Source organism: Nonomuraea sp. NPDC049421 (assembly GCF_040677005.1).
GTDB lineage: Bacteria > Actinomycetota > Actinomycetes > Streptosporangiales > Streptosporangiaceae > Nonomuraea > Nonomuraea salmonea.
The window spans coordinates 1-223,975 of the sequence record NZ_JBFAQA010000006.1; the positions used below are offsets into that span (position 1 = coordinate 1).

Annotated in this window: 204 protein-coding genes, 3 tRNA genes, 6 pseudogenes and 1 riboswitch (1 of these 214 cut by a window edge); of the genes and pseudogenes, 110 read left to right on the forward strand and 103 right to left on the reverse strand. The window is 70.3% G+C overall.

The genetic code is table 11. The annotated features are described in order from the left end of the window. From AB0K18_RS12130 to AB0K18_RS12145, 4 genes and pseudogenes are all read right to left on the reverse strand, one after another. A pseudogene (locus tag AB0K18_RS12130) lies at nt 1-856 on the reverse strand (site-specific integrase); the annotation flags it as partial. Continuing rightward, nucleotides 853-1,113 (reverse strand): helix-turn-helix domain-containing protein, encoded by a 261-nt coding sequence (locus AB0K18_RS12135; RefSeq protein WP_364913644.1) that lies wholly within the window; start codon nt 1,111-1,113, stop codon nt 853-855. The pseudogene AB0K18_RS12130 and the gene AB0K18_RS12135, both read right to left, overlap by 4 nt. 287 nt (nt 1,114-1,400) lie before the next feature. After that, nucleotides 1,401-2,294 (reverse strand): DNA methyltransferase, encoded by an 894-nt coding sequence (locus tag AB0K18_RS12140; RefSeq protein ID WP_364913646.1) that lies wholly within the window; start codon nt 2,292-2,294, stop codon nt 1,401-1,403. Then, on the reverse strand, nt 2,294-3,163 hold the full coding sequence (locus tag AB0K18_RS12145; RefSeq protein WP_364913649.1) for a hypothetical protein: 870 nt from the start codon (nt 3,161-3,163) through the stop codon (nt 2,294-2,296). Before AB0K18_RS12145 ends, AB0K18_RS12140 begins: the two co-directional genes overlap by 1 nt. A gap of 615 nt (nt 3,164-3,778) precedes the next feature. Between AB0K18_RS12145 and AB0K18_RS12150 the strand changes: the two genes are divergently transcribed. The 9 genes from AB0K18_RS12150 (at nt 3,779) to AB0K18_RS12190 (ending at nt 15,118) form a co-directional block, all read left to right on the forward strand. After that, entirely contained in the window at nt 3,779-4,651 is an 873-nt protein-coding gene (locus tag AB0K18_RS12150) for a hypothetical protein (RefSeq protein WP_364913652.1), read from the forward strand. A 293-nt stretch (nt 4,652-4,944) separates the two neighbouring features. After that, the gene (locus AB0K18_RS12155) at nt 4,945-5,352 is read left to right on the forward strand and encodes a pilin (RefSeq protein ID WP_364913655.1); all 408 of its coding nucleotides are present in this window, start codon (nt 4,945-4,947) and stop codon (nt 5,350-5,352) included. Nucleotides 5,353-5,408: 56 nt separating this feature from the next. Further along, on the forward strand, nt 5,409-7,019 hold the full coding sequence (locus tag AB0K18_RS12160; protein WP_364913657.1) for a hypothetical protein: 1,611 nt from the start codon (nt 5,409-5,411) through the stop codon (nt 7,017-7,019). Continuing rightward, nucleotides 7,016-7,996 carry a PrgI family protein gene (locus AB0K18_RS12165; protein ID WP_364913660.1) on the forward strand — a complete coding sequence of 327 codons (981 nt, stop codon included), beginning with the start codon at nt 7,016-7,018 and terminating at the stop codon, nt 7,994-7,996. Before AB0K18_RS12160 ends, AB0K18_RS12165 begins: the two co-directional genes overlap by 4 nt. After that, nucleotides 7,993-9,819, forward strand: a complete 1,827-nt coding sequence (locus tag AB0K18_RS12170; protein WP_364913663.1) for an ATP-binding protein — start codon at nt 7,993-7,995, stop codon at nt 9,817-9,819. Before AB0K18_RS12165 ends, AB0K18_RS12170 begins: the two co-directional genes overlap by 4 nt. A gap of 35 nt (nt 9,820-9,854) precedes the next feature. Further along, a complete protein-coding gene (locus AB0K18_RS12175) occupies nt 9,855-12,347 on the forward strand; it encodes a type IV secretion system DNA-binding domain-containing protein (RefSeq protein WP_364913666.1) in 2,493 nt (830 codons plus the stop codon). A gap of 59 nt (nt 12,348-12,406) precedes the next feature. Beyond that, nucleotides 12,407-13,342 (forward strand): replication-relaxation family protein, encoded by a 936-nt coding sequence (locus AB0K18_RS12180; protein ID WP_364913668.1) that lies wholly within the window; start codon nt 12,407-12,409, stop codon nt 13,340-13,342. Continuing rightward, complete coding sequence (locus AB0K18_RS12185; RefSeq protein WP_364913671.1) at nt 13,339-14,283, forward strand: C40 family peptidase; 945 nt, start codon at nt 13,339-13,341, stop codon at nt 14,281-14,283. The genes AB0K18_RS12180 and AB0K18_RS12185 overlap by 4 nt, the downstream gene beginning before the upstream one ends. A 91-nt stretch (nt 14,284-14,374) precedes the next feature. After that, nucleotides 14,375-15,118, forward strand: a complete 744-nt coding sequence (locus AB0K18_RS12190) for a hypothetical protein (RefSeq protein WP_364913673.1) — start codon at nt 14,375-14,377, stop codon at nt 15,116-15,118. Nucleotides 15,119-15,202: 84 nt separating this feature from the next. Here AB0K18_RS12190 and AB0K18_RS12195 read toward each other — a convergent pair whose 3' ends face one another. The 7 genes from AB0K18_RS12195 to AB0K18_RS12225 all read right to left on the reverse strand — a co-directional run bounded on the left by AB0K18_RS12195 (nt 15,203) and on the right by AB0K18_RS12225 (nt 21,771). Then, on the reverse strand, nt 15,203-15,583 hold the full coding sequence (locus AB0K18_RS12195) for a ParB N-terminal domain-containing protein (protein ID WP_364913676.1): 381 nt from the start codon (nt 15,581-15,583) through the stop codon (nt 15,203-15,205). Beyond that, a complete protein-coding gene (locus AB0K18_RS12200; protein WP_364913679.1) occupies nt 15,580-16,077 on the reverse strand; it encodes a hypothetical protein in 498 nt (165 codons plus the stop codon). The genes AB0K18_RS12195 and AB0K18_RS12200 overlap by 4 nt, the downstream gene beginning before the upstream one ends. A 65-nt stretch (nt 16,078-16,142) precedes the next feature. Then, nucleotides 16,143-16,727 (reverse strand): hypothetical protein, encoded by a 585-nt coding sequence (locus AB0K18_RS12205; protein WP_364913682.1) that lies wholly within the window; start codon nt 16,725-16,727, stop codon nt 16,143-16,145. A gap of 48 nt (nt 16,728-16,775) precedes the next feature. Then, nucleotides 16,776-17,210: a hypothetical protein gene (locus AB0K18_RS12210; protein WP_364913685.1), complete on the reverse strand. Its 435-nt coding sequence runs from the start codon at nt 17,208-17,210 to the stop codon at nt 16,776-16,778. Between the two features lie 118 nt (nt 17,211-17,328). Continuing rightward, nucleotides 17,329-18,333: a DUF932 domain-containing protein gene (locus AB0K18_RS12215; protein ID WP_364913688.1), complete on the reverse strand. Its 1,005-nt coding sequence runs from the start codon at nt 18,331-18,333 to the stop codon at nt 17,329-17,331. A 197-nt stretch (nt 18,334-18,530) separates the two neighbouring features. Next, the gene (locus tag AB0K18_RS12220) at nt 18,531-19,664 is read right to left on the reverse strand and encodes a hypothetical protein (protein WP_364913691.1); all 1,134 of its coding nucleotides are present in this window, start codon (nt 19,662-19,664) and stop codon (nt 18,531-18,533) included. Between the two features lie 1,255 nt (nt 19,665-20,919). Continuing rightward, nucleotides 20,920-21,771 (reverse strand): ATP-binding protein, encoded by an 852-nt coding sequence (locus tag AB0K18_RS12225; protein ID WP_364913693.1) that lies wholly within the window; start codon nt 21,769-21,771, stop codon nt 20,920-20,922. 270 nt (nt 21,772-22,041) lie between these two features. Here AB0K18_RS12225 and AB0K18_RS12230 point away from each other — a divergent pair, with 270 nt between their 5' ends. Then, nucleotides 22,042-22,461 carry a hypothetical protein gene (locus tag AB0K18_RS12230; RefSeq protein ID WP_364913696.1) on the forward strand — a complete coding sequence of 140 codons (420 nt, stop codon included), beginning with the start codon at nt 22,042-22,044 and terminating at the stop codon, nt 22,459-22,461. On the opposite strand, the gene AB0K18_RS12235 is transcribed toward AB0K18_RS12230, so the two are convergent. The 8 genes from AB0K18_RS12235 to AB0K18_RS12270 form a co-directional block, all read right to left on the reverse strand. Next, a complete protein-coding gene (locus AB0K18_RS12235) occupies nt 22,451-23,218 on the reverse strand; it encodes a bacterial transcriptional activator domain-containing protein (protein ID WP_364913699.1) in 768 nt (255 codons plus the stop codon). The two genes, AB0K18_RS12230 and AB0K18_RS12235, sit on opposite strands and share 11 nt — an antisense overlap. A 1,346-nt stretch (nt 23,219-24,564) precedes the next feature. Then, nucleotides 24,565-24,948, reverse strand: a complete 384-nt coding sequence (locus AB0K18_RS12240) for an SSI family serine proteinase inhibitor (RefSeq protein ID WP_364913702.1) — start codon at nt 24,946-24,948, stop codon at nt 24,565-24,567. Nucleotides 24,949-25,836: 888 nt separating this feature from the next. Beyond that, nucleotides 25,837-26,976 carry a hypothetical protein gene (locus tag AB0K18_RS12245; protein WP_364913705.1) on the reverse strand — a complete coding sequence of 380 codons (1,140 nt, stop codon included), beginning with the start codon at nt 26,974-26,976 and terminating at the stop codon, nt 25,837-25,839. A 16-nt stretch (nt 26,977-26,992) separates the two neighbouring features. Further along, entirely contained in the window at nt 26,993-29,032 is a 2,040-nt protein-coding gene (fxlM, locus tag AB0K18_RS12250; protein WP_364913708.1) for a methyltransferase, FxLD system, read from the reverse strand. Between the two features lie 41 nt (nt 29,033-29,073). Then, complete coding sequence (locus AB0K18_RS12255; protein WP_364913711.1) at nt 29,074-30,138, reverse strand: lanthionine synthetase C family protein; 1,065 nt, start codon at nt 30,136-30,138, stop codon at nt 29,074-29,076. After that, nucleotides 30,135-32,168: a lantibiotic dehydratase family protein gene (locus tag AB0K18_RS12260; RefSeq protein ID WP_364914356.1), complete on the reverse strand. Its 2,034-nt coding sequence runs from the start codon at nt 32,166-32,168 to the stop codon at nt 30,135-30,137. Before AB0K18_RS12260 ends, AB0K18_RS12255 begins: the two co-directional genes overlap by 4 nt. An 81-nt stretch (nt 32,169-32,249) precedes the next feature. Next, a complete protein-coding gene (locus tag AB0K18_RS12265) occupies nt 32,250-32,435 on the reverse strand; it encodes an FxLD family lanthipeptide (protein ID WP_364913714.1) in 186 nt (61 codons plus the stop codon). 139 nt (nt 32,436-32,574) lie between these two features. Then, a complete protein-coding gene (locus AB0K18_RS12270; protein ID WP_364913716.1) occupies nt 32,575-32,889 on the reverse strand; it encodes a hypothetical protein in 315 nt (104 codons plus the stop codon). 283 nt (nt 32,890-33,172) lie between these two features. Between AB0K18_RS12270 and AB0K18_RS12275 the strand changes: the two genes are divergently transcribed. The 8 genes from AB0K18_RS12275 to AB0K18_RS12310 all read left to right on the forward strand — a co-directional run bounded on the left by AB0K18_RS12275 (nt 33,173) and on the right by AB0K18_RS12310 (nt 46,041). Then, nucleotides 33,173-34,309 (forward strand): hypothetical protein, encoded by a 1,137-nt coding sequence (locus AB0K18_RS12275; protein ID WP_364913719.1) that lies wholly within the window; start codon nt 33,173-33,175, stop codon nt 34,307-34,309. A gap of 18 nt (nt 34,310-34,327) precedes the next feature. Beyond that, nucleotides 34,328-35,260, forward strand: coding sequence for an inositol monophosphatase family protein (locus AB0K18_RS12280; RefSeq protein WP_364913722.1), 933 nt, complete (start codon nt 34,328-34,330; stop codon nt 35,258-35,260). 231 nt (nt 35,261-35,491) lie between these two features. Continuing rightward, a complete protein-coding gene (locus AB0K18_RS12285; RefSeq protein WP_364913725.1) occupies nt 35,492-37,651 on the forward strand; it encodes a DUF262 domain-containing protein in 2,160 nt (719 codons plus the stop codon). A gap of 272 nt (nt 37,652-37,923) precedes the next feature. Further along, nucleotides 37,924-39,498, forward strand: a complete 1,575-nt coding sequence (locus AB0K18_RS12290) for an N-6 DNA methylase (protein ID WP_364913728.1) — start codon at nt 37,924-37,926, stop codon at nt 39,496-39,498. After that, a complete protein-coding gene (locus AB0K18_RS12295; protein ID WP_364913731.1) occupies nt 39,491-40,684 on the forward strand; it encodes a restriction endonuclease subunit S in 1,194 nt (397 codons plus the stop codon). Before AB0K18_RS12290 ends, AB0K18_RS12295 begins: the two co-directional genes overlap by 8 nt. Nucleotides 40,685-40,687: 3 nt before the next feature. Continuing rightward, nucleotides 40,688-43,759, forward strand: a complete 3,072-nt coding sequence (locus AB0K18_RS12300; RefSeq protein WP_364913734.1) for an HsdR family type I site-specific deoxyribonuclease — start codon at nt 40,688-40,690, stop codon at nt 43,757-43,759. Nucleotides 43,760-44,308: 549 nt separating this feature from the next. Then, on the forward strand, nt 44,309-45,754 hold the full coding sequence (locus AB0K18_RS12305; protein WP_364913737.1) for a restriction endonuclease: 1,446 nt from the start codon (nt 44,309-44,311) through the stop codon (nt 45,752-45,754). A gap of 143 nt (nt 45,755-45,897) precedes the next feature. Continuing rightward, entirely contained in the window at nt 45,898-46,041 is a 144-nt protein-coding gene (locus tag AB0K18_RS12310; protein WP_364913740.1) for a hypothetical protein, read from the forward strand. Between the two features lie 417 nt (nt 46,042-46,458). Here the strand turns inward: AB0K18_RS12310 and AB0K18_RS12315 are convergent, their stop codons facing one another. Both AB0K18_RS12315 and AB0K18_RS12320 read right to left on the reverse strand, forming a co-directional pair. Continuing rightward, the gene (locus tag AB0K18_RS12315) at nt 46,459-46,938 is read right to left on the reverse strand and encodes a DUF5615 family PIN-like protein (RefSeq protein WP_364913742.1); all 480 of its coding nucleotides are present in this window, start codon (nt 46,936-46,938) and stop codon (nt 46,459-46,461) included. Nucleotides 46,939-46,946: 8 nt separating this feature from the next. Beyond that, on the reverse strand, nt 46,947-47,573 hold the full coding sequence (locus tag AB0K18_RS12320; protein ID WP_364913745.1) for a DUF433 domain-containing protein: 627 nt from the start codon (nt 47,571-47,573) through the stop codon (nt 46,947-46,949). A gap of 249 nt (nt 47,574-47,822) precedes the next feature. On the opposite strand from AB0K18_RS12320, the pseudogene AB0K18_RS12325 reads away from it, so the two are divergent. Continuing rightward, nucleotides 47,823-48,068: pseudogene (locus AB0K18_RS12325) on the forward strand (transposase); the annotation flags it as partial. 23 nt (nt 48,069-48,091) lie between these two features. On the opposite strand, the pseudogene AB0K18_RS12330 reads toward AB0K18_RS12325, so the two are convergent. Further along, nucleotides 48,092-48,879 (reverse strand): annotated as a pseudogene (locus tag AB0K18_RS12330) (IS5 family transposase). Nucleotides 48,880-48,971: 92 nt separating this feature from the next. On the opposite strand from AB0K18_RS12330, the pseudogene AB0K18_RS12335 reads away from it, so the two are divergent. Further along, a pseudogene (locus AB0K18_RS12335) lies at nt 48,972-49,153 on the forward strand (IS5/IS1182 family transposase); the annotation flags it as partial. Nucleotides 49,154-49,770: 617 nt separating this feature from the next. Here the strand turns inward: AB0K18_RS12335 and AB0K18_RS12340 are convergent. Further along, a complete protein-coding gene (locus tag AB0K18_RS12340; RefSeq protein ID WP_364913748.1) occupies nt 49,771-51,858 on the reverse strand; it encodes a hypothetical protein in 2,088 nt (695 codons plus the stop codon). A gap of 507 nt (nt 51,859-52,365) precedes the next feature. Between AB0K18_RS12340 and AB0K18_RS12345 the strand changes: the two genes are divergently transcribed. Both AB0K18_RS12345 and AB0K18_RS12350 read left to right on the forward strand, forming a co-directional pair. Then, nucleotides 52,366-53,178 (forward strand): TIGR02391 family protein, encoded by an 813-nt coding sequence (locus AB0K18_RS12345; protein WP_364913751.1) that lies wholly within the window; start codon nt 52,366-52,368, stop codon nt 53,176-53,178. 1,113 nt (nt 53,179-54,291) lie between these two features. Then, the gene (locus tag AB0K18_RS12350) at nt 54,292-55,857 is read left to right on the forward strand and encodes a tyrosine-type recombinase/integrase (protein ID WP_364913754.1); all 1,566 of its coding nucleotides are present in this window, start codon (nt 54,292-54,294) and stop codon (nt 55,855-55,857) included. Nucleotides 55,858-56,061: 204 nt separating this feature from the next. On the opposite strand, the gene AB0K18_RS12355 is transcribed toward AB0K18_RS12350, so the two are convergent. Both AB0K18_RS12355 and AB0K18_RS12360 read right to left on the reverse strand, forming a co-directional pair. After that, a tRNA-Arg gene (locus AB0K18_RS12355) sits at nt 56,062-56,135 on the reverse strand. Between the two features lie 54 nt (nt 56,136-56,189). Then, nucleotides 56,190-56,960 carry a ZIP family metal transporter gene (locus AB0K18_RS12360; RefSeq protein WP_364913757.1) on the reverse strand — a complete coding sequence of 257 codons (771 nt, stop codon included), beginning with the start codon at nt 56,958-56,960 and terminating at the stop codon, nt 56,190-56,192. Between the two features lie 520 nt (nt 56,961-57,480). Here AB0K18_RS12360 and AB0K18_RS12365 point away from each other — a divergent pair. Beyond that, the gene (locus AB0K18_RS12365; RefSeq protein ID WP_364913760.1) at nt 57,481-58,272 is read left to right on the forward strand and encodes a phosphotransferase; all 792 of its coding nucleotides are present in this window, start codon (nt 57,481-57,483) and stop codon (nt 58,270-58,272) included. Then, nucleotides 58,256-59,194, forward strand: coding sequence for a cobalamin biosynthesis protein (locus tag AB0K18_RS12370; protein WP_364913762.1), 939 nt, complete (start codon nt 58,256-58,258; stop codon nt 59,192-59,194). The genes AB0K18_RS12365 and AB0K18_RS12370 overlap by 17 nt, the downstream gene beginning before the upstream one ends. A 92-nt stretch (nt 59,195-59,286) precedes the next feature. On the opposite strand, the gene AB0K18_RS12375 is transcribed toward AB0K18_RS12370, so the two are convergent. From AB0K18_RS12375 to AB0K18_RS12390, 4 genes are all read right to left on the reverse strand, one after another. Continuing rightward, nucleotides 59,287-59,520 (reverse strand): hypothetical protein, encoded by a 234-nt coding sequence (locus tag AB0K18_RS12375; RefSeq protein ID WP_355418579.1) that lies wholly within the window; start codon nt 59,518-59,520, stop codon nt 59,287-59,289. Between the two features lie 94 nt (nt 59,521-59,614). Next, nucleotides 59,615-60,412, reverse strand: a complete 798-nt coding sequence (locus AB0K18_RS12380) for an exodeoxyribonuclease III (protein ID WP_364913767.1) — start codon at nt 60,410-60,412, stop codon at nt 59,615-59,617. A 27-nt stretch (nt 60,413-60,439) separates the two neighbouring features. Beyond that, a complete protein-coding gene (locus AB0K18_RS12385; protein WP_364913769.1) occupies nt 60,440-60,943 on the reverse strand; it encodes an HIT family protein in 504 nt (167 codons plus the stop codon). Between the two features lie 69 nt (nt 60,944-61,012). Next, nucleotides 61,013-61,663 carry a hypothetical protein gene (locus AB0K18_RS12390; RefSeq protein ID WP_364913772.1) on the reverse strand — a complete coding sequence of 217 codons (651 nt, stop codon included), beginning with the start codon at nt 61,661-61,663 and terminating at the stop codon, nt 61,013-61,015. On the opposite strand from AB0K18_RS12390, the gene AB0K18_RS12395 reads away from it, so the two are divergent. After that, a complete protein-coding gene (locus AB0K18_RS12395) occupies nt 61,662-61,838 on the forward strand; it encodes a hypothetical protein (protein WP_364913774.1) in 177 nt (58 codons plus the stop codon). The two genes, AB0K18_RS12390 and AB0K18_RS12395, sit on opposite strands and share 2 nt — an antisense overlap. On the opposite strand, the gene AB0K18_RS12400 is transcribed toward AB0K18_RS12395, so the two are convergent. Next, nucleotides 61,814-63,373 (reverse strand): ABC transporter substrate-binding protein, encoded by a 1,560-nt coding sequence (locus AB0K18_RS12400; protein WP_364913777.1) that lies wholly within the window; start codon nt 63,371-63,373, stop codon nt 61,814-61,816. The two genes, AB0K18_RS12395 and AB0K18_RS12400, sit on opposite strands and share 25 nt — an antisense overlap. A gap of 199 nt (nt 63,374-63,572) precedes the next feature. Between AB0K18_RS12400 and AB0K18_RS12405 the strand changes: the two genes are divergently transcribed. Then, on the forward strand, nt 63,573-65,441 hold the full coding sequence (locus tag AB0K18_RS12405; RefSeq protein ID WP_364913779.1) for a nitrate- and nitrite sensing domain-containing protein: 1,869 nt from the start codon (nt 63,573-63,575) through the stop codon (nt 65,439-65,441). Beyond that, the gene (locus AB0K18_RS12410; protein ID WP_106249159.1) at nt 65,434-65,790 is read left to right on the forward strand and encodes a DUF742 domain-containing protein; all 357 of its coding nucleotides are present in this window, start codon (nt 65,434-65,436) and stop codon (nt 65,788-65,790) included. Before AB0K18_RS12405 ends, AB0K18_RS12410 begins: the two co-directional genes overlap by 8 nt. A 36-nt stretch (nt 65,791-65,826) precedes the next feature. Here AB0K18_RS12410 and AB0K18_RS12415 read toward each other — a convergent pair whose 3' ends face one another. The 7 genes from AB0K18_RS12415 to AB0K18_RS12445 are packed head-to-tail and all read right to left on the reverse strand — an operon-like array spanning nt 65,827 to nt 73,532. Continuing rightward, nucleotides 65,827-66,705: an ABC transporter ATP-binding protein gene (locus AB0K18_RS12415; protein WP_364913782.1), complete on the reverse strand. Its 879-nt coding sequence runs from the start codon at nt 66,703-66,705 to the stop codon at nt 65,827-65,829. After that, the gene (locus AB0K18_RS12420; RefSeq protein ID WP_364913785.1) at nt 66,702-67,439 is read right to left on the reverse strand and encodes an ATP-binding cassette domain-containing protein; all 738 of its coding nucleotides are present in this window, start codon (nt 67,437-67,439) and stop codon (nt 66,702-66,704) included. The genes AB0K18_RS12415 and AB0K18_RS12420 overlap by 4 nt, the downstream gene beginning before the upstream one ends. Then, nucleotides 67,436-68,314 (reverse strand): ABC transporter permease, encoded by an 879-nt coding sequence (locus AB0K18_RS12425; RefSeq protein ID WP_364913787.1) that lies wholly within the window; start codon nt 68,312-68,314, stop codon nt 67,436-67,438. Before AB0K18_RS12425 ends, AB0K18_RS12420 begins: the two co-directional genes overlap by 4 nt. After that, nucleotides 68,311-69,327: an ABC transporter permease gene (locus AB0K18_RS12430; RefSeq protein WP_364913790.1), complete on the reverse strand. Its 1,017-nt coding sequence runs from the start codon at nt 69,325-69,327 to the stop codon at nt 68,311-68,313. The genes AB0K18_RS12425 and AB0K18_RS12430 overlap by 4 nt, the downstream gene beginning before the upstream one ends. 3 nt (nt 69,328-69,330) lie before the next feature. Then, on the reverse strand, nt 69,331-70,932 hold the full coding sequence (locus AB0K18_RS12435; RefSeq protein ID WP_364913793.1) for an ABC transporter substrate-binding protein: 1,602 nt from the start codon (nt 70,930-70,932) through the stop codon (nt 69,331-69,333). Nucleotides 70,933-70,951: 19 nt separating this feature from the next. After that, on the reverse strand, nt 70,952-72,481 hold the full coding sequence (locus AB0K18_RS12440) for a hydantoinase/oxoprolinase family protein (RefSeq protein ID WP_364913795.1): 1,530 nt from the start codon (nt 72,479-72,481) through the stop codon (nt 70,952-70,954). Beyond that, nucleotides 72,474-73,532: a DUF917 domain-containing protein gene (locus AB0K18_RS12445; RefSeq protein ID WP_364913798.1), complete on the reverse strand. Its 1,059-nt coding sequence runs from the start codon at nt 73,530-73,532 to the stop codon at nt 72,474-72,476. The genes AB0K18_RS12440 and AB0K18_RS12445 overlap by 8 nt, the downstream gene beginning before the upstream one ends. A gap of 141 nt (nt 73,533-73,673) precedes the next feature. Here AB0K18_RS12445 and AB0K18_RS12450 point away from each other — a divergent pair, with 141 nt between their 5' ends. The 4 genes from AB0K18_RS12450 to AB0K18_RS12465 all read left to right on the forward strand — a co-directional run bounded on the left by AB0K18_RS12450 (nt 73,674) and on the right by AB0K18_RS12465 (nt 79,642). Then, nucleotides 73,674-74,108 carry an RpiB/LacA/LacB family sugar-phosphate isomerase gene (locus AB0K18_RS12450; RefSeq protein WP_364913801.1) on the forward strand — a complete coding sequence of 145 codons (435 nt, stop codon included), beginning with the start codon at nt 73,674-73,676 and terminating at the stop codon, nt 74,106-74,108. Between the two features lie 151 nt (nt 74,109-74,259). Further along, a complete protein-coding gene (locus AB0K18_RS12455; protein ID WP_364913804.1) occupies nt 74,260-75,438 on the forward strand; it encodes an amidohydrolase in 1,179 nt (392 codons plus the stop codon). Between the two features lie 27 nt (nt 75,439-75,465). Then, the gene (locus AB0K18_RS12460; RefSeq protein WP_364913807.1) at nt 75,466-78,024 is read left to right on the forward strand and encodes a Tex family protein; all 2,559 of its coding nucleotides are present in this window, start codon (nt 75,466-75,468) and stop codon (nt 78,022-78,024) included. 400 nt (nt 78,025-78,424) lie between these two features. Then, nucleotides 78,425-79,642 carry a hypothetical protein gene (locus AB0K18_RS12465; protein WP_364913808.1) on the forward strand — a complete coding sequence of 406 codons (1,218 nt, stop codon included), beginning with the start codon at nt 78,425-78,427 and terminating at the stop codon, nt 79,640-79,642. Nucleotides 79,643-79,804: 162 nt separating this feature from the next. On the opposite strand, the gene AB0K18_RS12470 is transcribed toward AB0K18_RS12465, so the two are convergent. The 3 genes from AB0K18_RS12470 to AB0K18_RS12480 are packed head-to-tail and all read right to left on the reverse strand — an operon-like array spanning nt 79,805 to nt 82,406. Continuing rightward, entirely contained in the window at nt 79,805-80,878 is a 1,074-nt protein-coding gene (locus tag AB0K18_RS12470; RefSeq protein ID WP_364913811.1) for a spore photoproduct lyase family protein, read from the reverse strand. 12 nt (nt 80,879-80,890) lie between these two features. Next, the gene (locus AB0K18_RS12475; RefSeq protein ID WP_364913814.1) at nt 80,891-81,637 is read right to left on the reverse strand and encodes a DNA-formamidopyrimidine glycosylase family protein; all 747 of its coding nucleotides are present in this window, start codon (nt 81,635-81,637) and stop codon (nt 80,891-80,893) included. A 10-nt stretch (nt 81,638-81,647) separates the two neighbouring features. Continuing rightward, nucleotides 81,648-82,406, reverse strand: a complete 759-nt coding sequence (locus AB0K18_RS12480; protein ID WP_364913817.1) for a TetR/AcrR family transcriptional regulator — start codon at nt 82,404-82,406, stop codon at nt 81,648-81,650. Nucleotides 82,407-82,509: 103 nt separating this feature from the next. Between AB0K18_RS12480 and AB0K18_RS12485 the strand changes: the two genes are divergently transcribed. Both AB0K18_RS12485 and ilvD read left to right on the forward strand, forming a co-directional pair. Beyond that, on the forward strand, nt 82,510-83,730 hold the full coding sequence (locus AB0K18_RS12485) for a saccharopine dehydrogenase C-terminal domain-containing protein (RefSeq protein WP_364913820.1): 1,221 nt from the start codon (nt 82,510-82,512) through the stop codon (nt 83,728-83,730). Nucleotides 83,731-83,806: 76 nt separating this feature from the next. Next, nucleotides 83,807-85,456: a dihydroxy-acid dehydratase gene (gene ilvD / locus AB0K18_RS12490; RefSeq protein WP_364913823.1), complete on the forward strand. Its 1,650-nt coding sequence runs from the start codon at nt 83,807-83,809 to the stop codon at nt 85,454-85,456. Nucleotides 85,457-85,693: 237 nt separating this feature from the next. On the opposite strand, the gene AB0K18_RS12495 is transcribed toward ilvD, so the two are convergent. The 7 genes from AB0K18_RS12495 to AB0K18_RS12525 all read right to left on the reverse strand — a co-directional run bounded on the left by AB0K18_RS12495 (nt 85,694) and on the right by AB0K18_RS12525 (nt 91,829). Next, a complete protein-coding gene (locus AB0K18_RS12495) occupies nt 85,694-86,587 on the reverse strand; it encodes a sigma-70 family RNA polymerase sigma factor (RefSeq protein ID WP_364913825.1) in 894 nt (297 codons plus the stop codon). Between the two features lie 9 nt (nt 86,588-86,596). After that, nucleotides 86,597-86,983 (reverse strand): STAS domain-containing protein, encoded by a 387-nt coding sequence (locus AB0K18_RS12500; protein WP_169789150.1) that lies wholly within the window; start codon nt 86,981-86,983, stop codon nt 86,597-86,599. A 41-nt stretch (nt 86,984-87,024) separates the two neighbouring features. After that, entirely contained in the window at nt 87,025-88,002 is a 978-nt protein-coding gene (locus AB0K18_RS12505; RefSeq protein WP_364913828.1) for a phosphotriesterase-related protein, read from the reverse strand. 59 nt (nt 88,003-88,061) lie between these two features. Then, on the reverse strand, nt 88,062-89,462 hold the full coding sequence (gene metG / locus AB0K18_RS12510; protein WP_364913831.1) for a methionine--tRNA ligase: 1,401 nt from the start codon (nt 89,460-89,462) through the stop codon (nt 88,062-88,064). Between the two features lie 137 nt (nt 89,463-89,599). After that, nucleotides 89,600-90,058, reverse strand: a complete 459-nt coding sequence (locus tag AB0K18_RS12515; RefSeq protein ID WP_345388735.1) for a universal stress protein — start codon at nt 90,056-90,058, stop codon at nt 89,600-89,602. A gap of 46 nt (nt 90,059-90,104) precedes the next feature. Next, nucleotides 90,105-90,719, reverse strand: coding sequence for a DUF998 domain-containing protein (locus AB0K18_RS12520; protein WP_364913834.1), 615 nt, complete (start codon nt 90,717-90,719; stop codon nt 90,105-90,107). Between the two features lie 186 nt (nt 90,720-90,905). Beyond that, nucleotides 90,906-91,829 carry an anti-sigma factor RsbA family regulatory protein gene (locus tag AB0K18_RS12525; protein WP_364913837.1) on the reverse strand — a complete coding sequence of 308 codons (924 nt, stop codon included), beginning with the start codon at nt 91,827-91,829 and terminating at the stop codon, nt 90,906-90,908. A 179-nt stretch (nt 91,830-92,008) separates the two neighbouring features. Here AB0K18_RS12525 and AB0K18_RS12530 point away from each other — a divergent pair, with 179 nt between their 5' ends. Then, nucleotides 92,009-92,563 (forward strand): DUF1707 domain-containing protein, encoded by a 555-nt coding sequence (locus tag AB0K18_RS12530; RefSeq protein ID WP_364913840.1) that lies wholly within the window; start codon nt 92,009-92,011, stop codon nt 92,561-92,563. Here AB0K18_RS12530 and AB0K18_RS12535 read toward each other — a convergent pair. After that, a complete protein-coding gene (locus tag AB0K18_RS12535) occupies nt 92,533-93,645 on the reverse strand; it encodes an aromatic ring-hydroxylating dioxygenase subunit alpha (RefSeq protein ID WP_364913842.1) in 1,113 nt (370 codons plus the stop codon). The two genes, AB0K18_RS12530 and AB0K18_RS12535, sit on opposite strands and share 31 nt — an antisense overlap. Nucleotides 93,646-93,709: 64 nt before the next feature. After that, nucleotides 93,710-94,801: an NAD(P)/FAD-dependent oxidoreductase gene (locus AB0K18_RS12540; RefSeq protein ID WP_364913845.1), complete on the reverse strand. Its 1,092-nt coding sequence runs from the start codon at nt 94,799-94,801 to the stop codon at nt 93,710-93,712. Between the two features lie 51 nt (nt 94,802-94,852). On the opposite strand from AB0K18_RS12540, the gene AB0K18_RS12545 reads away from it, so the two are divergent. Together AB0K18_RS12545 and AB0K18_RS12550 are read left to right on the forward strand one after the other, a co-directional pair. Continuing rightward, nucleotides 94,853-95,416: a TetR-like C-terminal domain-containing protein gene (locus tag AB0K18_RS12545; RefSeq protein ID WP_364913848.1), complete on the forward strand. Its 564-nt coding sequence runs from the start codon at nt 94,853-94,855 to the stop codon at nt 95,414-95,416. 88 nt (nt 95,417-95,504) lie between these two features. Beyond that, nucleotides 95,505-95,876, forward strand: a complete 372-nt coding sequence (locus AB0K18_RS12550; RefSeq protein ID WP_345388751.1) for a hypothetical protein — start codon at nt 95,505-95,507, stop codon at nt 95,874-95,876. 548 nt (nt 95,877-96,424) lie between these two features. Here the strand turns inward: AB0K18_RS12550 and AB0K18_RS12555 are convergent. After that, nucleotides 96,425-97,516, reverse strand: a complete 1,092-nt coding sequence (locus AB0K18_RS12555) for a glycosyltransferase (RefSeq protein ID WP_364913852.1) — start codon at nt 97,514-97,516, stop codon at nt 96,425-96,427. 38 nt (nt 97,517-97,554) lie between these two features. On the opposite strand from AB0K18_RS12555, the gene AB0K18_RS12560 reads away from it, so the two are divergent. The 3 genes from AB0K18_RS12560 to AB0K18_RS12570 all read left to right on the forward strand — a co-directional run bounded on the left by AB0K18_RS12560 (nt 97,555) and on the right by AB0K18_RS12570 (nt 102,968). After that, entirely contained in the window at nt 97,555-98,373 is an 819-nt protein-coding gene (locus AB0K18_RS12560) for a PIG-L family deacetylase (RefSeq protein ID WP_355418650.1), read from the forward strand. 62 nt (nt 98,374-98,435) lie between these two features. After that, nucleotides 98,436-99,491: a lysylphosphatidylglycerol synthase domain-containing protein gene (locus tag AB0K18_RS12565; protein WP_364913856.1), complete on the forward strand. Its 1,056-nt coding sequence runs from the start codon at nt 98,436-98,438 to the stop codon at nt 99,489-99,491. Nucleotides 99,492-99,572: 81 nt separating this feature from the next. Next, nucleotides 99,573-102,968 (forward strand): BTAD domain-containing putative transcriptional regulator, encoded by a 3,396-nt coding sequence (locus AB0K18_RS12570; RefSeq protein ID WP_364913859.1) that lies wholly within the window; start codon nt 99,573-99,575, stop codon nt 102,966-102,968. On the opposite strand, the gene AB0K18_RS12575 is transcribed toward AB0K18_RS12570, so the two are convergent. Next, nucleotides 102,937-103,458 carry a hypothetical protein gene (locus AB0K18_RS12575; RefSeq protein WP_364913861.1) on the reverse strand — a complete coding sequence of 174 codons (522 nt, stop codon included), beginning with the start codon at nt 103,456-103,458 and terminating at the stop codon, nt 102,937-102,939. The genes AB0K18_RS12570 and AB0K18_RS12575 overlap by 32 nt on opposite strands. A gap of 154 nt (nt 103,459-103,612) precedes the next feature. Between AB0K18_RS12575 and AB0K18_RS12580 the strand changes: the two genes are divergently transcribed. Continuing rightward, nucleotides 103,613-104,158 (forward strand): VTT domain-containing protein, encoded by a 546-nt coding sequence (locus AB0K18_RS12580; protein WP_364913864.1) that lies wholly within the window; start codon nt 103,613-103,615, stop codon nt 104,156-104,158. A gap of 34 nt (nt 104,159-104,192) precedes the next feature. Here the strand turns inward: AB0K18_RS12580 and AB0K18_RS12585 are convergent, their stop codons facing one another. Beyond that, complete coding sequence (locus AB0K18_RS12585) at nt 104,193-104,393, reverse strand: DUF1508 domain-containing protein (protein ID WP_364913867.1); 201 nt, start codon at nt 104,391-104,393, stop codon at nt 104,193-104,195. Between the two features lie 110 nt (nt 104,394-104,503). Between AB0K18_RS12585 and AB0K18_RS12590 the strand changes: the two genes are divergently transcribed. Beyond that, nucleotides 104,504-105,343, forward strand: a complete 840-nt coding sequence (locus AB0K18_RS12590; RefSeq protein WP_364913869.1) for a serine hydrolase — start codon at nt 104,504-104,506, stop codon at nt 105,341-105,343. Nucleotides 105,344-105,446: 103 nt separating this feature from the next. Here AB0K18_RS12590 and AB0K18_RS12595 read toward each other — a convergent pair whose 3' ends face one another. Beyond that, nucleotides 105,447-106,238: a hypothetical protein gene (locus AB0K18_RS12595; protein ID WP_364913872.1), complete on the reverse strand. Its 792-nt coding sequence runs from the start codon at nt 106,236-106,238 to the stop codon at nt 105,447-105,449. 192 nt (nt 106,239-106,430) lie between these two features. Here AB0K18_RS12595 and AB0K18_RS12600 point away from each other — a divergent pair, with 192 nt between their 5' ends. Then, the gene (locus tag AB0K18_RS12600) at nt 106,431-106,724 is read left to right on the forward strand and encodes a hypothetical protein (RefSeq protein WP_364913875.1); all 294 of its coding nucleotides are present in this window, start codon (nt 106,431-106,433) and stop codon (nt 106,722-106,724) included. Between the two features lie 7 nt (nt 106,725-106,731). Here the strand turns inward: AB0K18_RS12600 and AB0K18_RS12605 are convergent, their stop codons facing one another. The 3 genes from AB0K18_RS12605 to AB0K18_RS12615 form a co-directional block, all read right to left on the reverse strand. Next, nucleotides 106,732-106,974, reverse strand: a complete 243-nt coding sequence (locus tag AB0K18_RS12605; protein ID WP_364913878.1) for a DUF4235 domain-containing protein — start codon at nt 106,972-106,974, stop codon at nt 106,732-106,734. Nucleotides 106,975-107,060: 86 nt separating this feature from the next. After that, nucleotides 107,061-107,936 (reverse strand): RNA methyltransferase, encoded by an 876-nt coding sequence (locus AB0K18_RS12610; RefSeq protein ID WP_364913880.1) that lies wholly within the window; start codon nt 107,934-107,936, stop codon nt 107,061-107,063. Next, the gene (locus AB0K18_RS12615) at nt 107,884-108,675 is read right to left on the reverse strand and encodes a DUF4184 family protein (RefSeq protein ID WP_364913883.1); all 792 of its coding nucleotides are present in this window, start codon (nt 108,673-108,675) and stop codon (nt 107,884-107,886) included. The genes AB0K18_RS12610 and AB0K18_RS12615 overlap by 53 nt, the downstream gene beginning before the upstream one ends. Nucleotides 108,676-108,799: 124 nt before the next feature. On the opposite strand from AB0K18_RS12615, the gene AB0K18_RS12620 reads away from it, so the two are divergent. The 12 genes from AB0K18_RS12620 (at nt 108,800) to AB0K18_RS12675 (ending at nt 123,931) form a co-directional block, all read left to right on the forward strand. Continuing rightward, entirely contained in the window at nt 108,800-109,438 is a 639-nt protein-coding gene (locus AB0K18_RS12620; protein WP_364913886.1) for a hypothetical protein, read from the forward strand. A gap of 225 nt (nt 109,439-109,663) precedes the next feature. After that, nucleotides 109,664-111,346, forward strand: a complete 1,683-nt coding sequence (locus AB0K18_RS12625; RefSeq protein WP_364913889.1) for a substrate-binding domain-containing protein — start codon at nt 109,664-109,666, stop codon at nt 111,344-111,346. A gap of 110 nt (nt 111,347-111,456) precedes the next feature. Next, entirely contained in the window at nt 111,457-113,043 is a 1,587-nt protein-coding gene (locus AB0K18_RS12630; protein ID WP_364913892.1) for a sigma-70 family RNA polymerase sigma factor, read from the forward strand. A gap of 265 nt (nt 113,044-113,308) precedes the next feature. Further along, a complete protein-coding gene (locus AB0K18_RS12635; protein WP_355418680.1) occupies nt 113,309-113,680 on the forward strand; it encodes a hypothetical protein in 372 nt (123 codons plus the stop codon). Continuing rightward, on the forward strand, nt 113,677-114,807 hold the full coding sequence (locus AB0K18_RS12640) for a GNAT family N-acetyltransferase (RefSeq protein ID WP_364913895.1): 1,131 nt from the start codon (nt 113,677-113,679) through the stop codon (nt 114,805-114,807). Before AB0K18_RS12635 ends, AB0K18_RS12640 begins: the two co-directional genes overlap by 4 nt. A 154-nt stretch (nt 114,808-114,961) precedes the next feature. Beyond that, nucleotides 114,962-115,795 carry a glycosyltransferase family 2 protein gene (locus tag AB0K18_RS12645; RefSeq protein WP_364913898.1) on the forward strand — a complete coding sequence of 278 codons (834 nt, stop codon included), beginning with the start codon at nt 114,962-114,964 and terminating at the stop codon, nt 115,793-115,795. A 12-nt stretch (nt 115,796-115,807) separates the two neighbouring features. Further along, a complete protein-coding gene (locus AB0K18_RS12650) occupies nt 115,808-116,749 on the forward strand; it encodes a glycosyltransferase family 2 protein (protein ID WP_364913901.1) in 942 nt (313 codons plus the stop codon). Then, nucleotides 116,746-117,549 (forward strand): polysaccharide deacetylase family protein, encoded by an 804-nt coding sequence (locus AB0K18_RS12655; RefSeq protein ID WP_364370157.1) that lies wholly within the window; start codon nt 116,746-116,748, stop codon nt 117,547-117,549. The genes AB0K18_RS12650 and AB0K18_RS12655 overlap by 4 nt, the downstream gene beginning before the upstream one ends. Beyond that, nucleotides 117,542-118,858, forward strand: coding sequence for a polysaccharide biosynthesis C-terminal domain-containing protein (locus AB0K18_RS12660; RefSeq protein ID WP_364913905.1), 1,317 nt, complete (start codon nt 117,542-117,544; stop codon nt 118,856-118,858). Before AB0K18_RS12655 ends, AB0K18_RS12660 begins: the two co-directional genes overlap by 8 nt. A gap of 86 nt (nt 118,859-118,944) precedes the next feature. Continuing rightward, nucleotides 118,945-121,698, forward strand: a complete 2,754-nt coding sequence (locus AB0K18_RS12665) for a hypothetical protein (RefSeq protein WP_364913908.1) — start codon at nt 118,945-118,947, stop codon at nt 121,696-121,698. 84 nt (nt 121,699-121,782) lie between these two features. After that, nucleotides 121,783-122,667: an alpha/beta hydrolase gene (locus AB0K18_RS12670; protein ID WP_364913911.1), complete on the forward strand. Its 885-nt coding sequence runs from the start codon at nt 121,783-121,785 to the stop codon at nt 122,665-122,667. Then, complete coding sequence (locus AB0K18_RS12675; RefSeq protein ID WP_364913914.1) at nt 122,660-123,931, forward strand: acyltransferase family protein; 1,272 nt, start codon at nt 122,660-122,662, stop codon at nt 123,929-123,931. Before AB0K18_RS12670 ends, AB0K18_RS12675 begins: the two co-directional genes overlap by 8 nt. On the opposite strand, the gene AB0K18_RS12680 is transcribed toward AB0K18_RS12675, so the two are convergent. The 3 genes from AB0K18_RS12680 to AB0K18_RS12690 all read right to left on the reverse strand — a co-directional run bounded on the left by AB0K18_RS12680 (nt 123,903) and on the right by AB0K18_RS12690 (nt 127,253). Continuing rightward, nucleotides 123,903-125,291 carry a xylan 1,4-beta-xylosidase gene (locus tag AB0K18_RS12680; protein ID WP_364913917.1) on the reverse strand — a complete coding sequence of 463 codons (1,389 nt, stop codon included), beginning with the start codon at nt 125,289-125,291 and terminating at the stop codon, nt 123,903-123,905. The genes AB0K18_RS12675 and AB0K18_RS12680 overlap by 29 nt on opposite strands. A 142-nt stretch (nt 125,292-125,433) precedes the next feature. Further along, nucleotides 125,434-126,186, reverse strand: coding sequence for an SDR family NAD(P)-dependent oxidoreductase (locus tag AB0K18_RS12685; RefSeq protein ID WP_364913920.1), 753 nt, complete (start codon nt 126,184-126,186; stop codon nt 125,434-125,436). Between the two features lie 29 nt (nt 126,187-126,215). Further along, entirely contained in the window at nt 126,216-127,253 is a 1,038-nt protein-coding gene (locus tag AB0K18_RS12690) for a phosphotransferase family protein (protein ID WP_364913923.1), read from the reverse strand. 382 nt (nt 127,254-127,635) lie between these two features. Between AB0K18_RS12690 and AB0K18_RS12695 the strand changes: the two genes are divergently transcribed. Further along, the gene (locus AB0K18_RS12695) at nt 127,636-128,490 is read left to right on the forward strand and encodes a GNAT family N-acetyltransferase (RefSeq protein ID WP_364913926.1); all 855 of its coding nucleotides are present in this window, start codon (nt 127,636-127,638) and stop codon (nt 128,488-128,490) included. Continuing rightward, on the forward strand, nt 128,487-129,611 hold the full coding sequence (locus AB0K18_RS12700; protein ID WP_364913928.1) for a DegT/DnrJ/EryC1/StrS family aminotransferase: 1,125 nt from the start codon (nt 128,487-128,489) through the stop codon (nt 129,609-129,611). The genes AB0K18_RS12695 and AB0K18_RS12700 overlap by 4 nt, the downstream gene beginning before the upstream one ends. Before the next feature lie 37 nt (nt 129,612-129,648). Here AB0K18_RS12700 and AB0K18_RS12705 read toward each other — a convergent pair whose 3' ends face one another. Then, nucleotides 129,649-131,034: a PLP-dependent aminotransferase family protein gene (locus AB0K18_RS12705; protein WP_364913931.1), complete on the reverse strand. Its 1,386-nt coding sequence runs from the start codon at nt 131,032-131,034 to the stop codon at nt 129,649-129,651. A 71-nt stretch (nt 131,035-131,105) separates the two neighbouring features. On the opposite strand from AB0K18_RS12705, the gene AB0K18_RS12710 reads away from it, so the two are divergent. The 11 genes and pseudogenes from AB0K18_RS12710 (at nt 131,106) to lat (ending at nt 142,018) form a co-directional block, all read left to right on the forward strand. Continuing rightward, nucleotides 131,106-131,744, forward strand: a complete 639-nt coding sequence (locus AB0K18_RS12710; protein ID WP_364913934.1) for a pyridoxamine 5'-phosphate oxidase family protein — start codon at nt 131,106-131,108, stop codon at nt 131,742-131,744. An 85-nt stretch (nt 131,745-131,829) separates the two neighbouring features. After that, nucleotides 131,830-134,256 carry a serine/threonine-protein kinase gene (locus tag AB0K18_RS12715; protein ID WP_364913936.1) on the forward strand — a complete coding sequence of 809 codons (2,427 nt, stop codon included), beginning with the start codon at nt 131,830-131,832 and terminating at the stop codon, nt 134,254-134,256. A 182-nt stretch (nt 134,257-134,438) separates the two neighbouring features. Continuing rightward, on the forward strand, nt 134,439-135,998 hold the full coding sequence (locus AB0K18_RS12720) for a protein kinase (protein ID WP_364913939.1): 1,560 nt from the start codon (nt 134,439-134,441) through the stop codon (nt 135,996-135,998). 138 nt (nt 135,999-136,136) lie between these two features. Continuing rightward, a complete protein-coding gene (locus AB0K18_RS12725) occupies nt 136,137-137,498 on the forward strand; it encodes a hypothetical protein (RefSeq protein WP_364913942.1) in 1,362 nt (453 codons plus the stop codon). Nucleotides 137,499-137,544: 46 nt separating this feature from the next. Further along, nucleotides 137,545-137,649 (forward strand): annotated as a pseudogene (locus tag AB0K18_RS12730) (DUF2510 domain-containing protein); the annotation flags it as partial. A gap of 171 nt (nt 137,650-137,820) precedes the next feature. Continuing rightward, nucleotides 137,821-138,735 carry a hypothetical protein gene (locus AB0K18_RS12735; RefSeq protein ID WP_364914372.1) on the forward strand — a complete coding sequence of 305 codons (915 nt, stop codon included), beginning with the start codon at nt 137,821-137,823 and terminating at the stop codon, nt 138,733-138,735. Nucleotides 138,736-138,804: 69 nt separating this feature from the next. Then, entirely contained in the window at nt 138,805-139,398 is a 594-nt protein-coding gene (orn, locus tag AB0K18_RS12740; RefSeq protein ID WP_345388831.1) for an oligoribonuclease, read from the forward strand. A gap of 68 nt (nt 139,399-139,466) precedes the next feature. Beyond that, a tRNA-His gene (locus AB0K18_RS12745) sits at nt 139,467-139,542 on the forward strand. 211 nt (nt 139,543-139,753) lie between these two features. After that, entirely contained in the window at nt 139,754-139,978 is a 225-nt protein-coding gene (locus tag AB0K18_RS12750; protein WP_347699805.1) for a helix-turn-helix transcriptional regulator, read from the forward strand. Between the two features lie 170 nt (nt 139,979-140,148). Next, entirely contained in the window at nt 140,149-140,691 is a 543-nt protein-coding gene (locus AB0K18_RS12755; protein ID WP_364913945.1) for an HdeD family acid-resistance protein, read from the forward strand. A 58-nt stretch (nt 140,692-140,749) separates the two neighbouring features. Further along, nucleotides 140,750-142,018 carry an L-lysine 6-transaminase gene (gene lat / locus AB0K18_RS12760; protein WP_364913948.1) on the forward strand — a complete coding sequence of 423 codons (1,269 nt, stop codon included), beginning with the start codon at nt 140,750-140,752 and terminating at the stop codon, nt 142,016-142,018. Nucleotides 142,019-142,024: 6 nt separating this feature from the next. Here lat and AB0K18_RS12765 read toward each other — a convergent pair whose 3' ends face one another. Then, nucleotides 142,025-143,245, reverse strand: coding sequence for an NAD(P)/FAD-dependent oxidoreductase (locus AB0K18_RS12765; protein ID WP_364913951.1), 1,221 nt, complete (start codon nt 143,243-143,245; stop codon nt 142,025-142,027). Nucleotides 143,246-143,411: 166 nt separating this feature from the next. Here AB0K18_RS12765 and tnpA point away from each other — a divergent pair, with 166 nt between their 5' ends. Together tnpA and AB0K18_RS12775 are read left to right on the forward strand one after the other, a co-directional pair. After that, nucleotides 143,412-143,822: an IS200/IS605 family transposase gene (gene tnpA, locus AB0K18_RS12770; RefSeq protein ID WP_364913954.1), complete on the forward strand. Its 411-nt coding sequence runs from the start codon at nt 143,412-143,414 to the stop codon at nt 143,820-143,822. Nucleotides 143,823-143,905: 83 nt separating this feature from the next. Then, a complete protein-coding gene (locus tag AB0K18_RS12775; protein WP_364913957.1) occupies nt 143,906-144,577 on the forward strand; it encodes a transposase in 672 nt (223 codons plus the stop codon). Nucleotides 144,578-144,706: 129 nt separating this feature from the next. On the opposite strand, the gene AB0K18_RS12780 is transcribed toward AB0K18_RS12775, so the two are convergent. Then, the gene (locus tag AB0K18_RS12780; RefSeq protein ID WP_364913960.1) at nt 144,707-145,354 is read right to left on the reverse strand and encodes a hemolysin III family protein; all 648 of its coding nucleotides are present in this window, start codon (nt 145,352-145,354) and stop codon (nt 144,707-144,709) included. 149 nt (nt 145,355-145,503) lie between these two features. Beyond that, nucleotides 145,504-147,036, reverse strand: coding sequence for a penicillin-binding transpeptidase domain-containing protein (locus tag AB0K18_RS12785; RefSeq protein ID WP_364913963.1), 1,533 nt, complete (start codon nt 147,034-147,036; stop codon nt 145,504-145,506). Nucleotides 147,037-147,086: 50 nt separating this feature from the next. On the opposite strand from AB0K18_RS12785, the gene AB0K18_RS12790 reads away from it, so the two are divergent. The 6 genes from AB0K18_RS12790 (at nt 147,087) to AB0K18_RS12815 (ending at nt 151,839) form a co-directional block, all read left to right on the forward strand. Then, on the forward strand, nt 147,087-147,908 hold the full coding sequence (locus AB0K18_RS12790) for a fused MFS/spermidine synthase (RefSeq protein WP_364914358.1): 822 nt from the start codon (nt 147,087-147,089) through the stop codon (nt 147,906-147,908). A gap of 44 nt (nt 147,909-147,952) precedes the next feature. Next, on the forward strand, nt 147,953-148,501 hold the full coding sequence (locus tag AB0K18_RS12795; RefSeq protein WP_364913965.1) for a hypothetical protein: 549 nt from the start codon (nt 147,953-147,955) through the stop codon (nt 148,499-148,501). Nucleotides 148,502-148,623: 122 nt separating this feature from the next. After that, complete coding sequence (locus AB0K18_RS12800) at nt 148,624-149,574, forward strand: SPFH domain-containing protein (protein WP_364913967.1); 951 nt, start codon at nt 148,624-148,626, stop codon at nt 149,572-149,574. 3 nt (nt 149,575-149,577) lie between these two features. Then, nucleotides 149,578-149,829 carry a hypothetical protein gene (locus AB0K18_RS12805; RefSeq protein ID WP_364913969.1) on the forward strand — a complete coding sequence of 84 codons (252 nt, stop codon included), beginning with the start codon at nt 149,578-149,580 and terminating at the stop codon, nt 149,827-149,829. Beyond that, nucleotides 149,816-150,454, forward strand: a complete 639-nt coding sequence (locus AB0K18_RS12810; protein WP_364913972.1) for a GPP34 family phosphoprotein — start codon at nt 149,816-149,818, stop codon at nt 150,452-150,454. The genes AB0K18_RS12805 and AB0K18_RS12810 overlap by 14 nt, the downstream gene beginning before the upstream one ends. Before the next feature lie 227 nt (nt 150,455-150,681). Next, complete coding sequence (locus AB0K18_RS12815) at nt 150,682-151,839, forward strand: DUF418 domain-containing protein (protein ID WP_364913974.1); 1,158 nt, start codon at nt 150,682-150,684, stop codon at nt 151,837-151,839. Between the two features lie 4 nt (nt 151,840-151,843). On the opposite strand, the gene AB0K18_RS12820 is transcribed toward AB0K18_RS12815, so the two are convergent. Next, entirely contained in the window at nt 151,844-152,518 is a 675-nt protein-coding gene (locus AB0K18_RS12820; RefSeq protein WP_364370099.1) for a response regulator transcription factor, read from the reverse strand. Continuing rightward, nucleotides 152,511-154,262 (reverse strand): ATP-binding protein, encoded by a 1,752-nt coding sequence (locus AB0K18_RS12825; RefSeq protein WP_364913977.1) that lies wholly within the window; start codon nt 154,260-154,262, stop codon nt 152,511-152,513. Before AB0K18_RS12825 ends, AB0K18_RS12820 begins: the two co-directional genes overlap by 8 nt. Nucleotides 154,263-154,423: 161 nt before the next feature. Here AB0K18_RS12825 and AB0K18_RS12830 point away from each other — a divergent pair, with 161 nt between their 5' ends. Then, nucleotides 154,424-155,785, forward strand: coding sequence for a serine hydrolase (locus tag AB0K18_RS12830; protein ID WP_364913980.1), 1,362 nt, complete (start codon nt 154,424-154,426; stop codon nt 155,783-155,785). A 101-nt stretch (nt 155,786-155,886) separates the two neighbouring features. On the opposite strand, the gene AB0K18_RS12835 is transcribed toward AB0K18_RS12830, so the two are convergent. From AB0K18_RS12835 to AB0K18_RS12850, 4 genes are all read right to left on the reverse strand, one after another. Continuing rightward, on the reverse strand, nt 155,887-156,450 hold the full coding sequence (locus tag AB0K18_RS12835; protein ID WP_364913982.1) for a superoxide dismutase family protein: 564 nt from the start codon (nt 156,448-156,450) through the stop codon (nt 155,887-155,889). Nucleotides 156,451-156,534: 84 nt separating this feature from the next. Continuing rightward, entirely contained in the window at nt 156,535-156,819 is a 285-nt protein-coding gene (locus AB0K18_RS12840; protein WP_364913985.1) for a 4a-hydroxytetrahydrobiopterin dehydratase, read from the reverse strand. 53 nt (nt 156,820-156,872) lie between these two features. After that, nucleotides 156,873-158,087: an aminotransferase class III-fold pyridoxal phosphate-dependent enzyme gene (locus AB0K18_RS12845; RefSeq protein ID WP_364913987.1), complete on the reverse strand. Its 1,215-nt coding sequence runs from the start codon at nt 158,085-158,087 to the stop codon at nt 156,873-156,875. 32 nt (nt 158,088-158,119) lie between these two features. Then, a complete protein-coding gene (locus AB0K18_RS12850) occupies nt 158,120-159,034 on the reverse strand; it encodes a carbohydrate kinase family protein (RefSeq protein WP_364913990.1) in 915 nt (304 codons plus the stop codon). A 46-nt stretch (nt 159,035-159,080) separates the two neighbouring features. Here AB0K18_RS12850 and AB0K18_RS12855 point away from each other — a divergent pair, with 46 nt between their 5' ends. Together AB0K18_RS12855 and AB0K18_RS12860 are read left to right on the forward strand one after the other, a co-directional pair. After that, nucleotides 159,081-159,794, forward strand: a complete 714-nt coding sequence (locus AB0K18_RS12855; protein WP_364913993.1) for a TetR family transcriptional regulator C-terminal domain-containing protein — start codon at nt 159,081-159,083, stop codon at nt 159,792-159,794. A 19-nt stretch (nt 159,795-159,813) separates the two neighbouring features. Continuing rightward, nucleotides 159,814-160,446 (forward strand): class II aldolase/adducin family protein, encoded by a 633-nt coding sequence (locus tag AB0K18_RS12860; RefSeq protein ID WP_364913996.1) that lies wholly within the window; start codon nt 159,814-159,816, stop codon nt 160,444-160,446. Between the two features lie 6 nt (nt 160,447-160,452). Here the strand turns inward: AB0K18_RS12860 and AB0K18_RS12865 are convergent, their stop codons facing one another. Beyond that, nucleotides 160,453-162,021: a DUF885 domain-containing protein gene (locus tag AB0K18_RS12865; protein ID WP_364913999.1), complete on the reverse strand. Its 1,569-nt coding sequence runs from the start codon at nt 162,019-162,021 to the stop codon at nt 160,453-160,455. Between the two features lie 22 nt (nt 162,022-162,043). Between AB0K18_RS12865 and AB0K18_RS12870 the strand changes: the two genes are divergently transcribed. Then, nucleotides 162,044-163,252 (forward strand): DUF4032 domain-containing protein, encoded by a 1,209-nt coding sequence (locus tag AB0K18_RS12870; RefSeq protein WP_364914001.1) that lies wholly within the window; start codon nt 162,044-162,046, stop codon nt 163,250-163,252. 19 nt (nt 163,253-163,271) lie between these two features. Here the strand turns inward: AB0K18_RS12870 and AB0K18_RS12875 are convergent, their stop codons facing one another. Next, entirely contained in the window at nt 163,272-163,877 is a 606-nt protein-coding gene (locus AB0K18_RS12875; RefSeq protein WP_364914003.1) for an NAD(P)-dependent oxidoreductase, read from the reverse strand. A gap of 54 nt (nt 163,878-163,931) precedes the next feature. On the opposite strand from AB0K18_RS12875, the gene AB0K18_RS12880 reads away from it, so the two are divergent. Next, nucleotides 163,932-164,288 (forward strand): helix-turn-helix domain-containing protein, encoded by a 357-nt coding sequence (locus AB0K18_RS12880; RefSeq protein WP_364914006.1) that lies wholly within the window; start codon nt 163,932-163,934, stop codon nt 164,286-164,288. Between the two features lie 33 nt (nt 164,289-164,321). On the opposite strand, the gene AB0K18_RS12885 is transcribed toward AB0K18_RS12880, so the two are convergent. The 4 genes and pseudogenes from AB0K18_RS12885 to AB0K18_RS12900 form a co-directional block, all read right to left on the reverse strand. Next, complete coding sequence (locus AB0K18_RS12885; RefSeq protein ID WP_364914008.1) at nt 164,322-165,167, reverse strand: alpha/beta hydrolase; 846 nt, start codon at nt 165,165-165,167, stop codon at nt 164,322-164,324. Nucleotides 165,168-165,331: 164 nt separating this feature from the next. After that, nucleotides 165,332-165,757: pseudogene (locus AB0K18_RS12890) on the reverse strand (hypothetical protein); the annotation flags it as partial. 246 nt (nt 165,758-166,003) lie between these two features. After that, a riboswitch (cyclic di-AMP (ydaO/yuaA leader) is annotated at nt 166,004-166,144 on the reverse strand. A gap of 167 nt (nt 166,145-166,311) precedes the next feature. Continuing rightward, nucleotides 166,312-166,512 (reverse strand): DUF5302 domain-containing protein, encoded by a 201-nt coding sequence (locus tag AB0K18_RS12895; RefSeq protein ID WP_355418768.1) that lies wholly within the window; start codon nt 166,510-166,512, stop codon nt 166,312-166,314. 48 nt (nt 166,513-166,560) lie between these two features. Next, a complete protein-coding gene (locus AB0K18_RS12900; RefSeq protein WP_364914010.1) occupies nt 166,561-168,030 on the reverse strand; it encodes an MDR family MFS transporter in 1,470 nt (489 codons plus the stop codon). Nucleotides 168,031-168,086: 56 nt separating this feature from the next. On the opposite strand from AB0K18_RS12900, the gene AB0K18_RS12905 reads away from it, so the two are divergent. Continuing rightward, nucleotides 168,087-168,587, forward strand: a complete 501-nt coding sequence (locus AB0K18_RS12905) for a PadR family transcriptional regulator (RefSeq protein WP_364914013.1) — start codon at nt 168,087-168,089, stop codon at nt 168,585-168,587. A 63-nt stretch (nt 168,588-168,650) separates the two neighbouring features. On the opposite strand, the gene AB0K18_RS12910 is transcribed toward AB0K18_RS12905, so the two are convergent. Next, on the reverse strand, nt 168,651-169,274 hold the full coding sequence (locus AB0K18_RS12910; RefSeq protein ID WP_364914016.1) for a class I SAM-dependent methyltransferase: 624 nt from the start codon (nt 169,272-169,274) through the stop codon (nt 168,651-168,653). A 121-nt stretch (nt 169,275-169,395) separates the two neighbouring features. On the opposite strand from AB0K18_RS12910, the gene AB0K18_RS12915 reads away from it, so the two are divergent. Further along, the gene (locus tag AB0K18_RS12915) at nt 169,396-170,349 is read left to right on the forward strand and encodes a rod shape-determining protein (protein ID WP_364914019.1); all 954 of its coding nucleotides are present in this window, start codon (nt 169,396-169,398) and stop codon (nt 170,347-170,349) included. Nucleotides 170,350-170,379: 30 nt separating this feature from the next. Continuing rightward, nucleotides 170,380-170,892 (forward strand): VOC family protein, encoded by a 513-nt coding sequence (locus AB0K18_RS12920; RefSeq protein WP_364914021.1) that lies wholly within the window; start codon nt 170,380-170,382, stop codon nt 170,890-170,892. Here the strand turns inward: AB0K18_RS12920 and AB0K18_RS12925 are convergent. Beyond that, nucleotides 170,889-171,179, reverse strand: a complete 291-nt coding sequence (locus AB0K18_RS12925; RefSeq protein ID WP_364914024.1) for an antibiotic biosynthesis monooxygenase — start codon at nt 171,177-171,179, stop codon at nt 170,889-170,891. The two genes, AB0K18_RS12920 and AB0K18_RS12925, sit on opposite strands and share 4 nt — an antisense overlap. Nucleotides 171,180-171,239: 60 nt before the next feature. Here AB0K18_RS12925 and AB0K18_RS12930 point away from each other — a divergent pair, with 60 nt between their 5' ends. After that, entirely contained in the window at nt 171,240-171,872 is a 633-nt protein-coding gene (locus tag AB0K18_RS12930; protein ID WP_364914027.1) for a helix-turn-helix domain-containing protein, read from the forward strand. A gap of 39 nt (nt 171,873-171,911) precedes the next feature. On the opposite strand, the gene AB0K18_RS12935 is transcribed toward AB0K18_RS12930, so the two are convergent. From AB0K18_RS12935 to AB0K18_RS12950, 4 genes are read right to left on the reverse strand one after another with little or no spacing between them, the layout of a single operon-like run. Continuing rightward, a complete protein-coding gene (locus AB0K18_RS12935) occupies nt 171,912-173,129 on the reverse strand; it encodes an ABC transporter permease (RefSeq protein WP_364914360.1) in 1,218 nt (405 codons plus the stop codon). Then, nucleotides 173,129-173,824, reverse strand: a complete 696-nt coding sequence (locus tag AB0K18_RS12940; RefSeq protein WP_364914362.1) for an ABC transporter ATP-binding protein — start codon at nt 173,822-173,824, stop codon at nt 173,129-173,131. The genes AB0K18_RS12935 and AB0K18_RS12940 overlap by 1 nt, the downstream gene beginning before the upstream one ends. An 8-nt stretch (nt 173,825-173,832) precedes the next feature. Continuing rightward, nucleotides 173,833-174,921: a peptidoglycan-binding protein gene (locus AB0K18_RS12945; RefSeq protein ID WP_364914030.1), complete on the reverse strand. Its 1,089-nt coding sequence runs from the start codon at nt 174,919-174,921 to the stop codon at nt 173,833-173,835. Then, nucleotides 174,921-175,448: a hypothetical protein gene (locus tag AB0K18_RS12950; protein WP_364914033.1), complete on the reverse strand. Its 528-nt coding sequence runs from the start codon at nt 175,446-175,448 to the stop codon at nt 174,921-174,923. The genes AB0K18_RS12945 and AB0K18_RS12950 overlap by 1 nt, the downstream gene beginning before the upstream one ends. Nucleotides 175,449-175,600: 152 nt before the next feature. On the opposite strand from AB0K18_RS12950, the gene AB0K18_RS12955 reads away from it, so the two are divergent. Both AB0K18_RS12955 and AB0K18_RS12960 read left to right on the forward strand, forming a co-directional pair. Next, entirely contained in the window at nt 175,601-176,257 is a 657-nt protein-coding gene (locus AB0K18_RS12955) for a response regulator transcription factor (RefSeq protein WP_364914036.1), read from the forward strand. Then, nucleotides 176,254-177,471, forward strand: a complete 1,218-nt coding sequence (locus tag AB0K18_RS12960) for a HAMP domain-containing sensor histidine kinase (RefSeq protein WP_364914039.1) — start codon at nt 176,254-176,256, stop codon at nt 177,469-177,471. Before AB0K18_RS12955 ends, AB0K18_RS12960 begins: the two co-directional genes overlap by 4 nt. Here AB0K18_RS12960 and AB0K18_RS12965 read toward each other — a convergent pair. After that, nucleotides 177,451-178,308 carry an SDR family oxidoreductase gene (locus AB0K18_RS12965; RefSeq protein WP_364914041.1) on the reverse strand — a complete coding sequence of 286 codons (858 nt, stop codon included), beginning with the start codon at nt 178,306-178,308 and terminating at the stop codon, nt 177,451-177,453. The genes AB0K18_RS12960 and AB0K18_RS12965 overlap by 21 nt on opposite strands. A 32-nt stretch (nt 178,309-178,340) precedes the next feature. Beyond that, a complete protein-coding gene (locus tag AB0K18_RS12970) occupies nt 178,341-178,754 on the reverse strand; it encodes a RidA family protein (protein ID WP_364914044.1) in 414 nt (137 codons plus the stop codon). 126 nt (nt 178,755-178,880) lie between these two features. On the opposite strand from AB0K18_RS12970, the gene AB0K18_RS12975 reads away from it, so the two are divergent. After that, complete coding sequence (locus AB0K18_RS12975; RefSeq protein ID WP_364914047.1) at nt 178,881-179,669, forward strand: hypothetical protein; 789 nt, start codon at nt 178,881-178,883, stop codon at nt 179,667-179,669. Nucleotides 179,670-179,797: 128 nt separating this feature from the next. Continuing rightward, the gene (locus tag AB0K18_RS12980) at nt 179,798-182,167 is read left to right on the forward strand and encodes a right-handed parallel beta-helix repeat-containing protein (protein WP_364914049.1); all 2,370 of its coding nucleotides are present in this window, start codon (nt 179,798-179,800) and stop codon (nt 182,165-182,167) included. A 61-nt stretch (nt 182,168-182,228) separates the two neighbouring features. Here AB0K18_RS12980 and AB0K18_RS12985 read toward each other — a convergent pair. Further along, nucleotides 182,229-182,305: transfer RNA gene (locus tag AB0K18_RS12985), tRNA-Lys, on the reverse strand. Nucleotides 182,306-182,415: 110 nt separating this feature from the next. On the opposite strand from AB0K18_RS12985, the gene AB0K18_RS12990 reads away from it, so the two are divergent. Both AB0K18_RS12990 and AB0K18_RS12995 read left to right on the forward strand, forming a co-directional pair. Further along, nucleotides 182,416-183,255 (forward strand): MoxR family ATPase, encoded by an 840-nt coding sequence (locus AB0K18_RS12990; RefSeq protein WP_364914052.1) that lies wholly within the window; start codon nt 182,416-182,418, stop codon nt 183,253-183,255. Then, entirely contained in the window at nt 183,248-184,612 is a 1,365-nt protein-coding gene (locus tag AB0K18_RS12995) for a VWA domain-containing protein (protein ID WP_364914055.1), read from the forward strand. Before AB0K18_RS12990 ends, AB0K18_RS12995 begins: the two co-directional genes overlap by 8 nt. Nucleotides 184,613-184,618: 6 nt before the next feature. Here the strand turns inward: AB0K18_RS12995 and AB0K18_RS13000 are convergent, their stop codons facing one another. Then, a complete protein-coding gene (locus AB0K18_RS13000; protein ID WP_364914058.1) occupies nt 184,619-185,386 on the reverse strand; it encodes a nuclease-related domain-containing protein in 768 nt (255 codons plus the stop codon). Between the two features lie 171 nt (nt 185,387-185,557). Between AB0K18_RS13000 and AB0K18_RS13005 the strand changes: the two genes are divergently transcribed. Further along, nucleotides 185,558-186,148 carry a TetR/AcrR family transcriptional regulator gene (locus AB0K18_RS13005; RefSeq protein ID WP_364914061.1) on the forward strand — a complete coding sequence of 197 codons (591 nt, stop codon included), beginning with the start codon at nt 185,558-185,560 and terminating at the stop codon, nt 186,146-186,148. Here the strand turns inward: AB0K18_RS13005 and AB0K18_RS13010 are convergent. The 3 genes from AB0K18_RS13010 to AB0K18_RS13020 are packed head-to-tail and all read right to left on the reverse strand — an operon-like array spanning nt 186,119 to nt 189,539. Further along, a complete protein-coding gene (locus tag AB0K18_RS13010; RefSeq protein ID WP_364914364.1) occupies nt 186,119-187,180 on the reverse strand; it encodes an acyl-CoA dehydrogenase family protein in 1,062 nt (353 codons plus the stop codon). The two genes, AB0K18_RS13005 and AB0K18_RS13010, sit on opposite strands and share 30 nt — an antisense overlap. Continuing rightward, nucleotides 187,177-188,340, reverse strand: a complete 1,164-nt coding sequence (locus tag AB0K18_RS13015; RefSeq protein WP_364914063.1) for an acyl-CoA dehydrogenase family protein — start codon at nt 188,338-188,340, stop codon at nt 187,177-187,179. Before AB0K18_RS13015 ends, AB0K18_RS13010 begins: the two co-directional genes overlap by 4 nt. After that, nucleotides 188,337-189,539: an acyl-CoA dehydrogenase family protein gene (locus AB0K18_RS13020; protein ID WP_364914065.1), complete on the reverse strand. Its 1,203-nt coding sequence runs from the start codon at nt 189,537-189,539 to the stop codon at nt 188,337-188,339. The genes AB0K18_RS13015 and AB0K18_RS13020 overlap by 4 nt, the downstream gene beginning before the upstream one ends. Before the next feature lie 107 nt (nt 189,540-189,646). On the opposite strand from AB0K18_RS13020, the gene AB0K18_RS13025 reads away from it, so the two are divergent. Next, on the forward strand, nt 189,647-190,237 hold the full coding sequence (locus AB0K18_RS13025; RefSeq protein WP_364914067.1) for a GNAT family protein: 591 nt from the start codon (nt 189,647-189,649) through the stop codon (nt 190,235-190,237). On the opposite strand, the gene AB0K18_RS13030 is transcribed toward AB0K18_RS13025, so the two are convergent. Next, the gene (locus tag AB0K18_RS13030) at nt 190,234-190,785 is read right to left on the reverse strand and encodes a TetR/AcrR family transcriptional regulator (RefSeq protein ID WP_364914069.1); all 552 of its coding nucleotides are present in this window, start codon (nt 190,783-190,785) and stop codon (nt 190,234-190,236) included. The genes AB0K18_RS13025 and AB0K18_RS13030 overlap by 4 nt on opposite strands. Before the next feature lie 85 nt (nt 190,786-190,870). Here AB0K18_RS13030 and AB0K18_RS13035 point away from each other — a divergent pair, with 85 nt between their 5' ends. After that, entirely contained in the window at nt 190,871-192,100 is a 1,230-nt protein-coding gene (locus tag AB0K18_RS13035; RefSeq protein ID WP_364914071.1) for an FAD-dependent monooxygenase, read from the forward strand. On the opposite strand, the gene AB0K18_RS13040 is transcribed toward AB0K18_RS13035, so the two are convergent. Together AB0K18_RS13040 and AB0K18_RS13045 are read right to left on the reverse strand one after the other, a co-directional pair. Beyond that, a complete protein-coding gene (locus AB0K18_RS13040; RefSeq protein WP_364914073.1) occupies nt 192,033-192,959 on the reverse strand; it encodes a DMT family transporter in 927 nt (308 codons plus the stop codon). The genes AB0K18_RS13035 and AB0K18_RS13040 overlap by 68 nt on opposite strands. A 176-nt stretch (nt 192,960-193,135) precedes the next feature. Further along, nucleotides 193,136-193,510, reverse strand: a complete 375-nt coding sequence (locus tag AB0K18_RS13045) for a VOC family protein (RefSeq protein WP_364369962.1) — start codon at nt 193,508-193,510, stop codon at nt 193,136-193,138. Between the two features lie 191 nt (nt 193,511-193,701). On the opposite strand from AB0K18_RS13045, the gene AB0K18_RS13050 reads away from it, so the two are divergent. From AB0K18_RS13050 to secA2, 4 genes are all read left to right on the forward strand, one after another. Next, nucleotides 193,702-194,784, forward strand: a complete 1,083-nt coding sequence (locus AB0K18_RS13050; RefSeq protein ID WP_364369959.1) for an acyltransferase — start codon at nt 193,702-193,704, stop codon at nt 194,782-194,784. 105 nt (nt 194,785-194,889) lie between these two features. After that, nucleotides 194,890-195,708, forward strand: a complete 819-nt coding sequence (locus AB0K18_RS13055; protein ID WP_364914076.1) for an SAM-dependent methyltransferase — start codon at nt 194,890-194,892, stop codon at nt 195,706-195,708. A 162-nt stretch (nt 195,709-195,870) separates the two neighbouring features. Then, complete coding sequence (locus AB0K18_RS13060; protein ID WP_364914078.1) at nt 195,871-196,764, forward strand: DMT family transporter; 894 nt, start codon at nt 195,871-195,873, stop codon at nt 196,762-196,764. Nucleotides 196,765-196,885: 121 nt separating this feature from the next. Further along, nucleotides 196,886-199,099 (forward strand): accessory Sec system translocase SecA2, encoded by a 2,214-nt coding sequence (secA2, locus tag AB0K18_RS13065; protein WP_364914080.1) that lies wholly within the window; start codon nt 196,886-196,888, stop codon nt 199,097-199,099. 3 nt (nt 199,100-199,102) lie between these two features. Here secA2 and AB0K18_RS13070 read toward each other — a convergent pair whose 3' ends face one another. Beyond that, a complete protein-coding gene (locus AB0K18_RS13070; protein ID WP_345388955.1) occupies nt 199,103-199,699 on the reverse strand; it encodes a nucleotidyltransferase in 597 nt (198 codons plus the stop codon). Between the two features lie 70 nt (nt 199,700-199,769). Between AB0K18_RS13070 and AB0K18_RS13075 the strand changes: the two genes are divergently transcribed. Beyond that, nucleotides 199,770-200,255 carry a DUF1360 domain-containing protein gene (locus AB0K18_RS13075; RefSeq protein ID WP_364914082.1) on the forward strand — a complete coding sequence of 162 codons (486 nt, stop codon included), beginning with the start codon at nt 199,770-199,772 and terminating at the stop codon, nt 200,253-200,255. 74 nt (nt 200,256-200,329) lie between these two features. Next, a complete protein-coding gene (locus AB0K18_RS13080; RefSeq protein ID WP_345388959.1) occupies nt 200,330-200,479 on the forward strand; it encodes a GPGG-motif small membrane protein in 150 nt (49 codons plus the stop codon). Nucleotides 200,480-200,578: 99 nt separating this feature from the next. On the opposite strand, the gene AB0K18_RS13085 is transcribed toward AB0K18_RS13080, so the two are convergent. The 3 genes from AB0K18_RS13085 to AB0K18_RS13095 are packed head-to-tail and all read right to left on the reverse strand — an operon-like array spanning nt 200,579 to nt 202,679. Next, on the reverse strand, nt 200,579-201,322 hold the full coding sequence (locus tag AB0K18_RS13085; RefSeq protein ID WP_364914084.1) for a metallophosphoesterase: 744 nt from the start codon (nt 201,320-201,322) through the stop codon (nt 200,579-200,581). Next, nucleotides 201,306-201,554, reverse strand: a complete 249-nt coding sequence (locus tag AB0K18_RS13090) for a BON domain-containing protein (protein ID WP_355418822.1) — start codon at nt 201,552-201,554, stop codon at nt 201,306-201,308. Before AB0K18_RS13090 ends, AB0K18_RS13085 begins: the two co-directional genes overlap by 17 nt. 45 nt (nt 201,555-201,599) lie before the next feature. Next, nucleotides 201,600-202,679, reverse strand: a complete 1,080-nt coding sequence (locus AB0K18_RS13095; protein ID WP_364914086.1) for a DNA topoisomerase IB — start codon at nt 202,677-202,679, stop codon at nt 201,600-201,602. Nucleotides 202,680-202,733: 54 nt separating this feature from the next. Between AB0K18_RS13095 and AB0K18_RS13100 the strand changes: the two genes are divergently transcribed. The 3 genes from AB0K18_RS13100 (at nt 202,734) to AB0K18_RS13110 (ending at nt 205,928) form a co-directional block, all read left to right on the forward strand. Beyond that, nucleotides 202,734-202,997, forward strand: a complete 264-nt coding sequence (locus AB0K18_RS13100; RefSeq protein WP_355418826.1) for a hypothetical protein — start codon at nt 202,734-202,736, stop codon at nt 202,995-202,997. Between the two features lie 7 nt (nt 202,998-203,004). Continuing rightward, nucleotides 203,005-204,021, forward strand: coding sequence for an SDR family oxidoreductase (locus AB0K18_RS13105; protein ID WP_364914088.1), 1,017 nt, complete (start codon nt 203,005-203,007; stop codon nt 204,019-204,021). A gap of 80 nt (nt 204,022-204,101) precedes the next feature. Continuing rightward, the gene (locus AB0K18_RS13110) at nt 204,102-205,928 is read left to right on the forward strand and encodes a transketolase (RefSeq protein ID WP_364914089.1); all 1,827 of its coding nucleotides are present in this window, start codon (nt 204,102-204,104) and stop codon (nt 205,926-205,928) included. Between the two features lie 224 nt (nt 205,929-206,152). Here the strand turns inward: AB0K18_RS13110 and AB0K18_RS13115 are convergent, their stop codons facing one another. Continuing rightward, on the reverse strand, nt 206,153-206,536 hold the full coding sequence (locus tag AB0K18_RS13115; protein ID WP_364561863.1) for a ChaB family protein: 384 nt from the start codon (nt 206,534-206,536) through the stop codon (nt 206,153-206,155). Between the two features lie 27 nt (nt 206,537-206,563). After that, nucleotides 206,564-206,845 (reverse strand): hypothetical protein, encoded by a 282-nt coding sequence (locus tag AB0K18_RS13120; protein ID WP_345388977.1) that lies wholly within the window; start codon nt 206,843-206,845, stop codon nt 206,564-206,566. Between the two features lie 38 nt (nt 206,846-206,883). On the opposite strand from AB0K18_RS13120, the gene AB0K18_RS13125 reads away from it, so the two are divergent. The 3 genes from AB0K18_RS13125 (at nt 206,884) to AB0K18_RS13135 (ending at nt 212,262) form a co-directional block, all read left to right on the forward strand. Further along, nucleotides 206,884-207,393 carry a shikimate kinase gene (locus tag AB0K18_RS13125; RefSeq protein WP_364914091.1) on the forward strand — a complete coding sequence of 170 codons (510 nt, stop codon included), beginning with the start codon at nt 206,884-206,886 and terminating at the stop codon, nt 207,391-207,393. A gap of 12 nt (nt 207,394-207,405) precedes the next feature. Next, nucleotides 207,406-207,960, forward strand: coding sequence for a GNAT family protein (locus tag AB0K18_RS13130; RefSeq protein ID WP_364914093.1), 555 nt, complete (start codon nt 207,406-207,408; stop codon nt 207,958-207,960). A 96-nt stretch (nt 207,961-208,056) separates the two neighbouring features. Then, entirely contained in the window at nt 208,057-212,262 is a 4,206-nt protein-coding gene (locus AB0K18_RS13135; protein ID WP_364914366.1) for a protein kinase, read from the forward strand. An 86-nt stretch (nt 212,263-212,348) separates the two neighbouring features. Here AB0K18_RS13135 and AB0K18_RS13140 read toward each other — a convergent pair whose 3' ends face one another. The 4 genes from AB0K18_RS13140 to AB0K18_RS13155 form a co-directional block, all read right to left on the reverse strand. After that, complete coding sequence (locus tag AB0K18_RS13140; protein ID WP_364914095.1) at nt 212,349-213,968, reverse strand: serine/threonine-protein kinase; 1,620 nt, start codon at nt 213,966-213,968, stop codon at nt 212,349-212,351. Between the two features lie 36 nt (nt 213,969-214,004). Then, a complete protein-coding gene (locus AB0K18_RS13145) occupies nt 214,005-215,006 on the reverse strand; it encodes a hydroxyacid dehydrogenase (RefSeq protein ID WP_364914097.1) in 1,002 nt (333 codons plus the stop codon). A 68-nt stretch (nt 215,007-215,074) separates the two neighbouring features. Beyond that, on the reverse strand, nt 215,075-215,290 hold the full coding sequence (locus tag AB0K18_RS13150) for a helix-turn-helix transcriptional regulator (RefSeq protein ID WP_364914099.1): 216 nt from the start codon (nt 215,288-215,290) through the stop codon (nt 215,075-215,077). Further along, on the reverse strand, nt 215,254-215,553 hold the full coding sequence (locus AB0K18_RS13155; RefSeq protein ID WP_364914101.1) for a hypothetical protein: 300 nt from the start codon (nt 215,551-215,553) through the stop codon (nt 215,254-215,256). The genes AB0K18_RS13150 and AB0K18_RS13155 overlap by 37 nt, the downstream gene beginning before the upstream one ends. Nucleotides 215,554-215,801: 248 nt before the next feature. On the opposite strand from AB0K18_RS13155, the gene AB0K18_RS13160 reads away from it, so the two are divergent. Next, nucleotides 215,802-216,062, forward strand: a complete 261-nt coding sequence (locus AB0K18_RS13160) for a crosslink repair DNA glycosylase YcaQ family protein (protein WP_364914103.1) — start codon at nt 215,802-215,804, stop codon at nt 216,060-216,062. Here AB0K18_RS13160 and AB0K18_RS13165 read toward each other — a convergent pair. Continuing rightward, nucleotides 216,059-217,270, reverse strand: a complete 1,212-nt coding sequence (locus AB0K18_RS13165) for a hypothetical protein (protein ID WP_364914105.1) — start codon at nt 217,268-217,270, stop codon at nt 216,059-216,061. The two genes, AB0K18_RS13160 and AB0K18_RS13165, sit on opposite strands and share 4 nt — an antisense overlap. Nucleotides 217,271-217,416: 146 nt before the next feature. Further along, nucleotides 217,417-218,481, reverse strand: a complete 1,065-nt coding sequence (locus AB0K18_RS13170) for a ThiF family adenylyltransferase (RefSeq protein ID WP_364914106.1) — start codon at nt 218,479-218,481, stop codon at nt 217,417-217,419. Nucleotides 218,482-218,631: 150 nt separating this feature from the next. On the opposite strand from AB0K18_RS13170, the gene AB0K18_RS13175 reads away from it, so the two are divergent. The 4 genes from AB0K18_RS13175 to AB0K18_RS13190 form a co-directional block, all read left to right on the forward strand. Continuing rightward, nucleotides 218,632-221,832, forward strand: coding sequence for a BTAD domain-containing putative transcriptional regulator (locus AB0K18_RS13175; protein ID WP_364914108.1), 3,201 nt, complete (start codon nt 218,632-218,634; stop codon nt 221,830-221,832). Nucleotides 221,833-221,884: 52 nt separating this feature from the next. Continuing rightward, nucleotides 221,885-222,430: a sigma-70 family RNA polymerase sigma factor gene (locus AB0K18_RS13180; protein WP_364914110.1), complete on the forward strand. Its 546-nt coding sequence runs from the start codon at nt 221,885-221,887 to the stop codon at nt 222,428-222,430. A 30-nt stretch (nt 222,431-222,460) separates the two neighbouring features. Next, nucleotides 222,461-223,648, forward strand: coding sequence for a hypothetical protein (locus tag AB0K18_RS13185; protein WP_364914112.1), 1,188 nt, complete (start codon nt 222,461-222,463; stop codon nt 223,646-223,648). Nucleotides 223,649-223,737: 89 nt separating this feature from the next. Beyond that, a protein-coding gene (locus AB0K18_RS13190; RefSeq protein ID WP_364914113.1) for a sugar kinase crosses the window boundary here: on the forward strand, nt 223,738-223,975 show its 5' end (the start). Its footprint extends 707 nt past the window's final position; the window shows 238 of its 945 coding nt (coding positions 1-238); it begins with the start codon at nt 223,738-223,740; its stop codon lies off the right edge, out of view.

Genomic DNA, 223,975 nt, shown 5'->3' on the forward strand with positions numbered 1-223,975 from the left:
ACTGCATCACCTTCTCCTGCGTCCAGATGACCGGCTTGGGGCGTACGGCCGGGGCCAGCTCGACCACGGCGGCGGGGTTGAAGTCCAGCAGCCGGTCCTGGCGGATCGCGATGTTCAACGCGTGGCGCAACGTCGCTCGGATGCGGTGCATCGTGGTGGGCCCGACAGGACGCCGGTAGCGCACCGCCGTCACCCGGGCTGGATCACCGCTGACGCGTTCGGTGGCGATGATCTCGTTGAACTCCTCGATCGCGTCGAACATGCCCGCGATGTCAGAGACCCGTAGCCGGTCCAGCCGGATGTCTCCCAGGTAGGGGTTGAGGTAGAGGCGGACGTGTGACTCGTAGGTGCGTTTAGTGGTGGGTTCGATGGCGCGTTTGCGCTTGAGGAACTCCTCCATCCATTCGGCCACGGTGACGTGCTGGTTGAGGTCTTGGCGCGTGCGGACTTTGCGCCGGACCTCTTCGAGGTCCGGCAGGCATCTGGTGTCCTTCAGCACCGACAGCATCAGCTTGGTGATCTGCCGCCGGACGGCGGGCTCGTCGTCGAGGGCGAGCAGGCCGCGGGCGTGATCCAGCTTGGCCTCCGCGTCCTCCAGCGTCGCGAAGCCGCTGCGCCGCAACGGGCTCCGGCGCCTGCCGTCGGCGTGAGCAGGCAATTCGAGCTGATAGCCCCAGGTGCCGTGGGAACTGCTCCATCGGCTGCCGCCCTCGCCGTGAGCCCGGCGCAGCTTTGGGCAGGTCTTGCTGATCTTCCTACCGGTGACCGGATCGGTGCACGAGCAGATCTTGAACGTGGTGCCCTTGGCGACTCGCGCCGCCTTCACCACTTTCCGTGGCGGGGCTTCGGCCATCATGGTCGTCCTTCCTGGCCTGACGGGCGGCTGTCGCCGCCCGTCGTCGTGGGGTCGAGCAGCGCCCGCAGCCCGCGCACCGGCACCGCATACCGGCCCCCGATCTTCAGCACCCGGCACGGGAACTCGCCTGCCTTTGCCAGGCGATATGCCTTGGTGCGGCCGATGCCGAGCAGCCGTCCGGCCGCCAGCAGGCTGACCACTTCTGGCCTTTCCGTGGCTTCGGTTGCCTGGCGTTGAGTGGGGGTTGTGCCGGTCATGCGTCACCTCCATGGATGTTGATGAACAGGGCCATCCGGTATGCGCTACCGGTGCGGCTGTGCTGGACGCTGCGCCACCGGCCCGGTGCCACCCGGCGCAGGGGCGGGCGTGACCGCCGTCCCGTGACGGGCGGTCACAGCCCCCTCCCGTGGTTCCGGTGCGGGGTGGGTCGTGGCGGCGGTATGAACGCCCACCTCGATGGCACGCGTCAAGCGAAATCCACAGGTCTACGTCCGCGTCCCAGCTCCGGGGCCCGCATACAGGCCGGGAACCGGGGCATCACGCGCTACTCCACCTCGCGGCCGTCTGCCAGGGCATGTCGCCGGCCTGGGCTGGGCTCGTCCAATTTGCGGAAGACCAGCAGGTCCTCATGGGCAACGGCGTGAATGGGCAGTCCGCGCGCCCACGCCTTACGCGCCTCATGCAGTTGGAAGAACGACGCTCGGTTCAGCAGGCGGTCGTAGCCCAGCCCGCACAGCAGGCACACGATCCGGTCCACGAACACCAGACCCACATCCTCCGCCACCTGGTGGACGTGACCGGGCAGATCGACCAGCTCGCCGCGCGCCCGATACGGCCGCACAGTGATCGCCGCCACCCCACCAGGTCGAAGGAGCTCCGTACAGCCAGCCAGGATGCGACGGAACCCCTCCAGCAATGCCGGGAGCTGCTGGTGAGCGAGGTTGCCGCGGTCAGTCGAGTAGTGATGGTTCCACTTGCGCACGCCCGGCTCGCCGGTGTCGCGGGTCGAGCGGATGTGCCCGTGCGTCGCCACTCCGTACGGCGGCGAGGTCAGCACCAGCGCCGCTTGCCCGGCGAGGTCAGGCAACAACCGGGTGATATTGCGGGCATCTCCGGACACCACCCGCCCGACGCCGGACGCCCCCCGTTTCTTGGCGAAGCCTAGGTTCGCGACGGCCAGGCGGGCCCACTCCTCCTCGTACTCCACGCCTGCGGCGTTCCTGCCCAGATGAGCGGCTTCGACCAGGGTGGTGCCGATGCCGCACATCGGATCGACCACCAGCTCACCTGGCCGGGTGTAGGAGGCGATCACGCGAGCCGCGATGGAGGGAAGCATCTTCCCCGGATGCCGCATCGACTCCGGCACGTACCGGCCGCGTCGCTGCACGCGCGATTGCCGCTGCCCCGTCGCCCACACCGACGTCGTCACCCCCGCCATCAGCGCTCACTCCCTACCTGGACGACGCCGCCGGTAGCGATCGCTCCGGCACCGTCTACAGGCGGCGCTTGCGGATCACGAGGCTCCGAATACCCTCCTGGCCGGGTGAACAGCAACACATCCGAGTGCACGCGGGCGCTGGCGGGCAACCCAGCGCACGCTGGAAGTTCCTGCAGCTCGGCCAGGCCCCGGCGCAAGAGACCCGGGTCGATGCGCTCGCCGCGAGCGGGATGGCGCAGGGCGACGATGTGCTGCAGATACACCAGCCCCGCCTCGCGGGCCTGGACGATCAGCTTCGGCAACGGGTCGACTACGCCGCCTCGCCGGTGCAGACCGGCTACCACGGCCAAGTGGCCGCCCGGCTTCAAGAGCCTCGCTGCCGCTGCGACGCCATACGCCTTAGCCGCACCATGCGAGCTTGGTCGCTCGCAGGTCTGCTCCACCACGGTCAGCCCTGCCCTGCCGACAAGGTCGGCAAGAAGCGCCTCATCGTCGGGGTCGGTGGCGCGCAGGTCGGTGAGCTCGAGGTCGTGGGCGGGATGGGTACGGGCGAGCCGGGTCCAAGTCACGCCCGCGCGGGCGGCGCCGGTGAAGAGAGCCACCGGCAGGCAGCCCGCTGTCAACGCGGCTGACACCAGTTGGTGATCGCTGGCGCTGAGATGGACCACGGTGTCGCCCAGCTGAGTACATGCCGCGATGAGGTGGCGGGCCAGCGGTCCGCTGACCGGATGGCAGCAGCCGATGGTGCAGGTCGGGACAGACTCGGCGTCGGCCGGTGTCAGCCACACGGTCAGCGGCAGATGCCCGGCTGTGGCCGGTGTGGAGGTCGTGGAAGTGCCGGATGAAGATGTGGTGGTGGGTTCGGTCATGTGGGTGTGGCCCGAGTACCGGGTCAGCGATCCCTGTCACTGATCCAAATACCGGCCGAGAAGCCTTCGTCGGGACAGGCTCTCAAGCAAACGTTCGGCAATGCCTACCTGCCGGTCCTCGGCGGAGACACCCTCGGACGCGCCAACGATCCATCTCGGCAAACAGATGTTTTCGCAGCTCACAGGGTTGTCGTGCAGGTCTCGTACATGCTTCGGACAGCGTTCGCCGGCTTGGCCAAGCAGCATGGGCCTATGTTGGTGAGGCGCGGACTCAGCCATGTTTGTGCAACGCGGGTTCCGCGAGCGTCCGCTCCGGCTCGGATGCCGTGGACGCAGTCCTGCGACACCGGCAACGGGATCCTCCTCGTCGAACGCTGGTCCATCCTGTTGATCGTTTTTTGACGCGAGAGTTTCCACCAAACCCCGTTCTCGCAGGTCAGCCGCCTTTCACGTCCAGCTGCATGGGATGCGGCTTCATACCGACCAACAGCCACGGTGGCGGTGTTTTCGCAGGTCATCCATGGTTCCGACACGTGATGGAAACCTTGAGGGATCTTTGAAGTGTCCGCTGTCTGACCGCTTCCCGCCCGATTCTTGCCCAGGCCCTCTGGCGGCATGGCGACGTCCGAACCGAACTCTTCTTTCGGGAGCGTCGCCATGTCTCAACCTTCGACTCGCCTGTCCGCGGACATCGCCAGCCCGATCACCAACGGCGTGCCCACGAGCGCTGACCGGCTCGCCAGTGGACTGGCGCTGGACGTGGCCGAGCACGCCTTCCACCTGCTCATGCGCGGCCCGAAGCCGCTGTCGCTCGACGGCGCGTCCTTCGGGCAGGGTCTCCCTGCCCGGCCGATCCCGATGGACGAGCTCCGGATGATCCTGCTGCACCCGTCCTGCTCGCGCGCCACCCGCGACGACGTCTGGCGTCACCTCATCGACCAGGCCCGCACCCAGCGAGGAGCGTGGATGGTCGCCGCAGTCGCACTCGCTCTCCCGATGTTGCGCCGCCTCGCCACCGCGCTTACCAGCAAGGTTCATCCCGAGCAGGGCGACCGCCTGGCCCGGGCCGATCGGGAGGACCTGGAAGCCGAAGTGCTGGCCGCCTACATGGAAGCCCTGGATCGGGTGAAGCTGGCTTGGTCGCACCCCGTGTTGCGGCTATCGCGGCTCACCCAGTTCGCGGTGCTTCGCGCCTACGCGCCGCAGCGGCCCGCGCTGCTGACCGATCCCGAACTCATTGACCGCCCCGAGGAGCGGCAGCGTGCACTCGCCTACCCGGCCGGCCACCCCGATCTGCTGCTGGGTCAGGCAGTCACGCAAGGCGTCATCACCGAACTGGAGGCGGAACTTATCGGCTCCACCCGGCTGGAGGGCATTTCGCTCAGCTCGTACTGCCGCCTCCACGGCCTGCTCTACTGCACCGCGCTCAAGCGCCGTCAGCGCGCCGAAAACGCCCTCTACCAGGCCCTTTTCAACCGGAGCCGCTAGCAATCGCATGAGCCGAGCAGCAAAGTCCGCGCAAAATCCGCTGGCTCCGTTGTCCTAACTCGGCTCTTCGACCTGGTTTTTAGCCAGGTGAGAAGGCAGCGCGGAGGGCGCCGAGCCCGGCGGCGGGCCCCTGGTCACCGGTCCCTGTCACCCGGCCCAGCCCAACGCTTCCGCCCTTGCGAAGGAGGACGCCCACCCGGCCCTGCAGCCGGGCCCGGCACCTCCGCCCTGCCTCTTCCACAACCCGGCCCGCGACGCCCACTTACTCGCTTCACCGCCTCGGGAGACACCACATGACCCGCCCGCGCCGTACCACCTCTCCCCAAGCCCACACCCACAAAATTTGCCTCGTCATCCTGGTCGTTCTCGGCGGTCTCGTTCTGGGCACCCTGCTCGAGTACGTCATCGTTCACGCCGTCGCCTTCGCAGACTCCACCAGCCTGATAACAGTCAACGCGGCGGCACCGCCTTCCTCGCTGGGCGCGGTGATCGACAACCTGCGCAACGTCATCGTGGGCCTGCTCGTAGCTCTCGCCACCCTCTTCCTCACCGTCGGAGGAGTTCGCTACATCCTGGCTGGCGGCGACCCAGGCGAGGTTGAAGCCGCCAAGAAGACCTTGCGCTATGCCGCTCTCGGCTACGGCATCGCGGTGCTGGCTCCCCTGCTGGTGAGCATCCTCAAGGGCATCGTCGGAGCCTGAGGATGCCGTACCGCGCAGGGCTCCGGGCGTCGAAGGGACTGCCATGGCCAGCCACAGTGCTGGCCATCGTCACTCTGCTGGCAGGGCTCGCCGTCACCACACCGGCTCAGGCCGATCCGGCGCCCACACCCACGGCAGCACCGTCACCTTCTACCAGCCCGCTTCTCGTACCGCAGGTGACCGGTGAGTCGCCGGCCCAGCAAACACCGCCCGCGAGTGCGCAGGAGTGCGGATGGATGGACATCGGCTGCAAGATCAACAAAGCCATGAACGGCTGGTTCACCGCTCTGGTGACCGATGCCATCAACCCGACCTTCGTCCTGGTGGGCAGCGTCCTTCTCTCCGCCCCGCCTCCCATGATGCTGGAACGTGTTAAGGAGCTGTCCGGCCACGTACGCCTGGTCGCCAACGCTCTGCTGGCCCTGATGGTGCTGGTCGGCGGTGTGATCGTGATGGCCTACGGCAGCCTTCAGACCTCCACCACGCCTAGCGAGATCCTCCCGCGCCTGGTCGTCGCGGTGGTCACATTGAACTTGTCGCTGACCATCTGCCAGCAGGCGATCGTCCTGACCAACGCCATGGTCACCGCGCTGCTCGGTGACGGAGTGAACGAGCAGCGGGCCGGGAACCTGATCGCCGCCAAGGTTGACGGCCTGATCAAAGACCCTGAGGGCACCGCGCTGTTCCTGGTGCTGCTGGTCGGCGCGGCGGCGCTGATGGGGCTGATTCTCGCCTTCATCGGGCTCATCCGCATCACGCTGCTGCTTTTCATCATCATCGCCGCACCACTTGCGCTGCTCTGCCATGCCCTCCCCCAGACCGAGGGCATCGCCAAGCTGTGGTGGCGGTGCTTCTTCGGCCTGCTGGCCATCCAGGTCCTGCAGGCGCTCGGCCTGATCCTGGCGTTCAAGCTCTTCCTCACCGACTCCGCCGCCGCCTACCCGCTCAAGCCCGCAGAGCCACGAGCAGGAGACGCGGTGGAAGCCCTGGCGCGGCCCGCCGCAAACCAGGTCATGGACGCGCTCATCGTGATCGGCATCTTGTTCGTGCTGATCAAAATCCCCGGCTGGGTGGCCAGGTCGATCTGGCAGCAGGGCCAACCACACATGTTGAAACGGCTGGTCAAGGCCGTACTCGTCTACAAAACGTTCGGCGCCGCCCGCGCCCTCGGCCGTGCGGCCACCCGCAAGAGCGGTGCGCGCACCGCTCACCACCACGCCAGGGCTTCGCGGAACGGCCGACCCAGCGGTCCCCAAGGGCCCAAAAACCGCCGGCCGACGACCTCACCCAGCTCATCACCCGGAGCCGCCATGCCCAACCGCTCACCCGCCTGGCAGCAACTCCAACTTCCACACAACGCGCCAGCACCCACTCCGCCCGAACCGACACCGAAGGCGGCCGCCGCATCCGCACGGCGCGCGCGGCAAGGCACCCAACTGGCACTGCCGTTCCCTGTCACCCGCGTTCCCCGTCCACCCACACCACCCAGCCCGCCCGACACGACGGCATCGCGTCCCTGGATCCGGCCCCGGCCACCGTGGGTTCAGGATCGACTCCCCGGCATGCCCACCCGCGCGCCCCGGCCAGGACAGCTCCGCCTACGGCTCGACCCGCCGCCCCGCCGCATCCCTCGCGCGGACCGCCAGCCACGAGGGGAGGGCCGATGAAGTACGAGGCCGAACCGCCTCCGCTGCTGGCGCGCATCCCCGCCGACATCGATAAGCCAGACAAGATCGCCTACGGGCTCACCTTCCGCCAGATCCTCATCGTCGCCCTCACCGGCGGTATCGCCGCCGCCATCTATTACCTGTGCCACCAGATGCTGCCTGTGGTCATCCTGGCCGCGATCCTGCTTCCGTTCCTGGCTCTTGGGATCGCGGTCGCGCTGGGACGCCGCGATGGGCTGAGTTTGGACCGCTTCGTCCTGGCCGCCGTGTCCTTCGCCCGGACATCCAAGAGGCTGGTCACCGCTCCTGACGGAGTAACGGGGCCACCCCGCTGGTGCCGCCTACGAGGCAAGCTGCCCGGGCCGCTGCGGCTACCAGTGCGCGCCGTCCGAAGCGATGGCGCTCTCGAGCTCACTGATGGCGGCGTCGCCGTGCTGGTGGAGACCAGCACCTTGTCCTTCCACCTGCGCACCACCAGCGAGCAGGCCGCCCTGGTCGGAGCGTTCGGGCGATGGCTGAACTCGCTGGAAGCGCCCGTCCAACTCCTGGCCCGCGCCCGACCAGCAGACCTGTCCGACCTGACCGAGGTTCTCGAGCACCAGGCCGACGAACTGCCGCATGCCGCCCTGGCTGCAGCGGCCCGCGACCACGCCGGTTATCTGGCCGAGCTGAACAGCTCACGCGAACTGCTCACCCGGCAAGTCCTCGTCGTACTCCGCGACCATCCCGCCACCAGCCGAGGACGCCGCTCGGTGCGGCGCGACGCCTCGGCGGCGGTCGTCCTGCGCAGGGCCGCGGAAGCCGAGCGAGCCCTGGCCGCCCTCGGTGTCACCGCCCGCGTCCTGAATGCCCAAGAGGCCGCCCAGGCACTCACCGAGTGCCTCGACTCCGGCGGCCGGCATCCGCTCGGTCGCGCCCTCCCAAACGAGCCGATCTCCGCGACAGCGCAGCACCACACCATCGGGAGGGACGCATGAAGCTCCGCCGACGTCGTAACGATCGCGCACCTGGGACTCTGCTCCACCCGGCCGCCCTCCAGATCGGTACCCGGACCATCACCTTGCCCAACGCCGTCTCAGCATCGTTCGCCGTAACCGGCTACCCGCGAGAGGTAAGCGCAGGCTGGCTGGAACCTCTGCTCACCTACCCCGGCCACCTGGACGTGTCTCTGCACATCCAGCCGATCCCACAGCAGGTCGCGGCGATGCGCTTGCGCCGGCAACTCGCTCGTCTGGAGTCGGCCAGCCGCGCCGACGCCCAGCACGGCAAGCTCGCTGACTTCGCGGCGGAGGCCGCGGCCGACGACGCCACCGATCTGGCTGACAGCCTCGCCCGTGGCCACGGCCGCCTGTTCAAGGTCGGTCTCTACCTCACCATCCACGCGCCCTCGGAGCCGGAACTGGCTGCCGAAATCGAACGCGTCCGAGCTCTCGCGTCGTCGTTGCTACTCGATGCCCAACCGGCGACCTTCCGTGCCTTGCAGGGGTGGACGACCAATCTTCCGCTCGGAGTCGACTCCTTGGGCGCGACGCGCACCTTCGACACTGCCGCGCTGGCAGCCGCCTTCCCGTTCACCTCACCCGACCTGCCGTCCGAGGTCGGAGAGACAAGCGTGCTGTACGGGCTGAGCGCCACCAGCTGCGGAGTGATCCTCTGGGATCGCTACGCGCAGGACAACCACAACTCCGTCGTGCTGGCCAGATCCGGGGCGGGCAAGAGCTTCTTCACCAAACTCGAAACGCTCCGCCTGCTCTATCAAGGGGTTGAGGTCGCCGTCGTCGATCCCGAAGACGAGTACGCTCGGCTCGCACGAGCAGTCGGCGGCACCTGCCTGCATCTCGGCGCCGAAGGAGTGCGATGGAACCCCTTCGATCTGCCCGCCAGCCAAAGCTCTCGCGACGACGTGCTGTCACGTCGGGCGATGTTCCTGCAGACCCTCATCGCCACCATGCTCGGCGACCAGCTCAGCCCGCAGGCGCGGGCGGTACTCGATTCAGCGATCGTCGCCACCTACCAGGCCGCCGGAATCACCCGAGACCCCACCACGTGGACACGGCCCGCACCCCTCCTCGCCGATCTGGTAACCACTCTTACCAGAAGTACCAGTCCTGCGGGAGCAGAGCTTGCGGCGCAGCTCGCCCCCTACGTCTCCGGCTCCTACCGGGAACTGTTCGACGGCCCCACCACCACCAGCCCCTCCGGGCACTTGATCGTCTTCTCGCTGCGTGACCTGCACGAGGAGATGAAGGCAGTCGGCACGCTGCTGGCGCTGGACGCCATCTGGCGGCAGGTCGCCAATCCCCGCGATCGCCGGAAGCGCCTCGTCGTCGTGGATGAGGCCTGGCTACTGATGAAGGAACCCGAGGGCGCACAGTTCCTCTTTCGCATGGCCAAGGCCGCGCGCAAGCACTGGGCAGGGCTCGCCGTCGTCACTCAGGACGCCGCGGATCTGCTCGGTTCTGAGCTGGGGCAGGCCATCGTCGCCAACGCGGCCAACCAGATCCTCCTGCGCCAGGCGCCGCAGGCCATCGGCACCGTCGGAGACGCCTTCGACCTGACCGACGGGGAGCGCCAGTTCCTGCTTACCGCCGAACGCGGCGAGGCACTCCTGGTCGCCGGCCCTGCCAGCCGAGCCGCCTTCCACGTCATCGCCTCGGCGCAGGAGATCGAGCTGATCACCACCGACCCAGCCCAACTACACCGGCTCGACCAGCAGGGTCCTGAAGCCGCGCAACCAACCAGCTTCACAGAGATCGACATCGCTGACCACGACGACGACGGCGAGACCGACCCGCTATGACCGCCATCTCGTCAGCTCACCGTGATACGCCCTGCTTGCTGTGCGGCATCGACGACCAGGATGTCCAAACAGCGCTCGATTTTCTCGCCGAGCTTCCTGATCACCTGCCGGAACTCGCCCTCGCCTATGGGCCCCACCTCGCCTTGGCTCTGGCCGTCATCTGGTCCCTGACCGCCGCCGTACGCTACCTGCTCGGCTGGCTCCACCACCTCAACCTGACCCCCGAGGCCCGGCTCATCGAGATCTCCAGCCCGCCCCGCAGCGACCCCGAGGGTGCCGTAGTGTTGTGGCGCCAGCTCGTCGGCCTGCTCCGACCCGCATGGAAGCGGCTGCTCACCGGACAACCGCACCTCGTGTGGGAGTACTACGGCAGCGATGCGGGGGTGCGCATCCGGCTGTGGGTGCCCGGCGTCGTCCCGCCCGGTATCGTGGAAAAGGCGGTCCAAGCCGCATGGCCAGGCTCGACCATGAGCACAAGCCCTGCCGCCCCGCTCTTCCTCAAGGACTCCAAGGTTGCCGGCGGGCGACTCGTCCTCGCCGCTCCGGAGCACCTGCCGCTTAGGACTGACCACGACCACGATCCGGTTCGATCGTTGCTCGAGGCCATGAGCGGACTGCGCGAGGGCGAGCATGCCGTCGTCCAGATACTGGCCCGGCCCACTACCGGCCGACGGCTGCGCCACGCCTATCGAGCAGCAGCCCATTTGCGCGGAGGAGGCAGCCGCCATCACCTCGGTCGTCTCTTCGATGAGGTTCTGCCCCTGCCCACCAGCGCTCGCGACCACCGCCCCGGCGACCTCGCCCGCGACTTTCCCGAGCGCACCGAGCAGGTACGCGCGATCCTGGCCAAGGCCGGTCAGCCCAGGTACGACGTGGCCATCCGCTACGCCGTCGCCGCGCAACCAACGGATGCCGCCACCTCCCCGGAGCTGATCCGAGGATGGCTGCGAGGCCAAGCACACGCTCTGGCCGGCGTCTTCGCACTCTTCTCCAGCGGCCACCAGTACCTGCGCCGAGCCCGCCTGCGACGCCCTCGCCGCCTGATCGGCTCGCGTCGCCTCGACGGCGGCTACCTGCTGTCCGTAACCGAGCTGGCCGCGCTCGCCCACCTGCCCTGGGACATGGACGCCCCCGGCATCACCCGCGCGGGAGCCCGCCCCATCGCCCCGTCCCCGGCCGTACCCCGCACGACAGCCGGAGGGACGGCCCGCATCCTGGGGGACGCTGACAGCGGCCCACAGCGGCCCGTCGCGCTACCCGTGGCGGACGCCCGCCACCACACCCACGTGCTCGGCGGCACCGGCGTCGGCAAATCCACCCTGCTGGCGAATCTCATCCTCGCTGACGCCCAGGCAGAACGAGGAGCCCTGGTCATCGACCCCAAGGGCGACCTGATCACCGACATCCTGAACCGGCTCCCCAAGCGAGCCATCGGCAGAACCGTGGTGTTCGACCCCCAAGACGACGCGCCACCGCCATCGATCAACATCCTCGCCGGGCACGACCCCACCTTCGCCGTCGATTCCGTCGTCACCATCTTCCACCGCTGCTTCTCCACAGCCTGGGGACCGCGCGTGGACGACCTGCTCCGCTCCACCTGCCTCACCCTGACCAGCGTCCTCGGCCGCAAGGCGACCCTGGCCGACGTACCGAGGTTGCTCACCGACCAGGCATTCCGCGCGCAGATCACGGGCCGCCTGGACGACAGCCTGCTGGGCGGGTTCTGGGACTCCTACGAAGCCCTCACCCCAGCCGGTCAGGCCACGGTCATCGGCCCGGTGATGAACAAACTCCGCGCTGTCCTGCTACGCCCCTTCGTCCGCCAGGCACTGGCCAGTCCGGATACCACCGTGCCCATCGGCCGGCTCCTCGACCAAGGCGGGCTAGTCCTCGCGCGGCTCCCCAAGGGCGTCCTCGGTGACGACGCCGCCCGGCTGTTCGGCTCCATTCTGCTCGCTCACACCTGGCAAGCCACCACCCGCCGCTCGGCCCTCGCCGAAACCGCCCGCCCTGATGCCTCGCTCGTCATCGACGAGTGCCACAACTTCTTGAACCTGCCCGGCCACATCAACGACGTGCTCGCCGAAGCACGCGGCTACCGCCTGTCCCTGGTCCTGGCCCACCAGCACCTCGACCAACTACCGGCCGACCTACGCGAAGCTCTGTCAGCCGACGCCCGGAACAAGATCTACTTCGCCGCCTCGCCCAAGGACGCAGGCGACCTCAAACACCACACCGCTCCCCTGATCACCCCGCACGACCTCACCCACCTCGGCGCCTACCAAGCTGCCGCCCGCCTCATCGTGGACGGCCAGCAGACTCCCGCGTTCACATTGCGCACCCGGCCCTTGCCCGCCGCCGTTGAGGGCCGCGAGGCCGAGATCCGCCAGGCGTCCCGTCAGCAGTTCGCCCGGCCCACCACCGTGCCCAAGACCCCCATACGCCGGGCTCGCCCGGCCAACGTCGAACTGGACGTGCGTCCCGGCCTCCGAGGCCAGCCCACCGCTCGTGAAGAGCAGATCGGCTAACCCCACTTACTCCGTTCGCCGCAGTGCCACTCATGCCGCCGTCATCCAGGAGGACCATCATGCCCGTCACGCGCGTCCCGCTCGGCCTGCCCCGTTTCAACGCCGACGCCATCGCCTACGCCGCCGCCCGTCTTACACCGCGCGATTACCAGATCCTTGAGCACCTTCTGCATCACCGGGTGCTGACCACGCATCAGCTGCAGCGGTTGTTCTTCACCAAGCCGCAGCCCACGCGCCGCCGTCTGGGCATCCTGCACAAGCTGAACACGATCACGCGGTACCGCCCCTGGAGTCCCTACGGCGGCTCAAGCCCTCACCACTGGGTTCTCGGCCGAGCGGGAGCTGAACTTCTCGCCTTTCGTCGCCACACCACCGTCAAGGAGCTGAACTACCACCCGGATCTGGCCATGTCGATCGCCGTCTCGTCCAAGAGCGGTCATCAGATCGGCGTCAACGACTTCTTCGTCCACCTCGGCCACCTGGCCCGGCACAGCCCCGACGCTCACCTGCGAGCATGGCTGTCAGAGAAGCAGTGCGCCAAGATCTGGGGCGACCTCGCCCGACCGGACGCCTACGGCTGCTGGTCCGAGAACGGCCGCCAGATCGACTTCTTCCTCGAACACGACACCGGCAGCATGACTCTCGCAAAGGTCACCAACAAGCTGGCCGCCTACGCCGACCTCGCCGACACCACCCGCATCATCACCCCGGTGCTGTTCTGGCTCCCGAGCCACACCCGGGAGGTCAACCTTCGTTCGCTGATCAGCACCACCGACCTCCCGATCGCCACCGCCGTACAAACCGACCTCGACGGCGGCCCGGCAGGAGCTTGCTGGCTTCCCACCACTGCTACGACCGGACAAAACCGCATGCGGCTGGCCGACCTCGCCGATAGCTGGCCTCATCTGGCCCTCGGCCAAACCGAACAAGCCGCAGCACCCGAGGACGACAAGGAACCCCTCTACCGCGTCATCAGCGAGGAGGAGAGCAGGTGAAGGCTGCCGCAGCCGGCGCAGCCCTGCTACTGCTCGTCATCTTGGCGTTCCTTGCGGCCGCCACCAGTCTCCTGAGCACATCCGGGACACCCGGCGGTATCGCCTGCGAAGTGACAAGCACAACGATGAGCAGTACGGCAGGCGGACCGGTCGCTCTGGACGGCGAGCAGCAGGCCAACGCCAGCCTCATCGTCGAGATCGCGATGGAACGCAACCTGCCCGCGCGGGCAGCGGTGATCGCTCTGGCCACCGCCTTGCAGGAGTCCAAGCTGCGCAACCTGCCCTACGGTCATCTGGACTCGCTGGGTCTGTTCCAGCAACGACCCTCGCAGGGATGGGGAACCGCGGAGCAGGTTCTCGACCCTCGGTACGCCACCAGCACCTTCTACGACCGCTTGGTCAAGGTGAGGCGCTGGGAGCAACTCCCGCTCACCCGTTCCGCCCAGGCGGTGCAACATTCCGGCTACCCCGACGCCTACGCCCAGTGGGAGCCGATGGCCCAGCGCATCGTCGACGCCCTGGCCGGGACCTGCGTCCTGCTCATCCCCGGCGAGCAGATCGCCGCCGCGCTCGCGTACGCTCACGCCCAGCTCGGCAAACCGTATCTGTGGGGAGCAGAAGGCCCGGCCGCCTTCGACTGCTCCGGCCTGACCATGCGCGCCTACCAAGCCGCAGGGATTCTCATCCCCCGCGTTGCCGCCGACCAATGGCGGCATGGCCCTGCCATCGCCTCCGGCCGTGAACAGCCCGGTGACCTTGCCTTCTTCCGGATGGAAGCCGACGGCCCGGGCCACGTCGGCATCGTCCTCGGTAACGGCCAGATGATTCACGCGCCCCACAAGAACGCGGTTGTGACGATCAGCAGCTACCAGCGCCCCGATCTGATCGGGTTCACCCGCCCAGCCGCCCACGCGTCCACCCGCCCACCCGATCCACGTTGACTCCCGTACCGAAACAGGAGGTTACCAACAGCGACTTGACCGATACTCTTCGAGAAGGACCCGTCGCGGCACCAGGTGAAGGAGACGCCCCATGTGCGCCGTGCGACTCGCCCCGCCCCCGCTCGCCGTCAGCCTCTCCTATGATCTCAACGACCCCATCAAGATCCGGGCCAAGCACAAAGTCGCCGGCATGCTCCTGCTCGATCGAGACCACGCGAACCGCCTCGAACGAGGCTGGAACGTCCCCGGCGCCTACATCCTGCTCGACCGCCCGGACGCTGAGGGTCGATGGGGAGCGTACGTCGGCAAAGCCACCAACCCCGGACTCCGCCAACGCGTCCTCCAGCAGCTCAAAGACCGCGACCATTGGTACCGAGCGCTGCTCATCCGCTACGAATCCAACGACGATGAGACGCTCAACAGCAGCGAAGCCGGATGGCTGGAAGGCCGACTCTACGACCACCTCGCCGGGGCGAGGCAGGTCACCTTGCACAACCGCAACCGGCCCCAGGACCTCACTCTCTCGGACGACGACGAGACCGGCCTCATCGACTACCTGCTTCCCATCGAATGCGTGCTGCGCCTCATCGGGCACGCGCTCCATCCTCGAAACCCGAAGGCTCCAGACGGCGGTGGTCCTCTCGTCGAAGTGCTTGAAGACGAGCCGGCGCCTGCTAAGGAGGCATCCGAGCCCTACTTGAGCGTCTTCGGGTACGGACCCAACCCGTATCTCCTTCAGAACCCCACGCCTGAGGCCCTCCAGCAACGCATAGCGTTGATCAAAGCGGGCAAGCATCCTCGAGTCGTTGATACCGACTCCCCCACCACGATGTGATCCGGTGGTGCAGAGGGTATGCCCCGGCCAGCACACTGTCTCTGTGCTGGACGGGGCATGCCTCCTATGCCACCGGATCAGGCACTACCGCAGGTAGCCCTGACCCTTCTCCCCGCCGAAGATCCGGCAGGCCAGTTCTTCCTCGGCCGTGAGCACCACGGCGGGCAGCTCTGCCACATCCATGGTCAGGGCCTTATACAGGCGGTGCCAGCCGTCGATGATCAGCATCCCGCCGTTAGGGACGGTAGCCACGATCAACGGCTCGGACAGATCCACCTCAGCGGCGTGGTGAGGGTCGATGGCCACCAGCCGGAGCATGCCCGCCCACTCCGTGGGCTCGATTCGGCCCTGCGGGGCTCGGGCACGGGCGAGCTTCTTGGCGGTGGTGATGTTCCACCTCCAGGCCATCATCTGGAAGACCTCGAAGTCGGAACTATCCGCGCGGTCCGGGGCACGCTCGCTCATGCCTCCGCCTCCTCCTGCTCCGCGCAGGAGGCCGGCGCGAGTGTCGTGACGTGCTCCACGAAGGTCCGAGCCGCGTCTTGTCGGATGAGGGTCAGGGCCCGCGCGATGTGAGCCACTGCGGACTCGCGCCCGCAGTGTGGTCCATGACTCCCGCAGCCTGTAGCGGTGCTGCACGCGCTGGAGTCGTCGTCCTGGTACGGGCTGATCCAGGAGACGAACCTGGCCACCGTCTTCTCCGGACTTTGAGAGCGCTGAATGTGCCGCTCGACGAGCAGCCACCAACCAGCGAGCGTATGAGCGTGCAGGGTCTCGTAGAGCACCTCGGCGCTCACCCGCTCACCGAGCCTCAGCCGCCGCCCGATGAGGTCGGCGTTGAGTTGCCGCGTCTGGCGTGCCTGCTCGATCGTCGCCTCAACCGACGGCGTCACGCTTTGAGCTGTTGGGGCGCTGGTCGTGTCGAACACGCGGCTGTCGGGACGCTGCGGCTTCCCCATGGGATTGTCCTTTCGTTGATTGATGACGCCAGTGCCGGGACGCGCTGCCACGGCCGGTCGAGCATTCACTGCGGGGCCGCCGATGCCGTTGGAACCGCTACCGGGTTCGGCGTGGGACTCGTGGCGTGACGGTTGGGCAAGGGCGCGCCGGGAGCCGTGGCACCGGCTCCTGGGCTGGGTTCGGCAAGGTGCTGCGTGAGGAGTCGGCCGCTGGCAGTGAGAAAGTCGCGCGCGGCCATGCGTGAGGCGTGGGCGATTGCGTGGTCGAACAGTGTGCCGGGCCGGGCGATCGGCGGCTCGCCGGTCAGGTAGTGGCGGGCCCAGGAGCGCACTCGCCGTACCGCGTGATCAGGCGTCAGCCTGTTGCCGGTGATCTCCTGTTCCACAAGGTCCCACCAGGCGCGAGTCGCGCGTGCGTGCGTGGCGGCGAACAACTGCTCGCTGGTATGCCATCGCCCGTTCTGCAGGGCGATAACCACCTCGGCCGCCGCCGCATAGTAGGTGTTGCGCGCGGCGGCGATGCTCTCTGCGGTCAGCTCCTCGAAGGAGCGTGCGTCGTCGGCCGGACCAGCGCTGGGCCCGGATACGAACGTGGCGCCGACCTGCTCGTCGTTTGGGCTCACGTAGCCGGGCCGGTGAGAGTCGTGCATGGATGCGTTCCTTTCGTCGGGTGACATGAACCGCTGAAGGGGTGAAGATCAGGAAATGGCGGCCTGTCCATCGCCGCTGTTAACCGGCGCTGGCGCGGCGGCAGCGGAAGGTATGGCCAGTGCGTCGGCGAGCGCCTGAGTCGCGTCCAGGAAGGCACGCGCGCCACCTCGACGGGACTCGGCCATCGCCAAGGCGAACAGACCGCCGTTGGTCAGCGGGCGCGCGTTGATCAGTGATTCCTGTGCCCGTTGCCGCACGATCAGCAGCGCTGTTGCGCCGTCGACGGTCTCCTCCTGGCCGTGCGTGAGATCGGTGACCTGCTGCCACCACGACATCCGGTGGTAGGCGTGGGCGATACGGCCCAGGTCCTTGTCGCGCAACGTCCCTTCGTCGTCGATGCTGCCGATGCGGTTGAGGGCCTCGCTGAGCTCATGCCTGGCGAGGGTGGCGTTGTGCATGGCTAGGTCTTCGAGTCGTCCCATGGTGAACTCCCTGGTTGGCGGTTGTGGTTACGAGGGTTGGGACGGCGCCCAGCGCCGTCACATCCGGCGGCGGTGCTCGGTACGGCCCCCGCGCCGGGGCCGTACCGAGCGCCCGCTGTCAGGCGGTAGCCAGGAGGCGGAAAGCGCGGGCCTTGATCTTGGCGTTGTCGTGGTCGTCGAGCAGGGCTCGCTCCGCACGCACGGTCGCAACATCGCGGCTGCCGAACACCGGGCTCTTGTGATCCAGGCGCTCCGTCACGGCGTTGTACGCGGCCCAGCGCGTGTTACGGATCGGCTCCTGGGTGGGGGCCTGTGCGAACAGGTACTCCAGCTCCCGCATGGTCAGGTCGTGGTTGCGCTTGGCCAGTTCCTTCGCGTCCGAGGGGAGCGGGTGAAGGCGCGTGGCGAATTGACGGAACTCCTTGAGGTCCATCGGAACGGCGAGGAGTTTCTCGGCTTCTGCGGCGAACGCTTCACCGTGCTTCCACGTGAGCTTGAGCGCCTCCCGGGCCTCGGCGATGCGCCCGGCCACGTTGCCGGTGTGCCGGACGGTGAACTTGGAGGCGTGGTTCGCCAGCGCCGCCCGTTCGGTGTTCGCGCACACCACTCGGACCGGGGTCGCAACGGTTGTGAACGCGCCCCACCCGTCATGCCGGGAGAACGCCGCCAGATAGAGGTCGATCTGATCGAATCCGCCGACCATGAGCGGCTCGGGGAGGCGCATGGTGATGAACACCCGCCGCCCGCCGTTCAGCGATCCGCCCGTGTCGAAGATCGCCCCCGACTCGTCCACCAGCGTCTGTAGGAAGTCGGTGACGTCCTCGTTCTGGAGAATCTGGTAGTCCTTACCGACCCGGCCGAGGCGTTCCGGTTGACCGGTCACGGGGTTGGTACGCACCACGAGGAAGTCCTCGTCCGTGACCACCGGCTGGCCGGTCACCGGGTCGGTGACCTGACCAACCGGCACCTTGCGTACGTTCCACCCGGCCAGCTGGGCGTTGGACAGAAGTTCCTCGGCGGTCATCGGGCCGGGCGCGGTGTAGCCGAGCCCGTGCCAGCCGGGCTTCCCTGCGGCGGCGAATCCGGCCGAACCATTGGCGAAGATCTCGATTTCGTGAGCCATGACAGTGCCTTTCTGATGCGTGATGGGGTGTGCGCGCGTGCGGAACAGGCGCGCTGGTATGGGTGGTGGTGTTCCGGCCCCGGCGCGGGCCGATTGGCCGGGGGTGCCGTACGTCGGCGGGCGGGTCTGTAGGGGTGTCCCGCCCGCTACGTGACCGAGGTGTGCGGGCCGGTAGGGGCGGCCCGCACACACCCGGCTCAGCTGCCGTAGGGGGCGGTCCCCGCCCCCGCGTCGCCGTCCGCGTCGGAAGGGGCGAGGGCGAAGCGGCGGGGCCGCTCGCAGGACAGCACCGCCTCGCCGAGGTTGACTAGGCGGTCCAGGGCGTTGGCCACCGCGCCGGACGACCGGTTGATGACCTTCCCGATTTCGTACGGGGTGAAGTCCTTGTCCGGGAACGCGACCAGGTGCGCGTGAACCATCTCCCGCAACCCGCCCGGCCGCACCATGTCACCCGCGCCCGCGCCGCTGGAGGACTGACCTGAACGGCCATTGGATCCCGCGCGGGCCGGGGCGACGGTGCCGGTCAGCACCGCTCGGGCGTTGCGGTGTGCCGAGGTGACCTTGGTCATCGCCATCTCCAGGCATCCCAGCGCCATCACGGCGTTTCCCTCGTCCTTCGCCAGGATCGCCCCGCTGAGCAGGCTGGCTATCTCGGCGAGTTCCGCCTTCGCGCGGGCCCAGGCCGGATCCTCCGCCTCCGCCCCAGGCACCGGCTCTGACGTGACGGCCTCGAAGTCCGGCTCGAGGTCGCTGTCTGAACTCTGATCGGCCGCCTCGTCGGCCACCAGATCCTCCGGCAGGCCGATCGGCTCCTCGGGCAGGTTCTCCTCGTCGGTACGGTCATCGGCCGGTGCGGGGTCGGCTGCCGGTAGTTCCTCCTCGTGGGGTACGAGTTCCGCGTCGGCATCCAGCGTGTCCGTGTCCGGCGTGGTCACCTCGGCGGGTGCGGCATCCGGCGCTTCCAGTGCCGGGGGTACGACCGAAGTGTCCGTGTCACCGGTCGGCGTGGCATCGGCGGTGATCGGAAACCACCGGTCGGCCGCCCGGCCGCGCATGCCGCCGTCGCTCACGCCCTGCTCACGGCGGGCGCTGCCGTCCGCCTCGAGCTGGTTGAGGATCTTGCCCGCCGCCATCCGGCTCAGACCGGCCGCCGCTCCTATGGCCGTGGCCGAACCACCCGGCTCAGCGTTCAGCGCCGCCCAAACCGCCGCTACGCGCCCGTCCGCATCCCTGGCGGGGTCAGCCGGGGCGACGGCTGCGGGGCCCTCAGGGACCGTCTGGGATGCCGCGTCGGTTGGAATGGCGGCGGGAACGGATTCGGTAGCGGTCATTTCCGAACTGTGAATGGCCATTGTGTGGTGCCCTTTCTGGTCGTGCCCGTGTTTTCGTTTGCACCACGACCATCCCTCGCATATAACGAGACTCGCAAGTCGATCGGGCAATAAATGTTGTCACCCGAACGGCTGGAGAGGCTGCCCTAATAAACTGGGGCCGACATGCGAAGACACTTCGACGACAAACTTCGAGACTCGTGACACCTATAACGCGCTGATGGTTCCGCGCGTTCAACCGATTGGCGGCGAATATGCTCAAAACCGCCTCGCACGCATCACCGATCCAGCTTGCGCGAAGGCGCTTCTCGCCGCAGCCCGAAGCCGGCGCTGGGGCCGGCCAGCATCTGGGCGAGCGGTTGACTGGGACGCCGCCTAGTCCACAGGTGGTAGAAGGAAGAGAACTTCTGATGCCACGGCCATCCATTCGGGCCCGCACACATCTTCGAGGAGTCGCCTAATGGCGATTCGGGGCGGCCATCGCAACAACCGAAACCCGCCTGACCTGAGCAAATGACACGCCAGGCGGTGTCGCACTCTCAAGGGCAATACCGGACGCGACAACAAAGCAAAACACCGGATGCGACACCGAACAATGCCCGGCTAATTAGCCCGCAACAGCGAACTCGACATCCGCGCTGACAAGCCCGCTCTCTTGCTCGACAGTGGGTGCGCCCCGCCCCTACGCGAGGCGAACCCGTCCCGTCCCGGCCCGCGCCCGAGCCGGGACCGTATCGACGCCCACCTGCATGCCCGGTGTCAAGGCCCGCTCCCGCGGACGCGGGCACCATTGCCCAGGCGACGGCAGCCGCCACCGCGCCGGAGCTTTCTCGGGTCAGGTGACGCGACCCCTCCTCGCCAGCGATACGCCGGTCGGGGCACCTCAGCCATAGAGCTCAGCCGGGAGCAGCCCGACGCCTACCCCAAAGCCAGTGGAGCCTTGAACGCGTCCGCCGAGCCACTCGTACCGGACCATCAGCAGCGGCAATCGCCCAGGTGCCTGTCCCCGACCGTTCGGCGGGCAACGTCCCTGACCGCCTGCCAACGCTCGTGGACGGTAGCGAGGAGAGAGCCTGCCGCAACTCATCGGGGCTAGAGGCGCTGATCACGACGTGCCTGCCGCGTATTGCCAGCCACTGAGACCGCACCACCAGAAAGGCCCAATCGGGCCTGCCCCGGCGCAGCACAGCCAACGCCTGCTGCGCCCACAGCTCCTGCCCGAACTCCGACGCGGACTCCTGGTCCGCGGCCGACCTCAACTCGCCTCCCACAAGCCCCAGCGAGGGCCCAGGCCGGCGACCTCCTTCCCCGTGGAAGGGCGCAGTCTCTCCGCAGCCATCAAGGCGCCGGAGGGACCCGCCCAACGTTGGCCCAGTACAGCGCCCGCAACTCCCTCCTTCATGGGTGCGCGGTCACGGCAGGCGGTGGCATGCACCGCGAGGGCGCTCGGCTCAGGCACCGACTCCAGTTCCCGTACGGTCCCGACCTCCAGCGCCTGCCCGGCTCGGGCATTTTCACTACGACCAACCGCATCGCCACTTCGAGATGCCCGGACGGTTTCAGGGGTGTATGCGAGGTCGGCCCACACCACGTGCCCGGTAATCGCATCACCAGCGGCTCCCACTCGATCGGCCAGTTCAGCCACTCCGAGCAAGCCCCGCCCCTGCTCAGCCGTCTCAGGCACCGAGTCGGGCCTGCGGGCAAAGTCCGGGAAGCAGCCGCCGCCAAGGTCGTAGACCGCGATTCGGGCCATGTCCGTGCCACGCAGTACGTCCACCACAAAGAAGCCTTGCGCCTGCCCCGAGCGTGTGTGCCGTAGCGCGTTGCTCACCAACTCAGCCGTCACCCACCGAGCATCGTCGGCCCTCCCCGTATCGGCCAGGAGTTGCTCGACCATCCGCCGCGCGGGAGCCGACTGATCCGCCCGTCCGGCAAAGGCTTGCCGCCAAGCCATCCCACTCCAGAGGTCTGAGGCGCGAAACGTCGACATCACCAGCCCCGGCACGAGGTCCGGGAACTCCGCCACGCGCGGTTGCTGATGGGAGGGTCGCGAAGCATAATCACAGTTCATCTGGGCTGAGATCGCGTGCTGATCGCGGTTATCCATGCTGGGCGGTCCCTTCTGGTTGCGCCCCGGTCCATCCGGGAGCGACCAGCACGATCACTCACCTCGCTGCCCGGATCACATCCCCGCCCCCACCGCAACCCGCACCCAACCCCGACCTGCGGCGACAATGGCGGCGGCGCCGCCAACCCCCGCCGATCAGCTCGTCGATCACCCCATCCGAGGACTGGAGCCCCTGGCCAGAGCTCACCTACCGTCGCCCGGGATTCCGATTCGGGATCCGCGCATCACCGGCTGAAGGGGGACCACCTCATGTCCGACTCCGGATACCAAAGACTTCTTGATTGCCGCCGACGCAGCCGCTACCTGCGCGAGCACGGCTTCACCACTGACCAGATAGCCGTCATCCTCGGTCTAGATCACCCCGCCACCCCGCTACGCCTCTACCGATACGCCATCGGGCTCACCGCAGCGCAGACGGTCGACGCCTTCCATCGCCTCAGTGGCACGGACGGCGCAGGGCTGCGCGAATCCCGGCTGTACGACTATGAGATTTGGCCACGAGCGGGGCGGCGTCCCTCGGTCTACACCTTGTGCCTGCTGGCTCGTATCTACGGCACCTGCCCTGTCAACCTGATCCCGGCCGACGTGCTGGCGACCTACTCACAGCGGGACCAGCACACCATGCGCCACCTCGCAAGCACGGACAGCTCCCGTACGCCTACCGAATGATCCGCTCGTACATCTGCCGCGCCTGAGCGCTCGGCACCGCGTCGATCTCCGCCATCCGCTCCTTCAACAGCTCGAACGAGCGCCGTACCGCCGGCAAGCGCCCCAACTCGCCCTGGATCGACATCAGCAGGCACCAAAGGACCTCGCTGTGCGGATCGACACGCTCAACCGCCAGCCTGAGCACGTCGACGGCTCGATCGGGGTCCTCCTTCCGCGCCAGCTCAGCGAATCGTTCAGCCGCATCCACAGCCTGGCGCTGAGCAGCCTGCCTCAGCGGCAGCACCCAAAGATCATCCCGCCCAGCGAGCAGCGGCCCCCGATACAGGGCCAGCATCTCCTGCAGGGCAGCAAGCCGGGCGGGTTTCCCTTCTACGGTGCCCGTCCGCACGAAGGCCGCTTCGAACCTCCAAAAGTCCACGTCGAAGTATGCGGCGGCCAGTTGTCGCCGCTGCCTCACCTTCACCACGAACCTCACGCCGGTCCCGGCACCAGACGCCTGCCTCATCACCTGATTGAGTTGCCGAACCGCTGACTCCAGCAGGCGGCTCCCGCGGTCACCGTTGCCTGCCCACAGCGTCTCGATGATGCCCTCCGTGGACACCCCTTCCGGAGCGGTCGATAGCAACGCGAACAGGTCGGACGCCTCTGCGCGACCGAAGGACACCTCCTTGTCCCCATAAGACAGCCGCGGTGCTCCCAGGACTTCGCCCTTCGCCTTCCCTGGAGCCACCACGAACTGCGATGCCGTCAGCGCCACGGAAGTAGGGCCTGACGAACTGTCCAGGACTGCGACGCCCTTCTCCCCCGTATCTGACCCAGGCCGGCCCGCCCGGAGCCCAACGATGTCCGCTTCCCGCTCTGCTTCCTCGATGTGAGAGTCGCCGGCCACGACCCCCGCCTCCACGACATCGACCTCCGGCGCGGTTGCAACCGAGCTGCGGTCCTTCACTTCAAGGCGGTGAACAGTGACCCCAGCTGATGAGAGCACTGACCGAGACCGTAGGCGCAGACTGATGATCAGCGCACCTCCTGCCAGCATGACCAGCAGCCCAAAGGCCAGCGCGGTACCGAGAGGTCGTCTCTCCTCGGACGAGGCCTCAACAGGCTTCGCCATCGCATCAGCGGCACCGCCCCTCATAACAGGCAATGGAGATGACGAAGACACCGAGGGCGACGGGGAAGGCAGGGGTGTAGCGGTCTGCCTGGGTCGGGCATCCCGCCGCCTCGAGCGCGCACCGTTGTCCTGGCCGTGCCTGCGATCGACATATCTGACCTTGTCGTTACGACCCGCAACGAACGCGGGAGGCCGGCTTGGCCGCCGAACTGTCTCCTGCCTCCTGCCCAGCTCGGATACCTCTCGCTGCTTGCTCGGCCTAGGCACAGGTACGGTTACGGGCGTCGGCCGAGGACTCTTCCTCCTGGCAGGCGAGCTCTTCGGCGTCCATTGCACCCTGGGTCTCGGTGACGGCGCCGTCTTCACCGGCATCCGCCGGGTCTTGGAGATCCGCCTGCCGAGATCGACTGGGCGTCCCTCCGCCAGGTCCTGATGTACCAGCAGGCACAACTTCTCCACATCAAGCATCTGACGCGCCTCTTCAGAGACGTACTGCGTCGGGCAGTAGGGATCCGAGGAAGCCCAGGCCAAGCTTGGACCGCCCAGCAACTCGAACGTCAACGCGCCCGCGACGGTGATTCGGCACAAAAGCTCAGAAGCTTCGCCTCTCCAGCCATTTGCAAGGCATTCCCGAATCACCAGGTTCCTCCAGAGGGGTTTGACTACGTCAACGATTTATCACCACACCCCTCGCACCACGACAAGGAAAGAGAATGCGCATCACAAAGACTTGAAATCACCCCGCCTCGCGCTCACCTGCAATAACGGAACGCAACACATGCGGTCCCACGGCACAACACGAAAGCCGAAGAACCACATCAAAGGAGCGGCGATAACGCCCCGCACAGGTGCTGCCGGCGTAGACCCCTGTCTTCACACCGGCCAGCTCCTCGGCTGCCACCCCCTGGAGACCTTCCAGAGACCTGGCACCGAGTGCTCGCGAACTGCAGCCCAACCGGCCAACCGGTTATGTTGGACTGAATGCCCTATCAGAAGCGGAAGATCGCACCTGTCTGGGCGTAAAGGTCACACACGCTGGAAAAGGTTTTTTGCCAACCAACGGGCCGATTCCGCCACATACCATCCATCGTCGCCGTGACCGAGCCTCGCGCGGCGCACACACGGCGTGCGCGACTGGGGAGACGATCGAGCTCGCCGTCAACAGCATCAAGCGCGGCGCATGCGGCCTCACCATACGGGTGCCCCTCGGTCGCGCCCGGGCACTGCAGGAAAACACCCTTCATCGTGGTACCTCCGTACGCCGTGACGGAGAGGAAGGCCGCGTTCGGCCGGGCAGCACCGTAGGCCGGGGTGGCTGAGAGGACGAGACCAGCACAAAGGCCGACATTGGCGGCCAGCAGAGGCAGGCGCATTGACGCTCCAAAGGACTGGTTGCTTAAAGTAGTCATAAGACTACAGTAAGTCTTCATCCTTTGCCTGGTATCTGCCCAACCAGCTTCACGAGACCGAACAGAACTGCGGGCGTCGGACCTCCAAGGCCCAGCCCGGCGTTGGAGCTCCGATCTGCGTGCTCTCTGCAAGAGCGGATCAGCCACTGAACCTGTGAAATGCCAAGCCCATGAGTCACCCTGGCAAGATCAAAACCACAGAACACCCGGAGAGCCCGTAGCTACGCTACGCCCCGTAATGATCAGAACCATCGGGGGGCCGGCCATGCCCGACAAGGGTGAACAGCCACGTGGACGAGCACGCGCCAGGACGCTGCTCCAGGTAGGCGGAGTTACCGCCATAGCAGTCGCGATAGCCGCAATAGCTCTGGGCGGCGCGGGAACGAACACATCCGCCGTTCGGCAGACCTCACCTCCGGCTGCGGCTGCTCTACGCAGCGTCGCCGACAACAGCGCATCTGTCTCCTACCTGTCGGGCCGTAAGACGACCGTCTCATCGATCTCCGCTGTGCCCGTCTCGCTGGCTCTGCCTCAGCACAAGACTGCCGAGCGAGACCACGACAGAGGCGACGCCAAGCACGTCCGCCCGGCTAAAAGCCGCAAGCTTCACGGCCACCGCCGGCTTGTCCGCCCGCGGCCACCGGCCGCTTCAGCAGCTGACCGCTATTCTCCGCGGTCGAATCCTCGATCCAGGCGCGCGCCGAGCGCCCCACGTCCCGCCTGGTTGGACGTCATCGGGCTCGGCGACAACCCATCGGTGGTTGCCGGGAAGTGCGACGAGATGTTCCCCGCTCACAGAAGCGAGTTCCGGATTCGCAACATCGCTTGTCACAACCTCCTGGGCTGAATCTGTCACCGCGATTGACCTGTGGGCGCTCCGGAGCCACCCTGGCCGAGCAGCGCCCGCAGCCGATCCACGGCATGCCCCACAGCCGCGACCAGTGCGTGCTCGTGAACCTGAGGGAGACGGCCGATACCGAGCCCTCCAGCGGTGATCACCGTGCCGAGGTGGTGCTGTTGCTGGTCGGTCATCTCGGCGCGCATCTTCTGATGGCTCAGGATGTCGCGGGCGGCGTAGGCGTCGGTAGAAGCCACCTCGATAAGTGCTGGGCTCAGAAGGGAGGCAAGCGCCGAGGATCGGCCGGTAGTCAGGTCGAACGCGGTCAGGCCAAGCCTCGCTCGGAAAGCCGCCGTCATCGGTTCCGGCTGGGTGATGAGAGGTAGTGCGTCCTGCACGACCTCTTCCAGTTTCTTCGGTGGAATGGCGGCACTGGAGCGGTGGCAGGCGATGCGCAGCAGCGCCGCAACGGTGTGCTCCCACGGTTCCGCAGGCAGGGCAGCGTCGATCATGAGGGTGGCCTCGTTGGAGAGGCCCTGCTCGATCAGGGACATGATTTGAAGTTGGCGTCCGTCGAGAAGCCGTTCGCCGATGCCACGGTGGGCGGCCATGGCGTCGGCAGCTTCGTTCCACCGTCCTTGCTGGGCGAGGGCGCGGGCCCCGTCGATGAGCAAGGCGATCCACAACTCCGTACAGATTGCATGGTGAACTTCTTGGTTGTGGGTGAGAAGCGACAGGTCGATGTCGTGACCGTGGATCGCGGTGACGTTGCGTTCCTGGGCGGCGCGGTACAGCTGATTCAGCACCTCGTAGGCGGCTTTGCCGTCGCCTTCCCGGATCAGCAAGCGGGCAATGTTGATCAGCGGCATCAACGACATGACCGCGATCTCCTGGCTGAGACGGCCGCTCTCGGCGAAGATCTTGTGCTGCCTCCAGCACAGGTCCGCGGCGAGATCGGGCAGCCCGGCGTCGGAGGCGATGAGCGCGGAGATGTTGAGGACCCCGCAGGCGCGGGCCACCAGGTCGTGATGGTCGGCGCCTGCCGGTTCGGTGGTCAGCGCGTTGAGGTCGGCGATGCGCTCTGCCAGGGGCTTGCCAGGCGGTTTGGTACGGCAGACCAGGGGGATGCGGGCGGCGATCGCAGGGTGCACCACGGCGCTCGGGTCCCTTCTACGGCCAGTCGACGACGAGCCGGCTCGCGGGCTTGTCGATGACGAAGCGCGGGTCGCTCGCCTGGAGTTGGTAACGGCGGTCGCCGGTGACCATGCGGAAGCCGGGGGCAGGGGCGTGGTTGCCGTAGTCGCGGTTCCATTCCTCGATCGCGGCGGCGACCTGCTCGGCGAGAACGTCGGCGCGGGGCCCGTGGCCGATGACGCCGATGGCCCAGAAGCGTCCCTTGGTGTCCTCTCCTTCGCGGATGGTCAGATAGGCCAGGGTGTCGCGGTCGAGCGCGGCCATCGAACCCCACGCGAAGTGAGGGGTGAACCCGGGCCGCTGGCCGGGCATCCGGGACAGCCCGTTCGGCAGGACGCAGGCCAGCCACAGGTACACCCACTGCCATGGGTCGCCTTGCCGGAATTTCACGCCGGTGTGGATGGGGTGGGCCGGGGTGTCCAGGATCGTGCGCATCGCCTCGCGGTCGACGACTTGCTCGCTGAAGGTCTCCAGGTGCACATCGCCTTCCCCGGCGATCTGGACGCGCGTGTAGATGTCGTCGCAGATGCCCTTGCGCAGTGGCACGAAGGTCGCCATCTCGCAGGACACGGTCTTCCAGATGTCGCCGTCGCGTTCGAAGGCGAAGGATCGGGAGATACTGCCGCGGATGCGCACCGGGATGACCAGACGGCCGTCGGGAGCAAGCTGCTCGAGCACCTTGGTGGGGGTGTCGCCGGCGCCCACGGTGAACTGGATGCGGTCGAAAGGCGCGTGCTCCGGCAGGCCGGCCGCGCCGTCACCGAGCACGGCCGTTACGTTGTCGACTCTGGCGGCTGCGAGGTGCTTGCGGGCGGTGTCGACAAGGTCTTGATCGACGTCGATCGTCCACACGTGGCCGTCGGGGGCTACCAGGTGGCCGAGGAGGGCAGCGTTGTAGCCGGTGGCTGCCCCTGCTTCCAGGACGTTGTGGCCGGGGCGGGCGCCTAGCTGCTCCAGCTGAGTGGCGACGATGGACGGCGCGGAGATGCAGGAGATCATCTCGCCGTCGGTGTCGTGCTTGATCGGCACGGCGTCATCAACGTAGGCGGCTTCGACATCGGTGTCGGGGATGAACGTGTGGCGCTCGACGGCGCGGAAGGCGTCGATGATCTCGGGAGTACGCAGGTGTCCGGAGTCGATGTACGTGGCCACCATGGCCTCGCGCAGCTTGGTGGGGTCGACGGTGGTGCTGATGACGGGCTCCTTGAAGGTAGGTGGTGCTGGTGAGGACTGGCTGGTAGACGCGGCGGCCGGTTCGGTGTCTCCGAAGGCGACCTGCCGGCCCAGCCATGCGGCGGCGGCCTGCTCGACTGCGGAGGTGTTGTTCCGGTTGAACGCGAAGATCGCGTGGTGGGCGAGGACGGCCCGCAGCCCGCGCTTCAGATGCCCTTCCTTCGCGAGGCGGGCAAGGCTGCGGCCGGCGTCCTCGAACGCGGCGACTCGCTCACCCCAGCCTGGTTCGGGACGAGGACGCTTGGCGGCGTCGGCGTTCATGAGGCGCCGCATCGTGGTGATGGCCGCCGTCCGGTGGCTTTCGTCGGGCGGGTCGATCGGCGGGCGAAGAAAGCCGATCTTCACCCACACATCGCCGACTTCGAACCCGTCCAGCCCTGCTGCCCGGCACATCGCGGACAGGAGCAGGATGCATCGTTCCTTGCTGTCGGGGCTGCCGGTCTCGGCCAACGCGGCGGGGCTGTCGGCGCAGAACAGCTCGTGTGCGATGGCCATGGCCTGGGGGCCGCCGAATGCTTCGGTCTCTGGCTCGTAGATGCCGCCTGCCCATCCGGCTGCTACTCCGTTGGCGACGAGCTGGTCGAGCAGGGCACCTACTGGGCGGTCCGTCCGCAGCCGCAGCCCTCCCTCTTTACGCAGGAAGTAGAAGCGCCGTCCGGTCAGCGAGGCGGACAGCTTGGCCGCCGCGTACGGGCTCACTCCTGCATCTCCGGGAAAGCGGATCGTGGCCTGCCACCACTTTGGCTCGGCCGGTGCGGCGAGATTGTGCTCGTAGCTGTCCATGTCGTCGTTCTTGCTCCTGCTCAATAGGGGTACGGCGGTGGTCAGTGGATCAACAGGGCACGAGTCCAGCCGGTGGCGGTGCTGCCGTCCAAGGCCAGTTGGGCTCCGGCACGGCCTTCCAGGAACCCTGGCTTGGGCAAGTCGTCGATCCCTTCGGCCAGGTGCTGGCGGGCATGCTGGATGCTCTTGGTGAACCGGTCGGGGGTGGCGCTATCGGCGGCTATGGCGGTCGTGACGGTCAGGATTCCGGCCCAGCCATGGCAGAGGGAGGCGTCGTTCACCCGGTCGAGACGGTCTGCGTCGGTAAGGGCCAATAGAGCGATGTCCTCGGCCTTCTGCCTACGGGCAGGGTCGCCGTGCGCGAGCGCGGCCAACTGTAGAGCGCGAGCGATCCCCAAATCCCCGTAGCACCAAGACGGCCGCAGCGGTGGCACGCGTGCGGGCTCGCCTGTGGTGAGCTGGTCGAGCGTGGTCCAGTACGAGCTGCCGTACTGCTCGAGCCAGTCCGCGAACGTGGTGATCGCATGGCTCTGGCCCTCGACGCGGATGCCATGACGCAGGGCCAGGGACAGCAGTGCCAGCGGTCCGGCGATGCCGTGCGCGACGCCGTTGTTCGCGTGACCGCCGGAGACGTCTACTTTGTGTGTCGGGCTCTCTGGCGACCACCATCCAGGCAGCATGCGACCGTCTGCCTCGATCGGACGCGCCAACGACACCAAATGACTCAGGACCCCTTCGAGCAACGGAGAAGGTCCAGGGCGAGTCAGGAGAAGCGCCCCCAGCCCGGTCAATCCGCGGATCAGGTCGAACTCCGTGAGCATCGGCAAGTGCCAGCCCAACTGTCGCCGGCGAGCGGCAGCCAGGCGGGCGGCCACGACCCGGTCAGCACCTGCCTGCACCTCACGGTCGACGCATCCGGCGCGGCCGAGAACGAACTCCAGGGCCGGAGCTCCGTGATACAGGCTGGCGTTGGACCCCGTACTGACCCCACCGGCGACCGCCTCCTGCAGCAGGGGACGCGCACCGTCCAGATCGCCGCGCTCGATGTGCAGCAGCGACACCCCAAGCGCGCCTTCGGCCAGGGCCTGCGCCGCCAACGCCTTCATCTCCTCGACTCCAGCGAGACGACGATGCTGTGCGCGCGCCCGCCGATCCACCCGTCAGCATCCGGCGGCGGTGCCTCGAACAACACCGCGACCGGCGTCCCGCTCAAATGGGCGCGCAGCAGGTCCACGTCCATCCTTCGTGTCAGGTCCAGCGGCAGATGCTGGTCATCAACGGCCAGCAACACCCGCTCAGGCACCCCCGCCCTGCCGCGCCAGTCGTACAGCCGCTCGGCCCACTCCTCCAGGGAGGCCGTACGGCCGGGCAGCGCCCGGGCACGCAGTTGCCAGCGAGCGGCGACCAAGACGGTACGCCGGTAGTGCAGGGCCGGAGTGAACGGCAGCACCCAGGCGGCGCCCCAGTCGAACCACGTCACCTGCGCTGTGGCGGCGCGACTGATCTCGGCCAGGAACCGGACCAACGGCGGCGTGTAGTTGTTCCAGAGAAAGTTGATCGCTGTAGGTGCCAGCAGCTCAAGGCGCTCCCCGGTCTCGGCCACCGCCAGGTACAGGTGACCGTCACGGGCACCGACCACCAGATCCCGCGGGTACAGGACGTCCTCGTCGCCGTCTCGATACTCGCCGACGCTGACCAGCTTCGGTACGACGCGCGGTGCCCGCGTGAGCAGATCGGCCTCGGCTCGCGTGGGATGGAACGACAACTGCGCGAGGGCCGCGCCGGGCGCGACCGTGAGCAGGTTGGCATACCCGGCGGCCAGGTCCGGCAGCAGGTGCCAGAACCGTCCGGTCATGGCTCCGGCTGCACGGGAGACGGTGTGCACGCGTAGCCGGAAGTCTCCAGTGTCCAGGGCGGCGATCGAGCGGGCTTGCACCTGGGCGCACACCTCGAAGTGGGGCGCGGGCACAAGGTCGGTGAACGGCTCAGCCGCGGCAGCCTCCCACTCCTCCACCATCGCCTCAGACAGGACCACCGCTCGATCGCCCTGGACAGCGGCCGTTCCCGCGATGTCCAGCAGCAGGCGGTCACGACGCGACATCGGTCGTGGCGGCTCCGACAGCAGGCCGAACCCGTCCGGCAGCCCCAATCCCGTGCTGGGATCGGTGAGCTGCTCCACAGGTACCTGGGTCTCTTCACCGAAACGGTCGATGAACCGCTCGACGTAGCGCCGCCAGGCCGGCGTACCGGCTGGATGGGTTGCCAGCCGGGCCAGCACGGTCGCGGCGGTCTCCATCTCGACCGCGACCGTTTCAGGCAGCCACACGTCAGCGTCCAACCGCACGTCCACCGCTGTGCGATCGCATGCGGCGAGGAGCTCGGGCGGCAGAACGGCGGCTGGGTGGGTGACCGTCGCTGGGGCACGCAGGCGAGAGCGCAGCAGCCGCGTACGTAGCAGTTCAGCGACCAGCTCAGTCCGGCGGTGAGGTTCGACCTGTGGGAACTCGGCGGCGAGCTTCCCCAGCAGGACCGCATGTCGGATGGGAGAGCTGGCGGCCTGTCTCACCAGTTCCACGGCCGCAGTTGATGCGAGGGTGAACTCGTCCGCGCCCTCGGCCGGAACATGGACTCGGCCCTCACGCTCACGGGCGAGGTTGTTCACGCACACCTCGACATCAGCCATCCGCTCCTGACCGCTCTCCCACGCCCTGATCACCGCGTCCAGAGCCGCGGGGTCGGGCCGGACAACGGCTTCGTGCTCATTCCCGACCCGCACGAGCGACCTGTTACTGAACTCGACCAGGGCGACACCGGCGAACAGGCCGAACGGGATTGAGCGGTGCGCGTAACGCAGGGCGTATCGGGCGACGGCGAGCGCGGCCCGTCGAGCTCGACGAGGCTTGACCACCTGCCCGTCGAGCACTGCCCGGACCTGGCGGGCCAAGTCCGGACTCGCGTGAGTGACCGTCTGCTGGAAGGACTCGTCCGCCCAAACCGCAGCCAGCCACGACCGCCACAGCTCGATCGAGTGACCTTCTTCCGGCCAGTCCGGGAGTGGGAGAGGAGTCGGATGCACCGTGGCGCGCAGCATCCCGGCACCGGTGCGCCGATACCTACGGATCCGCGTGCGCGTCATCGTCTTCACTCCGTTCCTGCTCACGATTCGGGGAAGGTCGGTAGGCCTCGGCTCCGGCCGAGGCGCATCAGGCCGGTGCAGCTATGACGTGGTGCAGGCGCTCGGACAGGAGCTCCCGCACGTGTCCCCCGTGCCGCACCTCAGCGACGTGTTGGCCGCCGGGGTGTTCTCCACGAGCTTGATGTCGAGGTCGAACGGGCTGAAGGCTGTTTCCCTGGTGGCGGCGGTCGGCTGTTCGGTGCCCTGCTCGATGGCTGATGTACTCATGTGCTTCTGCTCCTGTCCTGCTTGGTGTTCTGGACGGTCTGCGGCGTCTCAGCCGTGTTGCGGGTTGAACGAGCCCGCCTTGCTGTGAGTTGGCTCGGCGCTGTGGAACGGCTGGCCTCAAGATCTGCGTGGCCGAAGCTCACGAAACTCCGTCCAGGGCTTTGGCTACGGCCTCCTCCACGACGCCTTCGGCCCAGATCCACGGACCGAACCCCAGGCCGAGCGGCGCAGGCTTCAACCCATCGAATCGGCCGAGTGCGGCGGCCCTCTGGAACACGGTGTACGCCCGGTTGGTGATGCGCAGCGAGCGAGGGCTCTGGCCTGCGGCCTTGTCGTGAATCTCGATGATGACGGTCTCACCGTCCCGCTTCGGACGTAGCCGGTCGTTCCGAATGTCGTGCAGGAGATCAAGCCAGCATTTGGGGCCCATCGTCGCAACCTCCTCAGGGTCCATCAGATTGCACATCTGTACGGTGGTCGACCGGGCCACTCGGCGGACGGCGAGGCGGTGCAGGTGTGTGGCTTCTACGTCATTTGGGGTCATCCGGTTCTCCGAAGTGGTTGTCGTGCCGGCATGACAATTGACAGTAATGACGAGGGTGGACCTGTTACACCTGAGAGTGAGTCCGTAATCGCCCCGGTCTCTACGTGGCCTCTACCTGCACATTTTCGGCGACTGCCTGCCATTGCCCATTCTGATGGGTAACCTGGTGGCGCTTCCGGGAGGGGGAAGTCGGATGGCGAAGCAGAGCCGGGACTCAAGCCCGCAGGCGAGAGGGCGCCGATTGGCGCGAATAGGCAGCGAACTGTGGCTGGAGGCAGGATCGGTCAAAAAGGCTGCTACGGAACTAATGCGCCGCTATCCGGTCATTTGCAGCCTGCAAGCGCACCGATATGCGTGCGGCCTTTCCCAGGATCAAGCCGCGGTCCGGTACAACCAAATGACCGGCCACCAAACCAGCCTGGGCGGCACATCCATCAACGCATGGGAGACCTGGGCCCGTGAACGCAGCAGGGCCGGATCAGCTCCTAGCTTCACCAGCCTGCTGATCCTCGCAGCCGCCTACGGAGGCGGCCCAACAGGTGTGGCCGAGGAAGACGTCTCCCCCGGCGATCTGGTGGCCGAGGCGTACGAGCGCCTGTCCGTGGAGGATCAGCTCGCGCTGAAGAGGTACGCCACCATCAACTCCGCAAGCCCGCCGGATACGACTACGCCGGCCGCGGAGGGCCAAGCAACCGAAGCAGCCGTCGCAACGAAGACAGCCGGCCCCCACGCCGCTGGCAGCGACTTCATCATCACCGCCCCCACCGTCGAGTACGGCAACCCCGACAGGCTCGCCTACTCCTTGCCCAACCCCACCCCTGGCCTGCTCCTCAACCTCGACTGGGCGTCCTTCGGCTACGGCATCGAACGCCTCATCCATCAAATCAAAAACCTTGGCCGCCGTACCGATGTGGACGCCTGCTTCGGGATCAACGAGGCCGGCCTGGTCATGGCCACCTTCCTCGCCTCAGCCCAGTTCGGCCGCTGCCCCATCGGCTACCTCAAGTGCAACAAAAGCCGCGACTTCATCAGCCTCGACAAGGCATCGATGTTCCCCGACCTGCCAGACGCCCCGGACATCGTTTTGTGCGACTTCGAGGTGAAACATGCCGACGTGGTCGGATTCATCTCCCGAGAAATCCGTAGCCACTATCCCGGCGCGCAGATCTACTTCGCAGTGTTCGGCGCGATGACCAAGGGGAAGCTCGAAGTCGATGACTTCGACGACCTGACCGGAGCGAACATCATGCGAGCGGCGAACTTCAAGGCCGTGTTCATAGCTGCGACGATGAGCCCTCCAGGCATAGAGCCACCGCTGGAGCTGCGCTGAACCGTATGGAGGTCCCTCGTGACAACCTCTCCCGCCCTCCCCGGCCTCGCCCAGAGCCTCGCCGAACTGGTCGCGCAGGTGATCGGGGAGATTCGGCCACGCCTCATCCAGGCCGCGCTCTCAGGTGAACGATCAGAGGCCGCCAACCTGCGCCACTCCGACAACTTCCTGTCCGCCCACGACCTATGGATGCACGAACGCTACCGAGAGCTTCTGACCCCGATCATCCCCTCGTACATCTACGCCTCCGAAGAAGCCGACCCACAGGTCATCGGACCCGACCCCGACCCGGACCTGTGCGTCCTGGTCGACCCCCTCGACACCAGCGAGCTGGCCGTCCGCGCCCTCTACGGCTACACACACGTCATGGTGTACTCCCGCAGCCTCGCCCGGCCCATCGCCGCGGTGGTGGGCGACATCTTCCACCACCTGCAGATCTATCTCGCGGCCCGCGACGAGGACGGCAAGGATCGAGCATTCGTCTACACCCAGGACGGCAAGGCACACGAGCTAAGACTCCACCGCTTCGCGGAGCTACACGAGGCACTAGTCACGAACTACCTCATGAAACCCGCCGAACGCCTCCAACCACTTGGCCGCCAGACCCTTTTGCTCGACGCGCTGAGCCAGCCCTCTCGAGATGGCGCGACTCGTGGCCGCATCGGAGTCGACTTCGGGTCGGTTAGCTTGTGCCACGTCGCAGCCGGCTTCACTGACGCGACCATTGAGTTCGCCAAAGGCTTCGCCGTCTGGGATCTCGCCCCCGGGCACTACATCCTCGACGCCGCCGGCGGCGTCGTCCTCGATCTCAGAGGCGACCCCATCTCCTTGGACTACCAGTTTGGCAGCATGGCTGATATCAACAAGGCTATGGACAGACGGCAGACGTTCGTGGCCGCTTCCAGCCTGGCCCTCGCCCAGGACGTCGTTGCCTCCATTTATGCCACCTAGCTGGAGAAATGCCTCATGCGAGGCCCATGGAGTACTACTCCGTGTCTCCCGTGTCCGTACTCGGCGCGGCGGCTATCGCTTGGGTGCGGCACAAGCCGTCTGTTCAGCTCCGCTCACCAAGATCTGCGCATGTTGCTAACGTCCGGAAGGCTCCAGCCGATTGACTGACGGTACCCCAGCGATCAGGATCCGTAACGAGACGGCCATCGGGAGACATGGAGAAGCACGAACATGGCGGACAGCCCAATATCTGGCCACGGACTAACGATCAGGCAGCTTTTCACTGGCCGCCGGTTCCAGTTGGGCTACTACCAGCGTGAATACACCTGGTCACGAAAAGCTGTCGCTGCTCTCCTTGACGACCTATGGCGGCGCTTCGACGCATCGTGGAACGATCTAGATGATCGTGAGCAGACGGATCACTACGCCCCCTACTTCTTGGGGCCCTTCGTTTATCACGAGCAAGACGGCATAACGTACCTCGTCGATGGCCAACAGCGCATCACGACGCTGCACCTTCTGCTGATCTACCTACGGCGCTTGCTGCTAGACCAGGAGCGATACGAGGAGGCTGAGCAGTTGGGTCAGCTCATCAGGTCTGTGCGGCACGGCAAGCCCACCTTTGCCATAGACATCCCGGAACGGGAGCCCCTACTTAAAGCTCTCTGCGACGGCGCCGACTACCAACTGCCAGATAGTCCGCCCTCCGTGTCCGTTCGGAACCTGTGGGAGCGCAGCCAGGACATGGCTGATGACTTTCCAACCATGCTGAGGGACGACGCTCTGCCGTTCTTCCACGACTGGCTACTCGACCGCGTTTGCCTAGTCGGCATCAAAGCACTCAGTCAGGACAGCGGCTGGGAAATTTTTGAGACGATGAATGATCGTGGGGACCGGCTCGGGCCCATCGATCTGCTCAAGAGTTTTCTCTTCCAAGAAAGCAAGAAAGATCAACAACGCCTCAACGTCAAGTGGCGCGACATGCTGTCGACACTCACGGCCGTGGAGAAGGATGCACCTTCTGAGTACGTCAAGGCCCTTCTGACGGCTCAGCACGCTGATCTATCAGAATCCTCAAATGATCGGCAGCGAATCTTTCAAGCGTTCCATGAGTGGGTCCGCACACACCAGGAGCAGCTTGGGCTTCGACGCCCGTCTGACTTCGCTATGTTCATCGAGTGGCTCGCGGCTCTCGCCCCTCGCTTTGCCACCCTGCTAGCAGCAAGCAAGACCCTCGATCAAAGCCTCGAAGCCGTGTTCTACAACGCACGCAACGGCCTGTACTGTCAGACTCGCTTGATCCTCGCCAGCCTGCGGCCTGATGACGATAACGCCACCTTCAAGGAAAAGTCGCGTCTGCTCGCCAACTTCCTCGACCTACTTTACGTCCGGCGACTAGTGAATAACGAGGGCACCAACGCTTCGGACATGGAGGCCGAGGTCGATCGACTCATCCCCATGGTTCGTAAATGCATTAATCCGAAAGAAATATCCGCACTGCTCGGCGCGGAGATTGCCACACTACCGTACGACTTCCAGGGGGTCGCGACCTTCGGACTCAGATCAGACAACCGTCGGCAAGTCCGTTACCTGCTTGCTCGGATGACTCATTACGTCGAGCGCGAATGCGGCCGGGCAGAATTGATAGCTGAGTACCTTGACCAGCTGCGACCGTACGAGATCGAACATGTCTGGGCAAACCATTTTGATCGCTTCCAGACTGAAGTAAAGACCTATCCGACCTTCGTGACCTGGCGAAACCGTCTCGGAGCTCTCCTGTTGCTACCCAAGTCGGATAATGCTAGTTACGGCGACGACCTGTACCAGCAGAAGATTGAGCACTACCGAGGCCAAAACCTCCTTGCTGCATCCCTTCATGATTTGACCTACCGGAGGAATCCAGGATTCACGAAATTCATCAAGCGAGTTGATCTCTCAGGTTTTGTCCGCGCATTTCGTGACCACTTCGGTAAGGATGCGATTGAACATCGACAGCGGCTCTATCGGGCGCTATGCGAAAAAATCTGGGAGCCCTCATCCCTCGGATTCGAAGTTCCACAAGTAGCTGCACCTGATCAAGCGACCAGACGTCGTACCCGCGCGCATTACAAGGTTGACGTCGCGGACCTGATCCGCGTGAAGCTGCTCAAGCCCGGTACAACCCTGACAGGCAGCAGACGCGGCACTCGATATGCAGCTACGGTCGAGCCAGATGGCCGGATTCGGGTCTCAACAGGCGAAGTGTTCCCCTCACTGTCCGGTGCCGGCCAGTTTGTCCTAGGCGTGACATCCTGCGCTGGGTGGGATTTTTGGAAGGTGTCCGCCAGCTCCGCCGAGGTCCCCATCAAGACGCTTCGTGACGAAGGGCTGACGCGGGGGTTGTTGCCCTGAGCCATGGACAGCCCCTGCATGGCTGCTCACGCGTGGTCACAAGCACACGCCATCGGCAGCCATCCCCTCCATGCTCCAAGGAGATCGGTATACGTCAGACGCTGAGGGATATCGTTGGTGGATCTCCCATGCGCGGAGAGCATGAAGTTCCGAATGTTCAGCATGCAGTCACGGCCGACGCGCGCATGCCGGGCACCCCAAGATTGACTTGGCTAGCAAGAACCGCAGCGGCCTTCGGGCCGTCTCTTTGACGAGCGAGGACACCCCGACTGATGGCAGTGACGCAGCAAGAGATCGAGAACCGGTTGTGGGATGCCGCTGACGAGCTGCGTGTGGCGATGCCCGAAGCGCAGTATGCCTCCGTCATCTTCCCTCTGATGTTCTGGAAATACCTGTCGGACACCTGGGAGCACCAGCACGAGCAGTTTCTGGCCGAGAACGAGGGCCTAGACAACCTGTCCGCCGAGGAAGCTCACGAGATCGAGTACCGCGACTACCAGTCGTTCGAGATCCCGTTCATCCACCCTGGCACCGTCCACCAGCGTCGCGCTTCCTGGACGTCCATCCTCGCCACCATCACCCAGCCCGGCCTCGGCCAGCGCGTCCGCGCTTCCCTGCAAGCCATCGAGACGGCCAACCCTGACAAGTTCTCCCGCCTGTTCGGGTCCATGACCTGGACCTCCGAAGAGGTGCTGCCGGGAGAGGTGCTGGCAGCGGTCATGCAGGCAATGGACCGCACCCCGAAGATGCACGAGGGCAACATGTCCCACGACGTCCTCGGTGGGGCGTACGAGTACCTGCTGAAGCGGTTCTCCGACGGGTCCGGCACCCGAGCCGGCCAGTTCTTCACCTCCCGCGAGGTCGTCGAGTTGATCGTCGAGGTCCTGGACCCCAAGGGCCACGAGTCGGTGTACGACCCGACCTGCGGATCTGGCGGCATGCTCATCGCCTCCGCGAACCTCCTGAAGGCCCGCGGCGGGCGTGGCTACACACTCAAGTTGTACGGGCAGGAGGCCGTACCGGACACCGCAGGCGTTGCCCGCATGAACCTTTTTATGCACAACCTCACCCAGTTCAAGGTCGAGGTCGGCGACACTCTGAAAGACCCGCGCTTCAAGAAGCCAGACGGGTCCGTCGCGCAGTTCGACGTGATCGTCGCCAACCCGCCTTACAGCCTGAAGTGGAAGCCCTGGACCAACGACCCGCGCGCCCTCGGCGGGGTCGCCCCGCAGTCAACGGCGGACTGGGCGTTCGTGCAGCACATGATCGCCAGCATGGGCCCGAAGAAGGGACGCGCCGGCGTCGTTCTGCCCCATGGCGTGCTCTTTCGAGGCGGCCAAGAGGCAGCCATCCGCCAGCGTGTCCTGGACGATGACCTGCTCGAAGCAGTCATCGGCCTGCCTGCCAACCTCTTCTACAACACCACTATCCCCACGGCGATCTTGGTGTTCCGCGCACCCGGCACCAAGGACCCAGAGCGGCAGGGCGGCGTGCTGTTCATCGACGCCTCCAAGCGGTTCACCAAGGCCAAAAACCGTAACATCCTCACTGACGCCGACATCGCCGACATCGTGACCGCCTACCACTCCAAGATGGACGCCGACGGCAACCCAGTGGACCCCGACGGAGAAGGCGGACTCGCGGTGCGGTTCGTCCCCACCGCGGAGATCGCGGCCAATGGGTACGACCTGAACATCGGGCGGTACATCAAGCAGGCCGCCGCCGAGCAGGAAGACCTCGGCACCCTCATCGATGCCTACAACATCGCTCGTGCTGAACGCCAGAAGACCGAGCAGCGCATGCTCGCCGTCCTCGCCGCTACCGGAATCGAGGGCTTCGATGAGTGACTGGCAGCGGATCACGCTTGGGGAGGTGATGACCCGGGTTTCCCGTGTAACTCGGGTGGAGGACCTCAGCGAGGTGCGATACGCCGGGGTGCGCTGGAATGCCGGAGGAGTGTACGACCGTGAAACGGTACCCGCGCAGTTCGTCAAGGGCAAGGTGCTCTACCGGATCAAGCGTGACGACATCGTGTACAACCGGATGTGGGCGACCAAAGCTGCTTTCGGGGTGGTCAAGAGCGACGCGGACGGCTGCTATGTCACCAACGACTTCCCTGTGTTCACAGTCAAGCCCGAGGTGGTCATCCCGGAATACGTTGAGGCCATCTTTCACGCCGCTTCGTTCCAGGCTGAGGCAGCGGGCCGAGCGGTCGGCACCACAGAGCGCCGACGTCTCCATGAGCGGGACTTCGTGAACATCCCCGTCGTGCTACCGCCCCTACAGACGCAGAAGAGGATCGTTGAGGTCATCAGCGCGATCGACGACCAGATCACGGCACTTGACGCCGAGGCGGGGGCGTTGGCAGCGGTTCTGCGTCGGCGACGAGCCGACCTTGTCAACAGCGACTCGGGTAAGGCCGTGAGCGCCGAGCACGCCTTCGACTTCTCCACCGGCGTGCGCCGGACGCCCGACAGGGCGACCGGCCGGTACATGACGCCCTACCTCCGTTCCGCGAACGTCGGCTACGGGACGCTCGACCTGTCCGACGTGCTGGAGATGAACTACGACCCGGTTGAGCGCGAGAGGTTCGGCCTCCGCTACGGCGACGTTGTGGTGTCCGAGGGCAGCGCCAGCGCGAATGCTGTCGGAATGCCCGCCATGTGGCGGAACGAGCTTCCGGGGCCTGTCTGCACCCAGATGACCCTGCTCCGTCTTCGGGCGCTGGAAGGGGTCTGCATTCCCGAGTTCGTCTTCCACTGGAGCATGTGGGCCTACGAATCCAGGGCCTTCCTCGACATCGCGGGGGGCACCAACATCAAGCACATCAGCGCCAAGCGGGCGAAGGGCATGACTGTGCGCCTGCCGTCGCTCGACCGCCAACGCGAGATGGTGGTCGAGCTCGACGCGATGGAGTCCGTGGTGAAGGCGACCCGCGCGGAGGCCGCCCGTCTCCGTGATCTTCGCGCGGGGCTGCTGGCGGGGCTGCTGGACCGCACCATCGAGATTGAGTCGGCCAAGCTGGAGGTCTGAGCCGTGGCGAAGGGCATTCGGGAACGCGAGTTCCAGAACTTGATGATCCAGTGGTCGCTCCCCATGGGCTGGACCTTCACCGCGGGCCGGGCGCTGCCCCGGGAGACGACACAGACGGTGATGGCCGGCCTGTTGCGGGACGCCATCGTCCAGTTCAACCCCGGAGTGATCGACGGGTTCGACGTGGACGCGGTGGTCGAGGAGATCGCCGCCACGGTCAACGCCGTCGAGGGCGGGCTGGTGCGGGCCAACGAGCAGGTGCTGCGCCTGCTGCGAGGACACAAGGAGTTCCGAGATGCCGACGGCGCGTGGCACGCTCTGAAGGTCATCGACTTCGGGGACCCGACCGCCAACACGCTGGTCGTGTCGGACGAGGTGACCATCACCGTCCCCGGCAAGACCTCCCGCCGGTTCGACCTTGTGTACTGGGTCAACGGCCTGCCCCTGGTCGTGGTCGAGGTGAAGTCGCCGACCGCTAATTCCGGATGGGCCGACGCCGCCCGCGAGATCAACGACGTGTACGCCACCGAGTACCCGTGGTTCTTCACCCCCAACGTCTTCGCCGTCGCCTCCGACGGGCTGAAGCTGCGCTTCGGCGCCGCCGGTGCCCCCACGAACCTGTGGCAGCCGTTCCGGTCCACCGCCGACAACGAGAACCTGTCCGGGCAGGCCGACGTGCAGCGCTCCGTCGAACTACTGCTCAACCCAGCCACCGTCCTGGACATGCTGGCCAACTTCGCCTTGTTCGACACCTCCGGGGGCGGGGTGGACACGAAGTACCTGCCCCGCTACCCACAGATGGAGGCCGCCCACCTCATCCACAAGCGAGTCCTGGCCGGCGGCCGACAAGGGCTGATCTGGCACCACCAAGGCAGCGGAAAGACGCTGCTGATGGTGTTCGCCGCCTCGCTGCTGCTGGCCGACACCCGCACCGAATCGCCCACGATCATCCTGCTCTCGGACCGGACCCAACTCGTCCGCCAAACCTCCGGGGTATTCACCTCCGCCATGGGAAGCGCCTACTTCCACCAGCCCGCCACCAGCCAGGAGTTGCGTTCCCTGCTGGCCGGCGACGTGCGCGGCGTCATCTCCACGACCGTCCACAAGTTCGCCGACGCCGGCAGGAACCTGTCGACCCGGGACAACATCATCGTGCTGGTCGACGAGGCACACCGCACCCAGTCCGCCCGGTCGACGTCCCTGGCTGGGCAGATGCGCGCAGCGTTGCCGCGCGCGAAGTTCTTCGGTATGACCGGCACCCCCGTCAGGAACCTCTCCACCGACACCTTCGCCCTCTTCGGCGAGGAGACCGACCCGGGCAGGGTGCTGCACCGGTACTCGGTGTCCCGGTCGCTTCTGGACGGGGCCACCGTTCCGGTCCTGCTGGACCCGCACCCGGTCGCCTTCGATTTAAACGACCAGGCGTTGCAGGCTGAATTCGACCAGTTCGCCGACGACTTCGACCTCGATGATCCCGACCGTGAGCTCCTGTCCCGCAAGTTCGGGCGCCTCACCTCGGTGTTCGCCAACCCCGACCGCATCCACGCGGTCTGCCAGGACATCGTGGGCCACTACCTGGCCGGCGCCTACCGCAACGGCCTGAAGGCCCAGGTCGTCGCCTACAACCGTGAGCTGGCCGTGGCCTACACGAACAAGATCAACGAGCTGCTGGCAGGCTTCGAGGCGTCACAGGTGCTCGCCGAGGTCGGCAAGCATGGCCGGATCACCGCCGAGGTGAACATCTCCGTCTCGGACGCCAAGGGCGAAGACCCCGCCATGCGCCCGTTCCGGCTTTCGGAGGCCGAGGAAGAGGAGCAGAAGCGGCGGTTCCTTACCCCGGACGACCCGCTGTGCTTCCTGGTGGTGACCGCGAAGCTGATGACCGGGTTCGACGCCCCCAACGAGGGCGTCCTCTACCTGGACAAGCCGCTGAAGGCCCACACCCTCTTCCAGACGATCACCCGCCCGAACCGCACCTGGGTGTCCCCGACCGGATTTGTAAAGACCTCCGGCGTGATCGTGGACTACATCGGGCTGGCCGAAGAGGTGCAGCGGGCCGTCGTGGATCCCACCTCGCCGGGCACCGGTAAGGGCGGCGGGTTCGTCACCGACCTGTCCGAGCTGGTCGACGAGTTCCGCACCACCTTCGCTCGCATCGAAGACCTTCTCGTGGACGTGGACGGCCTGGACCTCACGGTCCACGGATACGAGTCCGTACGGGCCATCAACGCCTTCCTAGACGCCAACCCTGGCGCCGCCGAAGTGTTCAGCAAGGACTACCGGCTGCTGGCCCGCCTGTATCCGCTCATCAGCACCGACAAGCGGGTGGCCAAGTACCGGGACGGTCTCGGGCTGTTCGGGTCCGTCTACACGACCCTGTTCAAGAAGTCCTCCGACGAGGAGCGGAAAGAGCGGCTGAGTGAGCTGGGACCGATGGTCCTGGAGATCATCAACGCCCACGTCCACTCCTTCTCCGTGGTCGCCACCCGAGAGGAAGCCCTTGTCCTGGACGCGCAGGGCATCGCCATCCTCAAGGAACTGATGGCTCTTGTCCGGCCCAAGCCCGGGAAGGACGGCGAGGACAAGAGACCACCGTCCGCAGCGGAGATTTTGGACCACATCAAGGCCGCTCTCGAAAAGGGCGTCGAACCGGGCTCCGCGAAGTACACCGCCCTCGCCGAGCGAATCAAGCTGCTGCGGGACCGGATCATCCAGAACTCACACGACGCTCTGGAGTTCCTGTCCGAGGCGCTCCGGATCGCTCGCGCCATCGTGAACGCCGGAAAGCACCCCGACGAAGCGGTCGTGCTGGACGAAGACCACGTAGGTGTCCTGTCGCGGATCATCCACGACCACGCACCTCCCGGACTGACCATCACGGAAAGGAACCTGGCCGAGGAGATCGACCAAGTGGTCACCCGCACCCTCGCCCGTTCATGGGACAACGCCGACGCCCGCAACCGCGGCGTTCGTCGCGCCACCGCCGCGATTTTCCGCAAGTACATGCTGAAGCCGGTGGGAGAGCCATATGACTCCACCGTCGCCTACATCGAAGCTCATTACCTAGTTGACTGACGAACGGAGCCCTCGACCTATGACCATGTCAGGCCCCATCGCGCTCCTCCGGCAACCTCACAGTGAGTACCCAGCGTCAAGTAACCACAGTAAGTAGTGATGTCCCGTGTGGGGCAGATACGTCAGGCGTAGGAGCAAGCGCGCTCTCTGTCCGGCAGGTTCCCCTTTGGGGGCCGGGGTGAGACACGCGCACACTTTGTAACCTGCGCACGACCTTCGCGCTACGCTCAGCGTTCCTTGCCCCTCAGAGATTCGTCGCTAGCGCGTGCCCGAACGGTGAGCTCCTCCTGCACCTCATGGTGACGGGTCCGACTCATTGACTTGATCTGTTCGATGTAGTCCTGACGACGACGGCCTCTGGCTGGCGCCCATGACCACCCTCAGGGCTCGGGCCCCTCACCACGAATCGCCGCGGTGCCCTCCTCGCGAGCCTCTGCCGTGACCGAGGGCCCTGGAAGCAAAGCCCCAAGATCGTCTTATCCAAGCTCACAAAAGTTGAGCCCGTCGACCACCTCAGCGATGTCGGGCGGAAGGAGCGAGGGAACTGCCATGAGATGGGCGTCATCGCTGCCGACGGAGTTCGAGCGCCTGCGGTCAAACCCGGACGCGCACCAGCGAGGGCTGAAGCTGGAACAACTCCTGGAGCGTCTCTTCCAGCAGGCACACTTCCGTGTCCAACGCAACGCCGGCATCGCCTGGCCACGACAGACAGACCTGGTGGCCGGCTACGGGAACGTGTGGTACCTGATCGAGGCCAAGTGGGAAACCAGCCCCGTCGGTGTGGACGTCTTCGACGCGGTGCGGTCCCGGTTGGAGCGGGCAGCGTCGTCCTCCGTCATCGGCGTGATCATCAGCGTGTCCGGCTTTACCGACACCATCAGTGAGCAAGTAGTCCAATGCAGAGCAAGGCAACCCGTCATCCTTCTGGGTGAGGACGAGCTGACACAGGCACTGCGAGCGCCGGAGACCTTGGCCAATCTCCTGCGGAACAAGTGGGAGACCTTGGTCACTCACGGTCGTGTGCACCTGACTGCGGGAGCTCGGCATCGTCGTCAGCGCCGACCGTCTACCGACCTACCAGCTTCCGGCCTCGCCTTACTCGACACGGACCTGCACCCGCTGCCATACGTCACATCGGGCGGCGGCTACTCCGAACTCGTCTTCGTTCAGGACCTGCCCGACGTGGACTGGGTGCCTGCGGACGGCAGCGGTGTCAGCCTTGATCTGCCGATCAGCGCTCTCGATGAAAACGGTCTCGCCGACCTTCTACACGCGCTCGACTCCATGGGCTGGATGACGTCCCGGCCGAGTTGGAACATCCAGCAGGCCACCCTCAACTGGCGCGGCATAGGCGCCCGCGAATTCCTCGACACGCTCCGTGCGTGGACAGAGCGCATCGATGGCCTAGAACGGGTGCACCATACAGAACAAGTCACCTACTTCGACATCTGCCAGGGCGGCGGCTTCTACACCCTCACCGCTGAAGTCTCCAGTTGCTCCTCTCGCTTGATCCGCCGCTGCAACGTGTCCTTCCAACTCGTGGGGATCCCCGTAGACGGCTATCCGCTCCGACATCTGTTTGAGCAGTTCAACGCCACAGCCGCCGGCTACTTCCGCCCTCTTACCACCCGAGCCGTCACCCGGCGCCGCTCAGAGAACAACGTCCCCCTGAAACCAGTCGGCTACCTTGTCTCCACAGACCCGTTTCCGAATGATCCGCCCGAAACCGGCTCTTGGCGCGACGACTCTCCTGAATGTCGGCAGGTGCCACGCGAATGGGTCACTGCCATCGTGACCGAGAACCCCTTCCGGAAGAAGAGCAACCTACCCATGCCTAAGGACTGGCCCCGCCCGACAGAAGACAGCGAGTTGATCGTCTGCGCGCTGCGCTCTCATCATCCGCTGAGCAAGATCCCCGACGCTTACCATCTGGACTCTTGGGAGCACGCTCGAACCTCAGACGCCCTGGCATTCCGGCCAGTTGCCGATTGGTAGCATGCGCGGGGACTGTAAATTGTTCTTACAGTCCCAGTTCGATGCCTTTGTTTTCACGACCTCTGGCTCGGAGGCGTTCGGCCTAATGGCCGTCGAGGCGCAAGCCCACCGCCTCCCCGTCGTCTACTCGCAACACTGCGAAGATGGCGGAGACTCTGGGCCAAGCCGGTATCCCGTTCACGGCAGGTGACTCGGCGAGCCTGGCGTCTGCACTCGATCAACTGGCCCGCGACGCGCACTGGCGCAAGTCCCTGATCCGCGCCGGGCCGGTCAACTCCCACCGGTAGGACATCACCCACACCGCCAGGAAGGTGGCCGACCTGACTACCAAGATCGCCACGGACGGCGCGGGAATCTGGACCGGCTGCTGAAGTCCGGTTGCGGTCCGGTGACCTTGGGGCAGGTGTGATGAGACCGCCGCTTCGACGTAGGCACAGTCTTCGGGCTCACGAACATGCCCGAGGTCATGCTTGAACTCCTGCGCCACGGCGTAGATCTGGCCCCGCTCGTCGAAGGAGACGGTGAAGGTCAGGAAGCCTTCCTGGCTCCTGCAGGGGCGCGAGTGAACTCTTTCAGCTCCGACAGAGTACGCGTGTCGTAGCGATCGGGCATGGCATCGCGAAGCGCACCCCGAACTCGCTCGTCGAGATGCGCACCGCCACCACCAGAGGGACGAGAACTGGCAGCGCAGTTCTCAGGGTAGATCAGGAGCGTTTGCCACGAGAAGGCTTATGGTCACCATGCTGTTTGCGTGGCCAGACAGACGACGGGGCTTCGCGTCGTGGGTCGAAAGTCGTGTACCTCGGCTCGCCGCGTAGAGGCGGCACAACAATGATCCGCTGACCATCGACTTGCTCCAGCTCGTTGATGATCCCTCGGATGGAGTGGATAATTGCGCCAGCCGCTGCCGCCAGCGAGCGTAACCCTCCGCTGCTCGTCTCGATGAATACGACGTGTCGTCCCGAGCGCTGGATTGCGCGGCAGATGTCAGGGTCTAAGAGCTGTTGGCTGTCGTTCGAGATGACGACGTCATAGCCCTTACGTTTGGCCTTGTCGTACAGCTGCCGATCCTTGATGCCTTTCCACTGCGCGTTGACATGGCTCATCTCGTGCTTGCTCACCAGCAGCCATGACAACGGCTCCGCGAGCGGCTCCGGAACGTTCTCATCGAGGAGGATCTTCATTCAGTTGCTCAGCCAGCCTGGTCCTGAACATCGAATCTGCGGACGTAGTCCGCGAACTGTTGCGCAGCAAGAGCTGCCTCAGCGCCAATGGATGGGAAGAATCGGGAGATCTCCTCAGCGGGCACATCGTCATCCATGAGGCCGGCAACCTGGTCGTAGCCGACCCTGGTGCCCTCGACTACCGGGAAGCCGGATAGGATCTCGGGGTCAACTACCACGCCAGGCACGGGCTGCTGCAAAGGCAAGACGCGGCCTATGCGGCCGTCAAACTCTCCGAAGATGTCCACTAGATCTGCGAGCATCGCATTGCCTGGCGCTCGCAGGAGGTCGATGGCTTCGTCCCCGTCAACGAGGACGATGGTGTTGCCGCTGCGAACGAGCTTGTACTCAGACAGATGCTCGATCTTACCCATGGCTCGCAAGTTCTTGATCGACTTACGGATGTCCTGCAGTGACGTGACGTCCTTTTGCCGGAGGTAAGTGATCGACCTGAGCGCCACAACGTCTCTGTATGAGTAGAGGACCTTGTGAGGCGTCTGATACTCGGGCGCGAACACTGGGGGCTGACGCCGCCAGTACCTCAACTGCCCCACGGAGGCGCCAGAGAGCGCAGCCGCAAGCACGGTGCTGTACATGTTGCGCCCCTCTCTCCAACTCGTACCTAGCTAGACGTTAACGTCTCAGCTCTGGTTTACATATGGCGATTTACTCACAATCGGCTCAACCGTCCGAGAGCGCACACCTCGCATACCCCCTCTGACCTACGGTACTCAGAGCATCACGGAACGCATGCAGTATTCGCCGATACGACACTCTCGAGCGTGGCGCACGCTGTGCGTTGCTCCCAACCACGGGCCGCCCGTACCGTACAGCCGCCCCAGAAGGCCGGCCAGCTTGACTGGTCCAAGGCGGTGATCGACAGCTCGCACGTCCGGGCGCTCAAGGACGGCCCAAAACCGGGGCCGAGCCCGGTCGACCGTGCCAAACCGGGCTCGAAACACCACGTCATCACTGACGGCAACGGCATCCCTCTCGCCGTCTCCTTGACCGGCGGCAACCGCAACGACGTCACCCGGCTCACGCCGCTGATCAAGGCCATGCCGCCGGTACGCGGCCTCATCGGCCGACCGCCTAAGAACTCCTAACAGAATGATCAGCGAACGAGGCGGCGCCAGCAGATGATGGCAGCGGCCAGCGTCATGAAGGCCTCGTGGATGTCATCGCGGATCTCCCAGCGGATGCGCAGGCGGCGGAACCAGTGCAGCAGCGCGATCGTCCGCTCGACCACGTAGCGATGCACGCCCAAGCCACTGCCGTGCGCAGTGCCCCGGCGAGCAATGATCGGTTTGATGCCGGCCCTCCACACCAGGCGCCGGTACTTGTTGTGGTCGTAGCCGCGGTCGGCCAGCAGGCAGTCGGGCCGCCTGCGAGGCCGTCCGACGCGTCCGCGGACTGGAGGGATCTTCCTGATCAGCGGCATGAGCTGGGTGACATCGTTGCGGTGGCCGCCGGTCAGGCTGAGGGCGAGCGGGACGCCGTGCCCTTCGGTGATGACGTGGTGCTTCGAACCCGCCCGTCCGCGATCGACCGGGCTCGGCCCGGTTTTGGGCCGCCCTTGAGCGCGCGTACGTGCGAGCTGTCGATCACCGCCCTCGACCAGTCCAGTTGCCCGGCGGCGTGCAACTCCGCCAGCAAGGCCTGATGCAGTCGCTCCCACACCCCGGCCTGGTGCCAGTAGCGCAGGCGGCGCCAGCAGGTCATTCCCGATCCGAACCCGAGCTCCTGGGGCAGAAACTCCCACGGGATCCCGGTGTAGAGCACGAACAAGATCCCGCACAACACCTTGCGATCGTCCAGCCGCTTACGACCCGGATGACGCGTGCGCCGCTAGACCTTCGGCAGCAGCGGCTCAATCCGCTCCCACAGACTGTCGCGCACGATCCAGGGCGGCTGCTCACCCTTCCTCACACGACGTGATCAAACCCGCAAACCGTCTCCTGAAGGGCCAAAGTGATCATTTTGTTAGGAGCTCTAAGCGGCCGGCCTGCTTGTACGGCGACCGCGGCTATGACCACGACGAGTACCGTCGCCTGGTCTGGCGCACCGGTATCAAGCCCATCATCGCCCGACGCGGCACCCCTCACGGCTCCGGCCGGGGTATTCACGGTGGGTGGTCGAACGGATGATCGCGCCCCTGCCTTGGTTCCGCCGCCTGTGCAACCGCCGGGAAATCCGCGAAGCGTTCATGACCCTCGCTGCCGCGATTATCTGCAGGCGCCGCCTCGTCCGCTGATCTTTCTGTTGGGACTTCTTAGGGCTCGCCGAAATCTGCTGGGAGCCTCATCTCCTCGCCAACTCGCCTATCAACAGTCCCGACCTCGTTGCCCTCACGCCGAGAGAAGGGGGTATGCGCTGTCTGCCCCGGCTGGGCACGCGAACCACTACCGGGCTCGACCAGATAGCGATCAGGCTGCCGGGTCAGCAAAAGTCCAAGCAGACCCATGAGCCGTTCGTAGGTGCTCCGCTGATCATCGCTTCGCATTAGGGCGAGGAGTAGCCCGACCGAGGCGCCGATCACGAGGACTAGCAGCACCACCCCCAGTATCAACGGCACACCTCCGCCCGAGGCGTAGACCGTTGCGGCTGCCGCGCCTGCGCTAGCAGTTCCGCCGGCAACGGCAAACGTGGTGTGACCGAGCTTGGAACCGGGAGCGGGTGCGGTGGTGTCGTCTGTGGGCGTGCTCTGCCGGGAATCCGGAGTGGAGATGAGCGGCTGTTGCGACGTGACTGCAGTGGCGCTGCTGCGCGCCAGTCGGCGCGGCCGTTGGGTGCTCATGCCTCCTCCAGGCCGTCCGCGTCCTGCATGTCGTTCTCCTCTGGCTCCAGCAGAGGCGATTCTGGATCGGGCGGAGGCATGAGCAGGATCATCGACTCACCGAGATCTCCGACCTTGCTGCGGATCAGTTTCCAGTCGGCGCGGGTGCCGAATGGATGCTCCGGCAACTTGCTCGGGTAATCCGCGAGTTCGGCCTCCAGTTGCTGGACGATGGTTGCTGCTCGGCCAATCAGGTCGACAATCATGAAGCGGCGCTGCTCGTTGAGTTGCTCTCGGGAGAGGCTGCGGTTCCTCTGCGCAGCGCTGACCTGCTCGTGTCGCCCCGCTGCCTTCTGAGGACTAGCCTGCTCAAACAGGTCACCCTCGATGAGCATGCGATAGCTCTGTCCAGACGGAACCGGGACGCCCTCATCGTCAACTACTGGGTAGGTGTAGTCGACGCCTACAGCTCGGCTGGTGCCTGAGCCGCCTGCGCGCTCATGATTGAAGCTGCGGACGACCTGGGCGGCCTGGAGCCGACCATGCCGGGTGTCGATCCAGGAGGCGAGCAGCACCGGCGGTGTGGCCCGGTAGGCCACTCCGTCCTCGCCGATCTTGCTGCCGCGGTCGCGGGTCAGGATGCCGTCGGCGAGCAGGGCGGTGCCAGCTAGTACTTGGAGCGTGCGTTGAGCTGAGACGTCACCATCTTGGGCTAGCCGGAGGAGTTCCTCGATTGGCTCGAATACCGGCTCCCAGTCGGCGAAGATCCCCTCGGATAGAACGCCGCCGTTACGCCAGGCGTTACGGGCGGTGTCGGTCGTCTGGGGCTTGGTCAGCCGCCATGGCAGGTCCACCAGTACTCCGATGAAGCCGGCGTAGCGATGTGGGCGGACAGTGGCGATGCCCTGGTCGCTGCGGATGAATCGCTTGGCTTCGTCGTAGACCTGCGGGTTGGTAAGCGTGCGCACAATAATGAGTGCTCGCCACAGCGGTCGGGCATGACCAGTCCGGTCAGTCACCATCGCAGGGTCCGCCCCCGGGAAGAGAAGATTGATCTCCTCATCAGAAAGAGGTCGGTCCTCGGTGAGGTGAACAAACGCCTCCGACACGTGATCGGCCTGATGCAGATGCAGTACGGTGCGTTGTGCCGTCACGGTGTCTTTGGCCGCCTCGCGCCACGGGCTGACACTGATGTGTCGGATGCTCTGCGCGGCGGCAATGGCGGCGGGGAGTTCATCGAGATCGGTTTCGTCGCTGAACTGCGCCCCGACTATCAGTCGTACGGGTATCCGCCTGGCCTGGAACTCGCGCAGCACTGGCATGGTCAGCCCGCTCCGTGCATAAGCGAGGTTCGCCGCCTCGGCCTGCCGCAGGTACCGTGCTCGGCGTTTCCGGGCGGGCGTCGTCAGAGCGTCCCGCAGTTCCTGCGCAACTCGCTCGATGTTCCTCGCCGGAGACAGCGTGCTGTCGTAGTAACGGACCCATGCTGCGCTGGTTGCCCGCAACGTGCCGTCGTACAAAGCGGCGTTGACCATGGATGGGGTGCCATCGCGGAATCGGGACTCGACCAGGACGGCCTCGACTGGACTCATCACGCCGTGACCGAGAATCGACTCGCTGTAGATGGCGCCAGTGTCGAGCAGTGTTCCGCGGACAGTGCTGTCCACCAAGCTCTCGGCCTCGGCGACCGAATCAAACTCCACCGACAGTTGCGCCTGAAGCCTTCCAGCCTCGTCTCGAACACCGGTGATCTGCGGCCCCTTCGGCAGGCCGCTCAGTCGCACGCTCCCCAGGAGGTACGACAGCGCCTCGGCGTCTGCCTCGCCTTCGAGAATGAGCAGGTGCGTGCTGCCGACATACTGCGAGCTCAAGCCATCGTTGCCCGCCTCGTGCGTGGCGATTCGGATGACCTTGGGGAGATTGATAAACAGCCCGACGGCAGTCTCGATTGCTGTTTCGTTGAGGTTGACGTTGGGATTGGTACTCAAATGACGTTTGAGGGCAGTGAGGTCTTTGGAGGTGGGCAGCGGCAGCGGCAGCGGCTCGCGCTCTATCGGCACCTCCGTGCCGTCTTCGATGACGACAGTCTTGATTCCAGCGGACATGGCAGGACGTCCTTGCCTGCTCAGTACCGTCCAATGCTACTCATGGGACGGCTACCCCAGCCACTATCGGGGACATGGGCATAGCCCACGCGAAACCTGCGGTGAGTGCAACCAGGCGAGTCAGCCATCAAGGGAGTTTGCGGTTCCACCCGCTTGTCCCAGGACCCACTGCTCGGACTGAGCCGTTGTGCGATCGGAAGCACTAGCGCCCGCCACAAACACCCCATCGTTCTGAAATGGATGATACTCCGGGTCAGCGTCCGTTGCTGGCTGACTCGTGGCTCCCTGCCGCACTCACTATTTGTCCACTTTGAGTGCCTTAGTATACCTATGGGTGATTTCTTCCGGGTGGCCCCGGAACTCTTCGATAGCCGTAGCGATTATTGAACAGTGAACGCTTTTCATCCTCACGCTGCCTGCTCAGTTCGGTGATCCGCAGGACGGTGCGATAGTGAAGGTAGGGAAACCAGTAGCGCGCTATGGGAGCAGACGAGGAGCATGGATCCCATGTCGCAGGTCACGCCGCCCCCCGCACCCTTCCCCGCCGCCTCGGTCGAGCAGATCTGCAAAGCCTTGGCCGACGCAGTCACCGGATCGCAGATCCCTAATCTGATCGCTCCGCTGAGGATCACCGAGCCTGCCGGTAGCGAGCAGCAGACGAAGTGGAAGCGTCTGTTCAATGCTGTCGCCGAGTGGCAGAACCGCCAGGGGGACGGAAAGCCCATGCTGCGCCTTGTGGGCGAGGTAATGCGGCCGGTCCGCTTCACCTCCACGCTCGCCTTCGAAGATGCGCGCTCAGCGGTGAACGAAGCTCTCCTCTACAGCGGCTACAAGATCCTCGACGACGGTAGGGTCGCGCGCACGACTGCGGCCACCACCGTGGCAGAGGCCCAGCAACGAGCAGACGACCTGCGTGCAGAGCTGAACCGGCGCGGTGTCCACCCCGATGTTCTGAACTTCTGCCGAGCTGAGCTCATGCAGCGCAACTACTTCCACGCCGTCCTGGAGGCGTCCAAGAGCGTGGCCGACAAACTGCGAGCTCTGACCGGCGAAATCGGCGACGGATCCGGCCTGGTGGACAAGACCTGCTCCATCGGGCAGGGACCGCGCATCGCCTTCAACGCACTGACCACCGAATGGGAGCGCTCGGAACAGAACGGCTTGGTAATGCTGATGAAGGGGTTGTTCAGCACCTTCCGCAACCCGAGCGCCCACGCACCCAAAGTTCTGTGGGCCACCTCCCGGTCTGACGCTCTCGACGTGCTGACCTTGATATCAATGCTGCACCGCCGCCTGGACACCGCGACCGTTCGTCCTTGAAATAGTCGCCCGCATGACCAGGTGTACTATCTTCGGGGCAGCCATCGCGACCCTGCCGATACCAAGCTACCTCCGGATCACATCCTCCGCTGAATGCTTAGATCAAGGTCATTCTTCGGCGCAAATTGAATAGTCAAGGGCACGTGATCGCTACCGGAACGGCCCCGTCGACCCCATGATCACATGCTCGTCACATGCTCTTCAGCCAACGGCACCAGCGAACACCATGTGGCATTTTCAAAGCAGGTAACCGCCAGGCGAGGACGGGGAGTGCACACCGGATACGGATGCTTCGTCGGATGATCATGATCGGACCTTTGTATCGCCTGCTGTCCGAATCCGGCCCCGAGCGCAGGTATTTATAAAGGTGACAGGGATCAGGTGGTCTAGGTGATCGGGCCACACCGACATGACTTCACCGCACGACACCGCCGCACCACGCGAACCGCGGACCATACCGTTCAGCACGACCGACGGCGCTCATCTGCCGATCGAAGTGCCCCCTCGAGCCAGCTGCGGCTGCGCAGTCTTCCAGGCCAGCGCCTTGGGAAACGGCTTCTCATCTCACTCGCACACATGGGTGCGTTCCTGCAGGAAAGCCGTCCTTGCTCTATGACGACTCGAAGCGAAGAGCGCTGAGCCGGCCGCGACGCCGTGCGGAGAGCGCCGACAACCTGGCCCCGCGTTGACCGTCGGATTCGGCCTTGACCAACGCCACCCAGGTGGGCGTCGATACACCCCATCGGCACGGCCATCGATGCGGCGGGGTGACGACCACGGGCGTGCTCGCCCCGATCACGCCGCCGTATCGGCCGTACCGGGCGGGAACACAACGGTCCCGGCGCTCGACACCGCACAGACGGCGGCACGGGCGTCAGGACCGCCGTACGCCCGCCCGTAGCCCGCAACCACCAGGGCCACGGCTGAGCGGGATAGCGCGGCGCGTATCCGGGTCGGGACTTCCCCAAGGCACGCCCTTCGGGGATGGCAACCGGTTCCTTCACCGGCCCGCCTCCGGACTCGGCGCAGCGTCCCTGCACCAAGTGCCGCCCCGCGCAATGCCGCACCAGCCCGATCCAACAGCACCAAATATGAAAGAGGACAGGCATCACGATGGCTGAGGGACGCACCTTCAAACGCTGTTCCTGCCGCGACAGCGACGGCAGGGCACTCGGGCAGCAATGCCCCAAGCTGCGCCGTGCCGACGGCGGGTGGAGCTACCGGCACGGCATCTGGAACTACCAGATCGAACTCCCGCCAGGAGCTGACGGTAAGCGGCGCGGGCCGCTGCGGCGCGGAGGGTTCGCCACCCAGGACGCTGCCAAGGACGAGCTCGGCCAGGTGCGGGACCTGCTCGCGCTGGCCGATCCGCGCGAGCCCGCCACCCGTACCCAGATCGCTGACCTGATCAAGCGGACGCTGGCCGAGACCGACACGCTCCCGGACGTGGAAACGGTCCGCCGCAAGATCAAGACCGGGCAGCACCTCACTCAAGAGATCACCGTCGAGCATTGGCTGGCCGAGTTCCTCAACCGCAAGCGGAAGATCGAGGAGACCACCCGCCGCTCCTACGAGGGCCACATCCGGCTCTACCTCACCCCGTATCTGGGGCGGCTGCGGCTGGAGCAGCTCAAGGTCAGCGACATCGCGTTGATGTTCGAGCAGATCGAGGAGTTCAACGACACCATCGGCGAACGCCGCGCCGATCCCAACCCGCAGGTGCGAGCGAGTGTGAAGTTCCGGCGGCCGGTCAGCATCGCGACCATGCACCGCATCCGCGCCACCCTGCGGCACGCGCTCAACATGGCCATGCGCCAGGACCGGCTGATCGATTTCAACCCCGCCGCCGTGCTGGAGATGGCCGCCTACACCCGGCCCAAGCCGCTGGTGTGGACCGAGGACCGGGTCCGCGCCTGGCAGCAAGACTTCCGCACCTACCGAGAGACCGAGAAACACCGCCGAGGCGGCCGTAGGGTCGATCCCATCGACGCCTACACCAGCGTGCCCCGCCCCTCCCCGGTCATGGTGTGGACGCCCGCGCATACTCGCCGGTTTCTCAAGGAAGCCAAGGCCCACCGCCTGTTCGCCCTCTACCAGCTGATCGCGCTGCGGGGGCTACGCCGAGGCGAAGCCTGCGGGCTGCGCTGGAAGGAGGTCGATCTCGACCGCCACACCCTGACCGTGAACTGGCAGCTCGTGCAGCTGGCCTGGGCGGTTCGTGAGGGCGCCCCGAAGACCGACGCGTCAGTGCGGACCATCGCCCTGGACACCGACACCGCGCAACTGCTGCGCGCCCATCGGCAGCAGCAACTCCAGGAACGGCTGGCCATGGGTGAGGCGTGGACGGACACCGGGTTCGTCTTCACCCAGCCCGACGGCAACCGGCTCCATCCCCAGCACATCTCCGACCAGTTTCTCTGGCTGGCCTACCTCGCAGGCCTGCCGCCTATCCGCCTTCACGACCTGCGCCACGGGGCGGCCTCGCTGATGCTGGCGGCCGGGGTGGAGATGAAGGTGGTACAGGAAACACTGGGACATACCTCGAGTGCGTTCACCGCCGACACCTACACCTCCGTCTACCCGCAGGTCGCCATGGCGGCAGCCGAGAAGACCGCCGCCTTGCTGTTCAACGATGACGGTCAGACCGACACTGGGAAGCTCATCCCGCTGAGGAGCTGACAGTCGGATTAAGCATCCGGCCCCGCATTCGCCGCCTGCTCACGGCGAGGCGGGGCCGCTCTTGCACCGAGTGGGAGGACGGCAAATGGATCATGGTGTGTGCGGGGTTGGTGCGCGCGAGCACGCACGGAGCACGCAAGCGCCAGATGATAATTCTAGAACGCATCCGATCCCGCATCATCGCAGGTAAGACCATGATCGAAGCGCGCCCTGCAGGATTCGAACCTGCGACCGTCGGATTAGAAGTCCGGTGCTCTATCCAGCTGAGCTAAGGGCGCTCCCGCCTTATTGTGCATGATCCGGCGACATGTCACGCACACGTTTTCCTCGTGTCAGTCTGTCAGGCCGATCACACCCCACATGAGCAGCGTGCCGAGGACGGTGGCCGTGAGCGTCCAGCCGGTGGAGCGGCGGGGCGTGTGGGCCTCTGGGAGAATATCGGAGGTGGCGAGGTAGAGGAGGAAACCGGCGAAAAGGCCGAGGTAGGCGCCGAGGATGTCGTCGGGGATGGTGAGGAGGACGGTGAGGGTGGCGCCGGCCACCGGGGCCAGGGCGTCCAGGGTGAGGAGGGTGAGGGCGCGGCGGCGGGTGTTCCCGTACAGGGAAGTGATCGTGTACGTGTTGAAGCCGTCTGTGAAGTCGTGAGCGATTACTCCTATCGCCACTGCCACCGCCAGGGAGGCGTCGGTCTGGTAGGCGGCGCCGATGGCGGCTCCGTCCAGGAGGCTGTGGATGACCAGGGTTGTGCCGGCGGTCAGGCCTACGCCTTGGCGGTGGCGTGTATGGGTGGTGGTTTCCGTGGGGGCGTGGGCGTGGTGGTGGGTGGCGTAGTCGGATTCGTGGGTGGCGTGCATCGCGACCGAACGTTCCACTATGTGGATGGCGAGGAAGGCCAGGGCGAGGGTCAGCATCGGTACGGGGACGCCGTGCACGTCGTACGAGTCCGCCGACAATGCCTCCGGGAGCAGGTCGAAGGCCACCACGCCGAGCATGATGCCGCCCGCGAAGCCGAGGACGAGGTGGCGGCGGCCGCCGACGCGGTCCGCGACGAACCCGCCCAGGAGCGTCATGACGAAGGCCGCCAGCGACAGGAGGATCGGCATGAGGTCGCAGGGTAGCGGGATCGGCTTGGGTGGGGCGGGTTCGGAGCGGGCCGGGCGAGGGTGGGGCGAACGGGGCTGAGAAGGCATGAAGTGGCTGAGGAGGTGCCCTCTGATGGAGTGTCCCTACAACTCACCGCCCCACCGGCTCACCGGCGAGTCGGCGAGCCGGCTTCAGGCGGGTGGGGTGGTGGGTCCGGAATGAGCGGACGCGGGCGGGTGAGCTGGGTCGGGAAGTGGGTGTGGGTGGGTTACCGGCTCGGGGCAAGGCGGGCGCGGGTGAGTCAGCGGGTTAAAAGCGCGGGCGCGGGTGGGATTGCAGGTTCAGGCCAACGCGGACGCGAGTGGGGTTGCAGGTCCAAGAGCAACGCGCAGGTCCAGCAGGCCTACTACGCCGGGTTCCGCGACAAGGCGGGTGGGGTTGCAGGGGTGGGGCGGTGGGGGCGGAAAAGGGGTTTCGGTCTGGGGGTTGGTGGGGAAAAGGGCGGGCGGGGGCGTGCGGGCGGGGCTAAGCTGTCTTGGCATGGTCGCGACGCTCCTGCATGAGATTCCCCTGCAGGGCGGGGATGTGACAGACGGGGTGGTGCGCGTCGGAGACACCGTGCGCAGACCGGCCAGTACGTCGACGCCCGCCGTGCATGCCCTGCTCAGACACCTTGAGGCCGCCGGGTTCGACGGGGCTCCCAGGGTGTTGGGGTTCGATGGGTTCGGGCGCGAGGTGCTTACTTTTCTTCCTGGTACGACCGGGTTGCGGCTGGAGAGCGTGAGTGATGAGGCGCTGGCCGGGTTGGCGGCGTTGGTGCGCCGGTTTCATGATGCGACCGTGGGGTTCCCGCTGACCATGGATGGGTGGGAAGGGGGGTCGAATGATGACAAAGCGCCGGAAGTCATTGGGCATTGTGATTTAACGCCGGAGAACGTGATATTTCGCGCGACCGACCCCACCACCCCCTACGCGCTCATCGACTTCGACCTCGCCCGCCCCACGACGCGCCTCTTCGACATCGTCACCACCCTCCGCCATTGGGCGCCCATCTCCGATCCGGTCGACCGCACCCCGCTGCTCCGCACCGTCGACGTCGGTGCCCGGTTGCGGCTGTTCTGCGACGCGTACGGCCTGCCGCCCCGCGACCGGCGACGCCTGCTGGAGCTGGCCAGGCTGCGTTTTCACCGCTCGTACACGGTCATGCGCACCCGCGCCTCCTCCGGTGGCAACTGGGCCAAGATGTGGGCGAGCGGGGCGGGTGAGCGCATCCGGCGGGCCGCGGCATGGCTGGATGTGCACGAAGATGAGCTTCATGCGCATTTGGTGTGATCCTCTCGGCCTGGCCCTCGGCGTGGCTCTTGACCGGATTTTGGGTGATCCGCGAAGTTCCGCCCATCCCGTCGCCGTGTTCGGGCAGGCGGCGGGGCGGCTCGAAGGTGTGCTGTACAAGGACGACCGGACGCGCGGGGTCGTGCATGTCGCGGTGTGCGTCGGCGGGGCGGCGGCGCTCGGGGTGCTGGCGGTCCGGGTCGCGCCGCATCGTGCCGTACGTACGGGACTGACCGCCCTCGCCACCTGGGCCGTGCTCGGCGGCACCACGCTCGCCCGTGAGGGCGAGTACATGGCGGACGCGCTGGAGGGCGGCGACCTCGAACGCGCCCGCGAACGCCTCCCCCGCCTGTGCGGGCGCGACCCCCGGCACCTGGAGGCCCCTGAGCTGGCGCGGGCCACGGTGGAGTCGCTGGCCGAGAACACCTCCGACGCCGTCGTCGCGCCGCTGCTCTGGGGCGCGGTGGCGGGGGTGCCCGGGTTGCTGGCGTACCGGGCGATCAACACGCTGGACGCCATGATCGGGCATCGTTCGCCCCGGTACGAGCGGTTCGGGTGGGCGGCGGCCAAGCTCGACGACCTGGCCAACTACGTGCCCGCGCGGGTCACCGGCGTGCTCACCGTGCTGACCGCGCCCGATCCGGGCGGTGCGCGGGCCGTGCTCAGCCGGGACGGGCACCGCCATCCGAGCCCGAACGCGGGCCGGTGCGAGGCCGCGTTCGCCGGCGGGCTGGGGGTGACGCTCGGCGGCACCAACGTCTACGAGGGCAGGACCGAGGAGCGGCCCACCATGGGCGACGGGCCGAGACCGCAGGTCGAGGACATCCGGCGGGCGGTCAGGCTGACCCGGGCGGTGGGGCTCGCCGCCGCAGGTGTCGCCGTCGTCACGGCCTGGGCGCTACGCCGCCTCACGCGCCCCTGACCCGCGGCGTCGTCACGGCTCGGACGGTACACCGATGAATCGCGAACCGAAGGAGGGCGCCCCCCGTGGCCCGGGCAGGGGGCGCCGGAAGGTCACATGACGCGGTTGAGGTTGAGGACGAGCCAGACCACGAAGATCGAGATGAGCGTGATGCCGACCATCGACTTCGCGGCGTTGTTGGCGACGACTTTCCTGGCCGTGACCTGCTTGGCGCTCTGCTTCCACACCTGACGCATGAGGATCATCGTCTGGAAGCGGCGACCGAGGGCGAACACGGCGATGGCGATGAGGATGAACAGGATGACACGGCCGTCTGCAGGTTCCACGGGCTTTCCCCCCTGTGGTCCTTGAGAACTCCTTGATCCCCCCGAAACTTTTGAAGGCACAGAATACTCGCACGACCGCGTTTTGTGACGGTGATTATTCGTCGAGATCGACCACGATCGGCGCGTGATCGGACGGGCCCTTCCCCTTGCGGGCCTCGCGATCGACGTACGCCGAGCGCACCCGCCCCGCGACGTCCGCACTGGCGTAGACGAGGTCGATGCGCATGCCCTTGTTCTGATGGAACATCCCGGCCCGATAGTCCCAGTACGTGAACGGGTGCGGCCCCTTCATCGGCGTCGGCACCACGTCGTGCAGCCCCAGCTCGCGCAGGGAGGCGAGGGCCTGGCGTTCGGGCGGCGTCACGTGGGTGGCGCCGGCGAAGAGGGCGGGGTCCCAGACGTCGGCGTCGGTCGGGGCGACGTTGTAGTCGCCGCAGGCCACCAGCGGGCCGGCGGGCAGTTCCGCGGCGAGCGCGTCCCTGAGCGCGGCGAACCAGGCCAGCTTGTACGCGTAGTGGGGCGAGTCGACGGTACGGCCGTTGGGCGCGTACAGGGACCAGACCCGCAGCCCGCCGCAGGTCGCGCCGATCGCACGGGCCTCGGGACGGGCGGCGCCGACCCCGTCGAGCTCGCCGAAGCCGGGCTCACCGGGGAAGCTCGGCGTCACCTCGTCCAGGCCGATCCTGGACAGCACGGCGACCCCGTTCCAGCGGCCGTCGCCGTGCGCGGCGGCGGCGTAGCCGAGCGCGCCGACCTCCGCCACGGGGAACGCCTCCGCGGCGCACTTGGTCTCCTGGAGGCAGACGACGTCGGGCTCGACGGCGGCCAGCCAGTCGAGCAGGCGGGGCAGCCGTGCCTTGACCGAGTTCACGTTCCACGTAGCCAGGCGCATCCTCCCAGCCTGCCACGCCACCCCGGATCAGGCGTCGAGGGCCTGCCGGATCCTGGCCGCCAGGGCGGCGGCCTCCTCCGGGGTGTGCTCGACGACGCCGTTCTCCGCCATCAGCGCGTGGTACTGCTGCCGCTCGTACGGCACGCCGGGCGGCAGGGCGGCGATGTGCCAGTGCAGGTGGGCGTTGCCCTGCTGGCTCCCCAGGGACAGCAGGTACGTGCGCTCGCACGGCACGCTCGCCTCCAGCGCGAGCGCGACCCGGCGCACGACCCGCATCACCGCGAGGAACCGGTCCTCGGTGAGGTCGCGGACGACGTGCTCGACGTGGGCCTTGGGCGCCACGAGGACGTATCCGGGCAGCGAGGCGAAGCGGGCGAGGAACGCGATGTGCTCGCCGTCGTCGTGGACGACCTCCTCGGGCTGGTCCGGGGATCCGTTGACGATCCCGCAGATGAAGCACGGTCCCGTGCGGGAACGGCGGCTGTAGCTCTCCAGGTCGAACGGCACCCGCCTGATCGGATCGGTCATCATCGCCCTTCACGGGAACACGTGGTCCGAATGTGCGTGATCGTCCCGGCCGAGCATAACGGCCGCCCCGGATCAGGATCTCCTGGTGCGCTCGACCCCCACGGTGATCTCGTTGTTCAGCCGGCGGCCCAGCAGCAGCTCCAGGTCGTCGCCGCTCCAGAACCTGCCGGGGTCGTACCAGTTGGGCCGCCGCCCGGCGGGCAGCAGCCCCATCTCCTCGTACGTGATCGCCACGACCTCGGCGCAGTAGGCGCTCTCCAGGTTCCGCTGCTTCGTCAGCCGGCCGGGGATGCGCCCCCTGAACCAGCGGGCGGCCAGCCGGGCGGTGGACGGGAACGGCGTGCCGTCGAGCCTGGCGACCGTGCGCAGGGCGGCGTCCTCCATCTCGGGGGTGGCCTCGGGGTCGAGCTGGCGCAGCCAGGCGCGCTGGCCGTAGCGGTCGGCCCAGACGGTCACCGCGTCGCGCAGGTCGTGCAGCTGCACGCCGCGCTGGTGGGTGCCCGACCACAGGTCGGGCAGCGACCTGCCCAGCTCGGCGTGCCACATCATCGGGGGCAGGTCCTCGATGACGATCGCCATGCCCACGTGGTTGACCGGGCTGTTGGTCATCGTCTGGATGGCGCGGTCGGGGACGGAACGCCCGCGGAAGATCCACAGGTCGCCGGTCCGCGTCACCCCGACGGCCTCGTCGAGTGTCAGCACAGGGCTTAGCCTAGGCACCATGCGCTGGTGGAAGTGGCTGGGTTTGGCGGGAATCATGGGCGTCGCCGCCACGGGGGCGGTGATCGCGCGGGCCGAGCGGCGCCGCCGCGCGTACACCCCTGAGGAGATCAGGGCGCGGCTGCGCGAGCGCGCGGAGGAGGCGCAGGCCGCTCAGCCCGACGGTTTGAGGTCGTAGACGAAGACGACGTCGGGGTAGGCGGGGTTGTCGTCGTAGCCCTGGATGCCGCCCAGGAAGGCGCGGCGCGACTTGACCACCCAGGGCAACGCGGCGGCGGCCCGCTGGTCGAGCACCCGTGCCGTGGCGCGCTCGTAGACGCGCTGCGCGGCCGGCTTGTCGGTCACGGTCAGCTCGGGCACGGTGTCGAGCATCGCGTCGAGCTGCTGGTCGTTGAGGTACGACAGGTTCATGACGGGCGGGTTGGCGCTGTGGAAGACCTGCCCGAAGTAGGAGTAGCCGTCGGCGTAGTCGGGCCACCAGTACATGACGAAGATGTCCTGGCCGCGTTTCTTGCCCAGCTCCCATTGGGCGTTCCAGTGCATGCCGCGCACTTCTAGGGTGACGTTGAGCGCGGCCAGCGCCTTGCGCAGCCGCCTGGCCAGCACCTCCTCGTCGGCCTCGCCCTCGCCGTAGGTGAGCACCAGCCGCAGCGGCTTGCCGCCGGGCCCGTAGCCGGCCTGCTGCAGCAGCCGGGTGGCGGTCTCGAGGTCCTGCTGGGGCACCCGGTTCGGCATGTGGCCGAGCAGCCCTTCCGGGACGACGCCGCTGGCCGGCATGACCGAGCCGCCGAGCGCCTTGACGATGCCCCGGTAGGGGACGGCCTTCTGGACGGCCTTGCGCACCCTGATGTCCTTGAGCGGCCCCGAGGCGGTGTTGAACAGCATCACGGCCGTGCTGAACGAGGGCCGGTCGGAGGTGCGCAGGCCGGGCGCGGCCTGGGCGCGGGCGAACAGCTCGGGGTCGAGCCTGTCGACGAAGCTGGCCGCGCCGCGGCGCAGCATCGAGTACGCCCGCTCGGGGTCGGGCACGACGCGGTATTTGATCGTGTTGTAGTGCGGCCTGTTCCACCCGCCCCAATAACCGTCGTACGCGCTGAGCGTGAGCTCGTCCTCCTTGCCCTTGTTCCAGCGCGTCACCGTGTACGGCCCTGACCCGGCGTCCCTGCCCTGCTGGAACCACTTGGTGAGGTCGGGGGCGGCCTTGGTGTCGTAGATGTAGGCGGCGTACCCGGCGGAGGCGACCAGGTCGAGCGGCACCGGATACTTCAGCGCGAACGTGACGGTCAGCGGCCCCTCGACCCGGATGGAGGAGACGGCGGCCCAGATGTAGCTGGCGCCGGCCTTGCCCTTGATCGTGCGCTCGATCGACGCCTTGACCGCCTCGGCGTCCAGCGGCCTGCCGGTGTGGAAGGTGACGCCGGAGCGCAGCGTGAACGTCCAGGTGCGGCCGTCGGCCGAGGAGCGCCACGAGGTGGCCAGGCGCGGCGCGGACTTCTTGGTGACGGGGTTCCAGTAGGTCAGGGTCTCGTAGACGTTCTGGAAGGCGATGATCTCGTTGGAGTAGGAGCGGCTCGGGTCCCACTCGGTGACGACGTCGGTGTTCTTGACGTAGACGAAAGGCGACTGGCCGGCCGGGGCCCGCTGCTCCTCCTGAGGCGGGGAGCAGGCGGCGAGCATCATCAGTGCGACGGCCGCTGCGAGTGGACGGCGCAACGCATCTCCCTCTGGTGGCCTGACGTACCCGGGGAAACCTACTCCAAGATCAACCCGGAAGGCGCCACGGTGTCCAAAAGTGCCGAAAAATTGGGCATTCCGGTGATCGTATTGCTATCCTCGGGGCTTGTCCCGTCCGGGGTTGCCAGCAAGGGACCGACCGGAGTGAGGTGCCATGGGTCGTAGCCGAACGATCCGCATGAAGATCATCGGTCTCCTTCTGGTGCCGCTGGCCTCCATGGTGGTGTTGTGGGGGGTCATCACCGCCGTCACCGCCACCGAGAGCTTGGAGCTGCGTCAGTACAAGACAGTCTGGACGAACCTGCGCCTTCCCGCGTACAAACTGATCAACGAGATTCAGCGTGAACGTCTCGTCTCGGCCCAGCTTCTCAAGAACGCCGCGACCAAGACCGCCCTGGCCACGCAGCGCACGCGCACGGACGCCGCCCGGGAGTCGTTCAGGCAGCTCTCCAGCAACTCCAAGGACAGATCGGAAGAGATCCGCAAACAGGTGGACGCGGTGAACACGGCAATCGACAGGCTCGATGCGATCCGGGGAGAGATCGACACGGGCCTGTCCGACCGTCTGCACACCGTGGAGTCGTTCAACGCGATGATCGACACCCTGTTCGGGCTGCACCGGCGGGTCGCGCTGATCGACGACATCCCGATCTACGAGCAGTCGCGCGTGGTCATCGACATGGGCTACGCCAAGGAGCTGCTGACCAGGGAGCAGGCCATCGGGCTCGGCACGCTGGAGCCGGCCGAGCGGCGGCTGTTCACGCAGATCGTCGGCAACCGGCGCTTCCTGCTCGACCAGGGCCTGGCGGAGCTGGACCCGGAGCTGCGCGACCCCCAGGTGGCCCTCATCACCTCGCCCGCCTACCAGCGGATGCGGATGATGGAGGACCAGATCATCGCGGGCGGGTCGGCCAGGAGCTGGCTGGGCACGACGGAGGTGCTGGCCAGGGCCTTCCACGAGGCGCAGATGCGGGCCAGCACGACGCTCAACCAGCGCGCCGATCCGATCGCGGACCAGGTGCTGGTGCGGGCGCTCGCGCTCGCGGGCACCGCGCTCGTGATGGTGATCGTGTCGATCGCGTTCTCGCTGCGGCTGGGCGACCGGCTGTCGAAGGAGCTGGCCTCGCTGCGGCTGGCCGCCCTCGAGGTGGCCCAGGAGCGGCTGCCGCACGTGGTGGCCAAGCTGCGCAAGGGCGAGAAGGTCGAGATGCCGGAGCTGTCGGTGGCGAGCACCACGGTCGAGATCGACGACGTGGGCCAGGCGTTCTCCACCGTGCAGCAGACCGCGGTCGAGGCCGCGGTCGGGCAGGCGCAGCTCAGCGAGGGCGTCGGGCACGTCTTCCGCAATCTCGCCAGGCGCAGCCAGACGCTGCTGCACCGCCAGCGCATCCAGCTGGCGGACATGCAGCACCGCGCCACCGACCCCGAGCAGCTCGACGACCTGTTCAAGCTCGACCACCTCACCACCCGCATGCGCCGGCACGCCGAGGGCCTGATCATCCTGTCGGGCGCCACGCCGGGGCGCGGGTGGAGCCGCCCGGTGCCGCTGCTCGACGTGGCGCGCGGCGCGGCGGCCGAGGTGGAGGACTACCAGCGTGTCGTCGTCGAGCCGATGCCCGGCCAGCGGCTGGCGGGGCCGGTGGTCGGGGACATGATCCATCTCATCGCCGAACTGATCGAGAACGCCACCGTCTACTCCCCCGCGCACACGTCGGTCATCGTGCGCGGCGAGGCGGCGGCCAGGGGCTTCGCCATCGAGGTGGAGGACCGCGGGTTCGGGATGGAGCCAGAGGAGCTGGCCGAGTACAACGAGCGGCTGGCCAGCCCACCGGAGTTCGACCTGGCCGACAGTGACCGGCTCGGCCTTTTCGTCGTCTCGCGCCTGGCCGCCAGGCATGACATCCGCGTGACGTTGCGCGGTTCACCATATGGAGGGACCACCGCGATCGTGTTGATCCCGGAAGAGCACGTGGCCGAACCCGAACCCGAGGCCGAGGCTCCAAAGAAGGAGCCGGTCCGCCCGATGCGGGTGGTGCGAAGTGACTGAAGAGCGCTGGCTGGACGAGGACGCGGGTCCGATCGTCCCCGCCTATCTGCTGACCAGGGGCCGTACGGTGCCCGCGAGCGAGGCCATCGACCTCATCGCGGTGATCATCACGGCGGGCGGCCTGGCGCCGCCGCGCGGCCTCGACCCCGAACATCTGATCATTCTGCAGAAGTGCACCCAGCCCACCCGGCTCGTGGACGTCGCCGCCGAGCTGAACCTGCCGATCGGCGTGGTCCGGGTCCTGGTCGGCGACCTGCACGCACAGCAGCTCGTGCAGGTCGAGCTGCCGCCGCCCGCGCCGGACGCGAAGGTGCTGCTGGAGGTCATCAGCGGCCTCAAAGCGCTGTGACGGCCGCCTGAACCCCTCACGGGGTCTCAGGCGGCTTCATGCTGCCAGGACGTCCTCGGCCCGGTGACAGGCCACCTGGCGGCCGCCCAGGTCCCGCGGTTCCGGCGCCCGCTCACACTTCTCGACCGCCATCGGGCAGCGCAGCCGGAACGGGCAGCCCGTCGCCGCCGGCACCGCCTCCGTCCGCCCCCTCGCCTGCGGCGGCTCCCCTCCCAGCTTCGGTACGGCGTCGCGCAGCGCCCTGGTGTACGGGTGCGCCGGGCTCTTCAGCAGCTCGGCGGTCGGCCCCGACTCGACCACCCGGCCCGCGAACAGCACGTGCGAGGTCCTGCAGAGCCGCTCGACGACGGCCAAATTGTGGGTGATGAGCAGGCGCTCGGTGTCCAGGGAGGCCAGCAGGTCGAGGACCTTGGCCTGGACGGTGACGTCGAGCGCGCTGGTGGGCTCGTCGAGGATGAGCAGGCGGGGGCCGACGGCCAGGGCGCGGGCGATCACCACGCGCTGGCGCTGGCCGCCGGAGAGCTGGTGGGGGCGGCGGTCGGCCAGGTCGGGGGCGAGGCCGACCTGTTCGAGCAGTTCGCCGACGCGGGCGCGCTCGGCCCGCGGGAGCGCCTCGGCGATCGAGCGGCCGACGCGCATCCTGGGGTCGAGGGCCTCGGCCTGGAAGACGGGCTGGACGTCCTTCCGGAACGCCCTCATGTCCACTTTTTTCAGCGTTTGGTCGCCGTACAAGATATTTCCGGACATGGGGGTGAGGAGGCCGAGGAACGCGCGCGCCAGCGTGGTCTTGCCCGACCCGCTCTCCCCGATCAGCCCCACGCCGCCCTCGGTGATCTCCAGGCTGACGTCGTGGACGACCGGGCGGCGGGCGTACCCGAGTGTCACCCGCTCCGCCCTGAGCACGGGTCCTGTCACGGCAGCGCCTCCAGCAGCTCGCGGGTGTAGGGATGGGACGGCTCGGCCAGCACCCGTGCGGCCGGCCCCGACTCGACCACCGCGCCGTCCTTCATGACGAGCACCCGGTCGGCGATCGTCGAGACCAGGGCGAGGTCGTGGGAGACCAGCAGCAGCGCGAGGCCGCGTTCCGCGCGCAGCCGGCGCAGCACGCCGACCACCTCGGCCTGCACGGTCACGTCGAGCGCGCTGGTGGGCTCGTCGGCGAGGATCACCTCGGCGCCCAGGGCGATGGCGAGCGCGATGGCGAAGCGCTGCGCCTGGCCGCCGGAGACCTCGTGCGGGTAGCGGCGCAGGATCGCGGGGTCGAGCAGCACGGCCTCGACGGCCTCCGCCATGGCCCGCTCGGAGTCGTCGCGGCCGTGCAGCCGCAGCGCGCGGCGCATCAGCGTGCCGAGCCTGGTGGCGGGGCTGAGCGCGGCCTGGGGCGACTGCATCACCAGGGCCGCCCTGGCGCCGCGCAGCTCGCGCAGGGCCTTCTGCGAGGCCGTCATGACGTCCACGCCGCAGACCTTGACCTGGCCCGAGACCTCGGCGTGCTCGGTGAGCCCGAGCAGCGAGAGCAGCGTCGTGGACTTGCCCGAGCCGCTCTCCCCCACGATCGCCACGCACTCCCCGGCGGCGACGTCCAGCTCGGGCACCTCGGCGACCGGCCGGCCGCCGTAGCAGACCCGCAGGTCGCGTACCTCGATCACCTGACCGCCCTCCGCGGGTCGAGCGCGTTGCGCAACCCCTCGCCCAGCACGTTGAACGCGAACGCCGTCACCAGGATCGCGAGCCCTGGGAAGGTGACCACCCACCAGTTCGTGGTGAACAGCGTCTGCCCCTGCTGCACCATCAGCCCCCACTCCGCCGTCGGTTCCTGCGCGCCCAGCCCCAGGTACGACAGCGCCGCCGAGGTCAGGATCACCCCGCCCGCGTCCAGCGAGATCTGCACCAGGACCGGGGTGAGCGAGTTGGGCAGCACGTGCCGCAGCACGATCAGCGGGGCCGGCACGCCGAGGCAGCGGGCGGCGTCCACGTAGGGGCGGGTGGCGATCGAGGCGGCCACGGACGCCGACAGGCGGGTGTACCAGGGCCACCAGGTCGCCGCGATGGCCAGGATGACGGTGTTGACGCTGGGCTGCAGCACGACCGCGAGCGCCAGCGACAGCAGCAGCGCGGGGAAGGCCAGGAAGACGTCCGTGACCCGCATGATCACGTCCCTGATCCAGCCGCCCGCGTAACCGGCGACCACGCCGAGCGTGACGCCGACCGCCGCCGAGACGGCCAGCACCGCCACGGCGATGAACAGCGAGGTGCGACCGCCGTACAGGATCCTGGTGAGCACGTCGCGGCCGACCTGGTCGGTGCCGAACCAGTGCGCGGCGCTCGGCTCCATCAGCCGCTCCAGCGGGCGCGGATCGTCCGCCGGGTACGGCGCCAGCCACGGCGCGAGCACCGCGGCCAGCACGACGAGCACGATGAGCACGGCGCCGAAGGCGGCGAAGCGGTCGGGGACGCGCGGCAGCGTGCGCCGCAGCGGCAGCGCGTCCTGGGTCTGCTCCCGGGTCTGCTCCTTGGCGCTCATCGGGTCCTCGTTCTGGGGTCGACGAAGCCCTGGAGGATGTCCACGACCAGGTTGGCGAGGACGTAAACCAGGGCGACGAGGAGGGTGACGCCCGCGATGGCCGGGGTGTCCAGCGAACGGATCGACTCGGCGGCGTAGCGGCCCAGGCCGGGCCAGTTGAAGACGGCCTCGACGAGGAAGCCGTTGACGATCGCGTACGCGAAGACGAGGGCGATGAGCGACAGCACCGGGTTGAGCGCCGGCCGCAGGGCGAACTTGGTCAGGATGGACGTCTCGCCGAACCCGAGCGCCCGCTCCAGCCTGGCGTGGTCCTGCCCCGACTCCTCGATGAGCGCGGCCCTGGTCATCTGGGCGATGACGCCCGCCGGGTAGGCGGCCACGACCAGGGCGGGCAGCACGAGGTGCTCCAGCGTGCTGGTGAGGATGGGCCAGTTGCCGGTGATGAGGGCGTCGACGGCGGTGATGTTCGTCCAGAGGGTGAGGGGGCTGGTGGTGTCGAGCGAGGAGTCGTACTCGCCGGCGACGGGGAACCAGCCGAGGTTGCTGGCGAAGACGGTCTGGAGCGCCAGGGCCAGCCAGAAGACGGGGACGGAGACGGCCAGCATGCTGCCCAGCCGTACCCCGAAGTCCGGAAATTTCGTCTTGTAGCGGGCGGCGAGCACGCCGAGCGGGATGCCCGCCGCGATCGCCAGCAGCAGCGCCGCCCCCACCAGCTCCAGCGAGGCGGGGAAGGCGAGATAGAGGTCGTCCAGCACCGGCTGCCTGGTGCGCAGACTGATCCCCCAGTCGCCGCTCAGCAGGTCGCCTACGTAGGCCAGCAGCTGCATGGGCAGCGGGTCGTCCAGCCCGAACCGCGCCCGCGCCGCCGCGAGCTGCTCGGGCGTCGCCTTCGGCCCGGCGAAGGCGACCGCCGGATCGCCCGGCACCAGCCGCATGACGACGAACGTGAGCACGACCACGCCGGCCACGACCAGGAGGGCCTGGCCGAGCCGGCGGGCCAGATGGCGGAGCATGGCCTAGCGCTTGAGGTCGTAGAAGAAGACCACGTTGGGATAGGCGGGATTGTCCGTGTATCCCTGGACGTCGGACGACAGCGCGCGCTGGTACGTCTGCACGTACGGCACCGCCACCGCCGCCTCCTCCTGGATGATCTTCCGCTGCAGCTCCTCGTAGGTGTCCATGGCGGCCGACGGGTCGGTCGCGGTCAGCTCGGGCAGCTTGTCGATGGCCGCGTCGATCTCGGCGTTCTTCAGGTAGGACAGGTTGAACTGCGGCTTGTCCGCGCTCTTGAACACGTTGAGGAACCACGAGTAGGCGTCCGGATAGTCCGGGTACCAGTACATGACGAAGACGTCCTGGCCGCGCTTCTTGCCGAGGTCCCACTGCGCGCTCCAGTTCATGGGCTTGGCCTGGAGCGTCACGTTGAGCTTCGCGAGCGTCGAGCTGAGCAGCGTGACCAGCAGCTTCTGGTCCTCGTCGCCGATGCCGTAGGTGAGGCTGAGCTTCAGCTCGGGGTTGTCGGGGCCGTACCCGGCCTCGGCCAGCAGCTCCTGCGCCTTGACGAGGTCCTGCTTGGGCTGCATGTTCTCGGCGTGGCCGAGCAGGCCGGGCGGCACCAGGCCGCTCGCCTTGTGCCCGGCACCCTCCAGCGCCGCCGACAGGCCGTCGTAGTCGATGGCGAGCTGGAGCGCCTGCCTGATCCTGACGTCCTTCGCCGGGCCCTCGGCGGTGTTGAAGAGCACCAGCAGGTTCTGGAACGACTCCGTCTCCGCCACCTGCACGCCCTGCGTGTCGCGCGCCTGGTCGAACAGCTGCGGGTTGAGCCGCTCCACGAAGTTCACCTCGCCGCGCTGCAGCAGCTGCCAGGCGGTGGTGATCTCGGGTGTGACGCGGAAGGTCACCTTCTTGTACTGCTCCGGCTTCCAGCCGCCCCAGTAGTCCTCGAACGCCTTGAGCGTGAGCTCGTTCTCCTTGCCCTTCTGCCAGGAGCCGATCGTGTACGGGCCCGTGCCGGCGGTCTTCTCGCCGTCGGCGTCCACCGCGTCCACGTCGTAGATCCAGGCCGCGTAGCCGGAGGCGGCGACGAGGTCGAGCGGGGCGGCGTACTTGAGGTCGAAGACGACGGTGCTCGGGTCGGGCGTCTCGATCTTCTCGACCGGGTCCCAGATGTAGGCGGCGCCGCCCTTCTTGTCCTTCGTGCGCTCGATGGCCTTCTTGACGGCCTCGGCGTCCATCGTGGCGCCCGAGTGGAACTTGACGCCCTGCCGCAGCGTGAACGTCCACTGCTTGCCGTCGCCCGACGACTTCCACTCGGTGGCGAGGCGCGGCTTTGCCTGCTTGGCCTGCGAGTCGTACCTGGTCAGGCCCTCGTAGATGTTGGACAGCGCGATGATCTCGTTCGAGTAGGAGGTCGCGGGGTCCCAGTCGGTGACCACGTCGTGGTTGGGGGCGTAGACGAACGTGCCGTCGTTGACCTGCCCGCCCGCCGGGGCGCCCGTGCTCGCGCGGGGCTCTGGGGTGCCGCCGGCGCCGCGTACCTGGCCGCCCGCGCACGCCGACGCGGTCAGAGCCAGGACACCGGCCACCCCGGCGACGAACAGTCGCTTGTGCCAGCGCATGGGGGGATCCTTTCGATATTCACCGGGCGAGGGGTCCGGCTGCTTTGACGTGCACCCGCACGGCGGGCTCGGAGAGATAGCTCAGCGGCACCTCGAGAAGGTCCACGATCTCCACCGTGGAGGGGTCGGCCCCGGCCGCCACGGCCCGCGCCCGCGCCTCCTCTTCAGCGCTTTCGATGGCCTGTGTCCGGCTTTCTCCCGCAGGCAAGATCGTATCGACTCTGCCGCTCGCGAGCGCGATGGCGGCCCCCACCGCGTTGGCCACCTCGGCGTGCTCCGGCCTGATCACCCGGCTCACCCCGGGGATCTCGGCGGGCAGCAGGAAAGCGCCGCCGCCCACCGCGACCAGGGGACGGTCCGAGCGGCCGAGCGTCATCCTGTCCACGGCGTCGGCGACCAGCTCGTCGGCGATCGCGACCGCACCCGTCAGCACGTCGTCACCTCGCAGGCGCTCCCGCCAGTCGCCGGCGCCCGGCGGCACGCGGCCCGCCGCGACGGCGGCGTCCGTCATCGTCGCCGTCGTCCCGCCGAACACCAGCGCCTCCGTGGCGATCCGATAGCCCACCGAGTCGGGGCCGAGCCCGCCGGGGCGCACCACGGTGCCGCCGCCTAGCGCGATGGCCAGGATGTCCGGCATGCGGAAGTTGGTGAGCACGCCACCGATCTCGGTCGCCGCCGCCGACTCCCTCGGGAACCCGCCGACGAGCACCCCCAGGTCGGTGGAGGTGCCGCCGACGTCCACGACGATCGCGTCCGACACCCCCGACAGGTACGCGGCGCCGCGCAGCGAGTTCGCCGGGCCCGAGCCGATGGTGGAGACCGGCAGGCGGGCCGCCTGCTCCAGGGTCATCAGGGTGCCGTCGTTCTGCGCCAGGTAAGGGCGTGCGCTCAGCCCGCGCTCGGCCAGCGCCGTGACCAGGGCGTCCGTGACGTGGGCGGCGACGCCGTACAGGGTGGCGTTCAGCACGGTCGCGTTCTCGCGTTCGAGCAGGCCCAGCGAGCCGATCTCGTGGCTCACCGACACCGGCAGCCCGTACTCGGCGGCCACCAGCTCCGCCACCCGCCGCTCATGAGCGTCGTCGGCCGGGCTGAACACGCCGGTGACCGCCACCGCGTCCGCCTCGACGCCGTCGAGAAAGCGGCGCACGGCGTCCAGGTCGAGCGGGCCGATCTCGCGGCCGTCCACGTAGTGGCCGCCCGGCACGATGGCCTCCCCCGCCGAGACGACCTTGCGCAGGTCGTCCGGCCAGTCGGACAGCGGCGGCACCGCCGTGGTGGCGGGCGCGCCGAGCCGCAGCACGGCCACGCGGCCGAGCGCGCGGCGCTCCAGGATCGCGTTCGTGGCGTGCGTGGTGCCCAGCATGACCCGCGTGACGTCGGAGCGGTCCCCGACCTGCCCCAGTACGGCGTCCAGCGCGGCGCGCAGGCCGCCGGTCACCTCGGGGGTGGTCGGCCGCTTGGCCTTGGCGAGCACCCGGCCGTCCGCGTCCAGCACCACGGCGTCGGTGTTCGTGCCGCCGACGTCGATCCCGATGCGCAGGTCAGCCACGCGCGTTCAGCTCCTCAACGGGGACGTAGTCCAGGTCGTATCCGAAGGCACGCGGGCCGGCCGTCTCCAGGCCCTTGCCCGTACGCCAGAGCGGGTCGCAGGGCCAGGCGAGGACCGTCACGCGCTGGCCGTACCTGAGCGCCTCGGTCTGGATCGCGGCGGCCGTCTCGGTGTCCACGACCGTGATGAGGTCGGGCACCATGGCGCGGACGTCGCCCTCCTCGATCGCGACGAGGTTCTCGTTCTGCAGCTCCAGGCTCAGGCGGCGGCCGCGGTCGTCGCCGGTGCCCTCGATGACGGCGGTGCCGCGGACGAAGCCGCCCGTCGTACGCCGCTCGACGTCGGTCAGCTTGCCGGTGATCAGCCTGACCGCGCCCAGACGCGCGCGCAGCGCCTCCAAGGGGTCCGACGCGCCCTGCGTGGCCCTGCCGACCTCCAGGGCGCGGGTCACCGTACCCTCGATGACCGCGCCCCTGGCCGTGGCGCCGGTGAGGATGAAGTCGGCCATCAGCGCGTGCGAGCCCACGGCCACGCAGACGGCCCGCGCGATGCGCTCCGACCAGAGGCCGTCGAGCGGGCGGATGGTGACCACGTTGCCCGCGACGTCCGACATGATCACGATGTCGGCGGGGACGCCCGCGACGTACATGGAGATCATCTGGACCTCGGGGAACGCGCGTCCCATGCCGTCGGCGTCGAGCAGCGGCAGGCCGAGCCGGGCCGCCCAGGCGACCGGCGCGACGCCGTTCGCGCCGCCGATCTCCGACGACATGATCGCGCTCGGCGGGCGGCCGAAGACCCGCTCGACCTCCTCGGCGATGCGTTCGGGCTCGTCCTCGCCGTGGATCATCTCGTGGCTCACGGTCGGGGCGCCGATGCCGGACAGCGGCACCACGAGGGCGTCGTCCGGCAGATCGTCCAAGGTGACGAGCGGGACGGGGCCGTGCTCGCGGATGGCGCGCACCGCGGCCAGCGATCCTGAACGGACGTCGCCCCCGCCGCCGGTGCCGAGCACGGCACAGCCACGGGCGAGAGCCTGGATGTCACTCACATCAATCCTCATTGGCGACACAACCAACCACATGGGCGCACATTTCGCCAGTCCAGCACGTTTCGCATGGGGGAAAACGATCCCCATGCACCGATTCCGTTGTCCTGGTATGTGTGTGAGTGACGAGGGATGGAGGTCCGCATGCGGATTTCGGTGGCCGCCGACAGCAAGGACGGCGTGGCGGAGCGGGTCGTGGCGGAGCTGCGCAGGCGCGGCCACGACGTCGTCACGCACGGCGCGCTCGACGACGACGAGCGCGACGACTGGGCGTGGGCCTGCGAGCTGACCGCGCGCGACGTCGCCGAGGGGCGTGCCGAGCAGGGCGTCGTGTGCTGCTGGACCGGCACGGGGGCGTCGATCGCGGCCAACAAGGTGCCGGGGGTTCGGGCGGCGCTGTGCGTGGACGCGTACACGGCCGGCGGGGCCCGCAGGTGGAACGACGCCAACGTGCTCGCGCTGAGCCTGCGGCTGACCTCGGACGTGGTGCTCGACGAGATCCTCGACGCCTGGTTCGCCGGCCGTCCCAGCGACGACCCCGCCGACCAGGCCAACATCACCCACGTCGGCCGCATCTGACCGGCCGCGGGCGCTGGGATCCGCCGTCGCGGGAGAGGCTCCTCCCCGCATCCTCCGGCCGGGAGGACGGCCGGAGAGGGTCCTGTCGGGAGAGGGTCCTGTCACCGCGGACGCCGGGAAATCGTCGGTCCCTGGCCGTAGGGTGCTGGGCATGACCCTCGTCCTGCTCCGCGGCGGGCTGGTGTGGCGGCCCCGTCAACCGGCCCGTGAGCCCACCGACCTCCTGGTGCGCGACGGGCGCATCGCGCAGGTGGCGCCGCGCATCGAGGCGCCGCCGCGGGCGCGGGTCGTCGACGTCACGGGGCAGGTGGTGCTGCCCGGCCTGGTCGAAGCCCACTGCCACCTCGACAAGACGCTCTACGGCGGCCCCTGGGTGCCCCACTCGGCCGACGACACGCTCGCCGGCCGCATCGGCAACGACCTCGGCCGGCGCGCCGAGCTGGGCGTCCCGAGCGTGCCGCGCGTCAGGGCGCTGCTGGAGCGCATGAGCGCCTTCGGCACCGCCCACGTGCGTACCCACACCGACATCGACCCGCAGGTGGGGCTGCGCGGCGTCGAGGCGGTCCGCGAGGCCGCCGCCGGCCTGCCGATCGACGTGCGCCAGGTCGCCTTCCCGCAGCACGGCGTGCTCACCAACCCCGGCACGGCCGAGCTGCTGGAAGCGGCGCTGAAGAACGGCGTGGAGGCCGTGGGCGGGCTCGACCCGGCGGGCATCGACCGCGACCCTGTGCGCCACCTCGACGTCGTCTTCGGGCTGGCCGAGCGCTACGGCGCCCACCTCGACATCCATCTCCACGACGGCGGCACCTTGGGCGGGTGGGAGCTGGAGCTGATCATCGAGCGCACCCGCGTGCTCGGGCTGGGCGGCCGGGTGGCCGTCAGTCATGCGTACGCGCTGGGGCAGCTCGACGACGCCGCCCAGGGCCGGCTCATCGACGGGCTGGCCGATGCCGGGGTGGCGCTCGTCACCGCGGCGGTCTACAGCTTTCCCGTGCCGCCCGTGAACCGGCTGCGGGCCGCGGGGGTCACGCTCGCGTGCGGGCACGACGGCATCCGCGACCTGTGGGGGCCGTACGGCAGCGGCGACATGCTGGAGCGCGCCATGCATCTCGCCTACCGCAGCACCTTCCGCAGAGACGACGACATCGAGCTGGCTCTTGAGGCCGCCACCACGGGCGGCGCCCGCCTGCTCGGCCTCGGCTCCTACGGCCTGGCCCCCGGCGACCGCGCCGACCTGGTCGTGGTGCCGTGCGGGAGCGCGGCGGAGGCCGTGGTCGTTCACCCTGCGCGCACTCTGGTCATGAAGGACGGCGTCGTCCTGCACAATTGACCGGCGGGACCATCGAAAGGCAGGCAAGTGCTCTCTATTCACCAGCGGATCGCCGCAGAGCTCGGCGTGCGCGACGGCCAGGTGCAGGCGGCCGTCGAGCTGCTCGACGGCGGTGCGACCGTGCCGTTCATCGCGCGATACCGCAAAGAGGCCACCGGCGCTCTCGACGACGCGCAGCTGCGCACGCTGGAGGAGCGGCTGCGCTACCTGCGCGAGCTCGAGGAGCGCAGGACGGCGATCCTGGAGTCCATCGAGTCCCAGGGCAAGCTCGACGACGAGCTGCGCGAGCAGATCATGGCGGCCGAGACCAAGGCCAGGCTCGAGGACATCTACCTGCCCTACAAGCCCAAGCGGCGCACCAAGGCGCAGATCGCCCGCGAGCTGGGGCTCGAGCCGCTGGCCGACAAGCTGCTCGCCGACCCCTCGCTCGACCCCGCCGCCACCGCCGAGGGCTTCGTCACCGAGGGCGTCGCCGACGCGGGCGCGGCACTCGAAGGCGCGCGGGCCATCCTCATCGAGCGCTTCGCGGAGGACGCCGACCTCATCGGCGGCCTGCGCGAGCAGCTGTGGACCCGCGGCCGGCTGGTGTCGAAGGTCCGCGAGGGCAAGGAGGAGGCGGGGGCCAAGTTCGCCGACTACTTCGAGTTCGGCGAGCCGTTCCCCAAGCTGCCCTCCCACCGCATCCTCGCCATGTTCAGGGGCGAGAAGGAGGAGATTCTCTCCGTCACCCTTGAGCCCGACGACAGCCCCGACTACGAGATGCGCATCGCCGCCAGGTTCGGCATCTCCGACCAGGGGCGTCCGGCCGACAAGTGGCTCAATGAGACCGTGCGCTGGGCCTGGCGCACCCGCATCCTCGTCCACCTGGGCATCGACCTGCGCATGCGGCTGTGGCAGGCCGCCGAGGACGAAGCGGTGCGGGTCTTCGCCGCCAACCTGCGCGACCTGCTGCTCGCCGCACCGGCCGGCGCGCGGCCGACCATGGGGCTCGACCCCGGCCTGCGCACCGGCGTCAAGGTCGCGGTCGTCGACGCCACCGGCAAGGTCGTCGAAACCGCCACCATCTACCCCCACGAGCCCAAGCGGCAGTGGGACCAGTCGCTGGCGGTGCTCGGCGCGCTCGCCCAGCGCCACGGCGTCGAGCTGATCGCCATCGGCAACGGCACGGCCTCCCGCGAGACCGACAAGCTGGCCGGCGAGCTGGTCAAGCACATGCCGGGGCTCACCAAGATCGTCGTGTCCGAGGCCGGCGCGTCCGTCTACTCCGCCTCCCCCTACGCCTCGCAGGAGCTGCCCGAGCTCGACGTGTCGCTGCGCGGTGCCGTCTCCATCGCGCGGCGGCTGCAGGACCCGCTGGCCGAGCTGGTCAAGATCGACCCCAAGTCCATCGGGGTCGGCCAATACCAGCACGACCTCGCCGAGTCCAAGCTGTCCCGCTCGCTCGACGCCGTCGTCGAAGACTGCGTCAACGCGGTCGGCGTCGACGTCAACACCGCCTCGGCCCCGCTGCTCACCCGCGTGTCCGGCATCGGCTCCACGCTCGCCGAGAGCATCGTGCGCCACCGCGACGCCAACGGCCCCTTCCGCACCCGCTCCGCGCTCAAGAGCGTGCCGCGGCTCGGGCCCAAGGCGTTCGAGCAGTGCGCGGGCTTCCTGCGCATCAGGGGCGGCGACGACCCGCTCGACGTCTCCGCCGTGCACCCCGAGTCCTACCCGGTGGTGCGCCGCATCCTGACCTCGGCCAAGGCCGACCTCAAGTCGCTGATCGGCAACACGGCGGCGCTGCGCTCGCTCGACCCGCGCGCGTTCACCGACGACACCTTCGGCCTGCCGACCGTCACCGACATCCTGCGCGAGCTGGAAAAGCCCGGGCGCGACCCGCGTCCCGCCTTCAAGACGGCCACCTTCAAGGAGGGCGTCGAAAAGCTGTCCGACCTGACGGCCGGCATGATCCTTGAGGGCGTGGTCACCAACGTGGCGGCGTTCGGCGCGTTCGTCGACATCGGCGTCCACCAGGACGGCCTCGTCCACGTCTCGGCCATGTCCCGCACGTTCGTCTCCGACCCGCGCGACGTGGTCAAGCCGGGCGACATCGTCCGTGTGAAGGTCCTGGGGGTCGACATCCCCCGCAAGCGCATCTCCCTGACCTTGCGCCTGGAAGACGAGACCACCCAGGAAGGCACCGACACCCCCCGCAGGGGCACCGGCCGCCAGGGCCCCCGCGACGGTTCCCGCGGCGACGGCGGCCGCGGCGACGGATCTCGCGGCGCCGGCGGCCGCGGCGAGGGTGGCCGTGGCAACGGCGGACGTGGCGACAGCGGCCGCGGAGATGGGGGCCGCGGCCAGGGCTCGCGTGGCGAGGGCGGCCGCGGCGACGGAAGCCGCGGACAGGGCGGCGGACAGGGCGGCGGACAGGGCGGCGGACAGGGCGGCGGACAGGGCGGACGCGGCCAGGGCGGCAACGGCGGCGGACGCGGACGCGGTGACGGAGGCCGCGGCGGCCAGCGCCGCCAGGACCGCCCAGCCCCGACGGGCGCCATGGCCGAAGCTTTGAGAAAGGCCGGCCTCGGCGGCGACTCCCGCTGACAACAAACGGCGGTCCCGCCCCAAGCCCACACCAGGACCGGGACCGCCACCACGCAGCCCCCCCACCAACCCCCACCCACACCTACACCCACACCCGCGCTCGTACCTGCGCCCGCGCTCATGCCCGCGCTCGGGCTCGGGCTCGGGCTCGCGCCCGCGCTCGGGCTCGGGCTCGGGCTCGGGCCCCGTTCACTGCCACGCAGGGACCCGCCCGACCCCAACCCCCACCCGCGCTCGTAGTCGGCGCGTGCTCGTGCTCGTGCTCGTGCTCGCGCCGAATGCACCCAACGCAGGACCCGCCCGGCCTCAACCCAGTTGGGTGGGGCTGAGCTTTCTCGGCTGGGGGCGAACGTGGGGCTGGGCGGGATGGTGGGAAGGGGCGTGGCGATACGGTTCAAGGATGAGCAGCACTGCGTTCGATACGGCGATCACCCAGGCTCGCGACCTGCTCAGGTGGCGCTCTCCCTTGCGTACCGAGCTTTGGGCGGCCAGGCTCACGGCCGGGCTGGAGGGGTCGGGGCAGGTGGAGGAGTTTTTGCGGCGGGCGGCCGAGGACGGTGGGATGGAGGCACGTCTTGCTCTGGCTGCTCTTGCCGCAGTCAACCGCCCCATCGACGCCCCTGCCTGGGGTGACGAGGGCGAGGGCGCGACTTCGCCTGGCTACGAGGCCGAGGGTTCGGTGTCTTCTGCTGGTGAGGGTGAGGGCTCCGGAGATTCGGCGGGAGGCGCTGAGGGCGCTTCGGTCGTGAGTGGGGTTCATGCGGTGGCTGGGCGTGGGGTGGCCGACACTTTGGCCGGGTGGGTGCGGCGGATGGGGCGGGTGCGGTGCGAGGGCGGCTGGTACGGGAAGGCCGATCCCTACGGCGAGCAGGTGCTGGCGGTGCTGTCGTTCCGGTACGACAACGGCAAGGAGCCGCACATCCTCGTCGTCGGCATCGACCAGCCCAGCGGCGGCCTGGCGGTGGACGCGCTGGTGGAGGAGGCGAAGTTCCTCGACGAGCTGGATCTGCGGCCGACGCCTCCCGAGAGCGTGGCGGCCAGGATGCTGGATGCGTTCGCGCTCACCGACCGCGTCATGGGGGCGCAGGTGGCCGACACCCTGCCGGAGGTGCGGCCGTTCGCGATCACGCGGGCCCGCACCGTACTGGAAGGGGCACGCCTTCGCGATACCGGATCGGCTGCTGGCCCACAGCATGATGTGTCCGGCTCCGGAACGGGTCTGCCTGGCGAAACGACCGACATCATTGAGACGGCGGCACCCGCCGTAACTACCGGCTCGGCTGGAGTGGCGGGAGAGCCTGGGCCGATGCCGGAGGGGCCCGGCGCGCGGGAGGCGTTCGAGGTGTTGATGGCGTTCGTCGGGGAGCGGACGTTGTGGTGGAGTCCGGCGCGGGTGTCGCAGTTCCTGACGCAGTGGCTGCCTCGGGAGGCCATCCTGTCCGAGGCGGCGATCGAGGCGATGCCCGAGGTGGTGCGGGCCTGGACGATGCGTCAGGGCGGCCACTCGGCCGTGTTGCGGCAGATCGACCACGATGCTCCGCGCCTGCCGGCTCTCATGGCGGACGAGTCCCTCGCCTCGCTCAACAAGCGCCTCGCTCTGGCCGCCCGGGAGGGTTAGCCCATCAGGGGACTGTCCTTGCATGACAGGGCAGTGTGGGCAATCAAGTAAGCCGACCGAACGGGGTGGGCAAACGAGTAAGCCGGCCGGACGGGGTGGGCAATTACGTAAGCCGGCCGGACGGGGTGGGCAGTCGGAAGGCTGGCAGGGCGGCTTGGGCGGTCAGAAGGCGTAGCGGATGGTGCAATAAGGCAGGCGGGCGTTGATGAGGTCGGTGAGGGCTGCGACGTAGCGGCCCTTGTGGCCGGTGCGGTATCGGACGTTCCAGCCGCCCGTCTGGGAGCGTTTCGGCTGCTGGAGGTCCGGGCGCCACAGCACTTCCTCGGCCTTCGGGTGCCAGCCCAGGTTGACCTCGTGCAGGCGGTCGTTGTGGGTCAGGAAGATGATCTCGGCGGCGAGCTGGGCGCGGGCCTCGGGGCTGAGGGCGTCGTCCAGGTGGGTGAGGAGTTCGGCCCAGTCGTCGAGCCACCCCTCCCGTACGACGACAGGGCTGAAGTTGACGTGCACCTCGTACCCGGCGGCCACGAAGTCGTTGATGGCCCCGATGCGGTCGGCGACGGGCGAGGTGCGGATGTCGAGCAGCTTGGAGTCGGCCGCCGGCATGAGGCTGAACCGCACCCGGGTGCCGCCGCGCGGGTCCCAGGAGAGCAGGTCGCGGTTGACGTACTTGGTGGCGAAGCTGGCCTTGGCGTTGGGCAGCCGCCCGAAGAGGTCCACCAGGTCGCGTACGTTGTCGGAGATGGTGGCGTCGACCGAGCAGTCGGAGTTCTCGCCGATGTCGTAGACCCAGTCGCGCGGATCGACCTGGTCGGGCTCGGGTTTGACGCCCTGCCGCCCGGCGTGGCGTTCGAGGTAGCCGAGGATCTTGTCGATGTTGGCGAAGACGGTGATCGGGTTGCTGTAGCCCTTGCGGCGCGGCACGTAGCAGTAGGCGCAGGCCATGGCGCAGCCGTTGGCGGTGGACGGCGCGATGAAGTCGGACGAGCGGCCGTTGGGCCGGGCGGTGAGCGACTTCTTGACGCCGAGCACGAGCGACTCGGTCTTGATGCGCACCCAGCGGCTGACGTTGGTCTCGTCGCCGTACAGCTCGGGGATGCGGTGGTGGCTTTCGACCTCGATCAGCTCGGCCCCGGGGAAGCGGGCGAGGATCTCCTGCCCTCGCGGCAGCTCGGCTGCGGCCGGTTCGAGGTAAATGCGGCGGATATCCAGCAAAGAGTTACTGATCGTGATTGTCATCTCACTTCCAGGTTACCCGGGCTGGTCCACTGGACAGGCGTACGCGGTCCTGGAGGCGAGCTGCCAGGTCAGGACGGCGGCGCCGCAGCGGCGGCAGTGCTCGCGCTTGTAGACCCAGCGCTCGTCGGGCGCCGCCGGGTCGCTCACCACCTGCCCCGCGTCGCGTCCCAGGGCCATGTACGTCCGCGCCGCCTCCCACAGCCGCCCGGCCGTGGCGGCGTCCAGGTCGCGGGCCCCGGGGTGCAGCCCGGTCAGGAACAGCAGCTCCGCCCGCCACGCGTTGCCGACGCCCGCCCACACCCTCTGATCGAGCACGGCCGCGCCCACCGGCCCGCGGAACGCCCGCAGCCGCCGTACCGCCTCCTCCTCCGGGGCGTCGTCGCGCAGCGGGTCGGGGCCGAGCGAGGTGCGCAGCGCGGCGACGCCGTCCGCGTCGAGCTGCTCGCACGTGGAGGGGGCGATGAGGTCGTACGCGACGTCGTCCGTGGCCAGCCGCAGGCGGGTGCCCGCCCGGGGCGGGGCGCCGGGGTCGGGGTAGCGCAGGAAGATGCCGCGCATGCCGAGGTGCACGTGGACGGCCGGGGCGCCGTCGAAGTGGTAGAGCAGGTGCTTGCCCAGCGCCTCGACCGACCGCAGCGTCCGCCCGTCGTACGGCCTGGCGTCGAAGCGCCCCTGTGGCCCGGCCGCGCGCACCACCCGCCCGCCCAGGTCGGCGTGCTGTTCGCGGGCGTGGCGGTGGGTCAGATGTCCTTCCGGCATGCCGGAGTGCCTACCCGGATCCCGGCCTCGCCGCGCCGGGCAGGCGGGCGCGCTGACCGGCTGCGCCGGACGAGCGGGTGAGCTGGTCCTCCGCGCTGGACAGCAGCATGTCCAGGGCTGTCGGGTAGGCGCTGTCGTTCATGCGGGCCACCAGCAGGGGCGCGGTGGCGGCGATGTGGGGGTGGGTGGCGGCGGGAAGGCGGGCGTACGTGTCGCGCCAGACCTCCTCGTCGGCCTCGCGAGCCGCCGGGGGCAGGGCCAGGGTGGCGGCATCGAGGATGGAGAATGCCAGGCTTTGGTCAATGAAAGCGTGATAAATCCGGACCGCGTCCTCATCCCCGAACCCCGCCCCCCGCAGGACCCCCAGGATCATCTCGTCCCCCGCCACCTCGTTGGGCCGCCCCGTGACCCGCGACGCGGTCAGCAGCGCCGCCTGCGGATGCGCCAGATAGGCGTGGTGGATGCGCAGCCCCAGCTCCCGCAGGTCGCCCCGCCAGTCACCGGTCGGCTCGAACCGGTTGACGGCGTGCCCGAACAGCTCATCCGCGATCGCCAGCACCAGGTCGTCCATGCCGCGGAAGTACCGATAAACGGTGCTCGCGTCGGCACCGAGCGCCAGCCCGAGCCGGCGCGCGGTGAGCCCGGCGGCGCCGTGCTCGTGCAACATGCGCAGCGCGGTCGCGACGATGAGCCCGTGCGTGAGCACCTGTCCCTGTTTGGTGGGACGCCGCCGCCGGCGCGCCGTCTCAGGCACCACCCGCTTGGCCATCCAGCACTCTCCTTATGCCAACGCCATTGACGTTGTTCAGCGTACGGGCATTGGATGAGCGGACACACCCCCAAAAAAAGCTGTTAAAAGGGGATCTTTCGTCATGCGTATCCTTCTCGTAGGAGCCGGCGGCGTCGGCACCGCCATCACCCGGATCGCCGCCCGCCGCCCGTTCTTCGACCACATGGTGGTCGCCGACTACGACCTCCCCCGCGCCAAGGCCGCCGTCGCCGCCCTCGGCGACGCGGCCGCCAGGTTCACCCCGGCCAGGATCGACGCCGCCGACACCCGCTCCGTCACCGGCCTGCTCGCCGAGCACCGCTGCGACGTGCTGCTCAACGCCACCGACCCGCGTTTCGTGCTGCCGCTGTTCGACGCCGCGCTCGCCGCGGGTGCCGATTACCTCGACATGGCGATGTCGATGTCCAGGCCGCACCCGGAGCGCCCGTACGAGGAGGTCGGCGTCAAGCTGGGCGACGAGCAGTTCGCCAGGGCGGGCGCGTGGACCGAGCGCGGCAGGCTGGCCCTGGTGGGCATGGGGGTGGAGCCGGGCCTGGCCGACGTGTTCGCCCGCTACGCCGCCGACGAGCTGTTCGACGAGATCGAGGAGATCGGCATCAGGGACGGCGGCAACCTGACCGTCGAGGGCTACGAGTTCGCGCCGTCGTTCTCGATCTGGACCACGATCGAGGAGTGCCTCAACCCGCCGCTGATCTACGAGAAGGACCGCGGCTGGTACACCACCGAGCCGTTCAGCGAGCCCGAGGTCTTCGACTTCCCCGGCGGGATCGGCCCCGTGGAGTGCGTGAACGTCGAGCACGAGGAGGTCGTGCTGGTGCCGCGGTGGATCCCGGCGCGGCGGGTGACGTTCAAGTACGGCCTGGGCGAGGAGTTCATCGGCGCGCTGAAGACGCTGCACGCGATCGGCGTGGACAGCACGGACCCGGTCGAGGTGCGCACCGGGGACGGCACGGTCGAGGTGTCGCCGCGCGACGTGGTGGCCGCCGTGCTGCCCGACCCGGCCGGGCTGGGCGAGCGCATGCACGGCAAGACGTGCGCGGGCACGTGGGTCAAGGGCGTCAAGGACGGGCGGCCGCGCGAGGTGTACCTGTACCACGTGGTGGACAACCAGTGGACGATGCGCGAGTACGGCAGCCAGGCCGTCGTCTGGCAGACCGCGGTCAACCCGGTGATCGCCCTGGAACTGCTGGCCGAGGGGGTCTGGAAGGGCACGGGCGTGCTCGGGCCCGAGGCGTTCGAGCCGCGCCCGTTCCTGGACCTGCTGGTCGCGTACGGCTCACCGTGGGGCATGCGCGAGCAGTGAGGGGGCCGGGCGACGGCACAGAAGCGGGACGTTGGATCATAAAGGGGCCTCGACCCGTACCTGGGAGGAAGACCCCTTGAGCATCGCCGACGACCCCGACCGCGCACCGGCCCGCTCCCACCTGTACGCCATGGGCCTGTCGGAGGAGGAGATGCGCCGCCCCGTGGTGGGCATCGCCTCCACCTGGACCGGCACCATGCCCTGCAACCTCAACCACCGCGACCTGGCCGAACACGTGGCGGAGGGGGTGCGCGCGGCGGGCGGGCTGCCGATGGAGTTCAACACGATCGCCGTCTCCGACAACCTCACGATGCACACGCCCGGCATGCGCACGTCGCTGATCAGCCGCGAGGTGATCGCCGACTCGATCGAGCTGATGGGACGGGCCCACCAGTTCGACGCGCTGGTGGCCATCGTGGGCTGCGACAAGACCGTACCGGCCGCGATCATGGCGCTGGCCCGGCTGGACGTGCCGTCGGTGGTCCTCTACAGCGGCAGCATGATGCCGGGCCGCTGGCGGGGACGTGACGTGACGATCCAGGACATGTGGGAGGCGCTCGGCGAGCGCGAGGTGGGCCGCCTCGACCAGGCCGACCTGGACGACCTGGCCAGGCACGCCTGCCCCGGCGCGGGCACCTGCGCCGCCCAGTACACCGCCAACACCATGGGCGCGGTCGCCGACTTCCTGGGCCTCGCGCCGTTCGGGATCGGCGACATCCCGGCGGTGGCGGAGGAGAAGAACGCGGCGGCCCGCCGCATCGGCGAGATCGCCATGGACGCACTGGCCCGCGACGCCCGCCCGTCGCGGGTGCTCACCGCCGACGCGCTGCACAACGCGATCGTCTCGGTGGCGGCCATGGGCGGCTCCACGAACGCGGTGCTGCACCTGCTGGCGATCGCCCGCGAGGCGGGACTGCCGCTGGAGATCGACCGCATCGGCGAGGTCTGCCGCGAGGTGCCGATCATCACCGGGCTCAAGCCGAGCGGCGGCGACGCCACGGCGCTCGACCTGTGGCGGGCCGGCGGCACGTCGCTGGTGGTGCGCCGGCTGCTGGAGGCGGGGCTGCTGCGCGAGAACGTCACGCTGGTGGACGGCCGCACGCTGCCCCAGGTGGCCGAGGCCGCGGTGGAGACTCCGGGCCAGCGGGTGGTGGCGAGCGCGGACCAGCCGTTCAAGAAGCGCGGCGCGCTGGCCATCCTGCGCGGCTCGCTGGCGCCCGACGGGGCGGTGCTCAAGCTGGGCGGCAAGGACGACTTCCGGCACGAGGGCCCGGCGAAGGTGTTCGACTCGGAGAACGACTGCTACGTCGCGATCCAGGAGGGCCGCATCGTGCCGGGCGACGTCATCGTGGTCAGGTACGAGGGCCCGGCGGGCGGCCCCGGCATGCGCGAGATGCTGTCGATCACCGGGCCGCTGGTCGGCCGGGGTCTCGGCACCTCGGTGGCGCTGGTGACCGACGGCCGGTTCAGCGGCGTCTCGCACGGCCTGGTGATCGGGCACGTGGCGCCGGAGGCGTACCACGGCGGGCCGATCGCGCTCGTGCAGGACGGCGACCCGGTGGTGATCGACAGCGCGGCCGGCACGCTCGACGTGCTGGTGCCGGAGGACGAGCTGGCCCGGCGCAGGGCCGCGTGGCGGCGACCCGAGCGGGAGGTCGAGCGCGGCGTCCTGACCAAGTACGTCGCCTCGGTCCGCTCGGCCTCGGACGGCGCGGTCACCGCCTGAACCAGGAGGGTGGGGGCACGCCCCGGGGACCGGGCAGCCGCCCGGGACGGCTATGCTGCGCAGTGACGTTTCGCGTGCCCTCACCTGAATGGAGACCTGCCCGATGATGAAGGAGTTCGCCGCCGAGGTCGTGATGTGGCTCGTCCCGGTCGTGGTGCTGATCGGGGTGGCACTCCTCGTCACCGCCTGAACCACCGGCGAGTCCCCTCAGGAGATCCAGGCAGGCTCAGGAGAGTTTCACGACGCCCAGGCCAGCAGCGGCCCTCCTTGTCTGAGCCGCTTGAGCGCCTGTTTCTCCAGTTGCCTGATGCGTTCCCTGGTCAGGCCCAGATGCGCGGCGATCGCGGTGTAGCTCTGGGCCTGCTCGCCGCTCAGCCCGTACCTCAGGTTGATCACGAACGCCTCGCGCGGCGGCAGCGACGTGACCACCTGGCGCAGCTCGGCGCTGAGCGCGCGGCGCTCGGTCAGCTCCTGCACCTCGAGCCCGTCCTCGTCGGCGATCATGTCGCCCATCCTGCTCTCGCCGTGCTCGCCGACGGGCAGGTCGAGGCTCACGGTCTCCTGGCCCAGCCGGCGTAACGTGGCCACCTGCGCGGGCGTGCGTTCCGCCGCCGCGCTCAGCTCGGCGTCCGTCGGCTCCCTGCCCAGCTCGGTGGCCAGGCGCCGCTCGACGCGCAGCAGCCGCGACAGCTCCTCGGCGACGTGGGTCGGCAGGCGTACGGTGCGGCTCTTGTCGTGGATGCCGCGCTCGATGGCCTGCTTGATCCACCACATCCCGTACGTCGAGAACTTGAAGCCCCGCCGGTAGTCGAACTTCTCCACCGCCCTGATCAGCCCCAGGTTGCCCTCCTGGATGACGTCGAGCAGCGGCAGCCCCCGGTAGGAGTAGCGCCTGGCGACCGCCACCACCAGCCGCAGGTTCGACCTGATCAGCTTCTCCTTGGCGCGCCGCCCGTCAAGGACGATGTGGTCGAGCTCGGGCGTGCCGGCGCCGCGCTCGATGAGATGGCCCGCGTACAGGCCGGCCTCGATCCGCCGGGCGAGGTCGACCTCGTCGTCAGCGGAGAGCAAGGGGGTCTTGCCGATCTGCTCGAGGTACGTGCCGAGCAGGTCGGGCTCTTCTGCCGCCATGAACGGGCACTACCCGGTAAACGGCGGCGAATTCCCTGCTTCGTTGAGTTCGGCGATGGCCAGCTCGGCCGTGCTGCGGATGTCGAAGAACTTGTCGAGCGCGGTGATCGCGAACAGGTGCTTGCACCGGCCGTTGAGGCCGGACAGCAGCAGCCGCCCGCCGGAGGCGGTGACCGCTTTGTGCAGGTAGACCAGCACCGACAGGCCGGAGGAGTCGCAGACGCTCACGGCCTGCATGTCGATGACGAGCAGCGGCGGCTGGGTGAGATCGAGGGCCTTGGTCACGCGGTCTCGGACCTCGGCGGCGGAGCCGAAGTCGAAGTCCCCCGTCAACCGTGCGATGACGCAGGGTCCTTGGAGTCCGAGGCTTATCGACAAGGCCTGCTCCGAAGTCACCCAGTTCCACCTACCCGCGTCGCTCTCCCGATCCAACCACTCTATGAGAAGTAGCGCTTCGGGTTGAACACCAGCATCTGCTCAATCTGGTCGTCGGTCACACCCGAGTCCAGCAGTGCGGCCAAGACATCGTCGTGAATGTGATCGTAGCGCCAGTTGGGCGCGACCGCGTCGCGGGTCTCGTCCCAGGGCCCGCCGAAGTAGTCCATGAAGCAGGCCGTGTCGTGGCTGAGGACCATGCGGTCGGCGTAGCCGCGGGCGGCGAGCGCGGCGATCGTGGCCACCCGCTGCGGGGTCGGGTTGTAGAGGTCGAGGCCGAAACGGTCCATGCCGAGGACGGCGCCGGTGTCGGCGAGGCGCATGAGGTAGTCGAGGTCGTTGCTGTCGCCGGCGTGCCCGATGACCACCTTGGTCAGGTCGACGCCCTCCTTGCCGAACAGGTCGAGCGCGAGCAGCCCGCTCTGGGTGAAGGAGTTGGTGTGCACGGTGATCGGCGCGCCCGTGCGCAGGTGGGCCTGGGCCACGGCCTTGCAGATGCGCTCGACGCCCGGCGTGAGCCCCTTGGCCTCGACCACGCACTTGAGGAAGGCCGCCTTGACGCCGGTGCCGGCGATGCCCTCGGTCAGGTCGCGCACGAAGTCGTCGATCATGGGGTCGGGGCAGTCGATGAGCAGGCCGGGGCCGCGGTGCTCGTACTGGTGGGGCACCTCGTCGTAGGAGTAGAGGCCGGTGGCGGCGATGATGTTCAGCTCGGGCACCTGGTCGGCGACGCGCTTGACGCGCGGGATGTAGCGGCCGAGCCCCCACACGGTCGGGTCGACGATCGTCCGCACGCCCTTGGCCGCCACCGCGCGCAGCTTGGTGACCGCGTCCGCCACCCTGGTCTCCTCGTCCCACCAGGCGCCCGCGCCGTAGTTGTCCACGTGCTCGGTGGCGAGCACGAAGACGTGGTCGTGCATCAGCGTCTGACCCATCGTGTTGACATCGACGGGACCGCGTAGGGTTTCGACAGTGGGCATGCGCGCCTCCATACCAGGTGGTCGGTTGCGCGCAAACCTAAGCCGGACAGTCAAGATCGTCAAACGCCGCTGCGCGGGAACAACGGGCGCGGTTGCGCCAGCCGTTCACCGCCGACCGCCGCGGCCACGCGGCGGGCCGCCGTCGGCAGGAACGGCTCCAGCTGATCGGCCAGCTCCCTGCACGCTCCGACCAGCCGGCCCAGCGACACCTCCTGCCGGGCGCGCGGCTGCGCCCACGGCCTGGCGGTCTCGACGTACCGGTTGGCCTCCTCGACGATGCGCCACACCTCGATCGCCGCCCGGCGGTAGTCGAAGTCCGCGAGCGCCGCGTCCACCGAGACCTCGGCCAGCGGTTCGTCCTGCGGCGGTACGTGGCCGTCGAGGAAGCGGTGCACCATGGTGGCGACCCGGCTGACCAGGTTGCCGAGGCCGTTGGCGAGATCCTCGTCGGCCCGCGCGCGCAGCCGTTCCTCGGTGAAGTCCACGTCGCCCACGCGCGGCACCTCGCGCAGCAGCCACCACCGCACCGCGTCCACCCCGTACGCCGCCACCAGCTCCGCCGGATCGGCCGTCCCGCCCGCCGACTTGCTGATCTTGCGACCGCCGGCCGTGATGTAGTCGTGCACGAAGACGGCGGTGGGCAGCGGCCGCCCGGCCGACAGCAGCATGGCCGGCCAGTGGACCGCGTGGAACCGGATCACGCCCTTGCCCACGATGTGCACCTTGTCCTGCTCGCGCACCCACCACCGCTCGTACGCGCCGGGCTCGTCCAGCGCCGTGACGTAGTTGGCCAGCGCGTCCCACCACACGTAGATCACCTGATCGGGGTCGCCGGGCACGGGGATGCCCCAGCCGCGGGCGCGGGCCGCCGAGCGCGAGACGCTGATGTCGGACAGCCCGGCCGCCACGAACGCCAGCACCTCGTTGCGCCGGGCCGCCGGCTCGACGCGCAGCCGCCCGCTGCCGATGAGGTCGAGCAGCGCGTCCTGGTAGCGGGAGAGCCGGAAGAACCAGTTCTGCTCCGAGACCGTCTGCAGCGGCCCTGGATGCCCGTCGGGACAGGGGCCCTCCTGGTAGAACTGCTCGCAGCCCGCGCAGTAGAGCCCCTCGTAGTGCCGCTGGTAGAGGTCATGTGCGATCTCCTTCCAGATCCGCTCGACGCCGGCGCGGTGCGCGGGGTGCGCGCTGGTCCTGATGAAGGCGTCGAACGACACGTCGAGCGGCCCGCGCAGCGCCTCGAACGCGGCGGCGTTGCGATCGACCAGCTCGCGCACCGGCACGCCCGCCGTCTCCGCGGCCAGCACGTTCTTCAGCGAGTTGTCGTCGCTGCCGGTCTGGAACCGTACGGGCGCGCCGCGCCGCCTGTGGTGCCTGGCCAGCACGTCGGCCTGGACGAGCTCCAGCGCGTGGCCGAGGTGCGGCCTGGCGTTGACGTAGGGGATGGTGGTCGTGACGTACATCGGATGCCTCCCGAAGGGGCCCCGGACATGAAGAGAGGCCCCGGCTAGCAGGGCCTCAACGTGGACGTGCCGGTGAAACCCCCTAAGGGGCCATCATTCGGCGGCACGTCGCGATCATGCCGACACTATACGTCGTCTCACCCGTCCTTGCGGGGGCCCGGGACGACCAGCACGGGCCGGTGCGCGTGGTGCAGCACCCGGTCGGACGTGCTGCCCAGCAGCAGCGAGCGCACCCCGCCCAGCCCTCTGGTGCCGGTCACGATGAGCGAGGCGTCCAGCTCCTCCGCCACGTCCACGATGGTCGACCAGACGGCCACGGAGTCCACGTCGCAGCGCGGGGTGGCGTCCAGCCCCGCTTCCCTGGCCAGTTCGGCGCCCTGCATGGCCAGCTCGCTCATCGCCTGCCCGATCGCCTCGTCCTCGGCTCCCGCCTGGTCGATCGTCACCATGAGCCCGGCCGACGCGCGGGCCGAGGTCATCGCCAGCCGCTCCCACACGGTCAGCACCACGGCGTGCTCCCCCGGGAACATCCGGCCCGCGAACTCGATGGCGGCCTTGGCGTCGTCGGATCCGTCGTACGCGATCAAAATCGTCATCTCCTTCCTCTTCCCGGGGTGTGGCTTTCACGCCTAACTATTTGATCTAGGCGAGGGCCGGCACGCAACGGGCGGAGGCCCGCAGCATCGTCAGACCGGCCAAGGCCAGCACGCCCAGTTCGGTGACGACCACCACGCGCTGGGTCAGCCCGGCGGGGATGTCGTCGTTGGACAGCGGGATGCCGAACATGCGCACCACGTACGGGACCACGACCAGCAGCAGCGCGCCGACGGCGACCGCGCTGAGCACGCGCAACGCCTTCGCGTAGCGGACCCGCGCCTTGGCCAGCAGCAGCCCGGCGAGCGGCATCATGACGAAAGCGGCGAACGCGGCATAGCGGTGGATGCCCCCCGACATCGACAGCGGCAGCCCCGGCCGGTCGGTCGGGAACGCGCCCACCAGGAACATGCTCGCGCCCCAGCCCAGCAGCAGCAGGACGACCCAGCGGTTCGCACCGGCCCGGCGCAGCGCCTCCGCGATCAGCGCGGAGCCCACGGCGAACAGGGTCAGCGCGGCGGGCAGCAGCCAGCCGGCCGACTGCCAGACGTATTCACTGATCACGGCGTGCATCGGGTCCAGGTTCGAGGCGGCGTGCAGCGTGAGCATCGCGCCGCTGCCGGCGCCGATGGCCGCGAATCCACTGACGAGCAATCCCTTCATGCCTTCAAAGCTCGTGGAAAGCGGCTTTTCCGAACATCGGAGATCGGCCCGAACTCGCCCTGAAGGATCCCCTAATACCTTGGGTTGAGCTGCCCCTGGCCGTGACCGTTGAGCTGGCGTTTCGTGACCCTGGGTAGGGCCGGCCCCCTCAGGGTGCGGGTGGGCGTCCCCACGCCCTGGCGGGGGTCAGGAGGCGGTGTCGAAGTACGCGCGTACAGTGGTGGCGCCCGGGCGGGTGTGGACGCGTACGAGGTCGCTGAGCAGGTTGACGATCAGCAGGCCGCGCGAGCCCGCCTGGCGCGGATCGACCGGGCGGCGGCCCACCAGCGGATCGGTGATGTGCCCGCGGTCGCTGACCTCGAACACCAGCCGCCCGTCGGCCTGCCACACGCGCAGCAGCCCGGCGCCGCCGCCGTGGTCGAGGCTGTTGGCGCCCAGTTCGGCGACGGTGAGCCTGATGTCGTCGAGCCGGTCGCCGGTGAACCCGCGGGCGGCGGCCTCGCGGGCGGCCAGGGCCCGCGCGGCCGACAGGTTGGAGCCGTCGAAGTGCAGCGAGACGCAGCTCCCTGGCTCGTCGAACGGCCGGTTGTGGCCCTCGACGACCTGCTCGGGCGCGTAGTCGGCGCTCGTCCACGACCCCGATGCGTCGCGCAGCACGGGGTGGGTGCGCGCGGCCTCGCCGATGATCTCGTCGCTCAGCGCGCGCACGTCGTACGGGCACATGATCGTCGCGGGCCTCCCCGCGAACGACAGGTTGATCAGTGCCTCGTGCTGCGCGCAGGCGGCGTACTCGTCGCGCGTGCGCTCCGGCCAGATCGGCTCGCCGATGATCCGCACGTGGCGGCCGGGATGCCGGTCGGCGAAGCCGCGCAGCACGGCGGGGATGATGCGGCCGGGGTTGCGCCCCGCCTCGGTCATGTCGAGCATGAGCACGTCGCGGGCGGCGGCGCCGAGCGAGCCCTCGATGAGCGCGAGCCTGGCGCCGGGGACGGCCACCGCGACGGGGTCGCCCGCGGCCAGGCCGTCGGCCACGAAGGCCGTGGTGGCAGCCACATATTCCCCATCACTCCGATAGAGCAGTGCGGGATGGTGGAACGGGTCTGCCGGCATCAGCCACAGGCTACCTAAGGTTGGTGTCTTCAAAGCCATCCGATGGGTACCTATTGGGTGTGAAGAGAGTCCAGGTGATTCAGCGCCCCCGTCCAGGACACCGTCCGTTGCCCCTCGATCTCCGCACCCCTTCAGGGCGGCAACTCCCCTTCTGAGTCAACCGAACCTATGCTCAGGACATGTCGGAAATGCGGATGCGCGTCTCGGATGAGGACCGCGAGCAGACCGCCCAGCGGCTGCAACGCGCGTTCTCCGAGGGCCGCCTCACCCACCCCGAGCTCGACGAGCGGCTCGAACGCGCGCTCACCGCGAAGACGTACGCCGACCTGCTGGCCCTGATCGACGACCTGCCCGCGGACGAACCGCGGGTCGGCGACGTCGTGGAGCTCCAGCAGGCCAACGGCGCCGTCAAGCGCTCAGGCGACTGGGCGGTGCCCCGCCGCCTGCGGGCCGGCAGCAAGTACGGCGCCGTCGACCTCGACTTCTCCGGTGCCGTGATTCCGCACCAGGTGGTGGAGATCGAGCTCGACCTCCAGTACGGCAACGCCAGAATCACCGTGCCCGAGGGGGCGGTGGCGAACATCGACGGCTTCCAGAGCACCTGGGGCGCCACGCGGACCGACGACGTGCCGAGCAGGCCGCGGCCAGGCGCCCTCTACTTCGTGATCACCGGCCGGGCGAAGTACGGCGGGCTCACCGTGCGCTATCCGCGCAGGCGCTGGTTCACCCACTGATGGAAGAGCGAGATGTGGTGCTCGCTGGGCACGAGCACGCCGCCGTCCCGGTAGGCCCGTGACGACATGCCGGGCTGGGTGCGCTCGCACGCGTCGAAGTCCTGCTCGTTGACCCGGTGGAACAGCTCGACCGACAGCGACACGTCGGCGCCCGACGCGACCACGTCCGGGTGGTAGAGCCAGTCGCACTCGACGACCGTCCTGTCCACCGCCAGCGGGAACATGCGGTGCAGGATCACGTGGTCGGGCACCAGGTTGACGAAGACCTGCGGCTTGACGGTGATCGCGTAATAGCGGCGGTCCTGCTCCTGCGCCACGTCCGGCAGCTTGCCGAAGCCGGGGCTGCCGTCCACGGTGAACCCCGCGGCCCGCTCGGAGAACTCGGCGCCGTGGCCCACGTAGTACTGCGCCGCGTAGCCGCCGGCGAACTCCGGCAGCACGGCGGTCAGCTCCGGGTGGATGGTGGCGCAGTGGTAGCACTCCATGAAGTTCTCGACCAGGAGCTTCCAGTTGGCCTTGACGTCGTAGACGATGCGGCGGCCGAGCGCGAGGTCCTCGACGTGGTAGCGCTCGATGGCGGCGGGGTCGCCGAGTCGCTCGGTGGCGGCCCGGGTCACGGTCTCCTCGAACGCGGGCGGCTCGGCGGCCAGGCACACCCAGGCGTAGCCGAGCCACTCGCGCAGGTGCACGGGGACCATGCCGTACGCGACCCGGTCGATGTCGGGCATCCTGGCCAGGTTGGGGGCGGCGGCGAGCCGGCCGTCCAGGTCGTAGGCCCAGGCGTGGTAGGCGCACCTGATCGTCCGCTTGACCTCGCCGGCCTCCTCCAGACACAGGCGCGCCCCGCGGTGCCGGCAGACGTTGAGGAAGGCGCGCACCTGCTCGTCGCGCCCGCGTACGATGATGACGCTCTCCCGGCCCACCTGAACGGTCCTGAACGCGCCCGGCTTCGCCAGATCCGCCGACCTGACGGCGCAGAACCAGAGGTTCTCGAAGATCTTCTCCTGCTCCTCGGCGAACGCCTCAGGATCGGTGTAGGCGCTGCCTGGGAGCGTGGAGATCAGGCTGGACGTGATGGTCAACCGGCACCGCCCTTGTTGCGCATTACGCACCGAGTTGCTCTATATGCGACATAGTCGGGCGGCCTCAGGGGGCTGTCAAGAGGTAGTTGCTGTAGCGGCGCAACAACAGTGTGTAGATGCGGGTCATAAGGCCGTCGGGCAGCAGTCCGGCGATCGGCCGCTGCATGTCGGTGGCCTCCGTGGCGGCCAGCCTGGCGGGTCTGCGCACCACCTTCGACCTGGCTTTCTCGTACGCCCGCAGGTCCCCGATCGACCGGCTGAGCAGCCAGGCGTCCTCCAGCGCCTGATTGGCGCCCTGGGCCATGGTGGGCGGCATCGTGTGGGCGGCGTCACCGGCCAGCGTGGTCGGCCCCCTCCCCCAGACCTTGGGGATCGGCTGGCGGTGGTGGGGGAAGAAGTCGATGTCCGCGATCGAGGCCAGCACCTTCGGCACCGGGTCGGCCCACTCCCCGAACCGCTCCCGCAGCCGCTCCACCACCTGCGGGTCGCCGGCCCAGAACGGCCGCCCCGGCGCCGACCTGACGTCGAACCACCACAACAACCGCCCCCTGCCCGCCGGGATGAGCCCGCACAGCCCGTGCCTGCCCGCGATCATCACCGCCCTGCCGGACTCGGTCAGCAGGGTCGGCTCGGTGGTGAACCCCTGCCAGGTGACCCACGGGCTCAGCGTGGCCGCGTCGGCGCCCCACAGGGCCGAGCGCACCGCCGAACGGCGGCCGTCGGCGCCCACCAGCACGTCGCCGCGTACCGTGCGGCCGTCGGACAGCCGTACCTCGGCCCGTTCCGGCACCACGTGCTCGGCGCGGGCGCCGTACGTCACCGGCACGCCGTCGGCCAGCAGCTCCACCAGCTCGCTGCGGGCGACGTGGACGACGGGGTGGCCGAAGCGGCGCTCGGGGACGGTCAGGTCGAGGGTGAGCAGGCGGCGGCCGTCGGGGGCCCACGACTCCAGCGTCTCCAGGCGGCGGCCGACGCCGGCCCAGTCCACCTTGAGCTCCTCCAGGATGGCCGTGCTGCCGGGCCAGAGCGAGACGGAGCCGCCGGCGGTGCGCGGCTCGGGCGACTCCTCGTACACCTCGACGTCGTGACCCTTGCGCAGCAACCCCCTGGCCAGGGCGAGCCCCGCGACCCCTGCCCCGATGACGACTACTCTCATAACGACCCCTGAATAGTGAGACGCTCAATATCGGATACCTGGAGTATCACAATGCCTGCGCGCGGTCGTAAACCCGACCCCTCGGTTGATCACCGCATCAGGCAGGCCGCTGCCACGCTGGTGCTCACCCACGGCCTCGACTTCACCATGGACGACGTCGCCGCCGCGGCAGGCGTCGGCAGGGCGAGCGTGTTCCGCCGATACGGCGGCAAACGGGCCATGCTCCTCGAAACCCTCGGCGCCCTCATGGACGTCCACGTCGCCGTCCCCGACACCGGCACGCTCGCCGGCGACCTGCGCGTGGTGGTCGCCGACACGATCGCGCTGTGGCTGCGCCCCGAGGTGTCGCGCCTGGCCAGGCAGGTGTACGCCGAAGCGGGGCGCGACCCGGCGATCGCGGACGTCGTCCGCACCTCCATGCGCACCCGCATGGAGCGGTCGTGGGTCGTGTACGAGCGGGCGATCGCACGCGGCGAGCTGCGGCCCGACGCGGACCTGTGGATGCTGACTGACATGTTCGTCGGTTTCATCACATATCGGGGGATTTTCGAGCTCCCGCTACCCGAACCGGACGAGATCGTGCGGGCTTTGCTGCACGGCTTTACGCTGGGTTGATACGGGTGGTGTTAGTGGGGTGCAAGTGACGATCAAGCGATCGCCCATAAGGTGCTTTTCGTAAGTTGAACCAACGAAGGGCACGTACATGACTCCCCCTCGTCGCCTCGCCGCTGTGGCCGCGACGCTCACTCTTGCCGCGCTCACCACCGCTTGTGGCGCGTTCGGCCAGGCCGTCGACTGCAACTCCGCGGCCCAGGAGGCCACCACGATCGTCACCGAGTGGAGCTCGGCGATCAGCGCGAGCGCGACCGACAAGGACGCGATCGGTGAGGCCTCCAAGACGGCGGCCACCAAGACCAAGGAGCTGGCCGGCAAGTACGACGGCGAGGTCGGCGCCGCGCTGACCGACCTGGCCGACGGGTTCGCCTCGATCGAGGGCGGCGACCTGTCCAAGGCCAGCGAGTTCACCGGCAAGGTCAGCGGGTTCCAGAGCAAGATCGTCTCGGCCTGCTCCTAGCAGACTCGCGGTCGCCGTGAACACCTGTGGGGGACAGGTGCTCCGGCGGCCGCGTCCCGGCCCTGCCCGGAGGGCGGTGTGACGCCACGGGGGCATCCACCACCCACCCTCCACCCCAGGCCTGGGAAAAGCCCGCCACCAAGGTGGCGGGCTTCGCCGTTTCCACCCACCGCAAGGCGCAGACCCCACCACCCCAACCGGCCTCCCTGCACGGGACTCCCGGCACAGCCGACCCCACCGAGCACCACGCCCGACCAGCCCACCCCTCCCCACCCAAAGGACACCCGCCACCACCAACGCGAGCCCCGCTACGAGGCGCGGAGAGCGAGGGCGTGGGTGTAGGCGTGATCGAAGCCGTCGAGGACCGCTTCCCAGGAGCCCACCCCTCCCCACCCAAAGGACACCCGCCACCACCAACGCGAGCCCCGCTACGAGACGCGGAGAGCGAGGGCGTGGGTGTAGGCGTGATCGAAGCCGTCGAGGACCGCTTCCCAGGAGCCCACCCCTCCCCACCCAAAGGACACCCGCCACCACCAACGCGAGCCCCGCTACGAGACGCGGAGAGCGAGGGCGTGGGTGTAGGCGTGGTCGAAGCCGTCGAGGACCGCTTCCCAGGAGCCGGCGGTCGGCGGGGTGGTCCGGTTGTGGGCGGCGATCGCCACCCGCAACTCGGGGTCGCGGCACAGGCGGGCGACCGCCCTGGCCAGGTCGCCCAGCGTGCGGCCCAGCAGGCCCTCGACGCCGTCCTTGACGAAGTCGGCGACGCCGCTCTGCGCCCGCGCCACCACCGGCAGCCCGGCCGTGCGCGCCTCGAGGGCGGCGATGCCGAACGACTCGCGGGGCGCCGGCGCCACGAACACGTCTGCCGACTCCAGCACCTTGGCGATCTGCTCCCGGGTGTAGCGACCAGGCAGGGACACCCAGGACGCCATGCCGTGGCGCTCCAGAAAGCGCTCCATCTGCCCCCGTGCCGGCCCGTCGCCGACGATCGTGGCCCGCATGGGGATGTGGGCGGGCACGTGGGACCGGGCCGCCAGCAACAGCTTCAGCAGGCGTACCGGCTGCTTGCGCGGAGCCAGCCGTCCGACGGCGACCACGTGCACGTCGGGCCGGGAGCCGGGCGCGCCGGACGGCGGCGCCCAGCCGGACAGGTCGAGCCCGTTGGAGACGACGCGGACCGGCACCAGCGGCCCGGCCACCGCGCGGATCGGGGCGGCCGCGGCGTTGCTGACCGTGGTGGCCACCAGCCGCCACCGCTCCCACCCGTACGCCAGCCGGAGCAGCCGGTAGAGCGCCCGCGTCACGGGATCCCACATGCTGTGCACGGTCACCACGCACGGCACACCGGCGCGATGCGCGGCCCGCACCCCCATCCACGCGAACGGCGACACCGCCCCCGCGTGCACGTGGACGACGTCGGGACGCGCCGAGGTGATGCGCCGCGTGAGATGCCCCACCCCGAACGGGTGGACGGGCAGGTCGAACGGCATCGGGGCGACGATCCTGTGCACACCGGGCAGCGGCTCTCCCCTGGTCGCCGTGGCCACCGACACCTCGTGCCCGGCCTCCCGCTGCACGCGCACGAGATCGGCGACCTGGACCTCGATCCCCCCGAGTCGCGGCAGGTAACAGTCACTCACGTGAAAGATCCGCACCCCTCCCAGACTAATCTGGGCCTGTGCCTCCACGTACCGCTGTGTTCTTCCATGCCCACCCCGACGACGAGGCCCTGCTGACGGCGGGCACCATGGCGATGCTCGCGGCCGAAGGACACCGCGTGGTGCTCGTGGTGGCCACCGCGGGCGAGCGCGGCCTGGCCGAGATGGAGCCGGGCGACGAGCTGGGCGAGACCCGGCTCAAGGAGCTGTACGAGTCGGCCGCGCTGCTGGGCTGCGCCCGCGTCGAGTGCCTCGGCTACGGCGACTCGGGCCTGAGCCCGCAGGGCGGCGTCGCCGACGAGCGCCCCGACAACGCCTTCATCGACGCCGACACCGAGGAGGCCGCCAAGGCGCTGGCCGCGATCCTCCAGGAGGAGAGGGCCGACCTGCTGACCATCTACGACCCGGCGGGCGGCTACGGGCACCCCGACCACGTGCAGGTGCACCGGGTGGGCAGGCGGGCGGCGAAGATCGCGGGCACGGAGATCGTCCTGGAGGCGACGGTCAACCGCGACCCGCTGGTGCGGCTGCTGAAGCTGGCGGGGAAGGTCTACCGGTTCCCGCCGGAGTTCGACGTCCGCACGTTCGAGAGCGCGTACTCACCGGGCGAGGCCATCACCCACCGCGTCAACGTCCGCCGCTACGCCCGCCAGAAGCGGGCCTCCATGGCCGCGCACGCCTCGCAGGCCAGCGGCGGCGACAGCGACCGCACGCTCGCCGTGATGCTCAAGGTCCCGGGCCCGCTCTACCGCTTCGTCTTCGGCACCGAGTGGTACGTCCGCCGCGACCTGCCGCCGGGAGCCCGCCTGCGTCATCCCTTCGACGGGTGGCCCGCTTGATACCTCCGCCTCATACTCGGGGGTGACGCGCGGCCCGCCGCCAACCGGCAGACTGGACCCCGATGAAGAACAAGTGGCTGCAGATCGCCTTGTCCGTGCTCTCGCTCGGCCTGGCCGTGCTGCTCGTGGTCTACCTGCCGGAGATCGTCCGGGCGCTGACCGGCAAGCCGGTCTCGTGGAGCGAGATCGGGGCGCTGTTCGCCACCCTCGGCGGCGGCGAGATCGCGCTGATGACGGCGCTGTGGCTGCTCAGCCTGCTGTCCTACACGTTCGTGCTGACCAGCTCGCTGCCGGGGCTCAACAACCTCCAGGGCCTGACGCTCAACGCGGCGGGCAGCGCGGTGAGCAACCTGCTGCCGTTCGGCGGGGCGGTGGGCGTGGCGCTGTCGTTCGCGATGACGAAGGGCTGGGGGTTCACCAGCCGGGCGTTCGTGGTGATGACGCTGGTCAGCGGCATCTGGAACACGTTGTTCAGGTTCGTCCTGCCGGCCGTCGGCATCATCGCGCTGCTCGCCGCGGGCAAGGCGCCCAACTCCACCGTCGCCAACGCGGGCTGGACGGGCGCGATCTCCATCCTCGTGCTGTGCCTGGTCGTGGCCGCGGCCCTCTACTGGAACCGCGCCGCGCAGGTGCTCGGCAGGGCGCTCGACGGCGTCACCCGGTTGCTGCGGCTGAAGGTGCACGCCTCTGAGGCGTTCCACCGGCTGCGCGCCGACACCGCGGGCGTCGTACGCACCCGGTGGCCTGGGCTGTCGCTCGGCATGGTGTTCTTCCTCGGCTTCCAGTGGGCGATCATGGCGGCCTGCATGTCGGCCACCGGCGCCTGGCCCGGTCTCGCCGAGTCGATCGCCGTCTTCGCGCTGTCGCGGGTGCTGACCAGCGCCCTGATCACGCCGAGCGGCGCCGGGATCATGGAGAGCGGGGTGGCCGCGCTCCTCATCGCCTTCGGCGTGGGCGCCACGCCCGCCATCGCCACCGCACTGCTTTTCGGCTTCTGGACTTACACTATCGAGATCCCGTTCGGCGGCCTGGCTCTCGGCGCCTGGGCACTGCTGCGCAGGCGCGGCGGCCGGGACGCCGGCGCGGAGCCCCCGTCCGCGATCTCGAAGGCCACCTAGTGACAATCCCAAACCCATCGCGTGCTAATCGACCACGGCCCTTGTGCGTGATTCGTAGGCCCGCATAGCGTGGCGGCTGACATGGTGGCGTTCCGAGTTCTGGGGCCAGTCGAGGCGTACGAACACGACGACGAACTCGACCTCGGCGGGTTGCGACAGCGGGCCGTCCTGGCCCGCCTGCTCGTGGCCAGAGGTCAGGTCGTGCCCGTTGACACACTTCTTTACGATCTGTGGGACGACGACGCGGCAAAGGGCGCGCAGTCGGGCCTGCAGGTCTACATCTCGCGCCTGCGCAGGGTGCTGGAGCCGGGCCGCCCGCGCGGCGGCCCCAACCGGCTGCTGGTGACGGTCGCGTCCGGCTACGCGCTGCGCGTGGCGTCCGACCAGGTCGACGCGCTCAGGTTCGAGCAGCTCGTCCGCGCGGCCGGCGAGCATCTCGAAGAGGGCGATCCACAGGCCGCCAGAGGCCGCCTGGAGAAGGCGCTCGGGCTGTGGCGCGGCACCCCCTACTCCGACTTCGCCGACCAGGCGTGGGCGGAGGCCGAGGTCAACCGGCTGACCGAGCTGCGCCTGGTCTCCCGCGAGCGCCACGCCGACACGGGGCTGCGGCTCGGGCTGCACGCCGAGACCGTCCCCGACCTCGAGGCGCTCACCACCGAGCATCCGCTGCGCGAGGAGGGCTGGCGGCTGCTGGCGCTCGGCCTCTACCGCTGCGGCCGGCAGGGCGACGCGCTGGCGGCGCTGCGCAGGGCGCGCAACATCCTGGCCGACGAGCTGGGCATCGACCCCGGCCCCGCGCTGCGCAAGCTCGAGTCCGACATCCTGGCCCAGTCGCCCGAGCTCGACCTCGCCCTGCCCGCCCGCGCCGCCAGGCCCGCCGCGCCCGTCACCGACACCTGGCCGCCGCGGCCCGCCGCCCACATCGAGCCGCCGCCGCTGGAGCCCGAGCCGTTCGTCGGCCGCGACGCCGAGCTGGCCAGGCTCACCACCGCGGCATCGCGCACCGGCAGGTTCCAGGTCGCGGTCGTCACCGGTGTGGCGGGTGCGGGCAAGACGACGCTGCTGCGCCAGCTCGAAGGCAGGCTCGCCGCCGACGGCTGGACCACCGCGTCGGGCGCCTGCCCCGACTCCAGCGCCACCCCGCCGGGCTGGGCGTGGGTGGAGATCCTGCGCACGCTCATCGACACGACCGGCGCGGGCGAATACGCGCAACTGCTCGCGCCGCTGCTCGACGACGCCGCCCCCGACCCCGACGAGGACGAGGCGTCCGGCGGGTTCCGGCTGCACCGCGCGGTCGGCGGCTACCTCGCCGGCGTGGCGCGGCGCGGGCCCGTGCTGCTGACGCTCGAAGACCTCCACTGGGCCGACGACCAGACGCTCGCGCTGCTGCGCGCGCTGCCCAGCCTGCTCGCGACCAGCCGGGTGCTGCTGGTGGTGACGTGCAGGGAGAGCGAGCTCGACGACCGCCAGTCCGACGTGCTGGCCGCGCTGGCCAGGCTCGGTCCCGTACGCGTCGGCCTGTCCGGGCTCGACCCGAAGGCCGTGGCCGAGCTGGTCAAGGCCACCTGCGTACGCGAGATCGACGAGGACGCGGTCGAGTCCATCGTCGAGCGCACCGGCGGCAACCCTTTCTTCGTCCGCGAGACCGTGCGCCTGCTCGACTCCGAGGGCGCGGCCGACCGCGCCAGCGCCACCGAAGTGCTCTCCCAGGTGCCGTCCGGCGTACGCGACGTGCTGCGGCGGCGCATCTCGCGGCTGCCCTCGGGCGCGCAGCAGATCCTGCTGCAGGCAGCGGTCATCGGCCGCGACGTCGACCTCGACGTGCTGATCGCGGTGGCCGGCGACGAGGACGCGGTCATCGAGGCCGTCGAGGCGGCGCTGCTGGCCGGTCTGGTGACCGAGCCCGGTCCCGGGCTGCTGCGCTTCGACCACGACCTCGTCCGCGACACGATCTACTCCGACGCCTCGCGGCTGCGCCGCACCCGCCTGCACGCGGCGGTGGCGGCGGTCATCGAGCGGCACACGCCGTCCGACGTGGCGGCGCTGGCCCACCACTACTTCCTGGCCGACGCGGCCGGCAAGGCCGTCCACTACGCGGGCCTGGCCGCCGAGCAGGCCGAGCGGCGCTTCGCCCACCGCGAGGCGGCCACGCTGTGGGAGCAGGCGATCGCCGCGTTCGACCGCTCGCGCGCCGACGACCAGGGCAAGCAGGCGCCCGAGCGGGCCAAGGAGCGGCTGCACCTGATGCTGCGGCAGATCAGGGCGCTCGCGCTGTGCGGCGACATGCACGCGGCGCGGCTGCTGCGCCGCCAGGCCATGGACGCCGCGCTGCCGCTGGGCGACCTCGAGATCACCGCGAAGGTGGCGGCGTCGCTGGCCGTGCCGCACAAGGGCATGGCGCGCGACTTCACCCGTACGGCGTGGGAGATCGTCGACGTCACCGAGAAGGCGCTCATAGAGCTGCCGGCCGGTGAGCAGCGGCTGCGCGCCAGCCTGCTGACCACGCTGGCCCTTGAGCTGGAGGGCTCCTCCTCGCCCGAGCGGGGCAGGCAGGCCTCGCTGGAGGCGCTGGAGCTGGCCCGGCAGAGCGGCGACCCCGCGCTGATCGCGGCGGCGCTGAGCGGGCGGCTGCGGCAGTCGTACGACATCCCGGCCGTCGACTCGCGCGAGAGCATCGGGCGCGAGCTGCTGGAGGTGGCGCAGCGCTCGGGGCAGATGGCCACGCAGGCGCTGGCCCACCTGGTGCTGCTGGAGTGCGCGGCGGCCAGGGGCGAGTTCGCCGCGGCCGACGAGCACGCGGCGTCGGCCGACCAGCTCGCCAAGCAGTACGACCTGTCCGCGCCCGCCGCCGTCGTCGTCTGGTACGCCGGGCAGCGGCTGATGATCTCCGGCGACTACGAGGGCGCCGAGCGGGCCTACCGTGACGCGGCCCGGATGACCGAGCGGGCCGGCATGCTGGAGGGCCGCCAGGACCTGCCGCTGATCACCACGTTCTGCCTGCACCTGGTGGCCGGGCGGGCGGCCGAGATGGTCGCGCCGCTGGCCGAGGCGCACCAGCGGGGCGCCAAGTGGACGCTCGACGCGTACGCGCTGGCCCTGGCCTCCGCCGGGCGGCTCGACGACGCCAGGGCCGTGGCCGCCACCCGGCCTCCCGTGCGGCCCGACTTCCTCTACGAGCTGGTCATGACCTGGCGGGCGCTGGCCGGCATGCTGCTCGACGACCGCGAGCGGATGGTCGACTGCTACGACAAGCTCAAGCCGTTCGCCGACCGGGTGGCGGGCGCCGGCACCGGCGTGGTCGCGCTGTGGCCGGTGGCGCTGACGCTCGGCGACCTGGCGATCCGCCTGGGGCAGCCCGACGCGGCCCGGCAGCACTACGAGAAGGCGCTGGAGGTCGCCGAGCGCATCGGCGTGCCGCGCTGGGTCGACGCGGCCCGGCAGTCGGTCAGCAGCTCACTTCGAAACGGGGGCTCTTGACGGCCTCGGCGCCCTGGGCCGACAGCTCGACCCGATACCAGCCCGGGGTGCCGTTGACCTCGGCGCGCCACTCGACGGTCCTGCCTGCCGTGGCGAAGCCGTCGTGGTCCGACAGGTAGGTGCGCCAGGTCTTGGTGGCGGGGCTGTAGCGGGCCAGCTTCCAGCGGTAGAGGACGGTGCCGTCGGGGTCGGGGTTGGCGAGGAAGGTGCGGGCCACGTACGACCTGGCGCAGCCTTCCGCGGGCAGGGCGCTCACCGTGAGGGCGCCGGGCTCCCCCGCGATGCCGCCGGCCAGCTGCTCGGAGGCGGGCATGGCGCGGGCGGCCAGGGAGATCGGGGCAGGCTCGGCGGCCTTCGGCGGCTCGGTCGTGCCGGCGTTACTGTAGGCGGAGAAGCCGACATACGCGCTGGTGAACGCCAGAGCGGCCACGAACAGCTTCGCGGCGTTCGACGTTCCGCTGGTCAGGACGGTTGCGCTTCTCGTCGGCATGGTCAACACCCCTTTTGTTCACTCATAGAGTGAGACCGGGTGGTTGAGTAGCGGTTGTCGGTGAGTTGCACCCGTTGCGCGCTGCTTGCAACCCGGTATGGCACCGGCCGGTGGCGTGAATTAAGGTAAGGCTGGCCTAAGGATTTCGGAGGGGGTGGGCCCGGACATGTGGTACCTGGCGATGGCCGTCCCCGCTCCCACTGACCCGTTCTGGTTTGAACTTCCGTACTGGCTGGTCGGAGCCATCCTCATCGTCGCCCTGTTCGGCGCGTTCCAGGTCTACTACTGGGTCGGCCGGAGGCTCGGCGAGAAGCTGTACGAGTCGCGCGTCGGCGTCAAGCTCGGCCGCGACCGCATCGCGAAGATCGAGAGCGTCGTCGAGCGCTGGGGCGCGCTCGCCGTCTACGGCTGCTTCTGGGTGCCGATGCTGCGCCACACGCTGCCCTGGGTGGCAGGGGCGCTGCGCGTCTCCTACCCCTGGTACGTCGTGGCCAGCGCGCTCGGCTGCCTGACCTGGGCGCCTTTGTGGTGGTTCGGGCTGACCGCCGTCGTGTGGGGGTGGCTGGAGCTGGCGGCGCGGTCGCCCATCACGGCGGCCGTCGTCGCGGTGGTGGCCGTCGCCGGGGTGGCCTGGTTCATGATCCGCCGCCGGCGCCGCCGCGCCGCCGACGACCAGCCCTTGGTGGCCCAGGACTCGTGACCGCCCGCTAAGCGGCAGGACTCGTGTCCGGCCGCTACCCGGTAGCGGCCGGACGCGTCGTACGGTCCTCGATCGTCGCCTCCGGGGCGTTCCTGCGGAGGGTCTCGATGCCGTTTACGCATGCCACTTTGCTGGGGTATCCCTCCCCCACCGCCAGGGTCTGCCCGTTGTTCGCGACGAGTGCGAACCGGTATCCGCCCTGCTCATCCTCCGTGATGACGAACTTTCCCGCCATGGCCACCGCCCCCCGCCATATCGGATCTATGAAGGATTTACCCCCATCTGAGGGCGACGCGTGGCCTGGTTAGGCAAACGAATCCTTGATCTCCTGTCACCATGATTGTCATGCGTATTGGGGGTTTGATCAGCTCTGCGGTGGTCGCGCTGGTTGTCGGGTTCGGCAGCACTCCGGCCCAGGCCGCTAACGCGCCCGCCGTCAAGGCGAAAGAGGCGTACATCGTCGATTCAGCAGGAACGGTCCACCTCGGCAAGCGGGAGACCAGGCGGGTGCCGGTGGCCAGCCTGGTCAAGGTCATGACGGCGTACGTCGTGCTGCGCGAGGCCGACCTCAGCGACGTCATCACGATCAGCGCCGCCGACGTCAAGTACGCCGCCAAGGGCGGCGCCGCGACCGCCGGGCTGCGCAAGGGCGAGCGGTTCACGGTCAGGGATCTGCTGTACGCGCTCATGCTGCCCTCGGGCGCCGACGCGGCCAACGCCCTGGCCCGCCACTACGGCCCCGGCAAGACGGCCTTCATCGCCAAGATGAACCGCACCGCCCGCTCGCTCGGCCTCACCGACACCCGCTACACGAACGCCGACGGCATGCCCACTCCCGCCAACGGCGGCTACTCCACCGCCGCCGACCAGGCCAAGCTGGCGCAGTACGCGCTACGCAGCAGCATCTTCACGACCGTCGTCGGCGCCAAGGTGCACAAGGTGTCCAAGACCGCCGTGCACCGGGCGCACACCTGGCGCAACACCAACAAGCTCCTGTCGCGGGCGGACGGGGTGCTGGGCGTCAAGACCGGGTACACGAACGCGGCCGGCTACTGCCTGCTGTTCGCGGGCGAGCGCAACGGCCTGCAGATCGTCGGCGTCCTGCTCGGCGACCAGAACGAGCGCCGCTTCTCGACGGCGGAGAAACTCCTGGACTACGCCGGCGAACAGGTCGCCTTCGGCTGACCGGCCGACACCATCACGAGGCTTTCGGCCGACCGGCTACGGGTCGGCGGCCGAAGGTGCCTGCGGGCGCTTCGGCGGATCGGCGGGCGCCCGCTGGGGCCGGTCAGTCGAAGGTGATGGTGCCGTGGCCGGGGTAGGCGTGCAGGCCGCTGGCGGCGCAGCCGAGGATGGCGGTGGGCGGTGCGATGCCGCCCCTGGCCCGCCGCCCGGCCAGCCAGCCCGTACGCACGGTGCCGGTGAGCAGCGTGTCGGCCGGGTGCCTGGCCACCAGGCGGTCGGCCTTGATGCCCAGCTTCGAGGTGCCCGCCGGGCGTCCCGTGGCGCCGAACCAGGTGATCCTGGCGGTGCCGCGTACCCGGCGGGCGGTGGCGCAGGACGCCTGGGCGGTGGCCTTGACGTTCACCCAGCCCGACCGCAGGAACGTGGCCGAGCCGTCGGGCGAGGTGCACCCGGTGAATTCCAGATAGCCGCGCGCCGAGGTGCGCCGCGTCGTCAGCCCCACCCGAGGCGTGAACGTCAGCGGCCGCCCCGACGGCGTCGACACGGCACAGGTCAGCGCCCCGCTCATGGCCCTTCCCTCCGGCCGCCGGGCCACCCCGGCCCCCGACGCCTCCCCGAACACCGCTCCCAGGGAGCGGCCGAGCGCCGCCCCGAAGTCCGCCCCCGCGGACCGGCCGACCGCCGCCCCGAACGCCGGCCCGAACCCCCGTCCCGCCGAGAACCCGAACGCCGGCCCGCCCGGGGCCCCGGCGGTGGCCGGCCAGAAGGGCGCCGCCAGCCGGAAAGGCGCCGCCCCGCTCTCCGCGGAACCGTAAGGGGACGCCGTCGTGGCGTGTGACGGCGGGGCCAGCAACCCCGTGGCGACGGTGAGCGTGATGATCCAAGCCCCGTTCATGGACCCTCCGGCCTGCGCGATGACGCACCTACGGTAATCGAACGATTACAGTGTGCCTCATCGACCGCGCCGTCCGCCCTGGTCTGCGGCCGGACGCCCCGCCACGACGCCGCTGTACGTTTTCCGATGGATTCGGCCCGCCGTCCTTCGCCGAGTAGGGTGAGCCACACACCCCTCCCTAAGGACACCCTGATGGCGGAATTCTTCGAGGTCCGCACTCTGATCGAGGGTCACGAGGCGGCGGCCGAGCTGGCGCACGGCATCCTGCTCGCCGGGCTGGCCACCTCGATCGACATCGCCGAGGTCCCGCACCCGTCCGCGGACGACGCGACGACCTGGCAGCTCACCCTCGTCACGACCGGGCAGCAGGTGCCCGCGCTCGAACGTCACATGCGGAGCATCGGGGCGCGCCACCCCATCGACCGCGAGCCGATCGCCCACGACTTCAACGGCTATCCCGACTGGCTGACCGACGACAACCAGTGACGGGGGCTCACCGCCGCCGCTGAAAGGTCTTGGCGCCCGTACGCTGGACCGCGGCCCTGACCACCCCGAACACGGCTCCCTGCACGGCGGCGGCGACGAGCACCTCGGTCCAGCCCCGGCTCAGGTCCTCGGCATCGGGCGCCTCGTCCTCCCCCGACACCATCGCCCAGGCCCGCCTGAACAACGCAGCGGCCACCGCCCCGCTCACCAGGCTCATCCCCAGCGCTGTGACTTTCTCCACGGGCTGCATCACCACTCCTTACGCTGACGTGGCGTATGCCCGTGCCCTCTGGACCGCTCTTAAACGTCCCGCAGGTCAGCCCAAGACTTGAGGACTCAGGCAGGGCTCTGTGCGGGGTCTGTCGCGCGCATCAGGCCGTGGCAGGCTATTGCGGCGGCGGCCACGACGTTGAGGGAGTCGACGCCGGCGGCCATCGCGTCGGGGCTCATCGGGATGCAGACCGCCTCGTCGGCTTCCTGGAGCCAGTGGGAGGACAGGCCGTCGCCTTCCGAGCCGAGGAGCAGGGCCACGCGGTCCGCGAGGCGGACGCGGTCCATGGGGGTGGCGTGCTGGTCGGGGGTGAGGGCGAGGGTGCGGTAGCCGGCGTCGCGCAGGCGGGTCAGGCCCTCGAACCAGTCGTCCATGCGGGCGTACGGGATCGAGAAGACGGCGCCCATCGAGACCTTCACGGCGCGGCGGTAGAGGGGGTCGGCGCAGCGGGGCGACAGGAGGACGGCGCCTACGCCGAGGGCCGCCGCCGAGCGGAAGATGGCGCCCACGTTGGAGTGGTCGACCAGGTCCTCCAGGACGAGGATGCGGCGGGCCGGGCCTTTGAGAAGGGTGTCGACGGAAGGGAGAGGAAGGCGTTCCATGGAGGCGAGGGCGCCGCGATGCACCTGGAAGCCGGCGATGCCGGACATGAGCTCGTCGCTGACGACGTAGACCGTGGCGTCGCCGAGGACGTCCTGCAGCGGGGTGAGCCAGCGGCGGTTGGTCAGGACGGAGCGGATCGGATAGCCGGCGCCGATGGCCCGCCTGATGACCTTCTCGCCCTCGGCGAGGAACAGGCCGCGCTCGGCCTCGAGGCTCTTGCGCAGCTCGACGTCCCGCAGCCGGGTGTAGTCGGACAGGCGGGGGTCGTCGGGGTCGGTGACGTACTCAAGCACCTTCCGATACTGCCATGCGCCGTCTGACCTGCCAGACCAGCGCATAGCAGGCGAGGACCAGGCAGAGGCCGACCACGGTGCCCGCGCCGGTCTTGGTGATGACGCTGGCGATGCCGTAGCGGGGGCTGGGCTCATCGATGAGCGGCCACACGAGGGCGCCGGCCAGCACGCCGAGCCCGGCCACGGACAGGACGGCGGCGCGGACGCGCGCGGACAGGCGCAACCGCTCGGGTACGGGCGCCGCCGGCATCCCGGACAGACCCCGCCATCCCCACCAGACCACGACGGCGAGCCCGATGGCGGACGAGACGTACTGGAGGAGGCGGAAGAGGTTGATCACCCCCAGCACGCTCACCGACAGCCAGGCCCCCCATTCGATGACGCCGGTGGAGTGGGTGAAGGAGTCCCACAGGACGTGGGTGGCGGCCCCGGTCACGGCGCCGGCCGCCATGGGGAGCAGGCGCAGCCGCTCGGGGGCGAGGAGCGCGGCCCGCCCAGCGAGCGAGGCGGGCAGCAGCGCGATCAGCGGGTCGCGCAGCACGAGGTGGAAGAACGGCAGCAGGATGAGCACGGCGAGCGGGTCGATGGTGACGACACCCGGCCAGGAGTGCCAGTCGCTGTAGTCGGGCAGGAACGGCAGGAAGAGCGGCAGGTCGGGCACCATGGCGCCGAACGCCAGCGCCCAGGGGTCGAGGACCCTGCGGATCCGGGCCGACGGTCCGATGAGCGGTAAGACGGCGGCGATGTGGCTGGGCGTGAACGGCAACAGGACCCTCCCCCTCATGATCGACCCTCATTATGCGGGCGAACCTTGATCAGGCTTTGCCGCCGCCATTCCTCGTCACGCTCCGCAGTGGGTACGGTACGTATCGCTGTCGACGGCCGGATAAGCCGGAGTTCGGGGGTTCATGGTGCCTGATCAGCGGATTCATGAGCGTCCGGCCGCGTCAGCGGACTGGCTGCGCGCGGCACGAGCCGCTCGTACGCTCTCGCTGGTCACACTGGCCTGGCTGGGCGTGGAGAGCGCGCTCGGCCTGGCCGCTGGGCTCGCGGCGCATTCGGTCGCGCTGATCGGCTGGGGGCTGGCGGCCCTGGTGGAGGCGGTGGCGAGCCTGATCGTGGTGTGGCGGTTCACCGGCACGCGTACGCTGTCGCCGCACGCGGAGCGCACGGCCCGCCGCGCGGTGGCGGTGAGCTTCTGGCTGCTGGCCCCCTACCTGGTCCTGCACGTGGCGCACGACCTGGACGCGGGGCACCGGGCGGCGCCCAGCGTGCTGGGCATCGTGGTGACGGCGGTCAGCCTGGTCAGCATGCCGGCGCTGGGCGTGGCGAAGCGGCGGCTGGGGGCGCGGCTGGCGTCGGCGGCCACGTCGGGCGAGGGCACCCAGAACCTCATGTGCGCGGCCATGGCGGCCGGGGTGCTGGCCGGTTTGTACCTGAACACGCTGGGGTGGTGGTGGGTCGATCCGGCGGTGGCGGTGCTCCTCGCGGCGGTCGCCGTACGCGAGGGGCGGCGCGCCTGGATCGGTCACGCTTGTTGCCATTGACGGTCACCCTGCGTCATCGTCGCACCAAAAGGGCTGTTTTGCCACAGAGACCGCACCGAGTATCGTTCCCGGAGTATTGCGGAGCATCTCCCGCTAGGGTCTCCGGACGGTCTCCAGAACACCTAAGAGGGCATCGTGGGGCGACACCGCACAGACGATCTCGATGGCGACTACAGAGCCGGCGAACCCGTCCCGCGCAGACGGCCGAGGAACGGCCGTGGCAGGGTGCTCGTCCCGCTGGCCGGCGCCGTCGCCATGGCCGTCCTGCTCGGTGTCGCGGCGTTCGTCATCTTCACCCGCGACCACGACTGCTCCGGCGGCAAGCTGCCGTTGAAGGTGGTCGCCGCCCCTGACATCCAGCCCGCGCTCAACAAGATCGCCGGCCGCTACAACAAGGCGCTGCACTCGATCGACGGCAGGTGCGTCGAGGTGACGGTGGCCAAGGAGGCCTCGGGGCGGACCGCGAACGCGCTGGCGGCCGGCAAGGTCACCGCCGACTTCTGGGTGGCCGACTCCAGCCTGCTCATGGAGAGCATGCGCCAGACCCCCGCCGGTGAGGCGCTGCCGCAGGTGGAGGGGTCGATCGCGACGTCGCCCGTGGTGCTGGCGGCGGCCAAGTCGGCGGCCGGCAAGCTGTCGGGCGCGCTCCAGCCGAGCTGGACCTCGATGATCGCCGCCGCGAACGTCGCCAACGTGGACGGCCCCGGCAGGAAGGTCAGGGTGCTCGCCCTCGACCCGCAGAAGAACTCCGCCGGCCTCGCCGCGCTGCTGGCCGCGGCCGGCACGGCCAAGGAGGCCGGCCAGGACAAGGCGCTGGTGGGCGCGCTCAAGGAGCTGTCGGGTCAGCTCGCCGCCGACTCGAACGCGCTGCTGGCCAGCCTGACCGTCAAGCCGGGCAGCAAGGTGCCCGTGGGCGTCACCTCAGAGCAGGCCATCTACGCGCACAACAGCAAGAAGCCGGACGCGCCGGTCGTCGCCCTCTATCCCAAGGAGGGCACGCTCAGCCTCGACTACCCGGTGACGATCCTGACAAAGGACCCGGAGGTGCTGAAGGCCGCCGCGGACTTCAAGCAGGACCTGTCCTCGGAGTCGGCCAAGCGGACGCTGCGCGAGGCGGGCTTCCGCGGCACCGACGGCAAGCCGGGCGACGTGCTGGCGGAGGACGACGGCTTCACCCAGGACACGCCGACCGCGCTCGACCCGCCGGACGGCGCGACCGTGGCGCGCATGGTGCAGACCTGGACCCGGCTGAACCTCGGCACCCGCCTGCTCACCCTGCTCGACGTCTCGGGCACGATGGCGCTGCCGGTGCCGGGCACCGGCATGACCCGCATGCAGGCCATCAACAAGATCGCCACCGAGGGGCTCGCGCTGTTCCCTGCCGGTTCCGAGATGGGCCTGTGGACGTTCTCCACGCACCTGGACGGCAAGGGCAGGGACTGGAAGGAGAACGTCTCGCTCGGGCCGCTCAGCGAGTCGATCGACGGCACGCTCCGCAAGGAGGTGCTGGCCAGGACGTTCGCCCAGATCAAGGCCAAGGCGACGGGCGACACCGGGCTGAACGACACGGTCAAGGCGGCCTACACGCAGCTCACGAAGACGTACAAGCAGGACAAGGTCAACACCCTGCTCATCCTCACCGACGGCGCCGGCAACGACGACCCGGACGGCGGCGTCAAGAACGCCGAGCTGCTGCAGTTCCTCAAGCAGACCTACAACCCGAAGCGGCCGATCAGCATCCTGCTCATCGCGTTCGGACCGGACGCCAAGAAGGGCAAGCGGCAGATGGAGGCGCTGGCCACGGCGACGGGCGGCGAGGCGTACATCGCCGAGGACATCCTGCAGGTCCGTGACTTCTTCCTGCAGGGCATGGAACGCCGCCTCTGCACCCCGAACTGCGACGGCTGACCCTTTCCCCTCCATGCCCATTAGGTATGGAGGGCGAACCGGGACGAACCAGGCCGCGTCCTCTCCGCGTGGGGCTCTAGTGCCCGTACTACCCGCGGGGAGGGAAATCCGTGCCTGGATGGCCGACCATCGATCGCGCCGACGACCAGGAGCTGATCGAGGCTCTGCGGCGTGCGGCCCCCGAAGCTCCCGCCACGCTCTACGACTCCTATGGCGAGCGCCTGTACGACTACGCCTACACGATGGCCGCCGACCGCGACCTCGCCGCCGACTCCGTGCACGACGCGCTGGTCACCGCGCAGGGCTGCGTCGAGCGCCTGAAGGAGCCCGCCAAGCTGCGCGCCTGGCTGTACGCCCTGACCAGGTTCCAGGTACGCGCCCGCCTGGCCCACCGCCCCGGCACCCCGCCCGCCGGGCTGACGCTGCCCGGCCCGGCCGAGCAGGACGACCCCGAGCTGGCGGACCTGGTGCACGAGACGCTGGGCGAGCTGCGCAGGGGCGAGCGCGAGGTGCTGGAGCTGTCGCTGCGCCACGGCCTGACCCCGGCGGAGGTCGGCGCGGTGCTCGGGCTGACCGGCCGCCAGTCGGCCAGCAGGCTGAGCCGGGCCCGCGACCATCTGGAGATCGCGGCCGCGGCCGTCGTGCTGGCGCGGACCGGACGGGCGCACTGCCCCGATCTGTCGGCGATGGTGGACTCGTGGGAGGGCCCGCTGACCCCGCTGCTGCGGCGGCGGCTGTCGGGGCACATCGGCGGGTGCGAGGTGTGCACGGAGAGGCGGCACCGGCAGGTCTCGGCGGCGCGGCTGCTGGATCTGGTGCCGGTGGCGTACCCGGGGATCTCGCTGCGCCGGCGGGTGATCGACACGTGCGTCAGTCCCGAGCTGGACCAGACGCGGGAGCTGATCACCGACCGCGGTGACAGCTTCGACCGCGGCGGGTTCCCCGTGGTGGCCGAGTCGCATCCGCGCCGGCGCCGCTCGCGCCGCGTGGGTCCGCTCGTGCTGGCCGGGGCCTGCCTGCTGGCCGCGACGGGCGCGGTGGTGGCGATCAACGGCTCCAACGCCTCCGACGTCGGCACCGCGGCTCCCCGGCCGGCCGTGACCACGCCACCGCCCGTCGAGGAGAGCCCGGAGCCGACGGAGGACCTGGAGATCGACGAGGTCGAGCCGACCCCGACCCCGACGCCCAGCCGTACGCCGTCGGCGGCCCCGCCCTCGCGCGCGGCCTCACGACCTGCGGCCGGGCCCCCGAGGAGAAGGCCCGCACCGCCGACGGCCACCCGCCGCCGTCCCGCGCCCAGCGCCCGGCTGGTCACCACGTGCCCGAAGGCGATCACCGGCGCCGGCGAGATCGGGCTGCGGGCCCGCAACGCGGCGGTCTCCTGGGTGGCGACCGCCTCGCAGGGCCTGGACGTGGTCCCGGCCAGCGGTTCGATCAAGGCGGGGGCCGCCGCGACGGTAAGGGTGACGGTCGCCGACCCGTACGAGCCGGGCACCGGACGGGTCGCGTTCACCTCGAACGCGGGCACCGCCACGTGCGCGCTGTCCTGGCAGGGCGAGGAGCTTCCTGAGCCGCCGACCGACCAGCCGACGGTGAGCGAGGAACCGTCCCCCGCACCCACGTCGGGGGTGGCCACCTCGTCCGCCGACGGCACGGATGCCGAGGGCCTGCGCAAAGCAGAAGTCAACGCGCAGTAGATTGCTAAATCTGATCGACAAACGGGTATAAATCGGACCCTGGCTCGAAGATCCTAGGCCACATAGGGCATTCTGGTGTGCTTGGGGACCGCTTCGGGGTGGGCGATCACTTGACCGTGTGCTGAAGGTCACACGAAAAACCCCGCCTGCCGGTAAACCGGTGCGCGTCGCCAAGCGTCGGCATTGACGTGTCCAGGCGCCGATTGGTCCCATGAATGGCGATCGTTCGGCGTCCTAACCAGCAAGGGCAGGAGAGAGACAGGAGATGCTCAAGCAGCACCGCAGAGCGCTGGCCTGGCTGGTCGCGCTCGCCTGCATCGCAGGAGCGGTCATCGCGCTGTTCGATATCGAGACACCGCTGCGCCCGTTCCTGATCTCCTTGTTCCTCCTGGTAGTGCCAGGGGCGGCAGTGGTGGGACTGTTGCGTGATCGTGACCCCCTTGCCGCACTCTCCGTGGGAGCAGCCGCGAGCCTTGTGCTCAACGTACTGCTCGCCCAGGCCATGCTGCTCTTCAACGCGTGGTCACCACGGGCCGGTGTCGCGACGGTCGCCGTGCTCGGTGGGTTCATGTACGTGCTTCGGGTGTTGTACCGGGGGAAGAGCATGCAGACCGAACAGGGGGCCAGGGCAAGGTGAAGATCCAGGTAGTCCGGCCCAGAGAACTCGGCGACTCCGAGCGCGCGCGCTGGCGCGAGCTGCAGAAGGCCGACCCGAATCTGGACAACCCGTTCCTGTCGGTCGAATTCGCCGTGGCGATGGATCGTCTGCGCGACTACGTGAGGGTGGCGGTCATCTCCGACGGAGGCCGCATCGTCGGGTTCTTCCCGTACGAGCGGCACAGCTTCGGCATCGGCAAACCCCTCGGCGGCTTCCTCACCACCTGCCACGGCCTGATCTCGGTCCCCGACCTCAAGCTCGACGCCAAGGCCCTGCTGCGGGCCTGCAAGCTCAGCGTGTTCGACTTCGACCACCTCGTGGCCGGTCAGCCGACGTTCGCCGCCTACGAGGCCGACGTCAGGCCCGCGCCCGTGATGGACTTCACCGGCGGCTTCGACGCCTGGCTGGAGCAGGTCAAGTCCAACTCGCCGAAGAACCTCAAGACGGTCAGGTACAAGGAACGCAAGCTCGGCAGGGAGCACGGCGAGCTGCGCCTGGAGTGGGCCTCGCCCGACCCCGAGGTGCTGCGTACCCTGCTGGCGTGGAAGTCCGACCAGTATCGAAGAACCGGCCGGGTGGACAGATTCGCCCAGCCGTGGATCGTCGAGCTGACCGACATGATGCATGCCGAGAACTCATCGGACTTCGCGGGCGTGCTGACCATGCTTTATGCCGGCGACGTGCCGGTAGCCGGGCATTTCGGCCTCCGTACGGCGACCACGCTTGTAGGGTGGTTCCCCGCCTACGACACCGAGTTCGGCCGCTATTCGCCGGGCATCGTGCATCATCTCCAGATGGCCGAGGCCGCCGCGAACGCCGGCCTGCACATGGTGGACATGGGCAAGGGCGGCAAGGAGTACAAGGACTGGCTCAAGAGCGGCGTCCTGTACGTCGCCGAAGGCCGCATCTCGCGGCCGTCGCCGTCGGCGGCGGTCCACTGGATGGGCCGAACTCCTTTCAACAAGGCCCGAACAATTGTCATGGACCGGCCGTCTCTCTATAGGGCGGCCGACCGTGTGCTCAAGGGCTTCGGTCGGGTGCGCACCTCGATGCAACATCAGGAGCCATCCAATGCGGTAAGTCAGGAACCAACGGGAGCACGTTAGACCGCTCCCGGGCAGAACCCCCCGGCACAGCACCAACACCCTCACTCCACTGGATCCACCGATGCATCGTTCGCCGGTTTCACCGTTCCCGCAGCACCCGGGAAGGGTCCGTGCCCGGCGCGTGATGCGGGGTCCCGGAAGGAATTCCCTCGCTATGAGTCCCGAGATAACCAAGCACAACGGCAAGGTCCACTCCGCACCCCTGCGGTCGATGCCTCCGCCCTCCAGCTTCACGCCGGTCACTCCGCACCTGGCCATCTCCCCGACGGTCAGCGTGGTCGTGCCGGCGATGAACGAAGCCGAGAACCTCCCTCATGTGTTCGCCACCATCCCGCAATGGGTGGACGAGATCGTGCTCGTCGACGGCAATTCCGTCGACGACACCGTGGCCGTCGCCAAGCGGCTGCGGCCCAACGTCAAAGTGGTGACCCAGACGGGCAAGGGCAAGGGCGACGCCCTCGCCGCCGGTTTCGACGCGTGCACCAGCGACATCATCGTGATGATCGACGCCGACGGCTCCACCGACGGCCGCGAGATCATCAACTTCGTGGGCGCGCTGGTGACGGGCGCCGACTTCGTCAAGGGCTCGCGCTACGCCGCCGGCGGCGGCAGCGACGACCTGACGCTCAACCGCCGCCTCGGCAACAAGATCCTCACGGGGATCGTCAACGTGATGTACCGCACCCAGTACACCGACCTCTGCTATGGCTACAATGCGTTCTGGGCGCGCCACCTGGACGTGCTCGACCTCGACTGCGACGGCTTCGAGGTGGAGACCCTGATGAACGTGCGGGCCGCCAAGGCCGGGCTGAAGGTGCACGAGGTGCCGAGCCACGAGCGCAATCGCATCCACGGCGAGAGCAACCTGCACGTCGTACGGGACGGCTTCCGCGTGCTCAAGACCATCCTGAAGGAGTGGCGTCGCCAGCCCACTCCCCCTCAGCCTGAGCCCGCCACCACTCCCGCCGCTGACCGAGGCGTCGCTTAAAAAAGGATCTCTGTGAACACGTCTGTTGTCATCTGCGTCTACACCGAGGAGCGGTGGGAGGACATCAGGCAGGCAGTCGAGTCGGTCGAGAACCAGACGCGCCCGGCACACGAGCTGATCCTGGTGGTCGATCACAACCCCGACCTGCATCTCAAGCTCAAGCGCGAGTACCCGCAGGCCATCGTGGTGGAGAACACGCACGAGCAGGGGTTGTCCGGTGGCAAGAACACCGGGGTGGCCACGGCCAACGGTGAGATCGTCGCGTTCCTCGACGACGACGCCGTCGCCGATCCCGGGTGGCTGGAGGCTTTGGAGGAGGGCTTCCAGGAACCGGGTGTCGTGGGCGTGGGCGGCCGCACCGACCCCTTGTGGGCGTCGGGGCGGCGGCCCTCGTGGTTCCCGTACGAGTTCGACTGGACGGTCGGCTGCACCTACCGCGGCATGCCCGCGGTCAGGGCGCCGATCCGCAACGTCATGGGCGGCAACGCCGCCTTCCTGCGCGACGCGGTGTCCGAGGTGGGCGGTTTCCACAGCGGCATCGGCCGCAGCGTGCAAGGACGCAAGTCGCGCCCGCTGGGGTGCGAGGAGACCGAGTTCTGCATCAGGCTCTCCCAGCGCAAGCCGGGCTCGGTCATGCTCTTCGAGCCGCGCGCGGTGATCGGGCACAAGGTGTCCGGACAGCGTGAGCGGTTCGCGTACTTCAGGTCCAGGTGTTACGCGGAAGGGCTGTCGAAGGCGCTGGTGACCCGCGAGGTCGGCACCCAGGACGGGCTGTCGAGCGAGCGGGCGCACGCCATGAAGACGCTGCCGCTCGGCGCACTGCGCGGGGTCGGCGAGGCCCTGCGCGGTGACCTGGGCGGGCTCGGCAGGGCCGCGGCCATCGTCATCGGGCTGGCCTGGACGACCTGGGGTTACGTCGTCGGTTCCGCACGGCTGAAGGTGGCACGGTCATGACCCGCGTACCGATCCTGATGTACCACTCGGTCACCGACACGCCCAACGACGACACCAAGCCGCACGCCGTGCGGCCGTCCGACCTGGCCGAGCAGCTCGCCTACCTGAAGGAGAGCGGCTTCACCCCGCTCACCCTGGGCGACCTGGTGGCCGCGCTCAACAAGAACAACGGCCGCTCGATGCCGGACAAGCCGATCGTGGTGACGTTCGACGACGGGTACGCCGACTTCCACAGCCACGCGCTGCCGCTGCTGGACCGCTACAACTTCCCGGCCACGGTCTTCCTGACCAGCGGCTGGGTCTCCGACGCGGGCAAGGAGGCCGCGGGCCGGCCCCTGGACGACATGCTGTCCTGGGGCCAGGCCCGCGAGGCCGCGCAGACCGGCATCGAGATCGGCGGCCACAGCCACAGCCATCCGCAGCTCGACCAGCTCCGCATCGAGGACCTGCGGCAGGAGCTGCGCAGGAACAAGGGCCTGCTGGAGGAGAAGATCGGCGCGCCGGTCGCCACCATGGCCTACCCGTACGGGTACTCCAGCGCCCGCGTACGCCGTGAAGTGCGCAAAGCCGGATACTTCGCCGCTTGCGCCGTGAGCAACACGATCGCCGCCGATCGTCACGACATGCTCGCCATCCCCCGGTTGACGGTCGGCAAGGGCACGACCATCAACATGTTCAAGCGCGCCGTCGAAGGCACCGCCGTACCTCTCATCTACCTGCGCGAGCGCATCCTCACCAAGGGGTACGCGGTCGTGCGCAGGACGAGGTACGGGCTGCAGCGGGTGCGCGGAAATGTCTAGGGTCTGGGCGAGAGTCCTCACCGACCTGCGTAACCCGTTGTTCCGGCAGGGCTACGCGCTGATGGCCAACACGGTCATCACCGGCGTGCTGGGCATGGGCTACTGGCTGCTCGCCGCCCACTTCTACACGCCCGAGGAGTTCGGCCGCGGCCAGGCGGTGATCACCGCGATGCGGTTGTTCGCCTCGCTGACGGCGCTGGGCTTCGTGGGCGCGCTGGCCCGCTTCCTGCCGATCGCCGGCCGCCGCACGCCCGAGCTGATCCTGCGCGGGTACGGCCTGGCCGCCGCCACCGGCGGGGTCGCCGCGCTCGGCTTCCTGCTGACGCTGCCGTTGTGGGGCAAGACGTACTCGGTGCTGGCCGGGTTCGGGCCCGGCCTGTTCTTCCTGGGGTCCGTGGTGGTGTGGGCGGTCTTCACGCTCCAGGACGTCGTGCTGACCGGGCTGCGCAGGGCGCCGTTCGTGCCGCTGAACAACCTGGTCTTCGGCCTGGTCAAGATGGGCCTGCTGGTGGCGCTCGCCGGGGCGCTGCCCTCCGGCGGGATCTTCGTCTCGTGGGTCATCCCGACCGCACTGGCGCTGATCCCGGTGCAGTGGCTGATCTTCGGCGTGGTCGTACGCCGGCACGTCCGCGAGTCGGACCCCGTGAAGGAGCCGCCCAGGCTGCGCGAGGTCGGCCGCTTCCTGGCCGGTGACTTCCCCGGCACGCTGTCCATCCTGGCCATCGTCTACCTGGTGCCCGTGGTGGTGGCGACGCAGGTGGGTGAGGCCACGTTCGGCCGCTTCTCGATGGCGCACACGCTGGCCAGCATGATCGAGCTGCTGGCCATGAACATGGCGGTGTCGCTGACCGTCGAGGGCTCCTTCGACCGGGCCGCGCTGGCGGAGAACTGCCGGCGGGCGCTGCGGCGGGCGTTCATGATCGTGGTGCCGATCATCACGGTCGCGGTGCTGGGCGCGCCGCTGATCCTGCGCATCTTCGGCTCCGAGTTCGCCGAGGAGGGCACGTTGCTGCTGCGCCTGATGGCGCTGGCGGTGCTGCCCCGGGTGCTGATCGAGGTGTACCTGAGCGCGCTGCGCGCGCAGAGCCAGGCGCGGACGCTGGCGATCGTGCAGATCGGGCTGGCCGTGCTGGTGCTGGTGTCCACATTGCTGCTCTTCCCGTACTTCGGGGTGAACGCGGTCGGGTACGGTCTGCTGTTCAGCGAGGTGCTCGTCGCACTTGTGATCTTTGGAAATCTCCGCAAGATTCTCAAAGTGGACGAAACTGGTCGGTCGCCTGTCACCCAGGGGTCGTCCGGGGCCGCATGATGGTCAACGTGAGGCAACGGGACGGCGATGGCAAGACCACGGGGACCAGTTCCCCGGACGTTCGTGGTGACAAGGAGGAGTCGGACGTGCCCTTCGATCCGGACGCTACGGGTGTCATCCCGAAGCTGACGTTCGAGCCCCCGTCCGGCGAGGGCGCGAGCGCGGCCGAGGAGGCCCCGAAGAGCGCCCAGGGCGAAGGCACCGCGACCGGGAGCACCGAGACCGAGGGCACCAAGGAGAAGGGCGCCACGGACAAGGGCGCTGCGGACGAGGGCGCTGCGGACGAGGGCGGCGCCGACGCGGAGACGACCACGGCCATCCGGCTCCCCCTCCCTCCGCCCGCCCCTGACACCACCGACACGAATCCGGCCGGTGTCAAGCCTCCGGTCGTCGCGGAGCCCCCGAAGCCGCCCGCCTCCGGTGCGGGTGAGGAGGTCGGGGGCACGCAGCCCATGAAGGTGCAGCCCGCCACACCCCTGAAGCCCTCCGACGAACCTAAGCCCGCCGACGCGCCCGCGGCCTCGCAGGCACCTGCTGGGGCGCGGAGCCTGGCGGACCTCGTGCAGCCGATGACCGTCCCTGGGCCGCCCGGTGGCGGGGTGGCGGTGCAGAGCCCGCCGATCAGCAGTCCGCCGCTCCCTCAGCAGGCGCCCTACGGCGGGCCCCAGCGGCAGCAGGCGCCCAAGAAGGGCTTCGGGGCACGGCTGGGGGCGCTGGTCGCCAGCGCGCCCAAGTGGCTGCCCGTCCTGCTGGTCCTTGAGGGCCTGGTCATGTACATCCTCGCGCTCAAGGTGCCCCCTGGGCCTTGGCGTGGGGTCGATCCCGCCGACATCGACGGGCTCGGACTGATCTCGGCGCTGCCGGCGACGGCGTACATCGCCATCCTGATCATGATCGTGTCGTTCTTCGTCACGGTCTCCCAGAGCACCGACCGCAAGTTCCTGCTGCTGTTCCAGATCGCCGCCATCACGTTCGCCCTGCACGGCGCGGGCGCGCTGGTGGCCGACGAGCCGCGCTTCCCCACGGCGTACATCCATGCCGGTTTCGTGGAGTTCATCGGCAGGACCGGCGAGACCGCGATCAACATCGACGCCCGCATGGGCTGGCCGGGCTTCTTCGCGTTGTTCGCCTTCGTGACGAAGGCGGCCGGCATCAGCGACATGACGACGATCCTGCAGTGGACGCCGCTGCTGTCGAACCTGCTCTACCTGCTGCCGTTCGTGCTGATCCTGCGCCAGGTGGTGGCGACGACGCGGGCCAGGTGGTTCGCGGCGCTGCTGTTCGTGCTGGTGCAGTGGATCGGCCAGGACTACTTCTCTCCTCAGGGCTTCACGTTCGCCCTCTATCTGGCGTTCGTGGCGATCCTGCTGCGCTGGTTCGGCCGGGTGGAGCAGCGGACGAAGCCGGTGCCGCCCAAGGGCCTGCGCAAGTGGATCGGCAAGCTGGACGCGATGACGCCGGGCGAGCTGGCCAACACCGGCACGTTCCGCGCCGACAAGCTGCTGATGCTGATGATGCTCATCGCGCTGTTCCTGGCGTCGGTGGCCTCGCATCAGATCACGCCGTTCATGATGCTGGGCGTGGTGACGGCGTTCCTGCTGTTCAAGCGGACGACGCTGACGTGGGCGCTGCCGTTCTTCCTCGGCCTGATCGTGCTGGCCTGGATCAGCTACATGACGGTCGGCTTCTGGGCCAGCCAGATCGACACGATCTTCGGCGGCCTCGGCAACATCCTGCAGAACCTGCGCAGCAACACCGGCGACCGCATCGAGGGCACGGACCCGGCGCACGCGATGGTGCTGCAGGCCCGCCTCGGCATCCTCGCGGTGATCCTGGCCTGCGCGGCGGCCGGGTTGCTCCGCCGGCTGCGGCGCGGGGTGTTCGACCGCTCTGCGCTGATCCTGCTCTGCGTGCCGGTGCTGGCGCTCGGCCTGCAGAGCTACGGCGGCGAGATCGGGCTGCGCATCTACATGTTCGCGCTGCCGGGCGCGTGCCTGCTGGCCGCGTACGCGTTCTTCCCGAACCTGCCGGCCGACAGCGCGGACGTGCGCGAGGAGACGGTGCCGCTGCGCAAGCGCAACGTGCGCTTCAACCCGCAGCTCACCAAGCGGATCTCGCTGGTGCTGGCGGCGTGCTTCGCGGTGGTGTTCGCGATGGCGTTCCTGCTGGCGAGGTACGGCAACGAGAAGTTCGAGCGGGTCACCACCGGCGAGGTGGCGGCGCTGCACTACGTCTACGACCACGACAAGCCGAGCGCCCGCGTGCTCTACCTGGTGCCGAAGGAGGGCCCCGAGGTCACGCCGACGCTGCCGTGGGGCGAGCGGGACATCGAGCGGGTGAGCTTCGCCGAGCAGGCGCTGGTGTTCAAGGACCCGTCCAAGATCGAGAACGCGGTGGCGAAGCTGAAGAGCGCGCCGCGTAACTCGTACCTGATGGTGAGCCGGGGTCAGGTGAGCTACCTGCAGCTCAACGAGGGCTTCCCGGCCGACTGGGGCGAACGTTTCCGCGCGGCCCTGGACAAGTCACCCGACGTCCAGCGGGTCTACGCCAACCAGGACGCGGCGCTTTATACGTGGAAGAAGTTCGTCAGAGGCACCGAGATCCCGGAGCCGAACCCGTACGAGGGCAGGGGCGACCCGACCTCGCCGTGGACGCCGGTGGGCATCGCCGCGCTGGCGGTGACCTGGGTGGCGCTCTTCAGCTACGAGATCATCCGCCTCAACGGCCCGAACCGGGCGCCGCGGGCCCGCAAACGCCTGTTGTTCCTGGCCGTGCCGGCGTTCGCGGTCGCGCTGGCGGTGATCGTGGAGAGATTCCTCTACATCGCGGCGAACAACTGAGCGGCGTAGTACCTGAGGGGTACGTTCCTGGTCCACTCCGTGGCGTGACGACGATGACGGGAGGCGCTTCGTAGCTTCGGCTGCATGCGCTTCCCGTTTCGCCGCAGCCTGCTCATCGCGTCTCTGGCGGTCTCCTTAGCGGCTCCGCTGTCCGGTGCCGAGGTTCCCGCTCCCGAGCCCGTCCAGCCGCCTTCAGGGCTGTCCGAGGCCCGTTACGCCGCCGTCCGGCAGGGCATCGTGGCGGCCGAGCGGATGGCGGCCGCGCACGGGCACCGGCGCCGGGCCGACGTGCTGCGGGCGATGGCCGATCCCGCGCGGCGGTTCCTGTTCTTCGACGGGCGGGACGGCGGCAGGGCGGCGGAGGTGTTCGGCGATCCGGCCACGGCAGAGCGGGTCGCGGTGCTGGTGCCCGGCTCCGACACGAGCCTCGATCGGTACGGGCGGCTGCGTTCCGGTGCTTCCGCGCTGCATGAGGAGCTGGGCGGGCGGGCGGCGGTGGTCGCGTGGCTGGGGTATCGGACGCCCGGCACGTACGAGGCCGCTCTGCTCACCCCCGGCCGGGCCGACACGGCGGCGCCCGCGCTGCGGGCCCTGGTGGACGAGCTGGGGCCGGCCCGGGTGTCGCTGTTGTGCCACTCGTACGGCGCCGTCGTGTGCGGGCGGGCCGCGCCTGATCTGGGCGGGGTGGCGAACATCGTCCTGTTCGGCGCTCCCGGCACCGGCACCGCCGCCCCGCTGCGCACCCAGGCGCCGGTGTGGGCGGCCAGGGCCGGCGGCGACTGGATCGCCCGCGTGCCGCACGCCCGGTTCGAGCTGCCGTTCGTCACGCTGGGCCTGGGACTCGACCCGGTCGATCCGGCGGCCGGGACGCGCGTCTTCCCCGCCGGGGACGGCGGGCACAGCGACTACCTGCGGCCCGGTTCCCCGGCGCTGCGCGCCATCGCGCGGATCGTCTCCGGCGATGCGTGAGCTCCTCGAGCGCGTCGAGCGCGCCACCCCGGCGGGCCGGGACCGGGCGGTGGACGGGCTGCGCGCGCTCGCCATCGGGGGCGTGGTGCTCGGCCACTGGCTGGTGACGGCCCTGGTCGCCGACTCCGGCACGCTGCGCGGCGCGAGCCCGCTGAGCGCGCTGCCGCAGCTGGCCCCGGCGTCCTGGCTGTTCCAGACGCTGTCGGTGTTCTTCCTGGTGGGCGGGCTGGTTGCGGCGCGCGGCTGGGCCCGCTCCGCCGAGCGCTACCGCGTGTGGCTCGGCCGGCGGCTGGCGCGCCTGTTCGGGCCGGTAGTGACCGTGGTCGCCGTGTGGACGGTGGCCGCCGTGACCATGCTGGCCTCCGGGGTCTCCCTGGACGTCGTGCTCGCCCTGGCCAGGCTGGTCTGGTCACCGCTGTGGTTCCTGCTGGTCTTCGCGGCGCTCACGGCCCTGACCCCCCTGGCCACCAAGTCAGTCTCAACCAGGACCGCGCCGGCACCGCCCAGGCAAGCCCCCGCACCGACCCAGCAGACCCTCGCACCGGCCACAACGGCACCGACCCAGCAGACCCTCGCACCGGCCACGACAGCACCGGCCCAGCAGGCCCCCGCCGCAACCTTGGCCGCATCGGCCCGGCAAACCCCCGCCGTGACCGTGGCGGTGCTGGCGGCGGTGGTCGCGCTGGTCGATCTAGGCCGGTTCTGGGCGGGTGGGCCTGGGTGGCTGGGGTGGGTGAATGTGGTGGCGGGGTGGTTGGTGCCGTACTGCGTGGGTGTGTCCTGGGCGGGTGGGATGCCGTCCCGGCGTACGGGGTGGGTGCTGCTGCTGGGGGGCGGCGCGGCCACCGTCGCGCTCGTGCTCGCGGCCGGTTATCCGGCCTCGATGGTGGGGGTGCCGGGGGCGGCGGTCTCGAACCTCGATCCGCCCACGCTGGCCGTCGTCACGTTCGGACTGGCGCAGTGCGGGGCGGCGCGGCTGCTGGCCGATCCGTTACGCCGGGCGCTGCGCCGCCCCCTGGCCTGGGCCGCCGTGGCCGTGGTGAACGTGCACGCCATCACGATCTTCCTGTGGCACCAGACCGCGATGATCGCCGTGACGGCGCTCGGCCTGCTGACCGGCCAGGTGCTGCCCGGCCTGCACACCGCCCCTGAGTCGGCGGCCTGGGTGGCGGCCAGGCTGGCCTGGCTGCCGGCGTTCGGGGCGGTGCTGGTGGCGTGCTGCGCGCTGGCGGGGGTCAGGCGCCGCCGCGCCCCGACCACTTGATCTCGTACGGCCGCAGGCTGACCTGCCGCCCGTCCACGGTGGCCGTGACGCTCCGGTCGCTGGTGTTGACCATGACGAGCTGCTGTTCCTGCCCGATCGCCTTGATCTTCGGGTCGGACGAGGTCACCTCCTCGGCCTTCACCCCGACGGGGAACCACTTGGTGAAGCCGCTGAGCAGCCCCGCCATCGGCATCTCACCGCCGACCTTGGGCGCCCAGAGACAGCCGGGGCACTCGCCCTCGCCGTCCTGCTGGGGGTTCCAGTAGAGGGCGGTGGTGACGCCGCTCTTGACGAACTCCATCAACGCGCTCGCCTGCACGGCCGTGCGCTTGTCCTCGCTCCATCCGGAGTTCTCCGGCTCGACGTACCACTCGGCCCACCACACCGGCTTGTCGCCGCTCTTCTGCCGCAGCCAGGTGGTGATCGCGCTGAACTTGGCCTGCGCACTGAAGTCGTCGGGCACGTTGCCCTTGTCGCCGGTCATCGAGGCGCCGTCGACCACGATGAAGTCGGCGCCCTTGTTGTGCTCGATCCAGTATTCGATGGCGTCGAGCGCCCGCTGGTCGACGGTGCCCCAGGGCCCGGTCAGCTCCGACGGCCCGGTGCCCGACAGGGTGCCGATCGGCACGTAGGGCCCGCCGACCTTGATCTCGGGATCGACCTTCTTCAGCGCGTCGTAGACCTTGTTGTACAGCTCGGTGTAGCCCTCGGCGTCCCAGCGGTTGGTGTCGGCGTTCCAGAAGCCCTTGAACTCGTTCCAGACCATGTAGTGCTTGACCGTCGGGTACTGCCTGGCCACCCGCGCGGCGAGCTCGGCGAAGTCGTCGAAGTGCTCCTTCCTGGGCGCGACCGTGTGGTTCTTGCTCCAGTCGGTACGGCCGGCCTGCCCGCCCTTCATCCAGTCGGGGGCGCAGCACAGCGTGATGACCGGCATCGCTCGCGAGGACGCCATGAACGTCAGCCGCCGGTCGAGGTCGCGGAAGTTGAACTGCCCAGGGCTCGGCTCGGGGTTGCCCACGCCCCAGCCCATGATGTGCTGGTTCTGCAGCATGGGGACCCGGCCGAGCACGCCTCTCGCCTGCTCGGCGACGTGCTCCGGTTCGTTGTCGGCGCTGAACTGGGTGTGGGTGATGCCCCAGCGCGGCCACTTGTCGAACGCGGGCGGCGCTTCCAGCGTGGGGGCGGGCTGGGTGGGCACGGACGTGGCGACGTCGCTGCCCTTGAACTCGCTGCGGGCCTGAGTGCGGATGGCGGCGTAGATCATGATGCCCGCCACCAGCACGACCGCGAGCGCGCCCGCCCCGAGCGCGATAGGCCACGGCGATCGCCTGCGCGCGTGTCGGCCGTCGGTCGGAATCACTGAACGCTCCTCATCCTCGCGAGACGTTAGGGGGAACAACGAACCTACAAGGTCCGGAAAGTGACGAGGGCCGGGCAGCCTGCCCGGCCCTCCTCACGGTAGTGGTCCCGCTTACGAGGCGCTTGCCGTTGATCTGGACTCGTCAGCCGACGTTCGGCGGGCGTTGCCCGGTGGCGGGCCCCGGCACGCCGGCGTACCGGTACGGCACGGGCTGCCGCCCCGGCTGCACGACGAGGAGGGTGCCCGGGGTGTCGGTGTAGAAGACGCTCTCGACGGCGGCGGCGACGTCGTCGGCCGTGAGCAGGGGGAATCCGGCGTTGGCGAACAGCTCACGGGCGTCCGCCACGAGCGGTGTGTCGGTGAAGCCGGGGCAGACCGCGCCGATGCGGATGTTCTGGGCGGCCAGCGGCTCGGCCAGCGCCCTGACCAGGCCCACCACCGCGTGCTTGGTCATCGTGTAGACGGGGTCGCCGGCGAAGCCCACGAGCCCGGCCAGCGAGGCGGTGGCCACGATGGCGCCGCCGCCCGAGCGGACGAGCAGCGGCGCACTGGCCCGCACACCGAACACCACGCCGTCCACGTTGACGCCGACCACCTTGCGGTAGCGCTCGGCGTCGAAGTCCGCGAAGTCCACTTTGCCGGTGATGCCGGCGTTGAGGTGCACGAGGTCGAGCCGTCCGTAGCAGCGCTCGGCCAGCGCGACGGCCTCAAGCGACGCCTCCTCCTGGCTGACGTCGGCGGCCAGCCAGGCGCCGTCGACCTCCTTGGCCAGCCGCTCCACGCCCTCGGCGTCGAGGTCGACCAGGACGCAGCGGGCGCCGCCCGACGCCAGGCGCCGCGCGACGGCGGCCCCGATGCCGCTCGCCGCTCCGGTGATCAGTGCAACAGTGCTCATGACGCTCCTTGCCTGGGGGGTCGAGGCGTTCAGTGCTGGTCGAGCATGCGATGGGCGCGCGAGATCAACGTGGGCACGGCCGCGCCGATGCGGTCGAAGCCCTCTCCAACGGTCTTACCCTGACGGAAGCGCGCGTGGATACCCTCCACGATGACGGCGAGCTTGAAGTTGCCGAACGCCACATAGAACCCGAGGTCGGAGATCTCGCGACCCGACACCTTGGCGTAGTGCGCGGCGAACTCCGCCGCGTTCATGAACCCCGGCGCCACCGTCACGTCACCGGCCACCGGGATGCGCGCCCGCTCCTCGTCGTCCCTGTCATGCCAGTACGTCAGCGTCAGCCCCAGATCGGCCAAGGGGTCACCGAGCGTGGACATCTCCCAGTCGACCACCGCCGCGATCTCCAGGTCGCCGAGCCGCAGCAGCGTGTTGTCCAGCCGGTAGTCGCCGTGGACCAGCGTGCCGGGCGCCTCGGCGGGCAGCCGCGCGCGCAGCCGCTCGACCAGGCGGTAGTAGTCGGGCAGGTCGGCCGTCTTCGAGCGCTCCCACTGCTGGCTCCAGCGGTCGAGCTGCCTGGCCATATAGCCCTCCGGCCGGCCGAAGTCGCCGAGGCCGACCTCCCCGTAGTCGACGGCGTGGATGGCGGCCAGCACCTCGGCCAGCCGCTCCGACAGCCGCTGGACGCGCTCGGGCGCCGGGTCGCCGAGCTCGTCGCGGGTGCGTACGGCGGCGCCCTCGACGTACCCCATGAGGTAGAACGGCGCCCCGATCACGTCCTCGTCGGCGCAGAACGCGACCGGCTCGGGCACCGGGACGGGCGTCGGCGCGAGCGCCGAGATGACCCGCCACTCGCGGCGCATGTCGTGGGCGGTGGGGAGCACGTGACCGAGGGGCGGCCGGCGCAGCACCAGCCGGCGTCCCGGGGCCTCGACGAGGTAGGTGAGGTTGGACCTGCCGCCCGAGATGAGCGAGACGGAGCCGGGCTCGCCGGCGTCGGGCACGTTCTGGCCCATCCAGGCGACCAGACGGGGGTGGTCGATGCCGGGCACGGTCCCAGATTCGGTCATGAACACACATTAGAACGTCACTCGGTCCTGAGCGCTAGCTGGGAATCTTGTAACGTTCCGGAGCTGCGGCGACTGCAGGGGGCCAGATCCTTTACTCTGGGTAATACACCCCTGGCCACATGCTGGACAGAGTGCATGCCGACAGTAGGAGCCCATGCGCGTCACCCTTGCCCTGCCTCGTGAACTGGGTCAGCCGGAAGTGACCCGATGGCGTGCCCTGCAGGAAGCGGACACCGCCTTTGACAACCCCTTCCTATCCCCAGAATTCACCCTCATTGTGGGCGAACTCCGAGACGTCGTACGTGTCGCCGTCATTTACGACGGTCCGGAAATAGTGGGGTTCTTCCCCTTTGAACGGCATCCGCTCGGCATAGGGAAACCCGTGGCCGCCGGGCTCACCGACGCCCAGGGCCTGATCTACGCGAAAGACGCCGAGATCGACCCGATGCGGCTGATCAAGGCGTGCGGGCTCTCGGTCTACGAGTTCGACCACCTGGTCGGCGGGCAGCCGCTGCTCAACGCGCGGGCCGAGCGCCATCCCTCGCCGATCATCGACCTGCGCGAGGGCTGGGAGCCCTACACCGAGACGCTGAAGAAGCAGTCCGGCAAGACCTACAAGTCCACCCTGGCCAAGTCGCGCAAACTGCAGCGCGAAATGGGCACGCTGCGTCACGACTACGCGACCACCGACCTCGCGCCGCTGCGCACGCTGCTGGCCTGGAAGACCGACCAATACCGGCGCACCGGGCGCACCGACAGGTTCGCTCACCAGTGGATCGTCGAGCTGGTCGAGCGGCTGCTGGCCACCCGCACCGAGACGTTCGCCGGGGTGCTCGACATGGTCTACGTCGACGACCGGCCGGTGGCGGGCCACTTCGGGGTGCGCACCCGCACCACGCTGGCCGGCTGGTTCCCCGCCTACGACACCGCGTTCGCGAAATACTCCCCCGGGCTCATCCACCACCTGGCGATGGCCGAGCGCGCCGCCGCCGACGGCATCCAGATCATCGACATGGGCCGGGGCCAGAAGGAGTACAAGGACAAGCTCAAGAACGGCCAGCTCGAGGTGGCCGAGGGCCGGGTGGCCAGGGCCGGCGTGGCGGCGGGCGTCCACTGGATGATGCGGGTGCCGGTGCGCAAGACCAGAGCCACGGTGATGGCCAATCCGGTGCTGCTCAAAACCGCCGACAAAGCATTGAAAACGTACGGGAGACTGCGTACTGTCCTACAAGGGTGAAACGCATCGCAGAGCGTACAGACCGTCACTGTCTGTCGCTTCCGTCCAACCGGCTGGGGCTCTACCTCGCGCTGCGTCACTGGTGCACCCCCGGCCAGCGGCTGCTGTTGTCACCCATCTCGGCGGACGAGATCCTCTTCCTCGTGCTGGCGGCCGGCCTGCTCCCGGTGATCGCGCCGCTGTCACCCCGTGACGGCAACATCGACGCCTCGCGCGCCGACCTCGCCGGCGTGGACGCGGTGCTGACCACCAACCTGTACGGCCTGCCCGACGACGTCCCCGCCTTCGCCGGGAAGATCCTCATCGAGGACGTCGCCCACGCCATGGAGACCGACCTCGGGGGCCGCCCGCTCGGCACGTTCGGGCAGGCCGGGGTCTTCAGCCTGTCGAAGCACCCGTCAGCCGGCTCGGGCGGCGTGCTGGCCGTCGAGCACGAGTCCGACCTCAAGGCGCTCACCCGCGCCCGCGACGCGCTGCTCGTCCCCGGCTCGCTGCGGGCCGACATGCTGAGCGTGGCCACCTCCATGGCCCGCCAGGCGGCGATCAAGCTCGACCTCGTACGCCCCGCGCTCGCGCTCGCCCGCCGCCTCGGCCTGATGGAGCCGCGCGACGGCTACCGCATCCCGCTCGCCGCCGACCGGCTCAAGGAGGCGCTCAAGCAGGTGCCCGTGCTGCCGCCCTTCGACCCGTGGGTCCGCGCCGACCTGCACCACTATCGGGCCCGCAGGAGCCGCCTGGTGCGCTGGTACCAGGCCAGGCGGGTGGAGCGGGTGCCCCGCGACCGCGCGCGCCGGCTGGCAGGCGTGCAGCGCTTGGCCGAGCTGCCCACCGTCGCGCCCGCCGTGCTCGACGACCTGTCCAGGCCGTTGTTCCGGGTGCCGCTGCTGGTGCGCGACCGCGACGCGGCGATCGCCGAGCTGGAGCGGCGCGGGGTCTCGACCGGCTACCTGTACGACCCGCCGTACGACGACTACGCCCCCGGCTTCACCGACCCCTCGCCCGACCCGCTGCCCGCGCGCTGGTGGGCCCGTCACGTGCTGCCCGTCGACCCGATGTACACCTTCCGCTCGCTGCCCGTCCTCAGCCGGCTGGAGCCACCGGAGCGCGGCCCGCACGGCTGACCTGCTCAACCCACCGGCTCAAGCTCAACTGACCGGCTCAACCGGCGTCGCGGATCAGCTCGGCGATGATCCGGCAGCCGCGCCGCACGTCGGCCAGGGACGCGGAGCCGTACCCGATGACCAGGCCGTGCAGGCGGGGCTCCGCGTGATGGTGGCGGAGGGTGGAGTCGAGCAGCACCCCGCGCCGCGCCGCCCGTTCGATCACCACGGGCACCAGGCCGGGCGGCAGCTCGGCGAGCACGTGCAGGCCCGCCGTGTCGCCGCGCAGGCGGCAGAGCGGGCCGAGCAGTTCCACCACGGCGGCGCGGCGGCGCGCGTACTCTAGGCGCATCCTGCGCAGGTGGCGGTCGAGGTCGCCGCGCTCGATCAGGGTGGCCACCGCCTGCTGGACGGGGCCGCTGGTGCGGTCGGCCACCGCCACGCGCAGCGCGGCCACCTCGGCGACCAGCTCAGGGGTGGCGACCAGCCAGCCCACCCCGACGTCGGGCGCCAGCGTCTTGGACAGCGTGCCGAGCAGCACGACGCGGGCCGGGTCGAGGCCGTAGAGAGCGGGCAGCGGGGCCACGTCGTAGCGGAACTCGGCGTCGTAGTCGTCCTCGACGATCGTCGCGCCCGTGCGCCTCGCCCAGGCGAGCAGCCGTTCCCTGCGCGGGATCGGCAGGCGGCCGCCCAGCGGATATTGATGCGCCGGAGTGGTGTAGAGCAGGCGCAGGTCCGTGGGCAGGTGATCGACGATCACGCCGTCCTCGTCCACCTGGCACGGCACCACCTCGGCGCCCCTGGAGCCGAAGATCACCCGAGCCGCCGGGTAGCCGGGATCCTCCACGCCGGCCTTCGTGCCGGGCGCCAGGAGGATGCGCGCGACCAGGTCGAGTCCGTTGCCGGTGCCCCTGGTGACCAGGACGTTCTCCGGGCCGACGACCATGCCTCTGGCCCGCCTGAGGTGCTCGGCGAGCAGCTCGCGCAGGCGCGGCAGGCCGTAGGGGTCGGGCGAGGCGCTCGGCGGCAGGTCGGCGGCCTTGCGCCAGGCGCGCTTCCACGCGGCCCGGTCGTAGTCGCGCACCCAGGGGCTGCCGGGCGTGAGGTCGATCGCGCCGTCCGGAGGCGGCGGCGCGGCCGGCGCGCGGGGACGCTCGACCGGTCCCGCCTCCTGCGGGGCTCCAGGGGTGAGGTCGGCCACGAAGGTGCCGGAGCCGTGCCGGCCGTCCAGCCAGCCCTCGGCGTAGAGCTGCTGGTACGCCTCCGTCACCACCGTCCTGCTCACCCCGAGCTGCACGGCCAGCGCCCGGGTGGACGGCAGCCGCTCACCGGGCGCGAGCGCGCCGTCCAGCATGGCCCGGCGCAGCCGCCCGGCGAGCTGGGCGGTCAGCGGCTCGGCCGAGGTGCGGGAGAGGGAGAGCGGCAGGTCAACGGGCGTACGCATGCAAGTGGTCTCTACAAAGGCGGCGATAGTGGCCCTACAGCGTAGGTCCACTTCGTGGCTACGGTCGAATCATGCTCTCCACCACTGCGCGGACCACGCTCGGACGCTCCAAGGAGCGCGGCAGCACCGACAGGAACGACCTGTACGAGGTGCTCGACACCGGCCTGATCTGCCACCTCGGCGTGATCGTGAACGGCCACCCGATGGTGGTGCCCACCGGCTACGGCCGCATCGGAGACACCCTCTACCTGCACGGCTCCACCGGCGCGGCCTCGCTGCGGGCCGGCGAGGGCGGGGAGGTCTGCGTCACGGTCACCCACCTCGACGGCATCGTGCTGGCCCGCTCGATCTTCCACCACTCGGTCAACTACCGCTCGGCGATCATCTACGGCCGGGCCAGGCTGGTGACGGACCCCGACGAGCGCTTGGAGGGCCTGCGCGCCCTGTCGGAGCGGCTCGCGCCCGGCCAGTGGGACTACGTCCGCCGCCCCTCGCGCAAGGAGCTGGCCGCGACCGCCGTCGTCGCGCTGTCGCTGGAGGAGGCGTCGGTGAAGATGCGCAGCGGCGGGCCGAAGGACGAGGAGGAGGACTACGCGCTGCCGGTGTGGGCCGGCGTGCTGCCGCTGGTCACCTCGTGGGGCGAACCCGAGCCGGATTCGGTGCTCCCAGAAGGTATCGCCACGCCTGTTCACATCCTCCACCGGGAGTAGTTCCATAATTCCGGAACCACCTGGCAAACCAGACTCCTTGATCACACGTCTCATCAGGTGGGCCGGCTCCTGATGGGAGAGGCATATGGAGTGGAGCGCTCCCGGTTATACAGAGGTCAAGCAGCTCGGGGCGGGTGCCAGCGGGCGCGTCGCGCTGGCCGTGCACGACGACACCGGGCTCGAAGTAGCGATCAAATATCTGTCCCACAACCTGCTGCGCGATCCCGCGGCGCTGGCCAGGTTCCAGTCTGAGGCGCGGCTGCTCACCACGCTGCGCGATCCCCACATCGCCACGATGTGGGAGTACATCCAGGACGCCGGCGGTGCCGCCATCGTCATGGAGCTCGTCAACGGCGTCTCCTTACGCGCCCTGTTACGTGAGAACGGCACCACCGAGCCGGAGGCGGCGCTGGTCGTGCTGAAGGGCTCGCTGCTCGGCCTGGCCAAGGCGCACGCGCTGGGGCTCGTGCACCGGGACTACAAGCCGGAGAACGTGATCGTCCGCGACGACGGCGTCAGCAAGCTCGTCGACTTCGGCATCGCCGTCCGCCAGGGCAGCGCGACCCGGGCGGAGGGGACGCCGCCGTACATGGCGCCCGAGCTGTGGGAGAACGGGCCCGCCTCGCCCGCCACCGACGTGTACGCCGCCACCGCCGTCTTCTTCGAGTGCCTGACCGGGCACCGCCCCTACCGCTCGACCGAGCCGAGCGTCCTCGGTTACCAGCACCTGCACGCCCCCGTGCCCTTCCACGACGCGCCCGAGCCGGTGCGCGAGCTGATCAGGCGCGGGCTGGCCAAGGACCCGGCGCGGCGGCCGGGCAGCGCCCTGGAGTTCGTGGCCGAGCTGGAGTCCACGGCGCGGGCGGCGTACGGGGAGGACTGGGAGGAGCGCGGCAGGCGGCGGCTGGCCGCGCTCGTGGCCCTGCTCGCGCTGCTGCTGCCCAGGCCGCAGGCGTCCACCCCCGAGGTGACGACCTCGCTGGCGCGGACCGTCTTCCGCGGCATGCGGTCCAACGCGCGGCGGGTGACGATGGGCGGCGCGATCGCCGCCGCGGCGGCCGTGGCCGTGGTGGTCGTGCTCATCAACCGGCAGCCGCCGGTCGAGGAGGCGGCGGGGGCGGCGGCGGTCGTACCGCCGAGTGAGATCGCGACGCAGCCCGCCACCGGGCCGCCCGCGACCCCTGCCGAGACCGAGCCGACTGGGCCGACGACTGGGCCGACGACTGGGCCGACGACTGGGCCGACACCTGAGCCGACGCCCGAGCCGTCCAGCCCGGAACCCGAGGCGACGCCGCAGGTCGTGCCGCAGGGCTCGCCGGAGGCCGGCGAGCCGGAACGGGCCAGGCCCACGCGGAGCGCCCGCGTCCCAGGACCGGACGACGCGCGGCCGCCGCGCCCGTCGTCCTCCGCCCCCACCGTCACACCCACAGCCACACCTACGCCGACCCCCACGCCCACGCCGACTCCCACGCCCACCCCGACCCCGACCCCGACTCCGACGGAGACCGGCGAGCCCGTCACCTCCGTGCAGGTCGTGTCGGTCGGCCGGATCACGGTCGGCTCGGACGGCGTCGCCCGCAGCACGCTCTCCCTCCGCACCAGCGGCGAGGGCCGCGTCACCGCCACCGCCGCCTGGACGGCCGCCGGCGAGGACGGGCGGACCCAGCGCGTCAGGCTCAGCGGCGCGCGCACCTACACCCGCACGCTGACCTGGTCGATGGGCGAGCGCCCGTGCGGTAAGAGGGTCTCCCTGGCCGTCACCACCTCGCCCGCCGCACCCGGAGGTCCCGCGACGGCGACGGTGTCCGTGCCGCCCTGCCCGACCCGGGTGACCGCGCTGAACGTCGCGCTCAACCTGCCCGCCGCGCCCGCGCGCACCGCCACGGCCCGGGTCAGGGTCACGGCGAGCGGCACGGGCGTGATCCCGGTGCGGGCCAGGTTCGCGGTGAACGGGGAGTCGATGGGGACGCGGACCGCGCGCTTGTCGGGACGTACGTCCTACGCCGAGTCGTTCGCCCTCGCCCTGCGCTCCCGTCCCTGCGGGTCCACGCTGTCGGTGCAGGTGAGCGCGGGCGGCAGGACCGACACCGCCCGGGTCGCGGTGCCCTGTCCCCCGCAGGTGCGCCGGGTGGCCATCGTGGCGGCGGGCGCGGACGGCGGCCTGCGCGCACAGGTCAGGGTGACCACCGCCAACAGCCGGCCGGTACGCCTGACGGTCAGGTTCGCGGCCGGTGAGGGCGGCGGCGCGCAGACGGTCACCCTGTCGGGCGCGACCTCCTACAGCCGGTCCTTCAGTCACCCGGCCAAGCTGCCCTGCGGCACGCGCTGGTCGATCACGGCGGTCACCGCTCCGGCGGCGGCGGGCGGCGCGGCCACCCGTGGCGGCAGCACACCGCCCTGCCCCAGGGAGGAGGAGCCCGAGCCGCAGTCCTCCCCCGTACCGCAGGACAGCCCGTCGAAGGAGCAGCCGCCGGCCGAGCGGACCCCCGCGGAGGAGGCCCCTCCCAGGTGAACGCGGTCGCGGGCGGCTGCGCGAGCGCCGCCGCCCGCCGCGCGCGATCCGGCGGTCAAGGCATGATCAAGTGATATTTCTCTGCATGTCTGGATTTAGGTAGCGGGATAGTGCTCGCTTCTGGTTAAGCTACGGTCCGTTTGATGAGGGTGGGGGCCCAACAGACTCCAGAGGAGACCGTTATGCACGGTGATGGGCCATGGGGGGTCCCCGGGTACACGGAGGTGCGCGAGCTGGGCTCGGGCGCCGCCGGCCGGGTGGTCCTCGCCAGGCGCGATTACGACGGCGTCGAGGTGGCCATCAAGTACCTCAGCGACGAGCTGAGGTCGGACGTCTCGTTCGTCGCCAGGTTCCGGCATGAGGCACGGCTGCTGGCCACGGTGCAGAGCGCGTACCACGCCAGGCTGATCGACTACGTCGAGTCCGGTTACGGCGCGGCGATCGTCATGGAGCTGATCGACGGCGCCTCGCTGCGCGAGCTGATCAGGGCCGAGGGGCCGACGGGGCCCGAGGCGGCGCTGACCGTGCTCAAGGGCTCGCTGCGCGGCCTGTCGTCGGCGCACGCGATCGGCATCGTGCACCGCGACTTCAAGCCCGAGAACGTGATGGTGCAGCGCGACGGCACCAGCAAGCTCGTGGACTTCGGCATCGCGGTCAGGGTCGGCGAGGGCGCGAGCGCGGCGGGGACGCCGCCGTACATGGCGCCCGAGCAGTGGGCGGGCACCCCGGCGAGCCCCGCGACCGACGTGTACGCCGCCACGGTCGTCTTCTTCGAGTGCCTGACCGGCAACCGGCCCTTCCGTGCCCAGAACGTCGCGGCCCTGGCCCGCCAGCACCAGAGCGCCGCGCCGCCGGTGGGCGACGTGCCCGAGCCGCTGCGCGGGCTGGTCGAGCGCGGCCTGGCCAAGTCGGCGGACGACCGTCCCGCCTCGGCGCAGGCGTTTCTGGCCGAGCTTGAGGAGATCGCGGCGGCCGCGTACGGGCCCGACTGGGAGGAGCGGGGCCGCCGCCGGCTGGCCGCCCTGGCCGGCGCGCTGGTGGCGCTCCTCCCGACGGCGCTGGCCGACGAGCCGGCGCAGGCCGACACCTCGCTCGCCGAGACGCGCTTCCCGGAGCCGAAGGGCCTGCTCAGCAAGCTGCCCGCCAAGATCGCGGTCGCCGTGGTCGGCGTGGGCGTGATCGTGGGCGCCGTGGTGTTCGCGGTCGGGAACAGGTCGGACGAGACCGTGCTGCAGGCGCAGACCACCGAGGTCACGCCGACCACGGCCGAGCCGGGCACGCCTGAGCCGGTGGAGACGGAGCCCGACGAGGTGCCGAGCGAACCGGAGGAGACCGAGGAGGCGCCGCCCACGTTCGCGGAGGAGACGCCGGCGACCGTCCCGACGGTGACGCGATCCCAGGCGCCGCCGGTCGTGCGGCCCACCAGGACGCCGAAGGCGACCCCGACCAGGACGCGGCCGACCCGTCGCCCGGTCAGGACGCCCGCTCCGAGGCCCACGCCGACGAGCACGCCGACCGACGAGCCGGAAGAGCCCGACGAGCCGCGGATGACCGGCGACATCGACGACCCGAGGGGCGTCACGCCGGACAGCACGCCCACGCAGACGTCGAGGCCCGCTCCGACGCTCAACCCGCCGACCCGCAACCCCGACCCGCCCACCAGCCGGCCGACGCAGACCGGCGGGACGTCCCCTGAGCCGCCGCGCGTGCAGACGCCGACGAAGGACGACGTCCCCCGCTGAAAGGCGGGCACGGAGAGAAGCTGCTCGGGCTCGCCCTCGTGACGAGGGGCGCGCCACCGGTCACACTTGCGGTGAAGGGCCGCAGGACGGGACCAGGCCGAAACAAGCGTTGATGGGCGCCGGGGGGCACGAACGGCGATGAACAACCCTGGAAACGGTATCGCCGGGTTCCGGCTCACCGAGCACACGTGGATGACCGAACTCGGCAACTGGATCGACGCCATCTCGCCCGACGGCAGGCGGGCGGGCGCGCTGCTGTTCGATCCCAAGATCATCGGCCTGCCCGGCGTACGCGACCGCGTGGTGCAGGCCGTCATGACGGATCAGCGGCTGGTGATGTCCGGGATGGGCGGGCTCATCCCGGTGGCCGACGTGGTGGCGGCCGGTGATCAGGTGTGGCTGCTCACCGCGCAGGCGGTCAGCCCCACGCTGGCCGATTTGCTGGCCGCCGGGCCCGTCGACCCGAACGGGGCCGCGTCGCTGCTGGTCGAGACCGCGCAGACGTTACAGGCGCTGCACGCGTCCGGGGTGACGCACGGCTCCGTGCACCCGGGCACGGTGGTGGTGACGGCCGAGGGCGTGTCGCTGTTATCCGAGCGCGGGCTGTCGGACGCCATCCGCGCCCGCGTCTCGCCGCCCGAGCGGGACGCGGCCGGCTGGGCGTCGCTCGCGCGCGGGCTCGCGGCATCGCTCGGTCCCGGCGCGCCGGCCGACCTGTTCGAGCGGGCCGCGGCCGCCGCGACCACCCTGGGGCTGGGTGCGGCCAGGGACCTGCTGGTCAACGAGCGGGGCAGGCTGCCGGGCGGGCGGATCAGCAGGGACGGCCTGGCGCGGGCGGCCCGCGGGCGGTCGGCGTTCGCGCAGCCCCCGTCGTACGCGCGGGCGCCGGTGCCCGTCCCCCGCGACGAGGGCGACATCGTCACCCTCCTGCACGTTCCGGCAGGATCGGTGCAGCCCGTCCACTTCGGCCCCGGGGTGGGCGGAGAGACCGGCACCCAGCCGCAGCGGCCGGAGACGCCGGTCGAGCGGATCTGGCGGGAGGGCCGCGACGAGGCGGCCACCCTGCAGCGCACGGAACGCCAGGGCAGGGCCGCGCGGGCCAGGCGGCGGCGCACGATCCTGGCCGGGGTGCTCTTCGCGGTCATCATGTCGGGGGCCGTGCTGGCCTGGCTGCGGCTGGGCACCGCGCCCGACCTCGCCGTCAAGTCGGTGAACGTGGTGGCGCCGAAGAAGACGCAGGGCTGCGACAGCGCGGTCCTGGTCACGGCGACCGTGGTCACCAACGGGGCGCCGGGCGAGATCACGTACGAGTGGCGCAAGAACCTGGACGACGAGGTGGTGAAGGGGACGTTGCGCACCGAGTCCGACAAGACGTCGTACAAGGTGCCGCTGCGGTGGACGTTGCAGGGCAAGAGCAACGTCAAGGCCACGGCCACGCTGCGCGTCCTCACCCCTGGCCCGGTGCGCAGCGACAAGGCGAGCTTCACGTACAAGTGCTGATCACCGCCCTGTGCGTGGCCAGGCGAACCTGACTAATCTGGCGACCATGACCACGCAGACCCCCGCGGGCTGGTACCCGGACCCCTATGGAGAGCCGCAGCTCCGCTGGTGGGACGGCACCCAATGGACGGACGCCACGCACGCCCAGGAGCCGGGTCCGGCCCAGCAGCCCTCCGGTCCCCAGTCACCCCAAGCACAGACCGGGCCTCAGCCCGGGCCTCAGCCCGGGCCCCAAGCAGCGCATCAGACAGGACCTCAGACAGCGCCTCAGACAGGGCCTCAGACAGGGCCTGGCTGGGCGACGACACCGGCCAACCCCACGTTGCAGTTCGGCCAGCCGACGTACGGGCAGGCCGCCTACGGCGCGCCGGCGCAGCAGCAACCGCCGTCGGGCGCGCACTGGGGCGGCACCCCGCTGCCCGGCCCCGGCTACGGGCCGCCGCCCAGGCAGAGCAACCCGCTGCCGTGGATCTTCGGCGGGCTGGCGGCCCTGGTGGTACTGGCGCTGATCGTGGTCGCGGGCATCTTCTTCATCAACCGCGACACCACGCCGAGCGCCGCGCCGACGCCGACGTTCGAGCCTGAGCGCCCGCCGTCGCAGGAGCCCCCGTCACAGGAGCCCCCGTCACAGGAGCCCCCGTCTCAGGGGCCCCCGTCGCAGGAGCCACTGCCCAGCCAGGGCGCCCAGTTCCCGCAGCCCTCCGGCGACCGCGTCACCGACGCCCGCGCCGGCGTCTCGTTCGCGGTGCCCGACGGCTGGACGGTGCCGCGGTGGGAGGCGGTCAACAACGGCAGCCCGGTGGAGCAGCAGTTCTCCGCGGCGGCGCAGAAGATCGCGCAGGAGAACTACCGGGGCCAGTCCGACTGGGTGGGCAACGTCTACACGGGCGTGCTCAACGAGCTCTATCCCTACAACGGCGTCTCCGGCATGAGCGACACCGCCAAGGCCGTCTTCGTGCACTTCACGACCCAGTACTACGGGCCCGCCCACGAGAGCGAGGTCGTCGCCGACAAGAAGATGAAGATCGGCGACAAGGACGCGTGGGTGCTGGAGTTTCAGCTCGACTTCACGAAGGTCGCCGAGGACAACGGCTACAAGTGGAAGAAGGAGAACGGCGCGATCGTGCTGATGGACCGGGGCGCGGGCCAGAGCCCGGCCATCGTGTACGTCTCCGTCCCCGACAACCTCGGCACCGGCGTGGTCGGCGAGGTTCTCGACTCGCTCAAGCCCGCCTGACAGGTGGCACTAGGCTGGTGGACGTAACAAGCGGGCGGATTGCTCCGAGCCGCTGGGCGAGGAGATCGAATGAGTGACTTGCTGGTCTGGATCGACTGCGAGATGACCGGGCTCGACCTGAGCCGCGACGCGCTCGTCGAGGTGGCGTGCGTCATCACCGACAGTGAGCTCAACCAACTGGACGAGGGCGTCGACGTGGTCATCAAGCCGCCGCCGGAGTCGCTGGAGCAGATGTCCGAGGTCGTACGCGAGATGCACACGGCCTCCGGGCTGCTGCCCGAGCTGGCGGGCGGCGTGACGTTGTCGGAGGCGGAGTCGCTGGTGCTCGACTACATCCGCCGCCATGTGCCCGAGCCGAAGAAGGCGCCGCTGTGCGGCAACTCGATCGGCACCGACCGCACGTTCATCGCGCGCGACATGCCCGGGGTCGATGGTTATTTGCACTACCGGATGATCGACGTCTCCTCCATCAAGGAGCTGGTGCGCCGGTGGTATCCGCGGGTCTACTTCGCGGCGCCGGAAAAGCAGGGCGGACACCGTGCTCTGGCGGACATCACGGAGAGCATCAGGGAGCTGCGCTACTACCGCGCGGCCATCTTCGTGGGTCAGCCGGGGCCCGATTCGGCGACCGCCCGAGCACTCGCCGAGCGTGTCACGGGCTAAAGGAGTGGCGTAAAGACTCCCGAACCCCGCTACACTTTTCCTGTGCCGCTTCTCCGCGGGCGGCCATGGTGGGTGTAGCTCAGTTGGCAGAGCGCCAGGTTGTGGTCCTGGATGTCGAGGGTTCAAGTCCCTTCACTCACCCCATGTGGGCGGGGTTCCGCACCTTGTGACCTGAGAGATCGTCTCGGTCGCGGGTTCGGGCCTCGCCCTTTTCGTTGTTCCGGTCATCGTCCGCGTTTTTCCCGGGCAACACCCCCAAAACATGACAATGCGGGTTATGCTCGCTGTCTACTGCCAACGCCGGGAGCACGGGGGCCATCGGCGATCACCGTCCGCGCGCGCCCTCGGAGGCCGGATGAGAGTCGACGACGCAGCGTTCGAAAGCGTGTTCACGTCCCTGAGCAAACGCGAGGCCGAAGTCATGGACCTGATCGCAACAGGTCAGTCCAACGGGCAGATCGCCCAGCGGCTGTTCCTGAGCGAGAAGACGGTCAAGAACCACGTCAACCGCATCTACGCCAAGCTCGGCGTCGACTCCCGGGTGACGGCCATCGGGCTGTGGCTGTCACGCCAGGAGTGACACCGGGCGCCTGAGACGGCGCGGCCACCCCCGGGCCGCGTCGCTCCCCCCTCGTCAGGGGCGTGCCTTGTCGCCGCCTCGCACCCACGCGCGTCCCGCGGCCGGTGGGTCACCGACTTTTGACTCCGCGCTGGTCTGTTTGCGGGAACGTCGCGGAAAGCAGACCAGGCATGGGAGATATCACGCGGTCGTGGTGGTTGCTGCTGGTTCGCGGCATCGCGGCTGTCATCTTCGGCATCCTCGCGCTCATCTGGCCAGGGCTCACCTTGCTCGCCCTGGTCATCTTCTTCGGCGCGTACGCCCTCGTCAGCGGGATCTTCGCGCTGTTCGCCGGGTTCCGCCACGGGGCGCGGTCGCGGGCCTGGCTGATCTTCTCGGGGATCATCGGCATCGTGGCCGGCCTCGTGGCGCTGGCCTGGCCTGGCATCACCTCGATCGCACTGCTCTTCGTGGTCGCCGTCTGGGCGATCGTCTCCGGCGTCTCCGAGATCGTCGCCGGCATCCAGCTGCGCAAGCGGATCGACAACGAGTGGCTGCTCATCCTCGGCGGCGCGCTGTCGGTGATCTTCGGTGTGCTGCTGCTCGCGCGGCCCGGCGCGGGGCTGCTCAGCCTGGCGTGGCTGATCGGGATCTTCGCCGTCCTGTACGGCATCGCGATGATCGCTCTGGCTTTCCGCGTGAAGAACTTCACTTCTGGCGCTTCCGTACCGTAAATTTTGTATACGTGACGGCGTTCCTCAAGAGGAATGTCAGAATCGCTGTGGAGGCGCCATGGACGTACACACCCGCCTTGCCCGCCACCTGCTCATCGACGGCTACCGTCTCGTGCTCGACCTGGAGCTCAGCCGGGGATCCTGGCTGGTCGACGCCCGCGACGGTCGTCGATATCTGGACTTCTACACGTTTTTCGCATCGGCCCCCTTGGGCGTGAACCCCCCGTTCGACCCCGACTTCGCGCAGCTCCTCGGCCAGGTCGCGCGGAACAAACCGGCCAACCCCGACATCTACACCGAGCACCTCGCCGACTTCGTCGACACCTTCAGCCGCGTGCTCGGCGACCCCGACCTGCCCCACCTGTTCTTCGTCGAGGGCGGCGCCCTCGCCGTGGAGAACGCGCTCAAGACCGCCTTCGACTGGAAGAGCCGGCGCAACGAGGCCGCGGGACGCTCGCGCGACCTCGGCACCAAGGTCATGCACCTGACCAAGGCCTTCCACGGCCGCAGCGGCTACACGCTGAGCCTGACCAACACCGAGCCGGGCAAGACCGACCGCTTTCCCATATTCGACTGGCCGCGCATCGACGTGCCCGCCATCCACTTCGGCGACGTCGAGGCCGCCGAGGAGCGGGCGCTGGCGCAGGCGCGGGAGGCGTTCGAGCGCTACCCGTACGACATCGCCTGCTTCATCGCCGAGCCGATCCAGGGCGAGGGCGGCGACAACCACATGCGGCCCGAGTTCCTGCGCGCCATGCAGGACCTCTGCCACCGCCACGACGCGCTGTTCATCCTGGACGAGGTGCAGACCGGCGGCGGCGCCACCGGCACGCCGTGGGCCTACCAGCAGCTCGGCCTCGAGCCCGACGTCGTCGCCTTCGCCAAGAAGGTGCAGGTCGGCGGCATCATGGCGGGCCGCAGGGTGGACGAGGTGCCCGACAACGTCTTCCGGCTGAGCGGCCGCATCAACTCGACGTGGGGCGGCGGGCTGGTGGACATGGTCCGCAGCCGCGGCCTGCTGGAGATCATCGAGCGCGACGGCCTCATCGAGCGCGCCGGGACCCTCGGCGCCACGCTGCTCGAACGCCTGACGAAGCTGGAGGCCGAACACCCCGAGAGCGTCTCGAACGTACGGGGCCGCGGCCTCATGTGCGCCTTCGACCTGCCCGACGGGGGCGCCCGCGACGCCCTGATCACCCGGCTCAGGGAGGAGCACGGCGTGCTGGTGCTGCCGTGCGGGCCCAGGTCCGTACGCCTGCGCCCGGCGCTCAACATCCCCGAGGCCGACGTGGACCACGGCCTGGCCGCCCTGTCGGCGGCCCTCTAGCCGGTCCTACTGCGTGACGCTGGCCCTGCTGCGGTGCGGGCCGGCGTACCGCCAGAAGAAGTTGAGCAGCACGCCCGCGCGGTTGCGGCCGCCCAGCAGGTACGCCACGTGCACGAAGATCCACACCAGCCACGCCGGCAGGCCGCGCATGGTGAGCCCGTTGGCCAGTTGCAGCACCGCCTCCGCCTTGCCCACGGTCGCCATGATGCCGGGGTCGCGGTAGGAGAACGGCTGCAGCGGCCGGCCCCGCCAGGCCGCCGCGATCTGCTTGCCCACGTGCTTGCCCATCTGGATCGCCGGCTGGGCGAGCTGGGGCAGCACGTCGGGCGGCGCGGCCAGGTCACCGGCCACGAAGATCTCCGGATGGTCCGGCACGTTGAGCGCGTCGGTGAGCGTGACCCGCCCGCCCTTGCCCTGCGGCAGCCCCCACGAGCCCACCTCGGGCGGCGCGGTGACGCCGAGCGCCCACACGGTGACGTCGCTGGGCAGGCGGGTGCCGTCGGCCAGCACGACCGCGTCCGGCTCGACCGAGGCCACGGTGGCGCCGAGCCGCAGGCGCACCCCGCGCCTGCGCAGCGCCTCCGCGGCGGCGTCGCGCAGCCGCGGCTTGTACGGCGCCAGCACGTAATCGAACCGCTCGACCAGCGTCACGCTGGTCTGGTCGTCGCGCAGCTCGGGATGCGTCAGCGGGATCGTGTTGCGGCGCAGCTCGGCCAGCGTGCCGGCCATCTCGACGCCGGTCGCGCCCGCGCCCACCACCACGACGTGCATGCTTTCGCGCCGGCCCGCCGCGGTGTCCTCCAGGTGGTGCTGGAGGCGGCGGCGCAGCACGGCGGCGTCACCGAGCGAGTAGATCGGCAGCGCGTTCTCGTGGGCGCCGGGGACGTTGAGCCAGTTGGTGGTGACGCCGGTGGCCAGCACCAGGTAGTCGTAGTCGAGCGAGGTGCCGTCCTCGAACTCCACCCGCCGGTCATCCGCCAGGATCTTGCTCAGCGAGCCCCGCCTGGCCCGCACGTTCGGCCAGCGGGCGGCGTACGTGCGGGTCGGGTAGGACACGTCGGAGGTGCTCATGCCGGCCGTCGCGACCTGGTAGAGCAGCGGCTGGAAGGTCGCGTACGGGTTGCGGTCGACGAGCGTCACCAGCGCGCCGCTCCTGGCCAGCTCGCGTGTCGCGGCCAGCCCGGCGAAACCCGCGCCCACGACGACGACCCGTGCTCTCTTGCCCATCAGACTCTCCAGAGGGGACCATCGCCTTTAGGCGACGGGGGAATCGGGATCGGGAGGGCCGTCAAGGCCCGAGCGTGCGGTGACCTGTCAGGTTCGCGCATCAGGGATCTCCGTTCGTAGCGCGTTAGATGGATGACACGGTGGTGATGATCGTGTGGCTGGTCAGGTGCGCGCTTCCGCAGGCGCGGCGTACGACCTCGGATACCGCGTGGTGTGGTGCCCGACGTACCGCTGCCCGGCCTTCGGCGGCCGGGTGAAGGACCGCTTCAAGGAGTTGATCCGCGCCGAGGCCGGCGAGCACGGCTGGGAGGTCGTGGCGCTTGGGGTGATGCCCGGCCAGCTGCGCCTGTTCGTCAAACCCTGCCCGACGAATTCGCCGTCGTCCATGGCTGGCCGGTTGAAGGGGTTCACCTCCCACCACCTGCGCGCCGAGTTCGGGCACCTGCGCTCCCGGTTGCCCGCGCTGTGGCCGCGGCCCTGCCGCGTGGCCACGGCCGGCGCGGTGCCGGCCGAGACGGTGCGGCGCTCCATCGAGACGCAGGACGAGCGGCCGTCCACGGGCGGTGGCGGTGCGTAAGTCGTACGGGTTCCTGCTGCGCCCCACCAGCAGGCAGGCCGCCGCGCTGGAGCACCGCCGCACCGCGTACGCCAAGGCGGGGGGTGAGCGTCCGGTACGGTGACCAGTCGGCCGAGTTGAAGCACATCCGCGCCGACGACGCGGGCGGGCAGGGCCGGTGGTCGTTCTCCTCTCAGCAGGCCACGCTGCGGCGGCTGGACAAGGCGTTCCGCGCGTTCTTCGACCGCGTCAAGGCCGGGCGTACGCCGGGCTTCCCCCGGTTCAAGGGGCGGGGCCGGTTCGACAGCGTGGAATGGCCGAAAGACGGTGACTGCTCCCGCTGGTATGTGATCCTGTCGTGCGACGACGTGCCCACCGAGCCGCTGCCCGCCACAGGCGCGACGGCCGGCATCGACATGGGCGTCGCCTCGCTGGTCACCACCAGCGACGGCGCGTCCGGCACGATCGACGCTCCCGGCCGCAACGTCGCGCAGAAGACGGGCCTCAACCGGAGCATCCTGGACGCGGGCTGGGGGGTGTCCCTGCAGATCCTCGCGCACAAGGCTGAAAGCGCCGGTCGAGAGCTGATCGCCGTGAACCCCGCCCACACCTCCCGCACATGCGCCCGATGCGGGCACCGCGCGAAGGACAACCGCCTCACCCAGGCCGCGTTCGCCTGCACGGCGTGCGGGCATGCCGCGCACGCCGACGTGAACGCGGCCGTCAACATCCTCAGGGCAGGGCTTGCCCTTCGCCAGGCTTCGGAAGCGGCTTAGCGAGAAGCCGCTCCCTTCAAGGAGCGGAGGAGTCACGACAAGGTCCTTCCCCCTGAGAAGCGTCATGGATGCCTATGGGCGCGCCAGCTTCTCTTAAACCAAGGGCCGGACAATTCGCAGGTCAGTGCGTCAGACGTGGGAGTAGACCACGATCGACACCGCGATGTACTGCACGAGGTAGGCCGCCACCGTGAACGCGTGGAAGACCTCGTGGAAGCCGAACAAGCGGGGAGCGGGGTCGGGGCGGCGCAGGCCGTACACGACGGCGCCCGCCGAGTAGAAGACGCCGCCGACCGCCACCAGCACGACGGCGGCCACGCCCGCGCCCTCCAGGAGCTGGGGCATCACGAAGACGGCGGTCCAGCCGAGCGCCAGGTAGAGGACGGTGTAGAGCCAGCGGGGGGCGTTCATCCAGAACACCCGGAACAGCACGCCGGCCAGGGCGCCGCCCCAGATCACCGACAACACCGCCACCCGTGGGGTGCCGTCGAGTGCCAGCAGGGCGAACGGGGTGTAGGTGCCGGCGATGATCAGGTAGATGTTCGCGTGGTCGATCCGGCGCAGGAACTCCGCGAGGCGGGGGCCGAGGGTGCTGCGGTGGTAGGTGGCGGAGATGCCGAACAGCAACGCCGAGGTGATCGCGTAGATGGCGGAGGCCAGCCGGGCCTGCAGGGTGGGGCCGAGCGCCACGAGTACGAACCCGGCGACCAGGGTCACGGGCAGCGCTCCGGTGTGCAACCAGCCTCGCAGCCTGGGCTTGGCGGTGATGGTCGTCATGGAACCTACGGTACCGTAGGTTACTAGCCGGAAAGGTGTCGGGACCCGCATAAGAAGGGCGAAACGCTTGAGCTGCTGGGAGCGGCGGGGCGAGGTGCGGAAGGTCGCTGGGAGTGGCGGGCCAGGTGCGGGGAGCCGCTGGGAGCGCCTCACAAGCCGCTGAAGAGGCGGGCGGCGATCGGGACGGCGGCGGAGCGGCCCGAGCCGCCGTGCCGGACGAAGACGCAGAAGGCCAGATCATCGCGGAAGCCGATGAACCAGGCGTGCGACGTGCCGTCCGGGACCTCGGCGGTGCCCGTCTTGCCCGAGACGTCGGTGGGCAGTCCCGCCCCGGAGGCCGTCCCGTGGTCGACCACGGCGGCCATCATGTCGCGCAGCGCCGACACCAGCCGGGAGTCCATCACCACGTCGCCGTGCGGGACGCCGTCGATGCGGCGTACCTGCTCCTTGGACAGCAGCCGCGGCGAGCGCCAGGTGCCGCTCTCGACGGCGGCGGCCAGCGCGGCCATGCACAGTGGCGTGGTGACGACCTCGCCCTGCCCGATGGCGTCGGCGGCGAGCAGGTCGGGGTCGTCGGTCTCCGGCACCGCGCCGCAGCTGCCGCCGATGCCGGTCGCGATGGACCGGCTGAACCCCCACTCCTCGGCGGCGGCGCGCAGGTCCGCGCTGGTCAGCCTGGTCGTCGTCTGCTCGACGAACGTGGTGTTGCAGGAGTGCGCGAACGCGTCGGTGAAGGTGACGACGCCGCGGTCCACCTCGCCGTCGTTGCTGTAGAGGCGGTGGAACGGGATCTGGTACGTCCCGGGGCAGCCGACCTGCGCCTGCGGGTCGAGCCCGCTCTTGAGCAGGGCCGCCGCGGTGATCGTCTTGAACACCGAGCCGGGTGGGAAGACGTCGCGCACGGCGCTGTAGTTGTCCTCCAGGCGGTCGGCCAGCGCCAGGATCTCGCCCGTGCTCGGCCGGATGACGATGATCGTGGAGTCGTCCACGCCGTCCAGCGCCCGCGCGGCCGCCGCCTGCACCGGGCGCGACAGGGTGGTGCGCTCGACCTCGGCCTCGGGCTTGCGGGTGAGCAGCCGCTGGTCGGGGCGTCCCGGCACCTTGGCGACCAGCGCCCAGCCGTGGTTGGCCTGCTCGAACTCGGGCCTGAGCGGTTCGAGATACGCCTCCGCGTAGCTGTCGACCGGGATCTTGTCGCCCTCGCTGGTGACCAGCTCGGCCGGGGAGGCGTCGATCTCGGTCAGCTCCAGCGTGCCGCCGTCCTTGAGCAGCGGGTGCAGCGTCTCGGGGGTCCATAAGACCTTCCACGCGCGGTCGCGTACGGCCAGGCGTAAGACCCCGTCGAACGGCCACTCCCCCAGCTCCGCCAGCACCCGCACCCCCGAGAACGGCATCTCGGCGCTCTCCTCCCCCGTGCCCCGCAGCGCGCCCGGGGTGAGCTGGAGCGACTCGACGCGCAGGTCCTCGCTCAGCTCCCGATGCCGTACGGAGAAGTCGCCGGGAGGCTGGTGGACCAGCCGCGCCATGGCCAGCAGGTCCCCCTTGCCCCAGGCGGCGAAGTACGCGGCGGCCGTCTGAGCAGCGCTGCCTTTGATCCGGTTGGATGCGATGACGGCGAAAGCACCGGCCCCAACTACCGCGACAACGGCGATAACGAGCACAATCAGCCTTCGACGTCGCATACGGTGCTCCCAGGAGGCGATGAGACGTGGCACGTGGACAGCGGGAACCTATGCCCGGCCGTTATCCGGTGACGTTCGGAGAGATCGAGCTGCTCCGAGACCTCGACCGGCAGGACGGCTGGGTGCTGTCCAAGGATGGCGTACCGCAGTCGTATGTTGATCTACAAGACCCGACATTTCTCGAATTTGAGTATGTACGACTCATGGCGGATGTGATCGACCTTTTGCCGGAAGGGCCGCTGAGCTGCGTCCACGTCGGCGGCGGCGCCTGCACGATCCCCCGCTATGTCTCCGCCACCCGGCCCGGCTCCCGCCACATCGTGATCGAGCCCGACGGACTGCTGGTCAACCTCGTACGCGAGCAGCTCGACCTGCGGTCGGTGCCCAAGCTGAAGGTCATCGTCGCGGGCGGGCGCGAGGGTACCGGCAAGGTTTGGGACACCACCGCCGACCTGGTGGTCCTCGACGCGTTCACCGGGGCGACGATGCCGGTCGAGCTGGCCACCGCCGAGTACATGGGCGACATCGCGCGCGTGCTGCGCCCCGGGGGCACATTGCTGATCAACCTGGCCGACGGCAAGGGGCTCGCCTTCGCCAAGCGGCTGCTCGCCACCGTGACCGCCACGTTCCGGCACGTCGCGCTGCTGGCCGAGCCCGGCGTCATGCGGGGGCGGCGGTTCGGGAACCTCATCGTGGCCGCCTCGCGTACCGAACTGCCGACCGACCTGCTCACCCGGCGCGCGGCCGGCGGGCTGACGCAGGCGCGCTGCGTGCACGGCGAGGCGCTGACGAACTTCATCGCCGGCGCCGCCGCCATCAACGACGGTGACCCCGTGCTGGCCCCGGTGCCGCCGCCCGCCGTCTTCGGCTGAAAACCGGTTTCGCGCCTTCGGTGGCCGGGGCGAGACTGGCCGCCATGCATTCTCAGGACGTCCTGCTCATCGGCGGCCGGGCCGGCTCCGGCAAGTCCACCACCGGCTACGAGGTGTCGCGGCTGCTGCGCGCCGCCGACGTGGCCCACTGCCTCATCGAGGGCGACAACCTCTGCGAGGCGCACCCCGCGCCGGACGGCGACCCGCACAGGACCGCGATGACCGAGGCCAACCTGGCCGCCGTCTGGGCGAACTACGCCGCGCTCGGCTACCGCCGGCTCATCTACACCAACACCGTGAGCGTGCTGGAAGCCGACCTCATCACGCGCGCGATGTCCGGCGGCCCCGTCCGGGTCATCGGCGTCATGCTGACCGCCACCGACGCCACCGTCGCCGAACGGCTCGGCGGGCGAGAGCGCGGCTCAGGCTTCGAGGAGGAACTGCACCGCAGCACACGCGGCGCCCGCCTGCTGGAACGGGAGGCAGGCGACTGGGTCGCACGGGTCCGGACGGACTCCCGGAGCGTGGCCGAGATCGCCGAAGAGATCGCGGCGTTCACGGGCTGGCTCAAGGAAACCAACCCTCCAACCTGACCACCAGCCACTCTCGGCCGAGGCCGAGCGCGGAATGGTCGCCACGGGAGGGGTTTCCTCTTCGCGCAAAAAGTGATATCACTTTGCTAGCAAGGTGAAGTCACGTAGAAGGGGACGAGACGATGGCGGAGACATCGGGCGGGGTCGCTCTTGAGGGCACCGTCGTGGAGATGCCGGCCCCGCGCACCAGCGAGCGCCCGGTCAGGGCGGCCAACGGGTTCGTGATGCTGGCGGTCTCGACGCTGGTGTTCCTGGCCGGCGTGGCGCTGCTGGTGGTGGGCATCGCACTGCTCGCCTCGGGGGCCGGGCAGGGCGGGCTGTTCGTGATGATCGCCGGCGTGCTGGTGCTGGCGATCGGGTTCGTGATGTTCTTCGGGCTGACGGCCGTGGCGCCGGGCGAGGCCAGGGTGGTCCAGCTGCTCGGCCGGTACGTCGGCACGCTGCGCACCCCCGGCTTCCAGTGGGTCAACCCGATCACCGCACGCCGGCGGGTCTCCACGAGGATCCGCAACCACGAGACGGACGTGACGAAGGTCAACGACGCCGACGGCAACCCGATCCAGATCGCGACCGTGGTGGTCTGGCAGGTGGAGGACACCGCGCAGGCGGTGTTCGAGGTGGACGACTTCTTGGAGTTCGTGGCCATCCAGGCCGAGACGGCGGTCCGGCACATCGCGGGCAGCTATCCGTACGACGCGCACGGCGACCCGCGGCTTTCGCTGCGTGACAACGCCGACGAGATCAACGAGCAGTTGTCGGCGGAGATCGCGGCGCGGGTGTCGTCGGCCGGCGTCAAGGTCATCGAGTCGCGCATCATCCACCTGGCCTACGCGCCGGAGATCGCCCACGCCATGCTCCGCCGCCAGCAGGCGGGCGCGATCGTGGCGGCCAGGCAGCGGATCGTCGACGGCGCGGTCGGCATGGTCGAGATGGCCCTGGACAAGCTGGCCGAGCACGAGGTGGTCGAGCTGGACGAGGAGCGCAAGGCGGCCATGGTGAGCAACCTGCTCGTGGTGCTGGTCGGCGACCGCGACACCCAGCCCGTCGTCAACGCCGGCACGCTCTACCAGTAACCCGTGGAACGCAAGAAGATCCTGCTCCGGCTCGACCCGGTGGTGCACGACGCGCTCGCCAAGTGGGCCGCCGACGAGCTGCGCAGTACGAACTCCCAGATCGAGTTCCTGCTGCGCAGAGCGCTGGCCGAGGCGGGGCGCCTGCCCGACGGGGTGGGGCGGATGCGCCCGCGCGGGCGCCCGCGCAAGACCCCCGACGGCGAGAGCCGCGATGAGGAGGAACCACCCGATGCAGACGCCGGTGAGGCATCATGAGCCGCTGACCCGCTCAGCTTTCCTGCTGGCCTTCGACCTGCGCAAGGACCGGCTGGTCCAACACGTGGAGCTGGGCCACCTGCTGCGCGCCGCCGCGCTCGCCGAGCTGCTGCTCCAGGGCAGCCTGGCCGATGACGGGGGCAAGGCCAAGGCCGTGCGGCGGCCCGCCGGTCTCGCCCCCGCCTCGCTGCCCGCGGTCGTCTGGGAGGAGATCTCCACCTCGCCGCCGCGCTCCTGGCGGCGCTGGATCCGCAAGGACCACGCGAAAGCGGTCACGCTGGTCCGCGACGAGCTGGCCGCCGCCCGGGTGATCCGCGTGGAGCGGCGGCGGGTGCTGCTGTTCCCGGTGGAGCGGGTCGTGCCGCGCCGTCCGTACGTCTCGCGCCGGCTCGCCGAACGGGTGAGCAGGGCCGTGCGCGGCGGCCGGCCGGTGAGCCGCGTCGAGCCCGACCTCCGAGTGCTCGCCGCGCTGGCGGCGGCGGCCCGCATCAGATCGGTCGTCGGGGACGGCGATCCGCACGACGGCCGCGACCGCGTCGAACAACTCGCCCAGCCCGTCGAACCGATCGCCACCGCCCTCCGCAAGATCATCGACGCCATCAAGAGTTCAGCCGGCGCAGGCTGACCCACCCCACCTCCCCGAAAGGCGCGGCCGCCCCGAGGGGGGCGGCCTCCCGCGCACCTGGCGGAAGGCCGAGCCGCCCCAAGCCGGACGGCCTCACCGCGCAAGGCCGAGCCGCGCCCGACTGGGGCGGCCTCTGCGCGCAGCTCCCGGACCCCGCACGACGACAGCGGCGATCGCCTCCCCGCGTACCTCCAGTGAGCACGACGACACCCCTGAGGGGGAGCCTCATGACCATGTCCACGCAGGTGCCGGCCGTGCCGGCGGGCACTGTTCCCCGGGCGCTGGCGCCCGATCTCGCCAGGGGCGCGATGTTGCTGGCGATCGCGTTCGCGCACGCGCCGCTGTTCATCGACGGCACCAGCAAGAGCCCGCCCCTGGCCGGCGTCATCACCGACGTCTTCCACTTCCTGTTCGTCAACAATCACGCGCGGCCGCTGTTCGCGTTCCTGTTCGGCTACTCGCTGGTCCAGCTGCTCGACCGGCGGCTCGCGCGCGGCGCCGATTGGTTGGGGGCGCGCAAGCTGCTGCGTCGCCGCGGCTGGTGGCTGGTGGTGTTCGGGCTGGCGCACACGGCGCTGCTGGTCCCGATCGACATCCTGGCCGGCTATGGCGTGGCCGCCCTCATCCTGGTCCCCCTGCTGCGCCGCTCGGACAAGGCGCTGCTGTGGACGGCCGGGCTCACGCTGGTGCCCGGCACGCTGCTGATCGGGGCCGCCATGTGGCTGCCGATGTCGCAGGGGCAGCGCACGTACGAGGTGAGCGGCGTGGCCGTCGAGCCGGGCGTCTCCTACGCGGCCGGGATCGTCGAGCGGGTCTCCGTGTGGCCGCTCGCGCTGCTCATCGAGCTGCTCATGGTGGTCCCCGGCGTGGTGCTCGGCATGTGGGCGGCCCGCCGCCGCTTCCTCGACGAGCCGGAGCGGCACCGCCCGTTCCTGGTGCGCGCGGCCGTGCTCACCACCGTCGTGTCGATCGCCGGCTCACTGCCCGCCGCGCTCATGCACGCCGGCGTGTGGGCCGATCCGTCCGGTGCGGCGCTGTGGGCGGCGGTGCTGGCTCAGCCGCTCACCGGGTACGCCGGCGGCATCGGCATGGCGGCGATCGTCGCCCTCATCGCGATCAGGGCGGCGGAGCGGCGCGGCCGGTTCACCACCATGGTCGAGTCGCTCGGCCAGCGCTCGATGAGCATGTACCTGTTCCAGTCGGTCGCGTTCGTCCTGCTCTTCGCCCCGTACGCGCTGGGCCTCCAGGACGACCTGGGCAGGACGGGCGCCACGCTGGCCGGGGCGGCCACCTGGGCGCTGTCGCTGCTGCTGGCCGACGTGATGCGGCGGGCCGGTCACCGGGGCCCGGCCGAGCTGCTGCTGCGCCGCCTGGCCTACCGCTGAGCCGTCAGGGCTCCGGCCCGAGGTAGGCCAGCACCGCGGCCACCCGCCGGTGCACGTCGCCGCTGTTCTCCAGGCCGAGCTTGGTGAAGATGGCGTTGACGTTCTTCTCCACCGACGAGATCGACAGGTGCAGGGCGCGGGCGATGGCGGCGTTCGTCCGGCCGTGGGCCATCTCACGCAGTACGTCCCGCTCCCGCGCGGTCAGCTCCTCCTGCTGGCCGCGCACGTCGCGCCTGGCCAGCAGGCCCTCCACCACCTTGGGGTCGATGACGGAGCCGCCCGCGGCCACCGCCTGGATCGCGCCGAGCAGCTCGTCCAGGTCGCCGACGCGGTCCTTGAGCAGGTACGCGTACCCCTCGGTGCCGTGCTTGAACAGCTCGAAGGCGAACAGGGCGTCCGAGAACTGCGACAGCACCACCACGCCCACCTCGGGGTGCGCGGCGCGGATGCGGTGGGCGGCGTCGATGCCCTCGAAGCCCTGCCGCCACTGCCCGCCGGGCATCCTGATGTCGGTGACGACGACGTGGGGGCGCAGGCGGCGTACGGCGTCGAGCAGCTCGTCGGCGTCACCGACCGCGCCGACGACGCTCACCTCGCCCGACAGCTCGAGCAGCCGCCTGGTGCCCTCGCGGACGAGGTAGTGGTCGTCGGCCACCACCGTGCGGATCTGCTCAGCCATCGACGGGCACCCATGCGTCCATCCGCGTCCCCTTCCCCGGTTCGCTGCCCACGGTCAGTCCGCCGCCGAGCGCGTCGAGGCGGTCGGCGAGGGTGGCGAGCCCTCTGCGGGCCGCCGTACTCGGGTCGAAGCCCGTGCCGTCGTCGGCCACGGTGGCGCGCAGGCGTCCGTCGTCCTGCGACAGGCGCACGTCGATGTGGCCGGGCGCGGCGTGTTTGAGTGCGTTGGTCACGGCCTCGCTGACCGTGAAGTACATGGCGCCCTCGATCTCGTCGGTGAAGCGGCGGGCGCGCAGCGGCGGCGGCGCGCTCACCGTCGTACGGACGGGCAGCCGCGAGCAGCGCTCCTCCACGGCCTCGACCAGCCCGCCCTGGCTGAGGGATGACGGGTGGATGCCGGCGGCCAGCTCGCGCAGGTCGTCGAGCGTCTGGCGGGCCTGCTCGCGCAGATGGGTCAGCATGTCGGGGCCCGCGCCCGTGGCCCTGGCGAGTTCGAGCCCGGCGATGAGGGCGACGAGCTGCTGCTGCACGCCGTCGTGGATGTTGCGCTCGATGCGGCGCCGCTCGGCCTCCTGCGCGTTGACCAGGCGGGTGACGAGCCCGGCGCTCTGGATGGCGAGCCCGGCGGGCACGGCGAGCGCTTCGAGCAGGCGCCGGTCGGTACGCGTGAGCGGCCCGCCGTCCCTGGGCCCGCAGGCGATGCGGCCGAGGCCGCCGGGCACGGGCAGCTCAAGGCCGGGCGGCCCGTCCTCCTCGCCGGCGACCACGCGGGTGCCGTCGGCGAGCGTGACGGCCGCCCACCTGAGGTCGAGCCCCGCGCGGATGGCGGCGGCGAGCCTGCCGAGCTGCTCCACGGGCTCGGAGGTGCCGGCGAGCGCGGTGCCGAGGTCGGACAGCACCTCGTCGGCGGTCGGCCGCAGGTCGAACACGAGGTGCAGGCGCGAGCCCCTGATGCCGACGCGGACGTCGAGCAGCCGGTGCCGGAAGATCGCCACGGTGATCGCGGCGGGCAGCGCCCCGACGATCGCCAGCATCCCGACCATGATGACGGGCCAGGCCTGCTCACGGGCGCCGAGCGAGCCGCCCAGGCCGAAGAAGAGCGCGACCACGCCGGCCAGGGTGGCGGCGGTGCCGCCGACCATCCACGCGTACTGCCCGCGCTCCCCGGGCGCGCTGCGCCGCCAGCGCACCACGAGCCCGCAGAACACCACCACCGCCATGATGACCACGACGAGCTGCCCGGCCGCCTGCACGAGCATGACGGCGAGATCGAGCGGCGTCACGGGGCCGCCCGGCGGGCCGTAGGGGTTCTCGACCATCAGCACGGTGCCGGCGGTGTGCACGACGAGCGCGGCGGCGGAGATCCACGCCACCGGACGCCAGCGCCGCGACGGCAGCCGGCCGTCGGGGAAGAGCAGCGGCACGAAGACCCAGGTCAGCGCGTAGAAGGGGGCGTAGAGGGCGGTGAGCGGGATGACGAGCAGGTCGGGTGCGCCGCGCGCGGCCAGGCCGACGCCGAGCCCGCCCAGCCCGAACAGCAGCGCGGCGGTCAGCAGCAGCGGGCCATAGCGCAGCTCGGGCCGCCGCACGGTCAGCAGCCAGCCCAGCGCGGGCAGCGGCAGCGCGATCACGACGTAGACCCACTGCGTCGCCGGGGCGGGCAGGCCGCTCTCCAGGAGCGCGCCCGTGGTGGCGGTCGCGGCCGCGGTCAGCGCCGTCAGCCCGGCCAGCGGCCTCGTACTCATAGGCTCCCATCGTGGCGAGCGGGCAGGTAGGCGTCTATGTGGTTATCCGCATATTTCGTACGGCCATCCGCACCTGCCATGACGGTGGTTCGCACGGTGGTCCCCGGCCGGGCGACGGCGATCGAATGGTGGACACGTAGCCGACCCCTGAAGGAGGGTGCATGATCACCCGATCGAAGCCCGCCCGGTTCCTCGCCGCCGCCACGCTCGCGGCGACCATGACGGTGACGACGACGGCGGCTTACGGGAGCGCCGCCGTACCCGCCCAGGCCGCCACCACCCCCACCGCGGGCGCCGTCGCTGCGCCGGCGATCCCGGACACGCCGGCGGGCAGGCAGCTCGGCTGGGTGCTGGAGGCGGTGTCCCGCGCGCCGCTCCCCGAGGCCGAGCTGCGCGCGCACTTCGCCGCGGGTTTCCTCGCGAGCATCCCGCCGGCCCAGATCAACCAGGTGATGGCGATGTTCAAGGGCCTGAAGCTGGAGCGGCTGACGTCCGCGCAGGACCGGCAGCTCGCGGCCCGCGCGCTGGTCGGCCGCACCCCGATCGACCTGGCGCTCACCGTCGACGGCGGCGGCCTGATCGACGGGCTGCGGTTCGGCGCGCCCGAGGTGCGCAGCTGGAGCGAGGCGGACCGGCGGCTGCGCGCGATCGCGCCGCGCACCGGCTTCCTGACGGCCGAGCTGACCGCCGGCGGCAGGTGCCGCCCCGTGCACGCCATCGCCGCGGGCAAGCGCCGGCCGCTCGGGTCCATGATCAAGCTGTACGTGCTCGGCACGCTCGCCCAGCAGATCAAGAGCGGCCGGTTCGGCTGGGACACCGAGCTGACGATCACGCCGGAGCTGAAGAGCCTGCCGGGCGGCGAGCTGCACGGGCGGCCCGACGGCAGCAAGGTCACCGTGCTGGAGGCGGCCAAGCTGATGATCTCGATCAGCGACAACACGGCCACCGACCTGCTGATCCACAAGGTGGGGCGCGAGGCGGTCGAGCGGACGCTGCGCTCCTGGGGGGTGCGCGACCGGCGCAACGAGCCGCTGCTGACCACCAGGGACCTGTTCGTGCTCAAGGGCGTGAAGTATCCGCGCCAGGCCAGGAAGTATCTGGCGATGAGCGAGGCGAAGCAGCGCTCCTACCTGGAGAAGGTGGTGGCCGGGCAGGACCTGTCGGCGTTCGAGCTGTACACGGCGCCGCGTGAGCTGGACACCGTGGAGTGGTTCGCCTCGCCCAACGACATCTGCCGGGCCTACACGGAGCTGGTGAAGCTCGGTGACGAGCGCATCGGGCAGGTCATGTCGATCAACGACGCCGGGCTGGGGCTGGACAGGAAGGCGTGGCCGACCGTGTGGTTCAAGGGCGGCTCCGAGCCCGGCCTGTCGGACGTGAGCTTCCTCGCGCGGACGGCCGGCGGGAAGACGTACGTGGTGGTGGCGATGGGGGCCGACGGGAAGTCTCCCATCAGCGAGGCGGCGACGCTCGACCAGATCGCCGTGGCACGCGGCGCCTTCACCCTCGCCAACGGCTCCTGACGCACCCAGAACGGCCGGGCGCCCCGCCTCGGACGAGCGTCGCCGCGGGTTTCCAGCGGCCAGACGCCCGGCTCCGGGCGGGCGCCTGGCTCCGGGTGGTCTTACTTCAGGGTCAGGCAGGCGACGCGGTCACCGGCGGTGCCGACCTGGGGGCCGGACTTCTTGGTGGCCTTGGAGTGGATGACCAGGGAGCCGGGCAGCTTGGCACGTTCCAGCGCCCAGTCGTTGCGGGCGGCCGAGCGGCCCTGGCCCTCCTCGTTGGTGGTGAAGTCGAGCCACACCTCGCTCACCGGGTCGATCTGGCCGGGGTGGTGCTGGTAATGGGGGCCGGCGGCCTCCGGGTCGGCGCCGCACGGCTTGGCGTGCAGGTGGGCGCCGTACGTGCGGCGCGGCCGCAGCCCCTCGACCACGAGCGAGGTGCGGGTCTGCCCACCGGACGACTCGACGGTGACGCTGGCCTGCGCCCCCTGGGGGGCGAGCTTGCGGTCGTAGACGATGGCCGCGGTGTCGTCCTTGGAGAACTCGCCCGCCGCGTTGAGATCGATCGTCTCGTCGGGCGCGGTCTTGGCGTTCTGGACCGGCGCGGACGGCCCCGCGCACGACGTGATGGAAGCCGCCACCGTGGCGGTCGCCGCCAGGCTGAGCAGGAACGCGGACACACGCATGAGACCCCCCATGATCCGAGCCCTTCCGGCACGCGGGCTCCGAGAGGCACCCACTCTAACGAGTGACCGGGCCGCTACGTATCGTCATTTCGCTGCAGCGCCATGTTTTGCCACGATCTCGTCGATGTGTGCCGCCAGTGTGACGTCCTTGTCCGTCAGGCGGCCCGCCGAGTGGGTGGTGAGCGCCAGGTGCAGCGTGCGCCAGCGGATGTCGATGTCGGGGTGATGGTCGAGCTCCTCGGCCCGTACCGCGATCTCGTCCACGATGCGGATCGCGGTCGGGAAGTCGGGCGCGGTGACCGTACGCCTGATCTCCTCGCCCACGCGCTGCCAGGCCGGCACGGTGGCGAGCTTGCTCTCGATGTCCATGACATCACCGTACGGCGGCGCCCCCGTGCGCGTCCGGAGGCGCCGTCGTGGTGTCAGCCGAAGTGCGCTCTGGTCTCCGCGAACGCCTGGTCGGTGCCCTCCAGCGCGGCCGCCACGTCCTCCTCGGTGTGGGCGGCCGACAGGAACCAGTTGTGCCAGGGGTGCAGGTAGACGCCGTGCCGCAGGCAGGCGTCCGTCCAGTGCATGGCCGCCGACAGGTCGGCGTCGCCGTCGAAGCTGAGCCATGGGATCGTCACGGGGCCGGTCTGGTTGATCGTGAACCCGTGGGACTTGGCCTGCGCGTACAGGCCCTCCCTGAGCTGGGTGCCGGCCCGCTCCATCGCGGCGATGCCGTCGGTGTCGCGCAGGGTCTCGATCGTGGCCTTGGCCGCCGCCATCGCCACCGCGGAGAACCAGAACGAGCCGGTCGAGTAGAGCTGCTGCGCCGCGCCGCGCAGCGCGTCGGTGCCGGTGACGGCGGCGATCGGGTAGCCGTTGGCCATCGCCTTCGACCAGGCGGTCAGGTCGGGGCGCACGCCGTACGGCTCCCACGACCCGCGCAGGTCGATGCGGAACCCGGCGCGCACGTCGTCGATGACCAGCGCCGCGCCGATGCGGTCGGCCAGGGCCCGCGCGCCGCGCGCGAAGGCGGGCTCCACCAGCTCCTGGTCCTCGAACGAGTCGTGCTTGAAGGGCGTGACGATGATCGCCGCCACGTCGCCCTCGACGGTGGCGGCGGCGGCCTCCAGCGACTCCAGCGAGTTGTAGGCGAACTCGACGAGGTCGGCCCGCTCGTTGGGGGTGGTGCCGGCGGGCGACGGCGTGCACCAGGGGTCGGCCCCGTGGTACGCCCCGTGCGCCATGAGCACCTTCGTCCTGCCGGTCGCCGCCCGCGCGACCATGAGGGCCTGGGTGGTGGCGTCGGTGCCGTTCTTGGAGAACATCGCCCAGTCGGCGCTGGGGATGGTGTCCACCAGCAGCTCGGCCAGCTCCACCATGATCGCGCCAGGCCCGTTGAGGCAGTCGCCGAGCGCGGCCTGCCGGGCGGCGGCCTCCTCGACGCGCGGGTGGTGGTGGCCCAGTACGACCGGGCCCCAGCTGCACATGAAATCGATGTACTCGCGGCCGTTCGCGTCCCACTGGCGGCAGCCCTGGCCGCGCTCGAAGAACTGCGGGAAGCCGGGGGCGAACAGGGCGGCGTTGAGGTGGCCGTACATGCCGCCCGGGACGACCTTGAGTGCGCGTAGACGAAGCTCTGCGTCGGTCATGGGAGTGAGTCCTTGAGGAGGGAGACGCCCTTTCACAGGAGGGCGAGGGTGGAGTCGAGATCGGTCAGCCCGGCGTCGGAGCCGAGGCCGGTGGCGACGCGGGCGGCCGCGGCGGTGCCCCAGCGGGCGGCGGTCAGGACGTCGCGGTCGTGGAGGAGCCCGGTCAGGAACCCGGCGCAGTACGCGTCACCGCACCCGGTCGTGTCGGCCACCTCCGTCTTGAGCGCCGGCACCCGCTCCTCGCCGTCCGCCGTGACGACGAGGCTGCCCGCCTCCCCCTGCGTGACGAGCACGCCACGGGGGCCGTCGGCGAGCAGCGCTCGCGCGGCGGACGCGACGTCGGATTCGCCGGTCATGAGCAGGGCCTGCGACTCGTTGGGCAGGACGTAGTCCACGTGCGGCAGGAACGCCCTGGCCATGCCCAGCAGGTCGGGCATCTCCGACAGCAGGTCCATCGTGACGATGGTGCCGGCCGCGCGCAGCTCGTCGAGCAGGGCGAAGAAGGCGGGGTCGCCGAGGCCGAACGTGACGTCCATGCCGCCCAGGTGCACCGCCCTGGCGCGGCGCAGCACGGCCACGTCGAGGTCGGCGTAGGCGACGGTGAGGTTGGCGCCCGGCACGTGGAAGCTGGGGCGGCCGCCGTCCGGCCTGATGGGCAGGATCGAGGCCGCCGTGCGCTCCCCTGCCCTGCGGACCAGCGCGGAGGTGTCGACCCCGCGCTTGGCCAGCACCATGAGCAGGAAGTCGGCGAGCTCGTCGTCGCCGACCGCTCCCATGGTGACCACGTCGTTGCCCAGCTTGACCAGATCGACCGCGGTGCCCGCGGCGGCGCCCGCCGCGGTCAGGCGGATCTGGTCGACCAGCACGGTGTCCTGGCCCTCGGGGATGTGATCGACGGGCCTGGCGAGGATGTCGACGATGTGGACGCCGACGGTGACGACGGTCATAGTCTAAATAGACAGACGTCCGAATAAAAAGTCAACGGAGGGGCCGATGCCGAAGATCGTCGATCACGACGAGCGCAGGCGCGAGGTCATGTCAGCGGCGCGCCGGGTGATCGTCAGGGACGGCATCGACGCCGCCACCACCCGCGCCATCGCCAAGGAGGCGGGCTACTCCAACGGGGTCCTCGCCCACTACTTCGCCGACAAGGACGAGATCCTGCTCTCCGCGCTGCGGCAGTCGCACGAGCGCATCCGCGCCCGCCTGACCGCCAAGGTCGAGGGAGCCGCCGGGCCGCTGGCCGCGCTGCGCGAACTGCTCCTGGACAACCTGCCCCTGGACGCCGACCGCGCCCAGGAGACCCGCCTGGAGGTCAGCTTCTGGAGCCGCAGCCTCGCCACCGAGGAGCTGGCCGAGGTCCAGCGCGCAGAGGCGAGCGACCTACGAACCGCCGTCCGCGCCCTCCTCGACCGCGCCCAGGAGGCGGGCGAGCTACGCCACAGCGCCGGCAAGGCGGGCGAGCCGCGCGAAGAGGCCCGGGAGGCGAGTGGGGTGCGCGGCGACCGGATCCTTGCCGGCAGCCCCGATGACCTCGCCGCCCCCAGCACCTCCAAGACCCCCAGCACACCCGACGACCTCGACGACCTCGCTGAGGAGTTGCTGGCGCTGGTCGATGGGCTGAGCCTGCATCTGCTGCTCTATCCCGGGCGGTTGAGCCGGGAGCGGGCCGAGCGGATCATGCTGGGCGCGATCGAGCGCCTGTGATGGACTACATTCCCGGCATATGACCTTTCGCGAGCAATTGTGCGAGTACGGCCGCCGCGCCGTCGAGCTGGGCCTGGTCATCGGGACGTCCGGGAACCTCAGCGTGCGCGAGGGCGACCGGATCGCGGTGACCCCGTCGGGCGTCGCGCTCGACCGGCTGACCCCCGAGATGTGCCCGATCGTGGACCCGGCGGGCCGGCTCGTCGAGGGCGACCTGCAGCCGTCCAGCGAGACCCCCATGCACCTGGCCGTCTACGGGACCACCGACGCGCGGGCCGTGGTGCACACGCACTCGGTCTTCGGCACGGTGGTGGCCACCACGATGACCGAGCTGCCGCCGGTGCACTACAACACGCTGCTGCTCGGCGGGGTGGTCAGGGTGGCGCCGTACGCCACGTACGGCACGCCCGAGCTGGCCGCGAACGTGCGCGCCGCCCTGGAGGGCAGGCGGGCCGCCCTGATGGCCAACCACGGCGGGGTGAGCATCGGGGCGACGCTGGAGGAGGCGTTCGAGGCCACGCGGGTGCTGGAGTGGCTGTGCGAGGTGTACGTGCGCGCGTCCGGCGTCGGCAAGCCGGCCGTCCTGACGGACGAGCAGCTCACCGCCGTCGCCGAACGCGCGCTCAACCCGCCCGAGTTCCCCCGGGCCTGACCGGCGTCACGCCAGCGCGACCTGCTCGGCGAGGCCGAGCGGGAGCCCGCCGGAGCCCGCGATGCGGTCGTGGAACTCCTTCAGGGTGCCGCGGAACGACTCCCGGATGCGGTCGATCTCGATGGCGCCCGTCAGGTAGGAGGGGGCCTGCGTCGGCCAGGCGCAGTAGCGGTTGACCTCGCCCTGCGCGGTGCCGGGCGACAGCGACGACTTGGTCGACATGAACGTCTCCGCGTCCTCGATCGACATGTCCTCGCAGTGCAGCGCGGTGTCCACGATGATGCGGGCGGCACGGAACATCCGGAAGTCGAGGTGCGCGAGCAGGGTGGCCGGGGTGTCGAAGTAGCCGTGCTCCTGCAGCAGCTTCTCGACGTAGAGGGCCCAGCCCTCGGTGAAGTACGGCGTCCTGAAGACCTTCCTGACCGTACGCGGGTTCTCCGCGATGTACGACAGGTGCCAGTGGTGCCCCGGGTACGCCTCGTGCACCGCGATCGACGGCATCTGGGCGTGCGCGTTGGTCCGCAGCCGCTGGCGTACCTGATCGGGGGTGAAGTCGTCCGGCGTGAACGGCACGAAGAAGACGCCCTGCCGCGAGGCGCTGAGCGGCGGCGGCGCCATGTAGTGGGCCACGGACAGCACCGGGCGGTTGTACTCGGCGGACGGCAGCACCAGGCACTCCTCGCCGTCGGCGAAGGTGACCAGATCGTGCTCGCGGACGAACGCCTGGGCGCGCCTGGTCTCGGCCTCGTACTCGGCGCGCATCTCGTCGAGCGTGGCCGGGTGGTCGTCCATGAGGAACTCCATGGCGGCCCGCCAGTCGCGGCTCCCGTTGACCTGGACCGCGACCTCCTGCATGCGGGCGTCCAGCTCGGCCCAGGCGGCCCTGCCCTTCTCGTGCAGCTCGGCGGCGCCGTAGCCGAGCATCTCGCGCTCGCGCAGCAGCGTGGAGTAGAGCCGCTCCCCCATGCGCCAGGTGCCGCCGCACTCGAAGGTCTCGAGGAAGGTGACCAGCTCGTCGAAGGCGCGCGCGGCCGGCTCGGCGGCCTCGGCCAGGCGGGCGCGCAGCCCGGGGTCCTCGACCATGGACGGGATCGTGCGGGTGAGGAAGTTCCGGCCGGTACGCGCCTGCCCGAGCCCCCGCTTGACCAGCAGCGGGGCGGCCAGGTCGGGATCGAGGTTGGCGCGGCAGGCGGCGAGCACGCCGGGCACCTCGGCCAGCCGGGACAGCGCGGCGCTCACCAGCTCGGGCTCGGGCTTGAGCCGGTGCTGGAAGGGGGCGTACAGGGAGGTGAAGATCGTGCCGAGGTAGACGCTCGGGTCGCGGCGCCACTCGGGCCAGGCCGCCTCCGCGATGGCGCCTCTGAGCTGCGACAGGACGAGGTCCCTGTCGATCGCGTCGTCCAGAGTGGGGGCTTCCTGGGCCGAGAGGCGTTCGAGCCAGCGGACCTGCTCGCGCTCGCGGTTGTGCCAGGCGTCGGCGGTCCAGTCGCCGAGTGTGTGGTCGTAGCCGTCGGCTCCCAGCGTGGCGGCGACGATCGGATGGTGGGAAAAGTACCACTTGAGAAACTCGTCCACCGGTGCACCATATCCTGAGCAAATGCCCCTCCAGATCACTGGCGCGCTAGGTGACCCTGACCTGATCCGCCTCCCCTGGGAAGTCCCGCTGCAGGACTGGCCGCAGCACCATCTGGTCGATCTGCCGCGCGGCATCTCGCGGCACGTGGTCCGCTTCGCCCGGCTCTCCGGCAAGGTGTACGCGATCAAGGAGATCAGCGAACGGTACGCCAAGCGGGAGTACCAGCTCCTGTGGGACCTGGCCAGGCTCGACGCGCCCGCCGTCGAACCCGTCGCGTACGTCACCGGCCGCGAGGACGGCCTCGACGCCGCGCTCATCACCCGCCACCTGCAGTTCTCGCTGCCCTACCGCGCGGTCATGTCGGGCACCCTGCGTCCCGACACGCTCACCCGCCTGCTCGACGCGCTGGCCGTGCTGCTGGTGCGGCTGCATCTCAACGGCTTCTACTGGGGTGACTGCTCGCTGTCCAACACACTGTTCAGGCGGGACGCGGGCGCGTTCGCGGCGTACCTGGTGGACGCCGAGACCGGCGAGATGCACCCGATGATCAGCGAGGGCCAGCGGCTCGGCGACATCGACACCGCGCACATGAACATCTTCGGCGAGATGCTCGACCTTGAGGCCGGCGGGCTGCTGCACCCGTCGATCGACCCCATGGAGACCGCCGAGGACATCGTGGCCCGCTACCACCGCCTCTGGAACGAGATCAACGAGAGCGAGATCATCGAGGAGGTCGACTGGCACCGCGTGGAGCAGCGCATCAGGCGGCTCAACCTGCTGGGCTTCGACGTCGCCGAGATGATGGTGCGGCGCAAGGTCGGCACAGGACGGCTCATCGTGCGGCCGAAGGTCGTGGACGCCGGGCACCACCAGCGGCGGCTGCTCAGGCTGACCGGCCTCGACGTCGAGGAGAACCAGGCCAGGCGGCTGCTCAACGACCTCGACGGCTTCCGGGTGGCCAAGGGCCTGCGCCACGAGGACGAGGCCATCGTGGCGCACCGGTGGCTGGCCGAGGTGTTCCAGCCGACGGTCGAGGCGATCCCGGCCGAGCTGCGCGGCAAGCTGGAGCCCGCGCAGCTCTTCCACGAGATCCTGGACCACCGGTGGTACCTGTCGGAGCAGGCGGGCGCCGACGTCGGGCTGGCCAAGGCGGCGGAGTCGTACGTGGACAACATCCTCGTGCACAAGCCCGACGAGCGAGCGCTGCTACCGGAAGACGCTGATCAGTAGGCCCGGTCAGTAGGCCCGGTCAGTAGGCGACGCAGATGCGCTTACGGACGTTGGCGTTCTTCTCCAGCTCGTCGGCGATCGCCACCGCGTAGTCCTCCGCGCTGATGAAGCTGCGGCCCTGCTCGTCGCTGAGCAGGGTGTCGCCGCCCACCCTGAACACGCCGGTGCGCTCCCCCGGCGCGATCTCCGCCGCCGGGGAGACGAACGTCCAGTCGAGGTCGTCGACCTCGCGGTAGAAGCGCAGCAGGGCCCGCCCGGCCAGCGCCTCCTTCTTGTAGAGCTCGGGGAAGTCAGGCGTGTCCACGAGGTCCTGGCCGGGGGCCACCTGGAGGCTGCCGGCGCCGCCGACCACGATCAGCCGGCGCACCCCGGCCGCGCGCAGGCCGTCGACGAGCGCCTTGTTGGCCTCGGTGAACGGCGGCTCGGGCTCGGTGCCGTCGCGCGGCGGGGCGATGGCGGAGACGACGGCGTCGTGGCCGGGGGCCAGGACGGCGGTGTCGCGGACGTCGCCCTTGACGGGGCCGCCGCTGCGGCTGACGCCGGTCACCTCGTGGCCGCGGTCACGGAGCTCGGCGGCGATGCGCTGCCCGACCATGCCGGTCGCGCCAAAGACAAGGATCTTCATACGGCCAAGAGTATCCATCGGGTACTGGTTACTTCATCGTGCTATAAGTACCTCATGGATACTGGCGACGTCTTCGATCCCGACTGCCCGACGCGGGTGGTCCTCGACCGGATCGGCGACAAGTGGTCGGCCCTCGTGGTGCTCTGCCTCATCGGGGGACCGATGCGGTTCACCCAGCTCAGGGCGCGGATCGGCGGGGTCACGCCCAAGGTGCTGACCCAGACGCTGCGCGCGATGGAGCAGGACGGGCTGCTGACGCGCGAGGTGTTCGCGGAGGTGCCGCCGCGCGTCGAGTACACGCTGACCGACCTCGGGCGCTCGCTGCACGGGCCGATCTCGGTGGTGGCCGAGTGGGCGGAGGACAACGTCCACGAGATCATGCGCTGCCGCGAGAAGCACGCGCGGCTCTGATCGGCCCCAGCGAGCCGATCAGAGCCGGAGAATTCAGGACGTGGTCAGCTTGGTGATCTCGGCGACGATGTCGGGCCACAGGGCCTTCGGCAGGTCGTGCCCCATCCCCGGATACGTCACCAGCCGCGCCCCCGGCACCGCCTCCGCCGTCGCCCGGCCGCCGGCCACCGGGATCAGCGGATCGGCCTCGCCGTGGATCACCAGCGTGGGTGCGCCGACGCCCGCCAGCGCCCGCGTACGGTCGCCCGACGCCCTGATGGCCGCGAACTGCCGCGCCGTGCCCGCCGGGTCGAAGCAGCGGTCGTAGGCCAGGCCGGCCCGTTCCCTGATGGCCTCCTCGTCCAGCTCGTAGCCCGGTGAGCCGATCGTCGACCAGGTCACCACCGACTGGTCGAGCACGCCGGCGCGGTCGGCGGGCGGCGGCGTCATGAGCGCGGTCATCGCCTCGGGGGTGGGCGGGGCGACGTCGGGTCCCGGCGTGGACATGATGGAGGTCAGGGTCAGCACCCGCTCGGGGTGCTCGATGGCCAGCGTCTGGGCGATCATGCCGCCCATCGAGGCGCCCACGACGTGCGCGGACGGCCAGCCGATGGCGTCCATGAACGCGGCGGTGTCGGCGGCCATGTCCGTCAGCGAGTACGGCACGGGCGCCCCCGGCTGGGGGACGCCCGCGTCGTGGATGTGCGTGGACAGTCCCGCGTCGCGGTTGTCGAACCGTACGACGTGGTGTCCCTGCTCCGCGAGGAGCCGGCAGAACCCTTCGTCCCACTGGATGAGCTGGGCGCCGAGCCCCATGATCAGGAGGAGCGGCCGCCCTGTGGGTGCGCCGAAGCTGTCATAGGCGATCTCAATGCCGTTTGCGGCTACACGGGTCGTCACGCAGGCCAGAATGACATTCTGGTGCCTGTGGCGTAAAGCCGTCAGCGGGCGGCCGGTACGGCGATGCCGCCGGCCTGGGAGTCCTGCTCCTGGTCGGCGGGCGGGGGCGCCGGGTTCCTGTCACGCCTGGACCAGGCGCCGGTCGAGAACGGGACCGGGTGGTTCTTCTTGCCCACGCCGTCGCCCCACTTGGTGATGACGTAATCGACCTCGATGTGGCCCTGGCCGCCGACGCCGTCCACGCCGAGCGTGCTGGAGTTGAACCTGCCGCCGGTCAGCTCGGCGAACGTCTTGGCGTCGAGGTCGAGCATGATGCCGCGGTTGGAGGGCTCGCCCGGCCCGCGGTCACCGACGAAGAAGGGCGCCTTCTTGCCCTTGTAGACCACGTAACCCTCGGTCATCAGCGGCCAGCTCGGGCTGGCGGCCAGACCCTTCTGCATGGGCTTGCCGCTGGCCGGCAGCCCGGTGTCACCGGCCCGGCCGGAGGCGTCGTCCCAGAAGTACGAGGCCGTGGTCGAGCCCTTGAGCAGGATCTTCTTGTCTTTGTCGGGGGTGTCGGCGTGCGCAGCGGTACTGGCGCAGGTCAGCATGCCGACGCAGCAGGCGGTCAGCGTGGCGAGGGAACGCAGGCTGAAACGGGCAGACATGAAGCAGCAAAACCCTTCACGAGGGGACGGGGGAGTTGCGCTCGGGCGCGAGGGGATGAGGGCGCGGCGGGGCGGGGGACCCCGCAGCGCTACGCGGAGCGCAAATGACGAGCCTGGGGAAGGGGGCCGCTCAGCGGGCGGCCGTCAAAGAGCGGTCTGGGGGTACGACGCGCTGGAACATGTAATACGTGATCCTCTCCATCACGCCTACCGGGTTAGCTGACGGGTTCGGGCGGTGGAGTTGCCCTACCGGCCGCGCGGGCCGGATTCACCCCGAATGCGGGTGGTTCCCCGGTTCCCGAATGGTTCGGGATTCGGCGCCAGCCGGTCGTCCGTCTTGGGTAAGGACTAGGTCACCGGCTGGTAATGGCGAACACTCTAACGACGGGATCGGACACCCGCAAACGTTTCACCACGAATCGGACAAAGATCTACCTTCAGCGGGAATGCATACAAAAAGGGGGCACGGCATGCCGTGCCCCCTGAGGATTCAGTCCTCAGCCGCCGCTCTTGCGCCTGAATGATCTCTTATTGGCAGCCGGACCGTGCGCCCCGTGGATCTTCGATGGGTCGACGCCCCTGCCACCCGCGCCCGCGCCCGCCTGCTGGCTGCGCTTGCGCTCCAGCGCTTCGCGGAACTTGCGCTTCATCTCGTCCTCGGGAGTTTCGCTGACTTCCGGCTCCGGTGTATCCGCCATGAGGACCTCCATGGTGTTGGGGACACTCAAAGCTTCGCACGCCCCCGCTCATGACGCGAAACCGGCCTCCACCGTGTCTTCAGGCCGCCGCGGCGGCCGGTCCGCCGGCTCCGCCGGGTCCGCGAGCCGCCTGTCGGGCAGCGCCACCAGCGCGACCAGGGCGATCACCGCGCCCGCCCCCCCGAGCGACGGCACGACCAGCGCGGCGGCGGAGGCGTGCGCGGCGGCGGCGCCCGCCCCGGGTACGCTCCCGGCGAACTCCGCCGTGTAGAGCGTGCCGCCGACGGCCAGCGCCACCGAGCCGCCGATCTGCCGGAAGAAGGCCAGGTTCGCCGAGGCGACGCCGAGGTGGCGCGGCTCCACCGACTGCTGCGCGGCCACCGTCAGCCCGGACAGCATCGGCCCCATGCCGAGCCCCAGCGGCAGCATCCACAGCGCGACCGCGAGGCCGGGGCTGTCCACCGCCAGGTTGAGGCAGAGCAGCGCGCCCGCGACCAGCAGGAACGGCGAGACGAGCAGCCACGGCTTGTACCGCCCGGTCCGCGACATCAGCGCGCCCATGAGCACGCTGCCGGCGACCATGCCCAGCGTCAGCGGGTAGATCCGCAGCCCCGACTCGGTGGCGGCCACGCCCAGCGCCTCCTGGAAGTAGCGGGGCAGGAAGACGACGCCCGCGTACATGCAGAAGGCCGTGACGAACGAGGTGAGGTTGACCAGCGTGTACGACCGGTTGGCGAACAGCTCCATCGGCATGATCGGGCCGGCCGCGCGCCGCTCGACCGCCACGAAGACGGCCAGCAGCACCAGCGCCAGCAGGATCGGCCCCGCCACGGCCGCGTCGGTCCAGGTGTGGCCGTCGAGCCCCTTCTCGGTCAGGCCGAGCAGCAGGGACGTAACGGCCACGGTGAAGACCGCGATGCCGGCGTAGTCGGGCCGGCCGCCGCCGGTGCCGGGCCGGCGCGGCAGCCGCAGCACGATGATCGCGATCAGCACGAGGCCGATCGGCACGTTCACGTAGAACGCCCAGCGCCAGCTCGCATGGTCGGTGAACAACCCGCCCAGGAACGGCCCCGCCAGGAACGACAGCCCCATCACGCCCCCGAGCGCCCCCTGCACGCGGGCCCCGCCCGAGCGGGGCGGGAACATCTCCATGACCAGCGCGATCGACAGCGGCAGCAGCGCGCCCGCGCCGAGCCCCTGGAGGGCGCGGAAGGCGATGAGCTGCGTCATGTCCTGCGCCGCTCCGGACAGCGCCGAGCCGATGAGGAACACCACCATGCCGATCAGCAGCAGCGGCTTCCTGCCGTGCTGGTCGGACAGCCGCCCATAGAGCGGCACGGTGACCGTGGAGGTCAGCAGGTAGGCGGTCACCGCCCACGTGTAGAGCGGGCCGCCGCCCAGCTCCGCCACGATGCGTGGCAGCGCGGTGCCCACGATCGTCTGGTCGAGCATCGCCAGGAACATGCCGCCGAGCACGGCGAGCAGAACGGCGACGTCACCCTCTTTGTCAGCTCTCACAGGTGAAGATTGATATGTAACTTTTGACATGTCAAGTCTTCGATATGCTGGCCGCCATGTCCCTACGGATCGCGCTGCTCGGGCTGCTCTCGGCCGTGGGCCCGGCCAGCGGCTACGACCTGGCCAAGACGTTCGACCACTCGCTCAACCACGTCTGGCAGGCCGGGCACACGCAGATCTATCCCGAGCTGGTGAAGATGACCGCCGACGGGCTCGTGGAGGTCGAGTCGGAGGGCGCGAGGGGCCGCAAGATCTACCGCATCACGCCCGACGGCCGCCGCGAGCTGCGCGGGTGGATGGAGGAGCACGACGCCGCGATGACCGTACGCAGCGAGGTCGCGCTCCAGGCGTTCCTGCTGCACCTGGTGGACGGCGACCAGGCCGTCGCCGTGGTCGAGCGCATCAGGGCCCGCTACGTGGCGCGGCTGGAGAAGCTGGAGTCGTTGCGGCCCGGCGAGTTCGGCCACCACGCCCACACCCTCGGCCTCGCCATGGCCCGCGCCGGCCTCCAGTGGGCCGACGACACCCTCGCCGAGCTCAGGAGTCCTGTCACCTGATCCAGCCGCGCCTGGCGGCCATGACGCCCCCGTCGTGGACGTCATCCGCATCGGCTACTTGTGTCAGGCGGTGAAGGCCAGGAGGCGGAAGATCGGGTCGGGGGCTCCGGACGTGCCCTGGCCGTGGCCGGTGAAGCGGGTCTCGCCGCACAGCCGCAGCCCGTTCCGGGCCGCCGCCTCGATCACCGTGGCGGCCCGGTCGGCGGGCTGCCGGTCAGCTTTCACGCTCGCGTCGTGGGCGGCGTGTTTGTCGACGGTGGTGACGTACACGCCGCCGGGGCGCAGGACGCGGGCGGCCTCGGCGATCACGGGGCGGGCGTCGTCGAGCAGGTGCAGCAGCCAGATCGTGGTGACCGCGGCCACCGACCGATCCCGTACGGGCAGCAGGCGGCCGTCGCCGAGCACCACGGGCACCCGGCCGGCGGCGAGGCGGGCCATCCCGGCGGAGGCGTCCACCCCGAGCACCCGCAGCCCGTCCCCGGCCAGCTCGCGCGTCACCAGGCCGGTGCCGCAGGCGACGTCGAGCAGGGTGCCGCCGTCGGGCAACACGCCGGGCAACAAGCCGGACAACACGCCGGGCGACGAGCCGGGCAACAACTCCCGCACCGCCCGCGCGGCCGCCTGTGCGCGGGGCAGGCCGCCGCGCGTCTCGTCGTAGCGGGCGGCTTCCCTGTCGTAGTCGAGCACGCGTCCAGTATCGCGGCGCTAACGCCGGTTCGGTAAAAATGCCCGGTTCTCTTCCTGGTGTTGCGTTGGAGTAGCTCAGGAAATATGTCCGACGATGAGCGTTTTCGGTCGTGATTTGGCGATGGACCTCGGAGCCGCAAGCACGCGCATCTACGCCAAACGCAGGGGCATCGTGCTCGATGAGCCCTCGGCGGTGATGTGCGACGGCCGCACCGGGAAGGTCATCGGCTACGGCGCGGAAGCCGCCGCCCTCGGGGGCGGCGGCCGTACGTGCTGGCCGGTACGCGGCGGGCTGCCCGCCGACACCGAGTTGGCCCGGCGCATGATCCGGCACTTCCTGCGCAAGGTGCACTGGCACCCCTACTCCCGCCCGCGCGTCGTCCTGGCGCTGCCCGGCGACTCGACGCCGATCGACCGGGCGGCGCTGCGCGACATCGCGTACGAGGCGGAGGCCAGGATCGCCCGGCTGGTGCCGCACGCGGTGGCGGCGGCGCTCGGCGCGGGCCTGGAGCTGTCGGACTGCACGGGGCACATGGTGATCGACATCGGCCGCGACAGCGCACGCATCGCCGTGCTGTCGGGCGAGTCGGTGGTGGCGTCGGGCTCGGTCCCGTACGGGGGGCTGGCGATCAACAGGGCGATCGCCAGGTTCGTCGAGCGGGAGCACGGCCTGCTGCTCGACGACGACGAGGCGGAGTCGGCCAAGCGCCGGTCCTCGGGCACGAACCCCGAGGTCACCGTGCGGGCCAGGGACCCGGATACCGGGCGCGAGCACGACCTCGTGCTGCCCGTACAGAAGATCTTCGAGGCCACCGAGCCGTCGTTCGAGTCGATCGCGCGCACGGCGGTGGAGACCGTCGAGCGCTGCCCGCCCGAGCTGGCCGCCGACCTCGGCGTGCGCGGCGCGGTCGTGGTGGGCGGCGGCGCGCTGCTGCGCGGCCTCGGCCGGTGCCTGCGCGGAGCCCTGTGCATGCCGGTACGCCGCGCGGACCGCCCGCTGGAGGCCGTGGCGCTCGGGCTGGGCCGGTGCGTGGACGAGCTGGGGCTGATCGGGAGGTTCCGCAGCCGCAGGTGAGCGACCCCCGTTTCCGACAGGAGGCAGGCCATGACCGTCCGCGGCATCGATCACATCGGCGTCACCGTGCCCGACCTGGAAGCGGCCACCGCGTTCTTCGTCCGCGCGTTCGGCGCCGAGGTGCTCTTCGACACCCTTCCGCGCGAGCGGGGACCCAAGGGCGGCTGGGCGACCGAGCGGCGCCTGGGCGTGCCGCAGGGCACGGCCGAGGTGGCGGTCCGCATGCTGCGCCTGCCGGACGGGCCCGGCATCGAGCTGTTCGAGTTCAGCGGGCCCCGGCAGGGCGGGCCCGTGGTGCCGTGTGACCTGGGGTGGCAGCACGTCGCGGTGTACGTGGACGACCTGGACGAGGCGCTGCGGCTGGTCACCGAGGCGGGCGGGACTGCGCTGTCGGAGCCGGTGCCGTTGCCGGGTCCCGAGGCGGGCCCGCACAACCGGTTCGTCTATTGCCGGACGCCTTGGGGCGCGACGGTGGAGCTGGTCACGTATCCGGATCCGCAGGCGTACGAGAAGGAGACGGACCTGCGCCGCTGGCGCCCTTAGCGCTCGTCGATGATCTCTCCCTCCTCACTCGTAGGGTCTTTGACCAGCGCGAACGCCGGTCCCGCCGCGGGCAGGTCGTGGGCGACCGCGACCACCGCCTCCAGGGCGGCCTGGGACTCCCAGACCCAGGAGTCGACCCAGGTGCGCTCGTCCGGCCGGATGAGCCTGGTCTCGGACAGGCCGGGGAAGCGGGTGCGTACGGCGCTGATGAGGTCGGCGCGCCTGGCGAGGATCTGGTCGGCGTCGGCGGGGTCGGCGGTGAAGCGGACGATGCGGAGCACGGACATGGTTGGAGTCCTTCGCTAGAGTTGACTTCTAGTTACTAGACTAGAGTTAAACTTCAGCGAATGAGCGATGTCAAGAGGGTGGGCAAACGTGCCCAGAAGGCCAGAGAGACCAGGGCGCGCATCTTGCGGGCCGCCGGCGAGCTGTTCGTCCAGGACGGCTACGGCGCCACCAACCTGCAGGACGTCGCCACCAGGGCGGAGGTGGCCGTCCAGACCATCTACTTCGTCTTCGGCAACAAGCGCACGCTGCTCAAAGAGCTGGTCGACGTCACGATCGCGGGCGACGACGAGCCGGTGGCGACCATGGACAGGCCCTGGTTCAAGGAGGCGCTGGCCGCCCCGACGGCCGCCGGGCACCTGCGGGCGCTCGTCCACGGGTCGTCTGCCGTGCTGGCCAGGGTCGCGCCGATCATGAAGGTGCTCGACACCGCTGTCGCCATGGACCCCGAGGTCGCGGCGGAGTGGACGCAGGACACCGACCCCCGCCACGTCGTGCACACCGCCGCCGCGCGGAGCCTGATGGCCAAGCCGGGCGCCCGCGCCGACGTGCCGCCCGAGCAGGCCGCCGACGTGCTGTACGGGCTGCTCAGCCCCGAGCTCTACCTGCTGCTCGCGGGGGCGCGGGGCTGGCCGCACGAGCGGTTCGAGGAGTGGGTGCACGACACGCTGGCGGCCCAGCTCCTCGACCGCTGAAACCCCCTCGATCGGCGCGAGGTCGCCGCCCAGCCCGCGTCACGGAGTCGCCAGGGCCTCCGTCGGGGACAGGCGGGAGGCGCGTACGGCCGGGTAGAGGCCGGCGGCGGCGCCGATGGCGAGGGTGGCGGCCAGCCCGCCCGCCGTCGCCCAGGCGGGCACGACCGACGGCCAGCCGCTGTAGAGCGCGTACGCCGTCGTCACCCCCGTCCCGAGCAGCACGCCGCCGATCCCGCCCAGCGCCGACAGCAGCAGCGACTCGGCCAGGAACTGGGTGCGGACCTGCCCCCTGGTCGCGCCGAGCGAGCGGCGCAGCCCGATCTCGGCCCGGCGTTCCAGCACGGAGATGACCATCGTGTTGGCCACGCCGACCCCGCCCACGAGCAGCGCCACCGCCCCGACGCCCAGCAGCAGCCCGGCGAACGCCTGGCTGGTCGCCTGCTTGGCGGCGAGCGCGTCGGACGGGCGGGAGACGTCCACCTCGTTGGGCGCCTGCGGGTTGGCGGTGGCGCCGAGCACCTCGCGTACGGCCTCCAGCCGCGCCTCGTCGGAGCGGGTGTAGAGCGTGGTCGGATGCCCGTCGAAGCCCAGCCGCCCCTCGGCCACCGGCCACCCGACCAGCACGCCGCTGTCGAGGTCGGGGGCCAGCGCCACCGGCTCCAGCACCCCGACCACGGTGAACCTGACGCCGCCGACCACGATCTGGGTGTCCTGGCCGGGCGCGCCGATGCCGAGCCGCCGCGCGGCGTCCGCGCCGACGACGGCGGCCGGGTAGCGCTCGGTGGCCGCGTTCAGCCAGGTGCCGCCGCTCAGCGTGGCGCCGATGGTGGCGGGGAGGTCGAGGCGGGCGGCGTACGTGCTGAGGCCGCCGGTCTGCGCCTCGGGGATGCGCTCCGAGCGGTAGACCTTGGCCTCGGCGACCTTCCCGACCGACGACACCGCCCGTACGGGGCCGATGCGTTCGATCATCGCCTCGGCGTCCATCGGCAGCTGCGCGGCCTGCCCCATGAGCGTGGTCCCCGAGGTGACGGTGAGCAGGTTCGTGCCCAGCGCGGAGAGCTGGCGGTCCAGCTCGGCGCCCGACGAGGACGAGAGCCCGACCACGCCGACCATGGCGGCGATGCCGATGGCGATGCCCAGCGCGGACAGGAACGCCCGCAGCGGCCTGGTCCGCAGCCCGATCGCGCCGACCCGCAGCACGTCGCGGGCCCGCATCCGGGCCGGGACGGGCCGGGGACGCACCTCCATGAGCGTCATCACGCCCCGCCCTTCCACAGCCGCACGGGTTCCTGCGCCGAGTCGGAGACGATCTCCCCGTCGCGCATGCGCACCTGACGGGGCAGCCCGTCCGCGATCTCCCGGTCGTGGGTGATGATCACGATGGTGGTGCCGGCCGCGTTCAGCTCGCGCAGCAGCTCCATGACGCCCGCGCCGGAGACCGAGTCGAGCGCCCCGGTCGGCTCGTCGGCCAGCAGCAGCGGCGGGTCGCCCGCCACCGCCCTGGCGATCGCCACCCGCTGCCGCTCGCCGCCGGACAGCTCGTGCGGCTCGTGGTCCACGCGGTGCCCGAGCCCGACCCGTTCCAGCGCCTCGGCCGCGCGGCGGCGCCGCTCGGAACGGCTCATGCCGGTGTAGACGAGGCCGTCGGCCACGTTGTCCAGCGCGGGGACCCGCGGCGCGAGGTGGAAGGACTGGAAGACGAAGCCGATCGTGGTGGCGCGCAGCGCGGAGAGCTCGTTGTCCGTCAGCGCCGAGACGTCGTGGCCGTCGATGTGCACACTGCCCGTGGTCGGCCGGTCGAGGGTGCCGATGACGTTGAGCATCGTCGACTTGCCCGACCCCGACGGACCGGCGATGGCGACCAGCTCGCCGTGGCCGATCCGCAGCGACACCTCCCGCAGCGCCGCCACCCCTCCGGGATACGTCCTGGACACGCCGGTGAGAGCGATCATCTCGTACGTCACTTCGGCATCCCCACGGTCATGCCCTCCGTCAGCCCGTCGCCGGACACCTCGACCTTGCCCCCGGCGAACAGGCCGGTCTCGACCGCGACGTACCGGGACCTGCCGCCCTCGACGACCTCCAGGCCGTACCCGCCCTCCTGGAGCGCGACGAGTGCCGCGACCGGCACGGCGAGCACGTTCTCGCGCTTGGACGCGGTGAACGTGACGTCCACCGCGGCCTTGTCCAGCCCGCGCGCCGCCTTGGCGTCGCCGATCGACACCAGCGCCTCGACCCGGGTCTCCGGGTCCTGGTTCTGGCTCTCGGCCGGCACGATGACGGTGGCCACCTCGGTCACCTTGCCCTTGACGCTCTCGCCGTCCGGCAGCGTGACCTGGACCTTCGCGCCCTTCTTCGCCAGCCGCTGGTCGTCCGAGCCGAGCTGCACGGTGATGACCTTCGAGGTGCCCGTGTACGCGAGCACCTGCTGCCCCGGCTGCGCCGGCCCGCCCTCCTCGGCCTGCAGGCTCTCCACGCGCACCTTGCCGGGAGCGAACACCACCCGGCCCAGCTCCACCACGCCGGTCTCCGGCAGGCCGCGGTCGTCCTGCCACTCCATGACCGCCTGGGCGGTGTCCCAGGTGAACTCGTCGTCCACGGTGAAGCCGTCGTAGCCGAGCTTGCCGAGGTTGCGTTCCAGGCTCTCGACGTCCTTGCCGGTCATCCCGGTCTTCAGGTCGCGGTAGGCGGGGGTGCCGCCGTACATGAGGGTGACCGGCTCGTCGTCCACGCGGTAGAGCGACTTGCCGCGGCTGATCGTCGCGCCGCTCTCCGGCAACCAGGTGATCGTGCCGGGCCTGCGGGCCACGGCCGTGGTGACCGGGCCGTAGCCGAGCTCGCCGTCGGCGTCCGTGGTGTCGTTGAGCGTCTGCCTGGTGACGGTCGCGGTGGCCGGTGGCAGGGCGCTCGCCGAGCCGGCCGGGCTCGCGCCGCCCGCCAGCAGGCCCGCGCCGTTGACGGCGACCAGGGTGCCGCCCGCGACCGCCGCCACGGTCAGCAGCGCGGCCACCAGCCCGCCGCGCCGCCGCCGCTTCCTGGGCGGCTTCATCAGGAGTCTCCCAGGCCGGCCTCGCCGGCCTCCCTCTGGCACGTCTTCCTGGCGGACTCGAAGTCGGGGTCGCCGCCGACCTCCGGGGTGATCCGCATCATGCCGCCCTCGGGGTCGGGGTAGCTCTCGACGCCGTTGTCCCGCATGCACTGGGCGAGCTTGCGCAGGCTCTCGGCGGCCTTGCCGTCGCCGCCGCGCACCGCCTCGCCGCTCGGCGCGTACTGCTTGCACGCCTCCTGGGCGGCCTCCACCTTCTCCTGCGGGGTGTTCTTGTCGAACCGCATCGTGAACCGGCCGTTCTCGGGGTCGGGCACGTCGATGCCGTTCTCGCGCATGCACTGGGCGAACTTGAGCGCCTTGTCCTTCCTGTCCTCGCTCGGCTGCGCGCTCGCGGTGGCCTGGGTGCCGGTTCCGGACACCGAGGCCACGTCGGACCCGGCCTCACCGCCGGAACCGCACGCCGCCAGCAGGACCGCCATGAGCAGCGCGGCCCCGACGGCGGGCGCGGTGCGTCTTCTTCCTCGCATGAAGCTCTCCTTCGTGGCACGAACGTCGTACGAAGCCAGATGCAACAGTCCGGGCTGTTTCCTCCGCGTTTCCACCGGCGGCTTACCTGGAGCGAACGCCGCATCGGCCACACTCGGCTCTGTCAGCGAACGAAGGGGGCCTGAGTAACGCCATGCGGGTGCTGGTGGTGGAGGACGAGCCGCTGCTCGCCGACGCGATCGCCGAGTGGCTGCGTGAGGAGACGCACGCGGTCGACCTCGCGCACGACGGCGCGGCCGCGCTCGAGCGGATCGCGGTGAACGACTACGACGTGGTCGTGCTGGACCGGGACCTGCCCCGCGTGCACGGGGACGAGGTGTGCAGGGAGATGGTTGCCGCCGCGTGCGCCGCGCGGGTGCTGATGCTCACCGCCGCCGCGCAACTGGACGACCGGGTGAGCGGGCTGTCGATGGGCGCCGACGACTACCTGACCAAGCCGTTCGCGTTCCAGGAGCTGGCCGCCCGGGTGCTGGCGCTGGGCCGGCGCTCGCGCCCCGCCGTGCCGCCGGTGCTGCGGCGGGCCGGGATCACGCTGGATCCGGCGCGCAGGGAGGTGTTCAGGAACGGGCGGTTCGTGCCGCTGTCGAAGAAGGAGTTCGCGGTGCTGACCGAGCTGATGCGGGCGGACGGCTGCGTCGTCTCGGCCGAGCAGCTCCTGGAGAAGGCGTGGGACGAGAACGCCGACCCGTTCACCGGCGCGGTCCGCCTGACGATACTCAAGCTGCGCCGCAAGCTGGGCGACCCGCCGGTCGTGGAGACCGTGCCCGGGGTCGGATACCGCGTCCCATGAGCCTCCCGGTGCCGGCCCGCCTGCTGCGCAGACCGCGGCCCACGCTGCGGCTGCGGCTCACGCTCGTGTACGGCGCCCTGTTCCTGCTGGCCGGGCTGACCCTGCTCGCGGTCACGTACCTGCTGTTCGACCAGCAGCTCAAGGGCATCTTCGACAGCCAGTACGCTCCCGAGCCAGGCCGGCACAAGCAGCTCATCCTCACCAGGAACGGCGTCACGATCCAGGGCGAGGCGGCCCTGGAGTGGCTGCGCGACCAGCAGGCCGGGGTGCGCGACGCCGCCGTCACCTCGCTCATCACCCAGGGCGTGGTCGCGCTGCTGGTGGTCGGAGCCGCCGCCGTGGCGCTCGGCTGGGTGGTCGCGGGCCGCGTGCTGGCCCCGCTGAACCTGGTCACCGACACCGCCCGCAGGATCGCCGCCGCCCCCATGGCCGAGCGCGGCCTGTCCGAGCGCATCGCGCTGCGCGGGCCGGACGACGAGGTCAAGGACCTGGCCGACACGTTCGACACCATGGTGGAGCGGCTCGACCGCTCGTTCGACGGGCAGCGCAGGTTCGTCGCCAACGCCTCGCACGAGCTGCGCACGCCGCTGACGCTCAACCGGGCGCTGGTGGAGCTGGCCATGCACCGCCGTACGGCGTCGTCCGACGTCAAGGAGCTGGGCGAGAGCCTGCTGGAGATCAACGCCCGCCACGAGCGGCTGATCAGCGGGCTGCTCCTGCTGGCGCGCACGGAGCAGGAGCTGGCCGACCGGGCGCCCGTGGACCTGGCGGACGTGGTCACGCACGTGATCGAGCAGAATGCCGGCGCCGCCGACGCTGCCGGGGTGAAGCTGGACGAGGCAACCGGCCCCGCCCCCACCACCGGCGACGCGTTGCTGCTCGAACGCCTCGTGCACAACCTGGTGGAGAACGGCGTCCGCTACAACGTGACCGACGGCGGCGGCTGGGTGCGGGTGACGAGCAGGACGGTCTCCCGGGAGACGGTCGAGGTGGAGGTCGCCAACACCGGGCCCGCCGTGCCGCCGTACGACGTGCCGCTGCTGTTCAAGCCGTTCCACCGGCTCGGGGACGAGCGGGCGGTCACGGGGACGAGCGCCGGGCTGGGGCTGTCGATCGTCCGGTCGGTGGCGGTGGCACACGGCGGGGACGTACGGGCGAGTCCCCGCGACGGCGGCGGCCTGGTCGTGGTCGTCTCACTCCCCCGCGCCCGTTGAGCGGCGGGCCAGCAGGTCCTCCAGGCTGGTCGCCGGATGCCCGGTCAGGGCCGGTACGTCGCCGCTGACCCCTTCGAGCTCGCCGGCCGCGATCGCGAGGTAGGTGGACACCCACGCCTCCACCTGCCAGGCGGGCGCGTCGTAGACCGCGCGGGACGCGTACGCCTCCTCGGCCGTCTCCGGACGGTAGGTGATCGTGCGGCCGGTCGCCCTGGTCAGCGTGGCGGCCACCTCGTCGAGGGTGAGCGCCTCGGGTCCTGTGAGGTCGTACGTCGCGCCCTCGTGCTCCTGCGGCCGCAGCAGCACGGTCACCGCCGCCTCGGCGATGTCGTCCTGCGCCACCGCCGCCACCCGCCCCTGCCCCGCCGGGCCCCTGATGACGTCGTCGTCCCCGGCCAGGGCGAGCAGGAAGTCGGCGTAGAGGTCGTCGCGCAGGAAGGTGAAGGGCAGGCCGCTGTCGCGGATGTACTGCTCGGTCGCCCAGTGGTCGCGGGCCAGTGTGAACGTGGCGTCGGGGGCGGCGCCGTAGAAGGAGACGTAGACGAGGTGGGACACGCCGGCGTCACGGGCGGCGTTCACGAACGTACGGTGCTGGGCCAGGCGGTCCTCGCTCTCCCCCGCCGACACGAACAGCACGGTCGAGGCCCCGTCGAGCGCGCCGCGCATGGCGGCCGGGTCGCCGTAGGAGGCCGAGACGGCTACGGCGCCCTCGTACGCGGGGGCGCGCTCGGCGGCGTGCCGCGAGACCAGCCGCTGCCGGACTCCCCTGGCGGCGAGCAGCCGCGCGATCCTGCCGCCGAGCTGCCCGGTGGCGCCGGTGGTGACGATGAACGACATACCGGCACCCTAACGACGCCCCCGCGCGCCGCTCACTCGGCTCCGGCGATCACCGCCACCGCCTCGACCTCCACGAGCTGGTCGCTGTAGCCCAGGACGGTGACGCCGAGCAGCGTGCTCGGGGGCTCGTGGTCGCCCATGTACTCCCTGTAGATCTGCCAGGCCGTCACCAGGTCTTTCTGGGAGGTGCCGGCGACGTAGACGGTCGTCTTGACGACGTCGGTCAGCTTGGCGCCGGCGCCTTCGAGCGCGGTGACGAGGTTGCGCATCACCTGGTGGGTCTGGCCGGCGTAGTCGCCGACGGCCACCGTGGCGCCGTCGGTGTCGAGCGGGCAGGCGCCGGCCACCCAGATGGAGCGCAGCGGCGCGTCCACGGTGGCCGCGTACGCGTATTCGACCTGCTGGGCCAGCTGGTCGTTGCGGATGAGTCGAACACCTGGTGTCATGGGTGTTTTCCTACCATTCGGCGGGATGACGGCGCATCTCGATTGCGGTTGGATGACCGTGTCACCCGAGCATGCCCGGGTCGCGTCCTTTCTCGGGTGACTCGTCCGTCCCAAGGAGAGCCTGTCGTGCGTGTCGTGCCGGTCGTCTTATCCGCCGCCGTGGTGTTCTCGTGCCTGCCCGTACCGGCCGCCCAGGCCGCCGCAGCGATGAACGCCACAGTGCCGTACGTGTGCACGGTCGTCGCCACGGGCGCCAAGCAGGACGTCTCCATCGACGTGGAGCTCACCGTGCCCGCCCAGGCGCAGCCCAACGAGGAGCTGACGATCGGCTGGACCGGCGCGTACACCACCGGCTCCGAGCTGCTCGCCCCCGCCACCGGGCTGGAGGGCGACATCAAGATGTACGCCTACGCCGGCATCAGCGGCATCCCGAACTTCACCTCGGCCACCGGCGTCGCCGAGATCGGCACGGTCATCCCCGACGAGCCCATCCCGCTGCCCACGACGACGGTCGACCTCAAGACGACCCCCAAGAACACCGGCACCGGCCAGGTGCACGCCGCCTCCGTCAACTTCGGCCTGCGCCCCACGGAACCGCTGATCGAGTGCGAGGTCGAGGACACCAGCGGCCGGACCGACTACCCCATCACCGTCGGCACGGCCGGCCAGGACGACGACGACACCACCCCCACCCCCGACGACTCGGACAGCACCACCCCCACCGATCAGGAGACCGAAGAGGACACGTCGGGGACCACCACCGAGGAGACGCCGGAAGAGGCGCCCTCGGGCGGCGTGGACACGGGCGCCGGCGGTCTCGCGGGCCCGGACGGCCGGGCGCTGATGGGCATCGGCCTGGTGATCCTGCTGGCCGCGCTCACCGGCCTGCGCCTGCGCCGCCCCCGCCGTTCCTGAAGCTCCCGAGGCGGGCGCGTTCGTGACCACGCTGTGGTCAAACCATTGAACTGTGGCCCGCACGACGCTACCGTTCACCCTCAGGGACTTCTTGCTGTTAGTAATATTGTATCGATTGAGGTCTGCCCATGCTCAGCAGAGCGATGATCCCCCTCCTCGCGGCCTTACTGACGGCCGCCACGACCACCGCCCCCGCCACGGCCGCCCCGGTCAGGCACATCGTGTACGTCGCCAAGAACGGCAGCGACGACGCCAAGGGCACCGCGAAGGACCCGTTCGCCACCATCGAACGCGCCCGCGACGCCCTGGCCGGCAGGACCAGCCGCCGCGAGCCCGGCATCGTCTACATCCGCGAGGGCGTCTACCAGAGCGCGACGACGATCGAGGTGAAGGGCGCCGAGCACTCGTACGTCACCTATGCCGCCTACCCGGGCGAGCAGGTCGAGCTGGCCGGCGTCACGACCCTGGCGCCGGAGAAGTTCCGCCGGCTGAGCGACCTGCCGGCGGACGACGCGAAGTGGTCGTCGAAGGCCCGCGTCCCCGCCGAGACCGCCCCGAACGTCTGGGTCTACGACCTCGGCGCCGAGGGCATCCCCACGGGCACGCTCCACAAGAACGGCTTCAACTGGAAGCCGCAGCCCTATGCCCCCGAGCTCATCACCGACGACGCCACCCAGACCCTGGCGCAGTACCCCAACGGCGACGCCAAGCTCACCAGGGATCACCTGACCGTCAAGGAGGCACCGAAGGGGGCGCGCGACTACTTCTCCGACAAGACGGCCGACGGCACGACGCTGCCGTACGAGGAGATGCTGGAGCTCCCCGGTCCCGTCTACACGGTCAAGGACGCGGAGCTGGCGGCCAGGTACGAGAAGTGGGCGAAGCCGGCGGGCACCGACACCCCGGACGAGACGGCGTACGAGACAGATGGCTGGTTGTCCGGATATTTCGGCAACAACTACGCCAACGACCGACTCCGCATCGAGACCGCCGGCGGCGGCGACCTCACCACCCACTACCCCACCATGTACGTCGCCACCGACAAGTGGACCTCGTTCGTGGCCCAGAACGTGCTGAGCGAGCTGGACACCGAGGGCGAGTATTACATCGACCGCCGGCAGGACCACGACACGCTCTACTACTACCCGCCGGGCGGCACGGTCGAGGGCAAGGAGATCAGCCTCACCTCGTTCGACGCCCCGTTCTTCCAGCTGGAGAACGTCACCGGCGTGACGCTCAAGGACCTGCGCCTGAACGGCACCACGGGCTCGGGCGTGCGCCTGCTGGACGCCGAGTCGTGCACGATCGACGGCCTGGAGATCCTCAACGTCAGCATGGACGCGGTGCAGATCGGCGAGGCCAACGACGCGATCACGGCCATCGCCGAGTACCGCACGAGCAGGGGCGGCCACCGCAACAGGGTGGTCCACAGCAGGCTGCACGACCTGGGCGGCGGCGGGGTCTTCACCGCGGGCGGCGACCGCGACTCGCTGGAGCGCGGCGACCACGTGGTGGAGCACAACGAGATCTACGACTTCTCGAAGCTGGCCACGTACACGCCGGCGGGCTACATGTACGGGGTCGGGAACACGTTCCGGTACAACGACGTGCACGACGCGCCGCACATGGCGATCCAGATCATGGGCAACGACATGGAGGTCACGCACAACAGGTTCGAGCGGCTGGTCACGCACGCCTCCGACCAGGGCGTGATCTACGCGGGCCGCGACTACACGTATCTGGGCAACGTGGTGGCGTACAACCTGTTCAAGGACGTCGGCGCGGACGGCAACCAGGCCGTCTACATGGACGACGGCATGTCGGGCATGGTCGTGCACCACAACGTCTTCGACAACGTCCAGCACGGGCTGTTCTACCAGTCGGGCCACAGCAACGTGGCGCGCGACAACGTGTTCACGAACGTGAGGTACATCGGGCACGACAAGCTCTACCACGAGGGCGGCAAGCGGCTGCCGGTGGCCAACGCCAAGGTCGTGATCGAGCGCTTCAACGACATGCTGAAGGCCGGCGACGGCACCGGGTTCACCAACACCAGGCAGAACGTCGAGACGTGGTACCGCCACTACGCGAAGCAGTACCCGAACATCCGCGACTGGTACGTGCCGTCCGACGCCCAGGGCGAGCCGTGCACCGCGGTCGGCGACACGGAGTGCACCGACGAGCAGGTGTGGAGCGACCCGGACTCGCTGTACGTGCCGGCGCACAACGTGCTGACGCGGTCGGTCAGCATCGCGACCGGCGGCTTCGCCTACACCGACGACGCCGACGGGCTGAGCGTGAAGACGTTCAACCCGGACTTCGACTCCTTCAACGCCGAGCTGGCCACCCCGGCGGAGGCGGGCTTCGACGCGGCGACGGGCCGCTTCGACGCGCGGGCGACGCCGCTGAACCGGACGGAGGGCTTCGGACCCGCGTGGGTGCGCGAGTGGAACCGCACCTTCAGCCTGGACGGGATCGGCCCCCGGGCGGCCCGATGAGGGTGGGGGGCCCGTGAAAACCACTTCGGGCACTCACCGCGACTGCGGTGAGTGCCCGATCTGGTGCGCCGCCAGGGACTCGAACCCCGGACCCGCTGATTAAGAGTCAGCTGCTCTGACCAACTGAGCTAGCGGCGCCCGGCACGAAGGAATATACCGGTGATCCGGATCCTGGTCGAATCGGAATCCGCGGGACAGGAACGCTAGAATAAAGTTCGGTACTTCGGCTCCGGCAGACAGGATCCTTGATGTTCGACTCCCCCGCCGACGTGACGGAGCGGCTCGCCGCCGTGGACTATCTCTCCGACGACGCCATCTCCACCTCGGTGTTCCTGGCCGCCGCGCTGGGCAAGCCGCTGCTGGTCGAAGGACCCGCAGGAGTGGGCAAGACGCAGCTGGCCAAGGCCGTCGCCCAGGCCACCGGCGCCGGCCTCATCAGGCTGCAGTGCTACGAGGGCCTCGACGAGGCCAGAGCCCTGTACGAGTGGAACTACAAGAAGCAGCTCCTGCGCATCCAGGCCACCAGCGACGACGACGACATCTTCACCGAGGAGTTCCTGCTGGAGCGCCCCCTGCTCAAGGCGGTCAGGGCGCAGGAGCCGACCGTGCTGCTCATCGACGAGACCGACAAGGCCGACGTCGAGGTCGAGGGGCTGCTGCTGGAGCTGCTGTCCGACTTCCAGGTGACGATCCCCGAGCTGGGCACCATCGCCGCCACCCGCCGCCCGTACGTCGTGCTCACCTCCAACGCCACCCGCGAGCTGTCGGAGGCGCTCAAGCGGCGCTGCCTCTACCTGCACATCGAGTACCCGACGCCCGAGCGCGAGCGCGACATCGTGCTGGCCCAGGTGCCGGGCCTGCGCGCCGACCTGGCCGAGCAGCTCGCGCGGACGGTCGCCACGCTGCGGGCGCTGGAGCTGAAGAAGGCGCCGTCGGTGGCCGAGACCGTCGACTGGGCCAACACGCTGCTGGCGCTCGGCCGCGACGAGCTGGACGAGGCCACCGTGGCGGGCACGCTCGGCGTGGTGCTCAAGCACGCCTCCGACCACGCGCGGGCGGCCAAGGAGCTGGGGCTGCCCGATGCCTGAGCCGACGTCGCTGGTCGATCGGCACGTCGGCTTCGTGCACGCGCTGCGCGAGGCCGGGCTGCCGGTGTCGGTCGCCGAGGGGCTCGACGCGGCCGACGCGCTGCGGGTGATCGAGCTGGCCGACCGGGAGTCGCTGCGCGCCGCGTACGCCGCCACGCTGGTCAAGAAGCCCGCCTACCGGCCGGGATTCGACGTGCTGTTCGACCTGTGGTTCCCGGCGTCCACGTCGGGGCTGCGGGCGCAGAGCCGTACCGACTTCGAGACGGCCGACGTCAAGGAGCTGCGCGCGCACCTGGCGGAGCTGCTGAGCGGCTCGACCGACCAGGAGATGCGCGCGTTCGCCGAGGCCATGGTGGCGCGGTTCGGCCGGCAGGAGGCCGCTCCCGGGCGGCAGAACTGGTTCTCCTACAGCGTGCTGCGCGCCCTGTCGCCCGAGACGCTGATGGCCGGCATCCTGCGCGCCGTGCTCCAGGGGCAGGAGCGCGGCGGGCTGGCGGAGAAGACCGTGCGGCAGCGGGTCACGTCCAACGTCAGGCGCTTCGAGGAGGCGGTGGCCACCGACGTGCGCCGCCGCATCGCCGAGGACTCGGGGATCGAGCGCATCGCCCGCTCGGCCGTGCGCCCGCCGCTCGACCAGATCGACTTCCTCCGCATCACCAGGGCCGACCTGGCCAGACTGCGCAGGGAGGTGCATCCGCTGGCCCGCCGGCTGGCCGCCCGGCTGACGATCAGGCAGCGCAGGGGCAAGCGCGGCAGGCTCGACTTCCGCAGGACCATGCGGGCCTCGCTGCAGAGCGGCGGCGTGCCGCTCACCACCCACTTCAGGCCGCCCCGCCCGCACAAGCCCGAGCTGGTCGTGCTCTGCGACACCAGCGACTCGGTCTCGTCGTTCGCGCACTTCACGCTGCTGCTCACGTACGCGCTGCGCGAGCAGTTCACGAAGGTGCGGGCGTTCGGGTTCGTGGACACCGTGGATGAGATCACCCGGTTCTTCCAGCCGGGCTCCGACGTGGTGGAGGCCATGGCCAGGCTGGCGGACGAGGCCGACATGGTGCGGTTCGGGCGGACCAACTACGGGCACGCGCTGGAGCGTTTCGCCGAACGCTACGGCGACGCCATCGGGCCGAAGACGTCGCTGCTGATCCTCGGCGACGCCCGCTCCAACTACCAGCCGCCCGCCCTCGACACGCTCAAGTCGCTGGTGTCGCGGTGCAGGCACGCGTACTGGCTGAATCCGGAGCCCACGCAGCAGTGGGACACGGGTGACTCGGTGGCGGGCGAGTACGGCACGGTCGTGCCCATGCACGAGTGCCGCAACGTCGCCCAGCTCACCGCGTTCATCGAGACTCTGGCGTAGACCAGGTCAGACGCGCTGCAGCTCGCGGGCCGCCGTGCGGGAGAGCAGCTCGATCTGCGACGGGCTGAGCACGTCGCGGTCGGCGGCCTTGATGAGCTTGGCCATCGCGCGCGGCTTGGCCAGCGTCAGGCCCTCGGCCACGACGACGCCGCTCTTGGGCAGCAGGCCGCAGTGGACCGCGAGCATCGGCGTGATGCGCACCTGGACGCCGGTCTCGCGGGTCAGCAGCTCGGCGAACGCCTCGGCCTGCTCGACCAGCGGCTTGGCGGTCTTGCTGCCGTACTTCTCGCCGAAGAACAGCCGGCCCGCGTAGCAGGCGATCTCGGTGTCGGGGCTCCACGACTCGTTGTCGATGATCCAGACACCGCCCGGACCGATCACGAGGTGGTCGATGGAGGCCTGGCCGCGGATCGCCCGGCCGTCGAGCACGTGGTAGCTCTGGCGGCTGAGCGAGCGGCGCAGCAGGCGCCCCGTGATGAGCTCGCCCCTCTTGGCGCCGCGCCACACCGCGGTCTTGTGGAAGGAGTACCAGTCGAGCAACCAGTCACCGGCGAACGTGAGCGCTCCGAGCAGCAGGCCGGTGATCGCGGATCCGCCCGCGAGCCCGAACCTGATCCCCAGGGCGATGCCGACGACGAAACCCACAGCGGCCTTGGCGTACCTGTACCTGCGCCGGTTCGGCGCGTCCTCGCGCCAGAATTTCTCGTACCACCACTGCGGGGATGAGCCTGTGTACTTCTCGTTGGGCTGCACGTAGATAGAGCCACCGGGCACGGCAAACTCCCCGAATGTAGATGTTGTGCAGGATCTGCCACGCCGAAGATCCCTCGCCGGTCAAGGGATACCCGTTCCCCAACCAAGGCGAGCCTAAGGTGACGGAATTAGTACCCGCAAGGCCATCAACCGACCAGTCGGTATGCTAGGCCGGTGACCAAGGGGGACCGAGTGAAAGACGAACCGGTCAGGCAGCGCCTGCTCGCCGAGGCGACCCGGCTGTTCGCCGAGCGCGGCTTCGAGAGCACCTCGGTGCAGGAGATCGTGGTCGCGGCGGGCGTGACCAAGGGCGCGATGTACCACTACTTCGACTCCAAGGACGATCTCCTCCACGAGATCTACGCCCGGGTGCTGCGCATGCAGATGGACCGGCTCGCCCAGATCGCCGACGGGCCGGGCACGATCAGGCAGCGCCTCCACCGGGCCGCGGCCGACGTCGTGGAGACGACGGCCGCCAACCTCGACGACTCGAAGATCTTCTTCAGGTCGATCCACCTGCTCGCCCCCGAGACGCAGAAGACCGTGCGCGCCGAGCGCCGCCGCTACCACGAGCGCTTCCGCGCGCTCGTGGCCGACGGGCAGCGCACCGGCGTCTTCAGCGACCGGGTGCCGGCCGAGCTGGTCGTCGACTACTTCTTCGGCTCGGTGCACCACCTGGGCACGTGGTTCAGCACGCGGGGGCCGCTCACCGGCGCCCAGGTGGGCAAGCACTTCGCCGACCTGCTGCTCGCCTCACTCGGGGCCGGGGACGTCGACGAGTGAGGCCAGCGCCTCCCGGTGGTCGCCCGGCGTGCCGAGCGCGACCTCGGTGGCCTTGGCGCGCTTGAGATAGAGATGCACGGGGTGCTCCCAGGTCATCCCGATCCCGCCATGCAGCTGCAGGGCCTCCTCGGCCGCGTGCACGGCGACGCCCGCGTTCCACGACTGGGCCACCGCCACGGAGATCGACGAGGCGTCCGCGACCGCGTTCCTGGCCGCCGCCCTGGCCCTGACGACGTCCAGCCAGAGGTCCGCGAGGCGGTGCTTGAGCGCCTGGAACGAGCCGACCGGGCGGGCGAACTGGTGGCGCTCCTTGACGTACGCGAGCGTCGTCTGCAGGCACCACTCGGCCACCCCGAGCTGTTCCGAGGCGAGCAGCCCGGCTCCGAACCGCAGCACCGCGGCCAGGTCGCAGGCCCCGACCCGGCGGGCCCTGGTCCTGGTGAACGTCACCGTGGCCACCGGCCTGGTCAGGTCGAGCGACGACGCGACGCGCACCACGCCCGCCTCGATCGCGTCGCCCTCGACCGCGTACAGGTCGCCGTCCACCGGCACCAGCAGCACGTCCGCCACCTCGGCTCCGGCCACGCCTGTCACCGAGCCGGACAGCCGCCCTTCGCCGTCCACCCGCACCGACGCGCCCCGGTCAGGCCGGTACGCCGACGCCGCGAACGACACCACCAGCGCCGCCGTCCTGCGCCCCTCGGCCAGCTCGCCGAGCAGCGCGTCGCGGGTCGGCAGCAGCGCCCGCGTGGCCAGCACCGAGCTGGTGAAGAACGGCACCGGCGCGACCGCCCTGCCCAGCTCCTCCAGCACCACGGCCGCCTCGCTGGCCGACGCGCCCGCCCCGCCCAGCTCCTCGGGCACCAGCAGGCCGGCCACCCCGATCTCGCCGGCCAGCGTCTTCCACAGCTCCAGGTCGTACAGCTGCGACTCGACGCGCTGCAGCACCGCGGACGGCGGGCAGCGGTCGGCCAGCAGCCCGCGTACGGCGGCGCGCAGCTCCTCTTCGACCTCGGAGTACAGCAGGCTCATCGCGGCAGGTCCTTCCACGGCACGTCCTTGTCGACACGGGGCTCCGACGGCAGGCCGAGCACCCGCTCGGAGATGATGTTGCGCAGGATCTCGGAGGTGCCGCCCTCGATCGAGTTGCCCTTGGCCCGCAGATAGCGGTAGCCGGGGCCGCGGCCGTAGAAGTCGACCTCCTCCGAGCGGCGGAACGTCCAGTCGTCGTAGCCCAGCTCGCGCCTGAACTCCATCTCCAGCCCGGTCAGCGCCTGGTTGAGCCGGGCGAAGGAGAGCTTCATGCCCGAGCCCTCGGGCCCCGGCTGGCCGGCGGCGAGCTGCTCGCGCAGGCGCGCGCCCGACAGGCGGGTCACCTCGGCCTCCACCCACAGCGACAGCAGCCGCTGGTGCAGGTCGTGGGTGCGCAGCTCGGGCTGCTCGCGCCAGGAGGCCAGCACGGACGCCATGACGCCGCCGCCGCGCCGGGTGGGCGCGCCGCCGATGGCCACGCGCTCGTTCATCAGCGTGGTCTGGGCGACCCGCCAGCCGTCGCCGACCGCGCCGAGCCGCAGGTCGTCGGAGAGCCGCACGCCGGTCAGGAACACCTCGTTGAACTCGGCCTCGCCGGTGATCTGGCGCAGCGGCCGCACCTCCACGCCCGGCGCGTGCATGTCGCACACGAAGTACGTCAGCCCGCGATGCTTGGGCACCTCCGGGTCGGTACGGGCGACGAGGATCGCCCACCGCGCGTGGTGGGCGCCCGACGTCCACACCTTCTGCCCGTCGACCACCCATTCGCCGCCGTCCCTGACCGCCCTGGTGGCCAGCGTGGCGAGGTCGGACCCGGCGCCCGGCTCGCTGAAGAGCTGGCACCAGATCTCCTCGCCGGTCCACAGCGGCCTGAGGAAGCGGCGCTTCTGCTCATCGGTGCCGAACGCCAGGATCGTCGGCGCCGCCATGCCCAGCCCGATGGCCTGCAGCCCGGCGTTGAGCTGCGGGGTGTCGGCGAGTTCCCTGTCCACGACCTGCTGCAGCTCACGTGGCGCGCCGAGCCCGCCGAGCCCTTCAGGGAACCACACCCAGGCCAGCCCGGCGTCGAACCGGGCGCGCAGGAACTCAAGGCGGTCCCCGCTCGGTTCGTGCTCGCCGAGGAACGCGGCCACGCGCTCCTTGATCTGCGCCTCGTTCACATGTACCTCTTCAGCTCGCGATAGGCCAGGGACCGCTTGTGCACCTCGTCGGGGCCGTCGGCCAGGCGCAGCGTACGGGCGTGCGCCCAGAGCCCGGCCAGGGGGAAGTCCTGGGAGACGCCGCCGGCGCCGTGGACCTGGACGGCCTTGTCGAGGATCCACTCCACCGTGATCGGGGTGGAGATCTTGATGGCCTGGATCTCGGTGTGGGCGCCCTGGTTGCCCACCGTGTCCATGAGCCAGGCCGTCTTGAGCACGAGCAGGCGGGCCTGCTCGATCTTCACGCGGGACTCGGCGATCCAGTCCTGGACGACGCCCTGCTGCGCGACGGGCTTGCCGAACGTGGTCCGCGACAGCGCCCGCCGGCACATCAGCTCGACCGCGCGCTCGGCCATGCCGATCAGCCGCATGCAGTGGTGGATGCGGCCGGGGCCGAGCCGCGCCTGCGCGATGGCGAAGCCGCCGCCCTCCTCGCCGATGAGGTTCGCGGCGGGCACGCGGACGTCCTCGAAGACGACCTCGGCGTGGCCGCCGTGGTCGGCGTCGGTGTAGCCGAAGACGTGCATGCCGCGCTTGACCTGGACGCCGGGCGTGTCACGCGGCACGAGGATCATGCTCTGCCTGCGGTGCTTGGGCGCCTCGGGGTTCGTCTGGCCCATGACGATGAAGATCTTGCAGTTGGGGTTCATCGCGCCGGAGATGAACCACTTACGGCCGTTGATGACGTACTCGTCACCGTCGCGCACGATGGAGGTCGCGATGTTCGTGGCGTCGGAGGAGGCCACGTCGGGCTCGGTCATGGCGAAGGCCGAGCGGATCTCGCCGTCGAGCAGGGGCTGCAGCCACTCCTTGCGCTGCCACTCGCTGCCGAACATGGACAGGACTTCCATGTTGCCCGTGTCGGGGGCCGCGCAGTTGGTGGCGACGGGGGCCAGGGCCGGGCTCCTGCCCATGATCTCCGCCAGCGGGGCGTACTGCAGGTTCGTCAGTCCGGCGCCGTGCTCGCCGGGCAGGAACAGGTTCCACAGGCCGCGCTTCCTGGCCTCGTCCTTCAGGTCCTCGATCAGCGGCGGCGGGCTCCAGCCGCTGGTCTGCGCCTGTTCCTCGAAGGCCGGCTCTGCGGGGTAGACGCATTCGTCCATGAAGCGGAGCAGTCGCTCGCGCAGGTCCTCGGTGACGGTGTCGAAGGCGAAGTCCATGACGCGACCCTACCGACCGGCCGGTATGCGTGTCGACAGGTGGTTTCCCGTAATTACCCCCAGGTGGCCATCTACCTGCACGTTCTCATGCCCCTACAGTGGCCGCCATGACCGCGAAGCTGCCCACCCCCACCGTGCTCGAGAACGACGTCGTCCGGCTTGAGCCGCTCACCATGGACCACGTGCCCGACCTGTTCGCCGCGGGGGGCGGCGACGAGGAGGTCTGGCGCTGGTTGCCGGCCGCCGCGCCGCAGACCGAGGAGGAGCTGGGCAAGGTCGCGCGCATGCTGATCGACGACGACAAGCACGTGCCGTTCGCCGTGGTGGTGAAGGCGAGCGGGCGGGCCGTGGGCTGGACGACGTACGCCGACGTGCCGGGCTTCGAGGCCAGCGTGGAGATCGGCTGGACGTGGTACGGCCGCGCGTCCTGGCGTACGGCGGTCAACACCGCGTGCAAGCTGCTGCTCGTGGACCACGCCTTCGAGCTGGGCCACAACAGGGTGCTGCTCAAGACCGACAACCGCAACGAACGCTCCCAGAACGCGATCAGGCGCATCGGCGGCGTGCACGAGGGCACCCTGCGCCGGCACCGCCGCAGGCCCGACGGCTCCTGGCGCGACACCGTCTTCTTCGGCATCCTCGACGACGAGTGGCCGCCGCACCGCGACCGCCTCCGCGCCCGTCTGGCGGCCTCCTAACCGAGCATGCCAGTGAGCAGCTCGCGGACGAGCTGTTCGAGCTCCTCCCGCGTGGGCACCGCGCCGGCGCCCGCGATCGCGTCGAACAGCAGGCCCTCGGCGAAGGCCACCATCGCGCGCCCGTGCCGCACCGGGTCGCGGGAGCCCAGGGCGGCCAGCATGGCCACGGCGGGATCGCGGAAGCGGCGGCCCGCCCGGTCGTAGATCGCGCGCAACTCGGGCCGCCTGGTGGCCTCCAGCGCCAGCTCGTAGCGGGCCAGCGTGCGGGCGCTGTCGGAGAGCTGGATGTGCAGCACCTCGGCCAGCCGGGCGGGCAGCCTTTCCGGGTCGTAGTCGCCCTCATAGGCACCCGACAGCGCCTTCTCCTCCCGCTCGGTGAGCCTGGCCAGGGTCAGCTCCAGCAGCGCCGCCCTGGTGCGGGCCAGGTTGGAGGTGGAGCCCGGCGGCAGGCCGGCGGCCTCGTCCACGGCCCGGTGGGTCAGGCCGCGCATGCCCCGCTCGGCGAGCAGCGCGATGGCCGTGTCGGCGACGACGTCTGAGCGCTTCACGGAAGCCGATACTACTGCGGTAGTGAGACCACACTACGGGCGTAGTACGGTTCAACTACGGACGTAGTGATCGGAGGAGGCGCGGATGGCCAGGGCTGTGGTGATCGGTGGCGGGATCGGCGGGCTGAGCGCGGGAGTCGCGCTGCTGCGCAAGGGGTGGGACGTGACCGTGCTGGAGCGGGCGCCCGCCGTCGAGCCCGTCGGCTCGGGCCTGGCGATCGCCGCCAACGCGCTGAAGGCGCTCGACGTCGTCGGTCTCGGCGACAGGATCCGCGCCCTGGCCCACGCGCAGGGGCCGATGGGCCTGCGCAGGGCCGACGGGCGCTGGCTGGCGCGGGCCACGGAGGAGGAGGCGGACGACGCGTACGGCGACTCGGTGGTGGTGATGCTGCGGGCCACGCTGCTCGACGTGCTCACCGGCGCCCTCGCCGAGACCGGAGGGCCCGGCCGCCTGCGCCTCGACACGACGGTCACGGAGGTGGACGCCGAGCGCGGCGTCGTACGGACGCAGGCGGGTGACCTGGAGGCCGACCTGGTGGTGGCCGCCGACGGCATCCACTCGGCCACCCGCCGCGACCTCTTCCCCGGCCACCCCGGCCCGGTCTACGCGGGCGTGACCGCCTGGCGCGGCCTCATCCCGCTCGCCGATTTGGAGGAGAGCCAGGACCCCCGCGCTCCCTCACGCTCGCCCGAGACGGGGAGCCGGGACGGTCGCGACGCCTTGCGGATGCCGAGGTCGGAGAGCTGGGGGCGGGGCACCGTGTTCGGCATCCACCAGCTGGCCGGAGACCTCGTCTACGTCTACGCCACCGACGTCGCGCCGCCCGGCGGCACGGCCGCGGACGAGCGGGAAGAGCTGCTGCGCAGGTTCGGCGACTGGCACGAGCCCATCCCGGCGCTGCTGCGGGCCGCCGACCCGGCGCGGATCATCCGCAACGACGTCCACTACCACGCCACGCCGCTGCCCGCCTTCCACCGGGGCAGGGTGGCGCTGGTCGGCGACGCGGCCCACGCGATGACGCCCAACCTCGGGCAGGGCGCCTGCCAGGCGATCGAGGACGCGGTCGTGCTGGCCCACCTGGCCGATCCCGGCGCCTCGGGCGGCGGCCTGGCCGCCTACAGCGCGGCGCGGACGCAGCGGACGGCGCGGGTCGTCCGGCGGTCGATGACGTTGTGCCGGCTGACCAAGTGGCGCAACCCGGCGGCCGTGTGGCTACGGGACGCCGGGGTGGCGGCGGCGAGCCGGCTCAGCCCAGATCTGATGTTGCGGTCGATGGACGAGGTGCTGCGCTGGCGTCCACCGGCGCAGGCGTGACCGCCTGCTCGGCGGGAGGCGGGGCGGCGGCCGGCTTGGCGGTGTGGTCGGGGGCCAGCCGGCCCAGCGTGATCGTGCCGCCGATGGTCAGCGCGGCGGCCAGCAGGGCCGGCACCGCCGTGCTGGGCGAGGTGGGCAGCGGCTCGCCCAGCAGGATCGCCCCGGCGAGCACGGACGTGATGGGGTCGATGACCTGGACGCCGGCGTAGGCGATGCCGAAGTAGCCGACCGCGTACGAGCGTTGCAGCAGCACCACGGCGCAGATCAGCAGCACCGGCACGGCCAGGCTGAACCAGTGGATCAGCCGGCCCCAGTCGCCCTGCATCCCGCCGCCGACCACCCGGACGAACGTGGACACGCTGGCCGTCATGACGCCCGCCCCCACCGACAGCAGCAGCGCCTTGTTCGCCCCGTGCACCCGCCGGGCGAACAGCTGGCTGACCAGCGTGACGGCGCCGATCACGGCGATGAAGGCGAGCGCGGTGCCGTCGCCCAGCCGGGGCGTCACGTCGTGCGCGGGCACCAGCAGCATGAGCCAGAGCAGGCCGACGGCGACGGCGATCGAGCCGAAGATCTCGGCGCGGTACGGCCGCCGCCCGTACATGAACGCGGCCAGCGGCACGGCGAAGACCAGCGTGGCCACGCTGATCGGCTGGACGGCGACCAGGGGCGCGAAGCTGAGCGCGACGGCGTGCAGGCAGGCGCCCGTGAAGGAGATGACGCCGCCCACCCACCAGCGGGGTCGCCGCACCAGGCTGAGCGAGGCGCCTTCGGCCACGACCTCGTACTGCTGCAGCGCGGCGCCCAGCGCGTAGCCCAGCGCCCCCGCCAGCGCGATCAGCATGCCGACCCAGGTCATCGCGGCCCGCGCAGAAGCAGGGATCCTCTCAGGAGCATTGCCCCAGCTTATGAGGCCGAGCGAGGGGGAGAATCATCCTTTGGTCGGAAAAGTCCATACAAACCCGTCTCGGCCTGCACGAACTTGTGGCTCATCCTTGGGTCCCGCCTGGACGCCGGCCGCCCCCTTTTGCCCCGTTACGCCGGCTGCGGGCAGACGCAGAACAGGTGGCCCTGCGGGTCCTGCAGCACCACCCACCGGGTGCCCTCCTCGGTGACGCCCGGCTGGAACTCAGGCCTGGTCGCCCCCAGCTTCAGGTAGTCCTCGACCGCCTGCGCCACGTCCGGCACCCGGAAGTCGAGGTGGAACTGCTTGTCGGGGCTGGGCCACGTGACCGGCTTGCGGTCGGCCACCCGGCCGAAGTAGATCGAGACCGTGCCGTCGGTGATGGCGGCGTACTCGTCCTCCGCGTAGGTGATCTCCATGCCGGTCACCTGGTGGTAGAACTCGGCCAGCGCCTTGGGGTCGGCGCAGTCGAGGCTGAAGGCCAGAAGGTTCGCTTTCGTCGTCATGGCGACCAGCGTTCCAGCCATACCTGCCATCTCCTGTCAGGTACGTACGCGCTACCCGCAACTTCCCTCTTGTCGGGCAACGCGCTAACTACCGGTCGGTACTCGTGTAAACCCGTAAGAATGCCTTTGCTGTCCTTTAACCATTCCGCAAGCTGATGCCGCCACCCTCTCCCCATCAGAAAGGAGACGCCGTGCGTACCAGGCCAGAACGGCTCTACGAGATCGACGGGCTCCGGCTGCTTGCGGCACTGTGCGTCGTGCTGTTCCACTACGTGTTCTCCGGCTGGGCCGGCGGCAAGACCACTGTGACGTTCGTCACCGAGAGCGCCTGGGCCAAGTACGGCTACCTCGGCGTCGACCTGTTCTTCTTGATCAGCGGGTTCGTCGTGCTGATGAGCGCGTGGGGAAGGACGCCACGGCAGTTCGTGGTCTCGCGGGTGGTGCGGCTCTATCCGGCCTATTGGGTGGGCATCGCGGTCACGGCGACCGTCACCGTGCTGCTCGGGTGGGGCCTGTTCCAGGTGTCGGTGCCGCAGGTGCTGGCCAACCTGACGATGTTCCAGTCGGTGCCGAACATCGAGAACGTGGACGTCGTCTATTGGACCCTCTGGGCCGAGATGCGCTTCTACATCCTCATGCTGATCGCCACCGTCATCGGGATCACCCGCGGGCGGATCATGGCGGGGCTGTGGGGGTGGCTCGCCTTGACGTTCCTCGTCGAGCTGGGCGTGCTGCCGGGCATCGCCGACCTGGTCGTCCAATCGGAGTTCTCGCACTACTTCATCGCCGGCATGGCGCTGTTCATGCTCTACCGGTTCGGGCTCGACTGGCAGATCGCGCTGCTGGTGCCCATCTGCCTGGGCAACGCCGTCTACCGGGCCATCGGGTACGCCGAGGCCGTCGGCGAGCGGTATCACGTCACGTACTCGCCGGTCGTCATCACCGCCGTCGTCGTGCTCATCTTCCTCGTGATGACGTTCATCGCGCTGCGGGTCACCAGGGCGCTCGCCCGGCCATGGCTGGTGACGGCGGGGGCGCTGACGTATCCGCTGTACCTGCTGCACGCACACGTCGGGTTCATCCTGTTCGCCAGGCTCGAAGGGGCGTTCAACAAGTACGTGCTGCTCGCCGGGATGATCGTGGTCATGCTGGTGGCCGCGTACGCGGTGCACCGGTTCGTGGAACGGCCGCTCGCGCCCGTGCTCAAGCGGCTGCTGTCCAAGCGGGAGCCTCCGGCGCACGCCGCGGTCCCGGCCGGCAGCCCCACAGGGTGAGTCGACTCTGCCGACAACCCGTTGTCAGGGCGGGCGCGGAGATCCCCGGGCCGGATACGATCCGCGTCACCGAAGCGGCGCCGCCGAACGGCGAGAGGGGGCCGGATGAGTCTCGGCGAACACGAGTGGGCCCCGCCCGGCGTCGACCCGGAGCGGCCCACGGTCGCCCGCGTCCACGACGCCCTGCTCGGCGGCACCGAGAACTTCGCCTCCGACCGCGCCGTCGCCCGCAAGCTCAAGGACGTCGTGCCCGAGGTGGTGAACCTGGTGTGGTGCGACCGTGCCTTCGTCGGCCGGGTCGTCGACTACCTCGTCCGTGAGGCCGGCATCCGGCAGATCATCGACCTCGGCGCCGGGCTGCCCACGGTCGAGAACACCCACGAGGTCGCCCAGTTCGCCGACCCCACCTGCCGGGTCGTCTACGTCGACAACGACCCCATGGTCGAGCCGCACGCCAAGGCCATCCTCGGCGGCAACCCGAACGCCGACGCCATCACCGCCGACCTGCGTGACGTGGACGCCGTGCTCGGGCACCCCGTGCTGCGCCGCCTCATCGACCTGTCCCAGCCCACCGCCGTCCTCGTCATCGGCGTGCTGCACCTGCTCGCCGACCACGAGGACCCGCACGGCGTCGTCCGCAGGTACGTCGCCGCGCTCCCGCCCGGCGGTCACCTGGCCGCCTCAGGGTTCCTCGCCTCCGGCAACCCCAAGGCCAAGGCGCTGGAGGTGATGCTCCAGGCCACCATGGGCACGGGTCACTTCCGCGACCGCGCCGCCATCACCCGCTTCTTCGACGGCCTGGTGCCGGTCGAGCCCGGGGTCGTGCACTTCCCCGAATGGCACCCCGACGAGCGACTCCCCGGCCCCCTCGCCCCCTGGGAGGAGCTCCTGCTGGGCGGCGTCGCCCGCAAGCCCCACCCCTGACCGGCTATCGTGAGGCGCATGCATCGGCGCTTCATCTGTTCTCCGCCCCCCGCCCGCTAGCGGGCGGCATCCTCTGAAGCTCGCCGGGTCACACTGATCCGGGGGTGGTCGCTGCCCGCACACCGGGCCCTGATCGACCTTCACCTCCGGAGAACCCTTCAGATGACGCATGTCTCCGCCCGGCTGGGCGCCCTTTACGTGTCCGTGGCCGCGACCGCCTGGGGCACCGGCGGCGCCGCCGGGTCGCTGCTCTTCCAGACCGGCGGGCTGGGCCCCGTCGGCGTGTCCCTGTGGCGGTACGTGATCGGCGCCGCCTTCCTCGTCCTGCTCAGCCGCCCGGCGGGCCGCCCGGCGCTCACGGGCCGCACGCTGGTGGTCGGCGCCGGGATGGCCGTCTACCAGACCGCCTACTTCGCCGCCATCGCCCACTCCGGCGTCGCGGTGGCGACCGTCGTGACGATGGGCGCCACCCCGCTCTTCACCGCGCTGGGCAGCCGCTTCCTGCTCAAGGAGCGCCTCGGCCGTACGGCGCTGCTCGCCCTGGCGGCGGCACTGGCCGGCCTCGTCCTGCTCACCGGCGAGTCGGCCCTGAGCACCCAGGAAGCGGGCGCACAGGGGGCGGGCACCCCGGTGCTCGGAGTGCTGCTCGCGCTGACCTCCGCCGCCGGGTACGCCGGGGTGACGCTGGTGTCCAGGCGGCACCGCGACGACGGCGGCCCCGAGGCGGCGGCGATCGGCGGGTTCGTCGTGGCCGCGCTGTGCCTGGCGCCGTTCGCGCTGGCCGAGGGCGTGCTGCCCGAGGTGAGCTGGACGTCGGCGACGCTGCTCGTGTATCTGGGCGCGGTGCCGACGGCGCTGGCGTACGGGCTGTTCTTCCGCGCGCTGACCGCCCTGCGCGCCACCACCGTGTCGATCATCTCGCTCGGCGAGGCGGTCGGCGCGGCACTGCTGGGGGTGGCGCTGTTCGGCGAGCGGCTCACCCCCTTGGCCTGGGCGGGGTGCGTGCTGCTGCTCGCCGCGGTGGCCGTGCTCGCCGCACGAGCCGATGCGCCGTGATGTGACGGCGCAGGCGGCCGGATGAGTTAAGGTCCGGTACGGCGGCGCTTGCCGGATCGTCGCTCCGTTCCCCCACAGCGGCAGGGGGAACGGTGTCGGCGTGGCGCGCGTTGGAGGAACTGTGGCCTCGTTCAAGGGAATACTGAGGAACCTCCTGGACCGACCGGGAGGCGTCCCCCTCGCGCCCTACCAGAAGATCGTCAAGGCGGCCGAGTCGCGGGCCGACCGGGTGCGCGGTCTCGACGAGCTGCCGGCGCCCGACAAGAGCGACCTCATGAGCGACCTCGCGGAGTTCTGCGCGGTGGCCCGCGAGGCCGCCGACCGCACGCTCGGCCTGCGCCCTTATGACGTGCAGCTGCTCGGCACGCTGGCGTTGCTCGACGGCAAGGTGGCCGAGATGGCCACCGGTGAGGGCAAGACGCTGTCGGGCGCGATGGCCGCGGCGGGTTACGCGTTGCAGGGCAAGCGCGTCCACGTGATCTCCGTCAACGACTACCTCGCCCGGCGCGACGCCGAGTGGATGCGGCCGTTCTACGAGGCGCTGGGCGTGAGCGTGGGCTGGATCGACCAGAACTCCTCGTTCGAGGAGCGGCGCGAGGCGTACGCGAAGGACGTCACGTACGGGCCGGTCAGCGAGATCGGCTTCGACGTGCTGCGCGACCGGCTGCGCACCGACGCGGGCGAGCTGATCGTGCCCGCGCCCGAGGTGGCGCTGATCGACGAGGCCGACTCCGTGCTGGTCGACGAGGCCAGGGTGCCGCTGGTGATGGCCGGGGCCTCCGAGGTGGGCAACGCGGTGCCGGAGATGGCGGCGCTGGTCAGGCAGCTCGTCCGCGGCTACCACTACGAGATCGACGAGCAGGCCCGCAACGTCTATCTGACGCCCAAGGGCGCCGACAGCGTCGAGAACATCCTCGGCGTCGACCTCTACGACGAGCACGAGCCCGGCACGCTCATCGAGCTCAACCTGGCGCTGCACGCCCACGCGCTGCTGACCCGCGACGTCGACTACATCGTGCGCGACGGCAAGGTGCAGCTCATCAACCCCTCGCGCGGCCGGGTGGCGCTGCTGCAGCGCTGGCCCGACGGGCTGCAGGCGGCGGTCGAGGCCAAGGAGGCGCTGCCGCCGAGCGAGAAGGGCGAGATCCTCGACTCGATCACCGTCCAGGGGCTGATCCGGCGCTACCCACACATCTGCGGCATGACGGGCACGGCGGTGGCGGTCAGCGAGCAGCTCGGCGAGTTCTACGGGCTGAAGGTCGCGGTCATCCCGTCCAACCGGCCGTGCGTACGCGTCGACGAGCCCGACCGCATCTACCCGACGGTGCCCGACAAGGACGCGGCGCTGGTCGAGGAGATCCAGGCGGTCCACGAGACCGGCCGGCCGATCCTCATCGGCACGCTCGACGTCGCCGAGTCGGAGAACCTCGCCAAGCTGCTGCAGCGGCGCGGCCTGGAGCCGGTCGTGCTCAACGCCAAGAACGACGCGGAGGAGGCGGCGATCATCGCGCGGGCGGGCGAGCGCGGCGCGATCACCGTCTCCACCCAGATGGCCGGGCGCGGCACCGACATCAGGCTCGGCGACGGCGTCGCGGAGCTGGGCGGCCTCTACGTCATCGGCTCCGGCCGCCACGCCAGCAGCCGGCTGGACGACCAGTTGCGCGGGCGGGCCGGGCGGCAGGGCGACCCCGGCGGCTCGGTGTTCTTCGTCAGCATGAAGGACGACCTGATCACCCAGTTCGTGCCCGACGAGCGGCCGCCGGCCGCCGACCCCGACGGCATCGTCAGGCACCGTCGCGGGGCGTACCTCGTGGGTCACGCGCAGCGCGTCGCCGAGGGCGTCAACCTGGAGATCCACCGCAACACGTGGCGCTTCACACGGCTGCTGGAGCACCAGCGCGAGCTGATCCTGGAGTGGCGCGACAAGGTGCTCCACGGCGACGCCGCCGCCAAGGCGCTGGCCGAGGCCGACTCCGAGCGGTGGGCCGAGCTGCCCGAGGACACCCGCGACGAGACGGCGCGGCAGATCGTGCTGCACGCCATCGACCAGTGCTGGACCGAGCACCTGGCGTTCCTGACCGACCTGCGTGAGGGCATCCACCTGCGGGCGCTGGGCCGGATGAGCCCGATCGACGAGTTCCACCGCGAGGCGGTGGCCGAGTACAAAGCGCTGATGGCCGAGGTGGAGAAGCGCTCGCTGGCCTCGTTCGAGGCGCCCGAGCCCGATCTGAAGCGGCCGACGGCGACGTGGACCTACCTCGTGCAGGACAACCCGTTCGGCACCGAGTGGGACCGCATCCTCAAGCGGGTGACGGCCGCGACCCGCAGGGGCTGATCGCTAGGGCCAGGTGGGGTCGCCCGACGGCACCACGGGCCCGTCGAGCACGCCCAGGCGTTCCAGCAGGGTGATGAACGTGGTCGCGTACGGCGAGGTCGCCGTGACGGCGGCCACCCGCGGCCAGTCCACCTGCTCGCGCAGCGCGCGCACCTGCGCCAGCAGCGCGCCGTAGTCGCAGGCGTGCTCCGACAGCGGCAGCAGCCACGAGATCACCAGGTCGGTGGCCTGCAGCACGGGGACGATCACCGCCGACGCCTTCAGCGGCTCGGCCCGGTCGAGCAGCTCGTCGGTGATCGCCATGTCGGAGACCCGGAAGATCAGGTCCACCAGCCGCCCCTCGTCGTACGCCTTGACGAGCCAGTCCTCCGGCGGCTTGGCGGTCTGGAAGCCGATGCCGCGCAGCGCCTCCAGCGCGGCGGGCACGTCGTGCTCGGTGAGCACGAAGTCCACGTCGTGGAGCGAGGGGGCGGCGCCGCGCGCGTAGGCGGCACAGCCGCCGGCCAGCGCGAACTTCACTCCGGCGTCCTTCAGCCCCGTGCTGGCTCGCTTGAGCGTGTCGAGGATCGCGTCGGTGACCGCGTGGCCGTGGCTGCTCATGCCGATCGGCTACCCAAACGATCGTCAACTAGGCGTTGGAAATGAGGCCGTCAGGGTAGCCCGATTCGCTATGACCGACATCCTGGAAAAGACCGAACGGACCTACGCGAACGGGCACGATCGGCCGCTTGCGCGCTACGCCGGGCTGCTCGGCGCGTACGGCGGGACGGTCGGCGTGGCCGCGGCCGCGGTGGCGCTCGCGGGGCGGCGGGTGCCCGAGCAGGTCGGGGTGCTCGACATCCTGCTCATGGCGGCCTGCACGCACAAGGTGTCCAGGCGGCTGGCGAAGGACCCCGTCACGAGCCCGCTGCGGGCCCCGTTCACCCAGTACGAGGGCCAGGGCGGCCCCTCGGAGGTGCAGGAGAAGCCGCGCGGTGCGATCGGCGAGCTGCTGGCCTGCCCGTTCTGCCTCGCGCAGTGGGTGGCCACCGGCTACGCGGCCGGCCTCGTGCTGGCGCCCCGGGCGACCCGGCTGGTGGGCGCGACCATGACCGCCGTCGCCATCTCGGACTGGCTGCAGTTCGCGTACGCGAAACTGATGAAGACCGCCGAGTGACCCATATTTTCCCCTGCGTCCGCCCGGAGTGAGAAAAATGTTAATGAGGGCTCGGCCAGGGCAGTAGCAGACCCATGGCTACATTGCTCTGGATCATCGCCGTCATTCTCGTCATCGCCGGGATCTACGTGCTCCTGGCTCGGCGCGACATCCTCTGGGGGATCGTGCTCATCGTCCTCGGATTCCTGGTCGGGCCCGGCGGGGTCAGCATCTTCAATGTCTAGGGGAACCGTTTCTCCGGTTCCCTGTCCGCCGCCCATGAAAAGAAAAACGCTCCCCGCCGACGGGGAGCGTTTTTTCTCGCGCTATGCGTGCGCGTCGCGCTATGCGTGCACGTCCTCGCAACTGATGCAGTAGACACAGTAGGCCCGGCCGAGCACCGGCAGCGCCACGTTGCGCACCCGGATGCCGCCCGGCGTCATGCCCTTCTCGCTGCCCTTGTGCGCGTGGCCGTGCAGGACGAGGTCGGCGCCGGCCGTGTCGACCGCCTCGGCCAGCAGGTAGCTGCCGAGGAACGGGTAGATCTCCGGCGGCTCGCCCTCCAGCGTCTCCTTGATCGGCGAGTAGTGGGAGAGCACGACGCGGTAGTCGGCGGTCATCTCCTTGAGCGCCATCTTCCACGACTCGGCGATGTGGCGGGTGTGGGAGACGAAGTTCTTGATCTCGCGCTCGCCGAACTCGCTGGCGCACTTGCCCGCGAACCCGCCGCCGAACCCCTTGCCGCCGACGACGCCCAGCTTCGTCTCGCCGCACTGCAGCACCACGCCGTCGTCGTCGAGCACGATGACGCCCGCGTCGCGCAGCTCGTCGGCGATCTCGCGCTCCAGGTCGGAGTGGTAGTCGTGGTTGCCGAGCACCGCGACCGTCGGGATGGGCAGGTCGCGCAGCTCGTCGGCCACGATCCGCCCTTCCTCCAGGGTGCCGTGCCTGGTCAGGTCGCCCGCGAGCATGAACACGTCGGCGCGGTCCTCGATGTCGTGCAGCCGCTTCCTGTACTGGCCTCTGACGTCCTCGCCCAGGTGGATGTCACCCACCGCGGCTATGCGCAGGTCAGTCAAGACGCTCATCCTCCCCTGGCTCGCCGGCCTCGACGACGTTGATCTCGTTGTGCAGGTGCAGGTCGGGCGCGACCTCGTGGGCCACCTGCCCGAGCCGGTCGCGCTGCTCGCACCCGCTCACCTGACCGCGCAGGAAGAGCTGGTCGCCTCGGATGTCGACGCGGATTCCCAGCTCGGTCGTACGACCGTCCTCGGCCAGCGCCTGCTGGACACGGGCCGCGACGTACTGCGGAGCTTCCATCGCTCGTCCTCCTTCTCTGTCGCCGCATGCCCGAGCGTCAATCGCTCAAACAGTACGAATTAGGTCGATAACTGCCCGTTCCACCGGGCCTGCCGTGGCGAGCTGGCCGAAGTCGGCGTCCGCGCCCAGCTCGGTCAGGGCCGCGCCGATCGTCCTGTCCTGCTCGTACGCCTCGATCACCCGCGGGTCCACGTACGACGCCCTGGCCACGGTGGGCGTGTTGCCCAGGTACTCGGACACCTCGCGCATCACCCGCGTGACGGCCCGCTTCTTGCGCGTGACCCCCTCGCGCCCGGCCGGCCGCGACACCGCCAGCCCCACCGCCGCCAGCACGGTGGCGTGCCAGGTGCGGAAGTCCTTGGCGGTGACCTCGTACCCGATGGTCTCGCGCAGGTACTCGTTGATGTCCTCGCTCTTGATGTCGCCCCAGCCGTCCGCGCGCCGGTAGCGCAGCAGCTCGCCCTCCACCCGCAGCGCCTTCAGCGAGCGCAGCACCTTGCACGCGCCGGGGTCGGCCACCTCGACCTCGCGCAGGATGTCGCCCTTGGCCTGGTAGGCGCAGACGACGATGCCGCGCGAGATGGTGACGTGCTCCATCCTCAGCGTGGCCAGGCCGTAGGTGTCGTAGCTCTCGCCGCCGATGCGGAAGAAGCCGATGTCGAGCAGCCGGGCGGCGGCGGCCAGCACCCGTTGCCGGGTCAGCCCGCGCCCCTGGAGCTGCTCGTCCACGATCTTCCTGAACGCCGGCAGCCGCTCGGCCACCTCCAGCACCCGGTCGAACTTCGCCCGGTCCTGCTGCTCGCGCCACACGTCGTGGTAGCGGTACTGCCGCCGCCCCGCCGCGTCAGTGCCCACGGCCTGCAGGTGCCCGTCGGGCGAGGCGCAGATCCACACGTCCTGCCAGGCCGGCGGGATGGCCAGCGTCTTGATGCGGGCGAGCACCTCGGGGTCGCGCACCGGCCGCCCGTCGCAGTCGAGATAGCGGAACCCGCGGCCGCACCTGCGCCGGGTGAAGCCCGGCTCGTTCTGGTCGCTCGGGCGCAGCTCGACGTCAGGCCCGCCGGAGAACGCCGCCGCCAGGGTTTCGGCGTCGGGTGGCTGCGTGCGGGGAGCTGTCTCGGGCACGCGATGCGGCTACCCCCGACGTTAGGCGACAAACAGCACGGGCAGGTGAGCCGCATGTCTGACAACGGAGAGTGGCACGAGGAACGGGACAGCAGAGGTCATGCCATGGTGCCCGCCACCCCCCGCGACGTGGTGCACATCAGAGTGGTGTCCTTCATGCTGGTGTTCCTCTTCGCGTTCACGGTGCTCGGGATCATGACGCGGGCGTGGGTGCTGGCCGCCATCGCGGTGGTGCTGGCGGTGGTCGCGGTGATCGACCTTCTGCTGGCCGTACGCCGGCAGAAGCAACGTGCAGGACACGACGGAGAGGCGGGCTGATCCTGACATGGCACCACTTCGAGGGCGGGTTGTCGTGGTGACGGGCGCGAGCGGCGGTGTGGGGCGGGCGGTCGTCCGCGAGCTGGGCGCTCAGGGAGCCAAGGTGGCCCTGATCGCCCGCGGCACCACCGGGCTGGGCGCGGCGGCCGTGGACGTCGGCACCGAGGGCGGCACGGCCCAGGTCTACGAGGCCGACGTGGCGGACTACGAGCAGGTACGGCAGGCGGCCGAGCGGATCGAGAAGGAGCTCGGCCCGATCAACGTCTGGATCAACACCGCTTTCTCCTCCGTTTTCGCGAAATTCGCCGACATCTCCCCGGAGGAGTTCGAACGCACCACCGCCGTGACGTACCTCGGCTACGTCTGGGGCACCAAGGTGGCGCTCGACCTGATGCGCCCCCGCAACGCCGGCGCGATCGTCCAGGCCGGCTCGGCCCTGGCGCACCGCGGCATCCCCCTGCAGTCGGCCTACTGCGGCGCGAAGCACGCCATCAAGGGCTTCACCGAGTCGGTGCGCACCGAGCTGATGGCCGACGGCAGCGACGTCAAGATCACTCTGGTGCAGCTGCCCGCGCTCAATACGCCGCAGTTCCAGTGGGTGCTGTCCAAGCTGCGCAAGCACCCCCAGCCCGTACCCCCGATCTACCAGCCCGAGGTGGCCGCGCGGGCCATCGTGTACGCGGCCGAGCACCCCGAACGCAAGGAGTACTGGGTCGGCACCAGCACGGTCGCCACCCTCCTCGCGCAGAAGGTCGCCCCCGCCCTGGTGGACCGCTACCTCGCACGGACCGGCGTCGAGTCGCAGCAGACCGAGGAGGAGGCGCCCAGCGGCGTGTCCAACCTGTGGGAGCCCGCCGACGAGGACACCGACTACGGCGCGCACGGCACGTTCGACCGCCGCTCGCACAAGCGCAGCCCCCAGCTCTGGCTCGCCCAGCGCCGCGGGCCCGTGCTCCTCGCGCTGGCCGGCGGTGGCGCCGCCGCGGCCGCGTACGCGGCGCTGCGCCGGGCGGGACGGCTCTAGAGCGCTCGGGGCGGGAGCCGACTTAAGCGCTCCCGCCCGGGTAGGCGGGGCGAAAACACCGTCTACGAGGAGGCTCCATCGTGCCTGAGCGCGATCTTCAGTATCTGGCCGGGCTCGCGGCGCAACTGCGCGTCGACTCCGTACGCGCCGCCGCCGCGGCCGGCTCCGGCCACCCCACCTCGTCGATGTCGGCCGCCGACCTGATGGCCGTGCTGTTCGCCTGTCACCTGCGCTACGACTTCGACCGGCCGGACAACCCGGCCAACGACCACCTGATCTTCTCCAAGGGACACGCCTCTCCCCTGCTCTACTCCCTCTACAAGGCCGCCGGCGCGATCACCGACGAGGAGCTGCTGACGTTCCGCAAGCGGGACAGCCGCCTGGAGGGGCACCCGACCCCGCGCCTGCCCTGGGTGGACGTCGCCACCGGCTCGCTCGGCCAGGGCCTGCCCGTCGGCGTCGGCGTGGCGATGGCCGCGCGGCTGGAACGCCTGCCGTACCGGGTGTGGGTCCTGTGCGGCGACAGCGAGCTGGCCGAGGGCTCCATCTGGGAGGCCGCCGAGCACGCGGGCAGCGAGGGCCTCGCCAACCTCACCGTCATCGTGGACGTCAACCGCCTCGGCCAGCGCGGGCCCACCCGGCACGGCTGGGACACCGGCGCGTACGCCCGCAGGTTCGGCGCGTTCGGCTGGCACACGATCGAGATCGACGGCCACGACCCCGGGCAGATCGACTTCGCGTTCACCGACGCCTCCAACACCCGGCGCCGGCCGACCGTGATCCTCGCCAAGACCCGCAAGGGCGAGGGCGTGCTGGAGGTCGAGAACCGCGAGGGCGCCCACGGCAAGGCTCTGAAGGACCCGGACAAGGCCGTGGCGGAGCTGGGCGGCGTGCGGGACGTGCGCGTCGAGGTGCACGCGCCGGACGCGGCGGCGGCGCCGTTCCGCTTCGACGCGGGCGAGCCGGAGCCGCCCGCGTGGCCGGTGGGCGAGCAGGTCGCGACGCGGGCCGCGTACGGGGAGGCGCTGGCGGCGCTCGGCGCGGCCAGGGGCGACGTGGTGGCGCTGGACGGCGAGGTCGCCGACTCCACCAAGACCGAGACGTTCGCCGAGGCGTTCCCCGAGCGCTTCTTCGAGATGTACATCGCCGAACAGCAGCTCGTCGCCGCCGCCGTCGGGCTGCAGGTGCGCGGGTGGAAGCCGTACGCGGCCACCTTCGCGGCGTTCCTGACCAGGGCGCACGACTTCATCAGGATGGCCGGGGTGAGCGGGTCGTCCATCCGGCTCGTCGGCTCGCACGCCGGCGTGGCGATCGGCGAGGACGGCCCGTCCCAGATGGGCCTGGAGGACCTCGCCATGCTGCGCACCGTGCACGGCAGCACCGTGCTCTACCCCTGCGACGCCAACCAGACGGCGGCCCTGCTGGCCGAGATGGCCGACCTGGACGGCGTGTCCTACCTGCGCACGACGCGCGGCGCCACGCCGGTGATCTACCCGCCGGGCGAGCGCTTCCCCGTGGGCGGCTCGCGCGTGCTGCGGCACTCACCCGGCGACCGGGCCACGATCGTGGCGGCCGGGGTGACCGTGCACGAGGCGCTCGCGGCGGCCGACGACCTGCGCGAGGCCGGCGTCCCGGTCGGCGTCATCGACCTGTACTCCATCAAGCCCGTGGACACCGCCGCCCTCATCGAGGCGGCCACCACCACGGGGAACCTCATCACGGTCGAGGACCACCGGATCGAGGGCGGTCTCGGCGACGCCGTCACGGACGCGGTGAGCGAGCTGGGACCGCGCGTCATCAAGCTGGCCGTCACCGGCCTGCCCGGCTCGGCGACCCCGCAGGAGCAGCTCGCCGACGCCGGCATCGACCGCCAAGCCATCGCCGACGCCGTCAAGCGCCTGCTGTGAGCCGGCCGTGCGGGTGCGGGAGGCTTCCCTGCGGTGGGTCTGGGGCGGGTGTCACCACCCGCCCCGCTCGCTGCCCCGGCACGCGGCTGGACGGGATGGGTGGGGGCATGCGAAAGGGCCGGCGGTTCGCGGCGGTGGGTGACCGCCGCTCCTCGTCGGCCCTCTCGTCGGGCCTCTCGTCTGACGGGCCCGGCCCGGGGGCGGGATGCTCGTACGGGGGACGCTCAGCGGGACTTCGCCGTGGCCTTCCTGTTGGCCTTCTTGATGGCCGTGACGAGCTCCTGCTTGGTCATCTTCGACCGGCCGCGCACGCCCAGCTTGGCGGCCAGGCTCTGCAGGTGCTCCTTGCTGGCGTTGGCGTCCACGCCCTCGGCCGTACGCCCGGAGCGGTCGGTCGCGCCCTTGTCGGAAGGGCCCTTCTTGTCCTTCGGCTCCCAGTGGTCGCCGACCTTCTCGAAGGAGTGCTTGAGTGCGGCGAACGCCGTCATGTGGGCGCGGCGCCCCTCGCCGTACTCCTTGACGGCCGAGTCGTGCGCCTTGATCCACGTGTTCTGCGCCTTCTTGGGAGAACGCTTGACGGTCGACGGCAGCTCTTCGACACCTGGCATGTCGCTTCACCTCCTACAGCGGTGAGGTCAGAGGGGCGGTTCGTCGTAGTGGCGGCGGTCCTCGTACACGGTGGTACGACGGGCCTGGGGCTCCTCGTAGATCTCGTGGCGGTGCACCGGCTCGTCGATCGGCCCGACCGCCCGCCGCGCGACCCTGATCCGGTAGAGACCGAACCCGAGCCCGACCAGGCCACCGAGCATGAGCACGACGCCCACTACGTTGATGTCGAGGCCGGCGAGGTCGAACTCGACGGCCCAGGTGAGGATCGCACCGAGCATGATGAGGATGATGCTTCCGGCGATGGTCATCAGATTTACCTCCTTGACACGAAGGAACCTCTATCCACATGTCGAAAAACAAACACGTCGTGATGATCGGGCTCATGGGCTCGGGCAAGTCGACCTCGGGGCGGCTGATCGCTGAGGCGCTCGGGCTCCCGCTGTCCGACAGCGACCAGTACCTCCTTGACGAGCACGGCGCCACCTCCGCGCCGATCGCGGCCCGCGAGGGCAAGGAGGCCTTGCACAGATACGAGGCCCAGCACGTGCTGGACGAGCTGGCCGGGCCGCCCAAGGTGATCGCGGCGGCGGCCAGCACGCTGGAGGTCCCCGAGGTGCGGGCGGCGCTGCGCCGGGCGTTCGTGGTCTGGGTGGACGCCGACGACGCGGTGCTGCGCGAACGCATGCACACCAGCGACCACCGCCCCGACTACGACCCCGCCGCCATGCGGGCCCGCCGCGAGCGGTACTTCCGTGAGGTGGCCGACCTGGTCTGCGACGTCGGCGTGATGGCCCCCGAGCAGGTGCGCGACGCCGTACTGAGCAAAATGGGCTTGCCCGGCGATGATCGCGGCTGATAGCCAACGAGGATGTTCGCTGAGAAACCCACGCTGAGTGGCGAGCGCGTGACGCTGTGCCCCGTCGGGCCCGAGCACGCCGAGGGCCTGTTCGAGCTGGTGTCCGACCCGGAGGTGCGCCGGCTCACCGGCTCGCACGCCCGCGCCGACCTGGAGAGCCTGCGCACCTGGTACGCCACCCGCGCCGGCCACTCCGACCGGCTCGACCTCGCGATCACGGCGGACGGCGCGTTCGTCGGCGAGGTGGTGATCAACCAGCTCGACACCGACAACCTGTCCTGCAACCTGCGCATCGCGCTGGTCGGCGCGCGCGCCTTCGGCAGGGGCTACGGCAGCGAGGCCATCGAGCTGGTGCTCGGCCACGTCTTCCGCACCACGCCGCTGCACCGGGTGCGGCTGGAGGTCTACGCCTTCAACGAGCGGGCCAGGCACGTCTACGAGAAGGCCGGGTTCGTCGCCGAGGGCGTCGAGCGGGACGCGCTGCTGTGGGAGGGCGAATGGCACGACGTCGTGGTGATGGCCGTCCTGCGGCCCGAGTGGCAGGCGCGAACGGGAACCCTGGCATAATGATCATGACGCATGGGTCCCCCGAGGCGCGCGGGGGACCTGTGGCGTCTTCGAGGCAACCAATGGGCGGTGTCGTGCATCTAAGCATCAGTGACGATGCGCTTGGTGCCCGGTGACCCCGAGAGGCTTGGCGGCTACTGGTTGGCCGCCAGGCTCGGCGCGGGCGGGCGCGGTGTCGTCTACGACGCCTACGACGACGAAGGTCGCCGCTACGCCGTCACCGTCCCCCTGGGCGAGGTCGGTCAGCGCTACGAGCAGGTGACCTGCCGCCATCTCGCGCGGGTGGTGGCCGTCGGGGCCGACGCCGGCGTCCCCTACGTCGTCAGCGAATACGTCGGCGGGCCCGACCTGCGCCAGGCCGTGGGGCTGCACGGCGGCCCCTACTCAGGTGACGAGCTGGTCGCGCTGGCCGCGGCTTTGGCGACGGCGCTGCGGTCACTGCACGCGGCCGGGCTGACCCACTCCGGGCTCAACCCCGAGTGCGTGCTGCTGGCCGACGACGGTCCCCGGGTCATCGAGCTGGGGCTGGCCGGCGCGCGTACGGCCGATGGCGCGTGCCCGTACCAGGCGCCCGAGGTGCTGACCGGGCAGGAGGCCGGGGCCGCCGCCGACGTCTTCGCGTGGGGCGCCGTCGTGCTGTTCGCGGCCACCGGCGACGACCCGTTCGGCGGCGACAGCCCCGGCGCCGTCATGCACCGGCTGCTGACCGTCGACCCCGACCTGAGCTGCCTGCCCGAGCCGCTGGCCGGGCTCGTCGAGCGGGCGCTGGCCAAGAGCCCCGCCGACCGGCCCGCCGCGGCCGAGCTGCTCATCGAGAGCGCGAGCGAGCTGCGCCCGCCCGACGCGTACGTGCGCACGCCGTCGCTCGGGGAGGCGGCCGAGCAGGCGTACCTGTCGCTCACGCCCCGCCAGCAGGAGGAGGTGCCCGGGCTGCTGCTGCGGCTGCTCGACGGTGACCGGCCGCACGACGAGGGCGACGTGCTCGCCCCGCTCATGGCGGCCGGCCTGCTCGTACGGCGCAGCATCCGCGTACCGTCCGCCGAGACCTCCATCGGCAAGCTCGTCGCCGTCAGCGACGACAAAGTCGCCCCCGCCAGCGCCGCCCTCTACCGCGCCTGGCCCCGGCTGCGCGGCTGGGTCGCCGACGAGCGCGACGGCATGGCCGTGCACCGGCACCTGCGCCGGTCCGCCCGGCAGTGGTCGGAGCACCGGCGCGGGCGCGGCCACCTGCTGCGCGGCGACGAGCTCGCCACCGCGCTCGGCTGGGCCGCGGCCAAGCGCCGGCACGTCCGGCTCAACCAGCTCGAACGCGACTTCATCAGCGACAGCGTGGCCCTCGCCAAGCAGCGCAGGAAGCTCCTCGTGCCCGCCCTGTCGGCCGTCGCCGCCGTGGTCGCGGTCGCGGTCACCATGACCGTGGTGACCGTCCAGGGGCAGAACGACCTGCGCGGACGCCTCCTCGACGCCGGCGCGCGAGCCGTCGCCGCGCGGGCCGAGGCGCTGCGCACCACCGACCCGCGGGCCGCGATGCGGCTCAGCGTGGCCGCCTGGCGGATGTCGCCGGTCTTCGAGGCGCGGGCCGCCCTGCAGTCCTCGCTCGTACAGCCCGAGCTGGGCGTCTTCACCGACCCCGGGGCCGACGGGCGGGCCCACTACCTGCTGCGCGGTGACGAGCTGGTCCGGTGGGACGCCGCGGCCGTGACCGTGTACGACGTGACCGGCGGGCGGGAGGTGGCGTCGTACCCGCTGCCGCCGGGGAGCATCGGGCTGAGCGGCGACGGGCGGTTCGCCGAGGGCGCCTCGGGGCCCGTCGAGGTGGCGACCGGGCAGGCGCCCGCCGACGGGGTCTTCACGATCAGCCGGGGCAACCGCACGCGGGTCTACCGGGGGACGCGGGTGCTGTTCGACGTGATCGACCGCAAGGTGGCGTTGTCGCCCGACGGCACCAGGGCCGCGCTGTCCGGGCTGGACGGGCGGGTCGAGCTGTGGGAGCTGGCGCCGCGGCGGGTGCGTACCGGGGTGGTGAAGGTCGAGCCCCTCACCGGCTCCGTGGCCGCCGCCCCCGCCCTCGCCTTCAGCCCGGACGGCGCCACGCTCGCGGTCGCGGGCCGCGACGGCGTCACGCTGGTGGGCGCCGGCGCCCGGCGCACCGGCGCCCCGGAAACCCTCGCCACCCACCACCCGGACCTCCCCGCCCCCACCACACCCCCCTCCCCCGGCCCCGGCCTCCTCGCCCTCCCCTCCACCCCCACCACCCCCGCCCAACCCTTCACCGCCGCAATCCCGCCGTCCCCCGGCCCGACCGGCTCACCACCCTCCCCCGGCGTGGCCGCCGCCCCTGCGTCGCCAGGCCCGGCCGCCGCCCCTGCGTCCCCCGGCACGGCTGCCGCCCCTGCGTCGCCTGGCCCGGCCGGGGCGCCGGCCACGCCCGGCTCGGGTCCTTCCCGGCAGGCCGAGACGTTCGGCTTCGCGCCGCAGCCCCGCGCGTCGGCCCTCCCGTCGCGCGCCGAGGCCACGCCCCCCAAGCCCGCCGCCTCGGGGACGCGCGCAGGCACTTCCGGTCGTCCGCAGGCCGCGTCCCCGTCCCCGTCCCCGTCCCGCACACCGGACCCCCGAGCCACGGCCGGCCCGACCCCCACCAAGACCCCCGCCTCCAAGGGCACCGCCACGGCGGATCCCGGCGGCAAGGAAGCGCGGGACGGCCGCGCGGGCGCGCCGAATCAGGACGCCGCCCGCGACACGGACGCCGCCCGCAACACCGACTCCGCCCGCGACGCCGAGGCGACGCACGGCGCCAAGGATGAGCGCGAGGCCAAGACCGCGAGCGACGCCGAGGCCACCACGCCCAGCACCCCCAACGCCAGGGCCCCGCGCAACGCCGAAAGCGGGAGCGACGCCGACGCCGCGCCCGCCATCCCCGATACCCCCAGCACCCCCAACGTCAGGGTCGCGCGCGATGCCGAGGCGGCGGTGGCGCGGGATGGGCGTGCGGGGGTGGATCCGGAGGCCGGGCGTGACGCCGGCGCTGCCCGCAGGATCAAGGCTGAGGTGGCGCGGGTGGTGGCGCAGGCGGTGCGGGCTAAGAGGGTGCGGGTGAAGAGGGGGGATCCGGGTTCCGGGGCGGAGAGGGCCTGGGGGGTGGAGGTCGTGGACGGGCTGGAGGTGACGCCTGCCACGGCGGCGGGGCCGCTGGTGTTCAGTCCCGACGGTCGGCTGCTGGCGTTGCCCGGTGACGGTGAGGTGCGCGTCTGGAACGTGGCCGAGCGTCGCCTGGCCGGCTCCTACCCGCTCAAGGACCCGGGCCGAGGGCTGGCGTTCTCGCCGGATGGCCACACCCTGCGTTACCTGAGCGGCATCGGCTCGGTCGTCTCGCTCGACGTCTCCGGCCTGCCGGCCCCGGCGGGCGAGGGCCAGGTGGCGGCGTTCTCGGGCAACGGGCGGGTCGCGGCCAAGGAGGTGGGCGACGCGATCGAGCTGACCGACGCCGAGAGCCGCAGGACGCTGGGCCGCATCGCCGCAGCGGGCGACCTGGCGTTCGACGCGACCGGGCGGCTGCTGGCCGTGGCGGGCGACCCGGTGACGGTGTGGGAGGTGGCGAGCGGCCGGCAGGTGACGTCGATCGCGGCGGGCGGCGACGTACCGGCCGTGGCGCTCTCCCCCGACGGCGGCACGCTGGCGACGGCGCGCGGCACCCTCCTGGAGACGTGGGACGTGCGCTCGGGCCGCCGGATCAAGGCGTACGAGGGCGTCGGCGACCTGGCGCTGGCCTTCAGCCCCGACGGCATGACGCTGGCCGCGGGCACCCGCCTGCTCGACCTGCGCACCGGCCAGGTGACCCCGCTCGACCTGGCGGCCAGGGCCAGCGGGGGCGCGGCGGCGACGGCGCTGGCGTTCTCGCCGGACGGCGACCGGCTGGCGTTCGGGCTGGAGGGCGGCCGGGTGCTGCTGTGGGGCGTGCGCGAGCGGGCCCCCATCGGCACGATCAGGAGCGGCAGCGGCCCCGTGGACGAGGTGCGGTTCTCGCCGGACGGTGGCCTGATGGCGATCGACGCAGGCCGTACGTCGCTGTGGGACGTCAGGACGCTGCGCGAGGTCGGCCAGGCCGGGTCGTGGGCGGCGGGCCCGGCGTTCAGCCAGGACGGCACCCGGCTGCGCGGCGTGGCGCTGGACGGCTCCGTACGCGAGTTCCCCGTCGATCCCGCGCTGACGGCGCAGGCGGTGTGCGAGCGGGCGGGCGGTTCGCTGACCAGGGAGGAGTGGGCCCGGCTCATCCCGGAGGCCGACTACCGCGAGGTCTGCTGACCACCACGCCCGGTCAGGCGCCACCGCGCCCGGTCAGGCGCCGCCGCGCCCGGTCAGGCGCCGCCGCGGAGGGCCCGCGCGAGCGCCTATTCGTTGCGGATCAGTTTGAGCACCTTGCCCTGAGGGCTCGCCACGAGGTAACCGGTGCGGTGGTAGTCGTCGCTGACGTAGACGAGCAGCACCGGATTGACCGAGGTGAAGGCGTAGTCCGTGTCGACGATGATGTAGCGCGAGGTCGGCTTGGGCACGCCGAGGTCCTTGTCGGCCTGCTTGAACAGGGCGGGCAGCCGGTCCCAGTTGAAGGTGTCGAGGTCGGCCAGCGGGGTTCTGACCTGGCCGCCGATGCGGGGCTCGTCGACCTGGCCGTCACGGTAGTCGTAGGTGTTGTAGACCTTTTTGTCGCGCTTGAGCGGCACGTCCAGGCTGGCGTGCGTCTCGTGCACGGACATCCCGACGACCTTGCTGGTGCCGGTGGCCGGCTTGACCACGCGAAGCATGGCGCGGATGCCGTCGGGGGTCAGCAGCTTCTCGCGTACCGGCTGCTTGGTGCTCGGCGTGAGGCTCGGGATGGTCACGCGGGGGATGGTCGGCGTCCTGGACGGCGTGGCGGTCATGGCCAGGTGGCTCGGCTCGGGGTCGGGCACGGTCTCGTCGGGCGTGCTCGGCAGCAGCCGCCACACCAGCACGCCGGCCACGACGACGGCCGAGAGCGACACGGCCACGGCCGCTCCCCTGCCGCCACGCCTGGGCCGGGGGTTGAGCGTGTCGGCCTGCGGCACCGGCCCGCCGCTCCAGGGCTGCGGGTATCCGGGCGGCACGGTGTGCGAAGGACCCGGAGGCGGCGGTGCCTGCATCACCGGCGGGGGCGGAGGCGCGGCGTTCGGGTCCATCGCCACGGCGAGCATGCGGTCGAGCGTCTCGGCGTCCGGCCTGGCGGCGGGGTCGCGGGCGAGCAGCGCGGTCAGTACGGGCGTCAGCGCCCCGGCCCGTACGGGCGGCGGCACCTCCTGGTTGAGCACCGCCGCCAGCGTGGCCAGCGCCGTGTTCCTGCGCAGCGGGTGGCGGCCCTCGACGGCGACGTACAGCATCATGCCGAGCGACCACAGGTCGGAGGCGGGGTCGCCCTCGACGCCGTTGATGCGCTCGGGGGCCATGTACTCGGGCGAGCCGATGAACGCGCCCGTGGACGTCAGGCTGGTGGACTCGCGCATGGCCGCGATGCCGAAGTCGGTGAGCACCGACCGGCCGTCGGCGTGCAGCAGCACGTTGGCGGGTTTGACGTCGCGGTGGTGGATGCCGACCGCGTGGGCCGCGCGTAAGGCCGACAGCACCTCGCGGCCGGTCCGCGCCGCCTCCGCCGGGTGCACGGGCCCGCTCTGGATGCGGTCCTGGAGCGAGCCGCCGGTGACCAGCTCCATGACGATCCACGGGTAGCCCTGCTCGCCGGGGTCCACGATGTGGTGGATGGTCACCACGTGCGGGTGGTTGAGCTGGGCCAGGGCCCGCGCCTCGCGCAGCACCCTGGCGCGCAGCTCGCGGGCGTGGGTCGGGTCCTGCTCGTCGATCGTGGGGTCGGGCGGGCGTACCTCTTTGAGCGCGACCTCGCGGTGCAGGGCGACGTCCAAGGCCCGCCAGACCAGGCCCATGCCGCCGCCGCCGAGGCGCTCCACCAGCTCGAAGCGGCCGTCGATCACCCGTTTCTGCATGCGCAGCAGATTAGGGCCGTGGGCCCGCCGCCGTCATCAGGCGCTGGTCGCGAGCTCCTCGGCCGCCACGCCGTGCGCGAACGGCAGCCCGCGCGCGTACCTCGCGACCTCGTCCACGGCCAGGTCGGCGATGCGGGCCAGCTCGCCGCCGAGCGAGCCGGCGACGTGCGGGGTGAGCAGCACGTTCGGCAGGTCGTACAGGGGTGAGCCGGGCGGCAGCGGGTCGGGGTCCGTGACGTCGAGCACGGCGTACAGGCGGCCGGAGGTCAGCTCGGCGATGAGCGCGTCCTGGTCGACGAGCGCGCCCCTCGCGGTGTTGATGAGTGTGGCGCCGTCACGCATGCTCGCCAGGCGGGCCGCGCTGACGAGGTGGCGGGTCTCGGGCAGGTCGGGCGCGTGCACGGTGACCACGTCGGAGCGCTCGAACAGCTCGTCGAACCCGACGTGCGCGACGCCGAGGTCCTCGCTCAGGTACGGGTCCGCGACCAGCACGTCCAGCGCGAACGGCCGCAGCAGCTCGATCACCCGCCGCCCGATCCTGGACGCCCCCACGACGCCCACCGTGCGCCGGTAGTTGCCGAACCCGGGGAACATCGCGTCCAGGTCGGGCCGCTCCTGCCGCTCCCGGTAGAGCCTGGCGCTGTCGAGCACTCGCTTGCCCGCGAACAGGATCGCGGCCAGCGTGTACTCGGCGACCGGCTCCGCGTTGGCCGCCGCCGCCGACGACACCAGCAGTCCGCGCTCCCAGCACGCCTCGGTGACGTGGTGCTTGACGGACCCGGCGGCGTGCACGATCGCGCGCAGCCTGGGCGCCGCGTCCAGCACCTCGGCCGTGATCGGCGGGCACCACCAGCTCGTGAGCAGCACCTCGGCCTCGGCCAGCGCGAAGGCCACGGCGGGGTCGGCGAAGTCGGTGGCGACCAGGCCGGGGTCGATGTCGGCGACGGCGAGCAGCCGGTCGCGGACGGGACCGGTGATGAGCCGGGCGGCGGTGTCGGCGCCCATCGCGAGCAGGGTCTTCGGCCGGGATTCCGTCATTCGTGCTCCCCGATGCGCTGCGGTCGCTCTTGATCATAACGAGGGCGATTTCGACGGTTTGTCCGGGGTCATTCGCGAAGGTCGCTCAGGCGGCCGATCAGCGCCGTACGTGAGGTGATGCCGAGCTTGGTGTAGATGTGGCTCAGGTGGTATTCGACGGTCTTGACGCTCAGGACCAGCTTGCGCGCCGCCTGCCGGTTGGTCAGGCCCCTGCTGATCAGCACCGCCACCGTGTGCTCCTGCGGCGTCAGCCCCAGCCGGGCGGTGTCCTGCGGGCGCAGCACCGCACGCCCGCTCGCGGCCAGCTCCAGGTCGCACTGCTCCAGGTACGGCAGCGCGCCCGCTCCCACTCGCCGCGCGCGGCCGGCATCAGCGCCGCCATCGCGTGCGCCAAGCTCGCCGGCCACGCCTGCCCGAAGTCGTCGGCCGTCGAGGCGCCCAGCTCGGCGTGCGCCACCGCCTCCTCCCAGCGCCCCAGCCGGTACTCGGCCTGCGCCAGCGTGACGGCCACCAGGATCTGGAACGCCGCCGACCGATCCCCGCTCACTGGCGTTCATAGCGTCCAACGTGGACGAATGCCCCTCACCTTCCGGGGGACCGCCGACCACAAGGGAGTGGTACGAGTCTCTTAAGAATGACGCACAAGCGCGTACCATCGGGCGTGAGGAGACCACATGCCGGCGGCCTCGCCGGCGTCGCTGGGGCTATTGCGGCCCGGGACCGGCCGCAATAGCCCCTACCTTGTCACCATGCATCCCCTCGTCACCCCGCGGGCGCAACCGGGCCACGCTCGCCATGCAGCATCTGCTGCGCCGCACCGGCGACTCCGTCATCGAGGTCACCGAGCGCATGACGCGCACCGCGTTCGGGCGCCGGCTGCCCGGCGTCGATCTCGACGAGCTGGCCGCGGTGGGGCGGGCGCTGCTGGAGGAGCGGCCGATGACGTTCGCCGAGCTGGGTAAGGCACTGGCCGAGCGGCGGCCGCAGGCCGACCCCCGCGCGCTCGGCCAGACGGTACGCGGCCCGCTGCCCTCGGACAGCCCCTCCAGGAGTTAAAGGAGTGCGCCGGCGCGGCGGAGCCGCCGTTCGCGGAAGGCGAGCAGCGGGGGCAGGCCGATCCGCAGCGCCACGTACGCGGTGACCGCGATCGCCTCCCAGAACGCGGCCGACCCGACCTGCCCGGCCAGCAGCCGCTCGATGCCCCACTGGGCCAGCGACACCATGAGGGGCAGCATGACGGTGAGGAAGAGCCAGACCATGACCGCCATGCCCGCCACGTACAGGAGCGCGAACCAGCGGGCCATGTCGCGGTCGCGCGCTCCTGACGCGGCGAGCTCGGCGGCCTCCGCCTCGGTGAGGCGGAAGATCCGGTTCTTCACGGTCAGCCAGGTCGTCCGGTAGAGGTTGTGGCAGCGCAGCGCGTTGGCGAGCAGCGCGTACGAGTCGCTGCGCAGCGGCAGCGCGGCCCACTGCCACACGATGGCGACGACCCTGAACAGGATGACGGCGGCGAGCACATCGTCCGGCAGGCCGGGCGGGACGATCATCCGCAGGCCCAGCGCGACGGCGACGACCACCACCTCGACGGCCATCCCGGCGAGATAGACGCCGTGCCGGCGGTCACGCGGCACCGCGACGATCTGGGTCAGGTCGGTCTCGTAGACGATGTACATGCCCCGGTAGCTGACGCGGAACGTGGCGGGCACCCCGACGGCCCGCCCGGCGAGCCAGTGCCATGCCTCGTGCAGCGCGCCGAACGCGATCCCCAGCACGAGCCAGCCGAGCACGGACAGGCCCATGCTGGGCAGGAACCACGCGTCCTGCCAGGAGGGCCGCAGGTCGGGGCGGGCCACGAGGACGGCGAGCGCGAAGACCAGCGCCGCCGCGTACACCGACCAGCCGGTACGCCCGAACAGGCGGGCGGCGGCCTGGGGGCTGATGCCCTCGATCCACCTGATCCGGCGGCCGCGTTCCGCGGTGTCGTCGTCGTCCTGAGCGGCGGCCGGGTCGAGGAGGCCCGCTGCGGTGAGCCCCTCGATGAAGTCGCCGCCGTCGACCTGCTCGCCGGCCTTCTCGCTCGCCCGCTCGGTGGCCTCGGTGACCGAGCCCGTCTCCTGCAGGGTGGTGATGAAGATCGCACCGGGCTCCGGCACCGCGACGAAAACTCCCAGGTCCGGCCGGCCCAGCACCCAGGCCTCGCCGTCGAAGGTGACGGTCAGCCGCGCGGCTCGCTCGCGCAGGCCGGCGTCCGTGGCCGCGGTCATCGGTCTTCACCACCTCAGAACGTGAGTGAGGGGCCGCGCCGCACACCGGAGAGTGGCGCGGCCCCGATACTTCAGCTGTCGGAACCCGGGTCCGCGTCGACGGTCAGACGGGTGTTCTCGATGCGCACGATCTCGATCTTCATGGGTCACCTCCCTCCGCACACTTCACAGCCGGGATCGCGGGTCCATTCGGTGCGGCTGGTGGCGCACCCGCCCGCGAAGTCGATGATGAGCGGCCGGCCCGCGTAGGCCGGCGGCTCGAAACCGGTGAGGTAGCGCAGGACCTCGAACGCCCCGTACGCGCCGAGCAGCCCGGCGACGGGCCCGATGCCGCGGTTCGGGCGGGGCCCGTCCCGGTAGAGGCGGATCGCGGCGAGGTCGGGCGTGTCGGGGTCGGCGCTCGGCGGCACGCAGGCCCGGCAGGCGCTGACGCCCGGCTGGACGGACCACACGGTCCCCGAGGTCACCCACATGCCGCCCCGCACGAACGGCACCCCGTGCCGCACGCAGGCCGCGTTCACCCACAGGTCGATCTGGGTCGGCCGGTCGATGCCGGAGGCCACCACGTCGGGGCGGGTGCGGCCGACGAGCTCGTCGAGCTGCTCGGGGCTCTCCACGCCCATGTCGACGGTCTCGACCTCGATGGAGGGGTCGAACGCGCGGACCCAGTCGGCGGCGCGCTCCACCTTGCGCGCGCCGACGTCGTCCCACCGGTAGAGGTACTGGCGGGCGAAGTTGCGCGGGTCCACGGTGTCGCGGTCGAGCAGGGTCATCCTGCCGACGCCGAGCCCGGCGAGGTGGGGGATGGTGTTGGAGTTGAGGCCGCCGGTGCCGAGCACCAGCACGTGCGACTCGCGCAGCCGGCGCAGCACGTCCTCGCGGCTGCGGTCCAGGGTGCCGAACGACTCGAAGAAGGCCAGGTTGCTGAAGTGGCGCTCGGCGTCTTCCTGGCCGAGCAGGCCGAGGTGGTCGCCGTCCTCGAGCAGCCGCTCCGCGTCCAGGGCCTTGACGGCGGCGGAGACGTCGGAGACCGGCAGGGACAGCTCGGCGGCGAGTTCCCCGACCGTCCTGCCGCCCTCTTCCAGGAGGTCGAGGAGCTTCTCCACCGTCCCCTCAGGGTCGGTGAGGACCAGCCGGTCGCGGGGGTCGTACACGAGCCTGAGCTCGTGCCCGACGCGCTCGCGGGCGAGGGTCTTCAGTCGCGGCCTCATCGGTTCTACAGCGCCCAATCTTGACGGGAGTGCTGGACGCACTTTGACAGCCGGCCGCATGGAGGCTGTATGGACGCCGCATGGATCCCGCAACGAACGGCGGTGGGTCCGATTGATCCCTCAATGGGCACTGCACTAGCGTCTGCGGTTGTGCGTAAGGCTGTCCGCGTCCTCCTCCTCGGTCCCCTGGAGACCGTCGTGGACGGCGAGGCGGTGCGCCTGACCGGCAGGCAGCGCGCGTTGCTCGCCGCCCTGCTGCTCGACGCCGGGTGCGTGGTCTCGGTGGAGCGGCTGGCCGAGCGGCTCTGGGGCGCCGACCCGCCGCCGTCGGCGGCGCCCCGGGTGCGGGCGCTGGTCACGGAGCTGCGCAGGGCGCTCGGCGAGGCGATCGTCACCAGGAGTCCCGGCTACCTGATCCCCGAGGGCGCCGTCGAGGTGGACGCCGACGCGTTCGGCGCCCTGGTCGGGCAGGCGGGCGGCGCGGCGCCCGAGGACGCCGTCGCCGCGTACGACAGGGCGCTCGATCTGTGGCGCGGCGACCCGTACCCGGATCTGGGCGGGCCCGTCGCGGCGGCGGAGCGGCACCGGCTCGACGAGCTGCGCATCCAGGCGATCGAGGGCCGCGCGCGGGCCCAGCTGGAGCTGGGCCGCCATCAGGCGGTCGTGGCCGGGCTGAGCAGGCTGGTGGCCGAGCAGCCGCTGCGGGAGCGGCCGTACGGGCTGCTCATGCTGGCGCTGCACCGCGACGGACGCCTGCCCGAGGCGCTGCGCGTCTACCGGGAGTTCCGCGACCGGCTCGTCCGCGAGGTCGGTGTGGAACCGGGCAAGGACCTGCAGGCGCTGCACCAGCGCCTGCTGGCCGAGACCTCCCAGGCCGAGCCGCCGGGAGAGCCGCCGGGAGAGCCGCCAGGAGAGCAGGCGGACGAGCCAATAGCGCCGGTCCCCCGCCAGCTCCCGCCCGTCACCGGCCACTTCGTCGGCCGCGAGGCGGAGCTGCGGCGCATGGACGACGGCCGGGTGACGCTCGTGGCCGGGCCGGCGGGCGTCGGCAAGACGGCGCTGGCGCTGCGGTGGGCGCACCGGCGGGCGGACCGGTTCCCCGGTGGGCAGCTCTTCCTCGACCTGCGGGGCTTCGACCGGCGTGCGCCGATGACGCCCGCCGAGGCGCTGCCGCTGCTGCTGCAGGGGCTGGGGCAGGCGGCCAAGGACATCCCCGTCGAGCTGGACGCGCAGGTCGCGCTCTACCGCTCGCTGCTCGCGGGCCGGCGGGTGCTGCTGGTGCTGGACGACGTCGCAGAGCCCGACCAGGTACGCCCGCTGCTGCCCGGCGACCCCGGCTGCCGCGTCGTCATCACCAGCAGGAACCGGCTGGGCGGCCTGGTCGCCCTGGACGGCGTCGAACGCGTCACGCTCGGCGTGCTGGAGCAGGACGAGGCGCTGCGGCTGATCTCGGCGGGCGTCGGCGAGGAGCGGCTGTCGCGCGAGTCGGAGGCGTCGCGGGAGCTGGTCGCGCTCTGCGGCCGCCTGCCGCTCGCGCTGTCCATCGCCATGTCCTGGATCGGCGACCACGAGCACCGCAGGATCGGCGACTACGTGCGCGAGCTCGCCGACCGGGGGCGGCTGGTGCGCCTGCGGGTGGACGGCGACGAGAGCGTGGCGGTGCGGGCGGCGCTCGATCTGTCGTACCGGGCGCTGCCCTCGCCGGCGCGGCGGGTGTTCCGCCTGCTCGGCCTGGCGCAGGGGGCCGGCGTGTCGGCCGCGGCGGTCGCCGCCCTGGCCGACACCACGCCTGAGCAGGCGGCGGTGCTGCTCGGCACGGCGGCGCGCATCCACCTGATCGAGGAGGTCGGCCCCGACCGTTTCGCCGCGCACGACCTGGTGTGGGAGTACGCGGCCCAGCTCGGCCTCGCCGAGGACTCCGCCGCCGACCGGGAGGCCGCTCTCCGGCGCCTGTACGACCACTACCTGCGCACCGCCGCGGGCGCGCTCACGGCGGCCGGTTTCGAGGTACCGGAGACCCCAGGCGAACCCGTGGCCTTCACCGGGCGGGAGGAGGCGCTCGCCTGGCTGGACGTCGAGTGGGACAACCTGGCCGGGGTGATCGCCTCCGGCACGCCGCCGTACGCCTGGCTGCTGGTCGAGGCGCTGACCGACGTGCTGCTGCAGTACCGGCGCAGCCGCGTGGAGTGGCTGCGTCTGGCCGAGACCGCGCTCGCCGCCGCGGAACGCGCCGGCGACCTGCGCGGACAGGCGGCGATGTGCCACTCGATCGGCCGGGCCCGCCTGCTCGTCGCCGACCTCAAGGGCGCGCTCGGCTACCTCGGGCGGGCACAGGAGCTGTGCCGCCGCACGGACTGGCCGCAGCAGGAGGCGGCGGTGCTGCAGGCCCTCGGCGTGGCGCGCAAGCAGCTCGGCGAGCCGCGCCGGGCCATCCCGCTCTACCGGCGGGCCGCGAAGATCAACCGCTCGCTCGGCCTGGTACGCGGCGAGGCGCGGGTGCTCAACAACCTGGCCTCCGCCCACCTCAAGCTCGCCCACCTCGACCAGGCGGAGGAGTCGCTGCTGGCCTGCCTCGCGCTCACGGGCCGGCCCGAGGACACACATCTGCGGACGCTGACGCTGGTCAACCTGGCGCTCGTCCGGCAGCGGCAGGCCAGGTTCGCCGACGCGCTCGGCCACCTGGACGAGGCGCTGGCCCTGGCCCAGGGGGCGGGCCTGCTCTACGCCGAGGCGGTCACGTACGAGACGTACGGCTGGGTGCACCGCGACGCCGGCGACCACGTACGCGCGATCGACGCCTTCGCCCGCGCGCTCGGCCTCGCGCACGAGGTCGAGAACCGGCGCTGCCAGATCGCCTCGCTCGCCGGCACCGCCGCCGCCGAGACCGGGCTCGGCCGGGTGGAGGCCGCGCTGGCGCGTCTCGACACGGCGGCCAGGCTCGCCGAGGACACCGGCATGGACCTCGACCAGGTGCTGCTGGAACGCGCGGAGGTCCGGCTGCGCCAGGGCAGGCACGCCGACGCCATGCTGGACGCGGGTCACGCGCTGGAGCTGGCGCGCACCGCCAACCCGCTCGACCTGCCCCGGGCGCACATCCTGCGCGCCGCCGGCCACCTGGCGTCCGGCGACACCGAGTCGTGCGTACGTGAGTGCGAGCGGGCGCTGCGGCACGCCCGCAGGTCGGGACAGCCGCTGCAGCACGCCCGCGCCCTGACCACGCTCGGGAACGCCCGCAGCAGGGCGGGCGACGACGGCCGGGCGGCCCGCCTGTGGGCCCAGGCCCACGCCCTGTTCACCGGCATCGGCGTGCCGGAGCAGCAGGAGACCGCGGCGCTCCTCGCCGGTCTCTGAGGAATCCTCGCCTCCCGTGGTAATCGAGAGACCGCCGCCGGGACTACTGGGTGTGGACGATCCCAAAGAGCGATTCACCGCGCTGTACGACCGGTACTACCGGAACGTGCTGGGCTACGTGCTGCTCCGCGTCGAGCAGGCCGTGGCGGAGGACGTGTGCAGCGAGACGTTCCTCGTGGCCTGGCGGCGGCTCGACGAACCGCCCGAGCAGGTGCTGCCCTGGCTGCTAGGCGTCGCCCGCAACAAACTCGCCAAGCAACGTCAGGTACGGCACCGGCGGCAGGACCTGGTCGAGCGGATCGCCGCGCTGACCAGCGAGCACGAGCACCTCGCCTGGGACGTCGCCGAGCACGTGGTGGACCGTGAGCAGGCGGTCTCCGCCCTGCGCGCCCTTCCGGAGAAGGACGTGGAGGCGATGATCCTGGCCACCTGGTACGGCCTGACGCCCGACCAGGCAGCGACCGTCATGGGCTGCTCGGCGCGGACGTTCAACGTCCGGCTGCACCGGGCGCGCAAGCGGCTCAGCGGCACCCTCAGCCGCCAGGCCGCCCGGTCACCGGCACGACCGCCGCGCAGCCGATTCGCCGAGGAGAGCTGACGTGCGCAAGACCACCCACAGGGGGAGAACATGACCGATCGTACGTTCGCCCGGCTCAAGCCCGACAAGCTCGACGAACTCGCCGAGGACAGCTACGAGCGGCGCCGCGGCGCGGACCTGGCCCGCGCGTTCGCCGACGACCGGCGCCCGGCCCGCCGTCCCGTGTTCCTGCTGGCGGCCGGCGCGATCGCCGCGGGCGCCGCCGTCGCCGCCACCGGCGTGCTCGTCACCCCGCCCCCGGCCGCCCCGCCCGCGAGCACCCCGGCCGCCCGGCAGGTCCCGTCCGGCGACCCTGGGGCGTCGCCGGCCACCAGGATCGACGCCCGCGCCTTCCTGCTCGCCGCCGCCGACACCGCGCTGCGCGAGCGGCCCACGTCCGGCGCCTACTGGTACGTCCGCCAGCGCACGACCTCCCCCACCGGCTACTGGCCCAAGGAGTTCTGGGACGGGGTGAGCAAGCTCCAGCGCCAGGAGCAGGCCGAGATCGACAGGACCGGCGCCGAGGACGACGAGCTGATCGCGATCAACGAGAAGTACAACAAGAAACTGGCGGACCTGCGCGAGCGCGTCTACCCCGACGGCCCCCCGTTCAAGGCGTACGTCGTCGAGTCCGAGGAGCGCTGGCGGCCCAAGAAGGCGGGCGGCACCCACCGCACCAGGCGCACCGACCGCGAGGTCGTCTTCCCCACGCCGGAGGACGAGGCCGCCTGGCGCAAGGAGGGCTCGCCCAAGCTCTTGCAAGAGCGCCCCGAGAACGTCGACGACACCCTGCCCAGGCCGCTGTCCATCGAGAACATGGACATCACCATGCAGAACGTCGGCGACCTGCCACGGTCGAAGAAGGCGCTGGCCGCCCGGCTGAAGGCGCAGTTCAAGCGCCTGCCCGAGGACGGCAAGGAGTTCGACCTCTACCTGTGGCAGACCACCGTCGACCTGATGACCGCCCCCACCACCCCCGGCACCCGCGCCGCGATCTTCCGCATCCTCGCCGACCAGCCGGGCATCCGCTCGGACGGCGAGGTCAAGGACGCCGCCGGCCGCGCGGGCGTCGGCCTGGAGGTGGACAGCGACGACGGCTACGAGTTCCGGCTGGTCGTGGACGAGGACACGGCGAAGCTGCTGGAGTACTCGGTGGCAGAGCGGGGCGAGGACACCACGAAGGTGACCTTCGAGGAGTCCGGCTGGACCGGCGAACTGGGCGAACGCCCCCAGGGTTGACCCCTCGGAACCGGGCAGGCGCGCCCCGCTAGGGTGGGGGCGCGCCGACGCGGGCGCTGGTTCGAGGAAGGGCTGGGGAGCACGATCCGATGACTGAGCTGGTGACCTTCGGTGAGACCATGGCGCTGTTCGCGGCGCGCCGCACGGGGCCGCTGCGCTTCGCCCGCGACTTCGACCTCGGCCTGGGCGGCGCGGAGTCGAACGTCGCGATCGGCGTGTCCCGGCTCGGTCACGCGGCCACGTGGGTGGGCCGGGTGGGCGCCGACGAGTTCGGCGACCTGATCAGGTTCACGCTCGCCGGCGAGGGCGTCGATGTGCGGGCGATCC

What these genes read in the sequence shown, in the direction of transcription:
- AB0K18_RS12635 (WP_355418680.1), top strand. Translation starts at nt 113,309, where the DNA reads ATGCTCAAGCAGCACCGCAGAGCGCTGGCCTGGCTGGTCGCGCTCGCC.
- AB0K18_RS12210 (WP_364913685.1), bottom strand. Translation starts at nt 17,210, where the DNA reads ATGGGACGACTCGAAGACCTAGCCATGCACAACGCCACCCTCGCCAGG.
- AB0K18_RS12195 (WP_364913676.1), bottom strand. Translation starts at nt 15,583, where the DNA reads ATGAGCGAGCGTGCCCCGGACCGCGCGGATAGTTCCGACTTCGAGGTC.
- AB0K18_RS13080 (WP_345388959.1), top strand. Translation starts at nt 200,330, where the DNA reads ATGGCTACATTGCTCTGGATCATCGCCGTCATTCTCGTCATCGCCGGG.
- AB0K18_RS12260 (WP_364914356.1), bottom strand. Translation starts at nt 32,168, where the DNA reads ATGACGCGCACGCGGATCCGTAGGTATCGGCGCACCGGTGCCGGGATG.
- AB0K18_RS12850 (WP_364913990.1), bottom strand. Translation starts at nt 159,034, where the DNA reads ATGACCGTCGTCACCGTCGGCGTCCACATCGTCGACATCCTCGCCAGG.
- AB0K18_RS12215 (WP_364913688.1), bottom strand. Translation starts at nt 18,333, where the DNA reads ATGGCTCACGAAATCGAGATCTTCGCCAATGGTTCGGCCGGATTCGCC.
- AB0K18_RS12435 (WP_364913793.1), bottom strand. Translation starts at nt 70,932, where the DNA reads ATGCGCTGGCACAAGCGACTGTTCGTCGCCGGGGTGGCCGGTGTCCTG.
- AB0K18_RS12455 (WP_364913804.1), top strand. Translation starts at nt 74,260, where the DNA reads ATGACCCTCGTCCTGCTCCGCGGCGGGCTGGTGTGGCGGCCCCGTCAA.
- lat (WP_364913948.1), top strand. Translation starts at nt 140,750, where the DNA reads ATGGACGTACACACCCGCCTTGCCCGCCACCTGCTCATCGACGGCTAC.
- AB0K18_RS12405 (WP_364913779.1), top strand. Translation starts at nt 63,573, where the DNA reads ATGAAGATCATCGGTCTCCTTCTGGTGCCGCTGGCCTCCATGGTGGTG.
- AB0K18_RS12275 (WP_364913719.1), top strand. Translation starts at nt 33,173, where the DNA reads ATGGCGAAGCAGAGCCGGGACTCAAGCCCGCAGGCGAGAGGGCGCCGA.
- AB0K18_RS13165 (WP_364914105.1), bottom strand. Translation starts at nt 217,270, where the DNA reads ATGACCGCGGCCACGGACGCCGGCCTGCGCGAGCGAGCCGCGCGGCTG.
- AB0K18_RS12545 (WP_364913848.1), top strand. Translation starts at nt 94,853, where the DNA reads ATGCCTGCGCGCGGTCGTAAACCCGACCCCTCGGTTGATCACCGCATC.
- AB0K18_RS12875 (WP_364914003.1), bottom strand. Translation starts at nt 163,877, where the DNA reads ATGAAGATCCTTGTCTTTGGCGCGACCGGCATGGTCGGGCAGCGCATC.
- AB0K18_RS13185 (WP_364914112.1), top strand. Translation starts at nt 222,461, where the DNA reads ATGACCGATCGTACGTTCGCCCGGCTCAAGCCCGACAAGCTCGACGAA.
- AB0K18_RS13010 (WP_364914364.1), bottom strand. Translation starts at nt 187,180, where the DNA reads ATGAGCCTGCTGTACTCCGAGGTCGAAGAGGAGCTGCGCGCCGCCGTA.
- AB0K18_RS12305 (WP_364913737.1), top strand. Translation starts at nt 44,309, where the DNA reads ATGAGATGGGCGTCATCGCTGCCGACGGAGTTCGAGCGCCTGCGGTCA.
- AB0K18_RS12370 (WP_364913762.1), top strand. Translation starts at nt 58,256, where the DNA reads ATGCGCATTTGGTGTGATCCTCTCGGCCTGGCCCTCGGCGTGGCTCTT.
- AB0K18_RS12785 (WP_364913963.1), bottom strand. Translation starts at nt 147,036, where the DNA reads ATGCGACGTCGAAGGCTGATTGTGCTCGTTATCGCCGTTGTCGCGGTA.
- AB0K18_RS12725 (WP_364913942.1), top strand. Translation starts at nt 136,137, where the DNA reads ATGAACAACCCTGGAAACGGTATCGCCGGGTTCCGGCTCACCGAGCAC.
- AB0K18_RS12935 (WP_364914360.1), bottom strand. Translation starts at nt 173,129, where the DNA reads ATGACGCTCATGGAGGTGCGTCCCCGGCCCGTCCCGGCCCGGATGCGG.
- AB0K18_RS12930 (WP_364914027.1), top strand. Translation starts at nt 171,240, where the DNA reads ATGAGCGATGTCAAGAGGGTGGGCAAACGTGCCCAGAAGGCCAGAGAG.
- AB0K18_RS12970 (WP_364914044.1), bottom strand. Translation starts at nt 178,754, where the DNA reads ATGACACCAGGTGTTCGACTCATCCGCAACGACCAGCTGGCCCAGCAG.
- AB0K18_RS12755 (WP_364913945.1), top strand. Translation starts at nt 140,149, where the DNA reads ATGGGAGATATCACGCGGTCGTGGTGGTTGCTGCTGGTTCGCGGCATC.
- AB0K18_RS12255 (WP_364913711.1), bottom strand. Translation starts at nt 30,138, where the DNA reads ATGAAGGCGTTGGCGGCGCAGGCCCTGGCCGAAGGCGCGCTTGGGGTG.
- AB0K18_RS12395 (WP_364913774.1), top strand. Translation starts at nt 61,662, where the DNA reads ATGCGCTGGTGGAAGTGGCTGGGTTTGGCGGGAATCATGGGCGTCGCC.
- AB0K18_RS12350 (WP_364913754.1), top strand. Translation starts at nt 54,292, where the DNA reads ATGGCTGAGGGACGCACCTTCAAACGCTGTTCCTGCCGCGACAGCGAC.
- AB0K18_RS13135 (WP_364914366.1), top strand. Translation starts at nt 208,057, where the DNA reads ATGCGCTTGGTGCCCGGTGACCCCGAGAGGCTTGGCGGCTACTGGTTG.
- AB0K18_RS12240 (WP_364913702.1), bottom strand. Translation starts at nt 24,948, where the DNA reads ATGCGCCTGCCTCTGCTGGCCGCCAATGTCGGCCTTTGTGCTGGTCTC.
- AB0K18_RS13045 (WP_364369962.1), bottom strand. Translation starts at nt 193,510, where the DNA reads ATGACGACGAAAGCGAACCTTCTGGCCTTCAGCCTCGACTGCGCCGAC.
- AB0K18_RS12360 (WP_364913757.1), bottom strand. Translation starts at nt 56,960, where the DNA reads ATGCCGATCCTCCTGTCGCTGGCGGCCTTCGTCATGACGCTCCTGGGC.
- AB0K18_RS12530 (WP_364913840.1), top strand. Translation starts at nt 92,009, where the DNA reads ATGTCGGAAATGCGGATGCGCGTCTCGGATGAGGACCGCGAGCAGACC.
- AB0K18_RS12960 (WP_364914039.1), top strand. Translation starts at nt 176,254, where the DNA reads ATGAGCCTCCCGGTGCCGGCCCGCCTGCTGCGCAGACCGCGGCCCACG.
- AB0K18_RS12670 (WP_364913911.1), top strand. Translation starts at nt 121,783, where the DNA reads ATGCGCTTCCCGTTTCGCCGCAGCCTGCTCATCGCGTCTCTGGCGGTC.
- AB0K18_RS12385 (WP_364913769.1), bottom strand. Translation starts at nt 60,943, where the DNA reads ATGATGACCGATCCGATCAGGCGGGTGCCGTTCGACCTGGAGAGCTAC.
- AB0K18_RS12800 (WP_364913967.1), top strand. Translation starts at nt 148,624, where the DNA reads ATGGCGGAGACATCGGGCGGGGTCGCTCTTGAGGGCACCGTCGTGGAG.
- AB0K18_RS12565 (WP_364913856.1), top strand. Translation starts at nt 98,436, where the DNA reads ATGAAGAACAAGTGGCTGCAGATCGCCTTGTCCGTGCTCTCGCTCGGC.
- AB0K18_RS12575 (WP_364913861.1), bottom strand. Translation starts at nt 103,458, where the DNA reads ATGCCGACGAGAAGCGCAACCGTCCTGACCAGCGGAACGTCGAACGCC.
- AB0K18_RS13120 (WP_345388977.1), bottom strand. Translation starts at nt 206,845, where the DNA reads ATGACCATCGCCGGAAGCATCATCCTCATCATGCTCGGTGCGATCCTC.
- AB0K18_RS12315 (WP_364913742.1), bottom strand. Translation starts at nt 46,938, where the DNA reads ATGAAGATCCTCCTCGATGAGAACGTTCCGGAGCCGCTCGCGGAGCCG.
- AB0K18_RS12905 (WP_364914013.1), top strand. Translation starts at nt 168,087, where the DNA reads ATGTCCCTACGGATCGCGCTGCTCGGGCTGCTCTCGGCCGTGGGCCCG.
- AB0K18_RS12520 (WP_364913834.1), bottom strand. Translation starts at nt 90,719, where the DNA reads ATGAAGGGATTGCTCGTCAGTGGATTCGCGGCCATCGGCGCCGGCAGC.
- AB0K18_RS12815 (WP_364913974.1), top strand. Translation starts at nt 150,682, where the DNA reads ATGACCATGTCCACGCAGGTGCCGGCCGTGCCGGCGGGCACTGTTCCC.
- AB0K18_RS12450 (WP_364913801.1), top strand. Translation starts at nt 73,674, where the DNA reads ATGCGGATTTCGGTGGCCGCCGACAGCAAGGACGGCGTGGCGGAGCGG.
- AB0K18_RS13170 (WP_364914106.1), bottom strand. Translation starts at nt 218,481, where the DNA reads ATGAGGCCGCGACTGAAGACCCTCGCCCGCGAGCGCGTCGGGCACGAG.
- AB0K18_RS12155 (WP_364913655.1), top strand. Translation starts at nt 4,945, where the DNA reads ATGACCCGCCCGCGCCGTACCACCTCTCCCCAAGCCCACACCCACAAA.
- AB0K18_RS12600 (WP_364913875.1), top strand. Translation starts at nt 106,431, where the DNA reads ATGGCGGAATTCTTCGAGGTCCGCACTCTGATCGAGGGTCACGAGGCG.
- AB0K18_RS12840 (WP_364913985.1), bottom strand. Translation starts at nt 156,819, where the DNA reads ATGGACATCGAGAGCAAGCTCGCCACCGTGCCGGCCTGGCAGCGCGTG.
- AB0K18_RS13075 (WP_364914082.1), top strand. Translation starts at nt 199,770, where the DNA reads ATGACCGACATCCTGGAAAAGACCGAACGGACCTACGCGAACGGGCAC.
- AB0K18_RS12620 (WP_364913886.1), top strand. Translation starts at nt 108,800, where the DNA reads ATGGTGCCTGATCAGCGGATTCATGAGCGTCCGGCCGCGTCAGCGGAC.
- AB0K18_RS12860 (WP_364913996.1), top strand. Translation starts at nt 159,814, where the DNA reads ATGACCTTTCGCGAGCAATTGTGCGAGTACGGCCGCCGCGCCGTCGAG.
- AB0K18_RS12140 (WP_364913646.1), bottom strand. Translation starts at nt 2,294, where the DNA reads ATGGCGGGGGTGACGACGTCGGTGTGGGCGACGGGGCAGCGGCAATCG.
- AB0K18_RS12765 (WP_364913951.1), bottom strand. Translation starts at nt 143,245, where the DNA reads ATGGGCAAGAGAGCACGGGTCGTCGTCGTGGGCGCGGGTTTCGCCGGG.
- AB0K18_RS12645 (WP_364913898.1), top strand. Translation starts at nt 114,962, where the DNA reads ATGAGTCCCGAGATAACCAAGCACAACGGCAAGGTCCACTCCGCACCC.
- AB0K18_RS12570 (WP_364913859.1), top strand. Translation starts at nt 99,573, where the DNA reads ATGGTGGCGTTCCGAGTTCTGGGGCCAGTCGAGGCGTACGAACACGAC.
- AB0K18_RS12925 (WP_364914024.1), bottom strand. Translation starts at nt 171,179, where the DNA reads ATGTCCGTGCTCCGCATCGTCCGCTTCACCGCCGACCCCGCCGACGCC.
- AB0K18_RS12340 (WP_364913748.1), bottom strand. Translation starts at nt 51,858, where the DNA reads ATGTCCGCTGGAATCAAGACTGTCGTCATCGAAGACGGCACGGAGGTG.
- AB0K18_RS13085 (WP_364914084.1), bottom strand. Translation starts at nt 201,322, where the DNA reads ATGAGCGTCTTGACTGACCTGCGCATAGCCGCGGTGGGTGACATCCAC.
- metG (WP_364913831.1), bottom strand. Translation starts at nt 89,462, where the DNA reads ATGTACGTCACGACCACCATCCCCTACGTCAACGCCAGGCCGCACCTC.
- AB0K18_RS12540 (WP_364913845.1), bottom strand. Translation starts at nt 94,801, where the DNA reads ATGAGAGTAGTCGTCATCGGGGCAGGGGTCGCGGGGCTCGCCCTGGCC.
- AB0K18_RS12655 (WP_364370157.1), top strand. Translation starts at nt 116,746, where the DNA reads ATGACCCGCGTACCGATCCTGATGTACCACTCGGTCACCGACACGCCC.
- AB0K18_RS13100 (WP_355418826.1), top strand. Translation starts at nt 202,734, where the DNA reads ATGTCTGACAACGGAGAGTGGCACGAGGAACGGGACAGCAGAGGTCAT.
- AB0K18_RS12150 (WP_364913652.1), top strand. Translation starts at nt 3,779, where the DNA reads ATGGCGACGTCCGAACCGAACTCTTCTTTCGGGAGCGTCGCCATGTCT.
- AB0K18_RS13160 (WP_364914103.1), top strand. Translation starts at nt 215,802, where the DNA reads ATGCAGCATCTGCTGCGCCGCACCGGCGACTCCGTCATCGAGGTCACC.
- AB0K18_RS13090 (WP_355418822.1), bottom strand. Translation starts at nt 201,554, where the DNA reads ATGGAAGCTCCGCAGTACGTCGCGGCCCGTGTCCAGCAGGCGCTGGCC.
- AB0K18_RS12295 (WP_364913731.1), top strand. Translation starts at nt 39,491, where the DNA reads ATGAGTGACTGGCAGCGGATCACGCTTGGGGAGGTGATGACCCGGGTT.
- AB0K18_RS13035 (WP_364914071.1), top strand. Translation starts at nt 190,871, where the DNA reads ATGGCCAGGGCTGTGGTGATCGGTGGCGGGATCGGCGGGCTGAGCGCG.
- AB0K18_RS12230 (WP_364913696.1), top strand. Translation starts at nt 22,042, where the DNA reads ATGTCCGACTCCGGATACCAAAGACTTCTTGATTGCCGCCGACGCAGC.
- AB0K18_RS12955 (WP_364914036.1), top strand. Translation starts at nt 175,601, where the DNA reads ATGCGGGTGCTGGTGGTGGAGGACGAGCCGCTGCTCGCCGACGCGATC.
- AB0K18_RS12480 (WP_364913817.1), bottom strand. Translation starts at nt 82,406, where the DNA reads ATGGCCAAGCGGGTGGTGCCTGAGACGGCGCGCCGGCGGCGGCGTCCC.
- AB0K18_RS12945 (WP_364914030.1), bottom strand. Translation starts at nt 174,921, where the DNA reads ATGAAGCCGCCCAGGAAGCGGCGGCGGCGCGGCGGGCTGGTGGCCGCG.
- AB0K18_RS12180 (WP_364913668.1), top strand. Translation starts at nt 12,407, where the DNA reads ATGCCCGTCACGCGCGTCCCGCTCGGCCTGCCCCGTTTCAACGCCGAC.
- AB0K18_RS13140 (WP_364914095.1), bottom strand. Translation starts at nt 213,968, where the DNA reads ATGCAGAAACGGGTGATCGACGGCCGCTTCGAGCTGGTGGAGCGCCTC.
- AB0K18_RS13125 (WP_364914091.1), top strand. Translation starts at nt 206,884, where the DNA reads ATGTCGAAAAACAAACACGTCGTGATGATCGGGCTCATGGGCTCGGGC.
- AB0K18_RS13130 (WP_364914093.1), top strand. Translation starts at nt 207,406, where the DNA reads ATGTTCGCTGAGAAACCCACGCTGAGTGGCGAGCGCGTGACGCTGTGC.
- AB0K18_RS12220 (WP_364913691.1), bottom strand. Translation starts at nt 19,664, where the DNA reads ATGACCGCTACCGAATCCGTTCCCGCCGCCATTCCAACCGACGCGGCA.
- AB0K18_RS12780 (WP_364913960.1), bottom strand. Translation starts at nt 145,354, where the DNA reads ATGACGACCATCACCGCCAAGCCCAGGCTGCGAGGCTGGTTGCACACC.
- AB0K18_RS12265 (WP_364913714.1), bottom strand. Translation starts at nt 32,435, where the DNA reads ATGAGTACATCAGCCATCGAGCAGGGCACCGAACAGCCGACCGCCGCC.
- fxlM (WP_364913708.1), bottom strand. Translation starts at nt 29,032, where the DNA reads ATGGACAGCTACGAGCACAATCTCGCCGCACCGGCCGAGCCAAAGTGG.
- orn (WP_345388831.1), top strand. Translation starts at nt 138,805, where the DNA reads ATGAGTGACTTGCTGGTCTGGATCGACTGCGAGATGACCGGGCTCGAC.
- AB0K18_RS12870 (WP_364914001.1), top strand. Translation starts at nt 162,044, where the DNA reads ATGCCCCTCCAGATCACTGGCGCGCTAGGTGACCCTGACCTGATCCGC.
- AB0K18_RS12205 (WP_364913682.1), bottom strand. Translation starts at nt 16,727, where the DNA reads ATGCACGACTCTCACCGGCCCGGCTACGTGAGCCCAAACGACGAGCAG.
- AB0K18_RS12845 (WP_364913987.1), bottom strand. Translation starts at nt 158,087, where the DNA reads ATGACCGACGCAGAGCTTCGTCTACGCGCACTCAAGGTCGTCCCGGGC.
- AB0K18_RS12365 (WP_364913760.1), top strand. Translation starts at nt 57,481, where the DNA reads ATGGTCGCGACGCTCCTGCATGAGATTCCCCTGCAGGGCGGGGATGTG.
- AB0K18_RS12485 (WP_364913820.1), top strand. Translation starts at nt 82,510, where the DNA reads ATGCGTATCCTTCTCGTAGGAGCCGGCGGCGTCGGCACCGCCATCACC.
- AB0K18_RS13070 (WP_345388955.1), bottom strand. Translation starts at nt 199,699, where the DNA reads ATGAGCAGCCACGGCCACGCGGTCACCGACGCGATCCTCGACACGCTC.
- AB0K18_RS12145 (WP_364913649.1), bottom strand. Translation starts at nt 3,163, where the DNA reads ATGACCGAACCCACCACCACATCTTCATCCGGCACTTCCACGACCTCC.
- AB0K18_RS12505 (WP_364913828.1), bottom strand. Translation starts at nt 88,002, where the DNA reads ATGCCCACTGTCGAAACCCTACGCGGTCCCGTCGATGTCAACACGATG.
- AB0K18_RS12950 (WP_364914033.1), bottom strand. Translation starts at nt 175,448, where the DNA reads ATGCGAGGAAGAAGACGCACCGCGCCCGCCGTCGGGGCCGCGCTGCTC.
- AB0K18_RS12610 (WP_364913880.1), bottom strand. Translation starts at nt 107,936, where the DNA reads ATGCGCTGGTCTGGCAGGTCAGACGGCGCATGGCAGTATCGGAAGGTG.
- AB0K18_RS12425 (WP_364913787.1), bottom strand. Translation starts at nt 68,314, where the DNA reads ATGAGCGCCAAGGAGCAGACCCGGGAGCAGACCCAGGACGCGCTGCCG.
- AB0K18_RS12835 (WP_364913982.1), bottom strand. Translation starts at nt 156,450, where the DNA reads ATGCGTGTGTCCGCGTTCCTGCTCAGCCTGGCGGCGACCGCCACGGTG.
- AB0K18_RS12310 (WP_364913740.1), top strand. Translation starts at nt 45,898, where the DNA reads ATGGCGGAGACTCTGGGCCAAGCCGGTATCCCGTTCACGGCAGGTGAC.
- AB0K18_RS12675 (WP_364913914.1), top strand. Translation starts at nt 122,660, where the DNA reads ATGCGTGAGCTCCTCGAGCGCGTCGAGCGCGCCACCCCGGCGGGCCGG.
- AB0K18_RS12135 (WP_364913644.1), bottom strand. Translation starts at nt 1,113, where the DNA reads ATGACCGGCACAACCCCCACTCAACGCCAGGCAACCGAAGCCACGGAA.
- AB0K18_RS12165 (WP_364913660.1), top strand. Translation starts at nt 7,016, where the DNA reads ATGAAGTACGAGGCCGAACCGCCTCCGCTGCTGGCGCGCATCCCCGCC.
- AB0K18_RS12825 (WP_364913977.1), bottom strand. Translation starts at nt 154,262, where the DNA reads ATGAGTACGAGGCCGCTGGCCGGGCTGACGGCGCTGACCGCGGCCGCG.
- AB0K18_RS12990 (WP_364914052.1), top strand. Translation starts at nt 182,416, where the DNA reads ATGTTCGACTCCCCCGCCGACGTGACGGAGCGGCTCGCCGCCGTGGAC.
- AB0K18_RS12525 (WP_364913837.1), bottom strand. Translation starts at nt 91,829, where the DNA reads ATGCCGGCAGACCCGTTCCACCATCCCGCACTGCTCTATCGGAGTGAT.
- AB0K18_RS12995 (WP_364914055.1), top strand. Translation starts at nt 183,248, where the DNA reads ATGCCTGAGCCGACGTCGCTGGTCGATCGGCACGTCGGCTTCGTGCAC.
- AB0K18_RS12595 (WP_364913872.1), bottom strand. Translation starts at nt 106,238, where the DNA reads ATGAACGGGGCTTGGATCATCACGCTCACCGTCGCCACGGGGTTGCTG.
- AB0K18_RS12795 (WP_364913965.1), top strand. Translation starts at nt 147,953, where the DNA reads ATGCATTCTCAGGACGTCCTGCTCATCGGCGGCCGGGCCGGCTCCGGC.
- AB0K18_RS12170 (WP_364913663.1), top strand. Translation starts at nt 7,993, where the DNA reads ATGAAGCTCCGCCGACGTCGTAACGATCGCGCACCTGGGACTCTGCTC.
- AB0K18_RS13020 (WP_364914065.1), bottom strand. Translation starts at nt 189,539, where the DNA reads ATGGACTTCGCCTTCGACACCGTCACCGAGGACCTGCGCGAGCGACTG.
- AB0K18_RS12390 (WP_364913772.1), bottom strand. Translation starts at nt 61,663, where the DNA reads ATGGTGCCTAGGCTAAGCCCTGTGCTGACACTCGACGAGGCCGTCGGG.
- AB0K18_RS12715 (WP_364913936.1), top strand. Translation starts at nt 131,830, where the DNA reads ATGGAGTGGAGCGCTCCCGGTTATACAGAGGTCAAGCAGCTCGGGGCG.
- AB0K18_RS12550 (WP_345388751.1), top strand. Translation starts at nt 95,505, where the DNA reads ATGACTCCCCCTCGTCGCCTCGCCGCTGTGGCCGCGACGCTCACTCTT.
- AB0K18_RS12720 (WP_364913939.1), top strand. Translation starts at nt 134,439, where the DNA reads ATGCACGGTGATGGGCCATGGGGGGTCCCCGGGTACACGGAGGTGCGC.
- AB0K18_RS12380 (WP_364913767.1), bottom strand. Translation starts at nt 60,412, where the DNA reads ATGCGCCTGGCTACGTGGAACGTGAACTCGGTCAAGGCACGGCTGCCC.
- AB0K18_RS13060 (WP_364914078.1), top strand. Translation starts at nt 195,871, where the DNA reads ATGACGCATGTCTCCGCCCGGCTGGGCGCCCTTTACGTGTCCGTGGCC.
- AB0K18_RS13145 (WP_364914097.1), bottom strand. Translation starts at nt 215,006, where the DNA reads ATGACGGAATCCCGGCCGAAGACCCTGCTCGCGATGGGCGCCGACACC.
- AB0K18_RS12920 (WP_364914021.1), top strand. Translation starts at nt 170,380, where the DNA reads ATGACCGTCCGCGGCATCGATCACATCGGCGTCACCGTGCCCGACCTG.
- AB0K18_RS12710 (WP_364913934.1), top strand. Translation starts at nt 131,106, where the DNA reads ATGCTCTCCACCACTGCGCGGACCACGCTCGGACGCTCCAAGGAGCGC.
- AB0K18_RS12660 (WP_364913905.1), top strand. Translation starts at nt 117,542, where the DNA reads ATGTCTAGGGTCTGGGCGAGAGTCCTCACCGACCTGCGTAACCCGTTG.
- AB0K18_RS12820 (WP_364370099.1), bottom strand. Translation starts at nt 152,518, where the DNA reads ATGGCTGAGCAGATCCGCACGGTGGTGGCCGACGACCACTACCTCGTC.
- AB0K18_RS12270 (WP_364913716.1), bottom strand. Translation starts at nt 32,889, where the DNA reads ATGGACCCTGAGGAGGTTGCGACGATGGGCCCCAAATGCTGGCTTGAT.
- AB0K18_RS12615 (WP_364913883.1), bottom strand. Translation starts at nt 108,675, where the DNA reads ATGAGGGGGAGGGTCCTGTTGCCGTTCACGCCCAGCCACATCGCCGCC.
- AB0K18_RS12750 (WP_347699805.1), top strand. Translation starts at nt 139,754, where the DNA reads ATGAGAGTCGACGACGCAGCGTTCGAAAGCGTGTTCACGTCCCTGAGC.
- AB0K18_RS13105 (WP_364914088.1), top strand. Translation starts at nt 203,005, where the DNA reads ATGGCACCACTTCGAGGGCGGGTTGTCGTGGTGACGGGCGCGAGCGGC.
- AB0K18_RS12690 (WP_364913923.1), bottom strand. Translation starts at nt 127,253, where the DNA reads ATGACCGAATCTGGGACCGTGCCCGGCATCGACCACCCCCGTCTGGTC.
- AB0K18_RS12855 (WP_364913993.1), top strand. Translation starts at nt 159,081, where the DNA reads ATGCCGAAGATCGTCGATCACGACGAGCGCAGGCGCGAGGTCATGTCA.
- AB0K18_RS12895 (WP_355418768.1), bottom strand. Translation starts at nt 166,512, where the DNA reads ATGGCGGATACACCGGAGCCGGAAGTCAGCGAAACTCCCGAGGACGAG.
- AB0K18_RS12320 (WP_364913745.1), bottom strand. Translation starts at nt 47,573, where the DNA reads ATGTACAGCACCGTGCTTGCGGCTGCGCTCTCTGGCGCCTCCGTGGGG.
- AB0K18_RS12430 (WP_364913790.1), bottom strand. Translation starts at nt 69,327, where the DNA reads ATGCTCCGCCATCTGGCCCGCCGGCTCGGCCAGGCCCTCCTGGTCGTG.
- AB0K18_RS12290 (WP_364913728.1), top strand. Translation starts at nt 37,924, where the DNA reads ATGGCAGTGACGCAGCAAGAGATCGAGAACCGGTTGTGGGATGCCGCT.
- AB0K18_RS12790 (WP_364914358.1), top strand. Translation starts at nt 147,087, where the DNA reads ATGCCCGGCCGTTATCCGGTGACGTTCGGAGAGATCGAGCTGCTCCGA.
- AB0K18_RS13025 (WP_364914067.1), top strand. Translation starts at nt 189,647, where the DNA reads ATGACCGCGAAGCTGCCCACCCCCACCGTGCTCGAGAACGACGTCGTC.
- AB0K18_RS13040 (WP_364914073.1), bottom strand. Translation starts at nt 192,959, where the DNA reads ATGACCTGGGTCGGCATGCTGATCGCGCTGGCGGGGGCGCTGGGCTAC.
- AB0K18_RS12830 (WP_364913980.1), top strand. Translation starts at nt 154,424, where the DNA reads ATGATCACCCGATCGAAGCCCGCCCGGTTCCTCGCCGCCGCCACGCTC.
- AB0K18_RS12705 (WP_364913931.1), bottom strand. Translation starts at nt 131,034, where the DNA reads ATGCGTACGCCCGTTGACCTGCCGCTCTCCCTCTCCCGCACCTCGGCC.
- AB0K18_RS13055 (WP_364914076.1), top strand. Translation starts at nt 194,890, where the DNA reads ATGAGTCTCGGCGAACACGAGTGGGCCCCGCCCGGCGTCGACCCGGAG.
- AB0K18_RS12915 (WP_364914019.1), top strand. Translation starts at nt 169,396, where the DNA reads ATGGACCTCGGAGCCGCAAGCACGCGCATCTACGCCAAACGCAGGGGC.
- AB0K18_RS12470 (WP_364913811.1), bottom strand. Translation starts at nt 80,878, where the DNA reads ATGACAATCACGATCAGTAACTCTTTGCTGGATATCCGCCGCATTTAC.
- AB0K18_RS12940 (WP_364914362.1), bottom strand. Translation starts at nt 173,824, where the DNA reads ATGATCGCTCTCACCGGCGTGTCCAGGACGTATCCCGGAGGGGTGGCG.
- AB0K18_RS12515 (WP_345388735.1), bottom strand. Translation starts at nt 90,058, where the DNA reads ATGACGATTTTGATCGCGTACGACGGATCCGACGACGCCAAGGCCGCC.
- AB0K18_RS12495 (WP_364913825.1), bottom strand. Translation starts at nt 86,587, where the DNA reads ATGGCGGCAGAAGAGCCCGACCTGCTCGGCACGTACCTCGAGCAGATC.
- AB0K18_RS12475 (WP_364913814.1), bottom strand. Translation starts at nt 81,637, where the DNA reads ATGCCGGAAGGACATCTGACCCACCGCCACGCCCGCGAACAGCACGCC.
- AB0K18_RS12685 (WP_364913920.1), bottom strand. Translation starts at nt 126,186, where the DNA reads ATGAGCACTGTTGCACTGATCACCGGAGCGGCGAGCGGCATCGGGGCC.
- AB0K18_RS13115 (WP_364561863.1), bottom strand. Translation starts at nt 206,536, where the DNA reads ATGCCAGGTGTCGAAGAGCTGCCGTCGACCGTCAAGCGTTCTCCCAAG.
- AB0K18_RS12465 (WP_364913808.1), top strand. Translation starts at nt 78,425, where the DNA reads ATGAGCAGCACTGCGTTCGATACGGCGATCACCCAGGCTCGCGACCTG.
- AB0K18_RS12225 (WP_364913693.1), bottom strand. Translation starts at nt 21,771, where the DNA reads ATGGATAACCGCGATCAGCACGCGATCTCAGCCCAGATGAACTGTGAT.
- AB0K18_RS12190 (WP_364913673.1), top strand. Translation starts at nt 14,375, where the DNA reads ATGTGCGCCGTGCGACTCGCCCCGCCCCCGCTCGCCGTCAGCCTCTCC.
- AB0K18_RS12285 (WP_364913725.1), top strand. Translation starts at nt 35,492, where the DNA reads ATGGCGGACAGCCCAATATCTGGCCACGGACTAACGATCAGGCAGCTT.
- AB0K18_RS12345 (WP_364913751.1), top strand. Translation starts at nt 52,366, where the DNA reads ATGTCGCAGGTCACGCCGCCCCCCGCACCCTTCCCCGCCGCCTCGGTC.
- AB0K18_RS12585 (WP_364913867.1), bottom strand. Translation starts at nt 104,393, where the DNA reads ATGGCGGGAAAGTTCGTCATCACGGAGGATGAGCAGGGCGGATACCGG.
- AB0K18_RS12980 (WP_364914049.1), top strand. Translation starts at nt 179,798, where the DNA reads ATGCTCAGCAGAGCGATGATCCCCCTCCTCGCGGCCTTACTGACGGCC.
- AB0K18_RS12200 (WP_364913679.1), bottom strand. Translation starts at nt 16,077, where the DNA reads ATGGGGAAGCCGCAGCGTCCCGACAGCCGCGTGTTCGACACGACCAGC.
- AB0K18_RS12880 (WP_364914006.1), top strand. Translation starts at nt 163,932, where the DNA reads ATGGATACTGGCGACGTCTTCGATCCCGACTGCCCGACGCGGGTGGTC.
- AB0K18_RS12965 (WP_364914041.1), bottom strand. Translation starts at nt 178,308, where the DNA reads ATGTCGTTCATCGTCACCACCGGCGCCACCGGGCAGCTCGGCGGCAGG.
- AB0K18_RS12605 (WP_364913878.1), bottom strand. Translation starts at nt 106,974, where the DNA reads ATGCAGCCCGTGGAGAAAGTCACAGCGCTGGGGATGAGCCTGGTGAGC.
- AB0K18_RS12590 (WP_364913869.1), top strand. Translation starts at nt 104,504, where the DNA reads ATGCGTATTGGGGGTTTGATCAGCTCTGCGGTGGTCGCGCTGGTTGTC.